The sequence below is a fragment of the Streptomyces sp. NPDC049970 genome (assembly GCF_040660235.1).
Taxonomy (GTDB): domain Bacteria; phylum Actinomycetota; class Actinomycetes; order Streptomycetales; family Streptomycetaceae; genus Streptomyces.
The window spans coordinates 57,501-229,739 of sequence record NZ_JBFALP010000010.1 but is presented as its reverse complement, the minus strand read 5'-3'; the positions used below and the strand labels follow the sequence as shown (position 1 = coordinate 229,739).

At 71.7% G+C, this 172,239-nt stretch carries 148 protein-coding genes and 2 pseudogenes (1 of these 150 cut by a window edge); 87 read left to right on the top strand and 63 right to left on the bottom strand.

From position 1 onward, the window contains the following. Window positions 1-635: discoidin domain-containing protein (locus AB0I83_RS20025; RefSeq protein ID WP_363305552.1), on the bottom strand; the 635-nt coding region annotated here is incomplete at its 3' end. Between the two features lie 1,251 nt (window positions 636-1,886). Here AB0I83_RS20025 and AB0I83_RS20020 point away from each other — a divergent pair. Next, window positions 1,887-2,495: a hypothetical protein gene (locus AB0I83_RS20020; RefSeq protein ID WP_363305551.1), complete on the top strand. Its 609-nt coding sequence runs from the start codon at window positions 1,887-1,889 to the stop codon at window positions 2,493-2,495. A gap of 128 nt (window positions 2,496-2,623) precedes the next feature. Further along, window positions 2,624-3,313: a class F sortase gene (locus AB0I83_RS20015; protein WP_363305550.1), complete on the top strand. Its 690-nt coding sequence runs from the start codon at window positions 2,624-2,626 to the stop codon at window positions 3,311-3,313. A 99-nt stretch (window positions 3,314-3,412) separates the two neighbouring features. On the opposite strand, the gene AB0I83_RS20010 is transcribed toward AB0I83_RS20015, so the two are convergent. From AB0I83_RS20010 to AB0I83_RS20000, 3 genes and pseudogenes are all read right to left on the bottom strand, one after another. After that, a complete protein-coding gene (locus AB0I83_RS20010) occupies window positions 3,413-3,793 on the bottom strand; it encodes a VOC family protein (protein WP_356534988.1) in 381 nt (126 codons plus the stop codon). 218 nt (window positions 3,794-4,011) lie between these two features. Continuing rightward, a pseudogene (locus AB0I83_RS20005) lies at window positions 4,012-4,674 on the bottom strand (DNA polymerase ligase N-terminal domain-containing protein); the annotation flags it as partial. Window positions 4,675-4,708: 34 nt separating this feature from the next. Then, on the bottom strand, window positions 4,709-5,221 hold the full coding sequence (locus AB0I83_RS20000; protein ID WP_363305549.1) for a DUF4232 domain-containing protein: 513 nt from the start codon (window positions 5,219-5,221) through the stop codon (window positions 4,709-4,711). Between the two features lie 194 nt (window positions 5,222-5,415). On the opposite strand from AB0I83_RS20000, the gene AB0I83_RS19995 reads away from it, so the two are divergent. Further along, entirely contained in the window at window positions 5,416-6,333 is a 918-nt protein-coding gene (locus AB0I83_RS19995) for a glycoside hydrolase family 16 protein (protein ID WP_356534992.1), read from the top strand. An 84-nt stretch (window positions 6,334-6,417) separates the two neighbouring features. Beyond that, entirely contained in the window at window positions 6,418-7,410 is a 993-nt protein-coding gene (locus tag AB0I83_RS19990) for an aldo/keto reductase (protein WP_363305548.1), read from the top strand. Between the two features lie 10 nt (window positions 7,411-7,420). On the opposite strand, the gene AB0I83_RS19985 is transcribed toward AB0I83_RS19990, so the two are convergent. The 4 genes from AB0I83_RS19985 to AB0I83_RS19970 all read right to left on the bottom strand — a co-directional run bounded on the left by AB0I83_RS19985 (window position 7,421) and on the right by AB0I83_RS19970 (window position 13,026). Beyond that, complete coding sequence (locus AB0I83_RS19985) at window positions 7,421-8,596, bottom strand: serine/threonine-protein kinase (RefSeq protein ID WP_363305562.1); 1,176 nt, start codon at window positions 8,594-8,596, stop codon at window positions 7,421-7,423. Between the two features lie 292 nt (window positions 8,597-8,888). Beyond that, window positions 8,889-9,368, bottom strand: coding sequence for an Lrp/AsnC family transcriptional regulator (locus tag AB0I83_RS19980; protein WP_356534996.1), 480 nt, complete (start codon window positions 9,366-9,368; stop codon window positions 8,889-8,891). Window positions 9,369-9,517: 149 nt separating this feature from the next. Beyond that, on the bottom strand, window positions 9,518-11,197 hold the full coding sequence (locus tag AB0I83_RS19975; RefSeq protein WP_363305547.1) for an SMP-30/gluconolactonase/LRE family protein: 1,680 nt from the start codon (window positions 11,195-11,197) through the stop codon (window positions 9,518-9,520). A gap of 5 nt (window positions 11,198-11,202) precedes the next feature. Beyond that, window positions 11,203-13,026, bottom strand: a complete 1,824-nt coding sequence (locus AB0I83_RS19970; RefSeq protein WP_363305546.1) for an NAD(P)/FAD-dependent oxidoreductase — start codon at window positions 13,024-13,026, stop codon at window positions 11,203-11,205. A 790-nt stretch (window positions 13,027-13,816) separates the two neighbouring features. Between AB0I83_RS19970 and AB0I83_RS19965 the strand changes: the two genes are divergently transcribed. From AB0I83_RS19965 to AB0I83_RS19950, 4 genes are all read left to right on the top strand, one after another. After that, window positions 13,817-14,284, top strand: coding sequence for a hypothetical protein (locus AB0I83_RS19965; protein ID WP_363305545.1), 468 nt, complete (start codon window positions 13,817-13,819; stop codon window positions 14,282-14,284). A gap of 210 nt (window positions 14,285-14,494) precedes the next feature. Further along, entirely contained in the window at window positions 14,495-14,953 is a 459-nt protein-coding gene (locus AB0I83_RS19960) for a hypothetical protein (RefSeq protein ID WP_363305544.1), read from the top strand. A 304-nt stretch (window positions 14,954-15,257) separates the two neighbouring features. Further along, window positions 15,258-16,769 (top strand): FUSC family protein, encoded by a 1,512-nt coding sequence (locus tag AB0I83_RS19955; RefSeq protein WP_363305543.1) that lies wholly within the window; start codon window positions 15,258-15,260, stop codon window positions 16,767-16,769. A gap of 98 nt (window positions 16,770-16,867) precedes the next feature. Further along, a complete protein-coding gene (locus AB0I83_RS19950) occupies window positions 16,868-17,950 on the top strand; it encodes a lactonase family protein (protein ID WP_363305542.1) in 1,083 nt (360 codons plus the stop codon). 76 nt (window positions 17,951-18,026) lie between these two features. On the opposite strand, the gene AB0I83_RS19945 is transcribed toward AB0I83_RS19950, so the two are convergent. Together AB0I83_RS19945 and AB0I83_RS19940 are read right to left on the bottom strand one after the other, a co-directional pair. Then, complete coding sequence (locus AB0I83_RS19945; RefSeq protein WP_363305541.1) at window positions 18,027-18,950, bottom strand: hypothetical protein; 924 nt, start codon at window positions 18,948-18,950, stop codon at window positions 18,027-18,029. A 139-nt stretch (window positions 18,951-19,089) separates the two neighbouring features. Continuing rightward, entirely contained in the window at window positions 19,090-20,097 is a 1,008-nt protein-coding gene (locus tag AB0I83_RS19940; RefSeq protein WP_356841888.1) for a BadF/BadG/BcrA/BcrD ATPase family protein, read from the bottom strand. A 204-nt stretch (window positions 20,098-20,301) separates the two neighbouring features. Between AB0I83_RS19940 and AB0I83_RS19935 the strand changes: the two genes are divergently transcribed. From AB0I83_RS19935 to AB0I83_RS19920, 4 genes are all read left to right on the top strand, one after another. Further along, window positions 20,302-20,979, top strand: a complete 678-nt coding sequence (locus AB0I83_RS19935) for a uracil-DNA glycosylase (RefSeq protein ID WP_363305540.1) — start codon at window positions 20,302-20,304, stop codon at window positions 20,977-20,979. Window positions 20,980-21,366: 387 nt separating this feature from the next. Next, on the top strand, window positions 21,367-22,587 hold the full coding sequence (locus AB0I83_RS19930) for a saccharopine dehydrogenase C-terminal domain-containing protein (protein WP_363305539.1): 1,221 nt from the start codon (window positions 21,367-21,369) through the stop codon (window positions 22,585-22,587). A 127-nt stretch (window positions 22,588-22,714) separates the two neighbouring features. Then, window positions 22,715-24,208: an APC family permease gene (locus AB0I83_RS19925; protein ID WP_363305538.1), complete on the top strand. Its 1,494-nt coding sequence runs from the start codon at window positions 22,715-22,717 to the stop codon at window positions 24,206-24,208. A gap of 1 nt (window position 24,209) precedes the next feature. Then, the gene (locus AB0I83_RS19920) at window positions 24,210-24,623 is read left to right on the top strand and encodes a universal stress protein (protein ID WP_356535018.1); all 414 of its coding nucleotides are present in this window, start codon (window positions 24,210-24,212) and stop codon (window positions 24,621-24,623) included. Window positions 24,624-24,665: 42 nt separating this feature from the next. Here AB0I83_RS19920 and AB0I83_RS19915 read toward each other — a convergent pair whose 3' ends face one another. Continuing rightward, the gene (locus tag AB0I83_RS19915) at window positions 24,666-25,751 is read right to left on the bottom strand and encodes a sialidase family protein (protein WP_356535019.1); all 1,086 of its coding nucleotides are present in this window, start codon (window positions 25,749-25,751) and stop codon (window positions 24,666-24,668) included. Window positions 25,752-25,896: 145 nt separating this feature from the next. Further along, complete coding sequence (locus AB0I83_RS19910) at window positions 25,897-26,958, bottom strand: LacI family DNA-binding transcriptional regulator (RefSeq protein ID WP_363305537.1); 1,062 nt, start codon at window positions 26,956-26,958, stop codon at window positions 25,897-25,899. 214 nt (window positions 26,959-27,172) lie between these two features. Between AB0I83_RS19910 and AB0I83_RS19905 the strand changes: the two genes are divergently transcribed. The 8 genes from AB0I83_RS19905 (at window position 27,173) to AB0I83_RS19870 (ending at window position 35,722) form a co-directional block, all read left to right on the top strand. Further along, window positions 27,173-28,417 carry an extracellular solute-binding protein gene (locus AB0I83_RS19905; protein ID WP_363305561.1) on the top strand — a complete coding sequence of 415 codons (1,245 nt, stop codon included), beginning with the start codon at window positions 27,173-27,175 and terminating at the stop codon, window positions 28,415-28,417. After that, complete coding sequence (locus tag AB0I83_RS19900; RefSeq protein ID WP_363305536.1) at window positions 28,414-29,349, top strand: sugar ABC transporter permease; 936 nt, start codon at window positions 28,414-28,416, stop codon at window positions 29,347-29,349. Before AB0I83_RS19905 ends, AB0I83_RS19900 begins: the two co-directional genes overlap by 4 nt. Window positions 29,350-29,353: 4 nt before the next feature. Then, window positions 29,354-30,253 (top strand): carbohydrate ABC transporter permease, encoded by a 900-nt coding sequence (locus tag AB0I83_RS19895; RefSeq protein ID WP_356841880.1) that lies wholly within the window; start codon window positions 29,354-29,356, stop codon window positions 30,251-30,253. Window positions 30,254-30,305: 52 nt separating this feature from the next. Further along, window positions 30,306-32,708 carry a glycoside hydrolase family 3 N-terminal domain-containing protein gene (locus tag AB0I83_RS19890; protein WP_363305535.1) on the top strand — a complete coding sequence of 801 codons (2,403 nt, stop codon included), beginning with the start codon at window positions 30,306-30,308 and terminating at the stop codon, window positions 32,706-32,708. Between the two features lie 166 nt (window positions 32,709-32,874). Beyond that, the gene (locus tag AB0I83_RS19885; RefSeq protein WP_363305534.1) at window positions 32,875-33,279 is read left to right on the top strand and encodes a hypothetical protein; all 405 of its coding nucleotides are present in this window, start codon (window positions 32,875-32,877) and stop codon (window positions 33,277-33,279) included. 182 nt (window positions 33,280-33,461) lie between these two features. Further along, a complete protein-coding gene (locus tag AB0I83_RS19880) occupies window positions 33,462-34,562 on the top strand; it encodes an NADH:flavin oxidoreductase/NADH oxidase (protein ID WP_363305533.1) in 1,101 nt (366 codons plus the stop codon). Window positions 34,563-34,591: 29 nt separating this feature from the next. Further along, window positions 34,592-35,323 carry a class I SAM-dependent methyltransferase gene (locus AB0I83_RS19875; protein ID WP_363305532.1) on the top strand — a complete coding sequence of 244 codons (732 nt, stop codon included), beginning with the start codon at window positions 34,592-34,594 and terminating at the stop codon, window positions 35,321-35,323. 51 nt (window positions 35,324-35,374) lie between these two features. Next, window positions 35,375-35,722: a helix-turn-helix domain-containing protein gene (locus tag AB0I83_RS19870; RefSeq protein WP_363305531.1), complete on the top strand. Its 348-nt coding sequence runs from the start codon at window positions 35,375-35,377 to the stop codon at window positions 35,720-35,722. Window positions 35,723-35,777: 55 nt separating this feature from the next. Here the strand turns inward: AB0I83_RS19870 and AB0I83_RS19865 are convergent, their stop codons facing one another. Further along, entirely contained in the window at window positions 35,778-36,461 is a 684-nt protein-coding gene (locus AB0I83_RS19865) for a DUF305 domain-containing protein (RefSeq protein WP_363305530.1), read from the bottom strand. 157 nt (window positions 36,462-36,618) lie between these two features. Between AB0I83_RS19865 and AB0I83_RS19860 the strand changes: the two genes are divergently transcribed. Next, window positions 36,619-38,112 carry a hypothetical protein gene (locus AB0I83_RS19860; protein WP_363305529.1) on the top strand — a complete coding sequence of 498 codons (1,494 nt, stop codon included), beginning with the start codon at window positions 36,619-36,621 and terminating at the stop codon, window positions 38,110-38,112. A gap of 170 nt (window positions 38,113-38,282) precedes the next feature. On the opposite strand, the gene AB0I83_RS19855 is transcribed toward AB0I83_RS19860, so the two are convergent. The 5 genes from AB0I83_RS19855 to AB0I83_RS19835 form a co-directional block, all read right to left on the bottom strand. Beyond that, window positions 38,283-38,462, bottom strand: a complete 180-nt coding sequence (locus AB0I83_RS19855; RefSeq protein ID WP_356535029.1) for a hypothetical protein — start codon at window positions 38,460-38,462, stop codon at window positions 38,283-38,285. A gap of 104 nt (window positions 38,463-38,566) precedes the next feature. Further along, on the bottom strand, window positions 38,567-39,268 hold the full coding sequence (locus AB0I83_RS19850) for an HAD family hydrolase (RefSeq protein WP_363305528.1): 702 nt from the start codon (window positions 39,266-39,268) through the stop codon (window positions 38,567-38,569). A gap of 30 nt (window positions 39,269-39,298) precedes the next feature. Beyond that, window positions 39,299-39,988, bottom strand: a complete 690-nt coding sequence (locus AB0I83_RS19845; protein WP_363305527.1) for a phosphatase PAP2 family protein — start codon at window positions 39,986-39,988, stop codon at window positions 39,299-39,301. A gap of 33 nt (window positions 39,989-40,021) precedes the next feature. Next, window positions 40,022-40,957 carry a M56 family metallopeptidase gene (locus tag AB0I83_RS19840; RefSeq protein ID WP_363305526.1) on the bottom strand — a complete coding sequence of 312 codons (936 nt, stop codon included), beginning with the start codon at window positions 40,955-40,957 and terminating at the stop codon, window positions 40,022-40,024. A gap of 87 nt (window positions 40,958-41,044) precedes the next feature. Then, window positions 41,045-41,632 carry a DUF5134 domain-containing protein gene (locus AB0I83_RS19835; RefSeq protein ID WP_363305525.1) on the bottom strand — a complete coding sequence of 196 codons (588 nt, stop codon included), beginning with the start codon at window positions 41,630-41,632 and terminating at the stop codon, window positions 41,045-41,047. 181 nt (window positions 41,633-41,813) lie between these two features. Between AB0I83_RS19835 and AB0I83_RS19830 the strand changes: the two genes are divergently transcribed. Next, window positions 41,814-42,362: a GNAT family N-acetyltransferase gene (locus AB0I83_RS19830; protein WP_363305524.1), complete on the top strand. Its 549-nt coding sequence runs from the start codon at window positions 41,814-41,816 to the stop codon at window positions 42,360-42,362. A 54-nt stretch (window positions 42,363-42,416) separates the two neighbouring features. Here the strand turns inward: AB0I83_RS19830 and AB0I83_RS19825 are convergent, their stop codons facing one another. Continuing rightward, complete coding sequence (locus AB0I83_RS19825; protein ID WP_356535035.1) at window positions 42,417-43,067, bottom strand: glycerophosphodiester phosphodiesterase family protein; 651 nt, start codon at window positions 43,065-43,067, stop codon at window positions 42,417-42,419. Window positions 43,068-43,348: 281 nt separating this feature from the next. On the opposite strand from AB0I83_RS19825, the gene AB0I83_RS19820 reads away from it, so the two are divergent. The 3 genes from AB0I83_RS19820 to AB0I83_RS19810 are packed head-to-tail and all read left to right on the top strand — an operon-like array spanning window position 43,349 to window position 46,598. After that, window positions 43,349-44,746 carry a DUF6421 family protein gene (locus AB0I83_RS19820; protein WP_363305522.1) on the top strand — a complete coding sequence of 466 codons (1,398 nt, stop codon included), beginning with the start codon at window positions 43,349-43,351 and terminating at the stop codon, window positions 44,744-44,746. Between the two features lie 26 nt (window positions 44,747-44,772). Then, window positions 44,773-45,537, top strand: coding sequence for an SDR family NAD(P)-dependent oxidoreductase (locus tag AB0I83_RS19815; protein WP_356535037.1), 765 nt, complete (start codon window positions 44,773-44,775; stop codon window positions 45,535-45,537). Further along, entirely contained in the window at window positions 45,516-46,598 is a 1,083-nt protein-coding gene (locus tag AB0I83_RS19810; RefSeq protein ID WP_363305521.1) for a low specificity L-threonine aldolase, read from the top strand. Before AB0I83_RS19815 ends, AB0I83_RS19810 begins: the two co-directional genes overlap by 22 nt. Before the next feature lie 152 nt (window positions 46,599-46,750). On the opposite strand, the gene AB0I83_RS19805 is transcribed toward AB0I83_RS19810, so the two are convergent. After that, window positions 46,751-47,473 (bottom strand): lysophospholipid acyltransferase family protein, encoded by a 723-nt coding sequence (locus AB0I83_RS19805; RefSeq protein ID WP_363305520.1) that lies wholly within the window; start codon window positions 47,471-47,473, stop codon window positions 46,751-46,753. Between the two features lie 219 nt (window positions 47,474-47,692). Between AB0I83_RS19805 and AB0I83_RS19800 the strand changes: the two genes are divergently transcribed. The 5 genes from AB0I83_RS19800 to AB0I83_RS19780 all read left to right on the top strand — a co-directional run bounded on the left by AB0I83_RS19800 (window position 47,693) and on the right by AB0I83_RS19780 (window position 52,197). After that, complete coding sequence (locus tag AB0I83_RS19800) at window positions 47,693-48,019, top strand: thioredoxin family protein (protein ID WP_363305519.1); 327 nt, start codon at window positions 47,693-47,695, stop codon at window positions 48,017-48,019. Between the two features lie 196 nt (window positions 48,020-48,215). Then, window positions 48,216-48,722: a flavin reductase family protein gene (locus tag AB0I83_RS19795; protein WP_363305560.1), complete on the top strand. Its 507-nt coding sequence runs from the start codon at window positions 48,216-48,218 to the stop codon at window positions 48,720-48,722. A gap of 200 nt (window positions 48,723-48,922) precedes the next feature. Next, complete coding sequence (locus AB0I83_RS19790) at window positions 48,923-49,708, top strand: electron transfer flavoprotein subunit beta/FixA family protein (RefSeq protein ID WP_356535041.1); 786 nt, start codon at window positions 48,923-48,925, stop codon at window positions 49,706-49,708. A gap of 58 nt (window positions 49,709-49,766) precedes the next feature. Further along, window positions 49,767-50,729 carry an electron transfer flavoprotein subunit alpha/FixB family protein gene (locus AB0I83_RS19785; RefSeq protein WP_356841854.1) on the top strand — a complete coding sequence of 321 codons (963 nt, stop codon included), beginning with the start codon at window positions 49,767-49,769 and terminating at the stop codon, window positions 50,727-50,729. Between the two features lie 169 nt (window positions 50,730-50,898). Continuing rightward, window positions 50,899-52,197: an aldolase gene (locus AB0I83_RS19780; protein WP_363305518.1), complete on the top strand. Its 1,299-nt coding sequence runs from the start codon at window positions 50,899-50,901 to the stop codon at window positions 52,195-52,197. Between the two features lie 5 nt (window positions 52,198-52,202). Here the strand turns inward: AB0I83_RS19780 and AB0I83_RS19775 are convergent, their stop codons facing one another. After that, on the bottom strand, window positions 52,203-53,231 hold the full coding sequence (locus tag AB0I83_RS19775; protein ID WP_363305517.1) for a LacI family DNA-binding transcriptional regulator: 1,029 nt from the start codon (window positions 53,229-53,231) through the stop codon (window positions 52,203-52,205). A gap of 183 nt (window positions 53,232-53,414) precedes the next feature. Here AB0I83_RS19775 and AB0I83_RS19770 point away from each other — a divergent pair, with 183 nt between their 5' ends. Continuing rightward, window positions 53,415-54,383 (top strand): ROK family protein, encoded by a 969-nt coding sequence (locus AB0I83_RS19770; protein ID WP_363305516.1) that lies wholly within the window; start codon window positions 53,415-53,417, stop codon window positions 54,381-54,383. Window positions 54,384-54,406: 23 nt separating this feature from the next. Here AB0I83_RS19770 and AB0I83_RS19765 read toward each other — a convergent pair whose 3' ends face one another. Further along, window positions 54,407-54,592: a hypothetical protein gene (locus tag AB0I83_RS19765; RefSeq protein WP_363305515.1), complete on the bottom strand. Its 186-nt coding sequence runs from the start codon at window positions 54,590-54,592 to the stop codon at window positions 54,407-54,409. Between the two features lie 195 nt (window positions 54,593-54,787). Here AB0I83_RS19765 and AB0I83_RS19760 point away from each other — a divergent pair, with 195 nt between their 5' ends. Beyond that, on the top strand, window positions 54,788-55,828 hold the full coding sequence (locus AB0I83_RS19760) for an NUDIX hydrolase (RefSeq protein WP_363305514.1): 1,041 nt from the start codon (window positions 54,788-54,790) through the stop codon (window positions 55,826-55,828). A gap of 55 nt (window positions 55,829-55,883) precedes the next feature. On the opposite strand, the gene AB0I83_RS19755 is transcribed toward AB0I83_RS19760, so the two are convergent. Next, window positions 55,884-57,248 (bottom strand): dipeptidase, encoded by a 1,365-nt coding sequence (locus AB0I83_RS19755; RefSeq protein WP_363305513.1) that lies wholly within the window; start codon window positions 57,246-57,248, stop codon window positions 55,884-55,886. Window positions 57,249-57,443: 195 nt separating this feature from the next. Here AB0I83_RS19755 and AB0I83_RS19750 point away from each other — a divergent pair, with 195 nt between their 5' ends. Next, window positions 57,444-58,709 carry a geranylgeranyl reductase family protein gene (locus AB0I83_RS19750; RefSeq protein ID WP_363305512.1) on the top strand — a complete coding sequence of 422 codons (1,266 nt, stop codon included), beginning with the start codon at window positions 57,444-57,446 and terminating at the stop codon, window positions 58,707-58,709. Here AB0I83_RS19750 and AB0I83_RS19745 read toward each other — a convergent pair. Next, window positions 58,693-59,148 (bottom strand): nitroreductase/quinone reductase family protein, encoded by a 456-nt coding sequence (locus AB0I83_RS19745; RefSeq protein ID WP_363305511.1) that lies wholly within the window; start codon window positions 59,146-59,148, stop codon window positions 58,693-58,695. The genes AB0I83_RS19750 and AB0I83_RS19745 overlap by 17 nt on opposite strands. A 126-nt stretch (window positions 59,149-59,274) precedes the next feature. On the opposite strand from AB0I83_RS19745, the gene AB0I83_RS19740 reads away from it, so the two are divergent. Continuing rightward, on the top strand, window positions 59,275-60,006 hold the full coding sequence (locus AB0I83_RS19740) for a TetR/AcrR family transcriptional regulator (RefSeq protein WP_363305510.1): 732 nt from the start codon (window positions 59,275-59,277) through the stop codon (window positions 60,004-60,006). A 121-nt stretch (window positions 60,007-60,127) separates the two neighbouring features. Continuing rightward, a pseudogene (locus AB0I83_RS19735) lies at window positions 60,128-60,314 on the top strand (hypothetical protein); the annotation flags it as partial. Here the strand turns inward: AB0I83_RS19735 and AB0I83_RS19730 are convergent. After that, window positions 60,241-61,206 carry an alpha/beta hydrolase gene (locus AB0I83_RS19730; RefSeq protein WP_363305509.1) on the bottom strand — a complete coding sequence of 322 codons (966 nt, stop codon included), beginning with the start codon at window positions 61,204-61,206 and terminating at the stop codon, window positions 60,241-60,243. The pseudogene AB0I83_RS19735 and the gene AB0I83_RS19730 sit on opposite strands and share 74 nt — an antisense overlap. 100 nt (window positions 61,207-61,306) lie before the next feature. Here AB0I83_RS19730 and AB0I83_RS19725 point away from each other — a divergent pair, with 100 nt between their 5' ends. Continuing rightward, a complete protein-coding gene (locus AB0I83_RS19725) occupies window positions 61,307-61,735 on the top strand; it encodes a helix-turn-helix domain-containing protein (RefSeq protein ID WP_363305508.1) in 429 nt (142 codons plus the stop codon). Between the two features lie 458 nt (window positions 61,736-62,193). On the opposite strand, the gene AB0I83_RS19720 is transcribed toward AB0I83_RS19725, so the two are convergent. The 5 genes from AB0I83_RS19720 to AB0I83_RS19700 all read right to left on the bottom strand — a co-directional run bounded on the left by AB0I83_RS19720 (window position 62,194) and on the right by AB0I83_RS19700 (window position 65,834). After that, a complete protein-coding gene (locus AB0I83_RS19720) occupies window positions 62,194-62,640 on the bottom strand; it encodes a hypothetical protein (RefSeq protein WP_363305507.1) in 447 nt (148 codons plus the stop codon). A 227-nt stretch (window positions 62,641-62,867) separates the two neighbouring features. Further along, window positions 62,868-63,164, bottom strand: coding sequence for a DUF6332 family protein (locus AB0I83_RS19715; RefSeq protein WP_363305506.1), 297 nt, complete (start codon window positions 63,162-63,164; stop codon window positions 62,868-62,870). A 227-nt stretch (window positions 63,165-63,391) separates the two neighbouring features. Continuing rightward, a complete protein-coding gene (locus AB0I83_RS19710) occupies window positions 63,392-64,135 on the bottom strand; it encodes a maleylpyruvate isomerase family mycothiol-dependent enzyme (protein ID WP_363305505.1) in 744 nt (247 codons plus the stop codon). A 21-nt stretch (window positions 64,136-64,156) separates the two neighbouring features. Continuing rightward, a complete protein-coding gene (locus AB0I83_RS19705; RefSeq protein WP_363305504.1) occupies window positions 64,157-64,525 on the bottom strand; it encodes a hypothetical protein in 369 nt (122 codons plus the stop codon). A 67-nt stretch (window positions 64,526-64,592) separates the two neighbouring features. Then, the gene (locus AB0I83_RS19700; RefSeq protein WP_363305503.1) at window positions 64,593-65,834 is read right to left on the bottom strand and encodes an MFS transporter; all 1,242 of its coding nucleotides are present in this window, start codon (window positions 65,832-65,834) and stop codon (window positions 64,593-64,595) included. Between the two features lie 122 nt (window positions 65,835-65,956). Here AB0I83_RS19700 and AB0I83_RS19695 point away from each other — a divergent pair, with 122 nt between their 5' ends. Further along, window positions 65,957-67,171 carry an ROK family protein gene (locus AB0I83_RS19695; RefSeq protein ID WP_356841840.1) on the top strand — a complete coding sequence of 405 codons (1,215 nt, stop codon included), beginning with the start codon at window positions 65,957-65,959 and terminating at the stop codon, window positions 67,169-67,171. Between the two features lie 165 nt (window positions 67,172-67,336). On the opposite strand, the gene AB0I83_RS19690 is transcribed toward AB0I83_RS19695, so the two are convergent. Both AB0I83_RS19690 and AB0I83_RS19685 read right to left on the bottom strand, forming a co-directional pair. Then, on the bottom strand, window positions 67,337-67,861 hold the full coding sequence (locus AB0I83_RS19690; RefSeq protein WP_356535060.1) for an ATP-binding protein: 525 nt from the start codon (window positions 67,859-67,861) through the stop codon (window positions 67,337-67,339). 336 nt (window positions 67,862-68,197) lie between these two features. After that, the gene (locus tag AB0I83_RS19685; RefSeq protein ID WP_363305502.1) at window positions 68,198-68,542 is read right to left on the bottom strand and encodes a hypothetical protein; all 345 of its coding nucleotides are present in this window, start codon (window positions 68,540-68,542) and stop codon (window positions 68,198-68,200) included. A 227-nt stretch (window positions 68,543-68,769) separates the two neighbouring features. Here AB0I83_RS19685 and AB0I83_RS19680 point away from each other — a divergent pair, with 227 nt between their 5' ends. Beyond that, entirely contained in the window at window positions 68,770-69,903 is a 1,134-nt protein-coding gene (locus AB0I83_RS19680; protein WP_363305501.1) for a PLP-dependent cysteine synthase family protein, read from the top strand. 90 nt (window positions 69,904-69,993) lie between these two features. Here AB0I83_RS19680 and AB0I83_RS19675 read toward each other — a convergent pair whose 3' ends face one another. The 3 genes from AB0I83_RS19675 to AB0I83_RS19665 form a co-directional block, all read right to left on the bottom strand. Further along, complete coding sequence (locus tag AB0I83_RS19675) at window positions 69,994-71,127, bottom strand: PP2C family protein-serine/threonine phosphatase (RefSeq protein WP_363305500.1); 1,134 nt, start codon at window positions 71,125-71,127, stop codon at window positions 69,994-69,996. A gap of 134 nt (window positions 71,128-71,261) precedes the next feature. Continuing rightward, window positions 71,262-71,696, bottom strand: a complete 435-nt coding sequence (locus AB0I83_RS19670) for an SRPBCC family protein (RefSeq protein ID WP_356535064.1) — start codon at window positions 71,694-71,696, stop codon at window positions 71,262-71,264. Between the two features lie 69 nt (window positions 71,697-71,765). Beyond that, window positions 71,766-72,596, bottom strand: a complete 831-nt coding sequence (locus tag AB0I83_RS19665) for a DeoR/GlpR family DNA-binding transcription regulator (protein ID WP_363305499.1) — start codon at window positions 72,594-72,596, stop codon at window positions 71,766-71,768. A 341-nt stretch (window positions 72,597-72,937) separates the two neighbouring features. On the opposite strand from AB0I83_RS19665, the gene AB0I83_RS19660 reads away from it, so the two are divergent. Further along, window positions 72,938-75,289 carry a hypothetical protein gene (locus AB0I83_RS19660; RefSeq protein ID WP_363305559.1) on the top strand — a complete coding sequence of 784 codons (2,352 nt, stop codon included), beginning with the start codon at window positions 72,938-72,940 and terminating at the stop codon, window positions 75,287-75,289. Here AB0I83_RS19660 and AB0I83_RS19655 read toward each other — a convergent pair. The 4 genes from AB0I83_RS19655 to AB0I83_RS19640 all read right to left on the bottom strand — a co-directional run bounded on the left by AB0I83_RS19655 (window position 75,259) and on the right by AB0I83_RS19640 (window position 80,021). Continuing rightward, a complete protein-coding gene (locus AB0I83_RS19655; RefSeq protein ID WP_363305498.1) occupies window positions 75,259-77,700 on the bottom strand; it encodes a right-handed parallel beta-helix repeat-containing protein in 2,442 nt (813 codons plus the stop codon). The two genes, AB0I83_RS19660 and AB0I83_RS19655, sit on opposite strands and share 31 nt — an antisense overlap. Before the next feature lie 206 nt (window positions 77,701-77,906). After that, window positions 77,907-78,524 carry a hypothetical protein gene (locus AB0I83_RS19650; RefSeq protein WP_363305497.1) on the bottom strand — a complete coding sequence of 206 codons (618 nt, stop codon included), beginning with the start codon at window positions 78,522-78,524 and terminating at the stop codon, window positions 77,907-77,909. Between the two features lie 132 nt (window positions 78,525-78,656). Further along, a complete protein-coding gene (locus AB0I83_RS19645; RefSeq protein WP_363305496.1) occupies window positions 78,657-79,481 on the bottom strand; it encodes an MOSC N-terminal beta barrel domain-containing protein in 825 nt (274 codons plus the stop codon). A 36-nt stretch (window positions 79,482-79,517) separates the two neighbouring features. Then, window positions 79,518-80,021, bottom strand: coding sequence for a DUF6643 family protein (locus AB0I83_RS19640; protein ID WP_363305495.1), 504 nt, complete (start codon window positions 80,019-80,021; stop codon window positions 79,518-79,520). A gap of 758 nt (window positions 80,022-80,779) precedes the next feature. On the opposite strand from AB0I83_RS19640, the gene AB0I83_RS19635 reads away from it, so the two are divergent. Then, window positions 80,780-81,577, top strand: coding sequence for a hypothetical protein (locus AB0I83_RS19635; RefSeq protein WP_363305494.1), 798 nt, complete (start codon window positions 80,780-80,782; stop codon window positions 81,575-81,577). 211 nt (window positions 81,578-81,788) lie between these two features. Continuing rightward, the gene (locus AB0I83_RS19630) at window positions 81,789-83,051 is read left to right on the top strand and encodes a TerD family protein (protein ID WP_363305493.1); all 1,263 of its coding nucleotides are present in this window, start codon (window positions 81,789-81,791) and stop codon (window positions 83,049-83,051) included. A 47-nt stretch (window positions 83,052-83,098) separates the two neighbouring features. On the opposite strand, the gene AB0I83_RS19625 is transcribed toward AB0I83_RS19630, so the two are convergent. After that, window positions 83,099-84,301 (bottom strand): glycosyltransferase, encoded by a 1,203-nt coding sequence (locus AB0I83_RS19625; RefSeq protein ID WP_356535072.1) that lies wholly within the window; start codon window positions 84,299-84,301, stop codon window positions 83,099-83,101. Between the two features lie 58 nt (window positions 84,302-84,359). Between AB0I83_RS19625 and AB0I83_RS19620 the strand changes: the two genes are divergently transcribed. From AB0I83_RS19620 to AB0I83_RS19570, 11 genes are all read left to right on the top strand, one after another. Then, a complete protein-coding gene (locus AB0I83_RS19620; RefSeq protein ID WP_363305492.1) occupies window positions 84,360-85,151 on the top strand; it encodes an aspartate/glutamate racemase family protein in 792 nt (263 codons plus the stop codon). A gap of 70 nt (window positions 85,152-85,221) precedes the next feature. Next, window positions 85,222-85,791 (top strand): hypothetical protein, encoded by a 570-nt coding sequence (locus AB0I83_RS19615; protein ID WP_363305491.1) that lies wholly within the window; start codon window positions 85,222-85,224, stop codon window positions 85,789-85,791. A 69-nt stretch (window positions 85,792-85,860) separates the two neighbouring features. Further along, entirely contained in the window at window positions 85,861-87,492 is a 1,632-nt protein-coding gene (gene lnt / locus AB0I83_RS19610) for an apolipoprotein N-acyltransferase (RefSeq protein ID WP_363305490.1), read from the top strand. A 9-nt stretch (window positions 87,493-87,501) separates the two neighbouring features. Further along, window positions 87,502-87,990: an NUDIX domain-containing protein gene (locus AB0I83_RS19605; RefSeq protein ID WP_363305489.1), complete on the top strand. Its 489-nt coding sequence runs from the start codon at window positions 87,502-87,504 to the stop codon at window positions 87,988-87,990. A gap of 609 nt (window positions 87,991-88,599) precedes the next feature. Further along, on the top strand, window positions 88,600-89,445 hold the full coding sequence (locus tag AB0I83_RS19600; protein WP_363305488.1) for an STAS domain-containing protein: 846 nt from the start codon (window positions 88,600-88,602) through the stop codon (window positions 89,443-89,445). Further along, on the top strand, window positions 89,442-89,819 hold the full coding sequence (locus AB0I83_RS19595; RefSeq protein WP_363305487.1) for an STAS domain-containing protein: 378 nt from the start codon (window positions 89,442-89,444) through the stop codon (window positions 89,817-89,819). Before AB0I83_RS19600 ends, AB0I83_RS19595 begins: the two co-directional genes overlap by 4 nt. Next, window positions 89,816-90,241: an anti-sigma regulatory factor gene (locus AB0I83_RS19590; protein ID WP_363305486.1), complete on the top strand. Its 426-nt coding sequence runs from the start codon at window positions 89,816-89,818 to the stop codon at window positions 90,239-90,241. Before AB0I83_RS19595 ends, AB0I83_RS19590 begins: the two co-directional genes overlap by 4 nt. Next, window positions 90,229-91,431, top strand: a complete 1,203-nt coding sequence (locus AB0I83_RS19585; protein WP_363305485.1) for an ATP-binding SpoIIE family protein phosphatase — start codon at window positions 90,229-90,231, stop codon at window positions 91,429-91,431. Before AB0I83_RS19590 ends, AB0I83_RS19585 begins: the two co-directional genes overlap by 13 nt. Further along, window positions 91,428-93,194, top strand: a complete 1,767-nt coding sequence (locus AB0I83_RS19580; RefSeq protein WP_363305484.1) for a hybrid sensor histidine kinase/response regulator — start codon at window positions 91,428-91,430, stop codon at window positions 93,192-93,194. Before AB0I83_RS19585 ends, AB0I83_RS19580 begins: the two co-directional genes overlap by 4 nt. After that, window positions 93,191-94,858 (top strand): fused response regulator/phosphatase, encoded by a 1,668-nt coding sequence (locus tag AB0I83_RS19575; RefSeq protein WP_363305483.1) that lies wholly within the window; start codon window positions 93,191-93,193, stop codon window positions 94,856-94,858. Before AB0I83_RS19580 ends, AB0I83_RS19575 begins: the two co-directional genes overlap by 4 nt. 68 nt (window positions 94,859-94,926) lie before the next feature. Next, a complete protein-coding gene (locus AB0I83_RS19570) occupies window positions 94,927-95,280 on the top strand; it encodes an STAS domain-containing protein (protein ID WP_363305482.1) in 354 nt (117 codons plus the stop codon). Window positions 95,281-95,400: 120 nt separating this feature from the next. Here the strand turns inward: AB0I83_RS19570 and AB0I83_RS19565 are convergent, their stop codons facing one another. Beyond that, a complete protein-coding gene (locus tag AB0I83_RS19565; RefSeq protein WP_363305481.1) occupies window positions 95,401-96,798 on the bottom strand; it encodes an MFS transporter in 1,398 nt (465 codons plus the stop codon). A 220-nt stretch (window positions 96,799-97,018) separates the two neighbouring features. Beyond that, window positions 97,019-97,462 carry a subtilase-type protease inhibitor gene (locus tag AB0I83_RS19560; RefSeq protein WP_363305480.1) on the bottom strand — a complete coding sequence of 148 codons (444 nt, stop codon included), beginning with the start codon at window positions 97,460-97,462 and terminating at the stop codon, window positions 97,019-97,021. Between the two features lie 454 nt (window positions 97,463-97,916). Between AB0I83_RS19560 and AB0I83_RS19555 the strand changes: the two genes are divergently transcribed. From AB0I83_RS19555 to AB0I83_RS19545, 3 genes are read left to right on the top strand one after another with little or no spacing between them, the layout of a single operon-like run. Then, entirely contained in the window at window positions 97,917-99,386 is a 1,470-nt protein-coding gene (locus AB0I83_RS19555; protein ID WP_363305479.1) for an aldehyde dehydrogenase family protein, read from the top strand. Continuing rightward, complete coding sequence (locus AB0I83_RS19550) at window positions 99,383-100,987, top strand: APC family permease (protein WP_363305478.1); 1,605 nt, start codon at window positions 99,383-99,385, stop codon at window positions 100,985-100,987. Before AB0I83_RS19555 ends, AB0I83_RS19550 begins: the two co-directional genes overlap by 4 nt. A 32-nt stretch (window positions 100,988-101,019) precedes the next feature. Further along, the gene (locus tag AB0I83_RS19545) at window positions 101,020-102,591 is read left to right on the top strand and encodes a GMC oxidoreductase (RefSeq protein ID WP_363305477.1); all 1,572 of its coding nucleotides are present in this window, start codon (window positions 101,020-101,022) and stop codon (window positions 102,589-102,591) included. Window positions 102,592-102,776: 185 nt separating this feature from the next. On the opposite strand, the gene AB0I83_RS19540 is transcribed toward AB0I83_RS19545, so the two are convergent. Beyond that, complete coding sequence (locus AB0I83_RS19540; protein ID WP_356535082.1) at window positions 102,777-103,817, bottom strand: NAD(P)-dependent alcohol dehydrogenase; 1,041 nt, start codon at window positions 103,815-103,817, stop codon at window positions 102,777-102,779. A gap of 172 nt (window positions 103,818-103,989) precedes the next feature. Here AB0I83_RS19540 and AB0I83_RS19535 point away from each other — a divergent pair, with 172 nt between their 5' ends. The 3 genes from AB0I83_RS19535 to AB0I83_RS19525 all read left to right on the top strand — a co-directional run bounded on the left by AB0I83_RS19535 (window position 103,990) and on the right by AB0I83_RS19525 (window position 107,982). Beyond that, entirely contained in the window at window positions 103,990-104,934 is a 945-nt protein-coding gene (locus tag AB0I83_RS19535) for a helix-turn-helix domain-containing protein (RefSeq protein WP_356535083.1), read from the top strand. A gap of 394 nt (window positions 104,935-105,328) precedes the next feature. Next, window positions 105,329-106,597, top strand: coding sequence for a family 16 glycosylhydrolase (locus tag AB0I83_RS19530; RefSeq protein WP_363305476.1), 1,269 nt, complete (start codon window positions 105,329-105,331; stop codon window positions 106,595-106,597). A gap of 26 nt (window positions 106,598-106,623) precedes the next feature. After that, entirely contained in the window at window positions 106,624-107,982 is a 1,359-nt protein-coding gene (locus AB0I83_RS19525) for a ricin-type beta-trefoil lectin domain protein (RefSeq protein WP_363305558.1), read from the top strand. Window positions 107,983-108,113: 131 nt separating this feature from the next. Here AB0I83_RS19525 and AB0I83_RS19520 read toward each other — a convergent pair whose 3' ends face one another. Beyond that, the gene (locus AB0I83_RS19520) at window positions 108,114-109,061 is read right to left on the bottom strand and encodes a methionyl-tRNA formyltransferase (protein ID WP_363305475.1); all 948 of its coding nucleotides are present in this window, start codon (window positions 109,059-109,061) and stop codon (window positions 108,114-108,116) included. Between the two features lie 238 nt (window positions 109,062-109,299). On the opposite strand from AB0I83_RS19520, the gene AB0I83_RS19515 reads away from it, so the two are divergent. From AB0I83_RS19515 to AB0I83_RS19480, 8 genes are all read left to right on the top strand, one after another. Further along, window positions 109,300-110,646, top strand: coding sequence for a lysine N(6)-hydroxylase/L-ornithine N(5)-oxygenase family protein (locus AB0I83_RS19515; RefSeq protein ID WP_363305474.1), 1,347 nt, complete (start codon window positions 109,300-109,302; stop codon window positions 110,644-110,646). A 109-nt stretch (window positions 110,647-110,755) separates the two neighbouring features. After that, window positions 110,756-111,814 carry an iron ABC transporter permease gene (locus AB0I83_RS19510; RefSeq protein ID WP_363305473.1) on the top strand — a complete coding sequence of 353 codons (1,059 nt, stop codon included), beginning with the start codon at window positions 110,756-110,758 and terminating at the stop codon, window positions 111,812-111,814. Continuing rightward, complete coding sequence (locus tag AB0I83_RS19505; RefSeq protein WP_363305472.1) at window positions 111,811-112,872, top strand: iron chelate uptake ABC transporter family permease subunit; 1,062 nt, start codon at window positions 111,811-111,813, stop codon at window positions 112,870-112,872. Before AB0I83_RS19510 ends, AB0I83_RS19505 begins: the two co-directional genes overlap by 4 nt. Before the next feature lie 39 nt (window positions 112,873-112,911). After that, the gene (locus tag AB0I83_RS19500) at window positions 112,912-113,781 is read left to right on the top strand and encodes an ABC transporter ATP-binding protein (protein ID WP_356535090.1); all 870 of its coding nucleotides are present in this window, start codon (window positions 112,912-112,914) and stop codon (window positions 113,779-113,781) included. Between the two features lie 91 nt (window positions 113,782-113,872). Next, window positions 113,873-114,922 carry an iron-siderophore ABC transporter substrate-binding protein gene (locus AB0I83_RS19495; RefSeq protein ID WP_363305471.1) on the top strand — a complete coding sequence of 350 codons (1,050 nt, stop codon included), beginning with the start codon at window positions 113,873-113,875 and terminating at the stop codon, window positions 114,920-114,922. Window positions 114,923-114,968: 46 nt separating this feature from the next. Continuing rightward, window positions 114,969-116,756 carry an ABC transporter ATP-binding protein gene (locus AB0I83_RS19490; protein ID WP_363305470.1) on the top strand — a complete coding sequence of 596 codons (1,788 nt, stop codon included), beginning with the start codon at window positions 114,969-114,971 and terminating at the stop codon, window positions 116,754-116,756. Between the two features lie 61 nt (window positions 116,757-116,817). Next, window positions 116,818-127,716, top strand: coding sequence for an amino acid adenylation domain-containing protein (locus AB0I83_RS19485; protein WP_363305469.1), 10,899 nt, complete (start codon window positions 116,818-116,820; stop codon window positions 127,714-127,716). Next, window positions 127,706-129,403: an ABC transporter ATP-binding protein gene (locus tag AB0I83_RS19480; RefSeq protein ID WP_363305468.1), complete on the top strand. Its 1,698-nt coding sequence runs from the start codon at window positions 127,706-127,708 to the stop codon at window positions 129,401-129,403. Before AB0I83_RS19485 ends, AB0I83_RS19480 begins: the two co-directional genes overlap by 11 nt. Window positions 129,404-129,417: 14 nt before the next feature. Here the strand turns inward: AB0I83_RS19480 and AB0I83_RS19475 are convergent, their stop codons facing one another. Both AB0I83_RS19475 and AB0I83_RS19470 read right to left on the bottom strand, forming a co-directional pair. Next, window positions 129,418-131,457, bottom strand: coding sequence for a prolyl oligopeptidase family serine peptidase (locus AB0I83_RS19475; protein ID WP_363305467.1), 2,040 nt, complete (start codon window positions 131,455-131,457; stop codon window positions 129,418-129,420). A gap of 51 nt (window positions 131,458-131,508) precedes the next feature. Next, window positions 131,509-132,636 (bottom strand): alpha/beta hydrolase-fold protein, encoded by a 1,128-nt coding sequence (locus tag AB0I83_RS19470; protein WP_363305466.1) that lies wholly within the window; start codon window positions 132,634-132,636, stop codon window positions 131,509-131,511. 239 nt (window positions 132,637-132,875) lie between these two features. Here AB0I83_RS19470 and AB0I83_RS19465 point away from each other — a divergent pair, with 239 nt between their 5' ends. The 3 genes from AB0I83_RS19465 to AB0I83_RS19455 all read left to right on the top strand — a co-directional run bounded on the left by AB0I83_RS19465 (window position 132,876) and on the right by AB0I83_RS19455 (window position 136,498). After that, on the top strand, window positions 132,876-133,088 hold the full coding sequence (locus AB0I83_RS19465) for an MbtH family protein (RefSeq protein ID WP_363305465.1): 213 nt from the start codon (window positions 132,876-132,878) through the stop codon (window positions 133,086-133,088). Between the two features lie 576 nt (window positions 133,089-133,664). Beyond that, window positions 133,665-135,272, top strand: coding sequence for a maltose/glucose-specific PTS transporter subunit IIBC (malX, locus tag AB0I83_RS19460; protein ID WP_363305464.1), 1,608 nt, complete (start codon window positions 133,665-133,667; stop codon window positions 135,270-135,272). 2 nt (window positions 135,273-135,274) lie between these two features. Then, window positions 135,275-136,498: a MalY/PatB family protein gene (locus AB0I83_RS19455; RefSeq protein ID WP_363305463.1), complete on the top strand. Its 1,224-nt coding sequence runs from the start codon at window positions 135,275-135,277 to the stop codon at window positions 136,496-136,498. A 61-nt stretch (window positions 136,499-136,559) separates the two neighbouring features. Here AB0I83_RS19455 and AB0I83_RS19450 read toward each other — a convergent pair whose 3' ends face one another. From AB0I83_RS19450 to AB0I83_RS19430, 5 genes are all read right to left on the bottom strand, one after another. Further along, a complete protein-coding gene (locus tag AB0I83_RS19450) occupies window positions 136,560-137,762 on the bottom strand; it encodes an MFS transporter (protein WP_356537573.1) in 1,203 nt (400 codons plus the stop codon). Between the two features lie 161 nt (window positions 137,763-137,923). Then, a complete protein-coding gene (locus AB0I83_RS19445; RefSeq protein ID WP_363305462.1) occupies window positions 137,924-139,072 on the bottom strand; it encodes a polyprenyl synthetase family protein in 1,149 nt (382 codons plus the stop codon). Further along, a complete protein-coding gene (locus AB0I83_RS19440) occupies window positions 139,069-140,163 on the bottom strand; it encodes a tetratricopeptide repeat protein (protein WP_363305461.1) in 1,095 nt (364 codons plus the stop codon). Before AB0I83_RS19440 ends, AB0I83_RS19445 begins: the two co-directional genes overlap by 4 nt. A 231-nt stretch (window positions 140,164-140,394) precedes the next feature. Then, complete coding sequence (locus tag AB0I83_RS19435; RefSeq protein WP_356537578.1) at window positions 140,395-141,417, bottom strand: bile acid:sodium symporter family protein; 1,023 nt, start codon at window positions 141,415-141,417, stop codon at window positions 140,395-140,397. A 148-nt stretch (window positions 141,418-141,565) separates the two neighbouring features. Beyond that, window positions 141,566-142,246 (bottom strand): DUF4232 domain-containing protein, encoded by a 681-nt coding sequence (locus tag AB0I83_RS19430; protein WP_363305460.1) that lies wholly within the window; start codon window positions 142,244-142,246, stop codon window positions 141,566-141,568. A 227-nt stretch (window positions 142,247-142,473) separates the two neighbouring features. On the opposite strand from AB0I83_RS19430, the gene AB0I83_RS19425 reads away from it, so the two are divergent. From AB0I83_RS19425 to AB0I83_RS19410, 4 genes are all read left to right on the top strand, one after another. Further along, a complete protein-coding gene (locus AB0I83_RS19425) occupies window positions 142,474-143,613 on the top strand; it encodes a PP2C family protein-serine/threonine phosphatase (RefSeq protein ID WP_356537582.1) in 1,140 nt (379 codons plus the stop codon). A 74-nt stretch (window positions 143,614-143,687) separates the two neighbouring features. After that, window positions 143,688-144,242 carry an NUDIX hydrolase gene (locus AB0I83_RS19420; RefSeq protein ID WP_363305459.1) on the top strand — a complete coding sequence of 185 codons (555 nt, stop codon included), beginning with the start codon at window positions 143,688-143,690 and terminating at the stop codon, window positions 144,240-144,242. Window positions 144,243-144,315: 73 nt separating this feature from the next. Then, the gene (locus tag AB0I83_RS19415; RefSeq protein WP_356841783.1) at window positions 144,316-145,983 is read left to right on the top strand and encodes an MFS transporter; all 1,668 of its coding nucleotides are present in this window, start codon (window positions 144,316-144,318) and stop codon (window positions 145,981-145,983) included. 172 nt (window positions 145,984-146,155) lie between these two features. After that, window positions 146,156-147,085: an oxidoreductase gene (locus tag AB0I83_RS19410; protein ID WP_363305458.1), complete on the top strand. Its 930-nt coding sequence runs from the start codon at window positions 146,156-146,158 to the stop codon at window positions 147,083-147,085. Between the two features lie 69 nt (window positions 147,086-147,154). On the opposite strand, the gene AB0I83_RS19405 is transcribed toward AB0I83_RS19410, so the two are convergent. The 3 genes from AB0I83_RS19405 to AB0I83_RS19395 all read right to left on the bottom strand — a co-directional run bounded on the left by AB0I83_RS19405 (window position 147,155) and on the right by AB0I83_RS19395 (window position 150,799). Beyond that, the gene (locus AB0I83_RS19405) at window positions 147,155-147,946 is read right to left on the bottom strand and encodes a DeoR/GlpR family DNA-binding transcription regulator (RefSeq protein WP_356537589.1); all 792 of its coding nucleotides are present in this window, start codon (window positions 147,944-147,946) and stop codon (window positions 147,155-147,157) included. 85 nt (window positions 147,947-148,031) lie between these two features. Continuing rightward, complete coding sequence (locus AB0I83_RS19400; protein WP_363305557.1) at window positions 148,032-149,390, bottom strand: gluconate:H+ symporter; 1,359 nt, start codon at window positions 149,388-149,390, stop codon at window positions 148,032-148,034. Next, on the bottom strand, window positions 149,390-150,799 hold the full coding sequence (locus AB0I83_RS19395) for a homoserine dehydrogenase (protein ID WP_363305457.1): 1,410 nt from the start codon (window positions 150,797-150,799) through the stop codon (window positions 149,390-149,392). The genes AB0I83_RS19400 and AB0I83_RS19395 overlap by 1 nt, the downstream gene beginning before the upstream one ends. A 198-nt stretch (window positions 150,800-150,997) precedes the next feature. On the opposite strand from AB0I83_RS19395, the gene otnK reads away from it, so the two are divergent. The 5 genes from otnK (at window position 150,998) to AB0I83_RS19370 (ending at window position 155,866) form a co-directional block, all read left to right on the top strand. After that, complete coding sequence (gene otnK / locus AB0I83_RS19390) at window positions 150,998-152,281, top strand: 3-oxo-tetronate kinase (RefSeq protein ID WP_363305456.1); 1,284 nt, start codon at window positions 150,998-151,000, stop codon at window positions 152,279-152,281. Beyond that, window positions 152,278-152,919, top strand: a complete 642-nt coding sequence (locus tag AB0I83_RS19385) for a class II aldolase/adducin family protein (RefSeq protein ID WP_363305455.1) — start codon at window positions 152,278-152,280, stop codon at window positions 152,917-152,919. Before otnK ends, AB0I83_RS19385 begins: the two co-directional genes overlap by 4 nt. Before the next feature lie 99 nt (window positions 152,920-153,018). Further along, window positions 153,019-153,585 (top strand): PadR family transcriptional regulator, encoded by a 567-nt coding sequence (locus AB0I83_RS19380; protein WP_356537598.1) that lies wholly within the window; start codon window positions 153,019-153,021, stop codon window positions 153,583-153,585. A gap of 46 nt (window positions 153,586-153,631) precedes the next feature. Continuing rightward, complete coding sequence (locus AB0I83_RS19375) at window positions 153,632-155,350, top strand: acyl-CoA dehydrogenase family protein (protein WP_363305454.1); 1,719 nt, start codon at window positions 153,632-153,634, stop codon at window positions 155,348-155,350. 159 nt (window positions 155,351-155,509) lie between these two features. Continuing rightward, entirely contained in the window at window positions 155,510-155,866 is a 357-nt protein-coding gene (locus AB0I83_RS19370; protein WP_356537602.1) for a hypothetical protein, read from the top strand. Between the two features lie 109 nt (window positions 155,867-155,975). Here AB0I83_RS19370 and AB0I83_RS19365 read toward each other — a convergent pair whose 3' ends face one another. Beyond that, complete coding sequence (locus AB0I83_RS19365; protein WP_363305453.1) at window positions 155,976-156,611, bottom strand: TMEM175 family protein; 636 nt, start codon at window positions 156,609-156,611, stop codon at window positions 155,976-155,978. Window positions 156,612-156,723: 112 nt separating this feature from the next. Beyond that, the gene (locus AB0I83_RS19360; RefSeq protein ID WP_363305452.1) at window positions 156,724-156,999 is read right to left on the bottom strand and encodes a DUF5133 domain-containing protein; all 276 of its coding nucleotides are present in this window, start codon (window positions 156,997-156,999) and stop codon (window positions 156,724-156,726) included. Between the two features lie 238 nt (window positions 157,000-157,237). Between AB0I83_RS19360 and AB0I83_RS19355 the strand changes: the two genes are divergently transcribed. Next, a complete protein-coding gene (locus tag AB0I83_RS19355; RefSeq protein ID WP_363305451.1) occupies window positions 157,238-157,906 on the top strand; it encodes a DUF998 domain-containing protein in 669 nt (222 codons plus the stop codon). A 65-nt stretch (window positions 157,907-157,971) separates the two neighbouring features. Here the strand turns inward: AB0I83_RS19355 and AB0I83_RS19350 are convergent, their stop codons facing one another. Continuing rightward, entirely contained in the window at window positions 157,972-158,787 is an 816-nt protein-coding gene (locus AB0I83_RS19350) for an SAM-dependent methyltransferase (protein WP_363305450.1), read from the bottom strand. 401 nt (window positions 158,788-159,188) lie between these two features. On the opposite strand from AB0I83_RS19350, the gene AB0I83_RS19345 reads away from it, so the two are divergent. Then, a complete protein-coding gene (locus AB0I83_RS19345) occupies window positions 159,189-159,761 on the top strand; it encodes a WHG domain-containing protein (protein WP_363305449.1) in 573 nt (190 codons plus the stop codon). Window positions 159,762-159,817: 56 nt separating this feature from the next. Further along, on the top strand, window positions 159,818-161,002 hold the full coding sequence (locus AB0I83_RS19340) for an SGNH/GDSL hydrolase family protein (protein ID WP_363305448.1): 1,185 nt from the start codon (window positions 159,818-159,820) through the stop codon (window positions 161,000-161,002). Between the two features lie 74 nt (window positions 161,003-161,076). Here AB0I83_RS19340 and AB0I83_RS19335 read toward each other — a convergent pair whose 3' ends face one another. From AB0I83_RS19335 to AB0I83_RS19320, 4 genes are all read right to left on the bottom strand, one after another. Then, window positions 161,077-161,505 (bottom strand): hypothetical protein, encoded by a 429-nt coding sequence (locus AB0I83_RS19335; RefSeq protein ID WP_356537615.1) that lies wholly within the window; start codon window positions 161,503-161,505, stop codon window positions 161,077-161,079. Window positions 161,506-161,621: 116 nt separating this feature from the next. Continuing rightward, window positions 161,622-162,833 carry a phospholipase D-like domain-containing protein gene (locus AB0I83_RS19330; protein WP_363305447.1) on the bottom strand — a complete coding sequence of 404 codons (1,212 nt, stop codon included), beginning with the start codon at window positions 162,831-162,833 and terminating at the stop codon, window positions 161,622-161,624. Between the two features lie 253 nt (window positions 162,834-163,086). Continuing rightward, window positions 163,087-163,437, bottom strand: coding sequence for a VOC family protein (locus AB0I83_RS19325; protein WP_356538273.1), 351 nt, complete (start codon window positions 163,435-163,437; stop codon window positions 163,087-163,089). A gap of 125 nt (window positions 163,438-163,562) precedes the next feature. After that, window positions 163,563-165,008 (bottom strand): glyceraldehyde-3-phosphate dehydrogenase, encoded by a 1,446-nt coding sequence (locus AB0I83_RS19320; protein ID WP_356536136.1) that lies wholly within the window; start codon window positions 165,006-165,008, stop codon window positions 163,563-163,565. Between the two features lie 258 nt (window positions 165,009-165,266). Between AB0I83_RS19320 and AB0I83_RS19315 the strand changes: the two genes are divergently transcribed. Then, on the top strand, window positions 165,267-165,629 hold the full coding sequence (locus AB0I83_RS19315) for a DUF4180 domain-containing protein (protein ID WP_356536137.1): 363 nt from the start codon (window positions 165,267-165,269) through the stop codon (window positions 165,627-165,629). A 75-nt stretch (window positions 165,630-165,704) separates the two neighbouring features. Here AB0I83_RS19315 and AB0I83_RS19310 read toward each other — a convergent pair whose 3' ends face one another. Both AB0I83_RS19310 and AB0I83_RS19305 read right to left on the bottom strand, forming a co-directional pair. After that, complete coding sequence (locus AB0I83_RS19310) at window positions 165,705-166,244, bottom strand: MarR family transcriptional regulator (RefSeq protein ID WP_356536138.1); 540 nt, start codon at window positions 166,242-166,244, stop codon at window positions 165,705-165,707. Window positions 166,245-166,385: 141 nt separating this feature from the next. After that, the gene (locus AB0I83_RS19305) at window positions 166,386-167,756 is read right to left on the bottom strand and encodes an MFS transporter (protein WP_363305446.1); all 1,371 of its coding nucleotides are present in this window, start codon (window positions 167,754-167,756) and stop codon (window positions 166,386-166,388) included. Between the two features lie 290 nt (window positions 167,757-168,046). Here AB0I83_RS19305 and AB0I83_RS19300 point away from each other — a divergent pair, with 290 nt between their 5' ends. The 5 genes in view from AB0I83_RS19300 to AB0I83_RS19280 are tightly spaced (at most 34 nt apart) and all read left to right on the top strand, a layout consistent with a single transcriptional unit that may run on beyond the window. Beyond that, window positions 168,047-169,531, top strand: coding sequence for an aldehyde dehydrogenase (locus AB0I83_RS19300; RefSeq protein ID WP_363305445.1), 1,485 nt, complete (start codon window positions 168,047-168,049; stop codon window positions 169,529-169,531). 34 nt (window positions 169,532-169,565) lie between these two features. Then, window positions 169,566-170,543, top strand: coding sequence for a VOC family protein (locus tag AB0I83_RS19295; protein WP_363305444.1), 978 nt, complete (start codon window positions 169,566-169,568; stop codon window positions 170,541-170,543). Next, window positions 170,540-171,337 carry an aspartate dehydrogenase domain-containing protein gene (locus tag AB0I83_RS19290; protein ID WP_363305443.1) on the top strand — a complete coding sequence of 266 codons (798 nt, stop codon included), beginning with the start codon at window positions 170,540-170,542 and terminating at the stop codon, window positions 171,335-171,337. Before AB0I83_RS19295 ends, AB0I83_RS19290 begins: the two co-directional genes overlap by 4 nt. Then, on the top strand, window positions 171,334-172,134 hold the full coding sequence (locus tag AB0I83_RS19285) for an alpha/beta fold hydrolase (protein WP_363305442.1): 801 nt from the start codon (window positions 171,334-171,336) through the stop codon (window positions 172,132-172,134). The genes AB0I83_RS19290 and AB0I83_RS19285 overlap by 4 nt, the downstream gene beginning before the upstream one ends. A gap of 11 nt (window positions 172,135-172,145) precedes the next feature. Next, a protein-coding gene (locus tag AB0I83_RS19280; protein WP_356536144.1) for a cupin domain-containing protein crosses the window boundary here: on the top strand, window positions 172,146-172,239 show its 5' portion. 428 nt of this gene lie beyond the right edge of the window; 94 of the gene's 522 nt are visible here — the first part of the coding sequence; it begins with the start codon at window positions 172,146-172,148; the stop codon falls past the right edge of the window.

Sequence of the window (172,239 nt, the reverse complement as noted above, 5' to 3'; positions counted from 1 at the left end):
TCCTGCTTCTTGAAGATCTCGTCGACCTTGCCCTGGATGTTCGGCGTCGAGGGGTCGAAGACCAGCACGTTGGGCCCGAGGTCACCACCGCCGGGGATCTGCGGGTCGCCCCCGCCGGTCGTACCGAAGACCTGGAACTCCCAGAGGGAATGACCGTATCCCGTGGCGCGCGCGGTGCCGGTGAGCCGGACGTAGCGTGCGCTGCCCGAGACGTTGAGGGTCTCTGTGCCGCCCGGGCTGGTGGTGGTCGAGTAGCTGGTGCTCCAGCTGCTGTTGTCCGCGGAGAACTCGATCCGGTAGGCCTTGGAGTAGGCGGCCTCCCAGCGCAGCACGATCTGGCTCACCGAGGCGGTGGCGCCGAGGTCGACCTTGATCCACTGAGGGTCGGAGAATGCGCTCGACCAGCGGGTCGCGTTGTTGCCGTCCACTGCCGCCGAGGCGGGCGTGCCGTCGTTCTCCTGGCTGGACGAGGTGACCGCCTTGCCCTGGGAGAGCAGCGACGGCGCGGCGCTCGCGGAGGACTGCGGGACGAAGGCGAGGAGCGAGAGGACCAGACCGGCTATGACGGCCAGGGCACCGCTGCGTCTGCCTCTCGATGCGGGGAGGGGTCTGTGGAGCCGGGGATGTGCGTACATGGAGGTCTCCTGAGTCGTGGGGCGGGTACACGACGCGCACAGCCGGAGAGCGCTCTCTCCGGCTGTGCGAGATACTCCACCCTTGTTACGAACGCGTCAAGAGATGTGCAACAGCTCATGTATTGAAGGCCGTTGACGACAAAACCTGACGACGGCGTCTCGTGATGACCCCTCTGGTTCGACCCTATCGGTGACGGAGTGTGAGATCTGATGGAGTGTCGGTTCAGGAAGTGGCGGATCGGCTCACCAGGCGCCGTGCGTCCGGGTGCGGTCGAAGTCAGCCGTCGCGCCGCACCTGTCGTGGGGGACGGGACCGATCCGGAGCGCGCCCGTACCGGCAGGGTCCAGGTGCCGACGTTCGGCCGGTGGGCACCCGTCGCGGCTGGTGGACGCGCGTACCCCGTGCTCCCCATGGACGGTGTCGAGGTGACGGGGCAGCGGCAGCCGCGTCGTGTTCGGAGGTGGGACCCCCGAACACGGGGGGCGTCGGCCACCGCCGTCGGCGGAGTGGTCGTCGGGCGCTCGCCCTCCTTGCCGAACTCGCCGACACGGAGCGGCGCACCGTCGCCGTTGGTGAGCGGAAGCACGGAGTGGACGAGCTCGAACCGCCGGTCGTCGTCCTCGTACAGCACCAGACCCGCCTGCTGTGCGGCCCGGCCGGGCCGCACAGCAGCTCGGTCACCACCGTGGAGCCACCCGCCGGGGTGTCCCGCAGCAGTACGGGCGCCGCGTTGTCCCCCAGACGCAGGTCGGCGTCCTGGGTCGGCAACGAGAGGGCGCCGCCGGTCATGGCGACCCCGGCGGACGGCCCGGCCTCGGGCGTGTCCCACCGGGCGCCCACACCGCAGGACCGCGGACTCCGCCTGACCTGCCCACCGCTCCCGCTCAGCCCGCTTCTTCCGCGCATCCTGCACGCCGGACACGGTCCCGGACAGGTCGTCAGACTCCCTGCGACCGGGAGAACAGCAGCTGGGAGGGGTGGTTTCGGTCATGGAGCGAACCTACGAGCATCGCCGCGGCCTCATTACACCGATGATCGTCTTCTCCCAAACCTCCCCTCGGCGTGGCGTGCCGTCAGACGGGTGACATCCGGGCCCCTGTCACACGATGGGCCCACCGCGTAGTCCCAATGCGCCCTTCCCGAGTGGTGCGCCGCCGGGAACGGGCTGACGGTGGATCACGTCGCACCCGTGATCCGATGAGCCGACAACCAGTCGGCCGACGCGGGAGTGGCGAAAGGACTGTGTATCCATGCGCACTGCCCGCACCCTGTTCGCCTCGGCCGCCGTCACGGCGGTCCTCGCGGTCACCACCCCCGCCGCATACGCCGTGACCTCGGCCGACGGCTGGGACAAGGACAGCGGCTCCTCCGCCAGCAGCAACGACGACCGTGAGAAGCCGGACTCGTGGAAGCACGAGAAGCCCGAGGGCGGCGTGCACGCCGGTGGCGGCGCTCTGGCCGGCGTGACGGCCGACGACTGGGAGAAGGACAAGGGCAAGGACGAGGACAAGGAGTCCGGTTCCGGCAGCAACGACGACCGTGAGAAGCCGGACTCGTGGAAGCACGAGAAGCCCGAGGGTGGCATGCACGCCGGTGGCGGCGCTCTGGCCGGCGTGACGGCCGACGACTGGGAGAAGGACAAGAGCAAGGACGAGGACAAGGAGTCCGGTTCCGGCAGCTCCGACAGCGAGAAGACCTGGAAGCACGAGAAGCCCGAGGGCGGCATGCACACCGGCGGCGGCGCGATGGCGCTGTCCGGCAGCAGCCTGGCCGCGGGCTCGGTGCTGATGCTCGGCGGTATCGGTGCCGTCGCCTACAAGCTGCGCCGCCGCAACGCCTCGGGCGCCGCGGCAGTCTGACAGGCACCCGCACCGCTGAATGAATCCTGTCGTGGCCGCCGCCCTTCCCCGGGCGGTGGCCGCGCCGATTTCCCCGGCCCCCGACCGGGCCGACCCCGTCCCACCCGTACGCGAAAGGCAGCATGCGCATGGCCGCCCAGCAGCAGTCAGACCCAGCTCCCGCCACCCCTGCCCTCGGCCGGTCCCTGCTGTGGCCCGTCGTGGCGGTGGGGCTGGGCTTCCTCCTCGTCTACAACTCCTTCGACGCGTCGGCGGGAGCCCCGCCGGCCCCCGCGGTGGTCTCCCTCCCCGCGCCCTCCTCGTCGGCGGCGCCCGTAAGCCCCGTCGCCCCGTCGGCCGCGCCGTCGGGACTGCCCCGCTCCGAGCCCGAGCGGATCTCGATCAAGTCGATCGCTGTCGACGCCCCCTTCACGCCGCTCGCCATCGGTGCCACCGGTCAGCTGAACCCGCCGGCCGCCGACGACCCCAATCTGGCCGGCTGGTTCAAGGACGGCGCCACGCCCGGCGAGAGCGGCACCTCCGTGGTCGCGGGACATGTCGACACCAAGACCGGCCCAGCCGTGTTCCTGCTGCTGAGCACGCTCAAGGCGGGGAACACCGTCGACATCACCCGGGAGGACGGAGTCGTCGCCACCTTCAAGGTCGACTCGGTCGAGACGTTCAGCAAGACCGAGTTCCCCAACGACCGGGTGTACGCAGACAAGGGCACCGCCCAACTGCGACTGATCACCTGCGGCGGTGAATACGACAAGAAGGCGAAGGACTACCAGGACAACGTCGTGGTCTTCGCCCACCTCGCCTCGGCCAAGAAGGCCTGAGGCAGCCGCCCGTCCCGGTTGCGGCACGCGCGACCGGGACGGGCGGAGGCGCGTGACCAGTGCGCCGGGATGCTGGCACGCGGCAGTGGCCGATGAGCCTCAGAGCGGGTTGAGGCGGGCCTTGAGCAGGCAGAACTCATTGCCCTCGGGGTCGGCGAGAACGTGCCACTGCTCCTCGCCGGTCTGGCCGATGTCCGCCGGACGCGCCCCGATCCTCAGGAGGCGTTCGAGCTCCGCGTCCTGGTCGCGGTCGGTGGCGTTGACGTCGATGTGCAGTCGCGGCTTGCCCGGCTCGGGCTCGTCCCTGCGGCTGAGGATGATCGTCGGCTGCGGGCCGCCGAATCCCTCGCGCGGCCCGATCTCGACGTACTCGTTCTCTTCGTGGTCGAGCACCACGAAGTCCAGGACCTCGCACCAGAACCGTGCCAGCACCTGGGGGTCGCGGCAACCGAGCACGAGTTCGCTGATACGACATGCCATGGACGACCTTCTTTCGACGCGGGAGCCGCCTGGGCGCCGGCGCGGGAAACCCTGAGGCGCTCCCGGCGGTGAGAACGATCCCGCGACCGTATCGGACCGGTCGACGCGCGGGAAACGAATTGATGTCCGGCCCGGACAGGCGCGCCCGCCGCACCCCGGGGCCCGGACCCAGGGGGGTCCTGGCCGGATCACCGGTACCCGGGCCGTGCCCTGACCGGTCAGGTCCCGTGCCCGGTCTCCGCCATGGCGACCTGGTGCAGTGTCCGGCCCGTGCGGGCCGAGCGCGCGTGGTACGGGTCGGGGGTGCCCGGCTGGTCGTGGACGGCCTGCCGGTCGTCGGCCTTGACCAGCAGCCAGGCCTCCGGTCCCCGGGTGCCGTCCCCGTCGTCGATACGGAACCGGGTGAGGGTGAACTCGCCGCGCAGTTTCGTCCCGTCGAGCCAGAAGTCGGCGTGCCCGCGCTCCAGGGACTCACCGAACGGCACGGGCTCTCCCGCGGGATCGTGGCTGAGCGGCCGGTAGGTGCCCTGGTCCCAGACGATCACGGCGCCGCTGCCCTGCTGGTCCTGCGGAATCACCCCCTCGAACTCGCGGTACTCCAGGGGATGGTCCTCCGTCGGCACCGCCAGGCGCTTGTCGCTCGGATTGTCCGACGGACCGCGCGGCACCGCCCAGGACCTCAGGACGCCGTCGACCTCGAGGCGGAAGTCGAAGTGCATACGCCGGGCGTCGTGGATCTGCACCACGAAACGCTGTGAGCTCTCGCTGTCCACGTCCGCTCCTTCCGCCGAATGCGGTCGGGCTGTGCGGCCCCGCACGGTCGGGGCCGCGTGCCCCGCACCGTACGTACCTCCACTGTGCGGCCGTGTGCCGCCCGCCGCATCGTGGCGTGCGTACGGGCGGTGGCCGGGCCCGTCAGCCCGTGTACCGGTCGAGGGCCGCGTCAGCCGTGGCCTGCGACCTGTGCCACCAGGTGGTGACCGGTTCCCAGACCTGGATCCCGTCGGGGGATCCGAGGGAGGCCGCGTCGAACGTCCGTCCGCGGTGCGCGGGCGACCCGGCGACCGTCAGCCGGTCCACGACCCGGAGGTCCGTGGCGTCCGGGTCGAGCGTGCGCACCGCCGCGTACGCCGAACCGCCGGCCGACACGCTGTACGGACCGCTCGTGCCTTCGGGTACCGGCCTGGCAGGGCCGTCCAGATCGCCGAAGACGACGGTGGGGATGCGGTCGACGGCACAGGCGTGTCGGGTGCGGTTGGTGATGCTGATCCGCACCGTCCCCGGCCGGTCCGACGCATGGGCGGCGACGGTCAGAGCGCTCTCCCGGCATGCGGGGGGAGCGGCGGAGGAGGCCGACGCGACACCGGCCGAGGCAGGCAGTGCGAGGGCGAGGACGGCGGGCAGGGTGAGTACGGTACGGATGCTCATGACTTGTCGGTTCCCCGCGCCGCCGACTTCTACCCGCGCCCACCCGGTCCGGACCAGATCCTTGACGGGTCTGTGGCCACTGCCTTAAATCAAGTATTGAAGAATGCGCCGGTGGCGAATGTCTGATGCGTTCACCTCTCGGCGCATATCTGTCATGCGCATGTCTGTCCGTCATCCCCCACCGAAATGATGTGATGTCCGTGCCTTCCCCCCACCGGACCGAGGCGCGCCCCGCGAAGAGGCGCCGCACCACCCTGTACGCCCTCTCCCTGCTCTGCTGCTCCGTGGTCATGACCGCACTTCCCGCCGGAGCCTCGGCCGCACCCGACCCCCACACGGCTGCGTCCTCCACGACTCCACGGGCAGCGGCCGCCGTGGCCTTCGCCGACGAGTTCGACGGGCCCGCGGGCTCCGCCGTCGACGGCGGCAAGTGGCAGACCGAGACCGGCGACAACGTCGACAACCACGAGAGGCAGTACTACACCGCCGGCAACGACAACGCCGCCCTGGACGGCCAGGGCAACCTCGTCATCACGGCGCGCAAGGAGAACCCCGGCAACTACCAGTGCTGGTACGGGACCTGCGAGTACACCTCCTCCCGTCTCAACACCTCGGGCAAGTTCACCTCGACCTACGGACACGTCGAGAGCAGGATGAAGATCCCGCGCGGGCAGGGCATCTGGCCCGCGTTCTGGATGCTCGGCGCGGACATCGGCAGCGTGGGATGGCCGAACAGCGGCGAGATCGACATCATGGAGAACGTCGGCTTCGAACCCGGAACCGTCCACGGCACCCTGCACGGCCCCGGCTACTCCGGCTCGGGCGGCATCGGCGCCGGCTACACCCTGCCGGGCGGGGCCGCCTTCGCGGACGACTTCCACACCTTCGCCGTGGACTGGGCCCCCGACTCCATCACCTGGTCCGTCGACGGCACCGTCTACCAGCGGCGTACCCCCGCTGACCTCGGCGGGAACCAGTGGGTCTTCGACAAGCCGTTCTTCCTCATCCTCAACCTCGCGGTCGGCGGCTACTGGCCCGGCGACCCGGACGGCAGCACCAGCTTCCCGCAGCAGCTCGTGGTCGACTACGTCCGTGTGACCACCGGCGACTGATCACCCGCACGTGATCACCGGCGACTGACCGCCGGTGCGGGGCGGGCGCCACACGCAGGCGCCCGCCCCGCACACCCGCGTAGCATGATCCGTATGGAGCAGCGCACACTCAGCAGGACCGGCCGTGACGTATCGGTCGTCGGACAGGGCACCTGGCAGCTGGGCGGGGACTGGGGCGAGGTGCGGGAGGCGGACGCCTTCGGCGTCCTCGACGCCGCCGTCGAGTCGGGCGTCACCTTCTTCGACACCGCCGACGTGTACGGCGACGGCCGGAGCGAACAGCTCATCGGCCGGTACCTCAAGGACCGGCCGGACGCGGACGTCTTCGTCGCCACCAAGATGGGCCGCCGCGCCGACCAGCTTCCCGAGAACTACGTCCTGGACAACTTCCGCAGCTGGAACGACCGTTCGCGGGCCAACCTCGGCGTCGACACCCTGGACCTCGTACAACTCCACTGCCCGCCCACGGCCGTCTACTCCTCCGACGCCGTGTACGACGCCCTCGACACACTCGTCGTCGAGCAGCGGATCGCCGCCTACGCCGTGAGTGTCGAGACCTGCGCCGAGGCGCTCACCGCCATCGCCAGGCCCGGCGTCGCCGGCGTCCAGATCATCCTCAACCCGTTCCGCCTCAAGCCGCTCGACGAGGTCCTCCCCGCCGCCGTCGAGGCCGGGGTCGGCATCATCGCGCGGGTCCCGCTGGCCTCCGGGCTGCTGTCGGGCAGGTACACCGCCGACACCGTCTTCGCTCCCGAGGACCACCGGACGTACAACCGGCACGGCGAGGCGTTCGACCAGGGCGAGACCTTCTCGGGTATCGACTACGCGACCGGCGTGGCCGCCGCGGCGGAGTTCGCGGGACTCGCTCCCGAGGGCGCCACCCCGGCACAGACCGCGCTCCGTTGGATCCTCCAGCAGCCGGGTGTCACCAGCGTCATCCCCGGCGCGCGCTCCGTGGAGCAGGCCCGCGCCAACGCGGCCGCCGCCGCGCTCCCGCCGCTCACACGAGGCACCCTGGACGCCGTACGCGACCTGTACGACCGCCGGATCCGCGCAGAGGTCCACGCGCGCTGGTGAGTTGCGGGACTCAGTCGTCCTCGTCGTCGCCCTGCCCGGAACCGTCCTGGGCAGGGGGGTCGGCCGGGGCGGGTGATTCGAGGCCCGCGGTCGGGCTGGATCCGGGGTCCGGTGTGTCCGCGGCCCCGGTGTCCGGTGCGAAGAGGACCGTGCCCAGGTAGACCGCCGCCAGGAAGGCGACCGCCCCGGCCACCGCGCTCGCCACCCGTGGGCGGCGCCTGATGGCCTCACCCGTGCTGATCCGGCGGGTGGTCGCGGATCTGGAGGCCCGGGGCGCGGGAGCCGCCCGTCTGCGGCCTGTGGCCTGGGGAAGCCGGTACGTCGACCCGGTCCCGTTGGCCTGTGATCCGCCCGCGTTCGACGACGGCACGGGCGGGGCCACGGGCCGCCGTACGGGGGGCGCGTGCTGGGGCAGCGGCTCGGGGCGCCCGCGCCAGGCGTCGGTGCGGAACCAGTCGGACACCTGCTGCGCGCTCGGCCGCTCCTCGGGCTTCTTCGCCAGCAGGCCCAGCAGGTACGAGTCGAAGGCGGGGGAGATGTCCACCCCGCGCTGCCGCACCGGTACCGGCGGGGTGTCGACATGTTGATAGAGCGTCGCGGTGGCGGTGTCCGAGCGGAACGGCGGCCGGCCGGCCAGCAACTGGTAGACGACACAGCCGAGCGAGTACATGTCCGACGCGGCGTCCGCCGAGCGCCCCAGCGCCCTCTCCGGGGCCAGGTAGAGGCTCGTACCCACGATGTGGCCGGCCGTGGTCAGCGCCGTCGAGGGGTCGTCGACGAACTGGGCGATGCCGAAGTCCCCGATCTTCACGGAACCGTCGGCGTCCAGCATCAGGTTCCCGGGCTTGATGTCCCGGTGGACGATGCCCTGGCGGTGCGCGGCGGCCAGACCCGCGGCCGCCTGGCCGGCGATGTGCGCCACCTGCTCCGGGTGGACCGACTCCTGGGCCTCCAGCAGATCTCCGAGACTCCTGCCCTCGACCAGCTCCATCACCAGGTAGAAGCGGTCCTCCCAGGAGCCGAAGTCGAAGACGGCCACCAGGTGTGGGTGGCTCAGACGCGCCGCGGTCTGCGCCTCCAGGCGGAACCGAGCGGTCGACGAGGCGTCGGCATGATCACCCAGGAGCAGTTTCACCGCCACGGAGCGGCCCAGGACTTCGTCCGTGGCGCGCCACACCTCACCCATACCGCCACGGCCGATGGGGGATATCAACCGGTACCGTCCAGCTACCAGCACCTGTGCACACCAATCTCGAAATGTCGCCCGCTCCGACTGCCGCGACGGCGACATCATCGGGCTCATCGCCTCGTTACGGTGCGTCGGGTTGCGCGGCGTGATCAGGATATCCGCACCCCGGACCTCCGATCGCCCGGCCTGCGGCAGAGAGCCGGATCCGGCCAACCCACCTGCCGGACCTGCCCTGTTCTCGCCCCCGGACGGCCCGTCAGGGACGGCCCCGCGGTGCGGTCGGCTCCGATCAGAGGGGGCCTGCTGCCCGTCCCACGGCTTCGACCAGAGGCAGCACCCGGTAGGACACCCGCTCCCGCAGAGCCACCTCCGTCCGCGTCCTGACCACGCCCGGGAGCTGGATCAACTGCTGGATCACGTCCTCCAGATGGCCGTTGTCACGCGCCACGACACGGGTCAGCAGGTCCCCGCCACCGGTGGTCGAGAACGCCTCGATGATCTCCGGGACCGCCGCGAGCGCGTCTCCCACCTCGTCCAGGTGCCCCTGCGTCACCTCCAGGTGGACGAAGGCGAGCACCGGGTGCCCGAGTGCGGCGGGGGAGAGGGCCGGGCCCGTGCCCGTGATCACCCCGTCCCGTTCCAGCCGGTCGAGGCGGGCCTGGAGGGTGCCGCGCGCCACGGCCAGGATGCGCGCGTACTCACGCATGCTGGTGCGCGGCTGCTCGATGAGCAGACGCAGGATACGGGTGTCGAGGGCGTCCACCGCCATGTCCGGCTGGGCTCCTTGCGGCTCGGTGATCGGTCGCCCGACTGTACCCAGAGCGCCGGAGGGCCGGCTGCACGTGGTCCGGACCGGGCGCGCGTCCGGCCGCCCCCGCCGCGGCACCGGTGTGTACCGCGGCAGGGGCACCACCGGGTCTACTCCGGTGGCCCGGACGGTGTCAGCCGCAGCAGAGTGCCCTCGCCGTTCGCCGACAGGACGAGCGAGCCGTCCGGCGCTGCGGCGATCCCCGCGAAGCGGCGGGCCAGTCCCGGCAGACCGTTGGCGAACAGCGCGGGTTCCGCCTCCGGCTGCCGGTGCCCGGCGCCCGGTGAGCCCCCTACCGGCAGGTCCTCGGCCTCGGTCCAGCTCGCCGACGTGGTCAGCGAGACCGCGCGCAGCCTGCGGCGCCCCGTCTCCACCGTGTACAGCGTGTCGCCCACGACGGTCAGCCCCTGCGGCGCGCCGAGGCCGTCCGCGACGACCGTCGTCGCCGCGTCCTCCTCCAGCCGGACCACGGTGCCCGCCCGCTCGTCACTGACGTGACACCGCCCTGCGGCGTCGAAGGCCACGTCGACCGGACGGCCCAGCCCCTCCGCGAGCACGGTGACGGTGTCGTCCTCCGCGACGGACAGGATCCTGCCCCCGCCGCTCTCGGCGACGACCAGCGCGCCTGCCGGCCCCACCGCGATGCCCATGGGCCGGCGCAGCCCCACCACGCGTGTCCGCATGGTCCCTTCCCCGGGGTCGTACGTCCGGACGTCCCCGAACTGCGAGGTGAGGTGGAGGAGATCGCCGTCAGCCGCGATGCCGTGTGCGAACGGCGCCAGTACGTGGCTGACCGGCCCCTCGGCGCCGGCCGCGTCCCGCGTGTCCTCCTCCGCGGCCGGAGGCCCGGCCACCCGGTAGTGGTCGGCGGCGTAGACCGTGCCGCCCAGGTCCACCGTGACGCCGTACGGCCCGTCGAAACCCCGGGGCACGATCACCCGGGTCCGCCCGTCCGGGTGCATCTCGGTGATGCCGCCGGTGGCGTAGCTGGACACGAACATCCGGTTCTCGGCGTCGAAGGCCGCGTTGTCCAGCCCCGCCACACCACTGGAGACCACGGTCCGCGACCCCGTGCCGTGCAGGTCGATCCGGGTCACCCTGCCCTCCGGGCCCAGCGACAGCACGTGCAGCACCCCGGCCAGGTCGAAGCGCACCGCGACCGGCAGCTCCACCTGGTCCGCGACGAGCTCGGGCTCACCGCCGTCCGGCGGGATGCGCCACACCTGCCCGCTGACCATGTGCGGGTAGTAGAGCCACCCGTCGGGGCCGCGCTGCATCGCGTTGCCGAGGGCCAGCCCCCCTGTGAGCACGGCCGGTTCACCTCCGTCCGGGAAGAGCTCCAGCAGACGGCCGTCCGGCTTCATCTCGTTGACGAACAGCCGGTCGCCGACGCAGGTTATGCCGTTCGGGTTCTGCACCTCGTCGCAGACCAGGCTGTACTCCCCCTGGGGGCTGCGCCGCCAGACGCGGCCGGGCACCAGGTCGGCGACGTACATCGAACCGTCCGCCCCGAAGGCGAGGTCGTCCGGTGACTCCACCGGCCCGCCCGCCGGTACGACGACGTCGAGTTCACCCGCGTCGAGATCCACCGCGCTGATCCTGCCGCCCAGGAACTCGGCGACGTACAGCCGTCCGTCCGGGCCGAACGCGATGCCGTTGGACCCCCACAGCGGGTTGGCCGGGTTGAGCCTCTGGACCGGTCGGCGCCCGGTGGCCTGGCCGTCCCCGCCGGGCCGGGTTCCGTCGAACCTGCTGGGGTAGGCCACCGGCCGCTCGTCCGCCTCGCGCACCCGCGTCACTCCGCCCCTGCCATGACGTCGTCCATCCCGTCCCCCTCGCGCCAGTTCCGCAGCAGCTCGTGGAAGGCCACCGGCCCGTCCCCGAACGACTCGCTGCGCGCACGCGGCCTGCCCTCGTTGTTGTAGTACCCGGGGGTGCACTCCGCCTGGAACGTGTGGAGGCTCGCCGCCTTGCGGCGGATCGTGGCCACCCACTCCTCCTGTGCCTCGACGGTCGGCTCGACGTGCCGCGCCCGGCGCCTGCGGGACTCGGCCACGACCTCGGCGACGTGGGTGGCCTGCTCGTCGAGGATGTGCACGTAGTTGACGGCACTCGCGTTCTGCAGGGGCCCGAGCTGGAAGAAGTTCGGGAAGCCGTGGGAGTAGAAGCCGTGGAGTGTCGCCGGGCCGTTCTTCCAGGACTCCAGCAGGGACACCCCGCCCCGGCCGTGGACCGGGAGCTTCCCGGACAGCACGCCGGAGACGCCGACCTCGAATCCGGTCGCGAAGATGATGCAGTCGACCTCGTACTCCACACCGCCGACGACCACCGCGTTACCGGTGATCCGTTCGACGCCGTGGCTGTCGGCGGTGTCGACCAGGGTGACGCCGGGGCGGTTGAAGGTCTGGAGGTAGTGGTCGCTGAAGGTGGGCCGCTTGCACATGTAGCGGTACCAGGGCTTGAGCTTCTCGGCCGTGTCCCGGTCCTCGACGAGGGAGTCCACGCGGGCGCGGATCTCGTTCATCTTCTCGAAGTCCGCCAGCTCGTAGGCGCGTTCGCGCTCCTCGGCCGGCACGTCCGCGTAGGCGTCGGTCGGTATGAGCTTCTCCTGCAGGCGGGCGGTGCTGGTCCAGGCGTCGTCCACCAGGTCCTCGTCCACCGCCTTGCCGGTCACGACCTCCAGGAAGTTCTCCATGCGGCGACGCTGCCACCCCGGCTCGAGCGACTCGGCCCACTCCGGGTCGGTGGGCCGGTTGTCCCGCACGTCGACCGAGGAGGGCGTTCGCTGGAACACGTACACCTGCCGCGCGTCGGCGCCGAGGTGCGGTACGACCTGGATGGCGGTCGCCCCCGTGCCGATGAGCGCCACACGTTTGTCGGCGAGCCCGGTGAGGGCGCCGTTCTGGTCGCCCCCGGTGTAGTCGTAGTCCCAGCGACTGGTGTGGAAGGTGTGGCCCTCGAAGCTCTCTATGCCCGGGATGCCGGGAAGCTTCGCCTGGCTGAGTGTTCCGCTGGACACCACCACGTAGCTCGCCCTGATCCGGTCGCCCCGGTCGGTGGAGACCGTCCATTCCGACGCGCCGTCGTCCCATCGCAGTCCGGTGGCCTCGGTCTGGAAGCAGGCGTCCCGGTAGAGGTCGAAGTGCCTGGCGACGGCCTGGGAGTGCTCGCGGATCTCCTCTCCCGGCGCGTACTTCCACTTCGGGACGTAGCCGACCTCTTCGAGCAGCGGCATGTAGGTGTAGGAGTCGATGTCGCAGTGGATGCCCGGATACCGGTTCCAGTACCAGGTGCCGCCGAAGTCACCGCCCTTCTCGACCATCCGGATCGACTCGACGCCGGCCTGCCGCAGCCTCGCCGCTGCCAGGAGTCCGCCGAACCCGCCGCCGACGACCACCGCGTCGACCCGGTCCCGCAGCGGCTCGCGCGCGAAGTCGGGGTCGGCGTGGGGATCGGCGTCGTAGTAGCCGAACTCACCGGACGCGCTGCGGTACTGGGCGCTTCCGTCGGGCCGTATCCGGCGGTCGCGTTCGGCGCGGTATTTCTGGCGCAGCGCTTCGGGGTCGAAGTCCGGTTCGTAGGTGTCCTGGCCGGTGGGTGAGGTGTGGGGGGCGGGCATGCGTGGCCTCGTTCCTCTTCGGTGATCGGTGCTGCTGACGGCGGCCGGCGGCTGTCGCGAACGGCTTCGCGGCGGGTCGCCCGCCAGGTGTGAGCCGGCGGGTGCGAGAGCGTGCCGGGCGGCGCGGTTACGGGACTTCGGGCGACCGGTACGGAGTCGGGGGCCGCAGACGGGCCGGGCCGGGTCTCCCACCTGGAGTCCGTGTCCGGGGTGTGCTCACGCGCAACTCCGCTCGCTCCTGCTGGACTTGTGACCTGCACCTCCGTCAGAAGTGCATGATACACATCATGTGGTCGATGCATATTCGCGCGGGTGCCGGGTGGGGGAGGGTTGTCCGGAAATGAATGATCGTCAGGATGGGCGTGCGGGTGGTGCGGCAGCTCGCGCGGGCCTGTGCCGGGTCCCCTCGGAGCTCGCACACGGAGGTCCGGACGGCGTTACGGCTCACGGCGACGGGCACGCCTCGGGCGCCCGGACCGGGCGGCGCAAGGCGGCCGCCCGGCTGGAGATCGCCCGTGAGGCCGTACGGCTCCTCGCCGGCCGGGGCGTGGCCGCGACGACCACCGACGCCGTCGCTACGGATGCCGGCGTCTCGCAGTGGACGCGGTGGCGCCACGCAGCGTCCGAGGAGTCGTGCGTACAACCGCTGTTGACGTGTGCGCTCGACTCGGCCACCACGTCGACGAGGGCGTGGCCGGCCGGCCCGGACAGCCGGGACGGCGGCCGGAGGCGCCCCGGCGGGCCAGCGTCCCGGACGTGTCCGGCCGCGCCGGCCGTCGTTGACCACGGCATGAACCTGCGGTCGATCTCCCTCGTGCTCGTCGCCCTGCTGGGTACGGCCGGCTGTGTGTCCGTGCCGGCCGGAGCGGACAGACCCGTGCCCGCGGTCTCCGGGCGCTCCGGGAACGTGCCCGCGGCCCAGGCGTCCGTCGTGCCCGCCGAGCCTCCGGCCGTGCACGACGACCTGGGGAGGGCGGAAGGGCGACGGAGGGGCGCTGACGCGAAGAAGCGGAAGAAGCGCGAGGCCGGGAGCGCGCCTGCCCGCCGGGCGGGCGCGGACGCACCGCCTGCCCGCACGGAAGCCCGTGACCAGCCGCGCCGGGTGGTTCCGGTCCGGCCCGAGCGGCCCCGGCGAGCGGCCGCGCCCCGGCGGGCCGAGCCGCGGCGGACGTACGACATGCGCTCCGTGTGCGCGACCGGCAGGGGAGTCGCCTCGGCCGGCATCGTCGACCTGTGCCGCGCCACATACGGCCGATGACGCCGTGAGGCGCTGAACCGCCCGGTTCGGGGTACGCGTGGGAGCACGTACGGTCCGGGCGCCCTCGTGGCGTCCGGCTCCGACGGGACAGGAGGGTCGCCCGGGCGGTGCCACCCGCGCCCGAGTCGGCGACCCATTACGTGACGGCCGACGTGGCCGAGGCACGACGTGCAGGCCCCGCGTGGCCGAGACCAAGAGGAGCGCCCACCGATGACCAAGCCGTCAGACGACAAGCCGACCGCATCCGGCCCGGAGGGTGTCCGCGAGAAGGCCGAGGAGGTTCGCGACGAACTCGGTCGGACGGTCGAGGCACTGGTGGCCAAGGCCGACGCGGCCGACGTGAAGGACGAGGCCGAGCAGAAGGCCGCCGAAGCGAAGGAGCAGGCCGCCGCCAAGGCCGGGGAGTTGAAGGCAAAGGCTGCCGAAGCGGCGCACCGCGTCCAGGACGCGGTGCCCGTACCCGTCAAGGACAAGGCGGCACAGGCGGCGGAGGAAGTCCGGGCGAAGGCCGCCGCGGCGGGGAGCCTGTGGGAGGACAAGGCGCCCGAGCCGGTGCGCCGGAAGGCGGCCAAGGGCGCACTCCTGGCGCGCGAGAACCGCACCGCGCTGCTGGCAGCCGCGGGAGTGGTGGCTGTGGCGTGGGCGGCCTACCGCCGCAGGAAGAGCTGATCCCCGGCCGCCCGGCCGACGGTGGGGAGGGCGCCGGATCCCGGTGCCCTCCGCCGGGAGTGCGTCGGTCAGGGGCGGCCTGGGCTCGGCCCCGCCGTGCGGACACCGGCGGTGTCCGAGCCCTCCTAGCCCTCCGAGCCTGCCAATGGTCGGGCTCTGGTACACGGATCGGTGGCCTGGGTGTGCCAATGGCCCAGGGTTTGGATCGCCTGTTGAGCCAGCGGTCGAAAGCATGGTCTGATGCTCCTGTCGATGGCGCCGCGGATTCCGTGGCGCCCTTTTTCGTGAGAAGGGGCGGGAAGCAGTGCTGAAGAGGTTGTTCGTGGCTCCGGATCCGGGGCGGCTGCGGCTTCGGCACGCGACCAGGGCCGTCCTCGGCATCGGGCTGGCCGTCGTCGTGTGCGGCACGGCCGGTCATTCACTCGTCGGTGCGATCACCGGCGGGCTGGCGGCGCTGCTGGCTCTCTTCACGGTCACCGACGCGACCGTGCGCGGCCAGGCGGTCACCACGGCGCTGCTGCCCGTTGCCGGGCTGCCCGTACTCGCACTGGCGGCGGTGCTGCACGACCAGCCGGTGGCGCGCGACCTCGCCTTTCTGGCGGTGATGGGCGCGGGCGTGTACGCCCGGCGATGGGGCCCGCGAGGGCACTCGCTCGGCGTGTTCGCCTTCATGTCCTTCTTCATCGCCCAGTTCCTGCACACGCTCCCCGGTCAGCTGCCCGAGCTCTTCTCCGCCGTGCTGCTCTCGCTGCTCGCCGCCTCGGCCGTCCGCTTCGGCCTGTGGTGCTACGAGCGCCGACTGCCCGTGACCGCCGCGCCCGCGCCGGTGGCGGGCCGCGGGCTGGCCCGGGCGACCACGCGTCAGGCGGTCCAGGCGGCGGTCGGCGGGGCGCTCGCGCTCCTGGCGGGCCAGGTCCTCTCCGACGAGCGCTGGTACTGGGCGGTCGGCGCCACCTGGTGGGTGTTCGTCAACACCGCCTCGCGCGGCGAGACGCTGGTCCGGGGCTTCCGCCGAGTGCTGGGCACACTGATCGGCATCCCCGTGGGCCTGGTCGTCATCGCTCCCCTGCACGGTGCGCCCGCCCCCACGGCGCTCCTGGTCGCGCTCGGTGTGTTCGGGATCTTCTACTCCGGGGCGGTCTCGTACACCTGGATGATGTTCTCGGTGACGGTCCTGGCCGGCGCGCTCTACGGTGCGCTCGGCGTCCTCGACCCCGCGCTGCTCGCGCTGCGCCTCGTCGAGACGGGCGTGGGGGCGCTCGGAGCGATGCTGGCGGTGCTCGTCGTGCTGCCGGTCACGACCCATGCCACGACCGACGCCTGGATCCAGCGGGCCCTGCGCTGTGTGCACGCGTGCACGGCTGAGGCCGCCGCGCGCCTCGCGGGGTCGGTGACCGCCGATCCCGCCCCCCGGGTCGCGGAACTGGAGGCGCTCCTCGGCCGCGTACGGCTGTCACTGGGCCCGCTCGTGCATCCGCTGAGCCCGTTGCGCGCCCGCAAGGCACGAGCGGGGCAGGTGCTCGCCCTGCTCGACGTCTGCGCACGTGAGGTGCGGGGGCTGGCATCCGTCGCGGCGGACCCGGAGGCGTCGCACGACGCCCGCCTGGCCGCGGCCTGCTGGCGCGTCGAGTCGTCCGTGGAAGCGCTGACCGCTCCGGCCCGCAGGCACCGTGGGGCTGCGGCCTCCGTGGGCGTACTGCCGCCCGTCGGCGTCGTCGAGCCCGCGCTCGCCCACCTTCACAGCCTGGAGCGGGCACTCGCCGAGCTCGCCGCTCCGCTGCACAGCTCCCCGCGCGCTCCTCTGGTCGCGGCCTGACCCCTTCGCGTACGGGCGGCGCATTGGTCTGGACCAAAATGGGCTGCCTGCTACCGTCGGCCGTGAAGATCGCGACGGATGTGAAGAGGGGTAGCGCTATGGGCGCCAGCAGGGCCGGACGGGCATTCATAGGGTCGTTCACCTCGGCGGGTGGACTCGGGATCACCGTCGCCGACGTCGACGGTGACACCGGTGCGCTGACCGTCCTGGCGTCCACGGACGTCGTCGCGGACCCGTCCTTCCTCGCCGTCGGCCACGCGCCCGCGACGGGCGCCCCGGTGCTGTACGCGGTCAGCGAGACCTCCGAAGGCGCCGCCGCGGCCTTCGACATCAGCGGTACCGGTGACGCCGGTGCACCGCGGCTCATCGGCGAGCTCCGGCCGGTGGACGGGAGCGGCCCCACGCACCTGGCCGTCTCCGCGGGCCATCTGCTCACCGCCAACTACGGCTCGGGAAGCGTCACCGTGCTGCCCCTGCGCCCCGACGGGGCGCCCGCCGCGGCCACCTGCGTACTGCGGCACGAGGGCAGCGGCCCCGATGCCGGACGGCAGGCGGACCCCCACGCGCACCAGGTGCTCCCGGACCCCTCGGGGAACTGGCTGCTGAGCGTGGACCTCGGCACGGACTCCGTGCGCGTCTGCACCCTCGGCCCGGCCACGGGTTCCCTGCTGCCGCACTCCGAGGCGGCGCTGCGTCCGGGCGCCGGGCCGCGTCACCTGGCGTTCCACCCGTCCGGGCAGCACGTCTACGTCCTGAACGAGCTGGAACCCACCGTCACCGTGTGCCGTTGGGACGCCGCCGCCGGACTGCTCGAGCCGGTCGGTGAGACGCCGGTGCTGCCGGCCGACGCACACGACGGAGCCGGAGCGGTGCGTACGTACCCGTCCGAACCGGTGGTCTCGCACGACGGGCGCTTCCTGTGGACGGCCAACCGCGGCCACGACAGCATCTCCGTACTGACCCTCGGTGAGACGCCGGAGGAGCCCGTCCTGGTGGCGGCCGTGGGCTGCGGCGGCCACTGGCCCCGCGACCTCACCCTCGACCCCACCGGACAGTGGCTGTACGCCGCCAACGAGCACTCCGGGAGCGTCAGCTGGTTCGCCCTCGACGCGGAGACGGGGATGCCGTCCGCCGCCGGCTCCGTCGAGATTCCGGCTGCTTCCTGCGTGATCTTCGCCTGATACCTGATGCCCGAGCCTGACACATGATCCTGTCCGGGGGCGGGACCCGAGCGGTCCGCGCCCCCAGGCCAGTGGATCAGTGCGCCTGGGCTCCCTGCGGCGTCGCGGGCGTGATCCCCAGCGTCGTCGCGTACAGCGAGAGCACGAGCTTGCCGATGGCCGGGTACGCCCCGAGTGGCTCGGCGGTCGCGCAGCCGGCCTCCTTCGCGGCGGTGTCCAGCAGTCCGGCGTCGACCTCGGGCCCCACGAGGTACGGCGCGAGTGCGAGCTGCGCTGAACCGGAGTTCTGCAGTTGGGCGGCGATCGAGGCGACTGACCCCTCGACGTCCAGGGCCGCGGCCATCACCGGCACCGCGAGGCGGGCGGCCAGCAGCATGCCGGTGATCCCGGCGGCCTGCACGGCCTCCTCGCCGCCGACCGTGGCCAGCACGATGCCGTCGGCCGCGGTCGCCACGGTGAACAGCCTGGCGCGGTCGGCGCGCGCCAGCCCGGCCTCCGACAGGCGCACGTGGAGCGCCTCGGCGAGCAGCGGATGCGGACCGAGCACGTCGGTCAGCTCGGCCTGCGTGCCGCTGTCCGCGACGGCCTGCCGTATGCGCCGGATCAGGGCGCTGTCCGGGCCCGCGAGGAGCGGGACCACGACGGCGGACGTGCCGGTGGGCTCGGCGACCTCGCGGCCGGCGGCGGTGGCCTGCTCGTAGCGCGCGGTGCGCTCGGTCGCGGCATGGGTGAGTACGGAGACGAGCGTGGGATATTCGGCGTCGTCGCCGTCGAGATAGCCGATCTGCGCGTTCAGGCCGGGCAGCTCGGAACGGGCGATGCTGATCACCTCTTCGGCCAGGCTTCGCGAGGCCGAGGAGGGGGCACCGGGAACGGCGAGAACGAGCGCGGCAGCGCCCTCAGGTGCGACCACGGGCTCCGGGCGGCGGTGCCGTCCGGACTGGCGAGGTCGCGGCATTCGTACAGGCAGGCCGGAAGCGGGCCCAGTGGGGGTGCTCATGGCGCCGCATGCTACTGGTTTTGGGTGCCCCTCTGTTCGGGGAGGGGGCGGCAAGGCGTTATCTGTCCGTATATGTCTGTGGAGCGGCATAGTGGGTAACTGGCGTGTTCTGTCCCGGGTGAATGATCGCCCGAATCGCCTACGTTACTCCCGGTACGAACAGCAGGGTCGGGTGGGGCGGCAGCCCGGGCCCGGGTTCCGCGAGGGCTCGGGCGATCTCCAGGGAGCCGTGCAGCGGGTCACCCGCCGCCGGCACCACCCGCGCCTGCGGCACCTGCTCGGCCAGTTCCTCCCGCAGCGGCCCGAGCAGGGTCTCGCCCATGCGGAACAATCCACCGGTCAGGGCGACTTCGTACGTTTCGGCCCCGGGCGCCGCGTCGGGCGCGGGTCGCGGGCACACTGCGGCGGCGGCCTCGGCGATGTGTGCGGCCGCCTCCCGCAGGATGCGCGAGGCCACCTCGTCGTACACGGCGCAGGCCCCGACCTCGGGTGCGAAGGACGCGAGCAGCGCGGGGCGGTCCGTCCTCGGGTAGAGCAGGCCGGGGAGCCCGGTCGCGGGTCCGAGGACCGCCTCGAGCCGCGCGAGCAGCGCGGGCGATCCGCCGCGTCGTCCGTCGTGGGCCCGCATCGCCGCGTCGAGCCCCTCGCGGCCGATCCAGGCGCCGCCGCCGCTGTCACCCAGCAGGTGCCCCCAGCCGTCGGCCCTGCGCCACGTCGTGAGGTCGGTGCCCAGCGCGATCATGCCGGTGCCCGCGGCGACGACCGCTCCGGGCCGCCGGCCGAGCGCCCCGGCATAGGCGGTCACCGCGTCGGCGGCCAGGGCGACCCGTCGCACCCCCAGGGCGGACGCGAGGGCGGCGGGCAGCTCGGCCCGCAACCGCTCGCCGAGTGTCGCCATCCCCGCTGCCCCGATCGCCACGGCGGTGACGACCGCTCCCGGGCCCTCCGGCTCCAGCAGCCGGCGTGCTTCGGGCAGCACCTGTTCCAGCAGGTGCCCGGCGTCGATGCCGCCGGCGCCGGTACGCACCGGCTCGGCGCATACCGCGGTACGTACCGGGCGCCGGGCGTCCACGGATCCGAGTGCCAGCCTCAGTCCGGAACCGCCCGAGTCCACGCCGAGGACGAGCGCGTCCGGCGCGGCGGTCACGGCAACCACCGCTCGACCGGCCGCCGTTCGCTCCGCGTGGCCGGCGGGGTCAACGGGCACCGCTGACCGTCTGCGTACATCTGCGCGACCTCATGACCGGCTCCGGGGGCTGGAGGAGTGACGACGACGCGCAGCCTAACCCCGGGGCGGCGGCCGTGGGGCCGCATGATCACGCCGTCCGTGTGGGCCGGTAGAGTGACGTACGTGGCAGCGCGACCGTTGAGTGAACTTGTGGAGCCCGGCTGGGCTCGGGCGTTGGAGCCGGTGGCCGGCCGAATCGCGGAGATGGGGGACTTCCTCCGCGCCGAGATCGGCGCCGGGCGCACCTACCTTCCCGCCGGCAAGGACGTTCTGCGCGCCTTCCAGCAGCCGTTCGACGAGGTGCGCGTCCTGATCGTCGGTCAGGACCCTTACCCGACCCCGGGCATGGCCATGGGGCTGAGTTTCGCCGTGGCGCCCGACGTGCGGCGGCTCCCGGGCAGCCTCGAGAACATCTTCCGGGAACTTCACGCCGACCTGGGCCTCCCGTGGCCTTCCGACGGAGACCTGACGCCCTGGACACGGCAGGGAGTGCTCCTGCTCAACCGGGCGTTGACGACGGCGCCCGGCAAGCCCGCCGCCCATCGCGGGAAGGGCTGGGAGGAAGTGACCGAGCAGGCCATCCGCGCTCTGGTGGCACGCGGCAAGCCGATGGTGTCCGTGCTGTGGGGTCGCGACGCGCGCAATGTGCGGCCGCTCCTCGGGGACCTGCCCGCCGTCGAGTCCGCCCACCCCTCACCCATGTCGGCGGACCGGGGCTTCTTCGGGTCGCGGCCCTTCAGTCGTACGAACGACTTCCTTGTCCGCGCGGGAGAACAGCCGGTGGACTGGCGTCTGCCGTGAGGCCCGATGGCATCGTCCGGGTGAGGCCCGCCACACCCGGCAGGATTCCGGTGCAGGTTCCCGCTTAGGGTCCCGTATCCGGGGCACGAGACTCTCTGACCGAGCTCCGGTCGGTGCGTCCCCCCGCACCGTGTGAGCACCCGGCCCCACCGGCATCCCCCCCGCCGGTGGGGCCGGACCTTTTCCTCGTCGTGGTCGCCGTTCTGCCCCTTCCGCGGCGTCGGAGCCCGTCCGGGTGGAGTCCCGGAGCCCGGGTAGCCCGGACGCGGGACACCGTCCGGACGGCTGCCCACCGCCGTGCGGCCGGACTGTTAGCCTCCCCAGCCACCGGGCCGCCCGGCCCGGCCGCATCGTTGCCGCGAGAGAACGGCAGAGGAGAGGTGTCCCATGCGTGTCCTCCTGGTCGGCGCGGGAGGGGTGGGGACGGCGATCACCCGGATCGCGGCCCGCAGGTCCTTCTTCGAGCACATGGCGGTCGCCGACTACGACCGCGAACGGGCGGAGGCGGCTGTCGCCGCCCTCGGGGAGCGAGGGGACCGCTTCAGCGCGGTTACGCTGGACGCCTCGGACCCGGCAGCCGTGCGGGCCGCCCTGGCGCGACACCGCTGCGACGTCCTTCTCAACGCCACCGACCCCCGGTTCGTCATGCCGTTGTTCGAGGCGGCCCTCGCCCACGGCGCGCACTACCTCGACATGGCCATGTCCCTGTCCAGGCCCCATCCCTCACGCCCGTACGAGGAGTGCGGCGTCAAGCTCGGGGACGCGCAGTTCGACAGGGCGGCCGAGTGGGAGGCGGCCGGCCGGCTCGCGCTGGTGGGGATCGGGGTGGAGCCGGGACTCTCGGACGTGTTCGCCCGGTACGCCTCCGACGAGCTCTTCGACGAGATCGAGGAGATCGGCATCCGAGACGGTGCCGATCTGACGGTGGAGGGTTACGACTTCGCCCCGTCCTTCAGCATCTGGACCACGATCGAGGAGTGCCTGAACCCGCCGGTGGTCTACGAGGAGGACCGGGGGTGGTTCACGACGGAGCCCTTCAGCGAGCCGGAGGTCTTCGACTTCCCGGAGGGAATCGGCCCCGTGGAGTGCGTCAACGTCGAGCACGAGGAGGTACTGCTCGTCCCGCGGTGGCTGAAGGCCCGACGGGTCACGTTCAAGTACGGCCTCGGCGACGAGTTCATCGAGGTGCTCCGCACGCTCCACAAGCTGGGTCTCGACCGTACGGACACCGTGGCGGTGAAGAGCGGTGCCGGCGTGGCCGAGGTCTCGCCCCGTGACGTGGTGGCCGCGTGTCTGCCCGATCCGGCCGGACTCGGCGAACGCATGCACGGGAAGACGTGCGCGGGCACCTGGGTGAAGGGCAGCAAGGACGGGCGGCCCCGGGAGGTCTACCTCTACCACGTGGTCGACAACCAGTGGTCGATGCGCGAGTACGGCTCACAGGCCGTGGTCTGGCAGACGGCGATCAACCCCGTCGCAGCCCTGGAACTCGTCGCGGGCGGCGTCTGGGGCGGCAGCGGGGTGCTGGGCCCCGAGGCCATGCCGCCCCGCCCCTTCCTCGATCTGTTGACCGAGTACGGCGCCCCCTGGGGCATGCGCGAGCAGTGACGGCCGCGGTGCGCACGTCCGGGGTGGCCGGACGCCACGCCGGACGTGCGCAACCGGACCTCCCTCCCTAGCATGTGGAAGGAAATATTCCGCCTTCTCTTCAGGCCTGTGACCCGAGCGAGGGAGCATGGCAGAGGACCCTGCCGGATCGGCACCGCCGGCAAGCTTGAAGCCGAACGCGATCGGCTTCGTCGACGCGCTGGTCATCGGACTGAACGCCACGTCCCCGGCCTACTCGGTCGCCGCCGTCATCGGCCCGATCGTGGCGCTCGTCGGTATCTACGCCCCCGGAGCGCTGTTCGCCTCCTTCGTCCCGATGCTCCTCATCGCATCGGCCTTCTACTACCTGAACAAGGCCGACCAGGACTGCGGGACGACGTTCTCCTGGGTGACCCGCGCCCTGGGACCGTGGAGCGGATGGCTGGGCGGCTGGGCCATCGCGATGACCGGCGTGCTCGTGGTGGGCTCGCTGGCGGACGTCGCCGTCAGCTTCGGGCTTATGGCCGTCGGTCTCGACAGCTGGGCCGACAACGCCTTCGTGCGCCAACTGCTCGCGGTGCTCCTGATCATCGTGATGACCGGACTGTGCGTCATCGGGACCGAGCTGTCGGCGAAGGTGCAGAACTTCCTGATCCTGGCCCAGGTGGCCTTCCTCATCGTGTTCGTGATCGTGGCCCTCTACCGCGTCTACGCGGGCACGACGTCCTTCGACTCCGTGAAGCCCTCGGTCGAATGGCTCAACCCCTTCGGGGCGGGCGGCGCCGCGCTCACCGGCGGTCTGCTGCTGGGCGTGTTCATCTACTGGGGCTGGGAATCGGCGGTCAACCTCACCGAGGAGGTCGAGGACTCCGCGAGCGCGCCCGGCAAGGCCGGCGTGTGGTCGACCGTCATCCTGCTGGTGACGTACCTGTCCGTCGGCTTCGCGGTCGTGGCGTTCGCCGGAACGGCCTACCTGGCGGAGAACGCGGGGGAGGAGGAGTTCATCTTCGCCCTGCTGGCACGCGAGGTGATGGGCGGCTGGGACTGGGTCGTGCTGCTCGCGGTCGCGACATCGGCGCTCGCCTCGACCCAGACCACGATCATCCCGGCGTCACGCACCGCGCTGTCGATGGCCCGCCGCCACGCCCTGCCGGCGCACTTCGCCCGTATCAACCCCCGGTTCCGGACCCCCGACGTGAGTACGTGGTGGGTGGCCGCCATCGCCATCGCCTGGTACGTCGTCGTCAACCAGATCAGCGAGAACGCGCTCTTCGACTCGCTGACCGCGCTCTCCCTGCTCATCGCCTTCTACTACGCGCTCACCGGGGTCGCGTGCGCGGTCTACTACCGCCGCCATCTGACCGAGAGCGCGCGCAACTTCTTCCTCATCGGCCTCGGTCCGGTCGTCGGAGCCGGTCTGCTGACCTGGCTGCTGGTCCGATCGGTCATCGACATGTCCGACCCGGCCAACTCCTACAGCGGTTCCTCCTGGTTCGGGCTCGGCCCGCCACTCGTCATCGGCATCGTCATCACCCTTATCGGCGTGGTGCTCATGGTGGTACTGCGGTTCCGGTCACCGGCCTTCTGGGCCGAGCGGCGAGGCGTGGTCGACCCCGATCTCGTACACGGCAAGGAGTCCTGAGATGTCGGTGGTCCTCGGGTACGACGAGTCGCCGGGCGCGGCGCGCGCCCTCCGAGCGGCGATCGAGGTCGCCGCAGCCTTCGGCGAGCGGCTCGTCCTCGTCTACGGGGCGGCGCCGCCCGGTCCCACCGGCGAGGAGTACCGCGCCCATTACGACGCCATCCGCCAGGCCGGACGCGCAGGTCTGGAACACGCGGTCGCCTCGGCGGAGGAGGCGGATGTGCCGACCACGGTCGAGGTCATCGACCTGAATCCTGCGCAGGCCCTGATGGAAGCCGCCGCGCGCCACGACGCGAGGGTCATCGTGGTGGGTACCTGGGGCGAGAGCCCGATACGGGGTGCGCTGCTCGGCTCCACCCCGCACAAGCTCCTGCACCTGTCGACCGTCCCGGTGCTGTGCGTGCCGACCGAGTGATCCGGCCGGCCACGCGCCGGCCGTGACCGTTCCGCCGCCCTGTCAGCCGAGCACAGCGGCCCGTACGCACAACACGTCCGGCAGGTGCGAGGCGAGCTGTTGCCAGCTGTCGCCGTCGTCCGCGCTCGCGTATACCTCGCCGTTGCGGTTGCCGAAGTAGACACCGGCCGGGTCGGCGTCGTCGGTGCAGAGGCCGTCGCGCAGCACCGTGCCGTAGTGGTCGCCCTCCGGAAGGCCGCGCGTCAGGGGCTCCCAGGTGTCGCCCGCGTCCCGTGTGCGGTACACACGGCAGCGGTGACCGGCGGGGACCCGGTCCGCGTCGGCGTTGATCGGGAAGACGAAGAACGTGTCCGCTCGGTGCGGGTGCGCGGCGGCCGCGAAGCCGAAGTCCGAGGGCAGACCGGCTCCGATGTCCTTCCAGCGCCTCCCGCCGTCGTCGCTGCGGAACACACCCCAGTGGTTCTGCAGATAGAGCCGGTCGGGATCGGCCGCGTCCCTGGTCACCTTGTGCACGCACTGGCCGAACTCGGGATCGGGATCAGGCAGGAAGACCGCCGAGACACCCTTGTTCGACGGAGCCCAGCGCTCACCGCCGTCCTCGGTGCGGAACACACCCGCCGTGGACACGGCGACGGTCACCGCCGAGGCGTCCCTCGGATCGGTCAGGATGGTGTGCAGCCCCTCGCCTCCTCCACCGGGCACCCACCGGGACCGCGTCGGATGCTCCCAGAGCGGGCGGACCAGTTCGAAGGTCTCACCGCGGTCGTCCGACCGGAAGAGCGCCGCCGGTTCGGTCCCCGCGTAGACGACGTCGGGCGCCTCGGGGCCGGCGGGATGCAGCTGCCAGACCCGCTCCAGCGAGGCGTCGGTGAACTGCGGGAACTTCACGGCCGGTTGCTGCGGCTCCACCCAGGTCGCGCCGAGGTCGTCCGAGTGGAAGACCGACGGACCCCAGTGCGCGCTGTCCCCGCCGACCAGCAGCCGGGGCGTCCCTCCCCGGGTGTCGATGCCGATCGAGTAGATCGCCTGGGCGTTGAACTGCGGATCGCCGAACTCCCAGCTGCCGCCGCGCCTGCGGCCGATGAAGAGTCCCTTGCGGGTGCCTACGGTGAGGAGTACATCGGTCATGACAGGGCCTCCCGATACGCCGTTGTGCCGGATACGGGCCAGTCTGCACCCCGCCACTGACAACAGCCCGTAGCGACGACACCCGCCGGACCACGGCAGGAGCGGTGCGCGGGAGGGGCCGGTCCGGAGCCCTGCCGCGCCTTCCTCAGCGCGGGGCCGGTGGAGCCGTGCTGCTGCGGACCACGAGGCTCGTCGCCAGGTCCACCCGCGTGGTCGCGGGCCGCCTGCCCCGCCCCAGGTCGAGGACCAGCCGGGCGGCGGTCTCGGCCATCTCTATGAGCGGCTGGCGCACCGTGGTCAGCGGCGGCCCGATCCACCGGGTGAGCGGCAGATCGTCGAAGCCGACCACGCTGAGGTCCTCAGGGATGCGCAGCCCCAGTTCGCGCGCCGCCTCGTACACGCCGAGCGCCTGGAGGTCGTTCCCGGCGAAGATCGCGGTCGGAGGTTCCGGCATGCGCAGGAGATCCAGCGCCGCGGTGTATCCGTCCTCGTGGTTGAACTCGCCCTCCCGGACCAGCCCGGGGTCCATCGCGACGCCCGAGGTCTCCAGGGCCGCGCGGTAGCCGTCGAGCCGGGCACGGCTGCACATCATGCGGGCAGGCCCCCCGATGACACCGATCCGCCGGTGGCCAAGCCCTGTCAGGTGGCGGGTCGCGGCGATGCCGCCCTGCCAGTTGGCCGCCCCCACCGACGGGATGTCGTCACCGGGGTCACCCGCCGGATCGACCACGACGAACGGGATGGAACGGCTGTTCAACTGGGCCCGCTGCGCCGCGTCCAGGTCCGAGAGCACCAGGATCACCCCGGCCGGGCGGCGTGCCAGGACGCCGTCCACCCAGGTCTGGCCCGGAGTCAGCCGGCCGGCGCTCTCCGACAGGACGAGGCTGAGGCCCTCCTCCCTGGCGACGTTCTCGACGCCACGGACGACCTCCATGGCCCAGGCGCTGTCCAGCTCGTGGAAGACGAGGTCGATCAGCTGGGACTGCTGGGACGCGCCACGCCTGCGGCGGTAGCCGTGCCGCAGCAACAGCTCCTCCACCTTCGTGCGCGTCCCGGGGGCGACGTCGGCGCGCCCGTTCAGCACCTTCGAAACTGTCGGAGCCGAGACTCCGGCCGCTCGGGCGATCTCTGCCAGCGTGGCGGTGCTCTGCGACGACTCGCCGACGGACGCCTTCGCCTGTTGGGGCTGGACCTTTGCAGGGCTCATGCACGAATCGTAACTCCCCATGGTCCGCGAGCAGAGGTCCGGGCGAGCTTCGTGAATCCTCGCTCCCGCCCTCTTGACTGGCCCGAAACACGACCGTACGGTTCCGGCAACATTCGAACGTCACGCCGAAACATTCGACAGAGGTGCGGTCATGCGGTCGGGGATATTCGCTCAGGGCACACGTACGACGAGATGGGCCGCGGCAGGTGCGGCGATGGCCATGGCGGGCCTGCTGGCCGGCTGCGGCTCCGGGGCCGGCGGCAAGGACGGCGGGACCATCACCGCCTACGTCTACGGTGACGACGCCGTCAAGGTCCAGCAGGCCGCGGTCGACACGTTCAACAAGACCTCCGAGGTCAAGGTCAAGCTCGTGTCTGTCCCCGGCACCGACTACGTGAACAAGCTGCGCAGCGCCATGGGTTCGCCCAGCGCCCCGGACGTCTTCTTCAACTGGGGCGGCGGATCCGTCAAGCCGTACGTCGACTCGGAGGACCTGGTCGACCTGACCTCGACGGTCAAGGACGACGCCACGCTCAAGGACGGCTTCCTGCCGTCCGTCATGGAGGCGGGCAGCCTCGACGGGAAGATCTACGGGGTGCCGATGCGCGGCATGCAGCCCGTGATGCTCTTCTACAACAAGGCCCTGTTCGAGGAGCACGGCCTCCAGGCGCCCCGGACCTGGCAGGACCTGGAGAAGGCGGTCGCCACCTTCGACGAAGCCGGGATCACGCCGTTCGCCCTCGGCGGCGCCGACAAGTGGCCCGAACTGATGTGGATGGAGTACCTGCTGGACCGGATCGGCGGACCTGAGGTCTTCCGGAGGATCCAGAACGGTGACACCGACGGCTGGGGCGACCCGGCGGTGCTCGAGACGGCCCGGACGGTCAGGAAGCTGATCGACGACGGCGCCTTCGGCAAGAACTTCAACTCCGTCGACTACGGCAACGGCGGAGCCCCGACCCTGCTCAGCAAGGGCAAGGCGGCCATGCACCTCATGGGCTCGTGGGAGTACTCGACGCAGTTGGGCAAGGCCCCCGAGTTCGCGAGGAAGGACCTCGGCTGGACCACCTTCCCCACGGTCACCGGGGGAGTGGGCGACCCCGCGAACGTCGTGGGCAACCCCACCAACTACTGGTCGGTCAACGCCCGCACCAAGCACAGGGACACAGCAGTCGCCTTCCTGAAGACGATGGCGTCGAAGACCTACGCCCAGGCCCTGGTCGACAACGGTGACGTACCCACCACGTCCAACGCTGCCTCGATGCTGAGCGGTTCGCCCAACCCGCAGTTCGCCGCCGACCAGTACCAGATGGTGCGGAAGGCGCCGAGCTTCACCCTCTCGTGGGACCAGGCGCTCGAAGCCCGCTACGCCACGCCCCTGCTGACGGAGATCAGCAAGCTGTTCGCCGGCAAGAGCACTCCCGAGCAGTTCGTCGAAGCGATGAAGGCCGTCAGGTGACGAGGTCCCCTCACCCCCCGGCCACGAAGAGGCACGGAGACCGGAAGGCGGCCGTCGGCGACGTCGGCCGCCCCCCGGTCGCCTGGGCCGTCCCCGGCATCCTCTTCTTCGCCGTCTTCGCGATCGTCCCCCTGGCCATCGCCGTCTACCTCTCCTTCTGCCGGTGGGACGGGCTCGGCTCGCCGACCCTGACGGGCCTCGACAACTGGACCCGGCTGTTCAACGACTCCGAGTTCGGCCAGGCCGCCTGGCTGAGCCTCCTGCTCACCACGATCAGCTGGGCCTTCCAGACGCCGGTGGCCCTGCTGCTGGGCGTCTGGGCGGCGGGCCGTCAGCGCAGCCGCGCCTTCCTGTCCGCCGTCTTCTTCGTCCCCCTGCTGCTCTCCACCACCGCGATCGCCATGCTCTTCCACGCGCTGCTGGACCCGAACTTCGGTGTCATCAGGACGATCGGGCCCTGGCTGGGCATCGATCCCGACGTCATGGGATCGTCCACCGGCGCCCTGCTCGTCGTGGCCTTCGTCGGCGGCTGGCAGTTCATGCCGTTCCACACGCTCATCTACCAGGGCGGGGCCCGCCAGATCCCCGAGGTCCTCCACCAGGCCGCCGCCATCGACGGCGCCGGCATGGTGCGGCAGTTCTTCCACATCACCCTGCCGCAACTCCGCCACACCATCACGACCTCTTCGGTCCTGATGGTCGTCGGCTCCCTGACGTACTTCGACACCGTGCTCATCATGACCAAGGGCGGGCCAGGCACGGACACGACGATCCTGCCTTACCTGATGTACCGGACCGGTTTCCAGACCTACGACCTCGGCTACGCCGCCGCCATCGCCACCGCGCTCGTCGTCGTGGCCACCAGCATCTCGCTGGCGATGGTCCGCTTCAGCGGGTTCGGGACCATGCGGTCCACCCGGGAAGGTATGTGACGCCATGTCGATCGACACCCGCCCCGCCGCGCCGCAGCACCGGGCGAAGCCTTCCGCGCCGCGCCGTGGACGCCCGGTCCGCCGCCGCGGGTCCCTCGGCAACCCGGTGGCCGGCTTCGGCTCGCTGGTCTGGCTCCTGGTCGTCCTCGTGCCGCTCTACACCCTGGTGTCCGCGTCGCTGATGCGCCAGGACCAGGCGCTGAACGGTGATCCGCTGGCCGTCCCGACCGACCCGACGCTCGACAACTACCGAACCGTCCTGGACAGCGGGTTCGTCTCGCTGCTCGGCAACACGGCCGTCGTCGCCGTCGCCACGGTGGCCATCGTGCTGGTGCTCTCGGTCCCGGTGGCGTACGTGGCGGTGCGCACCCGCAGCCGCCTCTCGTCGCTCGCCTTCCGGATGTTCCTGCTGGGCGTCGCGATCCCGGCGCAGGCGGTGATCGTGCCGCTGTACCTGATGATCGGCAGACTCGGCCTGTACGACACCCTGTGGGCGATCATCCTGCCCACCGCCGCCTTCGCCATGCCCGTCGCGGTCCTGGTCCTCAGCGGCACCATGCGTGACGTCTCCGAGGAGATGTACGAGGCGATGTCCCTCGACGGCGCCTCACCCGTACGCATGCTGTGGCAGCTGGCGGTGCCACTGTCCAGGGCCGGGATCGGCACGGTGGCGATCTTCTCCGCCCTGCAGGCGTGGAACGGCTTCCTGTTCCCGCTGATCCTGACGCAGTCGGAGGAGAACCGCGTACTGACGCTCGGGCTGTTCAACTTCATGGCGCAGTTCGGAGTGAACATCCCGGCGGTACTGGCGGCGATCGTCCTCTCCGTCGTGCCCGTCTTCGCCGTGTACCTCGTGGCCCGGCGCGCGCTCGTGAACGGACTGATGGGGGTGGGCGGCAAATAGCGACCCGACGCCGCCCCGGACCGACGCACTCATGAGAGGAACCCCTGCCGCCATGGCAATCCACCCCGCCCCGCAGCCCCGTCAGGCCGATCCGCACCCTCCCGCGGACGGCCCGTGGCGTGACCCCTCGCTCAGCCCCGAGGAGCGGGTGGCCGATCTGGTGTCCAGGATGACGCCGCAGGAGAAGGCCGCCCAGCTGTACGGAATCTGGGTGGGCGCCGACGCGGAGGGCGGCGGAGTCGCGCCGCACCAGAACGACATGGTCGACCCGGTCGACTTCGAGGACCTCACCAGGCGCGGACTCGGCCAGCTCACCCGCCCGTTCGGCACCGCCCCGGTGGACCCGGGCGTCGGCGCGCTCTCGCTGGCCACCGCGCAGGCCAGGATCGTCGCAGCGGGCAGATTCGGTATCCCGGCGCTCGCCCACGAGGAGTGCCTCGCCGGCTTCACCGCCTGGGGGGCGACCGCCTACCCGGTCCCGCTCGCCTGGGGGGCGGCCTGGGATCCCGAGCTGGTCGCCGAGATGGCGCGGCGGATCGGCGACGACATGCGTTCGGTAGGCGTCCACCAGGGCCTCGCGCCGGTCCTGGACGTGGTGCGGGACCTGCGCTGGGGCCGCGTCGAGGAGACCATCGGCGAGGACCCGTACCTGGTGGCGACCATCGGCACGGCCTACGTCCGCGGGCTGGAGTCCGCCGGGATCGTCGCCACGCTCAAGCACTTCGCGGGCTACTCCGCGTCGGCGGGAGCGCGCAACCTGGCACCGGTCAGGGCCGGAGCCAGGGAGATGGCCGACGTGATCCTGCCGCCGTTCGAGATGGCGGTCCGTGAGGGCGGTGCCCGCTCGGTGATGCACTCCTACGCCGAGATCGACGGCGTACCCGCCGCGGCCGATCCGTCCCTGCTCACCGGACTCCTCCGCGACACGTGGGGATTCTCGGGCACGGTCGTCGCCGACTACTTCGGCATCGGCTTCCTGGAGACCCTGCACAAGGTCGCCGGGAACCGTGCCGACGCCGCCCGCCTCGCCCTCACCGCCGGGGTGGACGTCGAACTGCCCACCGTGCGCAGCTACGGCGACGAACTGGTCGCCGCCGTCCGCGACGGCCTCGTGGCCGGGGAGCTCGTGGACCGCGCCCTGCACCGCGTCCTGCTCCAGAAGTGCGAGCTTGGCCTGCTCGACCCGGACCGGCCCGCCGTGCCGGCGGTCCTCGACGGAGTGGAGCCGGGACGGGCGCGTGGCTCGGTGGACCTCGACCCGCCGGGTAACAGGGCCCTCGCGCGGCTGCTCGCCGAGCGGTCCTGCGTGCTGCTGGCCAACCCCGAGGACGCGCTGCCGCTGAGCGGCGCGGGCCGGATCGCGGTCGTGGGGCCCCGCGCCGACGACCCGCTCGCGATGCTCGGCTGCTACTCCTTTCCCAGCCACGTCGGGGTCATGCACCCCGACGCGCCCATGGGCATCGACGTCCCGACGCTGCTGGAGTCGCTGCGCGAGGAGTTCCCCGGTGCCGAAGTCGACCACGCGCAGGGCTGCGAGGTGGACGGCACGGACGACTCCCGGATCGCCGAGGCCACCGCGCTGGCGGCCGGCGCCGACGTCTGTGTCGCCGTGCTGGGCGACCGCGCGGGGCTGTTCGGCCGGGGCACGTCCGGGGAGGGCTGCGACGCGGCCGACCTCGCGCTGCCGGGGCTTCAGGGCGAGCTCCTGGACGCGCTGCTGGCGACCGGCACCCGGGTCGTCCTGGTGCTGCTGACGGGACGTACGTACGCGCTCGGGGGCCGGGCCGAGCGGCTGGCCGGCTGTGTGCAGGCCTTCTTCCCCGGCGAAGAGGGCGGCCCGGCGCTCGCCGGTGTGCTCTCCGGGCGGGTGAATCCCTCCGGACGCCTGCCGCTGGGCGTTCCCCGCGGTCCCGGTGGCCAGCCCTGGACGTATCTCCAACCTCCGCTCGGCCTGGCCAACGGGGTGAGCAACCTGGACCCGACCCCGCTCTATCCCTTCGGCCACGGGCTCTCGTACACCTCCTTCGCCTGGGCGCCCGGTGCGGACGTGCCGGCCGAGCTTCCCACCGACGGTGAGACCGACCTCGGTATCACGGTGCGTAACACCGGTGACCGCGCGGGCGCGGAGGTCGTCCAGCTCTACGCCCACGACCCCGTCGCCCAGACCACCCGTCCCGACGCGCGGCTGATCGGCTACGCCCGGGTGGCGCTCGCCGCGGGGGAGTCCCGGCAGGTCAGTTTCCGATTCCACCCCGACCTGGTCTCCTTCACCGGCACCGGTGGGCGCCGCATCGTCGAGCCGGGTGATCTGGAACTCCGCTTCGCCACCTCCAGCGACGTGGCCGACGTGAAGCACACCGTCCGGCTGCGCCTCACCGGACCCGAACGCACCGTCGACCACCGGCGGCGCATGGTCTGCGCCACGACGATCGACCCGCCGCTCGCCCGGAAGTGACGGCGAAACTTTCGAGAGCACGGCAGCCGCCGGATTCCGGGTGGCCGACCCGGTCGTGGTACTCCAGAACCTCGTGGTGGACACCAGCGGTCTCGAGCCCGGTAGCCGGGGCCCGCAGGAGAGTCTCCGGCCGAGCCGGCCGGAGCGGGACGAGGAGGCGGCAGGGATGAGCATCGAGATCCAGGACACCGAAGGGCGCGGCGCGAGGCTGGACGTGGCCCCCGGACCGCGGGACGGGCCGCTCCAGGTCGGGATCCTGGTCGAGGGCCACTCGGGGCGCGCCTCCTGGTCCTGTTCCCCGGCCGTCGCCAGGGAGCTGGCCGCCGCGCTCGTCGCGGCTGCGGAGGAGTCGGAGCACGCCAGGGACGCCGATCCCGTCACGGTCAAGGCGCGGGAACTGCTCCGCGGCGACGTGCGCGACGGGGACCGGGTCATGACGGTGGAGGCGGTGAGGAGGGACGGGGCGAACGTGCAGGTGACCTGGACATCCGGCGGCGGCCGCAGCTGGAGCCAGCTCTACGCGGCCGAGACCGACATCAGGCTGAGGCGCAGGCTGCGCGCCGGGATGTAGTTGGGGCGTCGCGGGTCCATCGTAATCCGACGATCACCGTACTACGGTCGTTGTCGTAGTACGGTGACTCTCGTACTACGGTGATTCTCGTAGTACGGTGTTCTTCGTACGAAGCGGTGGCCCGGTGCGTCCGCGCCGCCGCGCCGCCCGCCCGTCGTGTCCCGATGAACCCGGAGCCTTTCGTGAGCGCACTCTTCGAGCCCTACACCCTGCGGTCGCTGTCCATTCCCAACCGTGTCTGGATGGCTCCGATGTGCCAGTACAGCGCGGAGGCGTCCGGGCCGGGCACCGGCACGGTCAACGACTGGCACTACGCCCACTACGCCGCCCGCGCGGTGGGCGGCACCGGGCTCGTCCTGGTGGAGGCGACCGCGGTCAGCCCGGAGGGCCGGATCAGCCCCGCCGACCTCGGGATCTGGAACGACCGGCAGGTCGAGGCGTTCCGCCGCATCACCGACTTCGTCAGCGGCCAGGGGGCGGTCCCCGGCATCCAGCTCGCGCACGCCGGGCGGAAGGCGTCGACCGAGCGCCCCTGGCGCGGCGGCTCACCCATCGCCGCCGACGCCCCCGAGGGCTGGCAGCCGGTCGCCCCCAGCCCGCTCCCCTTCGGCGAGGGCGACCCGGTGCCCGAAGAGCTGACGACCGACGAGATCCAGCAGATCGTCGAACAGTTCGCCGAGGCCGCCCACCGGGCACTGGCCGCGGGCTTCGAGGTCGCCGAGATCCACGGCGCGCACGGCTACCTGATCGGCGAGTTCCTGTCGCCGCACAGCAACCACCGCACCGACGCCTACGGAGGCTCCTTCGAGAACCGCACGCGCTTCGCCCTGGAGGTCGTCGACGCCGTGCGCGCCGTGTGGCCCGAGGAGCTCCCGCTGTTCTTCCGCATCTCCGCCACCGACTGGCTGACCGAGAACGACGACGACGCGCGCGAGGGCTGGACGGCCGACGACACCGTCAGCTTCGCCCGGCTCCTGCTCGCGCACGGCGTGGACCTGCTGGACGTCTCGACCGGCGGACTGGCACCGAAGGTGCGGATCCCGCTGGAGCCCGGCTACCAGGTGCCGTTCGCCGAGCGGGTGCGCACCGAGACCGGCCTCCCGGTCGCCGCCGTGGGGCTGATCACCGACCCCGTACAGGCGGAGAAGATCCTCGCCGACGGCAGTGCGGACGCCGTCCTGCTCGGGCGTGAGCTGCTGCGTGACCCGTACTTCGCCCGCAGGGCCGCGCGGGAGCTGGGCGGCGACGTCCGGACGCCCGAACAGTACGGCCGGGCGGTGTGACGCCGCGTCTGTCGGTACGCTGAGCCGCGATGTCCACTCCGCAGGGCCCCACGCTCCGCGAGCTGGCCGTACAGGCGCTCTCCTCGACGATGCGCGGATACGACCTGCTCGCCCCCAAGTTCGACCTGACGCCGTACCGGACCCCGGACCGGGTACTCGACGCCGTCGCCGACGAGGTCCGGACGCTCGGGCCGTTCGGCAGGGGGCTGGACGTCTGCTGCGGAACCGGCGCGGGCGTGGGTGTCCTGCGCGGGCTCTGCGCCGAGACCGTCACCGGCGTCGACTTCAGCGCCGGCATGCTCACCGTCGCGAGAGCCTCGCACGCGGCCTCCGGTGACGGTCCGGCCGTGGACTGGGTACGGGCCGACGCGCGGGCCCTGCCGTTCGGGCCGGTCTTCGACCTGGCACTGAGCTTCGGGGCCTTCGGCCACTTCCTGCCCGCGGAACGCCCCGGACTGTTCGCCCAGGTGCGTGCGTCGCTGAGGCCTGGAGGGCTGTTCGCCTTCCCGGTCGGCGCGCCGCCCGCTGCCGGCTCGCGGGCCTACTGGTCGCTGCTCGGCTTCGACGCGGCCATGCGGGTACGCAACGCCTTGTGGCGCCCGCGATTCGTCATGTACTACCGCACGTTCCCGCTGGCCGGGGTCCTGGGCGATCTCGACCGCGCAGGCTTCCGGACCCGGCTGCTGCCTCTGGAGGGCCTCGGCCGGCGACGGGACGGCAGTCCGCGCGCCCGCCTCGTGGTGGCCGCGGTCCCTGAATAGAGATTCGACGGTCCTCGTACAATGGAATACCCCGGACGAAGTGGAGCCGCCGTGACGTCGAACGCCGCTCGTGTGCTCGACCACCCCTCGCGCGAGGAGATCCGCGTCGAGGCCGTGCTCCACGCGCTCTCCGATCCGGTCAGGCTGCGGATCGTGCGCCAACTGGCCGGTGCGGCCGACGAGCTGGCCTGTTCCCGTTTCGAGCTCCCGGTGTCCAAATCCACCACCACGCACCACTTCAGGGTGCTCCGCGAGAACGGCGTCATCAGCCAGTTCTACCGCGGCACGGCCAAGCTGAGCTGTGTGCGGACGGAGGACCTGAACGCCCTGTTCCCCGGCCTGCTGGACAGTGTCCTCGGGGCGGCGGACCTCCAGGCCCGGCGCCTCGGCGAGGACTGAGCCGACGGCCCGGACCGGCGCACGCACGGCCGGGACGCGGGTGCGGTCACCGGCCTCAGGTCATCAGCGCGCGCATGCGCCCGATCTCCACCGTCTGCTGGGTGACGACGTCATTGGCCATCTCCTCCACCAGCACGTTGTTGCCGTCCGTCAGAGCCTCCGTCGCCATCGTGACCGCGCCCTGGTGATGGGTGATCATCAGCTCGAGGAACAGCTTGTCGAACGCCTTCCCCCGCGTCGAGCGTAGCTGTTCCACCTGCTTCTCCGTCGCCATGCCGGGCATCGCGGAGTGTTCGTGGCTCTCCTTGCGGGCGTCTGGGCCGTTGTTCTTCAGCCACCCCTCCATGGCGCCGATCTCCGGCTTCTGTGCCGCCTCCACGCGCTGTGCGAGCCGTTCGACCGATGCCGAGTCCACGCGGCCGGGAACCAGGGCGGTGAGCACCAAGGCCTGCCGGTGGTGCTCGATCATCATCCGCACGTACCGGTAGTCGGCCGAGTTGGGGGTGTCGTCACCGGCGGCCTCGGCGGCCTCGCCCGGTGAAAGCGTCCTGGCCGGCTCGCCGGGCTTTCCCGGAGCGATGACCGAAGGCCCCTCGTCCGCCGCGGACTTCGTCCCCTCGCCGGAGCCGCCCGCGTCGCAACCGCCCGCGAAGAGGGCTGCCGTGAGCGCCGTCGCCAGGACAGCGGTGCGGGCACGCGTGGGCCGACGGTGATTCAGCACGGCTACCTCCAGGGTCACTCGGGTGTGTTCCGGACCGTCCTAACACCTTCCACAGGCCAGTGATCAAACACTTTCATTACGTCTGTGTTGCCATCTGTTGGTGTGTACATGAGAGGGACGATACTGCCGGGGTCCACGAACCGTTCCTCGACGAACGGACACAAGGGAGGACGCAGTGACCTCGTTGCACACCACAAGCGTGCGGCGCAGACGTCTGGGTGTGGCGGCAGCCGCGGCCGGGCTGATCGCCACTCTGCTGACAGCCGGCCCCGCGGCTGCGACACCCGACCCGGGTGACACCGCAACCACCCGCGGTGGTGCTTCCGTGAGTGAGCAGGCCGAAGCCAGGGCCGCAATCGAGAGCGGTGAGATACCCGGCGTGGACGAGATCGTCCACAGCGACAACATCGAGCATCTCTCCAACACCCCCAAGGACGCACTCCAGGGGCTCAACACGGACCTCGCCTTCCAGGGCAGGTACGCCTACGCCGGGAACTTCGACGGCTTCCGGATCTTCGACATCGGCAACCCGAAGAAGCCGAGGACGGTCGCGCAGGTCCTGTGCCCCGGTTCGCAGAACGACATCTCGGTCTCCGGGAACCTGCTGTTCCTGTCCACCGACTCCTCGCGCAGCGACAACTCGTGTGCCAGCACCACTCAGCCCGCCACGGAGAAGTCCTCCTGGGAGGGCATGAAGGTCTTCGACATCAGCGACAAGCGCAACCCGAAGTACGTCGCCGCGGTCGAGACGGCGTGCGGCTCGCACACCCACACGATCGTTCCCGAGCGGAGGGACGTGTACGTGTACGTCTCCTCCTACTCGCCGAACGCGACGTTCCCGGACTGCCAGCCGCCGCACGACGGGATCTCCGTCATCAAGGTGCCGCGCGGCGCTCCCGAGAAGTCCCGGATCGTGAACTTCCCGGTGCTCTTCCCGGACGGCGGGAACCCGGGCGCGCCGGAGAACCCGGGTGTCTCCAAGACGACCGGCTGCCACGACATCACGGTGCTGCCGTCGAAGGACCTCGCGGCCGGGGCGTGCATGGGCGACGGCCTGCTGTTCTCCATCAAGGACCCGGAGAACCCGAAGATCATCGACCGGGTCCAGGACAACGTGAACTTCGCGTTCTGGCACTCCGCGACCTTCAACCAGGATGCCGGCAAGGTCGTCTTCACCGATGAGCTCGGCGGCGGCGGAGCGGCCACCTGCAACGACGAGATCGGCCCCGACCGCGGTGCCGACGGCATCTACGACATCACCGGCAGGGGCGACCACCGCAAGCTGGTCTTCCGCGGCTACTTCAAGATCGACCGCCCGCAGGCCGACACCGAGGTCTGTGTCGCGCACAACGGATCGATCATCCCGGTCAAGGGCCGCGACCTGATGGTCCAGGCCTGGTACCAGGGCGGGGTCTCCGTGTGGGACTTCACCAACTCCTCCGAGCCGAAGGAGATCGCGTACTTCGAGCGCGGCCCGGTCTCCACGGACGCGGTCACCACCGCGGGGCCGTGGTCGGCCTACTACTACAACGGCTACATCTACTCCAACGACATCGCCAAGGGCTTCGACGTGCTGAAGCTCGACGACCGGCGGACCGATCCGGCGAAGAGGGTCCGGCTCCCGGAGCTCAACGTGCAGACGCAGCCGGACTACTTCGGCGGCCGTTGAGCGAACCGCTTCCCCCACAGGTGAAACGAGTGCCCCGCCGGGCGGTCTCCGCCCGGCGGGGCACTCCTGTCTCATTGACCCCCGGGCGGCACGGGGAGATGCTGTAACCCCTGATTCCGGCGATGCGGGGGATCGCCGGAATCAGCCACGGGCCGCAGGGCCGGATCCGCTCAGGCGGCGGGCCGCAGGCTCGTCCCCGCGGCGGCGGCCCACTCCACCAGCAGCTGCTGGTACTGCGCCTCGTCGTCCGGGGACAGCAGTCCTCCGGAGCGCTGCCACAGGTCGCGGATCTCCTGGTTCACGACGAAGGCCGGGCGCGCACGGGCGGACGTGTTCGGGTAGAGGGACATGCTGACCAGGTTAGGCCCCGTCGGAGCCACTGACCCCCTTCGCGGACAGGGATATCCCTCACACCGTCTCCCGGAATCCTTCACGAACGGAGCGGACTCCGCCCTTACCCGGTGAGTCCCACCAGACCGAGTGCCCGGAGCCCGTCAGGCCGCTCCGACACGGGCAGGTGGTCCACGAAGCGCACTCCGCACCCCACCGCGACGGCGCCCCCGTCCGCGCGGCGGTCGTCACCGACCATGACGACGTCCGAGGGGTCGTGCCTCAGCAGGGCGCACGCCGTGCGGAACAGCCGGGGGTCGGGCTTCTGCACGCCGTGCTCGAAGGACAGGACGTAGACGTCGATGAGTTCGTCCAGGCCGTGCGCGCGGAAGACGGGACGCAGATCCCAGCCGATGTTGCTCACGACACCGATCGCCGTCCCGTTGTCGCGGAGTCCCCGCAGCACCTCCGCCGCGTCCGGATACGGTTCCCAGGCGGCGGGCTCCATATGGCGGTCGTAGAGCGCGTCGCAGAGGCCGGGGTCCGGAAGGCCGACCCCGCGGGCCAGACCCGTGTACGCCTCCCTGTGGTGTCGCGCGCTGCTGTCCCGTGCGGCCCACACCGGAGCCAGCTCGGACGGGACCCGCTCGGGTGAGGGTCCTCCGGGCAGCGCCCCGGCGGCCGTCAGCCGCCGTGTGTACCGATCGAGATCGGCCTGTTCCATGGGCGTACCCCGGTGGTCCAGGGCCGCGCGCAGCCACGAGGTGACGGACTCGATCCTGAAAAGGGTTCCGGAGAAGTCGAAGAGTGCACCCTTGATCCGCATGCGCCCGATCATCGCGGCCCCCGGACCGGCCTACAAGGGCGGCTTCCCGCCTGCCGGCTCCCGCCGCCCGGTGTACGCGGCGTATCCGGTGAGTGAGAGGGCGCACACTGCCCCGCCCAGCAGCGTTCCGCCCACCACGTCGCTCAGCCAGTGCACGCCCAGGTACAGGCGTGTCAGGGCTACACCGGCCACGGACACTGCGGCGAGTGCGAGTGAGGCCCACCACACCGGGGCCTGAACGGTGTGGATGCGGAGCAGACAGAGGAGGAGTCCGCAGGTCACCGCCGCCGTCATGACGTGGCCCGAGGGGAAGGCGGCGTAGTTCGCCGAGTCCACCGGGTCGGGCCAGCGGGGCCGGTCCCGGCCCACGAGGGCCTTCAGCCCCTGCTGCAGGAGTGTGGCCACGGCGCTCGTCGCCGCCACCCACACGGCGAGCAGACGCGTCCCGCGCCACCACAGGGCGATCACGGCCACCGCGGTCAGGGCACGCATGGTCCAGGGGTCCCACACCCAGTCCGTCAGCACCCGGTTGACATGCACCAGTCCGGGTTCTCTCACCGCGTTGCGGTGCAGGGCCTCGGCCACCGTGCTGTCCAGGGAGATCAGGGGGGACCAGCGCACCGCGACCAGCACGAGCAGGACGACGGACAGGAGGGCGCAGGAGAGGCCCAGGGTGAGGAGGGGAGGGCAGTTGCGTGTGGGGCGGAAGGGGAGGCGCATGCGCCGATCCTCGCGGACGGGCCGCGCTTCGGGCTATCCCAGGGCGCGGAGTCCCGGCACGAAGGCGACGAACAGCGGTACGACCGGCACCAGTGCGGCCGCTGCCGTCAGCCGCAGCCGACGGCCGGCGCTGAGCCGGTCGACCGGAGTGAGCAGCCGGTTCACCCGGAGCGGCACGAGAGCGCCGGAAGTCGCTCCGGGGCCGAACACCCCGCGCTCCTCGTTGAGTTCGACCAGGGCGAGCGCGATCGTCAGGCGCCCGAAGCGCCGCGACGCCACGTCGTCCGCCGCCAGTTCGACCAGGCGGTGCATCTCGTCGCGGAAGGCGGCGAAGACCGGGATCTGCGGGAAGCCGTTCGCCAGCGCGCCCGAGCAGTGCAGCAGCCAGTCGTGCCGGGCCTGGGCGTGTCCCTGCTCGTGTGCCAGCACGGCGTCGAGTTGACGCCCTTTCAGCCGGCCGAGTGCCGCTGTGGTGATGACGAGTTGGGGCGCCGCCCCGGGCAGCCACCAGGCGTCGGGGCGTTCCCCCTCAAGCACCACGAGACGTCCGCCGCCCGGCTCCTCGCCCGGCATCAGCGGGGACCGGACCAGCAGTTCGGTGCGTCGTGTCCGACGCCGGCGACGCGCCCGGTGCACCTCGCGTACGAGCATCGCCGCGGTCCATACGCCGCCGAGTGCCAGCAGCACCGCGATGACCGCCGACCACGGCCCGTAGGCACCGAGGGCGTACGCCTCGACGACGCCGTGCGGGGCGGGTGCGAAGACGTGGCCGCGCACCGCCTGCCAGGCGGCGGCCGCGCTGAAGGTCATCGAGAGTCCGAACGAGAGCAGGACGCCCGCCACCACGCACTGCCAGACCCACAGGGCCACGACGGGCTCGGACTCCGGCCACCGGGCCCTCGCCATCAGGCCCGGGGCCGCGACGGCGGCCAGTGCGCCGAGCAGGAGCAGGGCCAGGGAGACCAACATGGGCGCCAGCCTATGAGCGCCGCGGTGTCCGCGGGTACGGCCTCGCGCGTCAAGTGACGTACGCCACGGCGTGCGCGGCCCGCCGTCTCACAGAGTGAGCAGCATGGTGAACATCGCCATCGCCATGGTCAGCCTGCACCCCAGCGCCAGTTCGGGCCGCGCACCCCAGGCGACGACGCCCACCGTGCCGCCGTCCGCGACGGCGACGGGTGCGGGAGCCGGTATGAGGTGTCCCGCCGAGCGGAGGGCGTAGAGGGCGTAGTAGGCCAGCAGCGTCCCCGTCAGGACGGGGACGCCTCCGGCCGGTCCAGCGCCGTGGCCGGTGTGGGCGCCGGCCACGGTGTGGGCGGCGCCCTGCACCATCACGACCGCCATGTAGAGCATGGCCAGCGAGCCGACGAGGTGGTGCGGATGGTGCCCGCCGACCCTGACGCGGGTGAGGGCGCGCAGCGACGAGGCGCCGAACACCACCGCGTACACCGCCCAGGTCCATCGCGGAGGTGTGAAAAGAGCTGCGGGGACCGCCATCGCGGCCATCCCGAACCCCATCAGGGCCTCGGAGCGTGCCGCGCCGCGTTCCCTCTCCGTGCCGCTTCGGGTACGGAGCAGGCAGTAGGCACCCGTGAGCCCGCACAGCACCATGAGCAGCCAGCCGGACAGTGCCGGTCCGTGCACAGCGCACCTCCCCCTACGGCGAACGACGCCGGTGTCGTCCCATCGATGCCCCGCTCCGGCCGCTCCTACCGGGGCGCATCGAGGTACTGGGGGAGCGCGCCCGGGCCCGTGGGGGGCGCGGCCGGTGCCGCGTTAGTCTCGGGACCGCACAGTCGGCAGCACCTCACCGGAGAAGAGCCACATGGACATCGCACCGGCCACCACACGGGCGGAACTGACCTTCCGCGACGCAACCGAGGACGACGTCCCGGTCCTCGTGCGACTCGTCGAGTCCGCGTACCGGGGGGACGTGAGCCGGGCCGGATGGACCACGGAGGCGGACATCCTCCAGGGGCAGCGCACGGACGCGGACGGGGTGCGCCAGGTGCTCGCGGCCCCCTCCGGGCGGGTCCTGATCGCGGAGCGGGAGGGCGAGCCGGTCGCCTGTTGTCAGCTGGAACAGCGTGGAACGGCCGCCTACTTCGGCATGTTCGCGGTCAGGCCGGAGTCGCAGGGCGCGGGTCTCGGCAAGGTGATCATCGCCGAGGCCGAGCGCGTGGCCCGCGCGGACTGGGGGGCCGGCGAGATGCACATGACGGTGATCTCGGTCCGCGAGGAGCTGATCGCCTGGTACGAGCGCAGGGGATACCGCCGTACGGGAGAGCTGACGCCCTTCCCGTACGGCGACGAGCGCTTCGGCATTCCGCAGCGTGCGGACCTCGCGTTCGAACTGCTGGTCAAGGAGCTGTAGCGACCCGCCCGGGCCCGACGGCGAACCGGCCTGCCCGGGTGCCCCGAAGGCCGCTCAGGCGGTGAAACGGCCCGCGCGGCGGATCTCCGGGTAGTCGGTCGTCGCGCCGTCCAGGCCCAGCGCGCGTACCAGGCGCAGGTGGTCCTGGGTGTTCACCACCCAGCCGATCACCTTCAGGCCCTCGGCGTGCGCCTGCTCGACCACCTCCAGGGTGACACGGCGGATGTTCAGGGCGAGGGTGGCCGCCCCGACAGCCTTGGCCCGCTCCACCACGTCGCCCTCCCAGCGGCTCGCGATGAGCACCGTCCGCACCCCCGGCACCAGCTGGGCGATCTCGGCGACCGCCTCGTCGTGGAACGAGGACACCTCCACGCGGCCGACGAGACCCCGCCGCAGCATCACCTCGGCGAGCGCCCGCGCCGCGGCCACGTCCTTGATCTCGGCCTGCACGGGTGACGCGACGGCGTCCAGGACCTCCTCGAAGACGGGCACCCGCTCGCCCTGGCCGGCGTCGAGCTCCCGGAGCTCGACGAGGGTCTTCTCCGAGATCAGCCCTTGTCCGTCCGTCGTGCGGTCCACGGCGGGGTCGTGCATCACGGCGAGCGCGCCGTCCTTGCTCAGGTGGAGATCCAGTTCGACGGCGTCCATGCCGGCCTGTTCCGCGTGTGCGAACGAGCGCAGCGTGTTCTCCGGTTCGACACCCATGACTCCGCGATGTCCGATGGTGAGAAAAGTCAAGGCACTCCCGCTTCCGTCCGTCGTCCTCGTCCCGCCCGCGACTCCTACCCCCCAGGGAGGCAGGCCGCACACGCCGGACGGCCAGTGCCCGCGCGGTCGCACGGAAGAAGGTGTCCTGTGGATGTGCGGCAGGAAAAACCACGGTGAGAATGAGAGGAGGCAGGATAATTTTCTGCCCTCCACTTGTCTCGAGGAACCGCACATGGATACGGTTACGTGACGCGAGGTCCTCCCGTGAAGGAAGTGTTATGACGGAAATTCTTGAGCACGCCACCGCCGCCGGCGCGATACCTGCTGCCCAACGGGTCGTGGAGCACCCGGCCTGGCCCGTGCTCAAGAGTGCCGTCGAGGAACTCCGCCCATGGCAGTCCAAGGACGGCTCCATCGACCTGGAGGCCGACAGCGCACCCTCCGCCGAAGCGGCCGCCGCCGTCGTCGAGCGGGTCGCGGCGGCGGTCGAGCAGCTCTCGCCGCTGCTCCCGCACGACGAGGCCTATCACCACGCGCTCGTCGCGGACCTGCGCCGCTGGGCCGCCGAGGGCTTCGGCGTCCCGGACTTCCTGGACTCCCTGCTCGCCTTCCAGCCCGCCAGGAACCGCGCCGACGGCCTCCAGCACCTGGTCGTGTTCGCCATGTACACGCAGAACGGAAACCCCGACCGCAACCTCGAAGCGGTCGTTCTGCGGATGGTCTGGCCCGAGTGGCTGGCCGACCTGGAGGCCACGCGCTACGACAACCCGATGTTCTGCGGCATCACCTTCGAGGACTTCACCGCCGGCTACGACACGAACTCCGCGGTGCTCTTCCCCGAGACCATCGCCGTACGCGAGGCGCCGGAGCGCTTCAGCTGGGGCGGCATCTTCTGCGACCGCGAGGCCGCCCGCTTCCGCCGCGTGACCGAGGCCTCGGTGGACCTGCTGGGTCTGGAGCTGCCCGACGACATCCGCGAGATGCTCGGTGACCAGAAGCGCTGCGAGCAGGCCTTCGTGCTCTGGGACATGGTCCACGACCGCACCCACAGCCACGGCGACCTGCCCTTCGACCCGTTCATGATCAAGCAGCGGCAGCCGTTCTGGATGTACGGACTCGAGGAGCTGCGCTGCGACCTCACCGCCTTCAGGGAGGCCGTCAAGCTGGAGTCCGACGGCTTCGGCCAGGGCCGTGACGTGCAGTTCGCGGTCCTCTTCGACCGGATGTTCCGCTTCCCGGTCACCGGCGAGCGCGTACGCAACTACGACGGCCTCGGCGGTCAGCTGCTCTTCGCCTACCTCCACAAGCACGACGTGGTCCGCTGGACCGACAACACGCTCAAGATCGACTGGGAACGCGCCCCGCAGGTCACCAACCAGCTCTGCGGAGAGATCGAGAAGCTCTACCGCGAGGGCATCGACCGCCCGAAGCTCGTGCACTGGTTCGCGGCGTACGACATGGTGGCGACCTATCTCTCGCCCCACCCGGGCTCCCGCTGGGCCAAGGGTCCGGACGCCCTGGACCTCGCACAACCGCCTCGCAAGCTCGTCGACGACGTGCTTCCGGACGAGTTTCCCCTGAGCATGTTCTATGAGGCGCTCTCGAAGAAGCTGAAGCATGTGATCGCCTCCACCAAGGGGATCACTGCGGCGGATGCCGGGCGGGCAGCCGCATGAGCACGTGGTCCGAGGAGGCTGTGGCGATGAACGGAACAGGCAAGGCCGACAGCGGCGCCCTGGAGGGCGCGGTCGTCGCGGTGGCCGGAGCGGCGGGACCGGCGGGGCGCGCGACCCTGCTCAGGCTCGCCGAGGCGGGCGCGACCGTGGTCGCGTCCGACGCGAACCCCGAGCGGCTGGCCGAGGCGGTCGACGCCGCGCGCTACGCGCACGGCGGAGCGACCGTCACCGGGGACACGGTCGATCTGCTCGACCCGGAGGCCGCACGCGACTGGGCCGTCAAGACCGAGAAGGAATTCGGCCGCGTCGACGGCCTGGTGCACCTCGTCGGCGGCTGGCGCGGCAGCGCCGGTTTCGCGGAGACCAGCCTCGCCGACTGGGACTTCCTGGAGAAGCTCCTGATCCGGACGGTCCAGTCCACCTCGCTGGCCTTCCAGGACTTCCTCGGGCGCAGTGACCGGGGAAGGTACGTGCTGATCAGCGCGGCCGGAGCCAGCAGTCCCACCGCCGGCAACGCGGCCTACGCCGCGTCCAAGGCGGCCGCCGAGGCGTGGACGCTCGCCCTCGCCGACGCCTTCCGCAAGGCGGGGGGCGACGCGGGACCGACAGCGGCTGCTGCGATCCTTGTGGTCAAGGCACTGGTGCACGACGCGATGCGCGCCGAGCGCCCGAATGCGAAGTTCGCGGGATTCACGGACGTCGAGGAGCTGGCCGAGGCCATCGCCGGCGTCTGGGACAGGCCCGCCGGAGAACTGAACGGAAAGCGTCTGTGGCTGACCCCGCAACCGTAAGGACCGACGCGCGACGTCACCACGATCCGCAGGTGCGCGGCTTCGCCAGTGACAACTACGCGGGCGTGCACCCGGAGATCCTCGCGGCCCTCGCCCTCGCCAACGGCGGCCACCAGGTCGCCTACGGCGAGGACGACTACACCGGCCACCTCCAGCGGATCATGCACAGCCACTTCGGTCCCACCGCCGAGGCCTTCCCGGTGTTCAACGGCACCGGGGCCAACGTCACCGCGCTCCAGGCGCTGACCGACCGCTGGGGCGCTGTCATCTGCGCCGAGTCCGCCCACATCAACGTGGACGAGGGCGGGGCGCCGGAGCGGATGGGCGGACTGAAGCTGCTCACCGTGCCGACCCCGGACGGGAAGCTGACACCCGAGCTCATCGACCGCGAGGCGTACGGCTGGGACGACGAGCACCGCGCGATGCCGCAGGTCGTCTCGATCACCCAGAACACCGAGCTGGGCACCGTCTACACACCCGGCGAGATCCGCGCCGTCTGCGAGCACGCCCACGCGCGTGGCATGAAGGTGCACCTCGACGGTGCCCGGATAGCCAACGCCGCCGCGTCGCTGGACGTGCCGATGCGCACGTTCACCAACACGGTCGGCGTCGACGTCCTCTCCTTCGGCGGGACCAAGAACGGCGCGCTCTTCGGGGAGGCCGTCGTGGTCCTGAACCCGGACTCGGTGCGCGCCATGAAGCACCTGCGCAAGCTGTCGATGCAGCTCGCCTCGAAGATGCGCTTCGTCTCGGTCCAGTTGGAGGCGCTGCTCGCGCGGGACCTCTGGCTGCGCAACGCGCGCCACGCCAACGCCATGGCCCAGCGGCTCGCCGACGGGGTCCGGACGGTCGACGGGGTCGAGATCCTCTACCCCGTCCAGGCCAACGCGGTCTTCGCGCGGCTGCCGCACGAGGTGAGCGAGCGCCTGCAGAAGCGGTTCCGGTTCTACTTCTGGGACGAGAAGGCCGGAGACGTCCGCTGGATGTGCGCCTTCGACACCCGGGAGGACGACGTCGACGCCTTCGTGCTGGCGCTCAAGGAGGAGATGGCCCGGCGGTGAGCCGGGTCCAGCGGTCCGCACGACGACGCGGCCGGCCGGAGGGTTGTCATCTCCGGCCGGCCGCGTCGTCGTTACGGTCCGGGAACGGCCCGCGGATGCCGCTCCGCCCCACGGCGTGACGTTTCATCCCCTCAGCCGCGGGCGCGGCTCGATCAGCCGTGCTCGCGCACCTCGGCGGGCGTCGGCGCCGTACCCCCGAGGTGCGCCGGCACCCACCAGGTGTCGCTCGCGTCCTTGGGGCGCACGGGGTAGGCGCGCTGGGCCGCTTCGAGGAGTTCCTGGACGCGTTCGCGCAGCCGGCGGGTGATCGCGCCCGCGTACTGGTCCGTGGGCGCGTCCATGGCCTCGCCCACGCGGATCGTGATCGGGGTGTGGCTGCGCTTGAAGTTGCGCGGGCGTCCCTTGGTCCACAGGCGCTGGGTGCCCCACAGCGCCATCGGGATCAGCGGTACACCGGCCTCCTGGGCCAGCCGCGCCGCACCCGACTTGAAGCTCTTGAGCGTGAACGACTGCGAGATGGTCGCCTCGGGGAACACGCCGATGATCTCGCCCGAGCGCAGTGACGCCAGCGCGTGCGCGTAGGCGTCCTCGCCCTGGTCGCGGTCGACGGGGATGTGCTTCATGCCGCGCATCAGGGGGCCGGACACCTTGTGGCGGAACACGGAGTCCTTGGCCATGAAGCGGACGAGCCGCTTCTGCGGCAGGGCGCCGAGTCCGGTGAAGATGAAGTCCAGATAGCTGATGTGGTTGCTGACCAGAACCGCGCCACCGGTCTTCGGGATGTGCTCCGAACCCTGGGTGTCGATCTTCAGGTCGAGCGCCTTGAACAGCGTGCGAGCGGCGCCGATGACCGGCCGATAGACGAGCTCTGCCATCTGGATGAAGACCCTTCTTCAATGCCTGGGGAGGGTTCTCCCGGCGGAAGTTACGCAGCCGTAGGTTTTCGGCATTGTGGCGATGGTGCCCCATGTGCGACGCCGTGGCCAGCCCCAAAGGGCCCGGGGCGAGAGATTCTCGTCACGTGAAAGGTCCGGGAATGTAATACGGCCGTCGGGCGCTGACCCTTTGCGCAGAGCTCTGGGAAGGGAGCGGGGATGGACGGGTGGAAGACCGAGGGCGCGCTGGACGCGGCCCGACTCGGCGCGGAACTGGGGGATCGGGCGACGCTCGTGCAGTTCTCGAGCGCGTTCTGCCAGCCCTGCCGTGCCACCCGGCGCACCCTCGCCGAGGTGGCCGCGATGGTCGAGGGCGTCGCCCACGTCGAGATCGACGCCGAGGCGAACCTCGAACTCGTCCGCGGCCTCCGCATCAGCCGGACCCCGACCGTGCTGGTGCTCGACGCGGCCGGCCGGATCGTCCGGCGGGCCGCGGGTCAGCCGCGTACCGCGGACGTCGTCTCCGCACTCGGGCAGGCGATGTGACGGGCCGTGACGCTTCTCCCAGATGACGGGACGCACTTGACTGCGTACACCACGCATCGTCACTCTGACGCTATGCCGCCAGAAATCCTTCTCTTCGGCCGGGTCCACGTCGACCTCGTGCGTCACGCGAGTGCGCGCTGTCCGGGTGCCTGAAGAACCCACGGCCCCGTACGCACTCTCCCCGAAGGACTTCTCCATGACGGCCTCGCCCGATCTCGGCACCCACCTGACGGCTGCACCCGAACTTCTGCGATCCGTGTTCCGGCAGCACGCCGCGGGGGTGGCCGTGATCACGGCCGCCGGCGAGAAGCCGGTCGGCTTCACCGCCACCTCGCTGAACTCCGTCGCCGCGGAACCGCCCCTCGTCTCCTTCGGGGTCGGCACCTCCTCCTCCAGCTGGCCCGTGGTCGCGGAGGCGGAGTACATAGGCGTGCATCTGCTCGGCGAGGACCAGCGGGAACTCGCCGCGACCTTCGCGCGCAGCGGCGCCGACCGGTTCGGCCCCCCCACCGACTGGCGCACCGGCCCCGAGGGCGTGCCGCTGCTCGGTGGCGTGGTGGCCTGGCTGGTCTGCCGCGTGGTGGCCCGGATTCCGGCGGGGGACCACCGCATCGTGATCGCCCGGGTGGAGTCCGGGGACCCCTCGGGGGGCGGCCGGCCGCTGGTCTACCACCAGGGTCGTTTCACGGCTCTGCGAGACTGAGGGCGAGCAGGGCGGAACAGGGGCGGGCCTCGTTGGGTACGTCACAGTTCCAAGCGCTTGCTTACGGGTAACGTAACGGGTGTACTGGCGAGTAATATTTGGCGGGGGGCTCGGACTCCCGACCGGAAACCGCCCGATAAGGCGCCTATGCTGCGTGCAACAAGGCAGCCCGGAAATGACGATGCAGTAGGAGAGCCGGCGTGAGCTTGAGGATCGTTGTCTGTGTGAAGTACGTGCCCGACGCCACCGGCGACCGGCACTTCGCCGATGACCTGACCCTGGACCGTGACGACGTCGACGGTCTGCTGTCGGAACTCGACGAATACGCCGTCGAGCAGGCGCTGCAGATCGCCGGCGAGGCCGACGACGCGGAGATCACCGTGCTCACGGTGGGCCCCGAGGACGCCAAGGACGCGCTGCGCAAGGCGCTTTCCATGGGTGCCGACAAGGCCGTCCACGTCGAGGACGACGACCTGCACGGCACCGACGTCATCGGCACCTCGCTGGTGCTGGCCAAGGCCGTCGAGAAGACCGGTTACGACCTGGTCCTCTGCGGCATGGCGTCGACGGACGGCACCATGGGCGTCCTCCCCGCGCTGCTCGCGGAGCGCCTCGGCGTCCCGCAGGTCACGCTGCTCTCCGAGGTCTCGGTCGAGGGCGGCAAGGTCAAGGGCCGCCGTGACGGCGACACCGCGAGCGAGCAGCTCGAGGCGTCCCTGCCGGCCGTTGTCTCCGTGACCGACCAGTCGGGCGAGGCCCGTTACCCGTCCTTCAAGGGCATCATGGCGGCCAAGAAGAAGCCGGTCGAGGCCCTGGACCTCGACGACCTCGGTATCGACGCGGACGAGGTCGGCCTGGGCGGCTCCTGGACCGCGGTCGACTCCGCGGCCGAGCGTCCGGCCCGTACGGCGGGCACGATCGTCAAGGACGAGGGCGAGGGCGGCAAGCAGCTGGCCGAGTTCCTTGCGGGCCAGAAGTTCATCTGAGCCCCGGCCGTCCCCTCCACCGCCCCGCACTTCCTCGCACGCAGGAGATTGAAGTCCCATGGCTGAAGTTCTCGTCTATGTCGACCACGTGGACGGTGCCGTCCGCAAGCCCACCCTGGAGCTGCTGACCCTCGCCCGCCGCATCGGCGAGCCGGTCGCCGTCGCCCTCGGCAACGGTGCGGCCGACACCGCCGCCGCGCTCGCCGAGCACGGCGCGGTCAAGGTCCTGACCGCCGACGCGCCTGAGTTCGCCGACTACCTCGTCGTACCCAAGGTGGACGCCCTCCAGGCCGCCTACGACGCGGTGTCCCCGGCGGCCGTGCTCCTGCCCTCCTCCGCGGAGGCGAAGGAGATCGCCGCGCGCCTCGCGCTGCGCATCGGCGCCGGCATCATCACCGACGCCGTCGACCTCGAAGCGGGTGACGGGGGCCCGGTCGCGACCCAGTCCGCGTTCGCCGCGTCGTACACCACCAAGTCCCGTGTCTCCAAGGGCGTCCCGGTCATCACGGTCAAGCCGAACTCGGCCGCCGTCGAGGCCGCCCCGGCCGCGGGTGCCGTCGAGGCCCTCACGGTCTCCTTCTCCGAGACGGCCACCGGCACGAAGGTCCTCTCCCGCACCCCGCGCGAGTCGACCGGGCGCCCCGAGCTGACCGAGGCCGCGATCGTCGTCTCCGGCGGCCGCGGCGTCAACGGCTCGGAGAACTTCGCGATCATCGAGGCGCTCGCCGACTCGCTCGGTGCCGCCGTCGGCGCCTCGCGTGCCGCGGTCGACGCCGGCTGGTACCCGCACACCAACCAGGTCGGACAGACCGGCAAGTCGGTCTCCCCGCAGCTGTACATCGCCTCGGGCATCTCCGGCGCGATCCAGCACCGGGCCGGCATGCAGACCTCGAAGACCATCGTCGCCGTCAACAAGGACTCCGAGGCGCCCATCTTCGACCTCGTCGACTACGGCGTCGTCGGCGACCTGTTCGACGTCGTCCCGCAGCTCACCGACGAGGTCAAGACCCGCAAGGGCTGACCCGGCCGGAGTCGCGCACGTACGACCGGCCCGGGGCCGCGTGGTGTTCTCACCACGCGGCCCCGCGCTGTTTCCGATCACCATTGACGCAGAACCGGGAGGCTTATAACTTCACTATGCGGATTAAAGATTCCGGCAGACGGAAACTGAACACTTGGAGGGTGCGGTCATGGGTCAGCAGGAGAAGGTGGCGACGAGCCTCGCCGGCGCGGTCGGCGACGAGATCAGCGCCTCCCTCGCGGGGGTGGACGCCGAGCTCGCCCGCCGCTACCCGGGAGACCCCGGCACGCGCCAGCCCGTCCACACCGTCTACGTGCCCGCCGACACCTTCACCGCCACCACCATCCGCACGTGGGGCGACCAGGCGCTCGCGGCGCTCGACGAACACGCCGCCGACGCCGACGCGTTCGCCTCGGTCCTCGGCATCCCGCAGGAGCTCGCGGCACCCGTCCACGACCGCGTACGCGCCAAGCTGGAGCGCGAACCCGTCGAGGACCTCCGGATCGACTTCGAGGACGGCTACGGACCACGTCCGGACGCCGAGGAGGACGAAGCGGCCGCCCGTGCGGCCCGGCTCGTCTCCGAGGCGTACGCCGACGGGACCGCCGCGCCGTACATGGGCATCCGGATGAAGTGCATGGAAGCCGCCGTGCGCGACCGGGGCATCCGCACCACGGACATCTTCCTCACCGGTCTGATGCGGGCGGGCGGCCTCCCCGACGGGCTCGTCCTGACGCTGCCCAAGGTGACCTATCCCGAGCAGGTCACCGCCTTCGTGCGGCTGCTCGAGGCCTTCGAGCAGGCCCACGGCCTGCCGGCCGGGCGTCTCGGGTTCGAGATCCAGATCGAGACCAGCCAGTCGATCCTCGCCGCCGACGGCACCGCCGCCGTCGCCCGCATGATCGACGCGGCCCGCGGCCGTGCGACCGGTCTGCACTACGGGACCTTCGACTACAGCGCCTGCGTGGGTGTCAGCCCCGCCTACCAGGCCAGTGACCACCCGGCGGCCGACCATGCCAAGGCCGTCATGCAGGTCGCCGCGGCCGGCACCGGCGTGCGCGTCTGCGACGGCTCCACCAACGTGCTCCCCGTCGGACCCACCCAGCAGGTCCACGACGCCTGGCGCCTGCACCACGGCCTCACGCGCCGTGCTCTGGCCCGCGCCTACTACCAGGGCTGGGACATGCACCCGGGCCACCTGCCCACCCGCTACGCCGCCGTCTACACCTTCTACCGAGAGGGACTCGGCCAGGCCGCGTCCCGGCTCGCCGCCTACGTGGCCAAGGCCGGCGGGGACGTCATGGACGAGCCGGCCACCGCGAAGGCGCTCAGCGGCTATCTCCTGCGGGGCATCGACTGCGGGGCACTGGACGCCGCGGAGGTCGAGGCCGCCGCCGGCCTGAGCCGCGAGGACCTCGACGCGTTCGCCTCGCCCCGTCGCGGCGCGCTCACCGTGACGGCTCCGTAGCGGTCTCAGGCCGGCGGCAGTTCCCCCGAGCCGCGGGGGATGAGCCGGGTCGGGAGCTCCACCCTGGCCGGGGGATGGGCCGCGCCGTCCAGGCGGCGGAACAGGTGCTCCGCCGCGGTCCGGCCGACCGCGGCGGCGTCCTGCGAGATCACCGTGATGCCGAGCAGGTCGGCGAGCTCGATGTCGTCGAAGCCGACCAGCGCGATCCGGCGGTCGCACTCGGCGAGGACACGTACGGCGGTGACGGTCACGCGGTTGTTGCCCGCGAAGAGCGCGGTGACCGGCTCGGGCCCGGACAACATGGTCTCCACGGCCGCGCGCACCCGGCCCGGGTCGGTCGGCCCGAGAGACACCCAGGAGTCCTGGACCTCTATCCCTGCGTCGGCCAGGGCCGCGTGGTATCCGCGCAGCCGCTCCGTCGCGGTGTGGATGCGCGGCTGGTCGCCGACGAACCCGATCCTGCGGTGGCCGTGCGCGACCAGGTGGGCGACGCCCTCGCGTGCGCCGCCGAAGCTGTCGGAGAGGACCATGTCCGCGTCGACCCGGCCCGGGGGGCGGTCGACGAACACCGTGGCGATGCCGGCCTTCATCTCGGGTTCCAGGTAGCGGTGGTCGTCGCCCGCCGGAATCACGATCAGGCCGTCGACCCGGCGGGCGCAGAGCGCGAGGACGAGCTCCTGCTCGCGCTCGGGGTCCTCGGCGCTGGAGCCGTTGATCAGCAGGGCGCCGTGTGCGCGGGCGACCTCCTCCACGGCGCGGCTCAGCGGGCCGTAGAAGGGGTCGGCGAGGTCCTCCAGGACGAGGCCGATGGACGCGGTGCGGCCCTTGCGCAGCACGCGCGCGCTGTCGTTGCGCCGGAACCCGAGGGCCTCGATCGCCTCCTGGACCCGGCGCTCGGTGTCGGGTGTGACCCCCGGCTCGCTGTTCACCACCCGGGAGACCGTCTTGAGCCCCACTCCGGCACGGGCCGCCACGTCCTTCATGGTCGGCCTGTTGCCGTAGCGGGACTCGGAATGACGGGTGGTCTCGGCCACGGTGCGCTGTCCTGTCGTCGGGAACGGGTGCTTCCGGGCCTGCCGGGCGGTGCCTGGGGGCGGCCGGATGCTGTGGCGTCGAGCATAGGCCCTGGACAACGTTGTCAACTGAATGGAGACTGTGGAGGACCGTCGAACGAAGTCGCAGGTCCCGCCCCTCACCCCTCCGGAGAGTCCACACCGATGCATACCGACCTAGTCGCCGCGCTCGACATCGGCGGCACCAAGATCGCCGGCGCGTTGGTGGACGGCAGCGGATCCCTCCTGGTCCGCGCCCAGCGGCCGACGCCCGCGCGGGAGGAGGCCGAGTCGGTGATGGGCGCCGTGAGCGGCGTCCTGGCCGAACTGACGGCTTCGCCCCTGTGGCGCCGGGTGCGCGCGGTCGGCATCGGCAGCGCGGGCCCGGTGGACGCTTCGGCCGGCACGGTCAGCCCGGTCAACGTGCCCGGATGGCGCGGCTTTCCGCTGGTGGACCGGGTCGCCGCGGCGACGGGTGGGCTCCCCGTCTCGCTGGTGGGCGACGGAGTGGCGATGACCGCGGCCGAACACTGGCTGGGCGCGGCCCGCGGTTACGACAACGCGCTGTGCCTGGTCGTCTCGACCGGCGTCGGCGGCGGTCTCGTCCTCGGCGGAAAGCTGCACCCCGGCCCCTCCGGCAACGCCGGTCACATCGGCCACATCAGTGTCGACCTGGACGGTGACCTCTGCCCGTGCGGCGCGCGTGGCTGCGTGGAGCGGATCGCCAGCGGGCCGAACATCGCGCGGCGCGCACTGGAGAACGGCTGGTGCCCCGGTCCCGACGGTGATGCCACGGCCGCCGCGGTGGCCGCGGCGGCGCGAGCGGGGGACCGGGTCGCGACCGCCTCCTTCGGGCGGGCCGCCCAGGCGCTCGCCGCCGGGATCGCGGCCACGGCCACCCTGGCCGACATCGACATCGCGGTGATCGGCGGCGGGGTCGCCGGTGCCGGCGAGGTGCTCTTCGCTCCGTTGCGCAGTGCACTTCGCGACTACGCCACGCTCTCCTTCGTCCAGGGCCTCACCGTCACCTCGGCGGTGATGGGCACGGACGCCGGGCTGGTGGGCGCGGCGGCCGCCGCCTCGACCGTCCGGCCCGGTGCCGCGAACGGCGTACGGGCCGTGGCCGCGCAGTAGGCGCGGCACGGCGGCGGACCCGGTCAACGGGGCCGGCCGGCTCCTTCCGTCGTCTGCTGGGGCACCACCACGAGGAACGCGTCCCGCTCCAGGTCCATCACGACCTCCGCGGCCGTCCCCTCGCCGCGGAGGGCCGCCGCGAACTCCTCCGCCGGACGGCTGCCCCGCGGCCCTCCCGCGGGAAACTGCTCGAGTACCGTACGGCGCACCGCGTATCCCCTCGTCGTTCCTGTGGCTACCGTCCAACGACGTCCGGCGTCGCCCGTTACGGGCCGTTCAGGGGCCCGGACTCGTACAGTTGGACGCTCCCGGCTGCCGCCCCGGAGCAACCGCGTCGCCCCGACGGGGTTTCCGCAGCCGGGTGTTGCGGGCAAGCCACAGGGGGCTACGGAAGAGGGGGACCCGTGATCGTCTGGATCAACGGTGCGTTCGGTGCGGGCAAGACCAGCGCCGCGTGCCAACTGATCGATCTGATCCCGAACAGCACCTTCTACGACCCCGGGCTGACAGGCGGGGGACTGCGGCAACTGCTGCCCCAGAAGAGGCTCGCCGAGGTGACCGACTTCCAGGACCTGCCCATCTGGCGGCGCATGGTCGTCGACACGGCGGCTGCGTTGCTCGCCGAGCTGTCCGGGGTGCTGGTGGTGCCGATGACCCTGCTGAGGCAGGACTACCGCGACGAGATCTTCGGTGGGCTCGCCTCCCGGCGCATCCCGGTGCGCCATGTGCTGCTGTCACCTGAGGAAACGATCCTGCGTCAACGGATCGCCGGGCGCGAGGAGTTCGCCGACGACCCCGGCCACAGCGAGCGGATCAGGCAGTGGGCGTACGAGCACATCGAGCCCTACCGGGCGGCACTCGGCTGGATCAGCGCCGACGCCCACACGATAGACACCAGCGCCCTCACCCCGTCCGAGACCGCCGAGCGGATCGCCGAGGCCCTGCGCAGCGGTGAGGCCAGGGAGTGCGGGATAGTCCAGACCCCCGAACCACGGGCCGAGACCGTCGCCTCCGGGGTACTGCTCTTCGACGAGCGGGGCCGGGTGCTCCTCGTCGACCCCACCTACAAGCCGGGCTGGGAGTTCCCCGGCGGAGTGGTGGAAGCGGGTGAGGCCCCGGCGCGGGCCGGCATGCGGGAGGTGGCCGAGGAGTTGGGACTGAGCCTGCGGAAGGTGCCCAGGCTCCTGGTGGTCGACTGGGAGGCACCCGAGCCGCCCGCGTACGGAGGGCTGCGCTTCCTCTTCGACGGCGGCCTGCTGCCCGCGGAGGAGGCCGCGCGACTGCTGCTCCCGGGTTCCGAACTCCGCGGCTGGCGGTTCGTCACCGAGGAGGAGGCGGCGCTGCTGATGCCACCGACCCGCTTCGAGCGGCTCCGCCGGGCACTGCGCGCCCGGGAGAGATCCACCGTGCTGAACCTGGAAGCCGGCGTGCCGGTGGGCGGATAGCGCCCGGCGGGCCACCCCTCGCCCGACGGCTGCCCGCCGGGCGAGGGAACTGCCGTCAGGCCCCCTTGGACTCGGCGTACCGGCGCAGGAACAGTGCCTCGGCGACGGAGAGCCGCTCGAGCTCCTCGGGGGACACGCTCTCGTTCACCGCGTGGATCTGGGCCTCGGGCTCGCTCAGTCCGATCAGCAGGATCTCCGCCTGCGGATACAGCCCGGCCAGGGTGTTGCAGAGCGGGATCGAGCCGCCCATGCCCGACACCTGCATCTCCTCACCCGGGTAGGCGAGCCGCATGGCCTCGGCCATCGACGTGTACGCCGGGCTGGTGGTGTCCGCGCGGAACGGCTGGCCCTGGCCGACCTGTTCCACCGTCACCCGGGCGCCCCAGGGCGCGTGCGACTCGAGGTGGGCGGTCAGCAGCTTCGTCGCCGCCCCGGCGTCCTGGCCCGGCGGCACCCGCAGGCTGACCTGGGCCCTGGCACTCGCCTGGAGGGACGGGGTGGCTCCGACCACCGGCGGGCAGTCGATGCCGACGACCGTCACCGCGGGCCTCGCCCAGATCCGGTCGGCGACCGTACCCGTGCCGATCAGTTCCACTCCGTCGAGGACCCTGGCGTCGTCGCGGAACTCGTCCTCCGGGTACTGCAGTCCGTCCCACCGCTCGTCCGTGGTGAGCCCGTCGACCGTCGTCGTGCCGTCCTCGGCCCGCAGGGAGGCGAGCAGCTGGATCATCGCGGCCAGCGCGTCCGGTGCCGCGCCGCCGAACTGGCCGGAGTGCAGGTTCCCCGCGAGTGTGTCCAGCCGGACCCGGAGCATGGTCATGCCGCGCAGCGTGGCGGTGACGGTGGGCAGGCCGACCCGGAAGTTGCCGGTGTCGCCGATGACGATCGTGTCGGCGGCCAGCAGCTCCGGGTGCGCCTGCGCGTACTGTTCGAGGCCACCCGTGCCCTGCTCCTCCGACCCCTCGACGATCACCTTGACGGAGACCGGGACGCCGCCGTCCGCCCGGAGGGCGCGCAGAGCGAGCAGGTGCATGATGAACCCGCCCTTGCAGTCCGCGGCGCCCCGGCCGAACCAGCGGCCGTCCCGTTCGGTCAGCTCGAACGGCGGGGAGAGCCAGGCGGACTCGTCCAGCGGCGGCTGTACGTCGTAGTGCGCGTAGAGCAGCACCGTGGGCGCGCCGGCCGGCCCGGGCAGGTAGCCGTACACCGACTGGGTTCCGTCGGGGGTGTCGAGCAGGGCGACGTCCTGGAAGCCCTCGTCGCGCAGTACGTCGGCGATCCAGCCGGCCGCCGCCTCGCACTCGCTCCTGGGGAACTGTGCCGGGTCCGCCACCGACCGGAAGGCCACCAACTCGGTCAGCTCCACCCTGGCACGGGGCATCAGCGAGGCAACGGTCTCGGAAATCGGACTGGCGGTCATGGGCACGCTCCTCGTGGGTGCGACGTTCAGGACTGTGGCGCGGTGTCGGCGCGACCGTGTGGGACGTCGTGGGTGCGACGCCGCGTGTACGACGGATTCACGGCTGATCCTCCCACAGCGGAGCTCGGCCGCGCCGCGCCGTAGGATGCCGTGAGCAGTTGGGGTCACTGGTCGGATCGGGAGCAGAAGCACATCGTGAGCAGCGAGAACGCAGACGCCGGACGTGAGCCGGAAGAGTCGTCGTCGGTACCGCAGGAGTCCTCCGTATGGGACGTCGTCGTGGTCGGCGCCGGTCCTGCCGGAGCTTCCGCGGCATACGCGGCAGCCGTCGCAGGCCGACGGGTGCTGTTGCTGGAGAAGGCGGACATCCCCAGGTACAAGACATGCGGCGGCGGAATCATCGGGTTCTCCCGGGACTCGCTGCCGCCCGGGTTCGAACTCCCCCTGAAGGACCGGATCCACGCGGTCACCTTCTCGCTCAACGGGAAGCTGTCCCGCACCCGCCGGTCGAGGCGCATGCTCTTCGGGCTCATCAACCGGCCCGAGTTCGACGCCGGTCTGGTGGAGGAGGCCCAGAAGGCCGGCGCCGAGCTCCGTACGGGCGCGACCGTGACGCGGGTGGAGCAGCACGGCCCCGCGGTCCCCGACCGGCGCACCGTGGCCGTGGTGCTGGCCGGCGGTGAGACGCTGCTCGCCAGGGCCGTCGTCGGCGCGGACGGCAGCGCGGGCCGCATAGGAGCGCACGTCGGGGTGAAGCTCGACCAGGTGGACCTCGGTCTCGAGGCCGAGATCCCCGTGCCCGGGACGGTCGCGGAGGACTGGGCCGGCCGGGTGCTCATCGACTGGGGTCCGATGCCCGGGAGTTACGGCTGGGTCTTCCCCAAGGGCGACACCCTGACCGTCGGGGTCATCTCGGCGCGCGGCGACGGCGCGGGCACCAAGCGCTATCTGGAGGACTTCGTCGGCCGGCTGGGTCTCGCCGGGTTCGAGCCGACGATCTCCTCCGGTCATCTGACCCGCTGCCGGAGCGACGACTCGCCGCTCTCACGCGGCCGGGTGGTGGTCTGCGGCGACGCGGCCGGGCTGCTGGAACCCTGGACCAGGGAGGGCATCTCCTTCGCCCTGCGGTCCGGGCGGCTCGCCGGCGAATGGGCGGTACGTATCGCGGAGTCGCACGACGCGGTCGACGCCCGGCGGCAGGCACTCAACTACGCGTTCGCGATCAAGGCCGGGCTCGGTGTGGAGATGAGCGTCGGTCGTCGCATGCTGCGGCTGTTCGAGCGGCGTCCCGGTATCCTGCACGCGGTACTGACGGGCTTCCGCCCCGCCTGGAACGCGTTCGCCGGGATCACCCGTGGGACGACGTCCCTGGCCGAACTGGTCCGTTCGCATCCGCTGGCACAGCGGGCGCTGCATGCGATGGACCGTCAGGGAACGGACCGGGTCAGCCCTCGACCGTGATCCGGAAGACCGGATGGTCCGGGCTGGCGGCGAGGAGCTCGGCGTCGGACGACTTCGCGGTGACGCCCTGGAAGTACTGGTTGACCTCCCAGCCCCAGCGCTTCAGGTAGGCGCGGACGATCCGCACCTTCTGTTCGTCGTCCGTGATCTCCGCGGCGGTGAACACGCGGACCTTCCGACCCACCTTCAGCTCTCCGCCCCCGGCCACTCGCATGTTGCGCACCCACTGCGAGTGGCCGCGGGCGGAGACCAGGTACTGGTCGCCTTCGAAGTGGTGGGGGTTGACGGGGATGCGCTGCATCCGGCCGCTCTTGCGGCCCCGTACCGACATCTCCGCGGAGCCGAGAAGGCTGACGCCGTGGCGGGCGAGCCAGCCCACGATGTTGTTCAACCGCTGGGCGAAGGCGTTTGCCTGGAGGTAGTACGGCTGTCGCGACATGGTGGCTCCTGCTGTTTTGAGAGCGGTGCTCTCGCTTGAGATCAGTGTGCACGAGTGTGCTGCGTCAAAGCAAGAGCACTGCTCTCATTTTGGTTCGGTGCTCCGTTCGCGTGGCAGACTGAACCCATGAGCGCCATTCGAGGAGCCAGAGAACGTGCCCGGGCCGAAGTCACCGCGGCGATCAAGGACGAGGCAAGGAGACAGCTCGCCGCGGAGGGAGCCGCGAAGCTCTCCCTGCGCGCCGTCGCCCGTGAGCTCGGGATGGTCTCCTCCGCGCTCTACCGCTATTTCCCCAGCCGCGACGACCTGCTGACGGCCCTGATCGTCGATGCCTACGACGCGGTGGGCGAGACCGCTGAGGCCGCGGGCAGGACGGCTGGCGTGGGGGTGGCCGGGGGCGCGCCCCGAGGTCCGTCCGCCGGCCACCTGGACCGATGGACCGCTGTCGCCTGCGCGGTGCGGGACTGGGCTCTCGCCCACCCGCACGAGTACGCGCTGATCTACGGCTCGCCCGTGCCCGGCTACACCGCTCCCCAGGACACGGTCGGCCCCGCGTCCCGGGTCGGCCTCCTGCTCATCGACGTCATGCGCGACGCCCACGGAACCGAGGGGCTCGCCGTGCCGCCGTCCGACGCCGGCCTGCGCCCCGAGGCCGAGCGTATGGCTGCGGACCTGGCTCCCGACCTGCCGCCCGCCGCGGTGGCCGCCCTCGTCGCGGCGTGGGCCCAGCTCTTCGGGCTGATCTCCTTCGAGGTCTTCGGGCAGTTCAACAGGGTCGTGGAGGCCCGTGAGCCCTTCTTCCGGCAGGCGGTGCGAGAACTCGGGCGCTCGGTGGGGCTGCTGCGGGACAGTCCTTAGAGGTTGCGGGGGACAGGCGCGGTGGAGGACCTCGGTTGCGGAACGGACACGTGGCGTAGCGATCATGGAGTTGCGATGCTCTGTGACCATTCGGGGACCTGTGCCTGCGCTGCCGTCATGCGGCATTCCGCCGGGGCGTGTCCTGGTCGGCGCCAACCGCCAGAACTCTCCGCTGCTCGCCCCGACCCTAGACCGCCTTGAGATTCTCGGCCCGTTGCCCGTTGCCCGACACCGTCACCGTGCGCAGCCTGGTCCGGCGGTCCTGGACGATTCACCGCCGGGACGAACGCCCGAACCGCCGACCTTGATCCTTCGCACCGCCTCGGTCACTTCGCGACTTCGCGACTTCGTCGGATCGGCGGAGAGGAATGGGGCGAGGTGCGCGAACAACGCCTCGGGGCGGTCGAGGGGGATGATGTGGCCGCAGTCCTGGAGATGGTGTCCGACCAGGTCGTCGGCGATGGGACGGAGTTGGCGTTCGAGCCCGGTGCCGACGGGGTGGGAGCCGACAGCCATGGTGGGCATGGTCAGCCGAGCTGTCGCGACGGCATCCTGGATCTGCTGCGCGCTGGTGGGCAGGGCCCGGTAGTAGGAGAACGCGCAGCGCAGGGCCTCACCGCCGGTGTACGCGTGGACGAAGGCTGCGCGGATGTCGTCGGGCACTCCTCGCCCGAGCGTCCCCGAGTCGAGGAACCAGTCGATGTACGGGGCCTCGTTGCCGGCCAGGACGGTCTCGGCGAGGCCGGGGACGGCGTGGAAGCCGAACCACCACGGGGCACCGCCCGCGACGGCGTGCTCTGCTCCGGGCAGGCGGCCGAGCAGTGCCTCCATCACGACCAGGCGCCGGACGAGGCCGGGCCGGCGCAGCGCGAGCAGGACGGCGGGGGCGGTGCCCGCGTCGATACCGACCACCGCTGCCGAGGTCTCGCCGAGTGCGTCGAGCAGCCCTTCGGCGTCGGCGGCGAGGGTGCCTGCGTCGTAACCCTCGTCGGCACGTGCACTGGCACCAAGGCCTCGAAGGTCCGGGGCGATGACCCGGTACCGCTCGGCCAGTCGGCCCATGATGCCGCTCCAGAGTCGCCAGGTGTGCGGGAAGCCGTGCAGCAGGAGAACCGCAGGTCCGTCCCCGGCGATTGCGACGTTTAGTTGGACGCCGTTCGTCGTGATGCGGCGGAGTTGGTGTGCGGTGGTGGCGGGCATGACGGCTCCTCCGAGTGATTACCATTGGTGACCACAGAACGATAGGTAACTGTCCGGCCGCTTCCTAGACGGCACTTTGAGGGAAGGTGGTGAGCCACAGGTGACCACCCCAGGAGCCCCGGCCGCCGGTCGTCGGGTACGCGGCGATCTGTTCGATCCCCGTTGCCCGACGCGGCAGTTGCTGGACCGCATCGGTACGAAGTGGACGTCCATGGCCGTCAAGACGCTCGCCGATGCCGCGCCGGACGAGGTGCGCTTCGCGGAGCTGAGACGGCGGATGCCCGGTGTCTCGCAGAAGATGCTGTCCGTGACGCTGCGAAGCCTGACTCGTGACGGGCTGGTGTCGCGCCGGGTCGAACCGACCGTGCCGCCGCGGGTCTTCTACCGACTCACCGGACTCGGACTTTCGCTGGAAACCGCGCTTGCGGGGCTGCGGACCTGGGCGGAGGAGCACATGACCGAGATCAACCGCGCCAACGAAGCCAACGACCAAAACGAAGCCAACGACCAAGGGGTCGACGGCGGATAGGCGGACCGGCTCCGCGTCCAGTACCGGTGGCTCGTACTCGATGTAGCCGGCGTCCCCGCCCTGCTACCACGTAGGAGATGGAGGGGACGTCGTCGGCGCAGTGACTGGTGACGAAGGAGCTGGTTGAAGACGACGAGGAGATGATGCTCGACTACGGCGTCTCCCGGTTCTGCCCGGAGCGCTCCAAGATCCTTGAGTCGCAGTCGAGGGCACCTGTCCGCAGTGCCCTCTTTCGGACGTTGTGCGCGATTGAGGTCGGGGCGTGTTGGCCTGGCGGGTTGTCGGGTGGGTGGTCACCTCTTGTCGGTGCGGTCGGCGACCAGGCCGTCCACCGCCGAGTAGCTTTCGTCGAAGTACGGGGCTGAAGACCGGTGAAGACGGGATGGGACAAGGCCGTGCGACCACGGTATTGCGTCACATCGACGTCCGACCCGACAGCTCTCTTCGCGTCGCGGCGCTCAGAGGGTGTCGAGCGCGCCCACGGCCGCACAGATGTGGCCTGGTCCGCCCCCCGACCGCCTCCCGGCGCACCACCATGAGAGCAACCCCTCCACGTCGTGCGTGTGCATGCCCAGGTTGTGTTCTACACACAGGGGCCAGGCCTGCCACAGACGCTCGGCGACGGTTTCCTGCGCGGCCTCGGTGACGATCGCCAAGGCATGAGCAGAGTCTTCCGCTGTCTTCGGGTACAGATGACTGCCGTGCCACTCGCCGTTGGCCAGGGCGACGTAGACGTACTCCGGCTCGCCCGCCTCGTAGGAAGGCTGGGCCAGCAGTTGCAGAGGTCCCTGCTCAGGAAGAGTCACGGTCAAGTCCTGGTTGAGGACCACGAGAGCCTCGTCCCACAGGGGGTACTCGCCTCGCGAGACCCGACGGGCTTCGGGTTGGTCGAAAAGAGCATGCATGGGGCCATCCTCCGCTACGGACGCCCGACCTCAATCGCGCACAACGTCGTTGGCCGGAAGGCGCACGGGAACCGGCGGCGCGGCAGCCTGACCCCGGAAACCCTCGTGCGGCACTGCGCGGGGGGAGTGCGCCCGGCGGTCCGGTGGCGTGCGAGCGTCCGGCGGGGCGGTCGCACGCCGTGGCCGTCCAGTCGCGCCATGGTCGGCCCGGGTGTCACCGCACGGCATCAACTCGCCTTTCCTGAATGCGAGTCGGGCTTCTTCCGTCCCGACCGCAGATCCCGCTCGCCGGCTCCGTGCGTGAACCGCCGGAGCACATGCACCATGCGCACGGCGAACACGAGCGCGCCGAGGGCCGCTCCGGTCCGTAACAGCACCCGTTCACCCATGTCCGGCAGTTCGAGGAGCAGGGCGGGCAGAGCGACGCCGACGAAGGTGGCCAGCGCCACGAAGGTTCCGCTCGCCAGCGCGTAACCGGTCTCCACGGTCATCGCGTCCCGCTCCGCCTGAGTCCGTCTCCCCATGGCCGGAGTGTCACAGGTGCGGTGCCCGGCGACAAGCAACCGGGCCCGTCGCGCGAGCCCGCCTCGTCCGATGCGTGCACGCCTCCGCGATGCGGACACGCCCGTGCCCGTCACGGCGGTGGCCGGTGCCCGGCCCGGGGCCCGACAGCTCGGACACCTCGGTCCGGGCCGAGACCGCTGCCTGCTCCCGTCCGGCCGGCGGTCTCCGGGGCGTGGGCCGTCCGCCGTCAGCCGACCGCGGAGGTCGCCGCCCAGAGCGCTGCGACCTCGCGGTCGCCCGTCGTGTCCACGGACGACAGCGGCGCACGGTTCCACAGGGTCAGGTAGAGCGCCTCGGCGGTTCCGCTCAGAGTGCAGTCGGCCGGCGCCGCCGGTACGTCGCCGCGCACGGTGCGGGGCGGCTCGGTGGACAGGTGCACGGTCCACCGATCGCCCGTGTCCACGGCGTGGACCAGCAGGGTGCGCGGGGTGTCCGACCGTACCCGGCTCTTTTCGCGGGCGTGGAAGCCGGCCAGCAGTTCGTCGATGCCGTCCACCGCGAGCGCCGGTGCCACGGGTGTCAACGGCCCGCCACGCGCCGACTCGGCGTCCACCCGGTGGATCCCCGTCTCATGCGCCTGCCGGCGCGCCCAGAACGCGAGCGGGGACGGCCCGGGAAGGAAGGTCCAGCACTCCAGGTCGGCAGGTGCCGATCCGAGCGCGTCGACGAGCAGACCATGCCCCTCGCCGAACCAGTCGAGCAGCGCGTCGCCGTCCAGATCTGGCTCGCCGCCGTCGGGGTGGTACGCCCGGTGCCCCTCGACGACGAAGGCGGTCGCCCAGCGGTGCACCGTGCCGGTGTGCCTGAGGAGATCGCGCACCCGCCAGCCGGGGCAGGCCGGGACGGCCGCGTCCGGCCCTGCCTGGGCGGCGGCGGAGGCGAGCGCACGGCCGTCCGCGGACAGGGAAGCCAGATGATCAGATATCTCCACGCCCGTGATTCTGCCAGAGCGTCAGGCGCCCTGCGGGTGCGCTGATCGCCCCCGGCCCACGCCGCGTACCAGCCGTGAGAACCAGCCCAGCGCGCATGCCTGCACGAGCACGGACACGATCAGTGCGAGATACGTGAACCAGGCGGGGCCCGCCGCGTCGGCCCCGGCCATCGAGCTGCCGAGGAGGAAGAGGAACACGGTGGGTGCGGCGAGGAAGAACAGCCAGACTCCGGCGAACGAGGCGTCCTCGTGGGCCACGAACAACGTGTCCACGGCGACGAACACCGCGACCGCGAGAACGAGGCCCAGATAGATCCGCGAAGCCGCGTTGCCGAAGGTCAGCTGTGCAAGTGTGCCGAGCTGCCGCTTGCCGATCACTCGGTTGCCCATGTTCCGCTCCCCTGGATAGGTGGTTCCTCCATCGTGCGCCCGGGAAGTCGTTCGTGCCTGAGTACGACTACTCAAACCGCTCAGGTGTTCCAGCCGCACCGCGTGCCGCGAAGCCCAGTACCGCGGCCGTCGCCGCGAGGAGCGCCACCGTCGTGAGAGCTGCCGGAAGCGACACCCAGTCGGCGAGGAAGCCGATCACCGGCGGTCCCAGGAGCATCCCGCCGTAACCGAGCGTGGACGCGGCGGCCACTCCGCTCGGCCCGGCGAGCGCTCCCGCCCGGCCGACCGCCACGGGGAAGATGTTCGCCAGGCCCAGGCCCGTCACGGCGAAGCCGAGCAGCGCGAGCCAGACGGTCGGGGCGAGTGCTCCGAGCAGCATCCCGGCAGCGGCCGTCAGCCCACCGGCCACCAGGGTGCGGGTCTGTCCGAACCGTTGGAGGAGCGCCGTACCGCTGAGCCTGCCGATGGCCATCGTGAGGGCGAACAGCGAGTAACCGGCGGCGGCGAGTCCGGGATTCGCCAACAGGTCCTGGCTGAGGTGCAGGGCGCCCCACTCCGCGAGGGCGCCCTCGCCGTACGCGGTGCACAGGGCGATGACACCGAAGAGGGCGACGACGCGGCGGGTGCGCGCGCTCATCCGCCGCGGCTGCTCGCCCGTGTCCGCCGTCCGTCGCCGCGCGGCCTGCGCGGCGTCCGCCCGGCCGGCCAGCAGCAACGGGCCGGTGACGGCGGTGACCAGGAGTCCGATGCCGGTGAGGGCGAGGAGGTGCGTCGCGGGCGAAAGGCTGCCCGCGACCAGGCCGCCGAGCCCCGCGCCCGCCATACCCCCGAAGCTGAACGCGGCGTGGAATCCCGGCATCACCGGGCGGCGCATCGCGGTGACGAGATCGACCGCCGCACTGTTCATCGCCACGTTCATCCCGCCGTACGCCGCGCCGAAGACCAGCAGGACCAGGCCCAGGGTGAGGGCCGAACCCGCCTGTGCGGGAAGGGCGATGCCCAGTGACAGCAGTACGCCGCAGACCACCGTGACGGCGTGGCTCCCGTAGCGTCGGCAGAGGGCGCCGGTGAGCATCATGGTGATCACCGCACCCGCCGATACGCCGAGCAGCGCCAGGCCGAGGGTCGAGGCCGTCGCACCGGTCCGGTGCTTGATGGCAGGGATGCGGACCACCCATCCCGCGAACAGGAAGCCGTCGAGGGCGAAGAACACGGTCAGCGCGGTACGGAGGCGGGCGAAGGAGGGCAGGGCGGTGTCTCCGCCGGTGCGCCCCGGCAGGGCCGTCCGCAGTTTGTTCAGTTGCGGCACAAAGGGAGCATAGGGCTCCCCCGAACGCGTACGCAAGGCGGTCGTCCCGGTGGCCGGGTGGTGAACGGCACCGGTTGCCGGAGCGTCGGAATCCTCTCCGGCGCCATGGGAGACTCGCCCCCATGAACGGCAAGTCGACCACCACGCGGACGAAGTTGGAGAGGGGCCGCAGCGCGCTCGGGCCCGCCCTGGAGCTCGTCCACACGGGGCGCGCCCCCACCCGCGCCGTGCTGACCTCCGAACTCGGCGTCACCCGTGCCACAGCGGGCGCGGTGGCGGCGGAGCTGGAGGCGCTCGGGCTGATCAAGGTCGACTCGAGCCCGGGTTCCGCGGCCGGTTCGCAGGGCCGCCCCTCGCACCGTCTCTCCGTCCTGGACAGCGGTCCGGTGGCCCTCGCCGCGCAGGTGCACTCCGACGGCTTCCGTGCGGCGCTCGTCGGTCTGGGGGGCAGGATCGTGGCCACGGCGCCCGGCTGCGTCGCGGTCATGGCCGACCCCGCCCAGGTCCTCGGCGAGGTCGTCGAGGCCGGTGCCCGACTCCTGCGCGAGAGCGGACTGCGCTGTGTCGGCGCCGGGCTCGCCGTCCCCTCCGCCGTGGCCGAACCCGAGGGCACGGCGCTGAACCCGCTGCACCTGGCGTGGCCGGCCGGGGCGCCTGTCCGGGAGATCTTCTCCGCCCGCGTACGTGCCGCCGGGATCACCGGGCCCGCGTTCACCGGGAACGACGTCAACCTGGCCGCCCTCGCCGAGCACCGGCACGGTGCGGGGCGCGGTGCGCAGCACCTGCTCTGCGTCGCCACCGGCCACCGGGGTGTGGGCGGCGCCCTCGTCCTGGACGGCCGTCTGCACAGCGGGAGTTCGGGACTCGCCCTGGAGGTGGGGCACCTCACGGTGAACCCGGAGGGGCGCCCCTGCCACTGCGGCGGACGCGGCTGCCTGGACGTCGAGACGGACCCGCTCGCCTTCCTCACCGCCGCGCGCCGGGAACCGGGCCCCGAGGAGTCCCTGCTCAAGCAGTCCGGCGACCTGCTGCGTACGGAGTACGGCGACCCGGACGTGCGGGCCGCCTCCGAGGAGCTGATCGACCGGCTGGGCCTCGGCCTCGCCGGTCTGGTCAACATCCTCAACCCGGACCGGATCATCCTGGGAGGCCTGCACCGCGACCTCCTGGAGGCGGACCCGGAGAGGCTCAGGGCCGTGGTCGCCGACCGAAGCCTCTGGGGCCGCAGTGGCAGCGTGCCGATCCTCGCCTGCACCCTCGACCACAACAGCCTCGTGGGCGCGGCGGAGATGGCCTGGCAGCCCGTACTCGACGACCCGCTGGCCGCACTGGCCTGAGAGGACGCCCGCCACGCATGGGCATCCCGCGTGCGAGGCGGTCCCCCGCGCCGGTACGTCCGGTACGACGCGGGGGAGCGCGCCGGTCAGGGACCGGCGCGCTCCGGTACGCGATCGAGGGCTGCGCTCCGCCGGGTGCCCGCGAAGGCGCGTCGTCGGCCCTCGTCAGCCGACCACGGTCGGCCGGGCCCGCTTGCGTACCGCGGTCGGCTCCATGAACCCCACGAGGTCCGAGGTGAAGGGGCCGTCGGTCGTCGACCCGTACACCGGGAGAGTGGGCAGAGCGGTGGTGAAGGACGGTGCGGGAAGGGTGAACCAGATGACCTTCCCCGCGTCGTCGCTCGGTCGTATGCCCCAGCTCTCGCTGACCGCGGCGATCATTGCCAGCCCGCGCCCGGAGGTCGCGGACGAATCGGCGTCGCACACGGTCGGCAGCCGGGGGTCGTGGTCGTGGACGGAGACCGTCAGCCGGTCGAGCAGCAGCTCGATCTCGACGGTGCACGATTTGTCCGGCTGTGCATGCCGGTGGACGTTGGTCAGCAGTTCGGTGACGCCCAGCGCGGCATGGTCGATCAGAGGATCGAGATGCCAGTAGCGCAGTTGCGCCGAGATGATTCTGCGGACCTGACCGATCCGCGACGGCAGGGCCTGGAGCTCCACCGCGCAGTGCCTGCTTGGCTCGCTGATCACGGCTGCGACTCCCCGAAATTGGTCCGGAAGAAGACGAAGGAACGGATCCAGCAGATCGCTCGCTGCTGTTTCTGGTCGTGCGTGGTCCGCCCTGCGGCCGCCGGCGGTGCGGCTTTCACTGTCACCGCCGGTGCACCATCAGTGACGTGTGACCAGCGTGACTCAGGGGGTTGGGCTGCGCAACTCGCGGTGCCCGTGCCGGACCGCAGCGTCAGTGCGACGTCCGTGGTCCGTGGCGTCCGGGCCGGTCCGCGACGTCACGTCCGGCCGCTCGACCGGCAGCCCCCGAGCGCCCGTGAGCGGCCCCCGTGCACGGTTCCCGACCGGTCCGCGGCGTCAGGGCCGCCGCCCCGCGCCCCGCAGTACCTCCAGGAACCTGCGCACCGGCAGAGCCCCGCCGGGCCGCCGGTTGCGCTGCCCCATCGTCAGCCTGTAGCGCACACCGTTGATGCGCGCGATCGTGGAGTCGGCGGACTGGAACCAGGCCTTCCCCGCACTCACCGCCGACACCGGAGCGCTGTCGATCTCCCGGCCGTTGCTGGTGAGCAGCGCCAGCCGGCCGTCCTTGACGATCACTTGCCCCGCGCGGGTGAGCGACCGTGCCCACCGCTGGATCCTGACATCGTTCGCGACGAACTCGGCGGTGCCGAACTCCGTCGCGCTGAACTCCGTTTCGGCCATGACGACTTAGCCCCCCTTGTACCGGCTTCTGCAAGTCTGCACGGCCACGGGCCCGCGCACCAGACCGCGGCGGCACCGATCGCGGGCAGGACCAGGGGGCGGGCGGTGCCACTGCGGGACGGGTGGGCCAAGGGAGGGCTATGGGCAGTCAAAGTAAACGTTTGTGCAGGTGGGGGGAATATCGTGGGAACCCGGGAGTACCGCAGTTCACTCGAAGGGGATCGCCGATGGGCACCAGTGAGCAGAGACCTGACGACGGAGTCATGGCCACCGTGGACGTCGACCGAAGCGACCCCGACTACCGCGCCTGGCTCAAGGAAGCCGTACGCAAGGTGCAGGCGGACGCCAACCGTTCGGCGGACACCCATCTCCTGCGCTACCCGCTGCCGGAGCACTGGGGCATCGACCTCTATCTCAAGGACGAGTCGACGCACCCCACGGGCAGCCTCAAGCACCGGCTGGCCCGCTCGCTCTTCCTCTACGGTCTCTGCAACGGCTGGATCCGCCGGGGCAAACCGGTCATCGAGGCGTCCAGCGGCTCGACGGCCGTCTCGGAGGCGTACTTCGCCAAGCTGATCGGTGTGCCGTTCGTCGCGGTGATGCCCCGGACCACCAGTCCCGAGAAGTGCCGCCTGATCGAATTCCACGGCGGGCAGTGCCACTTCGTCGACGACGCCCGCCGGCTGTACGAGGAGTCCGCGGCCCTGGCGGCCGAGACCGGCGGACACTACATGGACCAGTTCACCTACGCCGAGCGTGCCACCGACTGGCGGGGAAACAACAACATCGCCGAGTCCATCTACCAGCAACTGCGGCTGGAGCGCTATCCGGAGCCCGCCTGGATCGTCGCCACCGCGGGCACCGGCGGCACCTCCGCGACCATCGGGCGCTACGTCCGCTACATGCAGCACGACACCCGGATCTGTGTGCCCGACCCGGAGAACTCCTGCTTCTTCGACGGCTGGACCCGGCACGATCCGCTGGCGGCGAGCGACCGCGGTTCGCGGATCGAAGGCATCGGCCGGCCCCGGATGGAACCGAGCTTCGTGCCCGGAGCCATCGACCGGATGATGAAGGTGCCCGACGCGGCCAGTGTCGCCGCCGTCCGGGTGCTGGAGCGCGCCATCGGCCGCAAGGCCGGCGGCTCGACGGGCACCGGGCTGTGGAGCGCCTTCCGGCTGGTGGCCGAGATGGTCGCACGGGGAGATACCGGCAGCGTCGTCACGCTGTTCTGCGACCCGGGCGACCGCTACCTCGACAAGTACTACTCCGACGAATGGCTGGGTGTGCAGGGCATGGACATCAGGCCGTACACGGAGACGATCGACCGCTTCCTGGCCACGGGCACCTGGCCGGCCTGAGCCGTCCGGCGGCCCGGAAACCTCCGCGCCGTGGACTCCCGACGACGCGAGCCGCTCCCGCGACCGGGCCTGCCCCCTTGCCGGTCCGGTTCATCCGGCGTCCGGAAGCCGTTCGACCGCGACCACGGCCGCGTCGTCGCCCAGACGGCCACCCGCGTACCGCAGCAGATCGGCGCACACCAGCTCCAGCAGCTGCCCGGGTTCCATGCCCTGCCACGAGGCGGCCCGCTCGGCCAGCGGGTAGAAGCACCCCGAGAGGTCCCGCGCCTCGGTGACCCCGTCGGTGTACAGCAGAAGCGTGTCGCCGGGGCGGAAGGCGAACACGTCCTCCGTGGGGCGGGCCCCCGCCAGGGTGCCGACGCCGAGCGGTGGGCCCGGTTCCGCCGCGCCCAGCACGTGCGCCCGGCCCTCCCGCAGCAACAGGGGCGGGGGATGCCCGCAGCTGACCAGACGCAGCTCGTGAGCCGCATCGGGGATGTCCAGCACCGCCGCGGTGACGAAGTCCTCGGCGATCCTCTGGGCGGTGCTCCAGTCGTCGTTCTCGTTCAGCGAGTCGATCCGGTGGGCCGCCACGCTGGTCTCGAGCCGCGCGGCCAGATCGGGCAGGTGCTCCTCCTGGCGGGCCAGCGCACGGAAGGCGCCCAGCACCCCCGCGGCGCCGCTGACCGCGTCCAGGCCCTTGCCGCGGACGTCCCCGATGATCAGGCGGGTTCCCCGCGCAGTGCGCGCCGCCGCGTAGAGATCGCCGCCGACCTGCGCCCCGGCCTCGGCCGCCAGGTAGACGGAGGCCAGGCGCAGCGGGCCGCTGCGTACGGGCAGCGGCCGGAGCACGCTCCGCTGAGCGGCCTCGGCCACGGTCCGCAACTGGACCATCTCGGCGGCGTTGCGCTCCCGCAGGCCGGCGAAGATCGTGACGATCACCGAGATCAGCACCAGGGCGCCGATCTGGAACATGTGATTGGGATCCGTGAGACCGGAGCGGTTCACGGCCACGATCACCTGGGCCAGCACCGCCAGCAGGCCGACGGACGCGGTCAGGCGCGGACCGGCGAACGACGCGGTGAGCGCCGGTGCCGCCGCGAGGAACGGTCCGAGATGTACGTCGGGCGGAACGTTGATGCCGACGACGGTCACGACGGCGATCAGGGCGACCGGCACCGCGACGAGTGCGCTCGCCGGCCGGGTGCCGTCCCGCAGCCCGTCCGTCCATTGCCGGATGCCCATGAGTCCGGGATACCTCACCGGCCGCGTCGTCGCCCCTCATGGAAGGGCGTCCGGGGCGCGCCGCGCCCGCGACACCCGGGCCGTCGCCGCCCGGGGCCGCACCCACGCCGCCGCCGGATGCGCGGGCAGGGCCCTCAGTCGTCGAGCAGTACGTCGAGCACCCGGCCGAACACCCGCCGGCCCGCTCCCGCCAGCACCGGGTCGGCCCAGCCCGGCAGCAGCCTGACCCGCAGCTCCTCGACCCAGATCACGTGCGAGCCCGAGCCCGTCGGACGCACGTCGATCGAAGCCCGGCCGCGAACCAGGGAACCCCGCTTCTCCAGCAGGCACAGCCCCGCCCTGCCGGAGGCGGGCGGGGCCCACCTGACCACTTCCATCGGATCGTCGAACCCCAGCGGACCCAGGCCGGTGCGGGCCACGAAGACCGTTCCGGCGCCGGTGGGCGGTCCCGCCCGCACGGTGACCGAGGTGAACGGAACGGTGTCGCCGTGGCGCTCCCAGTCCGTCACCCGCCGCCACGCCTCGGCAGCGGGGAGTGGGGAGAAGCGCTCGATACGGAATACGGCCACAGACCGATCCTAGGACGTCCGGCGCCCGGAAGCCCGGGAGCGGAAGGGCCGGAACCCGTCCCGTCGGCTCTACTCGTGCGACGATCCGCCCGCCACCACCAGGCCCGGCAGATGGTCCTCGATCTCCCGCCGGGCGCCGTCGGGCAGGCCCGCGTCCGTCACGAAGGTGTCCACCTCGTCGAGCGCCGCGAACGAACTCAGCCCCACCGTGCCCCACTTGGTGTGGTCGGCCACGACGACGACCCGCCGGGCAGCCTGCACGAAACGCCGGTTCGTCTCGGCCTCCGCGAGGTTCGGCGTCGAGAGCCCGGCCTCCACCGAGATCCCGTGCACCCCGAGAAAGAGGACATCGAAGTGGAGGGAGCCGATCGCACGGTCCGCGACCGGTCCCACGAGCGAGTCCGACGGCGTACGGATCCCGCCGGTCAGCACCACCGTGGCCGCACCGGCCCGGGCGCCCCCCGCCGCCGTCGGCCGCTGCGCGCTGTGGAACACGTCGGCGACCCGGACCGAGTTGGTCACCACGGTCAGCCCCGGTACGTCCACGAGGTGCCCGGCCAGCGCGAACGTGGTCGTCCCGCCGGAGAGTGCGATCGCGCTGCCGGGCACGGCCATCGCCGCGGCCGCACGCGCGATGTCCTCCTTGGCGCTGAGCTCCAGGGTCGACTTCGCCTCGAACCCGGGCTCGTGCGTGCTGGCCTCGACGACCGGCACGGCTCCGCCGTGCACCTTCTCGACGACCCCCTGACGCGCCAGCGCGTCCAGGTCCCTGCGGATGGTCATGTCGGAGACGCTCAACTTGCGGGTCAGCTCGTTGACCCGCACCCCGCCGCGCTTGCGCACGTCGTCGAGGATGAGCGCACGCCGCTGCTCCGCGAGCAGGTTCTGGTTCTCGCTCAACGCCGGGCCCGGTCCTTCCCTCTGTCCGCACGGTCCGGCAGCGGCCTGCGGGACGCTCTCATCCTGCCACGCACGCCCGCCCGTCGGCGCACTGGGGAGATTCGGTGAGAGCGGTGCCGTGGAGACCGCACGCCCGGGATGGTCCGGGATGGTGGTGACTGGGTATCAGCCGTGTGCCGGCCCGGACCCCCGGCGGCCCGTCCACCCCCTTCCCGTCCGCAGGGGCCGTCCGGCCCGGAGAGCGAGTCCCGAAATTGCCCACAGCACCCGAGGCCGCGCAGAGCGGCGGCGCCACGCTGGAACTCCTCGTCCACGGCGTCGGCGGAACCACCCCGCAGGAGATGCTGGGTGATCCGCGCACGACCAGGATCACCGGTGACGCCACGGCGGCGATCTACCGCCGCACCGAGGACGTCGCGGCCGAGCAGCATCCCGAGCGCCACCGGGACCAGCCCGTCGCCGAGGCCTACTGCTGGTCCAACCTCACCTCGGGCAACGGCTCCCGGGCCCTGTGGCTGCTGCTGCTCCCCTTCATGGTGGTCAACCTCGCCCACTGGATGCGCCCCTCCTCGCAGGGCGGCCCCCGGTCGGTCCGGCTGTACGGGCTCGTCGTACGGCTGCTCGCGCTCAGCCTCACCGTGCTGCTGACCGCCGCGGCCTGCGAAGTCGCCCTCGACCTGGTGGCGTGGCAGTGCGCGGGGATGCCCGACTGCTCGGGGAGGCGCTCCTGGCTCGGGTTCCTGTCCGCACGGCAGGACGGATGGTTCTCCCAGCCGGGCCGCCGGCTCTCCGTCGCCGCACTCGTACCCGCTGCCCTGGTCGGTCTCCTCTGGTACCTGTCCAACCGCACCTGGAGCGCCTACGAGTCACAGCGCCCCCTGAGCTGGGACGAACCCGGACCGGCCCGCACCGGCGCACCCACGGACGAGGACGAGGCCGGGGAGCCCTGCGCGCCCGAGGGCGCGGACCGGGAGACGCGGGTCCCGCCCGACGCCCCTCCGGTGTGCTCCGCCCTCGGCAGACCCGGCTTCTGGTACGGGCGCCGGCTCGTGGCCCGGCTGCGGGCCGGCCACACCGCCGCCGGCTTCCTGACGGTCGCGGCCACCGTCGGCGGGGCGGCCGCCCGGCACGACCGTGCCGACGGGAGCTCCGTCCCCGAGACCATCGGTGTGCTGTTCGAGGCGTGTCTCGTCCTGTGCGCGCTCGCGGTCCTCGCCGTGGTCTGCCGGCGCGGACGCAGCGAGCGGCGCCTCGACAGCCGTCTCGACCGAGCCGCCATCACGTTCCTGCCCGGCACCGCGCTCGCCCTGCTCGTGGCCGCCGTCCTGTACGCCGGCTGGTCGCGCCCCGACTGGGTTTCCTCCGGCACGCTCCCCGGGGAGTCGGCCTTCCGCGCCCTCACCCTCGGCCAAGGCCTGCTCGTCGTCGTACTCGGCGTGGTGGCCCTGAGGCTCCACCGGCGCAGGCCCGAGCCGCGCACCACCCTCCACGGCCTCGGCGGGCCGGCCGTCGCCATGCTGGCCTGCGCGCTCGGCGGCGTGATGACCGGCGGAGTCTCCCAGCGCGTCGCCGACTGGCTCGACGGTCCCGGCACCCCGGGCATGGGGGCGGGCTCGGCCATAGCAGGCCCGCCCGTGCTGCTCAGCTGGCAGGCGTCCGTCATCCCGGTCCTGCTGCTGCTCCTGCTCGTGCCCCTCACCTGGCTGGCCGCCCGCACCCTGCGGCGCGCCCGTCTGTCGGGTCCCGAGATCGAGGCGGAGTACGGCGAGGAGTACCCCGACCCCGGGCGGACCCGGCGGATCGCACGGACCAGGGCGACCGCCGCGCTCACCGACTCGGCGCCCGGGATCCTCGGGCTGCTCTCCGGCGCCACGCTGCTCCTGGGCGTCGCGGCGGTGGCCGGTTCCTGGCTCACCGGGCAGGTCCCCGGGCTGGCCGCGGAGGGAACGGGGCCGTTCACCGAAGCGCTCGCCGAGGCCGCGCAGTCGACCGGATCCTGGCTGATCGGCTTCGGAGCCATACTGTTCGTCACCTGGGGCCGCCGCGCCTACCGTGACGTCTCCGCCCGGCGCACCATCGGCATCCTCTGGGACGTGGGTACCTTCTGGCCCCGCGCCGCACACCCCTTCGCGCCGCCCTGCTACGCCGAGCGCGCCGTCCCGGACCTCTCCTCCCGGATGGCCGCGTGGACGGGCCGCACCCGCGGCAGGCTCGTCATCTCCGGGCACTCGCAGGGCAGTGTGCTCGCCGCCGCGGCCGTCTGGCAGCTTCCCGACACGGCCAGGCACCGGGTCGCGCTGCTGACCTACGGTTCTCCCATCGAGAGGCTGTACGGACGCTGGTTCCCGGCCTACTTCGGGCGCGCACCCATGGAAGGACTGCACAGGTCCGTGCACTGCTGGCGCAACCTCTGGCGCGCCACCGACCCGATCGGCGGCCCCGTCCGGACCGACGGACGGCGGGGCCCCGAGGTGGACCGGGGCCCGCTCAGGGACCCGATGGTCTACGGCCGGACGCCCGAACACCCGCTCCCCGAGCCGATCCTGGGCCACTCGGACTACCAGGCCGACCCGGTGTTCGCCGTCGAGCGGGCCGCGCTCCTGGAACGGCTCGATCCCGTGGTGCCCCGGCAGACGGGTGTCCAGGACGCCGGTACGCAGGCTCAGGGGAGCGCGGGGAGATCCTCGGGGTAGAGCATGGTCAGGTCGTCCGTGCTGGGCTCGGTGACCTGGGCGACCCGGCCCGCGTGCCGTTCGACCATCGACTCGAAGGTCTGCCGGGCCGTACGGCCGTTACCGAAGGCGGGCCCCTTGGGAAGCGCTGTGAAGTACTTGAGCAGCGCTTCCTCCGAGCCGTCCGCCAGGCTGTACTCGTGCTCCTCGGACTGCTGCCGGACAATCCGCAGCAGCTCCTCGGGCTCGTAGTCGCTGAAGGTGATGGTCCGTGAGAAGCGGGAGGCGACACCGGGGTTGACGGTGAGGAAGCGCTCCATCTCATGGGTGTACCCGGCCACGATGACCACCACGGCGTCGCGGTGGTCCTCCATGAGCTTCACCAGGGTGTCGATGGCCTCCCGGCCGAAGTCGCGGCCCGAGTCCTCGGGCGACAGCGCGTACGCCTCGTCGACGAAGAGGACCCCGCCGCGCGCCCGGTCGAACGCCTCCTGCGTGCGGATGGCCGTGGACCCGATGTGCTCACCGACCAGATCGACGCGGGACACCTCCACGAGATGGCCGTGTTCCAGCACCCCGAGCGAGGCCAGGATCTCGCCGTAGAGCCGGGCGACCGTCGTCTTGCCGGTGCCGGGCGAGCCGGTGAAGACCAGGTGGCGGCGGACCGACGCCGCCTTGAGGCCGGCCAGCCGTCGCCTGCGGCCCACCTCGATCATGTCCGTCAGGGCCCGCACCTCGCGCTTGACGCTGTCCAGCCCCACCAGCGCGTCGAGTTCGCCGAGGACGGCGCCGGAGTCGCGTACCGGTTCGGCGGGCGCGACGGGAGCGACCGGCGCGACGGGGTCGGCGGTCCGCTGCCCGGGCATCGCGCCGAGCAAGCCGGGCGTCGACTGGGTGGCGGTCAGGACGGCGGGCACCAGGGGAGCGGCACTGCGCAGGCCGCTCTCGTCGCTGGTGCAGTCCTGGGCGACCGGCCCGCCGGTCTGGCCGTCGCCGTGGGCGGAGCCCTCCGGGAACTCGTAGCCGCCGCGCGCGCAGCGCTCGGTGCGGCACCGCGTCAGGGTGGAGCGGCAGCCGTCCATCACATGGAAGCCGTAGCCCTCGCTCCCGGTCACCCGGCAGCTGTCGAAGGTGCCCCGGCCCTCGGCGGAGACGTAGAAGCCGGCCTCCGCGGGCGAGGTGACCGTGCACCGCTCGATCGTCGGGTCGGCGCCCTTGGTGACGATGACGCCCGTCTGCGCCCCGTCGATGGTGCAGTTGTTCAGCGTGCCGCCACTGCCGTGGTCACGGAACCAGGCCCCGGTGGATGCCTCACGGATCCGGCAGTCGTCGAGCTGGGCGGTCGCTCCGTCGCTCACCGAGACCGCCGTGTTGCGGATCTGGGACAGGTCGCTGTCCACGACATCGGCGCGCGAGCCCCGGTCGAGGACGAAGAGGGCGTCGGGCACGTCGTGGACGCGGCACGAGTCGAGTATCACCGTGGCGCCGTCGCTGACCCAGACCGCCGGGTAGTCGCCCGTACTGTCGTGGATCTCGCACTGGTTGGCGTCGACGCGCGTGCCGGGGTCCCAGACCGACAGGCCGTTGCGCCCGAACCTGCGCACGGTCGAGCGGGTCAGGGTCAGTACCGAGCGGGACCGCAGATCGACCGCGTTCTCCGGGATGTCGTGGATGTCGCAGTCGGCGAGTGTCAGCACCGCGTCGGTGTCCAGCGTGACGCCGTCGGCGGACGTGCGGTGCACCGTGCAGTCGGTCAGGTGCGCGGTGCCGCGTGCGCTCACCTGGACCCCGCTGCCCTTGATCTCGTACACCTCGCAGCCCACGGCCTCCAGGGCGCTGCCCTCCCCGGTCACGCTCAGCCCCGCACCGGAGGAGTGGTGCACGCGGCAGCGCTCGAGCCGGGGGTGCGCACCGTCGCGCACCGAGACGCCGGACTGTCCCGCCGAGACGATCTCGCACTCCTCGAACACGCCTCCGGCGCCGTCGAGTACGGCGATGCCCACGCCGGCCGGGTTGTCGACGGTGCAGCGGCGGACCGTGGGCCTGGCCGCTCCTCGAACCTCCATGCCGGCGGCCGACCTGGTCACGATGCGCAGGTCGGACAGTTCGGGCGCACCCTCCTCCACGAGCAGCGCGGGGGCCGCCGAGTCCTGGCCCTCCACGTGCAGGTCCTTGATGACGGCGGAGGCGCGGACGGTCAGGGGGACGCCGTCGGCCGGCGCGATCCGTACGGAGCCCACGGACCCCTCGGGGCCGCGCAGGGTCACCGCGTGGTGGACGACGAGGTTCTCCCGGTACGTGCCGGGGGCGATGGTGAGCACGTCACCGTCCACCGCGGCCTCCAGGGCGGCGCTGAGGGAGGCGTACTCGCCCGTGCGGCGCCGCCATCGCGATGTGCCCGTGTGCGTCACCTGGACCGTGCCCTGTGCCATGGTGCTGCTGTGCCCCCACCTCGTGCCGTGTGCGCTGCCTCGTGCCTGTCCGCAGGGGCCGCCCGTGGTGCGGCAGCCCTCCGGCCCGCCTGCCGAGGAGTCGGGCGGGCCGGTCCACCGTAGCGCGCGCGACGGGCGCGAGTTGACTGGTCGGCCGTCGAAGAGGTCTGCCCGGCCGTGCGCGAGGGCGGTGTGCGCCCGCTGGATCAGCCGCCCGTACCGGTTCTGCCCCAGTCGGGGCCGACTTCGGCCCAGGCGTGGTCGAGCCGGGTGTACCGCCGTTGCATCATCCGCCATACGACCAGCCTGCGGGCGGTTTCCGTCAGACCGCCGGCGAGCAGCGTCACGCCGATCCCGGCGAGCACCGCGTGCGTGCGCGCCGTGGCGGCGTCCATGGGGCGCGTCGCCGGGAACCCCCGGTCGTCGGTCCAGACCCGGATCCGGGTGCCGGGTGCGGCGACGGCCGACGTCGTCGACACCTTGCCCGTGCGCGCCGTGCCGTCGGGGGCGCGCCAGCCGGCCACCACCGACGTACGGGCGGTGTCCTCCGCGACCGCCGCCTCCGGGTCCTGGGCGAACCGTGAGGTGCCGGAAGCCTCGCGGACCACGACGGCCGGGGTGAGGTGCCGATGCGCGTGCTGGGCCCGTACCGACCGCTGGAGCGCGTCGTCCGTGAGCGAGCCGCTCAGCCAGCCGAGCACCGGTGCCACCACGACCATCAGCAGCAGAGCGGCCAGGGCCACCCACGCCTCGAGGCGATCGGTGGGCCGGCACACGGGATTGCGCCGCCAACGCCGGATTCCCAGAACCGCTCGCACAGTCATGCACCCCCTTTCCTGGCCTTGATAACCCGACATGGCGTCGGACAAGTCCGCCTCCGACGAACAGAGAGCAACCTCACGTCGCCAACAGCCCTCATGCGTATGGGTGTTGCCCCCGGCGACGAGTCGGGCGGGTCAGCCGATGACGCGCACCGGGTCGCCCACCCTGATCACGCCCGTGCCTTCGGGGACCAGGTTCTGGCCGAACAGGAGGTCCTTCCCGGTCCGGCGGTGGCGGGCGAGTGTCCGCAGCGGCTCCCTGCCACGCTCCGCCGTCCGCTGGTCGGTGGTCGTCACGACACACCGGGCGCACGGCTTCGCCACGCGGAAGGCGACCTCTCCGACGGAGATCCGCCCCCAGCCGTCCTCGGCCCAGGGCTCCGTGCCGTCCACGACGAGGTTCGGCCGGAACCGGTCCATCGGCAGCGGCCCCTCCTCCGGACGGTCACCCTGTGCGACCAGCGCGTTGAGAGCGTCCAGCGAGGCGTTTGCGGTGAGCAGCAGCGGGAACCCGTCAGCGAAGGACACGGTCTCGCCCGGCCGTCCGAACTCGGGGTCGAGGGGCCTGCGGTGCGACGGCTCGTCGAGATGGACGAGCCGGACCTCCGCACCGAGGCGCGCGGTGAACCAGTCGTGTGCGGCGGGGTCGGCCTCCACCACCTCGATCTTGTTCCTGAACAGGGTCGCGACGACGGTCGGGCCCGGACCGGGCACCGCCACCTCCAGTGGCGCGCTCCCCTGCGCCGACAGAGCGACGCCGCCCCCGGGCAGCGGATCCGCGGACAGCTGTGCCATACGGGGTTGTTGGCGCTGGGTGACAACCCTGTCGTCCCGGTCGATCAGCGTCCAACGGCGGTCGCCGTCGAGTCCCCATGGCTCGACAGCCGCCTCGTCGGTCACACACGCGGCCAGTGACTTGACCGGGTGGATGCGCACAGCGCCGAGTACGGGAGTAGACATGCCTCCATTTTGCCAGCAGCTACCGGCAGTGCCTGGTCAGTACCCCCGGCCGCCCTGGTACGGACGGTTGTACTGGTCCTCGTACGGCGACTGCGCGGGTGTGGGCGCGGGCCGCGGGGAGGCGGGCCGCATGGCCTCGTACCCCGTGCCGGGCCGCTGCGGCCGCTGGGGCTGTTGCGGCTGCTGCTGGTAGCCGCGGGGCGCCGACGGCTGCTGGGGTATGTACGGCGCGGGCGCGTGCTGCAGCTGTGCGGGCTGCATCATCGGGGCCTGCTGCATCCCGGCGTTCTGGTACTGCGGCTGCGGCGCCTGCTGCGGGTAGCCGTACCCGTTGTGCTGGGAAGGGGCCGCGGGCAGAGCCGGGAGTGCGGAGGGCAGGGCCGGCAGGTAGCTGTTCCCGGTGTCGTAGGCGGCGGGGACCCGGATCGGCGCGATCTGAGGGGTACCACGCTCGGCGACCAGGGAGTCGTAGATCGGGGTGTCGGGGAACGACGGGGCGGCGTAGTAGCCGCTGCCGTAGGTGGAGCGGGGGGAGGTCATGACACCTAAGTTAAGCCCACGATGTGCCGGTTGGGGAGCCCCAATCTTGGGGTTATCCGTTTTACGCTGCTTTTGTCTGCCTGGCCCGCCAAGACGTCGTTAAAGCCTCCGTAAACAGCGGGGGGCTTTTCAGTTGGAGGGTGTGGCCGAGAAGAAGTGGTGTGTGGACTACAAAGCGCGACAGCAACAGCACGCCAGGTGAAGAGCGGGCCCGTCGGCCCTGCCCACCGGCTTCTGTGCCGCCTCGGGTGCGGTGGCGGCACGGGAGTCGGCGGCGGCTTTCGGCCCGCGGTCGGCGCGACCGCGGCCGGGGCGTCGCGGTACGAGGTGTGCCTCCGGGCCCGCATGCCGACGGGGCGTCCCGCGCCCCTTCGCATGCGCGGCGCCCCCGAGGGCTGTCCCGTAGGCCGTCCCTCCGGTCCCGTACCGGCCGGTGGCGGACGGGCCGGGCGGCACGGCAGGAACAGTGACATCCGTCACGACATCCACACGGCCCGCCGAAACCGCTGTCGTAGTGGCGGCAAGTCAACTGTCCCCGCCCCTGCCGCTGTTGCGGAGAGAGGGTTGCGCCTGACGCGCGATCAGAAGTCGATCCGCGCCGGCCGACCGGCCGGAGGCCCGGTGCGCCTGCGGGGGAGACGTCGCCGGCGCACCGGCTCCCATGGACCGCCGTTGCTGCCGAAACCCCGTGTGAGCAGGCAACTTCTGGGAAGTGTGACGAAAAGCCCGCCCGCACAGGCGCTCGGATTCGGAGAACCATGGTGACGTACGACCAGCATTCCGCCCAGCGGCTTCGAGAGGAACTCGAGGACGCGATAGGCCACTACATGGTGGCGGTGGCGGGCAAACTTCTCGACGAGGGGCTGCCGGTCGCCGGCATTTCGGCCTTCGGTTCGTACGACGACCCGAGCCAGGCCGACTTCGACGGTGACGTCGAGGGCAGCGTGGAATTCACGCAGGCGTTCCAGGGAAGACTGTCCTGCGAGGAGGGCGGCGCGGGCCTTCTGTGGTGCGGTGTCTCCGGATGGTGTCTCTTCCGCACCCCGCAGGGATCCGCGCGGGGGCTCATGGCCTCGGCCCGCTGGATGGGTGCCGGGCTGCTGCCCGCACCGGCACGGGTCGCGGCGTTCCTGTCCGAAGCGCGACTCGACCCCTCGGCCGCGGGCAGCGGGGAGCGGCCGTTCTACCGCGCCCCGGGCAGCGATCCGCGGGCCCTGCTCACACGGCTTCACGGACGCGGTGGTGACGGGGCCGCCGCCGAGGAAGGGGACTTCGTCCCGCGTTTCGCGAGCGTGCGGGCCGAGGCCTACCAGGAGCACGTCTTCCGGGCGCTCACCGCGCCGCAGCAGGACACCGTCGACATGGTGCTGCACACCGGGGAGCTCGAGTCCCTGGTGCGGTTCCTGGAGTACGTCGAGGGCGCGGCCCCGCGCCACGAGGCCCGGGAGCTGGCGCGGCGACTCGGCTCGGACCTGGTGTCGCGGGCGCGGGACGGCCGGGAGAGCTGTGACGAGCACCGGGCCGCGTTCGGCTACGCCGTGGAACGGGACCGGTGACCGATGGTCCGTCGTGCGACGTCCACCGGACGTCGAGGGCGCGCCGCGTACCGATCGGCACCTGACGCGAGTCGTGCGTGGGTCTCGTCACCCGAAGCGGGTGGAGCCGGCCGCCGTCGGCGGAACTCCGGCCGCTGTCGCCCTGTGACAATGGGCTCTCCGGGAATCGGGCATTAGGTTTACGGAAACTCTCCGGACAGCCGGACTCGTGATGGGGGCGAGCATGACCATGCAAAAGGGAACCAATGTCGCGGTGGCGGCTCAGGCCGTGCGGGTCGAATTGGGCCGGCGTACCTCTCCGGGAACGCCCGACGTCGATGCCTCGGCGCTCCTCCTGGTGTCCGGAAAGGTGCGCGGCGACGCGGACCTCGTCTTCTACAACCAGCCGGTGCACGGGTCCGGCGCGGTGCGCCACGAGGGAAAGCGGACCGACGGGGACGCCGTCACGGACAGCCTAACGGTCGACTTCGCGCGGATGGAACCCGCCATCGACCGCGTCGTCCTCGCGGCCTCCGCGGACGGGGGCACCTTCGGGCAGGTGACCGGACTCCACGTGAGGATCGTCGACCTGGCGACAGGCTCCGAGATCGCGCGCTTCGACAGCGCGGACGCCACGGTCGAGACCGCCTTCATCCTGGGCGAGCTCTATCTCCGCCAGGGCGCCTGGAAGTTCAGGGCCGTGGGGCAGGGGTACGACACCGGACTGGCCGGCCTCGCGACGGACTTCGGCATCTCCGTCGACCAGCAGCCGGCGACGCCCCCGCCGCCCCCCGTCACCCACCGTGCCCCCGCGCCGCCCGCCGCGCCGCCCGCCGCGCCGCCCGCCGCTCAACCCGTCCGGCTGACCAAGGTCACGCTGACGAAGGAGGCCCCCACCGTCTCGCTCTCGAAGCAGGGGGGCACCTCCGGAGTGCTGCGCGTCAATCTCAACTGGGAAGTGCGCAAGCAGTTCAAGAGCTGGGGAGCGAAATTCGGCAGGGCCGTCGCGACACACGCCGACCTCGACCTCGATCTCTGCGCGCTCTACGAACTCACCGACGGAAGCAAGGGAGTCGTGCAGTCGCTGGGAAACGCCTTCGGATCCCTCCAGCAGCCGCCGTACATCCACCTCGACGGCGACGACCGCACCGGTGCGGTCTCCACCGGTGAGAACCTCACGGTCAACCTCGACCACAAGGACCGGCTGCGCCGCGTCCTGATCTTCGTCACCATCTACGAGGGCGCACGGAGTTTCGCCGATCTGCACGCCACGGTGACGCTCCAGCCCCAGAACGGTGCGGCGATCGACTTCTCGCTCGACGAATGCACCGTGCCCTCCACCGTCTGCGCGCTCGCACTGATCACACGCGACGGGGGAGACCTCACGGTCCAGCGCGAGGCCCGCTATCTCGTCCCGCAACGCGGCGTGAGCCCGCAACGGACCATAGACGCCGCCTACGGCTGGGGCATGAACTGGACCCCCGGCCGCAAGTGACCCGCGGCCGGTGGGCCGGCGGTCGGGGCCACGCCCGGGCCAGGGGCTCAGGGCCCGGTTCCGAGGGTCCCCGGCTCAGGGGCGGCTCCGGGGCGGGCGTACGTGCGCCCCTTCCAGGCCGCGCCGGCCCCCCGGTGGTGCTGTACCGCGGAATCCACCGTCATCAGCAGGTAGAGGACGGCGGTGAACGGCAGCAGCGGCGCCAGCCAGAAGGACTGCCGGTAGTACCGCAGCATCGGCATGTACGTGCCCGCCATCACCGCCCAGGCCACTCCGCCGGCCGCCGCCGCGACGGGGTCGCCCGCCGCGAGCCCGGCGCACAGCGTGACGGGCGGCGCGACGTAGACGAGGCCGAGACCGAGGACCGTACCGGCCAGCAGCGGCGGGCTGTGCCGCAGTTGCGCGTACGCGCTGCGCGAGACCATCCGCCACAGGTCCGCCAGGCCCGGGTACGGGCGCACGCTGTCCACCCGTTCGGCCAGTCCCAGCCAGATCCGGCCGCCGGTCCGCCGGACCGCGCGGGCCAGCGACACGTCGTCGATCACCGACTGCCGGATCGAGTCCGGAATGCCCGCCCGCTCCGCGGCACCCGAACGGAGCAGCACACAGCCGCCCGCCGCGGCGGCCGTCCGCGCACCCGCCCTGTTCACCCGGCGGAAGGGGTAGAGCTGCCCGAAGAAATAGACGAAGGCCGGCACGACCAGCCGCTCCCACGTGCTCGTCACCCGCAGTCTCGCCATCTGCGAGACGAGGTCGAACCCGCCCGCGTCCCCGGCGCCCGCCGCCGCGACGAGTTCCCGGAGGCTGTCGGGCTCGTGGGCGATGTCGGCGTCCGTCAGGAGCAGGAACTCGGGCTTGCGCTGCCTGGCCAGCGCCATCCCGTGCCGCAGGGCCCACAGCTTGCCCGTCCAGCCCGGTTCGGGCTCGCCCGGTGTCACCACCGTGAGCGGCAGCCCTCCGCACCGTACGGACAGGGCGCGGGCCAGCTCGCCCGTGCCGTCCTCGCTGCAGTCGTCGACCAGGAAGACCTCGGCGTCCCCCGGATAGTCCTGGGCGAGCAGAGAGGTGAGGCTCACCGGCAGTACCTCGGCCTCGTCCCTCGCGGGCACGATCACGGCCACCGACGGCCAGCGCACCGGATCCCTGCGGGCGGGCAGCCTCTGGTCGGTCCGCCAGAAGAACCCCTGGCCCAGCAGCAGCCACATCCACACGACCAGCGAACCCACGGCGATCCAGGCAACGGCGCTCATCCGTCGAAGTGTGCCCCACTCCTGCGGTGCCGCAAGGGCTGTCGACTATGGTGACCGGGTGAAGATCGCACTCATGGACTCGGGAATCGGCCTGCTCGCGGCAGCGGCCGCGGTACGCCGCCTGCGGCCGGACGCCGATCTGGTGCTGTCCTCCGATCCCGGTTCGATGCCCTGGGGACCCCGCACCCCCGAGGACGTCACCCGACGCGCGCTGGCCGTGGCGCGGGCCGCCGCCGCCCATCGGCCCGACGCCCTGATCGTCGCCTGCAACACCGCCTCCGTGCACGCGCTGCCCGCCCTGCGCGCCGAACTGGAACCGAAGCTGCCGGTCATCGGCACCGTGCCCGCGATCAAGCCCGCCGCGGCGGGCGGCGGCCCCTTCGCCATCTGGGCCACCCCCGCGACCACCGGCAGCCCCTACCAGCGCGGGCTGATCGACGACTTCGCGCGGGCCGCCGAGGTGGCCGAGGTGCCCTGCCCGGGTCTCGCCGACGCGGTGGAGCAGGCCGACGAGGAGGCGATCGACCGCGCGGTGGCCGCCGCCGCCGCCCTCACCCCGGCCGATGTGACGGACGTCGTCCTCGGCTGCACCCACTACGAGCTGGTGGCCGAGCGCATCCGCGCGGCCGTGGAGCGCGGCAGGCCGGTACGCGCGCCGCTCGTTCTGCACGGCTCGGCCGAGGCGGTGGCAGCGCAGGCGCTGCGCCGTATCGGGGCGGCTCCCGCTCCGTCGGCCGAACCGGTCGGCACCCTCACCGTCCTCCTCGGCGGGCGCGCCACCGACCTGCCCGAAGCCGCTCTGGCCTACGCCGAGGGCCTGCTGCTCAAGGCCGTCAGCCCGGCGGTCTGAAGGGTCCGGGCGCCCGCCGGGGCCCGGCGCACCTCTCCCCGTCACGCGGAACGTGGGTACGCTGCTTGGCATGACGGACCACCCCGGCAACGCGCGGCACGGTTCGAGCCAGGCCCCGAGCACGGTCTGGACGGGACGGGCCACCAATCGTTTCCAGTGGCTGCTCGCGGCCGTGGGAGCGGGCTGCCTGGCGCTCGGCATCGAACTCGCCGTCGACTCCGCCTGGAGCGCCGGCATCGCACCCCTGCTCATGTCCGTCATCGGATGTGTCGCCGCGGGGCTCATGATCCTCTTCGGGACCCTCGCCTTCGTACACGTGGCCGTCAAGGTCGACGGCGACGCCCTCGAGGTCCGCTGCGGCTACGCCGGTCTGCCCAGGCGCCGGATCCTGCTCACCCATGTGCTGGGTGCCGATTTCGCGCCCCGCGTCACCCCGCGCCAGTGGGGCGGCTGGGGATACCGCTGGCGCCCCGAACAGGGCACCGCCGTCGTCGTACGCCGGGGAGAGGCGCTGGTGCTCCAGCTGGGGGACGGCAGGATCTTCACCGTCACCGTGGACGACGCCGAGGCCGCCGTGCGGTTCATCCGCGACCGGCTGCATCTCACTTCCCCGGGCACCACGGGCCCCGCGGGCTCCTGACCGCCGCACCGTGTCCGCACGGCCGTAGCGGCTGCCGCTCGCACAGCCGCCCACCGTAGACTCCGCCGGGTGAGCGCCACCGTCACCACCGTCGAACCGCCGCCCGCCCCCGTGTCCCGCAGCAGGAAGCTGTGGCCGCGGCTCGTCCGGCCGGCCGCAGCCGTCCTGTCCGGCGCGCTGCTCTACGCGAGCTTCCCGCCCCGGCCCCTGTGGTGGCTGGTCCTGCCCGGCTTCGCCCTGCTGGGCTGGGTGCTGAGCGCGCGCGGGCCGCGCGCGGCGCTGGGCCTCGGTCTCCTCGCGGGCCTGGGCTTCATGCTGCCTCTGCTGCACTGGACGGGTGAGGAGGTCGGCCCCGTCCCCTGGCTCGCGCTCGCCTTCGCCGAGGCGCTGTTCATCGCCGTGGGCTGCGTCGGTCTGGCCCTGGTCTCCCGGCTGCCGTACTGGCCGGTCTGGGGAGCCGCCGTCTGGACCCTCGACGAGGCACTGCGGGCACGTGTCCCCTTCGGCGGATTCCCCTGGGGCAGGATCGCCTTCGGCCAGGCCGACAGTGCCTTCCTGCCGCTCGCCGCGCTGGGTGGCACCCCGCTGCTCTCCTTCGCCGTGGTGCTGTGCGGCTTCGGCCTCCTGGAGGCCGTCCGCCAGGTGCGCCGCTACCGCGCCACCGGCACCGTGCCGCGCGCCGCGGTCGTGGCCGCCGCGGTCACCGTCGCCGTGCCCGTCGCCGCCGCGCTGGCGGCCCTCCCCCTGGTGGACGACTCGGCCGAGGACGGCACGGCGACGGTCGCCGCGATCCAGGGCAACGTGCCGCGGCTGGGTCTCGACTTCAACTCGCAGCGCCGGGCCGTCCTGGACAACCACGCCGACCGCACGGAGCAGCTCGCCCGGGAGGTCCGGGCGGGGAAGGTGCCCCAGCCCGACTTCGTGCTGTGGCCCGAGAACTCGTCCGACCTGGACCCCTACCGCAACCCCGACGCCCGCGAGGCCATCGACCGGGCGGTGCGCGCCATCGGTGCCCCCACGGTGGTCGGTGCCGTCCTCGCCCCCGACACCGGACTGCTCCGCAACACCCTGATCCAGTGGGATCCGAAGAGCGGCCCCGTCGCCACCTACGACAAGCGGCACATCCAGCCGTTCGGTGAGTACATGCCGATGCGGTCCTTCGTACGGATCTTCAGCAAGGACGTCGACCGGGTGCAGCGGGACTTCGGCTCCGGTACGAAGGTCGGGGTGTTCGACCTGGCGGGCACGAAGGTCGGGCTCGTGACGTGCTACGAGGCCGCGTTCGACGACGCCGTACGGGACACCGTGAAGGGCGGCGGCCAACTCATCGCCGTACCGAGCAACAACGCGACTTTCGGGCGCAGCGAGATGACCTACCAGCAGCTGGCCATGAGCCAGGTGCGGGCGGTCGAGCACGGGCGGTCCGTCGTGGTGCCCGTCACCAGCGGTGTCAGCGCGGTCATCAGGCCGGACGGCACCATCGTGGAGAAGACGAGGATGTTCACCCCGGACGCCCTGGTCGACGAGGTGCCCCTGCGCTCCTCGCTCACGCCCGCCACGCGGATGGGTGCCCTTCCGGAGGGTGTTCTGGCACTCGTCGCCGTCGCGGGTCTCGGCTGGGCGGCGGCCGGATCCCTGCGAGCACGGAAGGCCCGGAGGGACCTGACGGCCGGCCAGGAGAACACGCCGGCCGGCCCGTAGGCTCGTCGCATGGCTACTCCAGACTTCATCCGCGACATCCGGGCCACCGCAGGCCACCAGTTGCTTCTGCTGCCCGGAGTCACCGCGATCGTCTTCGACGACGAGGGCAGGGTGCTGCTCGGCCGGCGGTCCGACACCGGTGGCTGGTCGGTCATCGGCGGCATCGCCGAGCCCGGCGAGGAGCCGGCGGCGACGGCGGAGCGAGAGGTCTACGAGGAGACGGCCGTGCGCTGCGTCGCCGAACGGGTGGTGCTCACCCAGGCGCTGAAGCCGGTGCAGTACGCCAACGGGGACCGCTGCCAGTACCTCGACATCACGTTCCGCTGCCGTGCCACCGGAGGTGAGGCGCGGGTGAACGACGACGAGTCGCTCGAGGTCGCCTGGTTCGGCATGGACGCGCTGCCCGCGCTGAGTGAGTTCTCGCTCTTCCGGATCAAGCAGTCCCTCACGGACGGCCCCACCTGGTTCGAGCCGACGCCCGAAGCTGTGGGCCCCTGACGGGCAGGGCGCAGTGCCGGACGTGTACCGCACGGCAGCACGGGAAGCGCGTCCGGGCGACCTCCCCAGGTCCGCGGAACGACTGTTTCCCGTGTTGCCGTCCGGAGCCCGTGCGCCTTCTTGCGACCGTGGCTCCGTCTGTCCCGCGGTCAGCTTCCCAAACCTCCGCGACCGGAGAATCCCGGCCGACTTCGCACCGCCGGCGTGCGAACCCGTGAACGCCGATCCGTCCCACGTCGTCGTGTGCGGCGCCGTGGGAATCCCGTATGCGAGGTGTGGATGACTCGCGAAGGGGCACGCGTCCCTCACACCTCCCGTCGGCAGGCACTCCTGGTCGCCCTTCGGCACCGGATCGGCACCCGTGCGGCTGCGGCGGGCCGCATGACCGGGGCGCGGGCGCTCTCCGTCGGGGTCGCAGCCGCCGCCCGCCCGGACGGGAACCGCGGCGGCCGGACCGGGGGTGAGGAAAGTCGGTTCCGGCGCAGCTGAGATGCCGTCCGCGGCGCGCGGACGATGGCATACGCTGCGCAGAGACGGTAATGACGGCGCGGAAACTGTGATGACGGCACAGGGAATGTGCTGACGGGCATGACGGAAGGGGCCACGTCGGTGGCAGAACAAGAGATATCGACCCGCCTGGTGCGACTGCTGACCGAGCAGCGGGAGTCGCTCGCCGCCGCATGGGTGGAGAGCGTCTCGCACACGCTGCGGGGGCGTATCTCCGTGGCGGAGCTGGACAGGGAACTGCGAGAGCTGTACTCCGCACTGGTGGACGGCCTGCGCGTGGGCGGCTTCGACTGGCAGGGCGAGGCGTACGCGGAGGTCCGCGCGCTCCTCGGTGAACTGTCCCGGAACCGCGCGCGGCAGGGGTTCTCGCCCACCGAGACCGCGGTCAGCGTGCTGGCCTGCAAGGACATTCTCGCACCGGCGGCCGACACCCCGGCCGACGACCTGTACGCCTACCTCCGCCTGAGCCGCCTCGTGGACGCGCTCGGTCTGTTCACCATCGAGGTGTTCGCGAAGACGCGCGAGGAGATCATCAGCGCCCAGTCCGAGCAGCTGATGGAATTGTCCACTCCGGTCGTGAAGCTGTGGGACGGCGTGGTCGCCGTCCCCCTGGTCGGCACGCTCGACTCCGCACGTACCCAGGTCGTGATGGAGAAGCTCCTCCAGACTCTCGTGGACACCGGCTCCGACCAGGCGATCATCGACATCACCGGCGTCCCCGCCGTCGACACCGAGGTCGCCCAGCACCTGCTCAAGACGGTGGTCGCCGCCCGTCTGATGGGCGCCGAGTGCACGATCTCCGGTATCCGCCCCCAGATCGCACAGACGATCGTGGCGCTGGGCATCCAGTTCGGCGACATCGTCACCAAGGCGACACTGGCCGACGCGCTCAAGCACGCACTGCGCCGCAGCAGTGCCGACCTCGGCCGGGCGGGAGGCCGCGCGTGACCGAGCGAGTGCCGGTGCTGAAGATCGGTGACGTCCTGCTGGTGTCCATCCAGGTCGACCTCGAGGACCAGACCGTTCTGGACCTGCAGGACGATCTCGCCGCGCGGATCGTGGAGACCGGGGCGAGCGGGGTGGTCATCGACATCACCGCGGTGGAGATCGTCGACTCGTTCGTCGGGCGCATGCTCGCGACGACGGCCGCCATCTCCCACATGCTGGATGCCGAGACCGTCGTGGTCGGCATGCGACCGGCCGTGGCCATCACGCTCGTCGAGCTGGGCCTCTCCCTCGGCGGTGTGCGCACGGCTCTCACCCTGGAAAAGGGGCTCGACATGTTGGCCCGACACGACAGTCGCCCTCCGGCGAAGCAGTGAGTGAGTCCCGGTCCGTCCCGGACGCCGATCACGAGACGATCACCATCGTCTCGAACGACGACGTGGTGCGAGCGCGTCAGCTGGTGCGTACCCTTGCCCAGCGGTGCAAGCTCTCCCTTGTGGACCAGACGAAACTGGTCACGGCGGCGAGCGAACTGGCGCGCAACACACTGGTCTACGGAGGCGGCGGTGTCATGCGCACCGGGCTGGTCCGTCAGGACAGGCGTGTCGGTGTCACAGCGGTCTTCGAGGACTCCGGCCCAGGCATTCCCGACCTGGACCTGGCCCTGACCGACGGCTGGACCTCGGGCGGCGGGCTCGGCCTCGGACTCAGCGGAGCCCGTCGCCTGGTGGACGAGTTCTCCCTCGACACAGAGGTGGGCCGCGGCACCCAGATCGCGGTGACCAAATGGGCTCGCTGACCCCGCCCGTGCTGGACTCCGAGGACATCGCGTGGTTCCGTGACGACGAGTCGCTGCCCGCCTCCGCGAGGGGAGCCGCCTCGGCGCTCGCCAGGCGGCTCGGTTTCGACGAGCAGCGTTGCGCGGAGGTCGCCCTCGCGGTGAGTGAGGCTGCCACCAACCTGCGCAAGCACGCCGTCGACGGAGCACTGCTCCTCCGGGTCGTGCGGACCGAGCAGGACGCCGGGCTCGAATTCGTCACGACGGACGAGGGACCCGGCATGCCTGACGTCGAACGGTGCCTCAAGGACGGAACGTCTTCCATCGGCACACTGGGTATAGGGCTGGGGGCGATCGCGCGCCTCGCCGACACCTTCGACGTGTACTCGCTGCCGGGGCGTGGCACCGTGCTCTCCGCCCGGTTCTGGACGAGGGCCGCCGCCGGACGGTCGGCCGCGCTGGGAGAGCCTGTGGTCGCGGGTCTGACCCGGCCCATCACCGGCGAGGTGGTGTGCGGTGACGCCTGGGCCGCGCGCGGTGTCGACGGCCGGATGCCCCCGTCGGGCGCAGCCGGGCGGAAGACGGGCGGACGTGAGTCCTCCGCCGATCCGCTCGGGTGGGCCGCGCTGACCGGATTCGGTGACGGGCCTGGTCGGCACCGGCCGGTGCCGGAGCTGCTGGAGCCGGTGGGGGAGGAGGGAGGGCCCGCCCTGCTCCTCATGTTCTGTGACGGTCTCGGGCACGGACCGCTCGCACACCGGGCCTCGCAGGCAGCGGTGACCGCGTTCCGCGACAGCCCGGTCGCGCACCCCGCAGATCTGATCACCGAGATCCACAAGGCCCTGCGCGGCAGCCGCGGCGCGGCGGTCGCTGTGGTGCGCATCGAGCCGCGCACGCGGAGCCTGCTCTTCTGCGGCGTGGGCAACGTGAGCACGTTCCTCGTCGACTCCGACACCGACCGCAGGCGTTCCCTCCTGTCGGCCCCCGGGATCGTGGGCCACCAACTTCCGAGGCTCAGGGCCGTGCGTCAGGAACTCCCGCGCCACGGAGGTGTGATCATGCACTCCGACGGGCTCACCGAACGCTGGCAGCCCGCCGCACTGCCCGGCTTCCTGGAACACTCCCCCCTGGTGGCCGCCGCCCAGCTCCTGCGCGAGGCGGGTGTGCGCAGGGACGATGCCGGCGTCGCCGTCGTGAAGGGGCCCTGGTGACCCCGACCGCGGCCGACGGCACCGTCCATCTGGTGACGATCACCATCACCACCGAACAGGACGTCTTCGCGCTGCGCCGCAGTGGCAAAGCGGCGGCCGAGGCCCTCGGGGTCGAAAGGCAGGACCAGATTCGTCTGGCCACCGCCCTGAGCGAGCTCGGCCGCGATCTGCTGGGCTCGTCCGACGCGAAGGTCGCCCTCAGCACGCTGGCCGGAACACCGCCGGTGCTCCGCGCGGCTCTGCTGTGGGGTGACGGTCCGGGCCCCGGGGACGAGTCGTTGCGCGCCGCCGCTCGCCTCGTCCAGGTGCACCACGAAGCGCACACCCGGACCGTGACGGTCGAGCAGCAGCTCACCCCGGGTGCGCAGACCGCGCAGAGTATCCAGAGGGTGCGGGAACTCCTCGGGGAGCACCCGGGCAGCAGCGTCGTGGAGGACGCCCGGGCGCAGACCGGCGACCTGATCGCCGCCCTGGAGGAATCGCGGGCGCAGCGGCAGGAACTCCACCGCCTCAACGCGGAGCTGGAGGAGACCAACCGGGGAGTGATGGCCCTCTACTCCGAGCTGTCCGCGGAACTGGAGGAGACCAACAGGGGCGTCGTGGCCCTTTACGCGGAACTGGACGAGAAGTCGAGCCAGTTGAGGGAAGCGAGCGAGGCGAAGACGCGGTTCTGGGCGAACGTGAGCCATGAACTGCGCACTCCGGTCAACGCGGTGGTGGGCCTGGCCCGGCTGCTCCTCGACGTCGACTCCGGTGGGCTCGACGACGAACAGCGCAGGCAGGTCTCCCTGATCTCCGCGTCAGGAGCGACGCTGCTCGCTCTCGTCGACGAGCTCCTGGATGTCGCCAAGGCCGAGTCGGGCCGCCTCGAACCCCTCATGCGACCGGTCGACCTCCGGGCCGTACTCGGCCAGTTGGGCGGCACGCTGCGGGGGTACGGCACACGGGGGGAGGTGGCGCTGTCGGTGGCCACATCCGACCTCCCGATCGTCACCGACGAGGTGATGCTCACCCGGATCCTGCGCAACCTTCTCTCCAACGCGCTCAAGTTCACGGAGCACGGAACCGTCGGCCTCGAAGTGGCGGCCGACGGCACGGACGTGGTCTTCACCGTGTCGGACACAGGTGTCGGCATCCCGGAGGCGGAGCAGCAGCAGGTCTTCGAGGAGTTCTACCAGGTGCGCGGCCCGCACCAGCGTGGGCGCTCGGGGACCGGCCTCGGACTGCCTTACGCGCGGCGGCTCACCGAGCTCCTCGGCGGAAACCTGCTGCTCACGAGCCGGCCGGGAGCCGGTACCCGGGTCACGGTGAGGCTGCCCGCCGGGAACGTCGCGGGCGGAGGAGACACCTCGGGCAGCCCTGTACTCGCGACGCTGGTCACCGTGGACGACGACGATGCGTTCCGGAGCGCGGTCCGCCCGGTGCTGGACCAGCTGGCCGCTCGGGTGATCGAGGTCGGGGAAGGCATGCGCGCGAGCACGACCGTGCGCACGGAACGGCCCGACGCGGTCCTCCTCGACCTGCACATGCCGGACATGGACGGCTACGCGGTCCTGGCCGAGCTCGCCGACGACCCCGAACTGCGCGGCACACCGGTCGTCGTCGTCACCTCGGCCCCCGCCGAGTCCCTGGACCACGGGAAGCTGGCACACGCGCGAGCTGTCCTCGGGAAGTCGACGCTCACCGCCGGGCTCCTCGCCTCGGTCCTCGGCGACGAGCCGCCGTCCACCCCTCCCATAGGCGGACAGGGCGGCACGCGGTGACTTCCTATGCACACCCGGACAGTGCCGTCGCGACGGTCCTCGTGCTCGACGACAACGACACCAAGCGCTACATCCTGGGCAGCTGGCTGCGCCGAGCGGGTCATACGGTGGTGGAAGCCGCAGACGGCGCCGAAGGTCTCGCCCTGCTCGCCTCGGCCTCGGACGCCGACCTTCCGGAACTCGCGGTCGTGGATGTGCGGCTGCCGGACATGAGCGGGTTCGAGGTGTGCGAGCAGATCAAGGCGGACCCGCGTACCGCCTCACTCCCCGTCATCCACGTCTCCGCCACAGCGATCGAAGTGAGTGACCGGACCCAGGGCCTGCACCGGGGCGCGGACGCCTACCTGAGCGAGCCGATCGCTCCGGACGAGCTGCTGGCCACGGTCACGGCGGCGTTGCGCTACGCCCGGGCCCGCCGGCGCGCCGAGCGGCTCGCCACGCGCGTCGCCGCGCTCAACAGCAGCACCCTGGCCGTCTACGGCGCGCGGGACGGTGAAGCCTTCACCACGGCCGCTGCCGCGGGTGCCGCCGCTCTGATGTGCTCACCCGCCGTCGCGGTGTCCCTCAGTCCCGACAGCAGCTCGCTCCACGTCGCCGCCGCCCCGTGGGACGAGATCGGCCAGGGGCGGACGCGGGGGATCGAGGCGCCGCCCGCCGTACGAGCCTGGCAGACCGAGCTGCGCCTACTCGACCTCCTGTCCGACACGGCCCTCGGCGACGGGACCGGCACGGATACCGTGCTGCTGTCGGGCGAGCGGTGGAAGGCCCTGGTCTCACGGGATCCGGTCGGCGGCGCCGACGTCTTCCCCGACAGTGTCGGGCTGATCCTCGCCCGTACGAAGCAGGGGCGCCCGCCGGTCGCGCTGGCGGTGGACGCCACGACGCTCGCGGGTGTCGACGACGGTGAACTCCTGTCGCAGCTCGCACAGGCGTGCGCGCTCGCGCTGGAGGCACTCCGCAGCCAGAGCGAGGAGCACGCCCTCGTCCTCACTCTGCAGCGGACATTCCTGCCGGACCGGCTTCCCCGGGTTCCCGGGGTGGAGATGGCGGTCCGCTACGAGCCGGCGGCGGACCACGCCGAGATCGGCGGCGACTTCTACGAGGCGATCCAGACCCCCGCAGGTCTGCTGCTGGCCATCGGGGACGTGGCCGGGCATTCCCTCCAGGCGGCCATGATCATGGGCGAGGTCCGGCACGCGCTGCGTGCCTACGCCATCGAGGGGCACGATCCCCGTACCTTGCTGAACCGCCTGGACGCGCTGCTGGCGCGGCTGCGGCCGTCCGTCACCGTCACCGTCTGCCTCGTCCTGGTGGAGCCCGGCGGCCGGCACATCCAGATCGCCAACGCCGGCCATATCCCGCCCCTGCTGAAAGGCACCGACGGCTCCACGCGCTACCTGACCGAGCACGGCCCGCTGCTCGGACTCCAACTGCCGCATCCGCCCGCCGTTCGCAGCGACGTACCGGTGGGCTCCACGCTTCTGCTGCTGACCGACGGACTCATCGAGGTCCCCGGCGAGGACCTCGACGACAGCATGAGGCAGCTGAGCGACCAGCTTCGGGACGCGCCGGAGGAAGTCGAGGAACTCTGTGACGTCCTGCTGGACACCTTCGGGAAGGGAAAGACGGATGACATCGCCCTGCTCGCGGCACGGCTCCTCTGACTCCGGGCGGGCCCCCGGCCGCGCCCCGGCACTCCGAACCGTCCGCTCGGCCACGTGGAGCGTCACAGATGCCTGATCACGCGCTGGTGCTCACCATGGACGAGAGCCCTGCCGGCAGCGTCGTCCTGCGGCTCGCGGGCACGCTCGACCACCTCACGGCGGACCGCCTCCGCAGGGCCGTCGAGGAGGCTATTCCGCGTGCGCGCGAGCCACTCGTCCTGGAGATGTCCCGGCTCGTGTTCTGCGACTCCGTGGGTATCTCGGAGATCGTCTTCGCCCACCGCGAAGCCCTGGCGGCGGGTACGTCGCTCCACCTGGTGGGCGTGGGCCGGGAACTCACCCATCTCTTCGAACTCACGGGGGTCGACCAGGTGCTGACCCTGCCGCAGGGCGCCGACCGGGTGAGGCCCGTCGACGGCTGACGCGATGGCGTCCGGATGCGGGCCCCGCGTACGGCGTGCGGCGCGGCGTAGGGATCCGGGGCCGCTTCTCGCCGGGCCGTCCCCACGCCCCCGGGACCTGGGGACGGCCCGACAGCCCGCTCAGGGAGCGGCCGGGTCGAGGGGAACCCCGGAGAGCTCGGTCGGTTCCCCCTCCGTGGGCGATCCTCCGGTCCCGACCGTTTCGAGATCCCGGTTGCTGGTCTCCTTGGCGCAGACGATCGCCAGCACCGTGATCAGCGCGGCGGCGATGACGTACAGCGAGATCGGTGTCGACGTGCCGAACTCGGCGAGCAGCGCGGTGGCGATGAGCGGCGCCGGGGCCCCGGCGGCGACCGACGAGAACTGGGCCCCGATCGACGCCCCCGAGTAGCGCATCCGGGTCGCGAACATCTCCGCGAAGAACGCCGCCTGCGGTGCGTACATGGCGCCGTGGAAGATCAGGCCGACCGTGACGGCCAGCAGCAGACTCCCGAAGCTCCTGCTGTCGATCAGCGCGAAGAAGGGGAACATCCACAGCGCCACTCCGACGGCACCGATCAGGTAGACGGGCCTGCGGCCGACCCGGTCGGACAGCGCGCCCCACAGCGGGATCACGGCGAAGTGCACGGCGGAGGCGACGAGTACGGCGTTGAGCGCCGTCTGCTTGCTCAGTTCGGCGGCCGTCGTCGCGTACACCAGGATGAACGCGGTGATCACGTAGTAGCTGATGTTCTCGGCCATCCGCGCACCCATGGCGATCAGCACATCGCGCCAGTGGTGCCGCAGCACGGCGACGAGCGGCATCTTCTCCGTGGTCCCGGCGGCGGCCTTGCGCTGTGCCGCCTGGGCCATGGCCGCCTTGAAGACGGGCGACTCGTCGACGGAGAGGCGTATCCACAGACCGAGGACCACGAGTACGCCCGAGAGCAGGAAGGGGATGCGCCAGCCCCAGGCCTCGAAGGCGGACTCGGACATCAGGGCGGTGAGGGCGGAGAGCACGCCGGTGGCGAGAAGCTGCCCGGCGGGCGCGCCGGTCTGGGGCCACGACGCCCAGAAGCCCCGCCGCTTCGCGTCGCCGTGTTCCGAGACGAGCAGCACGGCGCCACCCCACTCGCCGCCCAGTGCGAAGCCCTGCACGAGGCGCAGGACGGTGAGCAGGACAGGTGCCGCGGATCCGATGGTGGCGTGTGTCGGCAGGAGCCCGATGGCGAAGGTGGCGCCACCCATCATCAGCAGGCTCAGCACCAGCAGCTTCTTGCGCCCCAGCCGGTCCCCGTAGTGCCCGAACACCAGGGCCCCGATCGGGCGCGCGGCGAAGCCGACCGCGTAGGTGAGGAAGGCGAGGAGGGTGCCGACGAGAGGGTCGGAGCCGGGGAAGAACAGCTTGTTGAAGACCAGCGCGGCAGCCGATCCGTAGAGGAAGAAGTCGTACCACTCCACGGTGGTCCCGACGAGGCTCGCCGCGACGATGCGGCGGAGGTTCGACGGGGGCGGGGGAGCGGTTGCTGGGGCGGCCATGGATACCACTTCCGGACGATTTGGCGGGGACGTTTCCGTGTCGCCATACCGTAGGAAGGGGCAGGTCAGCGGCGTATGTGGCGGGACACCATAGTTCGGCCGGGGGCTGTGCGCGCAGCCACCATTGGGGGCGTGCGCGGTCTGCCGGGCGGACGGGCTCGGCAGACCGCAGGGCCGGGCGGTGCCTCGCCCGCCCGGCCGGGCTCCCTGACGGGCCGGGTCAGAAGGCGAAGACGGACCCGCCGGTCAGGCTCGCCCGCATCTCGCAGGCGTTGCCGTAGGTGGCCGACCAGGAGACGTTGCGGCCCTGCCACACACCGGTCGCGCTGAGCACGAGAGGGTCCCACTGGCGCGTGCAGTTGCCCTGCGACTGCGGCCTGGCCAGCAGGCCGAACTCGCCGTCGACCGAGCGGAGCTCCGAACAGGCGGCGCCGGGCGCGGGGTGTGTGCCGGTGGCGCGGGGTGCGCAGCTGAGCGTCACGGCCCGCTGGACGGTGACCGAGGCGGTGTCGCCCTTGCCGACCGTGAGGACCAGGGCCGACGGGGCGTAGAGGCCCGCCGAACGCACGGGACCGGCCTCCACCGCGCCCGCCGCGGTCGTACCGGCCACCGCAAGTGCGGAAGTCGCGATGATCACGCCGATCCTGCTGATGTTGTGACGCATTGGTGAATGCCCTTCGGTCGAGGTGTGACTGCGGACGGGAGTCTTGCGGCTGCACGCAGTGATCGCACATCGATCAGCGTTTTCCGGCCCGACCCGCGCCAACCCTGCCTACCGAATGACCGTTCGGGCAGCTCGGGTGCGGTGCGCGACCCGATCGGAAGGTGTCCGACATGTGGACGCGATCGATTGGTACAACCCAAAACTACCGCCTGACCTGCAATGACATTCGAGTGGTTCTCGCGCGAACGTACCGACTCAGGCCGGAAACCGGTGCCCGCGTACCGGATTCGAGGTGTGCGCGGCAGCCGCCGCACCGCGGTGGCGCGACAGCCGGAACGGCGGCGCCCGCCGCGCGGACACCTTGCCGGACACTTACTTTGGGTGGCGAGCTCGACACGTTCGGCTTCGGCCCCCCTGTCTTCGTGCGAGCCCGGAGCGATCCCGGAGGGACGCCATGCCTGAGCTGTTCATCGGTGGCCGATGGAGCGCCGCGACCGAGGGCGGAAAGCGCGACATCCGCTGCCCCGCGGACGGCGAGCTGGTCGCCACCGTCGACGAGGCGGGGCCGCGGGACGCGGTGGCCGCCGTGGCCGCCGCGAGGGAGGCCTTCGACGAGGGGCCGTGGCCCCGTACGCCGGCCGCCGAGCGCGGCCGGCTGCTGCTGCGGGTCGCCGACATCCTGGAACGGGACAAGGACGCGTTCGCCCGAGCCGAGACCCTGGACACGGGGAAGCGGCTCGTGGAGAGCGAGTACGACATGGACGACATCGCGAACTGCTTCCGGTACTTCGGGAACCTGGCCGCCTCCGGTGGCACCGACCGCGTCGTCGACACGGGTGATCCCGCCGTCGACAGCCGTGTCGTGCACGAACCCGTCGGCGTCTGCTCACTGATCACGCCCTGGAACTACCCGCTCCTGCAGACGGCCTGGAAGGTGGCCCCCGCGCTCGCGGCGGGCAACACCTTCGTCCTCAAACCCAGTGAGCTGACACCGCACACCGCCGTCCTCCTGATGAACGCGCTCACCGAGGCCGGACTGCCGCCCGGAGCGGCGAACCTCGTACTCGGGGCCGGAGCGACCGCCGGCGCACCCCTGACCTCCGACCCCCGCGTGGACATGGTCTCCTTCACCGGGGGCCTGGCCACCGGACGGCTCATCATGGCGGCGGCGGCGCCCACCGTGAAGAAGATCGCACTCGAACTGGGCGGCAAGAACCCCAACATCGTGTTCGCCGACGCGGAGTTCGACACCGCCGTCGACTACGCGCTGATGGCGGTCTTCCTGCACGCCGGGCAGGTCTGCTCGGCCGGTGCCCGGCTGCTGGTGCAGGACGAACTGCACGACGCCTTCGTCGACGAGCTCGTACGTCGCGCCCGGGACATCCGGCTCGGCGGCCCCTTCGACGAACAGGCCCGCAGCGGGCCGCTGATCTCGGCCGCGCACCGGGACAAGGTCGAGGCCTACGTGGCGGCGGGGCTCGCGGAGGGAGCGGTGCTGCGCTGCGGGGGAGCCCGCCCCGACGACCCTGCGCTGCGGCACGGCTTCTACTACCTGCCGACCGTGCTCGACGAGTGCACCCCGGACATGTCCGTCGTACGGGACGAGTCCTTCGGCCCGGTCCTGACCGTCGAGCGGTTCCAGGAGGAGGCCGACGCCGTCGCCCTGGCCAACGACACCGTCTACGGGCTGGCCGGGGCCGTCTGGACGCAGGACGGCGAGCGGGCCCACCGGGTCGCCGCCGGCCTACGCGCCGGGACCGTCTGGATCAACGACTTCCATCCGTACGTCCCGCAGGCCGAGTGGGGCGGGATGAAGCAGTCCGGGGTGGGCCGTGAGCTCGGCCCGGCCGGTCTCGCGGAGTACCAGGAGGCCAAGCACATCTGGCGCAACACCGCAGCCCGACCGCAGAGGTGGTTCGAATGAGCCGGTCCGACCCGACGAGTCCCGAACCGGCAGGCACACCTCGCCCCGGCACCCGGGCCGACGGCAGCCACGACGACGACTCACTCGCCGAGCTCGGCTACAAGCCCGAGCTCAAGCGCACCCTGGGGAACTTCCACACGTTCGCCGCGGGCATCAGCTACATCTCGATCCTGACCGGCACCTTCCAGCTGTTCTACTTCGGCGTGAACTTCGGTGGCCCGGCCTACTGGTGGTCCTGGCCCATGGTCTTCGCCGGCCAGCTGATGGTCGCCCTGTGCTTCTGCGAGCTCGCGGCCCGCTACCCGGTGGCCGGTTCGATCTACAACTGGGCCAAGAGCATGGGCGGCCCGCACATCGGCTGGCTCGGCGGCTGGATGATGATGACCGCCACCATGGTCTCGCTCTCGGCCGTGGCGCTCGCCTACCAGATCACCCTCCCGCAGATCGACAGCTGGTTCCAGTTCGTCGGCGACGGCAGCGGCAAGAACGACGCGGCGGAGAACGCCGTGCTCCTCGGCACGGTGCTGATCCTCTTCTCCACCCTGGTCAACGCCTTCGGGGTCCAGCTCATGGCCCGGATCAACTCGGCGGGTGTGTTCATCGAGCTGATCGCCGCGGTCGCCCTGATCATCTTCCTCGCCGCACACATCACCCGCGGCCCCAGCAGCGTCCTCACGGACACCTACGGGCTCGGCGAAGGACGGACCCTCGGGTACTTCGGCGCGTTCCTCACCGCGTCACTCGCCTCGGCGTACGTGATGTACGGCTTCGACACGGCGTCCTCGCTCGGCGAGGAGTCGCACAACCCGAGCCGCAACGCACCCCGCGCGATCCTGCGCGCGCTCACCGCCTCGTTCCTCATCGGCGGCCTGATCCTGCTCTTCGCACTGCTGGCCGTGCCGGACCTGGCCGCGAAGGAGCTGTCGACGGGCGGTCTTCAGTACGTGGTGCTGGAGACACTCGGTTCGACCGTCGGCGAGATCTTCCTGTGGTGCGTGGTCGTCGCGATCACGGTGTGCGTGCTCGCCGTGCAGGCCGCCGGCATCCGGCTGATGTTCGCGATGGCGCGGGACAACAACCTCCCCGCGGGCTCGGTCCTGGCCCGGGTGAGCCCCCGCTTCCAGACCCCCGTGGTGCCGGCCGTCGTGATCGGGGTGGTGGGCGTCGTCATCCTGGTGGTCAACATCAACCAGCCGCAGATCTTCTCGGTGATCACCAGCATCGCCGTCATCATGATCTACCTGGCCTATCTGATGGTCACCGCTCCCATGCTGATCCGCAGGCTCCGAGGTGCCTGGCGACCCGCCGAAGGCAGCTTCTCGCTGGGCCGGTTCGGGCTCCCCATCAACATCGTCGCCGTCCTGTGGGGAGCGGGCATGGCCCTCAACCTCGCCTGGCCGCGCGCCGAGGTCTACAACGCGACGGGGCCGCAGCACTGGTACCTGCGCTGGGGCGCGTTCGTCTTCATCGGCATCGTCGGGCTCGGCGGCTTCACCTACTACTGGTTCGTGCAGCGGCACAGGACCGGGGTCCTGGAGAGCCACCGCACCGAGGTCAAGGACCCGCAGACGCCCGCACCGCCGACCGCCGACAGTCCTTAGCCCACCCACAACCCTGATCTCTGGAGACGCAGATGTCCGTCGAGAGCCGACCGCAGGACGAGTTCGACTACGTGGTGGTGGGCGGAGGGACGGCCGGTGCCGTCGTCGCGGCCCGGCTGTCCGAGGACCCCTCCGTCACCGTCTGCGTGCTGGAGGCCGGTCCCTCCGACGTCGGTGACGACAACATCCTGCGGCTCGACCGGTGGATGGGGCTCCTGGAGTCCGGCTACGACTGGGACTACCCGGTGGAGCCCCAGGACAACGGCAACAGCTTCATGCGGCACGCTCGGGCCAAGGTCCTCGGCGGCTGCTCGTCACACAACTCCTGCATCGCCTTCTGGGCGCCTGCCGAGGACCTCGACGAGTGGGCCGCCCTCGGGTGCGAGGGCTGGAGCGCCGCCGACTGCTTCCCGCTCTACAAGCGGCTGGAGACCAACGACGCGCCCGGCGACCACCACGGCCGCGGCGGCCCGGTGACCATCCGCACCATCCCGCCGAACGACCCCTGCGGAACGGCTCTGCTGGAAGCCTGCGCGGACGCCGGAATCCCCACCACGCCCTTCAACACCGGTACGACGGTCACCCGCGGGGCCCACTGGTTCCAGATCAACGCCCGCCCCGACGGCACCCGTTCGTCCGCGTCCGTCTCCTATCTGCACCCGATCCTCGGACAGCGCCCCAACCTGGAGGTGCGCACCGGTCTGCAGGCGAAGCGACTGGTTCTGGACGACGGACAGCGGTGCACCGGCGTCGAGTACCTCGCGCCCGACCTCATCCATTCGCGCACCGTCGGCGCCCGCCGCGAGGTCGTCGTCGCCTGCGGCTCCATCGACGGACCGAAGCTGCTGATGCTCTCGGGGATCGGGCCTGCGGACCATCTGCGCGAGACCGGCGTCGAGGTCAGGGTCGACTCACCGGCGGTCGGCGCCCACCTCCAGGACCACCCCGAAGGGGTGATCATGTGGGAGGCGAGGCAGCCCATGGTCACCTCGTCCACCCAGTGGTGGGAGATCGGCATCTTCGCCGACACCGCGGGAGGCCTCGACCGCCCCGACCTGATGTTCCACTACGGGTCCGTGCCCTTCGACATGAACACCTACCGGCGCGGCTACCCGACTTCCGAGAACGCCTTCTGCCTCACCCCCAACGTCACCCGCGCGCGTTCCATGGGCACCGTCCGGCTGCGTACCCGTGACTTCCGGGACAAGCCCCGGGTCGACCCGCGCTACTTCACCGACGAGCACGACGTACGGGTCATGACCCACGGTTTGCGGCTCGCCCGGGACATCGTCTCCCGCGCGCCGATGGCGTCCTGGGCCGGCCGCGAACTCGCGCCGGGGCCGGACGCCGTGACCGACGGGGAACTGCTCGACTACATCCGCCGGACCCACAACACGGTCTACCACCCGGCGGGCACCGTACGAATGGGTGCGGCGGACGACCCGGAGGCCGTCCTCGATCCGCGGCTGCGCGTGAAGGGGGTGCGGGGTCTGCGGGTGGCCGACGCGTCCGTGATGCCCTTCCTCCCCGCGGTGAACCCCTGCATCACCACGATGATGATCGGCGAGAAGTGCGCGGACATGATCAGGCAGGACCGGGACTGACCTGGAGCCGGTGGCGCGTCCCGCACCGTGCCGCACAGGCGGCGATCGAGGAGCAGGGAGACGGCGCACGGGGGACGAGAGCGCCGACGCCTCCCCGGCGTGCTGCCGGGGAGGCGTCGGTAGGTATCACTCGCCGTACGGCCGGACCGGACGGGGCCGCCGGCCGCGACGGCAGGTGAGGAACCTCAGATGGTGGCGGTGTCGATCACGAACCGGTACCGCACGTCGCTGTTCAGCACGCGCTCGTACGCCTCGTTGATCTCGGACGCGGCGATCAGCTCGATCTCCGCGCCGAACCCGTGCTCGGCGCAGAAGTCCAGCATCTCCTGGGTCTCCTGGATGCCGCCGATACCGGAGCCCGAGAGGGACTTGCGGCCGCCGATCAGGGAGAAGAGGTTGACGGAGATCGGCTCCTCCGGGGCGCCGACGTTCACCAGCGCGCCGTCCGTCTTCAGGAGGGAGAGGTAGGCGCCGAAGTCCAGCGGTGCGGACACCGTGGACAGGATGATGTCGAACGTGCCGGCCAGTTCCTCGAAGGTCTTCGGGTCGCTGGTGGCGTAGTAGTGGTCCGCGCCGAGCTTCAGCCCGTCGTCCTTCTTGCGCAGGCTCTGCGAGAGGACCGTCACCTCCGCGCCGAGCGCGTGCGCGATCTTGACGCCCACGTGCCCGAGGCCGCCCATGCCGAGGACGGCGACCTTCTTGCCGGGGCCGGCCTTCCAGTGCTTCAGCGGGGAGTACGTCGTGATGCCCGCGCACAGCAGCGGCGCGGCCTCGTCCAGCGCAAGACCCTCGGGGATGCGCACGGTGTAGTTCTCGTCCACGACGATGTGCGTGGAGTAGCCGCCGTAGGTGGGCTCACCGTTCTTGTCCAGGGCGTTGTACGTGCCGGTGTTGCCCTTGACGCAGTACTGCTCGAGGCCCGCCTTGCAGTTCTCGCACTCGCGGCAGGAGTCGACCATGCAGCCGACGCCGACCCGGTCGCCCACCGCGAACTTCGTGACGCCGGAGCCCGTCTCGGTGACGAGGCCGGCGATCTCGTGGCCCGGCACCATCGGGAATATGCCCTCGTGCCAGCCGTCACGGGCCTGGTGGATGTCCGAGTGGCAGATGCCGGCGAACTTGATGTCGATCAGGACGTCGAACTCGCCGACCGCGCGACGCTCGACGGTGGTGCGCTCCAGCGGGGCCTTGGCGGAGGGGGCGGCGTACGCAGGGACAGTGGTCATTCGGGAGTTCTCCTAAGGAGTGGTCCTGTCGCCCGGCAGACTTCGATCCGGGCACGCGGTCCAGCATGCCCCGACGCGCGCGCTTCACCCAGACCACGGTTATGCGTACGTCCGGTGGTCCTACCACTGGCGGGGTCAGGATGACGTGCGTACGACCGTGGATACTGGACGCATGGACGATCAGCCCGCACCAGAACGGCGGTCCTCCGGCGAAGCGGCTCCCCGTGGCGGCACGGGGCACGCCCTCGACCGGAGAGCCGAGCTCAGCGAGTTCCTGCGCAGCCGCCGTGCGCGGCTGAAGCCGGAGGACGTGGGGCTGCCCGACTTCGGGCGGCACCGCCGTGTGCCCGGCCTGCGCCGGGAGGAGCTGGCCCAGCTGGCCGGGGTCTCCGTGGCCTACTACACGCGTCTCGAACAGGGCAACGGGCAGAACGTGTCCGCCGAGGTCCTGGAGGCGATCGCGTCCGCCCTGAGGCTGACGGACGCCGAGCGGGCGCATCTCACACACCTCGCGAAGCCCAAGCGCCACAAGAGGAAGCCGTCCGCGCGGCAGCAGCGGGTGCGCGGGACACTGCACCAGCTGCTCGACACCATGGACGGTGTGCCCGCGTACGTCTTCGGGCGGCGCTCGGAGATCCTGGCCTGGAACCGGATGGCGGCCGCCGTCTTCGGCGACTGGTCGGAGTTGCCGCCGCAGGAGCGGAACTGGGCGCGCCTGGTCTTCCTGAAGCCGGAGTACCGCGAGCTGTTCGTCGAGTGGGACCAGAAGGCGTCGGACATCGTCAGCTACCTGCGGATGGACGCGGGCTGCCATCCCGACGACCCCCGTCTCTCGGCCCTCGTCGGTGAGCTGTCCGTGAAGAGCCAGGAGTTCCGGCGGCTGTGGGCCACGCACGACGTCAAGGAGAAGAGCCACGGTGTGAAGCGACTGCATCACCCCCTGGTGGGTGAGCTCTCGCTCTCCTTCGAGACGTTCTCACTGCCCGACGACGCCGAGCAGTCCGTGGTCGCCTACCACGCCGAGCCCGGCTCGGCGTCCGCCGAGGCCCTGCGTCTGCTCGCGAGCTGGGGTACGGACGCGACACGGGCCGGCACATCCGCCCAGGGCAGGCAGTAGGCGGGCCGGGCGGACGCGGCAGGCCGGGCCCGGGCCGGGCAGATCGGGATTCGGCCAACCCGGTCCCGACTGCGCGGTGTGACGGCGGTCTCCTGGCGGGGCGGCGCGGGTGGCCGCCACTCGCCCCGCGGCGGCGGTGACCGGGTACCGCCGACCGGGGGACGGGGCCGGTGTCCGAGCCCTTTCGGCCACAGGCGGTCGGCCGCCGGAGGTGCACGCCTTTCCGGTCTATACCAAACCCTTGACAGGGTCGGCGTTCATTTCTTAAATCACGGTGTGAAGTAAGTCGCCCCGCCTCCTCGATCGTCCCCGGTCGGGTGGGAGGGTGCGCCGCTCTGCCCGCTTTGCTCTGACATGCCCATGTCAGTTCATCACCCTCCCCGAAGGGAGAGGCATGAGATCCCCACGTCTGCCTCGGCGCCTGGTCCTGCCCCTCGTCATGGCACTCGGCCTCGCGACACTGTCCACCGGTCTCGCACAGAGCGCGCCCACCCCGGTGACCGCCCCCGCCGCCCCGGCCGCAGCGGCCGCCGTCACGTTCTCCGACGACTTCAACGGGGCCGCCGGCTCCGCCGTCGACGGCGGGAAGTGGCAGATCGAGACCGGTGACAACGTCAACAACCACGAGCGGCAGTACTACACCGCCGGCAACCGCAATGCCACCCTGGACGGGCAGGGCAACCTCGTCATCACCGCGCGCAAGGAGAACCCCGGCAACTACCAGTGCTGGTACGGGCGGTGCGAGTACACCTCGGCCCGGCTGAACACCTCCGGCAAGTTCAGCACCACCTACGGCCGCGTCGAGGCCAGGATGAAGATCCCGCGCGGGCAGGGCATCTGGCCCGCGTTCTGGATGCTGGGTACCGACATCGGCAGCGTGGGATGGCCGAACAGCGGCGAGATCGACATCATGGAGAACGTCGGCTTCGAACCGTCCACGGTGCACGGCACGTTGCACGGCCCCGGCTACTCCGGCAGCGGCGGCATCGGCGCCGGATACTCCCTGCCGGGCGGGCAGGCGTTCGCCGACGCGTTCCACACCTTCGCCGTGGACTGGAGCCCGAACGCCATCACCTGGTCCGTCGACGGCACCGTCTACCAGCGGCGTACCCCGGCCGACCTCGGCGGGAACCGGTGGGTCTTCGACAAGCCGTTCTTCGTCATCCTGAACCTCGCGGTCGGCGGCTACTGGCCCGGTGACCCCGACGGAAGCACGGTCTTCCCGCAGCAGCTCCTCGTCGACTACGTCCGTGTCAGCACCGACAGCGGTCAGCCGGGCGGTGGGGGACCCATCACGGGTCTGGCGGGGAAGTGTGTGGATGTGGCGGCCGGTTCGGCGGTGAACGGTACGGCGGTGCAGTTGTACGACTGCAACGGTTCGGCGGCGCAGCAGTGGTCGGTGGGTTCGGACGGGACGATCCGTGCGTTGGGCAAGTGTCTGGATGTGGCGTCGGGTGGCACGGCGGACGGTACGAAGGTGCAGTTGTGGGACTGCAATGGTTCGGCGGCGCAGCAGTGGGCGACTCCGGCGGCCCGGGACGTGGTGAATCCGCAGGCGGACAAGTGCCTGGACGTGTCGGGTGGGAGCAGTGCGAACAGCACGCGGTTGCAGATCTGGACCTGCACCGGCGCCGCCAACCAGAAGTGGACGGTGACCCGGTGACCGCGGCGCGAGGGGCGGGACGCGGGGTGCGTGGTCTGCTGGGCACGGTGGTGGCCACGGCGGCCCTCCTCACCGGGCCGGCCGCCTCACCCGCGAGCGGTGCCGCTGCGGACACCGGCCGGATCACCGGTCTGGCGGGGAAGTGTGTGGATGTGGCGGCCGGTTCGGCGGTGAACGGTACGGCGGTGCAGTTGTACGACTGCAACGGTTCGGCGGCGCAGCAGTGGTCGGTGGGTTCGGACGGGACGATCCGTGCGTTGGGCAAGTGTCTGGACGTGGTGTCGGGTGGCACGGCGGACGGTACGAAGGTGCAGTTGTGGGACTGCAATGGTTCGGCGGCGCAGCAGTGGGCGACTCCGGCGGCCCGGGACGTGGTGAATCCGCAGGCGGACAAGTGCCTGGACGTGTCGGGTGGGAGCAGTGCGAACAGCACGCGGTTGCAGATCTGGACCTGCACCGGCGCCGCCAACCAGAAGTGGACCGTGCCTGCCTCCGGCGGGGAATCGCCCGGACCGGGAGCCATGGCGGTGGCCCCGTACCTCTACAACGGCTGGGGCGGCCCGCCGAGTCCCACCACCGTGATGAACGCGACGGGCGTCAAGTGGTTCACCCTCGCCTTCGTCCTCAGCAACGGCTACTGCAACCCCCAGTGGGACGGCGGCCGGCCGCTGACCGGCGGCGTCGACCAGCAGACCGTCGACACCGTGCGGGCGGCCGGCGGCGACGTCATCCCGTCCTTCGGGGGCTGGAGCGGGAACAAACTGGAGAGTTCCTGCTCCAGCGCAGGCGAGCTGGCGGCCGCGTACCAGAAGGTCATCAACGCCTACGGGCTCAAGGCCATCGACATCGACATCGAGGCGGCGGCGTACGACAGTCCCGCCGTCCAGCAGCGCACGGTCGACGCACTCAGGACGGTCAAGGCCGCCAACCCCGGCATCAAGGTGTACGTGACCTTCGGAACCGGCCAGAACGGCCCTGACAACAGCCTGATCGGCAAGGCCGCGGCCTCCGGGCTCACCGTCGACAGCTGGACCATCATGCCGTTCAACTTCGGCGGGGCCGGCCAGAACATGGGCACCCTCACCGTCCGCGCCGCCGAGGGGCTCAAGACCGCGGTCAAGAACGCCTACGGCTACTCGGACGACCAGGCCTACCGGCACACCGGCATCTCCTCGATGAACGGCGTCACGGACAACGCTGAGACGGTGACCGTGGCGGACTTCCGCACGATTCTCGGCTATGCCCAGCAGCGCCACCTCGCGAGGCTGACCTTCTGGTCGGTCAACCGGGACCGGCCCTGCACCGGCGGTGGGGCCGACACCTGTTCGGGTGTCTCCCAGCAGCCGTGGGACTTCACCAGGGTCTTCGCCTCGTACACGGGCTGACCCGCCCGCCGGGCCCCTGCCGGGGTCCGGCGGTTCCGGCGCCCTCGCCGCGTGACACCGTGGCGGGGGCGCCGGCCGTGCGGGTCGGCGGGGCCCCTGATCGCGCGTCAGGGGCCCCGCCGACCCGCGCGTCAGGGCCGGGCGGTCAGGTATCCGCCCATGGAGGTGAAGTACTCCGTCGCGCCCATCTCCCGGCCGTCCTCGGTGCGTACCCGTGTGATGGCGAGACCGCGGTTGCGGCCCGTGCGGGCGTCGGCTCCGGCGACAACTGCCACGCCGTCGCCCTCGCGGTAGAAGATGCGGCCGGGGGTACCCCCGTAGCGTCCCTCGGACACCACCGCCGCGAGGATCTCCAGCCGCCTGCCCCGGTGGAACGTGTAGGCGCTCGGGTACGGCTCGCACTGGGCGCGGACCAGGCGTTCGAGGTCCTCGGCCGGCCAGGTCCAGTCGACGCGGATGTCCTCGGCGGAGCGCTTGTGGAAGAAGCTCGCCCGGGAGCGGTCCTGCTTGGTGAACTCCGTCTGCCCGGAGGCGATCAGAGCCAGTGCGTCGATGGTGACGGGGGCGATGAGCTCGACCGTCTTGTGGAAGAGGTCGGTGGTCGTGTCCGTCGGTCCGACCGGGACCGCCTCCTGCCGGACGATGTCGCCGGCGTCCAGTTCGTCGTTCATCATGTGCGCGGTGACGCCCACCTCGGACTCGCCGTTGATCAGGGCCCAGATCAGCGGCGAGAAGCCCGCGTACTTCGGCAGCAGCGAGTCGTGGATGTTCAGCGTGCCGTGGCGTGGGAGGGCGAAGACGCGCGGCGGGATCCAGGTGCGCCAGTTGTTGGCCACGATGATGTCCGGGGCCGCTTCGCGCAGGCGCTCGAACAGCTCCTCGTCGTCCGGCCGGTTGCGGATCAGCACCGGGACACCGTGCTCCTCGGCGAGGTCGGCGACGGAGTCGCTCCAGATCTTCTCGTACGCGTGCTCGCTCTTGGGGTGCGTCACGACAAGCACCACGTCGTGCTCGGAGTCCAGGAGCGCTCGCAGGGTGCGGTGTCCCCAGGTCTGGTATCCGAACATGACGACCCGCATGGGGTTCCTCCTCAGAGCAGGGGCTGATCGACGTTCAGTAAAGCGAGGCTTCCCTAAGTTTGCAACGGGGCAAGCTGAAAGCGCAGTTGAGTGATGCCCGCCCGGGGTGCCCCTATCGACAGCCTTGCGAGATTAGCTTAGGCTCACCTAAATTCCAGCGGGGCGCCCCGTCGGTATGCCCACGTTCCGCACGTTCCCCCACGCCTGACAGGCGACTGCCCCGCACGATGGGAGTGACATGTCACAGGTTCAGCCCGGCGACGTTCGACCGGTGCACGACCTCATTGGTATCGGTTTCGGGCCGTCCAATGTGGCCATGGCCATCGCGCTCAGCGAGCACAACGCACGTACGGGTACGCACGAGACGGTCACCGCCCACTTCTTCGAGCAGCAGCCACGCTTCGGCTGGCACCGGGGCATGCTCATCGACGACGCCACCATGCAGGTGTCCTTCCTCAAGGACCTGGTGACGCTCCGGAACCCGACCAGCGAGTTCAGCTTCCTCGCCTATCTGAAGAGCAGGGGCCGGCTGGTCGACTTCATCAACCACAAGAACCTCTTCCCGCTGCGGGTCGAGTTCCACGACTACCTGGAGTGGTCGGCCGCCAAGGTCGACGACATGGTCTCGTACGGCCACGAGGTCGTCGGCGTCACGCCGTTCGTCCGTGACGGAGCCGTGGAGTACCTGGACGTGACGGTCCGGTCGGGGGAGGGGCTCGCGGTCCACAGGGCCCGCAACCTCGTCATCGGAACCGGGCTGCGCCCGCTCATGCCGGAGGGCGTCGAGCGTGGCGACCGCGTCTGGCACAACTCCGACCTCCTCAGGAGGGTCGACACGCTGAAGGGCACCTCGCCCTCCCGGTTCGTCGTCGTGGGCGCGGGGCAGAGTGCCGCGGAGAACGTCGCCTACCTGCACCGCAGCTTCCCCGATGCCGAGATCTGCGCGGTCTTCTCCCGCTACGGCTACAGCCCCGCCGACGACAGCAGTTTCGCCAACCGGATCTTCGACCCGGACGCGGTCGACGAGTACTTCGCGGCGCCCGAGAGCGTCAAGCGCAGACTGATGGACTACCACGGCAACACCAACTACTCCGTGGTGGACGTCGACCTGATCGGCAGCCTGTACCGGCAGATGTACCAGGAGAAGGTCCTCGGCACCGAGCGCCTCCGCTTCCTCAACGTCTCCCGGCTCGCCGCTGTGGAGCAGACGCCGGACAAGGTGCGCGCCACCGTGAAGTCCCTCGTCACGGGCGAGGAGACCCTCCTGGACGCCGATGTCGTGGTGTGCGCCACCGGCTACAGCCCCGTCGACCCGGTCGCTCTCCTCGGCGACGTGGCCGACCGCTGCCTGCGCGACGACGAGGGCCGGGTCCGTGTGGAGCGCGACTACCGCATCGCCACCGACGCCGATCTGCGCTGCGGCATCTACCTGCAAGGGGGCACGGAGCACACCCACGGCATCACCTCGTCCCTGCTGTCCAACATCGCCGTCCGTGTCGGCGAGATCCTGGACTCGCTGCTCGACCGGGGTGTCAAGGCGGCCCCGGACGCGGCCCGCCCGGTCGCCGACCCGAGCGCCCGCTGAGCGGTTCGACAGCACGGCCCGGACGGCGCGGAGCACGACCCGGGGCGCCCCGGCGCTGCGTCCGCCACCCGTGCCGCACCGCTGGAGCAAAGGGATAGCGTACGTCGACATGAGCACGACTGCAGTTGAGCGCACCGCGCCCGGGGGTCCAACAGGGCTGCACCGTAGGCGGGTTGCGGGCGCGGGCGCCCTTCTGGCGGTCCTCGTGGTCGCCGCCGCGGTGTCGTTGGCCGTGGGGGCGAGGGCGTTGAGCCCGGCCGAGGTGTGGCACGGTCTGTCCGCGGCGCCCGACCCGGACCAGCGGCTCACCGAGATCAGGCTCATCGTGCGGACCGTGCGGGTGCCCAGGACGGTGCTCGCGATCGTGGCGGGCATCGCCCTGGGGGCCGGAGGGGCGCTCATCCAGGGGTACACACGCAATCCGATCGCGGACACGGGGCTGCTCGGGGTGAACACCGGGGCCTCGTTCGCCGTGGTGTCGGCGATCGCCGTGTTCGGGTTCTCCGATCCCTTCCAGTACGTGTGGTTCGCCTTCGCCGGGGCGGCCGCCGCGGGCGTGGTGGTGTTCGGGCTGGCCAGCATCGGCCGGGGGGCCGGCAACCCGCTGACCCTCGCGCTGGCGGGGCAGGGCGTCACGGTGTTCCTCGCCGCCATGACCACGGCGGTCGCCCTGTCGGACCTCAAGTCGCTGAACGCGCTGAGGTTCTGGAACTCGGGCTCGGTGGCCGGAGTCGGGTTCGACGTCATCTGGCCGGTTGCCGCGTTCATCGCGGTCGGGCTGGTGCTGGCACTGACCACACTGCCCTCGCTCAACCTGCTGAACCTGGGCGTCGACGTCGCGCGAGGGCTCGGGGTGAACATCGCCCTGAGCCGGACCGTCGGCATCGTCGCCGTCACACTGCTCGCGGGCGCGGCGACGGCGGCGTGCGGGCCCATCGCGTTCCTCGGACTGATGGTGGCCCACCTGGCCCGGTACCTCACCGGGCCGGACTACCGCTGGCTGGTGCCCTACGCGGGTCTTCTCGGTGCCGTGGTCCTGTTGGTCTGCGACATCGTGGGCCGGCTGGTGGTGCGACCGGGGGAGTTGGACGCGGGTGTCGTCGTCGCCCTCCTCGGCGCTCCCTTCTTCGCGGCCCTGGTGTGGCGCGGAAAGTTCAGGAACGCGTGAACGGGACAGATGCGAGGCCGTCGGTGGCACCGGGTGTCCGGCTCGGCACCCTGTCGTTCGTGTGGCGTCCCTGGATGGTCTCCGTCACGCTGCTGCTGGCTGTGGCGGCCTTCCTCGTGTTCTGTCTGTCCATCGCCGTCGGCGACTTCCCCGTGGGGCTTCCTCGGGTCGTCGCCACGATCGTGGGCCGGGGTGAGCAGGTCGACGAGTTCGTGATCATGGATCTGCGGATGCCGCGCGCGCTGGCAGGCCTCGTCGTCGGGACGGCGCTGGGTGTCTCCGGCGCGATCACGCAGTCCGTCGCCCGCAATCCGCTGGCCAGCCCCGACATCCTCGGGATCACCGGCGGGGCCGGCGCGGTCGCGGTGTTCGTGGTGACGGCGTCGGGCGGGACGGCCGCGGCGGTCGCGGGCTCCGTGGGGGTGCCGGCGGCTGCGCTCGCGGGCGGCCTCGGCACCGGCCTGCTGGTGTACTTCCTTGCCTGGCGGCGCGGGATCGACGGCTTCCGGCTCATCCTCATCGGCATATCGGTGAGTGCCGTGGCGGAGGCGATCACGACCTGGCTGCTGACCACCGCCGACATCAGGGACGTGGCAAGGGCCCAGGCATGGCTGGTCGGGTCCCTGGACAACCGCTCCTGGGACGAGGTGGGGGTGGCGCTCCGGTGCACGCTCGCACTCCTGGTCGTGGTGGCCTGCGCCGCGTTCCAGTTCAAGCCGATGCACCTCGGCGACGAGGTCGCCGCGGGCCTGGGCGTCCGGTACTCCAGGGTGCGGGCCCTCCTGCTGCTGTGCGCGGTGCTCCTGGCGGCCGTGGCGGTGAGCGCGGCCGGCCCGGTCCCCTTCGTCGCGCTGGTGGCGCCCCAGGTGGCGATGCGTCTGACGAGGTGCCCGACACCACCGATGGTGGCCTCCGGACTCGTCGGGGCGCTGCTGCTGAACGGCGCGGACCTGACGGCTCGCACGGCACTGCCGATGACTCTCCCCGTCGGGGTCGTCACCGCGGCGATCGGCGGCCCCTTCCTCGTCTACCTGCTGGTGCGGGCGAACCTCAGGTAGATCATGAACTGGTCGAACAACCGAAGCGAAGGGGGAGTCGTGGCCGATCGGCACATCACCGGGGCCGGGTTCGAGGGCGACGGCGCGGCGCGGCTGGCGGCCAGGGGCGTCACGGTCGGATACGGCCCCCGCACCGTCATCGACGCCCTGGACGTGACGATCCCGCCGGGGGTGGTCACCACGATCATCGGTCCCAACGGCTGCGGGAAGTCGACCCTGCTGCGCACCCTGACACGCCTGCTCAAGCCGGCGAAGGGGTCGGTCGTGCTGGACGGCGAGGACATCGCCGGGCTCAGGACGAGGGAGGTCGCGAAGAAACTCGGCCTGCTTCCCCAGGCGCCCGTGGCCCCCGAAGGACTGACGGTGGCCGACCTGGTGGCCAGGGGACGCCATCCGCACCAGAGCTGGCTGCGTCAGTGGTCGTCGGACGACGCCGATGTCGTGGAGCGGGCGCTGGCCATGACCGGGGTGTCCGACCTGGCGGACCGGCCGGTCGACTCGTTGTCCGGCGGGCAGCGTCAGCGTGTGTGGATATCGATGACCCTGGCCCAGGGCACCGATCTGCTGCTCCTGGACGAGCCGACGACGTACCTCGACCTGGCGCACGCCATCGACGTGCTGGATCTGGTGGACGATCTGCACGAGTCGGGATGCACCGTGGTCATGGTGCTCCACGACCTCAACCTGGCCACGCGCTACAGCGACAACCTCGTCGTGATGCGGGGCGGGGGGATCCTGGCCCAGGGGCACCCGCGCGACGTGATCACCGCCGAACTGCTCCACGAAGCGTTCGGGCTGCGCGCGAAGGTGATCGACGACCCGGTGGGGGACCGGCCGCTCATCGTGCCGATCGGCCGGGCGCACGTCCACTCCGAGCTCAACTCGGTTACGTACAAAGGAAAACAGTAAAGTTAGGCTAGGCTAACCTCACTGCGACGGGATAAGGTTTGCCTGCCCTCACCGGGGCGCAGTGGCCAGCGCGAAAGCAAAGGGATTCCGGATGCTCCTCCACAGAACGACTCCTACGAAGCCACGACGGTCGGCGGCGGCCCTCTCCGCAGTGGTCCTCGGCGTCGGCCTCCTGGCGGGATGCGGTTCCGGCTCGCAGGACACGAAGAGCGACAGCGCCCCGGCCGCCGGCAGCGGAGCGTTCCCGGTCACCGTGGAGCACGCGTTCGGATCCACGGAGGTCGGAAAGGCCCCGCAGCGGGTCGTCTCCGTCGGCTACACCGACGACCAGGCCATGCTCGCCCTCGGCGTCAAACCGGTCGGCATGGTCGACCAGTACCCGAACCCGACGGGCACGACGCCCGACATCAACACCCAGTGGCCCTGGGTGAAGGACAAGTGGGGCGACACCCGCCCCGAGGTCGTCATGAGCAACGGTGACGCGGGCCCCAACTACGAGAAGATCGCCGCCCTGCGGCCCGACCTGATCATCGCGGTCTACTCCGAGATCGACCGGGCGGCGTACGACAAACTCTCCAAGATCGCCCCCACGGTGGGCCGCACCAAGGCCGAGAAGGAGCCGTTCAGCGCGCCCTGGCAGGACAACGCGGTGCACATCGCCAAGGCGCTCGGCAAGCAGTCGCAGGGCACCGAACTGGTGGAGGGCATCCAGGGCAAGCTCGACGCCGCCCGCGAGGCGCACCCCGAGTTCGCGGACCAGACCGCCGTGGCCCTGTCCTGGTACGAGGACTCCGTCGCGCCGTTCACCACCACCGACGTGCGTGGACGCCTGGTCACCGGGATCGGTTTCAAGGGCGCGACCAGGATCGACGACATCGCCGGCGGGAAGTTCTACACCCAGCTGTCCCCCGAGCGCGTCGACCTCGTCGACGTCGACCGCGTCTTCGTCATCAACGACAAGGCGGACCAGGAGGCGCTGAAGAAGTTCGAGCTGTTCGCCAACCTGGCGGCGGCCAAGAACGGCAAGGTCTCCTACCTCCTGGACAGCGAAGGTCCCGCCGTCGGCGCGGCCATGTCCCAGGGCACCCTGCTGTCCCTGCCGTACGCGATCGACGAGCTCGTCAAGTCGGTCGACCAGTGATGACGGCGGCCGGCGTGCCCGGAACCGCGCCTCTTCCGGCCCGCGTGTGAGCACCACCGACACGCGCGCCGCCCAGACGGCCCTGCGGACGGCGTCCGGGGGCGAGGCCACCCGGTGGGTCGCGTCTCACTGCCGCGAGGTGCCGTGGCTGACGGCGGCCACCGTACTCACCACCGTCGCCGGTGCGGCGCTCCAGGTGCTCCCGGTGCTGCTGCTCGGCCGTGTGGTCGACGGAGTGGTGCAGGGCGAGTCACGCTCGGTCCTGGTCACGGTCGGTGTCCTGCTGGGTGTTGCCGCGCTGCTCGGCGCGGCGGCCACGGCCCTTTCGACGTACCTGATCGGGCGGCTGGGCGCGGACCTCCTCGCGCGGCTGCGGGAGAACGCGGTCCGGGCGGTGCTCGGCATGCCGAGCACGCGGATCGAGCAGGTCGGCAGGGGGGACGTGCTGTCCCGGGTCGGCGACGACGTGGCGGTGCTCTCCAGGGGCATCCGCACGGCTGTCCCCACGGTGTTCACCGCGGGAGTCCTCGTCACCATCGCCACGGCCGGCATGTTCGGGCTGGACTGGCGTCTGGGACTGGCGGGCGCCGCCGCGCTGCCCGCGTACGCGCTGGCCCTCCGCTGGTACCTCCCCCGGTCCGCGCCGCTCTACCGCAAGCAGCGGATCGCCCAGGCCGACCGCGCCCAGGCGCTGATCAGCGGCCTGAACGGCATCGACACGGTCCGGGCCTACCGCCTGGAGGGCACGGTGCGCGAGAAGGTCACCACCGAGTCCTGGCGGGTGCGTGAACTCGGTATCGAGGTGTTCCGGTTCTTCGGCCGCTTCGTCGGAAGGGAGAACCGCGCCGAGTTCATCGGCCTGGTCCTCATCCTCGTGGTGGGGTACGCCCTGCTGGAGGCCGACGCGGCCACCCTGGGCGAGGTGTCGGCGGCCCCCCTCATGTTCCACCGGCTCTTCACGCCGCTGGGCGCCATCATGTTCACCTTCGACGAGGCGCAGAAGTCGGGCGCGAGCCTGACCCGCCTGGTCGGTGTGCTCGGGGAGACCGCGGAGGAACGGCTGGTGGGCGACGAGTCCGTCGCCGAGGCGCAGGCCGCGCCCTACCCGGTCACGGTGCGGGGGCTGACGTTCCGCTACCCCGGGACGGAGAGCCCCGTCCTGCTGGACGTCGATCTGACGATCCCGTCCGGCGGTTCGCTCGCGCTGGTGGGGGCCACGGGCGCGGGCAAGTCGACGCTGGCCGCGCTGATCGCGGGCATCGGGACCCCGCAGTCCGGATCGGTGCGCATCGGGTCCCACGACCTCGCCGGCCTCGACGAAGCCGGGGCCCGGGCCCTGGTGAGCATCCTGACGCAGGAGACGCACGTCTTCTCCGGCCCGCTCGCCGACGACCTGCGGCTGGCCGCACCGGGGGCGGACGACGCCGAGCTGATGGACGCGCTGCGCACGGTCGGTGCCCACGGGTGGGCCGAGGCGCTGCCCGAGGGGCTGAACACCCTGGTCGGGGAGGGCGGCGAACGCCTGGACGTCACCAAGGTCGCCCAGATCGCCCTGGCCAGGCTGGTACTGGGGCGGGCGCCCGTGGTGGTGCTCGACGAGTCGACGGCCGAAGCGGGCAGCGAGGGCGCGGCGGAACTGGAGCGTGCGGTGCTGGCCGCGTGCGCGGGCCGCACCACGCTGTTCGTGGCCCACCGCCTGACGCAGGCGATGGCGGCCGACCGGATCGCGGTGCTGGACGCGGGGCGCGTGGTGGAACTGGGAACCCACGACGAGCTCGTGGCTCTGGGCGGCCGGTACGCGCGGCTCTGGCAGGCCTGGCGTGAGGGCAGCTAGGCGGCCCGTAAGCAGGCCGGGTCAGGTAATTCTCGTATCTCGGAAGGGCGATGAGTCTTCGATGCTGGAACCGAGCGGTCGTCTCGTACGGCTTTCTCCCGCGAGCCTGGCCGGCCTTCGCCGGCGGACCGGCGACTACCCCGACCGGACGATCGCCGAGGCCTGTGCCATCGGGCTTGCGTACTGGGCGACGGGCCGGAGTCCCGACGGCATAGACCTCACCCCCGGCACGCTGTTCCCCGACGTACTCGGATGGGTCGACAACGGCGGTTCCGGGCACGGTGGCTGGGAGGTCGGTGCGGACGGCCGCAGCATCAGCGTCCCCGTGGGCACCGGACCGGCCGACGCGCAACTCGCGCTGGACGACCTCGCCGACTTCCCGGACCGGCCGCTCGGCAGCATCGGCCCGACCGGAGCGGCCGAGCGGGCGAAGGCCCTCGCCGGATGGAACGACACGTACGCCGACCGGGAGCGCCCGACCCTGGTGGAGATGTTCCTCGAGCAGGCGCGCGTCAGGCCCGACGCCGTCGCCGTCGTCGACGGGGACCTTTCGCTGACCTACCGTCAGACAGCGCAGTCGTCAGCACGGTTGGCCCATCATCTGATCGCGCGCGGGCTCACCGCCGAGCAGGTCGTCGGCATCTCGCTGAACCGCTCGGCCGACATGGTGATCGGGCTCCTCGGCGTCCTCCAGGCGGGGTGCGCCTTCGTGCCGCTCGACCCGCAGTGGCCGGCCGCGCGCCGTGCCGTCGTGATCGAGGACGCCCAGGTCGTGCTGCAGCTCAACGCGACGGGCGAGCACGACCCCGCCGAGCCGCAGGCGGTCGCGGTCGACCTCCGGGGCGGGGCGTACGGCTCGTACCCCGTCGAGGCCCCCGAGGTCACCGTCCACGGCGCGGCACTCGCCTACGTGATCTTCACGTCCGGTTCGACCGGCAGGCCCAAGGGCGCCATGATCCGGCACGAAGCCATCAGCGAACGCCTGTTGTGGCAGTCCCGCGAGATCCTGGGCTTCGGCCACGACGACGCCTCGCTGTTCAAGGCACCGCTGTCCTTCGACATCTCCGTCAACGAGATATTCCTGCCGCTGGTCACCGGCGGCCGACTGGTGGTCCTGCGGCCCGGCGGCGAACGCGACCCGCACCACCTGCTGAGCGTGATCGCGCGGCAGCGCGTCACCTTCACCTATCTGGTGTCCTCGATGCTGGACGTGCTCCTGGAGATCGCGGGTGACTCGGACCGGCTCGACAGCCTGCGGCACGTGTGGTGCGGCGGAGAGGTGCTGACCCCGGAGCTGTACGAACGCTTCCGCGACCGGCTCGACATCCCCATGTACCACGGCTACGGCCCGGCCGAGACGACGATCGGCGTCTCGCACGTGATCTACCGCGGCGAGGCCGAACGCCTGTCGACGTCCATCGGCAGGGCCAACCCCAACACCCAGCTGTACGTCCTGGACGACGAGCTGCGCCAGGTCCCGGTCGGCGTCGGCGGCGAGCTGTACGTGGGCGGCTTCCTCCTCGGACGCGGCTATGCCGGCGCGGCCGGACTGACGGCGTCCCGGTTCGTCGCCAACCCCTTCGCGGACGACGGCTCCCGGCTGTACCGGACCGGCGACCTCGCGCGCTACGCCCCGGACGGTTCGCTGGACTTCCTCGGCAGGGCCGACAACCAGATCAAGATCCGCGGGATGCGGCTGGAGATCGAGGACGTCGAGGCCGGGCTCGCGGAGCACCCCCGGGTGCGGCACACCTGCGTCGTGGCGAGGAAGAACACGGCCGGCGGCACCTACCTCGTCGGATACGTCATCCCCGCCGCGGGGAGCGAGGACCTGCGGGCGGACGAGGTCAGGGAGTGGGCCGCCGAACACATGGTGGAGTACATGGTGCCCACCCACCTCGTCGTGACGGAGGCCTTCCCGCTCACCGCGAACGGCAAGATCGACCGCGGCGCGCTGCCGGAGCCCGCGGCCGGAACGGGCCCGCTCGTCGCGCCCGCCACCGAGAACGAACGTGTCGTGTGCGCCGCGGTGGCCGCGCTGCTGCGGCTCGACGAGGTCGGCGCCGACCAGGACTTCTTCCGGCTCGGCGGTGACAGCATCCTGGCGATATCGCTGCTGAGCGCGCTGCGCGACGCGGGCCTCCACGTCACGGCACGGCAGATCTTCGGCAACAGCGTCCTTGGCGCCCTGGCCGCCGTGGCGAGCCGCGAGGACGCGAGCCCCGTGGGACACGGCGACGTGGCCACCGGGCCCGTCGTCGGCTCGCCCGTCGTCCAGTGGCTCGGCGAGACCACCGACACGATCGACGGCTTCGTGCAGTCGGTGGTACTGAACACCCCGGCGGAACTGACCGCCACGGCCCTCGACGGCATCCTCACCGCCCTGGTCGCACGGCACGACATGCTGCGCGCGAAGCTCGTGCGCGGTGACCGCTGGAGCTTCGACATCCCGCGGGCGGACGGAGCCGTCGCGGGGTGGCAGGAGAGCGACGAGCCGCTCGACGCGTGTGTCGCGCTCGCGACCGCCGCGCTCGACCCCGACAACGGCGTGATGCTGCGCGCGGTCCTGCGCCCCGAGGCACGGCAGCTGGTCGTGGTCGTCCACCACGTGGTGGTCGACGGCGTGTCCTGGCGGATCCTGATGGAGGACCTCGCCACGGCGTGGCGGCAGACCGCCGCGGGTGCGCCGATCGACCTGCCCCCCGTCGGCACGTCCTTCCGCCGCTGGACGCAGGTGCTGGCCGGGGCCGACTTCGACGCCGACCGCGCCTACTTCCGGCGTCCGCTGCCGGGCCCGGACGCACCGCTGGGCAGGCGCGCACTCTCCGAGGACGACACCGTCGCCCGTGAGCGGACCCGCACCGTCCAGGTCGGGGCCGGGACCACGTCCGCGCTGCTGGGCGAGATCCCCGCGAAGTTCCACGCGGGCGTCAACGACGTCCTGCTCACCGCGCTCGCCGTCGCCCTCGCCCGGTGGCGACGCGACCTCGGACAGGACCAGACGTTCGCGCACATCGAACTCGAAGGCCACGGCCGCGAAGGACGGTTCATTGCGGGAGACGCCGGATTCGAGCCGGAACTGTCGCGGACCGTGGGCTGGTTCACCACCCTCTTCCCGGTGACCGTCGACCCCGGTCCCGCGGCCGATCCCACGGCGCCCGAGTATCTGGCCGCCGCGCTCAAGGCCGTCAAGGACGACCTCGCACGGGTGCCGGGCAACGGCCTCCCCTACGGGGCCCTGCGCTACCTCGGCGGGGCCGGCTTCGAAGCCTCCGCACCCCAGGTGCTGTTCAACTACCTGGGCCGCTTCGACTCGGGAACGTCCGGCGACTGGCAGATCGCGGGCGCCACCGGACAACTGGGCGAGAAGCGCGACGCCAGGATGCGGCTGCCACGCGCCCTCGAGTTCAACGCGATCGCCGAACCCGCCCCGAACGGCGCGTACGAGCTCGTCACCACCATCTCCTGGCCGGACGGGATGTTCGCCGACGAGGACGTGGCCACCATCGGCGGCTACTACCGGGCGGCGCTCGCCGGGCTTGCCGCGCTCGACGAGGGGGGCCACTCTCCCAGCGACTTCGGCCTCGTCCCGCTCACCCAGGCCGATGTCGACGACCTGGACGGCCCCGCGCTGCTCGACGTGCTGCCGCTGACCCCGTTGCAGGAGGGCCTGTACTTCCACTCGGTCTTCGACGACGACTCGGCCGGCAGCTACGTCGAGCAGCAACTGCTCACCCTGGAAGGCGAGGTGGACGCCGGCCGGCTCGCTGCGGCGGCCACCCGGCTGCTCACGCTGTACCCCAACCTTGCCGCCCGTTTCGTGGCGCTCGCCGACGGCCGGGTGGTGTCCGTACTGGAGAGCGGGGTCCGGGCCCCGTTCACCACGCTGGACCGTCCAGGCATCACCGACGCCGAGATCCGCGACCACGCCGAACGGGACCGCCGCGCCGGATTCGACCTGGCCGCCGGGCCGCTGACGCGGTACACACTCGTCCGCGCGGGCTCGGGCCAGAACGTGCTCGTGCAGACCGTGCACCACATCGTCGCCGACGGCTGGTCCGTGCCGCCGATGCTGCGCGCCCTGCTGGCCGAGTACCACGCGCCGGGGACCGTGTACCCGATCGGCGGCTTCCGGGACTACGTCCGCCGGCTCGCCGCGAGCGACGACGAGGAGAGCGACCGGGTGTGGGCCGGCGAGCTCGCGGGGCTGCCGGGCCCCTCGCTCGTCGCCGAGGGGCACACCCCGTCGGACCGGTTCGCCGACACCGCCGAGGAGCCGGCGGACGACATCGACGCGGCCGTCCGTACGGCCGGGGTGCCGCTGAGCGTGGCCGTGCACAGCGCCTGGGCGCTGACGCTCGGCGGTCTCCTGCACGGCGGCGACGTGGTGTTCGGTTCGACGGTGTCCGGGCGCGACGCCGATGTGCCCGGCATCGGGGACATGGTGGGCCTGTTCATCAACACGATCCCCGTCCGGGCCAGGTGGGCGCCCACGACCACCGCGCGCGAACTGCTGGCCTCGGTCCACGAGCACCGGGACACGGTGCTGTCGCACCAGCACGTCTCCCTGGCGCGGATCGGCCGCGGGGCCGGTGTCGGGGCGCTGTTCGACACCCTGGTGGTGTTCGACGTCGCGACCGACGTGGCCGGACTGCGCCGGCCCGGCGACGAGGTGGCCGTGACCGGCATCGTGAACGAGGGCGCCCCGCACTACCCGCTGACACTGGTGGTCGAACGCACCCCGGACGGCCGTCCGCGCTTCAACCTGATCTACGACGCCGAGCGGCTCGGGGAGACCGGCGCCCGGACGATCCTGCGCACGTTCACCCGGACCCTCACCGGCGTGCTCACCCGGCCGGACACCCCCGTCGGTGAACTCGGGCGCGAGGCCGCCGGAACCCCCGTGCGGATCACCCCCACGACCCTGGGCGCCCTGTTCGACGCCGCGGCGGAACGCGACCCGGCCGCCACCGCGGTCACCCGGTGCGCCCTCGACGGCGGTACCGAATCACTGACGTACGGCGAACTGGCGGCCGCCAAGAACGCCCTGGCCGCGACACTGCGCGCGGCCGGAGCCGGGCCCGGCGGACGCGTCGCCGTCGCCGTCCCGCGGTCCCTGGAACAGGTCGCCGCCCTGGTGGCGATCGTCAGCACCGGCGCGGCCTACGTGCCGCTGGACCTGGCGTACCCGGACGAACGGCTGGAGTACGTGCTGGCCGACGCGGCCCCGGAGGTCGTTCTCGTCGGCCGCGGCGAGCGGGACCGCTTCGAGCGCCTGCTGGACCGGCCTGGCGCCGTCGCGGCACGCGTGCTCGTCATGGGCGACGAACCGCCCGAGGAACAGGCCGCCCGGGCGACGGCCCCGGCCGGGACCGACTGGCACCGACCCGCGTACGTGATCTACACCTCCGGATCGACCGGCAGGCCCAAGGGCGTCGTCGTCCCGCACTCCGCCGTGGTGACACTGCTGGCCAACACCCGGCCCGCCATGGACTTCGGGCCACGGGACGTGTGGGTCCAGTTCCACTCCTACTCCTTCGACTTCGCCGTCTGGGAACTGTGGGGCGCGCTGGCCCACGGCGGTGAACTGCTGGTGCCGGAGTACGGCCTGACCCGCTCCCCGGTCGACTTCCACCGGCTGGTCCGCGAGCGCGGAGTGACCGTGCTCAACCAGACCCCGTCCGCCTTCCACCAGTTCATCGAGGCCGACCGCAACGCCGACGAGCCCGTCACCACCCTGCGCCGGATCATCTTCGGAGGCGAGGCGCTCGACCCCGAGCGGCTGCGCCCCTGGGCCGAGCGGCACGGCACCGCCTCGCCCGAGCTGGTCAACATGTACGGCATCACCGAGACCACCGTCCACGTCACACACCGCGTACTCACCGACGCCGACCTCCTCGACGGGGTCAGCCCGATCGGCGGCCCGATCCCCGGCCTGGCCGTCCACCTCCTCGACGACCGGCTCCGCCCGGTGCCACCGGGCCGGGTGGGCGCCGTCTACGTCGCCGGTGACCAGGTGTCCCTCGGCTACCTGGGCAGGCCGGGGCTGACGGCGGGCCGGTTCGTCGCCGACCCGTTCGCCGGCGACGGCTCCCGGATGTACCACACCGGCGATCTCGCCCGCCGCACGCTCGACGGCGAGCTGGAGTTCGTCGGCCGCGCCGACGACCAGGTACAGCTGAAGGGCTTCCGTATCGAGCTCGGCGAGGTCGAGGCCGCCGTCAGGCAGCTCGACGGCGTCGTCGACGCGGCGGTCACCGTGGCCGACGGCGGCGACCACCTCGTCGCCCACGTCGTGGGACGCGTGCCCGGCGATCTCACCGCCCTCCTGTCCGCGAGGCTGCCCGCGCACATGGTGCCGGGGCGGGTGCTGCCGGTGGACGCCCTCCCGCTGACCGTCAACGGCAAGCTGGACCGCAGGGCCCTGACCGAGGGAGCGGCGCGTGACGAGGCCCCCGCAGCCGTGGTCGGTGCCGCTCTCGCCGAGCTGGTCGGCGTCTTCGCCGACGCGCTGCCCGGATCCGTCGCCGTCGACGCGGACACCGACTTCTTCGCGGCGGGCGGCGACAGCATCGTCGCCATCACCGTGATCAACCGGGCCAGGGCGCTCGGCCTGCCCGTCGCGCCGCGGGACGTCTTCCTCCTCAGGACACCGCGCGCGCTCGCCGCGCACCTGGAGGCGGCAACCCCGCCCACCGGCGCTCCCGCACCCGCCCCCCGTGAGGACGGCCCGCTGCCTGCGACGCCGATCATCCTCCGCCGGCGCGAACTCGGAGGATCGCTGAGCCGGTTCGTCCAGGCCAGGACGCTGACCGCACCCGAGGGCACCGGCTTCGCCGACGCCGAGCGCGCCGCGAACGCGGTCGTGGCCGCGCACCCGGTCCTGCGGCTGCGCCTCCGCGCCGAGCACGGGGTGTGGGCGCTGCGCACCGAACCCGCCCGCGCGGTCACCGTGGTCCGCACGGACGGGGCCGACGCGTCGGCCGCGGCCGACGCGGCCGCCGGACGGCTCGATCCCGGATCGGGCGACGTCGTGGCCTTCTCGTGGCTGGAGGAGAGCCGGACCCTGGTGGTCACCGTGCACCACCTCGCCGTGGACGCGGTGTCCTGGCTGATCCTGCTGGACGACCTGGCAGCCGCCATGCGCGGCACCGCCCTCGCCGCGCCCACCACGTCCTACGCCGAGTACGCCGAAGCGCTGAACCACTCCTCCGCCCAGGTCATCGGCGATCTCGGGCACTGGATCACGACCCTCGCAGCCCCCGCGCCGCTGCCCGACGCCACCGGGCTGCGCGAGACCACCGTCGTCCTCGCACCCGAAGTGAGCGACCGGGTGACGCGCACCGCGCCCGCCGCACTCGGTGTCGGCCTCACCGAGCTGCTCTGCGGAGCGCTCAGGGTCGCGCTGACCCACGTCCAGGAGTCGCCCACCGACCTGGCGGTCGACCTGGAACGGCACGGCCGGGTCCCTGCGCGGGAACACCACGACTACACGCGTACGGTCGGCTGGTTCACCTCCATCGCGCCCGTACGCCTCACCGCGCACACCGACCCCGTCGCCGCGGCGCGCGAGATCGCCGAACGCCAGCCGGACGAGAGCGGGCACGTCGCCTACGGGCAGCTGCGCTATCTGAACCCGCAGACCGCCCCCCTGCTGAGCGGCCACCCGCAGGTGCTGTTCAACTACCTCGGCCGGGGCGGTGAGTCCCAGGCCCCGCGCCTCGACGACGGCGGCCAAGGCGGCAGTCCGTACGCCGTCGAGGTCAACGCGTGGACCGACGACGCCACCGGGAGCCTGCACGCTGCCTTCACCCTCGCCGACGGCGTCCCCGACGAGGTGACCGGCCACTGGCGCGGCGCACTGGAACGCGTCGCGGACGCCGCCACGACGGCCGAGCGCACCGCACCCGTCACCCCGCTCCAGCGGGGGCTGTACTTCCAGGCCCAGCTTGCGGGCCCGGCCGGACACTACGTCGCGCAGAGCTACTTCACCTTCGACCGGCGCCTCGACACCGGCGCCCTGGCCGAGGCGATGGCCCACGTCATCGCCAGACACCCGGTCGTCGGCGCGGGGTTCACCACCGACGACGACGGCAACCCGGTCCAGGTGCTGAAAGCCGGCCGACGGGTCGCCGTCCGCACGGTCGACCTGGCGACCGAGGCCGAGGCCGACGCCCTGCGGGCGGCCGACCGGGACACGGGATTCGACCCGGGCGAGCCGCCGCTGATCCGCCTGACCGTGGTGCGCCTGCCCGACGGCCGTGACGGCCTGCTGCTCAGCTACCACCTGCTGCTGTGGGACGGCTGGTCGCGCGAGATCCTGCTCCGGGACCTGTTCGAGGCCTACCGGGCCGTCGTCGAGGGCGAGCCCCTGACCGCGGCCCCGGCGAGCCCCGCCTTCGAGGACTACGCCCGCGGACTCGACGCCAGGGACCCCGCCGTCCCCGAACGCTTCTGGGCCGGCCACCTGTCCGGGCTCACCGGACCCACTCTGCTCGCGGGACCCCGTCCGTCGTTCTCGGACGAACTGCCGCGCGCGCTCGTCCACCAGCTCTCCGCGGAGCGGTCCCGGGCACTGAGGGAGGCGGCCAGGGCACACGGGGTCACGCTGAACTCGGTCCTGACCGGCGCGCTCGGCCTCCTGCTGGGCGCGCACACCGGCCGGAGCGACGCCGTCTTCGGCGTCACCGTCTCCGGCCGCGAGGGCGAGGGCCTGTCCGGCATCGTCGGTGTGCTGCTCAACACCGTCCCCATGTGGACGAGGGCACGGCCCGGCGACTCGGTGGGGGAGTACCTCTCGGCCGTCCAGACGGCCAGGGTCGAGGCGATGGAGCACGAGTACCTGGGGCTCGGCGAGATCCAGCGGGCGAGCGGCCACGACACCCTTTTCGACAACCTGTTCGTACTCCAGAACTTCCTCGACATGGACGCGTTCGCCGAGATGAACGCCAGGCACGGCATCACCTCGGTGAAGGCCGACGACTCCACGCACTATCCGTTCACCTGGGTCGTCACGCCGGGCGACCGGCTCACGATCAAGTTGGAGCACCGGGGCGACGATCCCGCGCACGCCCGCCGTCTGCTCGACGACTACGTACGGGTGCTCGGGGACCTGGCCGGGGCCACGGGGCCGGTCGGCGCGCTCCCGGGGCTCGGGTCCGACCCCGGGGCCTCCGTGCGCACGGGCATCGGCACGGACACCGTCGTCGACCGGTTCGACCGGGCGGCGGACCAGGACCCGCGGCGGGTCGCGCTCGTCGCGCACGGCTGCACCATGACCTTCGCGCAACTCCGGGACCGCAGCCGCGCGGTGGCGGGTGTCCTCGCCGGGCGCGGCATCGGCCCGGAGACCACGGTGGGCCTCGCGATCCCCCGCTCACCCGACTGGATCGTCGCCCTGTTCGCCGTGCTGCGGGTCGGCGCCGCCTACGTGCCGCTGGAACTCGACCACCCCGACGAGCGGATCGCCGCCATCGTCGACGACGCCCGTCCGGAGCTGATCCTCACGGTGAGCGCGGTGTCCCCCCGGCTGACCGGCGAACTGGTCGAGCTGGACCGGCCGCTGCCGGAGGCCGAACCCTTCGTGACGTACGCGCCGGACGACCCGGACCGGCTGCGCCATCCCGCGTACACGATCTACACCTCCGGATCGACCGGGAAGCCCAAGGGCGTGGTGACCGAGTACGCGGGGCTCACCAACATGCTGATCAACCATCAGCGGCGGATCTTCGAGCCCGTACTCGCGCGGCACGGCCACCGGGTGTTCCGGATCGCGCACACCGTGTCCTTCGCCTTCGACATGTCGTGGGAGGAGCTGCTCTGGCTCGCCGACGGCCACGAGGTGCACATCTGCGACGAGGAACTGCGCCGCGACGCGCCCCGCCTCGTCGAGTACTGCCTGGAGCACGGCATCGACGTCGTCAACGTGACCCCGACCTACGCCCAGCAACTGGTCGCCGAGGGGCTGCTCGACGACCCCGCACGACGGCCCGCGCTGGTACTGCTGGGCGGTGAGGCCGTCACCCCCGCGCTGTGGCACCGGCTCGCCGAGACCGAGGGCACGGTCGGCTACAACCTCTACGGGCCCACCGAGTACACCATCAACACCCTGGGCGTCGGCACCTTCGAATGCCAGGACCCGGTGGTGGGCGTCGCGATCGACAACACCGACGTGTACGTCCTGGACCCGTGGCTGCGGCCCCTGCCGGACGGCGTCCCCGGTGAGCTGTACGTGGCGGGCGTCGGAATCGCGCGCGGCTACCTCGGACAGCCCGCACAGAGCGCGCACCGGTTCGTCGCGTGCCCGTACGGCGCGCCCGGGGAACGCATGTACCGCACCGGCGACCTGGTGGTCCGGCGGCCGGACGGGAACCTGACGTACCTGGGCCGCACCGACCAGCAGGTGAAGATCCGCGGCCACCGGGTCGAGCTCGGAGAGGTCGAGGCCGCGTTCGCGGCCCACCCCGCGGTGCGGTTCGCCGCCGCGGTCGCCCAGCCCGACCCGCAGGTCGACGGTGCGTACCGGCTGGCCGCCTACCTCGTGCTGGCCGCCGGCGCCGACCTAGCGGCGGTCGCCGCCGAGGCCGGTGCCGGACTGCCCGACTTCCTGCGCCCGACGCACTACGCCCAGGTCGACGGCATACCGCTGACCGTGAACGGGAAGGCCGACACGAAGGCGCTTCCCGAGGCCAGGCCACTGGGCGTGCTGACCACCGGAGGCGAGCGCCGCCCCGAGACCGGGACGGAGACCCTGGTGTGCGAGTTCTTCGCCGAGGCCCTGGACCTGGACGACGACGAGGTGAGCGCGGTCAGCGACTTCGTCTCCCTGGGAGGACACTCCATGGTGGCGGTCCGCCTGGTCGGCCTGCTCCGGCGGGAGTTCGGCCCCGTACTCACCATCCGCGACCTGCTCACCCTGCGAACCCCGGAAGCGATTGCCCACCACCTCGATGACAACTGACACGCAGCGGCCCCGCCCGGGGTCCGACATCCTCAGGACCGCCCTGCGCCGCAACGTCGGCGCCATGACCTGGGGCACCGTCCTCATGGGCCTGTACCAGGCCGGCGAGACCGCCTTCCCCATCGCCCTCGGCCTGATCGTCGAGCACACCATGCAGGACCGGAACCTCGGCTCGCTCGGCCTCTCGATCGCCGCGCTCGCCGTGATCATCACGACCGTCTCGCTGTCCTGGCGGTTCGGGATGCGCGTCCTGCAGAAGGCCAACACCACGGAGGCACACCGCTGGCGGGTGCGGGTCGCCTCCTGCGGACTCCAACCGGTGGCCAGGGACGTCGACCTGAAGTCCGGCGAGGTGCTCACGGTCGCCACCGAGGACGCCGACCAGACGGCGGACATCATCGAGGTGGTCCCGCTGCTGATCAGCTCGCTGGTCGCCGTGGTGGTCGCGGCTGCCGCGCTGGGCCTCGCCGATCCGCGCCTCGGCCTGCTGGTGATCGCCGGAACGGTGGCGATCCTGACCGTCCTCAGCGTGATGTCCCGGCGCATCGGCTCCAGCACCCGGGAACAGCAGGCCCGAGTGGCACGGGCGGGCGCCAAGGTCGCCGACCTGATCACCGGGCTGCGCCCGCTGCACGGATTCGGCGGCAACCACGCGGCGTTCCTCTCCTACCGCGCGGTCAGCACCGAGGCACGACGGCAGGCGGTCACCGTCGCCAGGGTGAACGGCGTGTACGCGGGCACCGCCCTGGCGCTCAACGCCGCCCTCGCAGCCGTGGTCACGCTGACGGCCGGACTGCTCGCCTTCGACGGCCGCATCACCATCGGCGAGCTCGTCATGGCGGTCGGGCTCGCCCAGTTCATCATGGAGCCGCTCAAGACGTTCTCCGAGATGCCCAAGTACGTGATGATGGCGCGCGCCTCGGCCGAGCGGATGGCGCTGGTGCTCACCGCACCGCCGGTCACGACCCCCGGTCCCGAACGCCCGGCCGCCGGCGGAGACCTGGAGGTCGACGGTGTCGGGTACGGCACCCTGAGCAAGCTCACGTTCCGTGTGCGCGCGGGGGAGTTCGTGGCGGTCACCGCCTACCGGCCGCGCGCCGCAGCCGACCTCGCCTCGGTCCTGGCCGTGAACACCCCGCCCCACGCCCACGAGGGAGAGGTGCGCCTGGGCGGCCGTAAGCTCTCGGACCTGTCCGTCGAGGCGGTCCGGGAGCACATGCTGGTCAACCCGTACGACGCCGAGGTCTTCGCGGGCACCCTCCGCACTAACATCGACCCCTCGGGCACCAGCCGCACGGTCCCCGAGGCCGTGGAGGCGTCCATGCTCACCGATGTCGTCGCCCTCCACAGCGCGGGACTCGACCACGGCGTCCGCGACCGCGGGGCCAACCTCTCCGGTGGACAGCGGCAGCGGCTCTCCCTGGCCCGCGCCCTGGCCGCCGACGCCGACGTCCTGGTGCTGCACGACCCCACCACAGCCGTCGACGCGGTCACCGAACAGCTCATCTCCCGCAACATCGCCAAGCTGCGCCGCGGCCGGACCACCGTCGTGCTCACCAGCAGCCCGGCCCTCCTCGACGCGGCCGACCGCGTGCTCGTCCTGGACGACGGCGCGATCACCGCCGAGGACACCCACCGCAACCTGCTGGCCACCGACGAGGCCTACTGCCGCGCCGTGGCACGTTGACCCCCCGCCGCCGGTCAGCCGGCGGCGGGCGCGTGCCCCTCCGGCGCGAGGTGGCGCCAGAGGAAGGTGTGCACCAGCGCGCTGTCGTGCGCGGACTGCTCGTTGTCGGCGGCGCCCGCGTGGCCGCCGCCGAGGTTCTCGTGGAACAGGACGGGGAGGCCGAGCTCACGCAGTCGTGCGGCCGTCTTCCTGGCATGGCCGGGGTGGACGCGGTCGTCGCGGGTGGAGGTCGTCAGAAGGACGGGCGGGCAGGGCCGGTCCGCCGTCAGCCGGTGGTAGGGCGAGATCTCCCGCAGGTGGACGCGGTCGGTCGCGTCGTCGGGGTCGCCGTACTCCGCGATCCAGGACGCGCCCGCGAGGAGCTTGTGGAAGCGCAGCATGTCCAGCAGCGGTACCTCGGCGACGACGGCCCCGAACAGCTCGGGGTACCGGGTGATCATCGCACCCATGAGCAGTCCGCCGTTGCTACCGCCCCTGGCTCCGAGCATCGCGGGTGTGGTGACGCCCCGGGTGACGAGGTCGGAGGCGACGGCCGCGAAGTCCTCGAAGGCGCGGTGCCGGTCCGCGCCGAGCGCTGCCCGGTGCCAGTCCGGTCCGTACTCGCCGCCGCCCCGGATGTTCGCGATCACGTACGTGCCGCCGCGCTCCAGCCACGCCCGGCCCGTCACCGCGCCGTAGAAGGGCGTGAGGGACTCCTCGAACCCGCCGTACCCGTAGAGCAGGGCGGGTCCGGGGCGGGAGGCGCCGGGGCCGATGACGAAGTACGGCACCCGGGTGCCGTCGAGCGAGGTCGCGAAGTGCTGGGCCACCTCCAGGCCGGTCGCGTCGAAGCGTGCCGGGGCCTGCTTGAGGATCTCCGTCCCGGCCCCGGTCTCGCTGCGGTAGAGCGTGGAGGGCTGGAGGAATCCCGACACGTCGAGGAAGAACTCGTCGGAGACGTCCGGGGCCGTGTCCACCACGGTCGCGTCGGACAGGGCCGGGACGTCGGCCAGCGGACTGCGTGCCCATGCGCCGTCCGAGGCGGGGGTGAGCACCTCGATACGGGTGCTCACGTCGCGCATCGTCGTCAGGATCAGGTGGTGGCGGGTCCACGCGTGCCCGGCCAGGGCCGTCCGCTCGTCCGGGGTGAACAGCACCTGGGCGGTGCGGTCGCCCGCGAGGAACGCGTCGAAGCCGAACGCCAGCAGGGAGCCCGCCGGGCGGCCGAGCCAGGCGGACTTCAGGGTGACGACGAGGTGGCCGCGATGGGCGTAGGCGTCGCAGTCGTCGGGAACGCCGATCCTGACGAGCGCGCCGTCGGGGCCCAGGAGGTACAGCTCGCTGTGGTGGAAGTCCATCGTCCGGACGACGAAGTCCCGTTCGTAGCCGGGGGTGCTGTCGTGCCAGCCCCCGGCCGACACGTCCCCCGTCTCCCCTTCGAAGACGACGGGGGCCTCGTCGAGCGGTGTGCCGCGCCGCCATCTGCGTACCGTGCGCGGGTAGCCGGAGTCGGTCAGCGACCCGGGTCCGGTGTCCGTGCCCACGAGGACGGTGTCGGCGTCGACCCATCCGATCCGTGTCTTGGCCTCCTCGACCCGGAAACCCTCCTCGACGAACTCCAGGCAGCCGAGGTCGAACTCGCGCACGACCACGGCGTCACCGCCGTCGCGCGACAGGCGCAGCAGCGCGCGGCCGTGGTCCGGTTCGCGCACCCGCGCCCCGGCCCACACCCACTTCTCGCCCTCGGCCGCGGCGAGCGCGTCCAGGTCGAGAAGCACCTCCCACTCGGGTGTGTCCTTGCGGTACTGCTCCAGCGTCGTACGCCGCCACACACCGCGCACACGCGTGGCGTCCCGCCAGAAGTTGTAGAGGTACGCCCCGCGCCTGACGGTGTACGGGATGCGGTCGGAGGCGTCCAGCACCTCGCGCAGCCTCGTCCGCAGTGACGCGAAGCCGTCTCCGACGGCCAGCGCCGCCTCGGTCTCGGCGTTCCGCCGGGCCACCCACGCGAGAGCGGGCTCCCCCTCGATGTCTTCCAGCCACAGATACGGGTCCTCATCAGTCACACGCCTCATTGTCCAGGCGCGGGACCGGGCGCGGGACCACTTCCGCCCGCTTCCCACGGGTCATGACGGCAGGGGCCGGTCCAGTGCCCAGGCGACGTCCCTGAGCAGGGCGTGCCGCCAGCCCGCCCGGTCGTGCTCCGACGGTGACCGGGAGATCCTGACACTCGCCCCGGCCCGGGCGGCCAGCGTCTCGACCTGCTCGCAGTGGGGCAGCATCCGCTTCTCGTGTTCCCCCACGTCGAACGCGACCCGGAGGCCCGTGAGATCGGCGCCCTCCCGGAGGCGGGCGGCGACGGCGCCCCCGACCGGCCCGGCCAGCGGATCCGGCAGGTCCATGGCTCCGGGGGTCCACCAGAACGACGCCGACTGGCAGGCGACCCCGGACACCAGGTCCGGGAACTCCAGGGCCGCGTACATCGCGCTCAGCCCGCCGAGGCTCTGCCCGGCGACCACCAGCCTCCCCGGGTCGGCCGGTACGCCGGATTCCGCCACCAGCGGCAGCAGTTCGTCCCGAACCGCCTCCCACAGCCCTGGATCGCACCCGAACTCGGCCCGCCTGTCCCCGGCCGGCAGGAAGACGAGTGTGACGGGGGGCATCCCGCCCTCGGCGACGGCCGCCTCGAAGGCGGTCATCGCCGGGTGCAGGTACAGCCAGTCGTCCCCGTCGAGCAGCAGGACGACCGGCCCCCCGCCGCCCACCGGGTGGACCCGGACCGTGCGCCGCCCGCCGAGCCGCCCACTGGCCCAGCGGAGCCGGGTGCGCGGGAGGGGCAGGACGTCGTCGGCGCCGATGTCGGGCCAGTGCGGCTGGGCCGGGGTGTCGGGGGTCGCGGCGACGGACCGGTCGCCGCCGGCCCCGGCGGGGTTGAGCGGGTCCGCGTACGCCCCGTCCTCGGTGAGGAACCGGTAGGTCACCCGCAGCCGGGCGGGCATGCGCACCTGGGCGTACCAACAGTCGGTGTCGGCCCACCGGCGCAGGGGCACCGGATCGGACCAGCTCTCGAAACCGACGCTCGCGGCCGGGCCCCGCCGGAGGAAGAGGGCCACCCAGCCGCCGTCCTCGGCACGCAGGTACGCGGGTGTGCGCGCCGTCGCCCAGAACGCCTCGGCGCCCGGCTCACCCGGCAGCCCGAACTCGGTGAAGGAGTGTTCCGTGCCGGCCGTGGTGCCGGAGGCGGATCCGGTCATGACCGGGCGGCGACGTGGTGGCCCATGGCCCGGACACTCTCGTCCACGGACACGTAAGTGCCGTACTCGCCGGGGATCCGCACGGTGACCGGGCGCATGAACATCTCCTTGTGAGGGGGGAGTCGAAGGGCTAGGCTCGCTTTGATTAGGCGAGCCTAACCTAATCGTCAACTCGCTGGCCCTTCCGCTTCCCCGTCGCGGTCGCCCAGTGCCGTCCAGCGGTCCAGAGGAGCCCCACCATGAGCACCAACCCCTTCGACGACGCCGAAGGCCGTTTCCTCGTCCTGGTGAACGACGAGGGCCAGCACTCGCTCTGGCCCTCCTTCGCCGAGGTGCCGGGAGGATGGGCGATCGTCCTGGGTGAGAGCACCCGTGAGGCCTGCGTGGACTTCGTCGACGCCAACTGGACCGACCTGCGCCCCCGGTCGCTCGCGGCGGTCACGGACGCCTGACGCCCCACCCGGCGTGCCGGACGGGATCGGACCCCGCCCCGGCGCCGGGAACGCGTTCGGGGGGTGGCACGGCCACCCCCCGATGCGACGGGGCGTCCTCAGGTCTGCGGACGGCTCCCGTGGTTCGCGCCGTTCTTGCGGCGGGCCTTCTTCTTGCGGCGTCGCTTCGAGGACATCGAACCCTCCTCTTCTCGTGCTTATGTGAATTTTCCGCAGGATTGTCGCTTCCGGCGGCCAATGAGCCCCTTACCCGCAGACCGGCCCGCACACACCGGACCGGGCCCGTACGGGTGGTCTGCGTCACTGCGCGCGACGGCCGCTCACTCGGTACGCCCGCCCCCGCCCGGGGCCCACAGGGTCCCGTCGTACACCATGGACAGCCGCCGACCTGCTGTGATGTGATCCGTGCGGCGGAGCGGACCCGCCTGGCGCTGCTCACCGGGCGATCCCCGCGTGTATCGCGCGAGGACGGCCGGAACCCCCGCGTCATGTCTTCCGCCGACGCCCGTGGGTCCGTGCGCGCCTCGCCACGGCGAGCGCCAGGGTCCCGTCCCCCCATGCTCGAAAGTTCCGTACATGCAGAAGACCAAAGCCGCTCTGTGGGAGTTTCTCCAAGGGCTCGGCAAGACGTTCATGCTCCCGGTGGCTCTGCTCGCGTTCTGCGGCATCATCCTGGGCATCGGATCCTCGCTCTCCAGCGAGGCCGTCACCGACAACCTGCCCTTCCTGAAGGCCGAGGGCTTCCACCTCGTCTTCACCTGGATGGCCAACACCGGGCTGGTGGCCTTCAGCTTCCTGCCCGTGCTCTTCGCGATGGCGATTCCGCTCGGGCTCGCCCGTGAGGACAAGGGGGTCGCCGCCTTCTCGGGCTTCGTCGGCTTCGCCGCCATGAACCTCGCCGTGAACTTCTACCTCACCGCCAAGGGCGTCGATCTCGAGGACGAGAAGGTGATCGAGCACTACGGCACAGCCGACGTGCTCGGCGTGCAGTCCATCGATACGGGACTTCTCGGAGCCGTAGCCGTTGGCATCGTTGTCAGCCTCCTCCACCAGCGGTTTCGTGCCCAGCGGATGCCCGATGCGCTGGCCTTCTTCGGCGGTCTGCGCTTCGTCCCGATCGTCTCGGCCCTCGTCCTGAGCGTGCTCGGTCTGCTCATCCCGCTGGTCTGGCCGACCTTCAACGGCTGGATCACCGCGGTGGGCCGCGGTATCGGGCACACGGGAGTCTTCGGGCCGTTCTTCTTCGGCATGGGGGAGGTGCTGCTGCGGCCGATCGGACTGCACCACATCCTCGTGGCCATGTTCCGGTTCACGGACGTCGGCGGGTCAGGGGCCGTCTGCGGCGACAACGTCTCCGGCGCACTCAACATGTTCTACGCGCACCTGGACTGCTCGGCGACGCCCGACCGCGCCGTCACCGACGCGACGCACTTCCTCTCCCAGGGCAAGATGGCGTCCTACCTCGGCGGTCTGCCGGGCGCGGCGCTCGCGATCTACCACTGCGCGAAGAGGGAGATGCGCCCGGAGATCAAGGCCCTGCTCGTGTCGGGCGTGGTGGCCTGCGTGGTCGGCGGCATCACGGAACCGCTGGAGTTCCTGTTCCTGTTCGTGGCGCCGTGGCTGTACGCGATCCACGCGGTCCTCGTCGGGCTCGGCTTCCTCACGGCTGCCGCGCTCGGCGTCTTCATCGGGAACACCGACGGCAACGTCATCGACTGGCTGGTCTTCGGCGTCCTCCAGGGTTCGACGACCAAGTGGTACCTCGTACCGGTGATCGCCGCGGTGTGGTTCGCCGTGTACTACTTCCTGTTCCGCTGGGCGATCAACCGCTTCGACCTCAAGACCCCGGGCCGTGAGGACGAGCCGGAGCCGGGTGACGAGGACGGCGGGTCCGCCGGGTCCGAAGGACCGGCGCTGCCGGCCCGGGAGCTGGTCGCGGGGAAGTACGACGCCGTCGCCATCCTGGAGGCGATCGGCGGCGCCGACAACATCCGGTCCCTCGACAACTGCATCACCCGCCTGCGGATGACGGTCCAGGACACCGGACGCGTCGACGAGGCGCGGCTGAAGAAGCTGGGAGCCGTGGGGGTCGTGAAGCTCGACGGCCACAACGTCCAGGTCATCATCGGGCCGCAGGTGCAGTCCGTGAAGGACGCCATCGCCGCCATGGTCCCGGTGGGCTGACCATGGCCTCCGCTTCCTCCCGCCCCGCCGACGAGGCCGGACGGGCCGCCCACGGGTTCGACGTGCCCGTGGACCGGCACGGCACCTGGTGCACCCAGTGGGACTACGTCGAGGACCGCTTCGGTGTGCCGGACCTGCTGCCGTTCACGATCTCCGACATGGACTTCGAGACCGCCCCCGAGATCGTCGCCGCGCTCAGGGGGCGCCTGGACCACGGGGTGCTCGGCTATTCGCGGTGGCGGCAGGACGACTTCCTGTCCGCGATCGTGCACTGGTACGCCACCCGGCACGGCACGGCCGTCGACCCCGGGACGATCGTCTACGCGCCCTCGGTCGTCTACCAGGTCTCGCAGCTGCTGCGCCTGTGGTCGCGGCCCGGTGACGGGGTGGTCACCCACACTCCCATGTACGACGCGTTCCCCAGGACGGTGGCGGCGCACGGGCGGCAGCTCCGGGAGTGCCGGCTCGACGACTGGACGGAACTGGAGCGGCTCCTGGCGCTGCCCGACACGGCGGTCCTGCTGCTCTGCTCGCCGCACAATCCGACGGGCAGGGTCTGGTCCCGGGACGAGCTGGACCGGATGGCCGGGCTGTGCGAACGGCACGGCGTGGCCGTCATCAGCGACGAGATCCACTCGGACCTCGCCCACGCCCCCCACAAGCACCGTACGTGGGCCGGGCGGGGCGGCGGCGGTCGCTGGGCCGTGGTCACCTCGGCGTCCAAATCGTTCAACATCCCTGCCCTGACCGGAAGTTACGGGATCATCGGCGACACCGCCTCACGTGAGGCCTACCTGCGGCAGCTCAAGGACGCGGACGGGCTGTCCTCCCCGGCGGTGCTGTCACTGGTCGGCCACATCGCCGCGTACCGGGAGGGTGCGCCCTGGCTGGACGCGCTGCGCGCCTACCTCGCGGACAACCTCGCCATGGTCGCCGACCGCCTGGGCGAGGAGTTCCCGCAGCTCGGCTGGCAGCCCCCGCAGGCGGGCTATCTCGCCTGGATCGACCTGCGTCCGCTGGGCGTCGACGACGACGCCCTGCAACGCGAGCTCGTCGAGGTGGAGAGGGTGGCCGTCATGCCGGGCGCCGCCTACGGCTCGCCGGGGCGGGTCCGGCTGAACGTCGGGTGCCCCCGCGTCAAGGCGGAGGCCGGTGTCGACGCCCTGGTGCGCGCGCTGCGCAGGCTCACGGCGGCGGGGGTGCCGGGCCTGAGTGGAGCCGGGTGACCGGCGCGTGGTCGCATCCCGGCCGGCGCACGGCGGTGGAGCGCCTGCCGGGGCGGGCGTTCTACGCCGCCGGTCTGCGCGCGGCGTACGTCCCGGCCCCGGCCGCCAGCAGGATCACACAGCCCGTGAACACCAAACCGGCCTCGCGCAGCCCGAGCCAGGTGGCCAGCGCGCCGACGCCCACCACCGGCACCGAGATGCCGGTGTAGGCGACGACGAAGAACGCCGAGATCGTGCCGCCACGATGTTCCGGCGGCGCCGCGCCGCTGACCAGCGTGAGCGCGGCGCGGAAGGCCAGCCCCTGTCCGGTGCCGCCGCACAGGGCGCCCAGGACGAGCAGGGGCAGTGACTCGGCGATCAGCGAGGACGCCACCAGCAGCAGGCCCACGACGAGGATGCCGCACCCCGTGGGGAGGGCGCGGCGGGCACTGATCCATCGCGTCAGCGACTGCCCGAAGGTCGACGCCAGGAACACGGAGAACACCACGGCTCCGGACACGGCGAGGTTGTGCACGCCCAGCGTCTGCGAGGCGAAGCTCGGCGCGACCGCCGTGAACAGCCCGAGAAGCGCGAAGCCGGCGAACGCGGCCAGCGAGGCGGGCGCGAACACCCCCTTCACCTCGGGAGGAACCGAGACCCCCTGCGGTGTCAGCCGCGGCCACCGCTTCGGCGACTCCACCGTCTCCGGCAGGAGCCAGGTGATGCCGCACGCCGCGCACACCAGACCCAGGTGCACCCAGAACGGCACAGTCAGCGGCCATGAGGTGTACTGCGCGAGGACACCGGAGAGGAGTGGGCCACAGCCCAGACCGCCCATGTTCGCCGCGGTCGCGGCGAAGCCGGCCCGCGCCTTCTGCCCGGGGCCCGCCAGTTCGATGACGGCCGCCGTCGCCGCACCGCTCAGCAGACCGGCCGCGCAGCCGGACAGCAGCCGGCCCGCGAAGAGCAGCGGCAGGCCGCTCTCCAGCAGGAAGCATCCCGCGCTCGCCGCGGACAGTGCCATGGCGCACAGGAGCACCGGCCTGCGGCCGACCGCGTCCGAGTAGTTCCCCGCCACCAGCAGCACCGTGATGACCGCCAAGGCGTACACCGCGAAGACGATCGTCACCATCAGCTCGGAGAACCCGATCCGCTGTTGGTAGAGCCCGTACAGCGGTGTGGGCAGGGTGGTACCGGCCATGCCGATGGCGAACACCACCGCCGCGGCCACATAGCCCGGCCGCCGGCCGTGGCCCGTGTCTCTTCCGCCCTCGCCATCGCTCACGCGGGTCACCCTACGAGCGGCACCTCAGCCGGACGGTGCCCCGCGCGACGCGACGCGCCGCGCGGGGCGGGATCCCGGCCGGGGTTCCTCCTTACGGTCCGCTCCCGACCGCGCGTTGCGCTCCCGACCGTGCGGCCGGCTTCCGACCGTGCGGTCCGTCCTCACACCGTGCGGTGGAGCAGGAACCCGAGCAGCCCTTCGATCTCGGCCGCGGACCGCGGCGCGAGCGGCACGCTCCGCAGGCAGGCGCGTGCGGCTTCGAGGTGCCGGTGCGCCTCCTCCAGGGTGGCGGCACGGCCCCCGCACGCCTCGACGAGCACGGCGGCGTCCTTCGCCCGGCCGCCTTCCAGGGGGAGCGGGGAGTCCAGCATCGTGCGGAGTTCCCTCGCGTGCACTCCGCCGGTGGCGAGCGCGGCAAGCACCGGATACGTCTTCTTGCGCCGAAGCAGGTCGCTGTGCACGGGTTTGCCCGTCGCCTCCGGGTCGCCCCAGATGCCGAGCAGGTCGTCGACGGCCTGGAAGGCCACCCCGAGGTGGCGGCCCGCGCGGTCGAGCGCGGTCACGGTCCCGGCGGGCGCCCCTCCCAGCAGCCCGCCGAGCGCCGCGGCGCAGCCCAGCAACGTGCCCGTCTTCAGTTCCGCCATGGCCCGGTACTCGTCGGGCCGGACGGCCTCGGGCCCCGTCCAGGGACGTGCCTCGAAGAGCAGGTCCGCCGCCTGCCCGCGCACCAGCGCGCTCAGCGTCTCCGACAGGCGTCCCACGGCCGCGCCGGTACGGGGCCCCGTCGACTCGGCGAGGACCTGCACCGCGAGGGCGAAGAGGGCGTCGCCCGCGAGCACGGCCGGCCCGGTGCCGTACGCCTTCCACACGGTGTCCCGCTGCCGCCTGGTGCCGTCCCCGTCCATGATGTCGTCGTGCAGCAGGGAGAAGGTGTGGACCAACTCGACGGCCACGGCTCCCGCGACGGCGCTCCCACCGCTCGCACCGGAGGCCTCGGCGCACAGCACCGAGAGGGCCTGGCGCAACCCCTTGCCCTCGAAGCGCAGGTCCGTCGGCGCACCGCCGACCTCGCACCAGCCGAGCGAGTAGGCCGCCATCTCGGCGTGCCACGGATGGAGTCGTCCCGTCGCGGCCGACAGCGAAGGCCGAACGAGATCGCGGCAGCGGGCGAGTGTGCGCGAGGCGTCGACCGCTGCCGCCGGCGACGGGGCCCTCCCCGTGGTCCGGGGCTCGGCGCGTGCCGCCGGGGCCGTCCGCGCTGACGGCGTCCGCCGTTCCGACCCGGCGGGCGCGGTCATGGGGGAGGTCATCGAGTCGCCGCCTCCTCGATCCGCCGGGTCTCGTCGGGCAGGGGCCCCACCCCGAGCTCGGCCGTCGCCCTGTCGACCATGTCCCGGGCGTGCCGCAGGCCGATCCGGTCCAGGGTCCGGCGCAGTTCCGCGAGTTCCACGACGGTCTCCGCCGGATTCCGCCCGAGCCGGGCGAGCGACTTGGCGAGGCCCAGCCGGGAGAGCGCCGTACCCCGTGGCTCGTCCATCTCCCGGAACTCCGCGAGAGCCTGCGCGTAGTCGTCACGGGCCTCTGCGTACAGCCCCGCCCGATAGCGCACGTTGGCACGCATCTTGTGGTTGTACGCCAGCGCGCTCGACAGGTCCATCTCGCGGCAGAGCGTCTCGCCCTCGGCCAGCAGGGCCAGCGCGCGCTCGACGTCGCCGTCCCGCACGGACACCACGTCCGCGATTCCCCGCAGCGCCCAGGCCCGGCCGCGCCGGTCGTCCGCCAGGCCCGCGGTCTCGGCCGCCTCCTCGAAGAGGGCGAGCGCGCGGTCGTACGAACCGGTGTTCCGGTGCATCTGGGCTATGCCCTCCAGAGCCCACACCGTGTGCCTGGCCTCTCCGCGCCTGCGGGCCTCGGCGAGGAGTTGCTCGTGCAGTTCGCCGACCGCCTGGTAGTCGCCCTGGATGCGCCCGGTCTCCGCGAGGCCGGCGAGCGAGTAGCCCCGCACCACCACGTCGCCCCCGCGCTCGCCCAGTTCGGCCGCGAGCCCGAGCAGCCGGTACGCGAGCGCCAGCGAACCCCGCTGGCGGGCGAGCGTGCCGCCGCTCCACAGCGCCCAGGCCATCGCCCCGGCATCCTCCGCCGAGCGCGCCGCGCGATAGCTCGCCTTCCAGGCCGCGTCGGCCTCCGTCACCCGCCCCAGCCGCCGGCAGGCCTCCGCGACGGCGAGCCCGCAGCGGGCCGTCTCCCGCGGACTGCCCGCGGCTTCGGCTGCACGTAGTTCCTCGACGCCCCTCGCCAGTACCTCGGTGAGCGAGGAGTTCACCGACAACGCGCCGAGCGCCCCCTGGTATTCAGGCGCGAACGCCTTTTCCTTCGGCTGCTGCTGAGCCACCCGTGCCACCTGTTCCACTCGACGTACCCGGAGATGCCACCGGCGGCCGTCGGCCTCCGGTGACGTCTCCGACGCTACGAAGCGGGACGGGGTAGGCGAATCCCCCTCGGTGCGGGTCCTCGAGGTCGTCCCTGAGTGCCACACGGGCGCCCCGCGCTCGTCAGTGCGACGGACGCCGGTGACCGCTGCGGATGATCAGCGGGCCCGCGCGGCAGGCTCCGGGCCCGCGGGCTGCTCCGGTCAGGAGTCCCCCGTGGTCACCGCGTCCGGCACCGGGGCCGCGAGCGCGGGCGCCGGATCGTCGGTGCGGCGTGAACGGTGGGACATCCAGGCGGCGACCAGGGCTCCCGAGATGTTGTGCCACACGGAGAACACCGCGGCCGGCAGAGCGGCCAGCGGGCTGAAGTGCGCGGTCGCGAGCGAGGCGGCGAGCCCCGAGTTCTGCATGCCGACCTCGAAGGCCATGGCTCGGCTGGCGGGTCGGCCGAGCCTCGCGAGCTTGCCCGCGCCGTAGCCGAGTGCGAGCCCGAAGCCGTTGTGCAGGACCACCGCGATCAGCACGGTCACCGCCGCCGACCTGATGGCGCTCGCGCTGCCTGCCACGACCGCGCAGACGATCGCGGCGACGGCGACCGACGACAGCCAGGGCATGAGTCCCAGCACCCGGTCGACGTACTTCCCGGCGACCAGACGCACCGCCAGGCCACCGAGGACGGGGAGCAGTACCGTCTTGAGGATGTCGGTGATCATCGAACCCGCGTCGACCGGCAGGTAGGCGCCGGCCAGAAGCAGCGTGAGCGGCGGCGTCACCAGCGGTGCGAGCAGGGTCGACACGGTGGCGACGGAGACCGAGAGCGCGACGTCCCCGCGGGCGAGGAACGTCACCACGTTGGAGGCCGTGCCGCTCGGCGCACAGCCGACCAGGATGAGACCGGCCGCCAGCTGCGGTGGCAGGCCGAGCAGATGGGCGATGCCCCAGCCGAGCCCCGGCATGATCACGTAGTGCGCGACCAGCCCGATCGCCACGGCCCACGGACGTTTCGCCACACCTCTGAAGTCGAGCGGGGTCATCGTGAGCCCCATGCAGAACATGACGATGCCCAGCAGGTACGGCACCGAGTCCGTCCAGCCGGCGAACGTCCCGGGGGTGACGAGACCGGCCGCGCCCGCCACCAGTACGAGGACGGGGAAGACCGTGACCGCGCGGCGTGCCGCCCTGTCGTCGGAAGCGGGTTGATCAGGGGTTATCTGTTCCGTTTGCACAGGCGCGATAAGACGCCGGACCCCCGGACCCCTGCAAGTGCGTCTCGCTATTCGGGCAATGTGTCCAGGATGTGTGCGACTCGGCGGGGCGCGCCGGGCGGCAGCCCCGGTCACTCCACGGGGTGCCGCTCCGGATGAGCGCTCGGCCCTACTTGCCCGAGCCGACCGGCTCCACCGTGATGCGCGGAGCGGAGCCGGAGCCCGCCGGGATGTTGACGGAGAGGGACATGCGGTGCGAGTGGGTCTCGTTCGGCGGTGTCACGACCGCCGAGGTGAACGTGACGCCCGAGCCGCCGCTGTCGTTCGGCGGGAAGTGCAGGGGGAAGTTGGTTCCTTCCCCCGGTGCCAGCGTGACCACCGGGACCGGCCGGTCGCCGCGCTCGGCACTCACGGTGCCGTCCTTGCCCTTCAGGTCCAGGCCCGGGAATCCGTGCATCGAACAGGAGGAGGCGCCCGTGTTCCTCAGGTTGATCAGCACCTCGCCCTCCGCCATACCGCCCGAACTGCTGAACGCGAGCTGCGAGGTGCGGCAGGGGCCGCCCGCGCCCATCGGTGAGCCGGTGGCGGAGGCCGACGCCGGGGTGTCGCCCCCTCCGCCGGAGCCCTCCGCGGTGGGGGCACCACCCGCCTGGGTGCCAGGCCCCTCCGTACTGTCGGATGCGCTCGGACTCGCGGACGTGCCGGCCTCGGTGGAGGCCTCCGCCGAGGCACCCGCCGGGGCGCTGTCGTCGGTCTCGGCACCGCCGCAGGCGGTGAGCGAGAGGGCCGCCGCGGCCGCGACGGCCACGGCGGCGGACGTCCTGCGCGGGTGCGTGAGTTGAAGGCGCATGTGTTCCCCTCTGGCGAGGATCCGGTTGCTCCGTACGAGCACTTGTATGGGTGAAGCGCGCGATCCGGTCGCGGAGGGTTGCGTTCCGGCCGGAGACGATCCCGCGCGGAACAGCACCCTCCGGCGCAGGACCACAGGAGTCTCGTGCCCCTCGTACGCCCCGCCATGTGCGGCACGCGGCGGTTCGCCCGGATGCGGCGGGCCGCCCTTACGGGCAACGTGGGGGAGTGCCGCAGCTGCTGAGAACCCAGTGGATCCCCGTAGGCCTCATCGTGCTGGCCGTGGTGGTCGACCTGGCCACCCCGCACGACGTCACGTCCGCGCCGCTCCTGATCGCGGTACCGGTCGCCGCCGCGCCCCTCCTCGGCGTCCGCGGGATCATCGGGGTCGGCCTCACGGCGATGGTCGTCCACGCGTTCCTCGCGCGGATCGACGGGACCTTCGGCTGGCGGGCGGGGCTGGCCAACCAGATCACCCTGGCGGCGGTCACCGCGCTCGCCGTCCTGATCCACCGCACCCTGCGCAGACAGGACGCCCGCGCCAGGCGTGCCCAGCACGTCGCGGCCGTGGCCCAGCGGGCCGTGCTGCCCAGACCGCCCTCCCGCCTGGGGGATCTGCACATCGACGCCCGGTACGTGCCGGCCGAGAGCGAGGCACTGATCGGCGGCGACCTCTACGTGGTGCAGAGCACGCCGTTCGGGATCCGCGTCATGGTCGGTGACGTACGCGGCAAGGGGCTCGGAGCCGTCAGCGCCGTCAGCGCCGACCTCGGTGCCTTCCGGTACGCGGCGGACGAGTCCGAGGACCTTCCGCAACTGGTCAGGCGGCTGGAGCGGGCCCTTCTGCGCGAGGGCGGCCGGCGCGGTGGCCAGCAGCAGGAGGAGGGGTTCACCACGGCGCTCATCGTTGAGTTCTCCGCCGACCTGGAGACCGTACGCCTGGTCAACCGCGGCCATCCGCCGCCCGTGCTCCTCGACGTGCGGGGCCGGGCGACGCTCCTGGACGCCTCCGAGGAAGCGCCCCCGCTCGGCATGAGCGACCTGGGCGAGTGGCACGCCCCGGTGGACAGCCACGCCTTCCCGGCCGGCTCCACCCTGCTCTGCTACACCGACGGCATCACCGAGTCCAGGGACGCCACCGGGAGCTTCTACGATCCGGTCGCCCGTCTGCCCCTCGCGCTCGGCCGGAGGGCACGCTCCGGCGTCCACCCCGCACCCGGGCAGATCCTGGACGCGCTCATCCAGGACGTCAGGCGGCACATCGGCGGCCGGCCCAAGGACGACCAGGCGCTGCTCGCCCTGCACCGCGCCCGCACCGGGCGCGAACCCGCTCCGCACAGGCCCGCCCCGGCCGCAGCGCCTGGCTGACGCCGCCCGTCGGGCCGCCGGGCACCGCCCGCCCGGGCCGTTTGCCGCGCCACACGCTGGACATGATCCCGAACGTGACGGAGAGCCCTGACGCATTGAGGTGGGCGCTGAAGAGCGAGCGCCCGGAGCCGGCCGGCTATCTGACGGTGCGCTGCCGCACCTACGTCCAGCCCGACGGCAAGGACTCCGACTGGGACATCCTCTACGGATCACCCACGGTCGCCCTCGTCGCCTTCACGGAGGAGGGACGCGGCATCCTCGTACGCCAGTACCGTCCCGGCCCCGGCAAGGTCCTGGCGGAACTCCCGGGCGGCATGATCGAGCCCGGTGAGGACGTGCTGCACGCCGCGGCACGGGAGCTGCTGGAGGAGAGCGGATTCCGCGCGGGGACGACGGAGGTCTTCATGCGGACGTACCTGGCCTCCTACGCGACCCACGTCCGCTACGGAGTGCTCGCACGGGACTGCCGCAAGGTCGCCGAACCCACACCCGACGCGGAGGAGTTCGTCGAGCCCGTCACCCTGACGGAGGACGATTACGTCGCCCACCTCCTGACGGGGGAGTACACGGACACGGACCTGGGACTTGCGGGACTCGTCGCGGCGGGCCTGCTGGTCAGGAGGGACTGAGGCGGCACCGTCCGTTCTCCGCCGGGCCACGCCCTGGTATGCGCGGGTTTCGCATCCGGTCCACACTCGGACCATGCGCACCCACCAGGGTCCCCGGGAGCCCGGCTCGTTCCCAGTCCCCCCGGCCGGACGGGGCAGCACCAACCAGACGCTCGCCCTCGCGGCGATGCTGTTCGCCGTGTCGATGACGTTCATCGACCAGACGATCGTCTCCATCGCCGCGCCGAGCATCATCGACGAACTCGGTCTCTCGTCCTCCGGGATGCAGTGGGTCGTCAACGCGTACCTGCTCGCCCTCGCCGCCTTCTTCGCCCTCGGCGGGAGGCTGTCCGACATCATGGGGCACCGCCGGGTGATGCTGATCGGCACGCTCGTGTTCGTCGTCTCCTCCGTGCTGTGCGGCTGCGTACCCACAGGCGACCTGGCGCAGACCTGGCTGATCGTCTTCCGTGCCACCCAGGGGCTCGGCGCGGCGCTGATGTTCCCGGCCGCGCTCGCCGTCGTCGTCTCCGTGTTCCCCGTGGAGAAGCGAGGCCGCGCGCTGGCGCTGTTCTTCGGGCTCTCGGGTGCGCTCACCGCGGTCGGGCCGCTGCTCGGCGGCTGGCTGACGAACTGGACCTGGCGGGCGATCTTCTGGGTGAACGTGCCGGTCGCCGTCGTCGCGCTGGTCCTGGCCGCCATGGCCCACATCCCGGAGGTCCGGCGCCGGGAGAAGCTCGACGTGCCTGGTGCCCTCCTCGTCGCCGTGGGCATGGGGCTGAGCGTGCTCGGGTTCCAGCAGGCTTCGGCGTGGGGCTGGAGCAGCGTCGCGACCTGGGCCTGCGTCGTGGGCGGGCTCGCCGTCCTGGCGGTGTTCTGCCGCTACGAGCTCGGGGTGGCGGAACCGCTCATCAGACTGCGGGTCTTCCGCGACCGCGCGTTCGCCGCCGACTCGCTGGTGCTGTTCTTCTCGATGATGGCCTTCGTCCCGGTGTTCTTCTTCGCCTCCGTCTACGCGCAGGTCTCCCTGAGCGCCTCGCCGAACCAGGCCGCGCTCTACCTCCTTTACTTCTTCGTCGGCTTCGGGATCGCGTCCCAGTGGGGCGGCCGGATCCTGGACAGACGCGGAGCCCGGCCTGCGATGAAGCTGGGCACGGCCCTGGGCGCCGTCGGGTTCGCCCTGTGGGCGCACAAGCTGACGGACCTCTCGATGCACGACCAGTGGCCGTACGCCGCACTCGCGGGCGCCGGCATCGGCTTCCTCCTGGCCCCCGCCTCCACCGACGCGGTCAACCGGTCGATCGGCGCCTCCTACGGCGAGGTCACCGGCATCACCCAGACCGTGCGCAACTACGCCGCCAGCATCGGAATCGCCGTGTTCGGGACGGTCCTGACGCACGTCACCACCGACAGGGTCGTGGAGACGCTCACCTCGAAGGGCGTTCCGTCGGGCCCGGCGCACGACGCCGCCCGGTCGGTCGCCGAGGCGGTCACCGGAAACGCGGACGCGCAGCAGCCGAGCGGCGACGGCCGGGTCGCCACGCTCATGCGGGACTCGATGGACGCGGTCCGGATGGACTTCGCCGAGGCGAACCAGTGGGTGTTCTACGGGATGGCCATCGCGCTCGGCGTCGCCTTCCTGTGCTCGCTGTGGCATCCCGGGACCCGGGTCACCGGAGACCCGCACACGGCCGGGGGCCCGGACCCGGAGACAACGGCCGATTCCGACCCGGGCCGACGGGACGAGCGGCACGGCGGCTGACGGCGCCCCGCACCAGGGGCCGGGCGGCGCGCGTCAACGGGCACCGGAACGGCCGGTGCGCCGGGCCGGACGGGCACGCCGGGTGTCCCACGGCGCCCGTACGGTCAGGTGCCCGCGTTCCCGGACCGGCGGCCCGGGGTGTGCGACGGCTCTCCCGGGGGAGTCGTGACACATGCACTCATGGACGCTCGACGACATGCCCGACCTCTCCGGCACCACCGCGGTGGTCACGGGCGCCAACAGCGGGATCGGAGCGGTGACCGCACTCGCCCTGGCCCGCTCCGGCGCCAGGACGGTCCTCGCCTGCCGCGATCCCGAGCGTGGCCGACGCGCTCTCGACGCCGTACGCCGGGCCGCCCCGCGTTCGGACACCCGGCTGGTCCGGCTCGACCTGGCGGACCTGTCGGACGTGGCCGAGGCCGCGGAGCGGATCGCGAAGGAGACCGACGGCAGGCTCGACCTCCTGGTGAACAACGCCGGCGTCATGGCCCTGCCCATGCTGCGCACCGCCGACGGATTCGAGATGCAGTTCGGCACCAACCACCTCGGCCACTTCGCGCTCACGCTCCATCTCATGCCCCTCCTCGGGACGGCCGGCCCGTCGCGCGTGGTGACACTCTCGTCGCTCGCGCACCGCGTCGGCCGCATCGACTTCGACAACCTCAACGCCGAGCGCGGCTACGACAAGTGGCGTGCCTACGCGCAGTCCAAGCTCGCCAACCTGCTCTTCACCGCGGAGCTCCAGCGGAGGCTGGAAGCGGCGGACAAGGACGTGCTCGCGCTGGCCGCCCACCCGGGTCTCGCCGCGACGGACCTCGGCCAGGCGGGCCCCCGGCTGGCCGGACGTACCTGGGCGGCGAAACTCGAGCGGATGACGCGGATCTACACCCAGCCGGCCTCGGCCGGCGCACTTCCCACGCTGTACGCCGCCACCCTTCCGGCGGCGCTCGGCGGGAGCTACTACGGCCCCCGCCTGCTGGCCGAGACCCGGGGAGCGCCGGCGCCCGCGCGGATGTCGGCCAGGGCGCAGGACATGAGCACGGCCCTGGCGCTGTGGCAGGAGTCGGTGTGCCTGACCGGAGTGGCCGGCGACGTCATCTGAAGACGCCGGCGGGCCCTTCCCACCCCTGCCGGGACGGGAAGGGCCCACGGACAGGCGGGCGGAGCGCCCTCAGCCGCCCGCCAGGCGCAGGTCCGTGCCGCCCGCGCGCAGCCCCTCGGCGGCGGCCTCCGCGAGCGACGCGTCCGTGACGACGGTGTCGAACGCGCTGAGCGGGGCGACCCGGAACTTCCCGAACGTCCCGTACTTCGACGAACCGGCGACGAGCACGCTCGTGCCCGTGCACTCCATGGCCGCCTGCTTCACCTCCACCTTCGCCGCCGAAGGGGTCGTGACCCCGCGCAGCAGGTCCCAGGAACTGGTGCTGATGAAGGCGATGTCGAGAGCGAGCTGACGCAGCGTCGTCGCGGCGAGCCGGCCCACGCTCGACCGGTTGGACGGATCCACCTGGCCGCCGATGTGTATGACGTCGAGATGCGTCGACGCCATCAGCCGGTCCACGGTCGTGAAGTCGTTGGTCACGACCGTCAGCGACTCGTGGCGGGCGAGCAGCGGGACCATGGCCAGCAGCGTCGTACCCGCGTCGAGGTAGACCGTCATGCCCTCCCGCACCAGCTCCGCGGCGGCCGTGGCCATGGCCTCCTTCTCCGGCTGCTCCATCAGCGCCTTCGCCTGGAAGCTCGGCTCGCTCCGGAGGTGGCTCGCGATGCGCGCCCCGCCGGGCACGGAGAACACCAGCCCCCGCCGCTCCAGTTCGGCGATGTCGCGGCGGACGGTCATGTGGGAGACGCCGAAGAGCTGGGTGATCTGCTGCACGCTCAGTACGCCGTCACGTCGCAGATGCTTCAACAGGAGCTCGCGCCGTTGATCGGGGATCAGGGGCAACTGCTCTTCCTCGGCCACTGCTTCTCACCTTTCCTCGCGCGACCACCGCGGTCGCTGCTCGATTGTGCCGTGCCCCCGGCGCCGTCCCGGCCGGACGCGGCGCTCAGGCCCCGACGAACGTGCTGAGCAGGAGTACGCCGCCGAGGCTGAGCAGCGACTGCAGGGACAGCATCAGCGTCCAGGTGCGGAAGGTCTGAGCCACCGACAGCTGGTAGTACTCCTTGAACAGCCAGAAGCCGGAGTCGTTGACATGGGACAGCATGACCGCGCCGGACGCGGTCGCCAGCACCAGCAACTCCGGTGAGAGGCCCGGATAGGCGCCGATCAGCGGGGCCACGATGCCGGTCGCCGCCGCGGTGGCCACCGTCGCCGAGCCGAGGCAGATCCGGAGCAGCGCGGCGACCAGCCAGGCCAGCAGCAGCGGCGGCACCGACCAGTGCACCGCGTAGTCCGAGATCAGCTTGTCGATGCCGGTCGCGGTCAGCATCGCCTTGAGGCCGCCGCCGGCACCGAGGATGAGCACGATCCCGCCGACCGGGCCGAGGCCCTTGCCGGCCATCTTCTGGAGCTGGCCCAGCCCGAAGCCGGAGCGCAGGCCCAGGGCGAAGAAGGCGAAGACCACCGCGGCCAGCAGGGAGATGACCGACGAGTCGCACGCCTCGAAGAACGCGTAGGGCAGGGTGCCCTCGGAGGTGTTGGCGGTGCCGACGGTGCCGACGAGCATCAGGACGGGCGGCAGCAGCACGGTGACCAGGGCGAGCACGAGGGAGGCGGGCCGCTTGCGGTTCTCCGGCTCGGGGCTCGTCTCCGGGACGGGGCCCTTGTCCAGGTCCGGGGCCGGCCCGAACCACCGTGAGGCGAACTTCGTCAGCAGCGGCCCGCTGATCACGGCGATCGGGATGCCGATCATCAGACCGTAGAGGATGGTCAGGCCGGTGTTCGCCCCGTACGCCGAGACGGCGAGGGTGGGGGAGGGGTGCGGCGGGAGCAGGCCGTGCGAGATGTAGAGGCCGGCGGCGAGGGGCAGTCCCACGTACAGCAGGTGGGTGCCCGTGCGCTTGGCGACCGCGTACACCAGCGGCACGAGCATCACGAAGCTGACGTCGAAGAGGTGCGGCATCCCGATCAGCAGCGCGGCGGCCGTGATCGCCGTGGGGATCCACTTGACCGGGCGGGCGCCGATGAAGGCCGTGGCTATTCGGTCGGCTCCGCCCGATCCCAGCAGGATGCCGCCGAGGATGGTGCCCAGCCCGATGGTGGGCCCGGTGCTCTTCAACGCGTCGCCGAAGCCGTCCTGGAAGTGCTCGACGGTGGCGCCGGGACCGATGCCCGCCGCCAGGCCCAGCCCGAGGGCGGACAGGGCCAGCGCGAGGAAGGGGTGCAGCTTGGCCTTGGTGATCAGCAGGATCAGGACGACGACCGCGGCGGCGCCCAGCAGGAGGTTCTGGAGGTCGGCACTCATCATCGGCTCGCGTGGGGGAGGGCGGAGGTGGTCGCGCGGGAGGTGCGCCCGGCAGTCCAGGCGTGCAGCAGGTCCGCGTCCGGGTCGGCGAGGTCGCCGATGGTGATCAGGGCGCCGGCGGGCACGTCGCGCCCGAGGGCGGCGTGGGCGGCGAGGTACAGCGGCGCGGTGTCGGCGGGGGCGTCCTCGTCGCGGAGCAGGACGGCCCGGACTCCGGTGACGTCGTGGTGGTGGCCGCCCATGTCCAGCACGGTGCCGGCCGGCAGGTCCCGCCGGGCACGCCCGGCGAGCACCGCGTGCGCGTGCGGATCGGCGCCGCCGGAGGGCCGGCCGTGGAGCACGGCGGACAGCAGCGAGACCGGCGTCTCGACGCCCATGAGGTGGTACGGCAGGTAGACCGCGGCGTAACGGCCGTCGCGGCTGACGACATGGCCCTTGCCCCGGAGCGTCTCCCAGGTCACCGGGTCGCCGGTGCGTACGACGACGAAGACGCCGCCCGCGAAGGACGCCTCGTCCGGCAGCCGGAGCGCGCTGAACACGTCCACGGCGCCGGAGCGGTGCAGCAGGCCGCCGTCCTCGCGCAGGGCGTAGACGTCGGCGAGTTCGGCGATCCGGGCCACCGGGTAGTGCAGGCGCTCGACGTCCGGCCGGAACCCGGTGTTCGTCGCGACGACGGCCATCTCGCAGTAGTCGGCGGTGGCGCCGGTCGGCAGGGCGGTCACCGCGGCGGCGCGGGCGGCGAGCGTGGCCCGTACGTCGGATCCGAGGGTGAGCAGCCCTGCCAGTTCCGGTGCGGGGACCGTGGTGTCGAACTGGGTCACCGTGCCCGCCGCCGGGTCGAGGACGAGGTCGTACTCGCTGGACTTCCCGATCGCCACGATGTCCAGGCCGAGGAGTTCGGCCCAGGTCACCAGGGCGATGAGGTTGGCGGGCTGGTCGCCGTCGGCGGTCGTGTACACCACGCCGTGGTCGCGGGCCAGGTCTGCCAGGTGCAGCCCGGCGACGGAGTCGACCTCCTTGCTGACCATGGCGACGTGGCGGCCTCGCGTCAGCGCCTCACGGGCCATCGCGTATCCGTCGGCGGGGCTTCCGGTCGCCTCGACGAGGATGTCCCAGGACGCCCCGGTCAGCAGCGTGCCGTCCGCGACCAGGGCGACGGCCCCGTCCTCGGCGGCCGAAGCGACCGCTTCCGTGTCCCCGCAGATCCGCAGGTCCCGCTCCGGGTAGCCGAGCTCGACGAGCATGCCGCGCAGCCGCTCCACCTCGCGGTCGCAGAGGACGGCCGGCGCCAGGCGCCCGATGCGCAGGGTCTGGGCGAGCAGGGTCCGGGCGAAGCCGCCGCCGGCTCCGGAGAGTGCGTAACGCACGGTGCGGTCGCCGGTTCCGGCGAACAGGTGATGCAGGTTCATGGGCTCTCCTAGACGGCGCACAAGGCTCGGTTCAACGGCTCCGGCCGGCGCGGTCGCGGCAGTCAGCGCGAGCACCCACGGAAGCGTGTTAACAAGAAGTATCAGTGAATCCCGTATGCGTAAAGTCTGTTAACATTTTTTCACACATCGACTGCCGGGGAACACCACCTGGCACCACCGCCGACCCAAGGAGGTCCGATGCCGACCCTCGGGGCCATCGCCGACGACTTCACCGGAGCAACAGATCTCGCCACCATGCTCGTCGCCCGGGGGTACCGGACCGTGGTGGCCGTCGGCGCGGACGCCCTCGCCGAGGGCCCGGGCGGCGCGGCGGTGCGGGACGCGGACGCGGTGGTCGTCGCCCTGAAGTCACGCACCGCGCCCGTGGAGGAGGCCGTCGGCGCGTCGCTCGCAGCCCTGCGCGCCCTGCGCGGCGCGGGCTGCGAGCGCTTCTACCTCAAGTACTGCTCCACCTTCGACTCCACCCCGCGCGGCAACATCGGTCCGGTGGCCGACGCGCTGCTCGCGGAGCTGGGCACGCGCCGCACGGTCGTGGTCCCGTCGTTCCCCGCCACCGGGCGCACCGTCTACAAGGGCCGTCTGTTCGTCCACGACGACCTCCTCGACGAGAGTCCCATGCGGCACCACCCGCTCACGCCGATGCGCGACTCCCACCTGGGCCGGCTGCTCGCTCCGCAGACCGGCCACCCGGTCCGGCTGATCGGACTCGACACCGTCCGGGCGGGCAGCGACGTCCTGCGTGCCGCGCTCGACGCCCCCGGCCTCTCCGACGCCCTCGTCGTCGTGGATGCCGTGAGCGACGAGGACCTGGTGACCGTCTGCGCCGCCACCGACCACCTCCCCCTCGTCACCGGTGCGGCGGGTCTGGCCCTCGGGCTCACCGGTCCGCACGCCGAAGCCGCGCGCGCGACCCCCGCATCCGGCCCCGGCGAGCCCGGCCTGATCCTCTCCGGCAGCGCGTCGTCCGCGACCCGTGCGCAGGTGGCCCACGCCCGCTCCCGACTGCCGCACCGCAAGCTCGACCTGGCCGCCCTGCGCGCCGACTTCACCGGCACGGTGGCGGGACTCGTCGACTTCGCGCGCCACGCCTGGGCCGACGACGCGGGGAAGCCACCACTGATCTACGCCGTGGACGACCTCGGCGACCTCGAGCAGGTGGCCCCGCAGGGCGGGCCGGCCGCCTCCGAACTGGTCGAACGAGCCCTCGCCACCTGCGCCTCAGCCCTCGTCGCGGCCGGTGCCCGCCGGCTGCTCGTGGCCGGCGGAGAGACCTCCGGCGCCGTCGTCACCGCCCTGGGCGTCCGCACCCTGTCCATCGGTGCCCCCATCGCCCCGGGTGTCACCTGGGCGCGCGCGGAAGGGCGGGCGCACGGCCGGGACAACAGCGTGGACCTCGCCCTGAAGTCGGGGAACTTCGGCGACACGGCCGTCTTCACGGAAGCCTGGAGCGCGCTCGTATGAACGACCCCCGCACCCACCTCGCCGCCGCGGGGGCCCGGCTGGCGGCGCTCGGGCTCAGTCCCGGCTCGTCGGGCAACCTCAGCGTCCGGATCGACGACCGCGTGCTGATCACCCCCACCGGGGCCGACCTCGCCGCGATCGACCCCCGCCGGCTCAGCGTGCTCGACCTCGCGGGCACCCACCTCGACGGGCCGAGCCCGTCGAAGGAGTTCCCCCTGCACAGTGCCTTCTACCGGCGGGACACCACCACCCGCGCCGTGGTCCACCTGCACGCCAGGCACGCCACGGCCGTCTCCTGCCTCCCCCCGTGGTCGCCGCGCAGCGCCATACCCCCGCTCACCCCGTACTTCGTGATGCGGGTCGGCCAGACCCCGCTCGTCCCCTACGCGCCGCCCGGCGACGCGGCCCAGGCCGATGCCCTCGAACAACTGCCCTTCCCTCTCCGCGCCGTACTCCTGCAGAACCACGGGCCGGTCCTCGCCGGCTCCACGATGGCCCGCGCCGTCGACGCGGCGGTGGAACTGGAGGAGGTGTCCGCCCTGCTCCTCGCCCTGGGGCAGCGGTCGCCGCGCCTGCTGACCTCGGACGAGGCGGGTGTGCTCGCGCGGAAGTACGACTCGCCGTGGGGAGAGCGCTGAGGTCCCGTCACCTGGGGCCGGGTGAGTGCGCCGAGTGAGGCGTGTCTCACCGGGCCGCTCCTTCTTGCTATGCAACAAGTTGCATAGAACGATCGGGGTATGGCGCTCGACCACGCGATCCTCGTCTCCCTCCTGGAGCAGCCGGGCTCCGGCTACGAACTGGCCCGGAGGTTCGAGCGGTCCATCGGCTACTTCTGGACCGCCACGCACCAGCAGATCTACCGCGTCCTCAAGCGCATGGAGAGCGACGGCCTGCTCGACGTCCGCGACGTCCCGCAGGAGCGCCGCCCGGACAAGCGCGAGTACTCCGTCGCCGCTCCCGGCCGCACGGTCCTCTCCGAGTGGCTGCACGAACCGATCGAACCCGAGAGCCTCCGCCACGACCTCGCCGTGAAGATCCGCGGCGCGGCCTTCGACGACCCGGCCGCACTGCTCCACGAGGTCGAACGGCACCACAGGGTGCACAACGACCGGCTCGCCCACTACCTCGCCGGTGAGCTGCGCGACTTCACCGGTCCCGACGCCCCCGTACCGCTCGACGCGGGCCGGGAGCTCCAACACGTCGTGCTGCGCGGCGGCATCGCGTACGAGCGCATGACCGTCGCCTGGCTCGACGACGTGCTCGCCACCCTCCACCGTCTCGACGGCACCCCGCCGCGTCCCTGAAGCACCTGCCCACCCCACCCCCCGACCTCTCGGAAGGCGTATCACCATGGCCGACCCGCTGCTGTTCAATCCGCGTACCTACGACCCGGCGCACTTCGACCCCGAGACCCGCAGGCTGCTGCGCGCCACCGTCGACTGGTTCGAGGACCGCGGCAAGCGCCGGCTGATCGAGGACTACCGGTCACGTGGCTGGCTGGGTGACTTCCTCGCGTTCGCGGCGAAGGAGGGCCTGTTCGCCACCTTCCTCACCCCCGCGTCCGCCGCGGCCCGGGAGGACCAGCGCTGGGACACCGCCCGGATCGCCGCGCTCAACGAGATCTTCGGGTTCTACGGGCTCGACTACTGGTACGCCTGGCAGGTGACCATCCTCGGCCTGGGCCCGGTCTGGCAGAGCGGCAACGCCGCCGCCCGGAGCCGTGCCGCGGAACTTCTCTCGCAGGGCGAGGTGTTCGCGTTCGGCCTGTCGGAGAAGGCGCACGGTGCCGACATCTACTCCACCGACATGCTCCTGGAACCGGACGGTGACGGCGGCTTCCTCGCCACCGGTTCCAAGTACTACATAGGCAACGGCAACGCGGCCGGACTCGTCTCCGTCTTCGGCCGCCGCACCGACGTCGAGGGTCCGGACGGCTACGTCTTCTTCGCCGCCGACAGCCGCCACCCCTCCTACCACCTGGTGAAGAACGTCGTCGACTCCTCCAAGTACGTCAGCGAGTTCCGCCTCGACGCCTACCCGGTCGGCGCCGACGACGTGCTGCACACGGGACGTGCCGCTTTCGACGCTGCCCTCAACACCGTGAACGTGGGCAAGTTCAACCTCTGCACGGCGTCGATCGGCATCTGCGAGCACGCGATGTACGAGGCCGTCACCCACGCGCACACGCGCATCCTCTACGGCCGCCCCGTGACCGCCTTCCCGCACGTCCGCCGCGAGCTGGCCGACGCCTACGTGCGCCTCGTCGGCATGAAGCTGTTCAGTGACCGCGCCGTCGACTACTTCCGCTCGGCGGGTCCGGACGACCGCAGGTACCTGCTCTTCAACCCGATGACCAAGATGAAGGTGACCACCGAGGGCGAGCGTGTCATCGACCTGATGTGGGACGTCGTCGCCGCCAAGGGCTTCGAGAAGGACACCTACTTCGCCCAGGCGGCCGTGGAGATCCGGGGCCTGCCCAAGCTGGAGGGCACGGTCCACGTCAACCTCGCGCTCATCCTGAAGTTCATGCGCAACCACCTGCTGGATCCGGTGGCTTACGAGCCCGTCGCGACCCGCCGGGACGCCGCGGACGACGCGTTCCTCTTCCGGCAGGGTCCGGCGCGCGGCCTGGGCTCCGTGCGTTTCCACGACTGGCGCCCCGCCTTCGACGCGTACGCCGAGGTGCCCAACGTCGCCCGCTTCCGTGAGCAGGCGGACGCCCTGTGCGACTTCGTGTCCGACACCGCACCCGACGAGGAGCAGAGCCGCGACCTCGACTTCCTGCTCTCCGTCGGGCAGCTCTTCGCCTTGGTCGTCCACGGGCAGCTGATCCTCGAGCAGGCCCGCCTGACCGGCCTGGACACCGATGTGCTCGACGAGCTGTTCTCCGTCCTCGTCCGCGACTTCTCCGCGAACGCCGTCGAACTGCACGGCAAGGGCTCGGCCACCGTGGCCCAGCAGGACTGGGCCATCGCCGCGGTGAGGCGTCCCGTCGTCGACGACGCCCGCTCGGCGCGGATCTGGGAACGCGTCGAGGCGCTGGCGGGGTCGTACGAGATGGCGCCGTAGCGGAGACCGGACGGGCCCGGCCGGCGGTCCGTCCGCAGTTCTCCGAGATCCACGGCCGACTGGTCCACAGTGCTCGCCTCCCAGGTGCATCGGCTGCGCCCGCCGGGGCATATGGAAGGTCCGGCGGCCGGAGAGGTCGGCTGCCAGGAGGAGGCGAAAATGGACACCGTCTGGGCCTGCCCGGCACAGCTGAACCGCTCCCTGGGCGACGACCTGGTCGAGTACGGCGTTGAGGCGCAGGACGGGAGCGTCGGCACCGTCGTCAGGCTCTCGCCCGTCCCGGGCTACGACCACCTGGTGATCGATGCCGGGGTCTGGAAGTTCGGCAGGAGCGTCGTCGTCCCGGCGGGCATGATCGCCGCCGTCGACGACTCCGAACGGGTGGTCAAGGTCCGGTGCACCAAGGACCAGATCATGGACGCCCCGCGCTTCGAGCGCGATCAGGACACCGGCGATGTCCTCTACCTGCGGCAGCTGGAGGCCTACTACGCGTCCCTGGCCGTCGCCCAGGACTGAGGGCGGCCCTGCGGGAAGCGCGACGGAGGACGGCGCCGGACGGCGCCGTCCTCCGTCATACCCCGGTCCGGCCGTGCCGGGGTTCGTGCGGCCAGCGGGCGGACGCGCGTCAGACGGCCGGCCGGGCGCGGCGTCGGCCCCTGCGCCCTAGCGCGATCTTCACCGGTACGAGCGCCAGCCACGACCACATGGCCGCGGCGGGAGAGACGGCGTAGGCGAGAGGGGGGCCGGCACCGAAGACCAGAGCCGTACACAGCAGATCGGCGGCCACCGATCCGGCCGTGTCCTCGGTCGCCGCATCGCAGGGGCCCGACCCCTTCATCCCCGTCCTGAGCACCGCGAGTTCCAGCAGGTTCGTGGCACAGACGGCGCCCGCGTAGACGGCCACGGCCAGTGGCTCGGACGCGTACTCGGAGAGCAGGGCGGTGGGGAAGGGGATCAGGGCGATGGCCCCGAGCCAGACGAGGGCGAGCCGGAGCGACACTCCCTGGAGCCGTGGAACGAGTCGCACGATCCGGCGGTGGTCCTGCCAGAAGGCGGCCAGGATCCAGAAGCTCAGCGCGTAGGCACCGAGATCCGGAAGCACGTCGCCGACGGCGTCCCTGAAGCCGCTCGCGTTCAGCCCCGGGGGTACACGGACGTCGAGCACCAGCAGGGTCATGGCGATGGCGAAGATGCCGTCGGACAGGGCGGTCAGGCGCTCCGCGCTCTTCTCCTCGCCGGTTCCCGGCCGGGTGTCTTCCACCCGTCCAGCGTCTCCGGGCCGGAGCCACGGGGGCCGGGATTGGGCCGACGGCGGGCAAGCCGGGGCCGGTCGGCCCCGGTGCCCTGCTGCCGGCCCGCGTGCGGGTGACCCCTCAGGCGGCCTGGAGGGTGTCGCCCTGCTCGCTGTCGCGGTGCGGGAGACCCGTGGGGGGAGCCACGGGGGAAATCGTCGTCCGCATGCCGAGCATGGAGTCGGCGATGTGGAGGGCCTGCGGAACGTCCCTGGTGCCGGTCATCACGCAGAGGGTGTAGGTGGCGTCCTCGACGGCCTGCGCGGTGGCGCCGGTGGAACGGCGAGCGTCCTCGATGCGGGCGTCGGCGTAACGGGCGAGGGCTACTCGCAGGTCCTGGGGACTGGGTGTCAGCACAGCAGGTGTCTCCTCTGGTGGATCCAGGTCCGGTACCGGACACGCGTCGTCGAGTGGGCCGGCATCACGCGCCTACCCCCTCGACGGCGAAGTACGTCCCCACGGTGCGGACTTGTTGCAAGGGGCACGGGAGGAGGCGGAGCGCCCGGTGCCCCCGTGGCGAGGTCCGTCCGGCCGACACCCCTCCCGCCTGCGTGTACGCCGGGAGTTACGGGTCCGGGCGTTCTACCTTTCTCCGATGCGATCTGTCCCCTGGTGGGTCCTGTTCTCCTCGGTGTGCGCGCCGCTCCTGCTCGTCGGCGGCTGGTCCGTGTCCGCCGAGCTCCAGGGCCCCGGCTACGACCCTGCCTCGGGGACGATCAGCGCCCTCGCCGCCGACGGGGCCGACGGGTACTGGGTGATGACGTCGGCACTGCTCTCCCTGGGAGCCTGCCACCTGGTCACCGCGTACGGTCTGCGCCATGCCGCGACATCCGGTCGGCTGGCCCTGGCGGGCGGGGGGATCTCGGCGATGCTGCTGGCGTTCTTCCCGGCGCCGAGGAGCGGTGGCTCGTTCGCACACGGTGTCGTGGTGGCCGTGGCGTTCTCGCTGCTCGCGGTGTGGCCGGTCCTGGCCGTACGGCGCGGGACACCCGCCCCGGGTCGCGAGCCGGCGCGAGAAGGTGCGCCACCGCGTCGAGCGGCCCCGCACCCGTGCGGCACCGCGCCGTGGGGGCTGCGGCCCGGACCGTCCGCCGGGGCGTCCGCGCTGATGTGGCTCGGAGGGGCGTGGTTCCTGTTCGCTCTGTTCGTGCTCGACACCGCCGGGGCGGCCGAGCGCGTCATCACGTTCGCCCAGTCGTTCTGGCCACTCGTCGTGGTCGTGTCCTGCGCGCGGTGGGCGGGAGCCGACGGGAACCGGGCCTGACCCGCCGGGCTCCGTCGGACGAAGGCCGGTGCCGCTCCCTGCCGGCCGCGGTCCCGGGCCGACCGCTACGGCTTGTGGCCGACCGCCACGTAGCCGGCGCTGATGACGTCGTCCTGGCCGGGAACCGGATCCCCGAGCTCCGGGTGCCAGGCCTCCGCGGCCACGATGCCGGGCGCGACGATGTCGAGGCCGTCGAAGAACCGGCCGAACTGCTCCCGGCTCCGGGGCGCCAGCGTGAGTGTGTTGGCCCTGTACATCTCGTCGACCTTGCGGGCCTCCGCCGGGTGGAAGTCGGCGGTGAGGTGCGAGACCACCAGATGGCTGCCCGGCGCGAGCACGTCGGTCAGCCGCTCCACCAGCTCGTAGGCGCCGTCCTCGTCGCTCACGAAGTGCAGCAACGAGATCAGCGACAGTGCGACCGGCCGACCGAAGTCCAGTGTCTTCCCGGCGCGTTCGAGTATGGAGTCCACGTCGCGCGCGTCGGCCTGCACGTAGTCGATGGCGCCTTCCTCGGTGCCCTTCAGCAGCGCCTCGGCGTGCGCCAGCACGATCGGGTCGTTGTCGCAGTAGACGACGCGGGCGGACGGCGCCGACCGCTGGGCGACCTGGTGGAGGTTGGGCTCGGTCGGGATCCCCGTGCCGATGTCGAGGAACTGCCGGATTCCCTGGCTGGTCAGCCAGCGGGTGGCACGGTGCATGAAGGCCCGGTTGACCTTGGCCATGACCGGCACCCCGGGCTCGACGGCCAGCATCTGGCGCGCCATCGCCTCGTCCACCGGGTAGTTGTCCTTGCCTCCGAGGAACCAGTCGTACATCCGGGCGGGATGCGGTCTGCTGGTGTCGATGCGTGTGGCGGTGGCATCGTTCTCCGGTCGGGACATCGTGAACTCCTGGGTACGCAACAGCGGATGATCAGATTGCGACCAGAATAGGGTTTTTTTGTGTCGAAGATGTCGAGGAGATAGCAACTCGATGGTCGCCTCCAATACTCCGTCGGATCCGATACTCCCTCGGCTCCCTCGGCTCCCTGGACCGCCTCGGCCCGCGAGTTCGTCGGCTGCCCGGACACACGCGGCGAGCTCCCGCGTGAAGTGGATGCAACGGGGGCCGGCCAGTGCGGCCGGGCAGGAGCGTGCCGCGGCTCCGGCAGGGGTGCTCCAGGCGTGCTCCAGGGGTGCGGATCACTCCGGTGCCGGCTTCGGCGCCCACTCTTGCCGCCTAGCCATTTGCCTAATGGTCCTAGGTAAGTGCATAATTAAGTCTGTCGAAGAGGATGGTGCCCATGGTGCGAGCAGGACTGACCCCGGAACGACTCACACAGGCCGGAGCCGAACTGGCCGACGAGGTCGGCTTCGACAAGGTCACCGTCGCGGCACTGGCCCGGCGGTTCGGGGTGAAGGACGCGAGTCTGTACTCGCACCTGAAGAACTCCCAGGACCTCAAGACCAGGATCGCCCTGCTGGCCCTGGCTGAACTCGCCGACCGGGTCGCCGCGGCACTGGCGGGGCGGGCGGGCAAGGACGCCCTGGAGGCGTTCGCGAACGCCTACCGCGACTACGCCAGGGAACACCCGGGCCGCTACGCCGCGGCGCAGCTCCGGCTGGATCCCGAGGCCGCGGCCGCCAGCGCCGGCGGCAGGCACGCCCAGATGACACGGGCGATCCTGCGCGGCTACGACCTCACCGAGCCGGACCAGACGCACGCGGTCCGGCTGCTGGGCAGCGTCTTCCACGGCTACATCAGCCTGGAGGGCGGGGGAAGCTTCAGCCACAGCTCTCCCGGCACCCAGGAAACCTGGTCACGTGTCCTGGACGCCCTCGACGCCCTGCTGCGGAACTGGCCCGACCCAGCCTGACACGGCGGGCCCCACCCCAACTGATCAGCCATGTACGGAAAGACAGGCGGCGGAGAATGAGCACCCACCCGAAGCTGACCACCACCCCCCTCACCGAGGAGTTCCTGCGCGGCGCCCTCGAACTGGAGCGCACCGAGCGCGGTCTGCTGCCGCACCGGCTCCCCGCCCGTGCCCGCGCCCAGAACACCGACGGCCAGCTCGCGATGGCGGAGGCCCAGCCCTCCGGTGTGCGGCTCGCCCTCCGCACGGGAGCCACCGTCCTGGAGCTGGAGGTCCTGCCCACCAAGCGGCTGTACGTCGGTGCCCCCCCGCGCCCGGACGGTGTCTACGAACTGCTCGTCGACGGCCGGCACGCAGGCGGCACGACCGTGGACGGCGGGAACGTCCTGACCATCGACATGCGCACGGGCTCGGCCGGGCTCACTCCGGGGCCGACCGGCACCGCACGGTTCGCCGGACTGGCCCCCGGCCTGAAGGACGTCGAGATCTGGCTGCCGCACAACGAGACCACCGAACTGGTCGCCCTGCGCGCCGACGCCCCCGTCGAGCCGATGCCGCACCGGGGCCGCAAGGTCTGGCTCCACCACGGCAGTTCGATCAGTCAGGGGTCCGACGCCGCGAGCCCCACCACCACCTGGCCCGCGCACGCCGCCACGCTCGGCGGTGTCGAGCTGATCAACCTGGGATACGCGGGCAGTGCCCTGCTCGACCCCTTCACCGCCCGTGCACTGCGTGACACGACCGCGGACCTGATCAGCGTCAAGATGGGCGTCAACCTGGTCAACACCGACCTGATGCGCCTGCGCGCCTTCACCCCGGCCGTCCACGGCTTCCTGGACACCATCCGTGAGGGCCACCCGACCACACCGCTGCTGCTCGTCTCACCCATCCTGTGCCCCATCCACGAGGACACCCCAGGACCGAGCGCCGCCGACCTCGGCGCGCTGGCAGAGGGCAGGCTCAGCTTCCGTGCGGCGGGCGACCGCGCGGACGTCGCGGGCGGGAAGCTCACCCTGAACGTCATCAGGGACGAACTGGCCCGCATCGTCAAGCAGCGGGCGGCGGACGACGCGCACCTGTACTACCTCGACGGCCGCGAGCTCTACGGCGAGGCGGACTCCGCCGAGCTGCCGCTGCCCGACCAGCTCCACCCCGACGCGGCCACCCATCTGCGTATCGGCGAACGCTTCGCCGGGCTGGCCTTCCCCGCCGACGGCCCGCTCGCGGTCGCCGGGCTCTGACACCGGCTCCCCACGAGGCGGGGCCGGTCCGACGCTCCTCGCGTGAGGCTCCCGGGTTCCCTACGCGCTTCCCGTCACTGCGGGCGTCCCAGGGCCCAGCCCGACACGTCGGCCAGCCGGCCGCGCCACAGAGGGAGCCGCAGGGAACCCGTGCCGCCGAAGACCAGCGTGGCGTCCCTCAGATGAATCCAGCGCGGCAGCTGCGTCGAGCCGTCGTCGCCTCCCAGCTCCCGGATCCCCTGGTCGACCGTCTCCGGGAACTCCGCGATGAGGTTCGCGCCCTCGCCCTCGACCTGGCGCAGGCTTCGGGCCCAGTCCGCCTTCCACGCCTCGTGCCCGATCACGTCACCGTGCAGGACACCACCCGTCAGCGTGAGGGTGATGGGAAGGCTGGAGCGCATCTCCCTGTCCAGCAGCTGGATGAGCAACTGCAACTGAAGGTCCGGCACGGGCTCCGTCATCACTGCGGACGCGCCCGGCTGGGCTTCGACGGACTCGATCATGGTCCCACTCCCTTTCACCTGACAAACAGCAGGTGAATGCCCGTATGCCCCCGGCATGGACCGCCACACCCCGAGGAGCCGGTGGCCGGGGACGAGGCGCGAGCGCCCCCCGTACGTCACAGCCAGCGGCGGATCGGCAGGACGGCCGCCTCGCGCATCCGCTGCGTCACGGGTCGGCGCTTCCACCGGCCCCCCTCGATGAGCACGCTCCGCTGCACGTCCTCGTCGAAGTGTTCGTCCAAGGACGCGGTGAAGGCCGGATCCAGCACGGTGAGCATCACTTCCTCGTCGTGGTCGAGGGAGCGGCGGTTGAAGTTCGTCGAGCCGATCAGCGAGGCGACACGGTCCACCGTCAGGACCTTGGTGTGCATCATCGTCGGCTGGTACTGGTAGATCTTCACGCCGCAGGCGGTGAGGGCCTCGTAGTGGTGCTGTCCGGCCAGCTGGCACACCCGCTTGTCGGTGTGCGGCCCCGGCAGCACTATCTCCACGGTCACACCCCGCCGGGCGGTGGCACAGAGCAGCTCGATGAAGTACGTGTCCGGCGCGAAGTACGCCGTCGTCAGACGCACCCGCTCCTCGGCGGACTCCAGGACCACCCGGAGCAGGGTCTGCATGTCCTGCCAGCCGAAACTGGCCGAACCCCGCACCACCTGCACGACGGCGTCGCCACGGTGCTCGGCCTCGACGAACCTGTCCTGGTCGGTGAAGAGCTCGTCGTGGCACTCGGCCCAGTTCTGGGCGAACGCGGCGGCCAGACCGTCCACCGCCGGTCCCCGCACCCGCACATGGGTGTCGCGCCACTCACGCTCGTTGCGGGCGTCGCCGCACCACTCCTCGGCGATCCCCACCCCGCCCGTGAACGCCGTCAGCTCGTCGGTGATGAGGACCTTGCGGTGGCAGCGGTGGTTCTGCTTGAGGGGCGAGAGGTAGAGCGGCTTGCGGAACCAGGCCACCTCCACCCCGGCCTCGCTCATCATCGCCAGTTGGTCCTTCTCGATCAGCCGGCTCCCGAACCCGTCGAGCAGCAGCCGCACCCGCACCCCGGCGCGCGCCCGCTCCGACAGCGCCTCCGCGAAGTCCCGGGCCACGTCACCGCGCCAGTACACGAAGGTCATCATGTCCACGGTGTGCTCGGCGCCACGGATGGCACCCAGCATCGCGGCGAAGATCTGGTCACCGTTGCGCAGCGGGACGACCTCGTTGCCCTCGGTCGCCGCGATCCCGATCAGGCGTTCCAGCCGCCGCCGGAGCCGTTGCGCACGCTCCGTGTGGAGCTGGTCGTCGGATCTTGACGGGGTGGACTTCTCGTCTATGTGGCTGGTCATCTCTCACCTGGGTCGAACGGGATGCTGGGCAGGGGCGACTGTACTCCCGGACTTCTCGTGCCCAGGAGCCGACCGAGGAGCCGCCCTCGAAGGCCGGTGGTTCATCCGCCGGACGCCGGTCACGTCCGGCCGGGGCCCAGCCCGGCTACTGTCCCGAGCGCGGCCGACCATGCCGCACGTCGGGCGTGTACCTCGTCACTCCCGAGCGCCCGTGGCGAGAACCGCGGCGAGCGGGGCGGGGACCGGAGACCGGTCAGCGGTGGCTCAGCACGTTGACCACCCGGCCGTTGGGGTCGCGGACGAAGAACCTGCGTACGCCCCACTCCTCGTCCCGCAAGGGGTGCACCACCTCCGCGCCACCCGCCACCATCGCCGCGTACGCCGCATCCACGTCGTCCACCTCGACGCTCATGTCGGGCACCACCGGCGCGGTCCTGTCCCGGTTCATGAAGGTGATCTGCGCCGTGGGGTTGGAGGGGGAGGCGAGCGTCATCACCCAGCCGAGGTTCATGACCTCCTCGAAGCCCAGGAGGCCGTAGAAGTCCCGGCTCTCCTCCAGAGCGGCCTCCGACCGGATGTCGGGCATCACTCGGCGGACGGACATGAGCGCCTCCTGTTCGGCGTGCGGGAGCGGACGTGCCTGCCATTCTCGCCCGAGGTACCGACAGTCCGCGGGAACACGTACGGCCGACGGCTCCCGGCGCACACCGGGAGCCGTCGGCCGGGGGATCAGACCGCCGGGGCCGGGTAGGTCGGGTACTCCACGCCGGTGACGTGCTGGACGACCCGGATGACCTGGGAGGAGTAGCCGAACTCGTTGTCGTACCAGAGGTAGAGGATCGCGTTGTCGCCGTCGACCTTCGTGGCACCCGCGTCGACGATCGAGGCGTGGCGCGAACCGATGAAGTCGCTGGAGACCGCGTCCGGAGCCGTGATGAAGTCGATCTGGCGCCTGAGCGGCGAGGTCAGCGACACGTTGCGGAGGTAGTCGAGGACCTCCTCGCGGGTGGTGCCGCGCGCGAGCTGCAGGTTGAGGATGGCGATCGAGACGTCCGGCACCGGGACACGGATCGAACTGCCCGTGATCTTCGCCTGGAGGTCGGGCAGCGCCTTGGTGACGGCTGAGGCGGCACCGGTCTCGGTGATGACCATGTTGAGCGGCGCGGAGCGGCCGCGGCGGTCGGAGTCGTGGTAGTTGTCCAGCAGGTTCTGGTCGTTGGTGAACGAGTGGACGGTCTCCACGTGGCCGCGGAGTACGCCGTACTCGTCCGCCATCGCCTTCAGCGGCGGGACGATCGCGTTGGTGGTGCAGGAGGCACAGGAGATGATCTGGTCGTCCGGCTTGATCATGTCGTGGTTCACACCGTGGACGATGTTGAGCACGTCGCCCTTGCCCGGCGCGGTCAGGACGACCTTCGAGATGCCGGGACGCAGGTGCTTGGACAGGCCCTCGCGGTCGCGCCAGCGACCGGTGTTGTCGATGAGGATGGCGTCCTTGATGCCGTGCGCCGTGTAGTCGACCGCCGTCGGGTCGTCGGAGTAGATCACCTGGATCTCGTTGCCGTTGGCGATGATCCTGCTGTTCGCCTCGTCGACGGTGATCGTGCCCTGGAACTGGCCGTGGATGGAGTCGCGGCGCAGCAGCGAGGCCCGCTTGACGATGTCCTGCCCGGCGCCCCGGCGTACGACGATGGCGCGCAGCCGCAGGCCGTTGCCGGAGCCGGTCTTCTCGATCAGCAGGCGGGTCAGCAGGCGGCCGATGCGGCCGAAGCCGTAGAGGACGACGTCGCGCGCCTCGCGGCGTTCGGTCTTGTTCGCGCCCGTGGCGCCTGCCACCGCCTCGGCCGTGAAGTCCTCCACCGACAGGCCGTGGTCGTCGCTCCGGTAGGTCGCGGCGAGCATGCCGATGTCGATCTGGGACGGGCCGAGGTCAAGGGCGCTCAGCGCGCGCACGAAGGGCAGCGTCTCGGTGACCGAGAGCTCCTCGCCGGCTATCTGACGGGCGAACCGGTGGGTCTTGAGGATGCTGACCACCGACTTGTTCACCAGGGAGCGGCTGTGGAGCAGGATCGTGACGTCCCGCTCCCGGTGCAGCTTCCCGATGATCGGGATCATCGACTCCGCGATCTCCTCACGGGTCTTCCAATTGGTGAACGAGTCCTCGGTGGCAGTCACAAGTCCATCTTTCGAGCTAGGCGGTGCTCATATGTTAACCGCACCCGAATTCGCTTCGCCCCGGCGGTGTCGCCCGCGGGCCCGGCCGGGCCCGCGGGCGGTAGCCGGACGGCAATCTGCCTGCGGTGATCCGATGACGCGAGGCCGGGGGCGCGCGCCGTTCCGGGGGAGCCGCCGCGAGGCCGGGTGCGCACCCGTGCGGTCGGCCGCGCCCAACTCCGGGCGGCCTGTCCGCCCCGTCGCATAGTCTGCTTACCCATGAGCACCCTGCAGACCGTCCACGACGTGCCCGTCCTGATGTGCCCTCCCGAGGGCGAGACCGTCCGTGGTGAGAGCGAGGCCCTGGATCTGATCGGTGACGCGGGCTACCAGGGCGCCCGGTGGGTGGTCGTTCCCGTCGGACGCCTCGACGAGAGCTTCTTCCGGCTGGAGACCCGAGTCGCCGGCGACATCGTCCAGAAGTTCGCGAACTACCGGCTCGGGCTCGCGGTGATGGGTGACGTCTCGCGCCACACGGCGGACAGTTCCGCCCTCCGGGACTTCGTGCGTGAGTGCAACCGGGGGCGCCAGACGTGGTTCGTCGCCGACGCCGACGAGTTCGGCGAGCGCCTGAAGGGCTGACGGTCCGACCGGGGGCGAGCCGGCGCCGGGAGGGGCCGGGTCGCCCTTGGCGGGGCGATCACCGGGTCGGGCGGACTACCGCGCGGTGTCGGCCCGCGTCTCGTCGGCGTCGAGGATCGAGATCTCCAGCTTGCGGAGCAGTCGCGCGAGCTGCCGGCGCTCCGAGGGGGACAGCCCCGTGAGCATCCGGTTCTCGTTGTCCAGGTGCTCGGCGAACGCGGTGTCCACCGTGGCGAGTCCCTTCTCCGTCAGCCGGGAGTAGACGACCCTGCGGTCCTGGCCGTCCCGTTCACGGACGATGAGGCCGTCCTTCTCCAGCCGGTCGATCCGGAGGGTGACCCCCGCCGACGACACCAGCCCGGAGTCGGCGAGCTGCCCGGCGGTCAGCCGGTAGGGCTCGCCCGACCTGCGCAGCGCGGTCAGTACGTCGAAGCCCGCCACGGACAGGCCGTGCCGCTCGATGGATTCGGTGAGCCCCGCGCTGTAGCGCAGGAAGGAGCGGTGGAGGCGGGCGAGGACCTCGAGCGGGCTCGTGTCCAGCTCGGGCCGTTCACGGGCCCAGTCCTCGACGACCTTCGCCACGGCGTCCTGGTCCCCTGGCCTCGATGCTGCCATCTCATCCCCTTGTACGGCTCCGGCCGGCGTCCCCCCGGCTTCTCACGGCACTGAGAATCTTACCGCTGAGGCGATGCGAGGATCGGCCCACGGGACCGGCGAGCTTCACCACCCCGGTCCGCCGGTCCCGAACGGGCCCGCTCACGCGTTGAGTTCCTCCAGCGTCCGCCCCTTGGTCTCCACGGCGAACCACGCGATCACCGCACCCACCGCGCCGACCACCGCGAGTTGCGCGAAGACCAGGGCCAGGCTGCCGCCCGCGCCGATGACCGCACCCACGGCGACCGGGCCGAGGATGACGCCGAAGCGGTTCCACAGGCCGCCGAAGGCCGCGCCCTTGGCCCGGTTGCGCGTCGGGTACAGCTCGGGGGAGTAGAGGTAGAGCCCCGCGTTGATCGCGTAGAGGAAGAAGGTGGTGCACGAGGCGAAGAGCGCGACCTGGCCGCCCGACGTCGCCCCCGCGAGTGCGAGCACGGCGAGTGAGAGCACGGTCCCGACGAACGCCCCGACCAGTGCGGGCCTGCGGCCGATGCGGTCGATGAGCATGGCCACGACGAAAGTGCCCAGCAGGCCGGTGACGTTGCTGAGCAGGGTGTAGACGAGCGCCGTGGTGAGATCCAGGCCGAACTCCCTCGTGTAGAGCGAAGGCAGCCAGGTGGAGATGCCGTGGTTGACGTAGTACGCCACGAACCACAGCCCCGACAGGACCGCCGTGCGGCGCAGGTAGCGTCCCCGGAACAGGTCGCCCAGACGTCCCCCCGACGTCTCCTCCGGATCGTCCGCGGAGGGTGCGGGCGGCGGCAGTTCCGCCGAGGTCGCGCGGGCGACCTCGGCCTCGATCCGGGTGATCGCCTCTTCGGCCTCGGCCGTACGCCCCCTGGCCAGCAGCCATCGCGGGGACTCGGCGACGTGACGGGGCAGCATCGCGCCGATCACGACCGGGAGTGCCCCGACGAGGAACATCGCGCGCCAGCCGAAGGCGGGAACCACCCATACGGCGAGGAGGGTGGCCGCCGCGAGCCCTGCCGGGAAGATCATCTCGTAGAGCAGGACGAACCGGCCGCGCTTGTCGGACCTGGCGATCTCGTTGATGTAGGTGGCCGCGACCGGCACGACGCCACCGATCCCCAGCCCCTGCGCGAACCGGAAGACCGAGAAGGTCTCGATGCTGCCGGAGAAGGCCACGGCGAGGCTCGCGACCCCGGTGACGACCACGCCGAGGGCGACCGTGCGTACCCGCCCGACGCGGTCGCCCAGCCAGCCGGCGGCGAGGGCGCCGACCAGCATTCCGATGGACGCGGAGGTGACGGCGAAGGTCGCCTGCCCGGTGCTCAGGTGCCACTCCTCCGTCAGGACGGGCAGCGCGGACGCGGCCAGCAACTGGTCGAAGGCCTCGAAGAAGGTGACGGCGCCGATCAGGAACCGGACCTTGACGTGCCAGCGCGAGTGCGGCAGCCGTTCAAGTCTCGCGGCTACGGAACCGATTGCTGGCTTGCCGGCCACAGTCGTCATGGAGGGTGTCCTTCCGCAGGCAGTCGAGTTGCCGAGACAGTAGGGGGATGTGCCTAAGTGGTCAATAGTTAAGGACTTAGGAAACATGTTCCCGGCGACCCGGTGACCATCATCGACTCCATGGATGCCGTGCTCAAGGCCGCTCGGGCAACGATTTCAGCTCGGGGGCTTGTGTCGAGAAACTTAAGCCCTTAGATTTCTAGCACTTCGGCAGTCCGGTTGCGGTAGCCCGACGGCCCTGTCCGCACCCGGAGTCCACCCGCTCTCACGTCTCGCCCGGAGGTCTCCCCATGCCGCAGTTCCCCACCGAAATCCTGATCGCGGGCCAGTGGCGGCGTGGTGCGGGCGAGCCCGTCGACACGACCGATCCGGCGACCGGACGTGTGCTCGCCACCGTCCACTCCGCATCCGCCGGCCAGGTCGCCGAGGCGGCGGAAGCCGCGGCGGAGGCGATGGCGGACCCCGCCTGGCGCGATCTGCTCGCCCATGACAGGGCCCGCCTGCTGCACCGGATAGGCGAACTCACCGAGCGGGCCGCCGACGAGCTCTCCGCGCTGCAGACCGCCGACACCGGCAAGACGCTCACCGAGACCAGGGCGCTCGCGCTCAGCGCGGCGGCCACCTTCCGCTACATGGGGGCGGCCCTGGAGACCGCCGAGGACTCGGTGACTCCGTCCCGTGGCCCGTACGTCACCGTCGGCGTGCACGAGCCGATCGGTGTCGTCGGCGCGATCAACCCCTGGAACTCCCCGGTCGCCAGCGACGCGCAGAAGATCGCCCCCGCGCTCGCCGCGGGGAACGCGGTGATCCTCAAGCCCGCGGCCTGGACCCCCCTGGTCTCCCTGGCGCTCGCCCGGCTGATCACCCGTGCGCTCGAGGAGTTCCGCCTGCCCACGGCCCTGCTCTCGGTGCTGCCCGGGAGCGGGAGCGTGGTCGGTGACGCCATCGTGCGGCACCCGCTCGTCGCCCGGATCGGATTCACCGGCGGCACGGAGACGGGCCGGTCGATCGCCGAGACGGCCGCCCGCAGACTCGTTCCCGTCTCGCTGGAGCTCGGCGGCAAGTCCCCGACCATCGTGCGCGCCGACGCGGACGTCGAACAGGCCCTGGCCGGAGTGATGTTCGGGATCTTCTCGTCCAGCGGCCAGTCCTGCATCGCCGGCTCACGGCTCTTCGTCGCCCGTGAGATCCACGACTCGTTCGTCGGCGAACTCGTCCAGCGCGTACGCGCTCTGCGCGTCGGCCCCGGCACCGATCCCACCACCCAGGTGGGCCCGCTGGTGCACCACCGCCACCGCGACTCCGTCGCCGCCTACGTCGACCTCGCCCGCTCCGAGGGCGCGCGTGTGCTGTGCGGCGGCGCGGCGCCCGAGGGGGAGCTGTACGAAGGCGGGGCGTACTACCTGCCCACCGTGCTCGACGGGCTGGCCAACAGCTCGCGAACCTGCCAGGAGGAGATCTTCGGCCCGGTGCTGGTCGCCCTTCCCTACGACGACGAGGACGACCTGGTCCGCCAGGCCAACGACTCCGCCTACGGCCTCGCCTGCGGCATCTGGACCCGGGACCTGCGGGCCGCCGGGGCACTCGCACGCCGTATCGAGGCCGGAACCGTCTGGATCAACACGTACAAGCAGTTCAGCGCCTCCACCCCCTTCAGCGGATGGAAGGACAGCGGCCTCGGTACGGAGAAGGGCCGCGACGCGATCCGCGCCTACCAGCGCCAGAAGTCCCTGTACTGGGGCACCTCGGACCACCCGCTTCCCTGGGCCAACTGACCCGGCACGCACGCCAGCTCGTCCTGGAGGACTCATGCACCAACCACCGCCCGGTCCGATCGCCCGGCTCCGCTCGCTGCGCTACGTCGAGCTGCACACCCCGGCCTTCAGCGAGGCCGCCGACTTCTACGAGGACGTCTGGGGCCTCGAAACCGTCGAGTCCGACACCGGCACCCGCTGGCTCCGGGGCACGGGCGACGAGCACCACGTCCTGCGCCTCACCGAGCGCGACCGGGTCGGCCTCGGCAGGATCGCCTTCGCCGTCGCCACACCCGCCGAGGTCGACCGGGCGGCGCGGCGCCTGGAAGCCAGGTCCCTCACGCCCGTCGCCGGGCCCGGCCCGCTCGACCAGGCAGGCGGCGGCTACGGGCTGCGGTTCACCGACCCCGAAGGGCGCCTCATCGAGATCAGCGCCCAGGTCGAGGCCGTCGCCCCGCGCGGCCGGGACGGAGCCGTGCCCGTCGGCGTGACGCACGCGGTGCTCAACACCACCGACATCGACGCCGCCGTCGCCTTCTACACCGATGTGCTCGGCCTGCGCGTCTCCGACTGGTCCGAGCATCAGATGGCGTTCCTGCGCTGCAACAGCGACCACCACTGCATCGCCTTCAACCAGGCCGAGTGGACCTCGCTGAACCACGTGGCGTACGAGATGACCTCGGTCGACCACTTCATGCGGGGCCTCGGACGGCTGCGCCACCACGGGATCACCCCCCGGTGGGGACCCGGCCGTCACGGCCCCGGGAACAACACCTTCTCCTACTTCACGGACCCCTCCGGCCTGGTCTGCGAGTACACCTCCGAGGTCGCCCAGATCGTCGAGGACGCCTGGATCGCCCGGGTGTGGCGGCGGGTCCCCGAACTGTCCGACCTCTGGGGCACGGCCGGTCCGCCGTCGGAGGGGATCCGCCGCAGCATGGCCGGCTCCCCCGACCCCGGCCCGCCGGTGTGTCCCGGCACCCCGGCCCCTGGCAGCCCCGCCCCGCTCGACGCCCAGGAGGCAACCGCATGACCCACGTCCGCAAGGTCGCCGTCGTCGGCTGGGGCGCCATCGGCCGTGTCGTCGGCACCGCCCTCGCCGAAGGCCGGGTCGCCGGTGCCGAGCTCGTGTGCGTCGTGGACAACCGTCCGCTCGGCGATGCGGCCCCCGTACGGCAGGCCACCTTCGAGGAAGCACTGGACGCCTGCGACCTCGTCGTCGAGGCCGCCGGGCAGGGCGTCGTACGCGAATGGGGTGAGCGCGTCCTGGCCTCCGGCACCGATCTGCTGATCGCGTCCACCGGCGCGCTGACCGACGACGGGCTCACCGAGCGCCTGCTGTCCGCGGGCCCCGGGCGGGTGTACTTCACGGGCGGTGCGGTCGGCGGTCTCGACCTGCTCCAGGCGGTGCGTTCGCTCGGCCCGCTCGACGAGGTCCGGCTGACCACCACCAAGCTCCCGTCCACCCTTGAACAGCCCTGGATGGACGAGGAGTTGCTGACCCTCATGCGGACGGCGACCGGGCCGGTGGAGGTCATGTCCGGAACCGCCCGCGAGATCCCCGTCAAATTCCCCAGGTCCACGAACGTGGCCGCCTCGGTCGCACTGGCCGTCGGCGACCTGGACGCCGTGCGGGTCCGGGTCGTCGCCGACCCCGCCGCCCACCGCACCCGCCATGTGATCGAGGCGGCCGGCGGACACGGCACCTACCGCTTCGAGGTGGCGCACCGGCCCGACCCGGCCAACCCCGCCACCAGCCAGGTGGTGCCGTACGCCGTGCTGCGCAGCCTCGCCGCACTCGCCGGCCGGACCGGGCAGATCCTGTGACCGCCCTTGCCGGGCTCCGCACGGACGTCCACGTCGAGGAGGCGGGTGACCACGGCCCCCTGCTGCTCTGCCTGCACGGCATCGGCTCCTCCTCGGCCGCCTTCGCACCGCAGCTCGCCGAACTCTCCGCCTACGTACGGGTCGTGGCCTGGGACGCACCCGGATACGCCGCGTCCCCGGACCCCGAGGGGCCCCTCGACCTCGACGGCTACGCCGACACCGCCGCGGCACTCATCAGGGAGCGCGCCTCCACCGCGCACGTCCTCGGCGTCTCCTGGGGCGGCGTGATCGCACTGCGGCTCGCCGCCCGCCACCCGGAGCTGGTCGCCTCGCTGGTCGTCGCCGACTCCAGCCCCGGCTCGGGCACGGACGAGGCCAAGGCTGCCGGTATGCGCGCCAGGGCCGCGGACCTCGCCGAGCTGGGCCCCCGCGCCTTCGCCGAGGCGCGGGGCCCGCGCCTGGTGTCGCCCGCCGCACCGGACGAGCTCGTGCGGCGCGTCGTGGACACCATGGCCGCCTCGGTACGGCTCCCGGGATACGCCTACGCCGCCGAGTCCATGGCCTCCGCGGACCTGCGCGCCGAACTCCCGTCCATCGCGGCCCCCACCCTCGTGCTCTGCGGCGACCAGGACCGGGTCACTGGCGTCGAGGCGGGCCAGGCCGTCGCCGGAGCGATCCACCGGACCGCCTACGTGATCGTCAAGGACGCCGGTCACCTGGCCAACCAGGAGCAGCCCGGGCACTTCAACGCCTGGGTGCTCTCACACCTCCGAATCACCGCCTCCATCCCCGAGTAGGAGCCTCCACCATGCCCCTGACCACCGACGCGTACGACAACGGCGACGACCTGTCCGCCTACACCGACTCGCTCATCGCCACCAAGGCCTCCAGGGTCGCCGACT

What these genes read in the sequence shown, in the direction of transcription:
- AB0I83_RS19475 (WP_363305467.1), bottom strand. Translation starts at nt 131,457, where the DNA reads ATGAGGCGTGTGACTGATGAGGACCCGTATCTGTGGCTGGAAGACATC.
- AB0I83_RS19295 (WP_363305444.1), top strand. Translation starts at nt 169,566, where the DNA reads ATGCACCAACCACCGCCCGGTCCGATCGCCCGGCTCCGCTCGCTGCGC.
- AB0I83_RS19530 (WP_363305476.1), top strand. Translation starts at nt 105,329, where the DNA reads ATGAGATCCCCACGTCTGCCTCGGCGCCTGGTCCTGCCCCTCGTCATG.
- AB0I83_RS19800 (WP_363305519.1), top strand. Translation starts at nt 47,693, where the DNA reads ATGGACGGGTGGAAGACCGAGGGCGCGCTGGACGCGGCCCGACTCGGC.
- AB0I83_RS19985 (WP_363305562.1), bottom strand. Translation starts at nt 8,596, where the DNA reads ATGGGTGAGGTGTGGCGCGCCACGGACGAAGTCCTGGGCCGCTCCGTG.
- AB0I83_RS19555 (WP_363305479.1), top strand. Translation starts at nt 97,917, where the DNA reads ATGCCTGAGCTGTTCATCGGTGGCCGATGGAGCGCCGCGACCGAGGGC.
- AB0I83_RS19335 (WP_356537615.1), bottom strand. Translation starts at nt 161,505, where the DNA reads ATGATCGAGTCCGTCGAAGCCCAGCCGGGCGCGTCCGCAGTGATGACG.
- AB0I83_RS19650 (WP_363305497.1), bottom strand. Translation starts at nt 78,524, where the DNA reads ATGACTGTGCGAGCGGTTCTGGGAATCCGGCGTTGGCGGCGCAATCCC.
- AB0I83_RS19310 (WP_356536138.1), bottom strand. Translation starts at nt 166,244, where the DNA reads ATGGCAGCATCGAGGCCAGGGGACCAGGACGCCGTGGCGAAGGTCGTC.
- AB0I83_RS19770 (WP_363305516.1), top strand. Translation starts at nt 53,415, where the DNA reads ATGCATACCGACCTAGTCGCCGCGCTCGACATCGGCGGCACCAAGATC.
- AB0I83_RS19370 (WP_356537602.1), top strand. Translation starts at nt 155,510, where the DNA reads ATGGACACCGTCTGGGCCTGCCCGGCACAGCTGAACCGCTCCCTGGGC.
- AB0I83_RS19315 (WP_356536137.1), top strand. Translation starts at nt 165,267, where the DNA reads ATGAGCACCCTGCAGACCGTCCACGACGTGCCCGTCCTGATGTGCCCT.
- AB0I83_RS19995 (WP_356534992.1), top strand. Translation starts at nt 5,416, where the DNA reads ATGTCCGTGCCTTCCCCCCACCGGACCGAGGCGCGCCCCGCGAAGAGG.
- AB0I83_RS19740 (WP_363305510.1), top strand. Translation starts at nt 59,275, where the DNA reads ATGAGCGCCATTCGAGGAGCCAGAGAACGTGCCCGGGCCGAAGTCACC.
- AB0I83_RS19510 (WP_363305473.1), top strand. Translation starts at nt 110,756, where the DNA reads ATGAGCACGACTGCAGTTGAGCGCACCGCGCCCGGGGGTCCAACAGGG.
- AB0I83_RS19630 (WP_363305493.1), top strand. Translation starts at nt 81,789, where the DNA reads ATGGGGGCGAGCATGACCATGCAAAAGGGAACCAATGTCGCGGTGGCG.
- AB0I83_RS19560 (WP_363305480.1), bottom strand. Translation starts at nt 97,462, where the DNA reads ATGCGTCACAACATCAGCAGGATCGGCGTGATCATCGCGACTTCCGCA.
- AB0I83_RS19785 (WP_356841854.1), top strand. Translation starts at nt 49,767, where the DNA reads ATGGCTGAAGTTCTCGTCTATGTCGACCACGTGGACGGTGCCGTCCGC.
- AB0I83_RS19825 (WP_356535035.1), bottom strand. Translation starts at nt 43,067, where the DNA reads ATGGGTGTCGAACCGGAGAACACGCTGCGCTCGTTCGCACACGCGGAA.
- AB0I83_RS19720 (WP_363305507.1), bottom strand. Translation starts at nt 62,640, where the DNA reads ATGCATGCTCTTTTCGACCAACCCGAAGCCCGTCGGGTCTCGCGAGGC.
- AB0I83_RS19845 (WP_363305527.1), bottom strand. Translation starts at nt 39,988, where the DNA reads ATGCGCCTCCCCTTCCGCCCCACACGCAACTGCCCTCCCCTCCTCACC.
- AB0I83_RS19355 (WP_363305451.1), top strand. Translation starts at nt 157,238, where the DNA reads ATGCGATCTGTCCCCTGGTGGGTCCTGTTCTCCTCGGTGTGCGCGCCG.
- AB0I83_RS19915 (WP_356535019.1), bottom strand. Translation starts at nt 25,751, where the DNA reads ATGACCGATGTACTCCTCACCGTAGGCACCCGCAAGGGACTCTTCATC.
- AB0I83_RS20000 (WP_363305549.1), bottom strand. Translation starts at nt 5,221, where the DNA reads ATGAGCATCCGTACCGTACTCACCCTGCCCGCCGTCCTCGCCCTCGCA.
- AB0I83_RS19730 (WP_363305509.1), bottom strand. Translation starts at nt 61,206, where the DNA reads ATGCCCGCCACCACCGCACACCAACTCCGCCGCATCACGACGAACGGC.
- AB0I83_RS19520 (WP_363305475.1), bottom strand. Translation starts at nt 109,061, where the DNA reads ATGCGGGTCGTCATGTTCGGATACCAGACCTGGGGACACCGCACCCTG.
- AB0I83_RS19910 (WP_363305537.1), bottom strand. Translation starts at nt 26,958, where the DNA reads ATGAGCCCTGCAAAGGTCCAGCCCCAACAGGCGAAGGCGTCCGTCGGC.
- AB0I83_RS19345 (WP_363305449.1), top strand. Translation starts at nt 159,189, where the DNA reads ATGGTGCGAGCAGGACTGACCCCGGAACGACTCACACAGGCCGGAGCC.
- AB0I83_RS19675 (WP_363305500.1), bottom strand. Translation starts at nt 71,127, where the DNA reads ATGGGCATCCGGCAATGGACGGACGGGCTGCGGGACGGCACCCGGCCG.
- AB0I83_RS19550 (WP_363305478.1), top strand. Translation starts at nt 99,383, where the DNA reads ATGAGCCGGTCCGACCCGACGAGTCCCGAACCGGCAGGCACACCTCGC.
- AB0I83_RS19805 (WP_363305520.1), bottom strand. Translation starts at nt 47,473, where the DNA reads ATGGCAGAGCTCGTCTATCGGCCGGTCATCGGCGCCGCTCGCACGCTG.
- AB0I83_RS19960 (WP_363305544.1), top strand. Translation starts at nt 14,495, where the DNA reads ATGACCAAGCCGTCAGACGACAAGCCGACCGCATCCGGCCCGGAGGGT.
- AB0I83_RS19410 (WP_363305458.1), top strand. Translation starts at nt 146,156, where the DNA reads ATGCACTCATGGACGCTCGACGACATGCCCGACCTCTCCGGCACCACC.
- AB0I83_RS20015 (WP_363305550.1), top strand. Translation starts at nt 2,624, where the DNA reads ATGGCCGCCCAGCAGCAGTCAGACCCAGCTCCCGCCACCCCTGCCCTC.
- AB0I83_RS20010 (WP_356534988.1), bottom strand. Translation starts at nt 3,793, where the DNA reads ATGGCATGTCGTATCAGCGAACTCGTGCTCGGTTGCCGCGACCCCCAG.
- AB0I83_RS19385 (WP_363305455.1), top strand. Translation starts at nt 152,278, where the DNA reads ATGAACGACCCCCGCACCCACCTCGCCGCCGCGGGGGCCCGGCTGGCG.
- AB0I83_RS19950 (WP_363305542.1), top strand. Translation starts at nt 16,868, where the DNA reads ATGGGCGCCAGCAGGGCCGGACGGGCATTCATAGGGTCGTTCACCTCG.
- AB0I83_RS19380 (WP_356537598.1), top strand. Translation starts at nt 153,019, where the DNA reads ATGGCGCTCGACCACGCGATCCTCGTCTCCCTCCTGGAGCAGCCGGGC.
- AB0I83_RS19965 (WP_363305545.1), top strand. Translation starts at nt 13,817, where the DNA reads ATGAACCTGCGGTCGATCTCCCTCGTGCTCGTCGCCCTGCTGGGTACG.
- AB0I83_RS19930 (WP_363305539.1), top strand. Translation starts at nt 21,367, where the DNA reads ATGCGTGTCCTCCTGGTCGGCGCGGGAGGGGTGGGGACGGCGATCACC.
- AB0I83_RS19300 (WP_363305445.1), top strand. Translation starts at nt 168,047, where the DNA reads ATGCCGCAGTTCCCCACCGAAATCCTGATCGCGGGCCAGTGGCGGCGT.
- AB0I83_RS19325 (WP_356538273.1), bottom strand. Translation starts at nt 163,437, where the DNA reads ATGTCCGTCCGCCGAGTGATGCCCGACATCCGGTCGGAGGCCGCTCTG.
- AB0I83_RS19685 (WP_363305502.1), bottom strand. Translation starts at nt 68,542, where the DNA reads ATGGCCGAAACGGAGTTCAGCGCGACGGAGTTCGGCACCGCCGAGTTC.
- AB0I83_RS19375 (WP_363305454.1), top strand. Translation starts at nt 153,632, where the DNA reads ATGGCCGACCCGCTGCTGTTCAATCCGCGTACCTACGACCCGGCGCAC.
- AB0I83_RS19840 (WP_363305526.1), bottom strand. Translation starts at nt 40,957, where the DNA reads ATGTTGGTCTCCCTGGCCCTGCTCCTGCTCGGCGCACTGGCCGCCGTC.
- AB0I83_RS19885 (WP_363305534.1), top strand. Translation starts at nt 32,875, where the DNA reads ATGAGCATCGAGATCCAGGACACCGAAGGGCGCGGCGCGAGGCTGGAC.
- AB0I83_RS19570 (WP_363305482.1), top strand. Translation starts at nt 94,927, where the DNA reads ATGCCTGATCACGCGCTGGTGCTCACCATGGACGAGAGCCCTGCCGGC.
- AB0I83_RS19920 (WP_356535018.1), top strand. Translation starts at nt 24,210, where the DNA reads ATGTCGGTGGTCCTCGGGTACGACGAGTCGCCGGGCGCGGCGCGCGCC.
- AB0I83_RS19705 (WP_363305504.1), bottom strand. Translation starts at nt 64,525, where the DNA reads ATGGGCAACCGAGTGATCGGCAAGCGGCAGCTCGGCACACTTGCACAG.
- AB0I83_RS19715 (WP_363305506.1), bottom strand. Translation starts at nt 63,164, where the DNA reads ATGGGGAGACGGACTCAGGCGGAGCGGGACGCGATGACCGTGGAGACC.
- AB0I83_RS19485 (WP_363305469.1), top strand. Translation starts at nt 116,818, where the DNA reads ATGCTGGAACCGAGCGGTCGTCTCGTACGGCTTTCTCCCGCGAGCCTG.
- AB0I83_RS19695 (WP_356841840.1), top strand. Translation starts at nt 65,957, where the DNA reads ATGAACGGCAAGTCGACCACCACGCGGACGAAGTTGGAGAGGGGCCGC.
- AB0I83_RS19625 (WP_356535072.1), bottom strand. Translation starts at nt 84,301, where the DNA reads ATGAGCGCCGTTGCCTGGATCGCCGTGGGTTCGCTGGTCGTGTGGATG.
- AB0I83_RS19515 (WP_363305474.1), top strand. Translation starts at nt 109,300, where the DNA reads ATGTCACAGGTTCAGCCCGGCGACGTTCGACCGGTGCACGACCTCATT.
- AB0I83_RS19400 (WP_363305557.1), bottom strand. Translation starts at nt 149,390, where the DNA reads ATGAGTGCCGACCTCCAGAACCTCCTGCTGGGCGCCGCCGCGGTCGTC.
- AB0I83_RS19480 (WP_363305468.1), top strand. Translation starts at nt 127,706, where the DNA reads ATGACAACTGACACGCAGCGGCCCCGCCCGGGGTCCGACATCCTCAGG.
- AB0I83_RS19415 (WP_356841783.1), top strand. Translation starts at nt 144,316, where the DNA reads ATGCGCACCCACCAGGGTCCCCGGGAGCCCGGCTCGTTCCCAGTCCCC.
- AB0I83_RS19780 (WP_363305518.1), top strand. Translation starts at nt 50,899, where the DNA reads ATGGGTCAGCAGGAGAAGGTGGCGACGAGCCTCGCCGGCGCGGTCGGC.
- AB0I83_RS19875 (WP_363305532.1), top strand. Translation starts at nt 34,592, where the DNA reads ATGTCCACTCCGCAGGGCCCCACGCTCCGCGAGCTGGCCGTACAGGCG.
- AB0I83_RS19605 (WP_363305489.1), top strand. Translation starts at nt 87,502, where the DNA reads ATGGCTACTCCAGACTTCATCCGCGACATCCGGGCCACCGCAGGCCAC.
- AB0I83_RS19430 (WP_363305460.1), bottom strand. Translation starts at nt 142,246, where the DNA reads ATGCGCCTTCAACTCACGCACCCGCGCAGGACGTCCGCCGCCGTGGCC.
- AB0I83_RS19755 (WP_363305513.1), bottom strand. Translation starts at nt 57,248, where the DNA reads ATGACCGCCAGTCCGATTTCCGAGACCGTTGCCTCGCTGATGCCCCGT.
- AB0I83_RS19635 (WP_363305494.1), top strand. Translation starts at nt 80,780, where the DNA reads ATGGTGACGTACGACCAGCATTCCGCCCAGCGGCTTCGAGAGGAACTC.
- AB0I83_RS19990 (WP_363305548.1), top strand. Translation starts at nt 6,418, where the DNA reads ATGATCCGTATGGAGCAGCGCACACTCAGCAGGACCGGCCGTGACGTA.
- AB0I83_RS19745 (WP_363305511.1), bottom strand. Translation starts at nt 59,148, where the DNA reads ATGTCGCGACAGCCGTACTACCTCCAGGCAAACGCCTTCGCCCAGCGG.
- AB0I83_RS19970 (WP_363305546.1), bottom strand. Translation starts at nt 13,026, where the DNA reads ATGCCCGCCCCCCACACCTCACCCACCGGCCAGGACACCTACGAACCG.
- AB0I83_RS19830 (WP_363305524.1), top strand. Translation starts at nt 41,814, where the DNA reads ATGGACATCGCACCGGCCACCACACGGGCGGAACTGACCTTCCGCGAC.
- AB0I83_RS19585 (WP_363305485.1), top strand. Translation starts at nt 90,229, where the DNA reads ATGGGCTCGCTGACCCCGCCCGTGCTGGACTCCGAGGACATCGCGTGG.
- AB0I83_RS19545 (WP_363305477.1), top strand. Translation starts at nt 101,020, where the DNA reads ATGTCCGTCGAGAGCCGACCGCAGGACGAGTTCGACTACGTGGTGGTG.
- AB0I83_RS19565 (WP_363305481.1), bottom strand. Translation starts at nt 96,798, where the DNA reads ATGGCCGCCCCAGCAACCGCTCCCCCGCCCCCGTCGAACCTCCGCCGC.
- AB0I83_RS19645 (WP_363305496.1), bottom strand. Translation starts at nt 79,481, where the DNA reads ATGTCTACTCCCGTACTCGGCGCTGTGCGCATCCACCCGGTCAAGTCA.
- AB0I83_RS19980 (WP_356534996.1), bottom strand. Translation starts at nt 9,368, where the DNA reads ATGGCGGTGGACGCCCTCGACACCCGTATCCTGCGTCTGCTCATCGAG.
- AB0I83_RS19350 (WP_363305450.1), bottom strand. Translation starts at nt 158,787, where the DNA reads ATGTCCCGACCGGAGAACGATGCCACCGCCACACGCATCGACACCAGC.
- AB0I83_RS19680 (WP_363305501.1), top strand. Translation starts at nt 68,770, where the DNA reads ATGGGCACCAGTGAGCAGAGACCTGACGACGGAGTCATGGCCACCGTG.
- AB0I83_RS19290 (WP_363305443.1), top strand. Translation starts at nt 170,540, where the DNA reads ATGACCCACGTCCGCAAGGTCGCCGTCGTCGGCTGGGGCGCCATCGGC.
- AB0I83_RS20020 (WP_363305551.1), top strand. Translation starts at nt 1,887, where the DNA reads ATGCGCACTGCCCGCACCCTGTTCGCCTCGGCCGCCGTCACGGCGGTC.
- AB0I83_RS19945 (WP_363305541.1), bottom strand. Translation starts at nt 18,950, where the DNA reads ATGAGCACCCCCACTGGGCCCGCTTCCGGCCTGCCTGTACGAATGCCG.
- AB0I83_RS19855 (WP_356535029.1), bottom strand. Translation starts at nt 38,462, where the DNA reads ATGTCCCTCTACCCGAACACGTCCGCCCGTGCGCGCCCGGCCTTCGTC.
- AB0I83_RS19470 (WP_363305466.1), bottom strand. Translation starts at nt 132,636, where the DNA reads ATGACCGGATCCGCCTCCGGCACCACGGCCGGCACGGAACACTCCTTC.
- AB0I83_RS19535 (WP_356535083.1), top strand. Translation starts at nt 103,990, where the DNA reads ATGGACGATCAGCCCGCACCAGAACGGCGGTCCTCCGGCGAAGCGGCT.
- AB0I83_RS19465 (WP_363305465.1), top strand. Translation starts at nt 132,876, where the DNA reads ATGAGCACCAACCCCTTCGACGACGCCGAAGGCCGTTTCCTCGTCCTG.
- AB0I83_RS19655 (WP_363305498.1), bottom strand. Translation starts at nt 77,700, where the DNA reads ATGGCACAGGGCACGGTCCAGGTGACGCACACGGGCACATCGCGATGG.
- AB0I83_RS19895 (WP_356841880.1), top strand. Translation starts at nt 29,354, where the DNA reads ATGTCGATCGACACCCGCCCCGCCGCGCCGCAGCACCGGGCGAAGCCT.
- AB0I83_RS19305 (WP_363305446.1), bottom strand. Translation starts at nt 167,756, where the DNA reads ATGACGACTGTGGCCGGCAAGCCAGCAATCGGTTCCGTAGCCGCGAGA.
- AB0I83_RS19925 (WP_363305538.1), top strand. Translation starts at nt 22,715, where the DNA reads ATGGCAGAGGACCCTGCCGGATCGGCACCGCCGGCAAGCTTGAAGCCG.
- AB0I83_RS19615 (WP_363305491.1), top strand. Translation starts at nt 85,222, where the DNA reads ATGACGGACCACCCCGGCAACGCGCGGCACGGTTCGAGCCAGGCCCCG.
- AB0I83_RS19540 (WP_356535082.1), bottom strand. Translation starts at nt 103,817, where the DNA reads ATGACCACTGTCCCTGCGTACGCCGCCCCCTCCGCCAAGGCCCCGCTG.
- AB0I83_RS19815 (WP_356535037.1), top strand. Translation starts at nt 44,773, where the DNA reads ATGAACGGAACAGGCAAGGCCGACAGCGGCGCCCTGGAGGGCGCGGTC.
- AB0I83_RS19890 (WP_363305535.1), top strand. Translation starts at nt 30,306, where the DNA reads ATGGCAATCCACCCCGCCCCGCAGCCCCGTCAGGCCGATCCGCACCCT.
- malX (WP_363305464.1), top strand. Translation starts at nt 133,665, where the DNA reads ATGCAGAAGACCAAAGCCGCTCTGTGGGAGTTTCTCCAAGGGCTCGGC.
- AB0I83_RS19340 (WP_363305448.1), top strand. Translation starts at nt 159,818, where the DNA reads ATGAGCACCCACCCGAAGCTGACCACCACCCCCCTCACCGAGGAGTTC.
- AB0I83_RS19820 (WP_363305522.1), top strand. Translation starts at nt 43,349, where the DNA reads ATGACGGAAATTCTTGAGCACGCCACCGCCGCCGGCGCGATACCTGCT.
- AB0I83_RS19795 (WP_363305560.1), top strand. Translation starts at nt 48,216, where the DNA reads ATGACGGCCTCGCCCGATCTCGGCACCCACCTGACGGCTGCACCCGAA.
- AB0I83_RS19660 (WP_363305559.1), top strand. Translation starts at nt 72,938, where the DNA reads ATGCTGGGTGATCCGCGCACGACCAGGATCACCGGTGACGCCACGGCG.
- AB0I83_RS19905 (WP_363305561.1), top strand. Translation starts at nt 27,173, where the DNA reads ATGGCCATGGCGGGCCTGCTGGCCGGCTGCGGCTCCGGGGCCGGCGGC.
- AB0I83_RS19495 (WP_363305471.1), top strand. Translation starts at nt 113,873, where the DNA reads ATGCTCCTCCACAGAACGACTCCTACGAAGCCACGACGGTCGGCGGCG.
- AB0I83_RS19640 (WP_363305495.1), bottom strand. Translation starts at nt 80,021, where the DNA reads ATGACCTCCCCCCGCTCCACCTACGGCAGCGGCTACTACGCCGCCCCG.
- otnK (WP_363305456.1), top strand. Translation starts at nt 150,998, where the DNA reads ATGCCGACCCTCGGGGCCATCGCCGACGACTTCACCGGAGCAACAGAT.
- AB0I83_RS19330 (WP_363305447.1), bottom strand. Translation starts at nt 162,833, where the DNA reads ATGACCAGCCACATAGACGAGAAGTCCACCCCGTCAAGATCCGACGAC.
- AB0I83_RS19455 (WP_363305463.1), top strand. Translation starts at nt 135,275, where the DNA reads ATGGCCTCCGCTTCCTCCCGCCCCGCCGACGAGGCCGGACGGGCCGCC.
- AB0I83_RS19850 (WP_363305528.1), bottom strand. Translation starts at nt 39,268, where the DNA reads ATGCGGATCAAGGGTGCACTCTTCGACTTCTCCGGAACCCTTTTCAGG.
- AB0I83_RS19395 (WP_363305457.1), bottom strand. Translation starts at nt 150,799, where the DNA reads ATGAACCTGCATCACCTGTTCGCCGGAACCGGCGACCGCACCGTGCGT.
- AB0I83_RS19445 (WP_363305462.1), bottom strand. Translation starts at nt 139,072, where the DNA reads ATGACCTCCCCCATGACCGCGCCCGCCGGGTCGGAACGGCGGACGCCG.